This window comes from Clostridium gasigenes, from assembly GCF_017348895.1.
Lineage (GTDB): Bacteria > Bacillota > Clostridia > Clostridiales > Clostridiaceae > Clostridium > Clostridium gasigenes.
Genome location: NZ_CP071376.1, coordinates 855,172 through 1,030,000 on the forward strand (window position 1 = coordinate 855,172; position 174,829 = coordinate 1,030,000).

180 protein-coding genes, 4 tRNA genes, 2 rRNA genes, 2 riboswitches and 2 other annotated features (2 of these 190 running past the window's edge) are annotated in these 174,829 nt (G+C 30.1%); of the genes, 24 read left to right on the forward strand and 162 right to left on the reverse strand.

Going from position 1 to position 174,829, the window contains the following annotated elements; all coding sequences use genetic code 11:
• From J1C67_RS04175 to J1C67_RS04190, 4 genes are all read right to left on the reverse strand, one after another.
• Nucleotides 1-1,838 carry the 5' portion of a heavy metal translocating P-type ATPase gene (locus J1C67_RS04175; protein ID WP_089969398.1) on the reverse strand. 445 nt of this gene lie to the left of the window's left edge, so only the first 1,838 of its 2,283 coding nucleotides appear in the window; its start codon is at nt 1,836-1,838; its stop codon lies off the left edge, out of view.
• Nucleotides 1,839-1,875: 37 nt separating this feature from the next.
• Nucleotides 1,876-2,238 (reverse strand): ArsR/SmtB family transcription factor, encoded by a 363-nt coding sequence (locus tag J1C67_RS04180; RefSeq protein WP_089969396.1) that lies wholly within the window; start codon nt 2,236-2,238, stop codon nt 1,876-1,878.
• Nucleotides 2,239-2,467: 229 nt separating this feature from the next.
• Nucleotides 2,468-3,058 carry a zinc dependent phospholipase C family protein gene (locus J1C67_RS04185; protein WP_089969393.1) on the reverse strand — a complete coding sequence of 197 codons (591 nt, stop codon included), beginning with the start codon at nt 3,056-3,058 and terminating at the stop codon, nt 2,468-2,470.
• A gap of 278 nt (nt 3,059-3,336) precedes the next feature.
• The gene (locus J1C67_RS04190; RefSeq protein WP_089969390.1) at nt 3,337-4,404 is read right to left on the reverse strand and encodes a mannose-1-phosphate guanylyltransferase; all 1,068 of its coding nucleotides are present in this window, start codon (nt 4,402-4,404) and stop codon (nt 3,337-3,339) included.
• Between the two features lie 423 nt (nt 4,405-4,827).
• Between J1C67_RS04190 and J1C67_RS04195 the strand changes: the two genes are divergently transcribed.
• Nucleotides 4,828-7,494, forward strand: a complete 2,667-nt coding sequence (locus J1C67_RS04195; RefSeq protein WP_167866933.1) for a cation-translocating P-type ATPase — start codon at nt 4,828-4,830, stop codon at nt 7,492-7,494.
• 56 nt (nt 7,495-7,550) lie between these two features.
• On the opposite strand, the gene J1C67_RS04200 is transcribed toward J1C67_RS04195, so the two are convergent.
• The 5 genes from J1C67_RS04200 to J1C67_RS04220 form a co-directional block, all read right to left on the reverse strand.
• Complete coding sequence (locus J1C67_RS04200; protein ID WP_167866932.1) at nt 7,551-8,927, reverse strand: aldehyde dehydrogenase; 1,377 nt, start codon at nt 8,925-8,927, stop codon at nt 7,551-7,553.
• Between the two features lie 40 nt (nt 8,928-8,967).
• Nucleotides 8,968-9,693: a DUF3298 and DUF4163 domain-containing protein gene (locus J1C67_RS04205; protein ID WP_167866931.1), complete on the reverse strand. Its 726-nt coding sequence runs from the start codon at nt 9,691-9,693 to the stop codon at nt 8,968-8,970.
• Nucleotides 9,694-10,049: 356 nt separating this feature from the next.
• Nucleotides 10,050-10,892 carry a 23S rRNA pseudouridine(2604) synthase RluF gene (gene rluF / locus J1C67_RS04210; protein WP_167866930.1) on the reverse strand — a complete coding sequence of 281 codons (843 nt, stop codon included), beginning with the start codon at nt 10,890-10,892 and terminating at the stop codon, nt 10,050-10,052.
• A 22-nt stretch (nt 10,893-10,914) separates the two neighbouring features.
• Complete coding sequence (locus J1C67_RS04215) at nt 10,915-11,910, reverse strand: anti-sigma factor domain-containing protein (protein ID WP_167866929.1); 996 nt, start codon at nt 11,908-11,910, stop codon at nt 10,915-10,917.
• 21 nt (nt 11,911-11,931) lie between these two features.
• On the reverse strand, nt 11,932-12,525 hold the full coding sequence (locus J1C67_RS04220; RefSeq protein ID WP_089969372.1) for a class D sortase: 594 nt from the start codon (nt 12,523-12,525) through the stop codon (nt 11,932-11,934).
• 462 nt (nt 12,526-12,987) lie between these two features.
• Here J1C67_RS04220 and ispF point away from each other — a divergent pair, with 462 nt between their 5' ends.
• Nucleotides 12,988-13,461 carry a 2-C-methyl-D-erythritol 2,4-cyclodiphosphate synthase gene (ispF, locus tag J1C67_RS04225; protein WP_089969369.1) on the forward strand — a complete coding sequence of 158 codons (474 nt, stop codon included), beginning with the start codon at nt 12,988-12,990 and terminating at the stop codon, nt 13,459-13,461.
• 92 nt (nt 13,462-13,553) lie between these two features.
• Here ispF and J1C67_RS04230 read toward each other — a convergent pair whose 3' ends face one another.
• Together J1C67_RS04230 and J1C67_RS04235 are read right to left on the reverse strand one after the other, a co-directional pair.
• A complete protein-coding gene (locus J1C67_RS04230) occupies nt 13,554-14,903 on the reverse strand; it encodes a Na+/H+ antiporter NhaC family protein (protein WP_280526553.1) in 1,350 nt (449 codons plus the stop codon).
• A 341-nt stretch (nt 14,904-15,244) separates the two neighbouring features.
• Nucleotides 15,245-16,003 (reverse strand): hypothetical protein, encoded by a 759-nt coding sequence (locus J1C67_RS04235; protein WP_341479233.1) that lies wholly within the window; start codon nt 16,001-16,003, stop codon nt 15,245-15,247.
• 205 nt (nt 16,004-16,208) lie between these two features.
• Here J1C67_RS04235 and J1C67_RS04240 point away from each other — a divergent pair, with 205 nt between their 5' ends.
• Nucleotides 16,209-16,577, forward strand: a complete 369-nt coding sequence (locus tag J1C67_RS04240; RefSeq protein ID WP_167866927.1) for an HNH endonuclease — start codon at nt 16,209-16,211, stop codon at nt 16,575-16,577.
• A gap of 305 nt (nt 16,578-16,882) precedes the next feature.
• Here the strand turns inward: J1C67_RS04240 and J1C67_RS04245 are convergent.
• Nucleotides 16,883-16,967 (reverse strand) — tRNA-Leu (locus J1C67_RS04245).
• 211 nt (nt 16,968-17,178) lie between these two features.
• Nucleotides 17,179-17,451, forward strand: a binding site (T-box leader).
• 151 nt (nt 17,452-17,602) lie between these two features.
• Here J1C67_RS04245 and thrS point away from each other — a divergent pair.
• The gene (thrS, locus tag J1C67_RS04250; protein ID WP_167866926.1) at nt 17,603-19,540 is read left to right on the forward strand and encodes a threonine--tRNA ligase; all 1,938 of its coding nucleotides are present in this window, start codon (nt 17,603-17,605) and stop codon (nt 19,538-19,540) included.
• Nucleotides 19,541-19,632: 92 nt separating this feature from the next.
• Here thrS and J1C67_RS04255 read toward each other — a convergent pair whose 3' ends face one another.
• From J1C67_RS04255 to J1C67_RS04275, 5 genes are all read right to left on the reverse strand, one after another.
• Nucleotides 19,633-20,859: a homoserine dehydrogenase gene (locus J1C67_RS04255; protein ID WP_167866925.1), complete on the reverse strand. Its 1,227-nt coding sequence runs from the start codon at nt 20,857-20,859 to the stop codon at nt 19,633-19,635.
• 110 nt (nt 20,860-20,969) lie between these two features.
• On the reverse strand, nt 20,970-22,247 hold the full coding sequence (locus J1C67_RS04260) for an O-acetylhomoserine aminocarboxypropyltransferase/cysteine synthase family protein (RefSeq protein ID WP_167866924.1): 1,278 nt from the start codon (nt 22,245-22,247) through the stop codon (nt 20,970-20,972).
• Between the two features lie 114 nt (nt 22,248-22,361).
• Nucleotides 22,362-22,469: riboswitch (SAM riboswitch) on the reverse strand.
• A gap of 131 nt (nt 22,470-22,600) precedes the next feature.
• Nucleotides 22,601-23,167, reverse strand: a complete 567-nt coding sequence (locus tag J1C67_RS04265) for a 5-formyltetrahydrofolate cyclo-ligase (protein ID WP_167866923.1) — start codon at nt 23,165-23,167, stop codon at nt 22,601-22,603.
• Between the two features lie 62 nt (nt 23,168-23,229).
• On the reverse strand, nt 23,230-24,246 hold the full coding sequence (locus J1C67_RS04270) for a homoserine dehydrogenase (RefSeq protein WP_167866922.1): 1,017 nt from the start codon (nt 24,244-24,246) through the stop codon (nt 23,230-23,232).
• Between the two features lie 194 nt (nt 24,247-24,440).
• The gene (locus J1C67_RS04275) at nt 24,441-24,854 is read right to left on the reverse strand and encodes a hypothetical protein (RefSeq protein ID WP_089969343.1); all 414 of its coding nucleotides are present in this window, start codon (nt 24,852-24,854) and stop codon (nt 24,441-24,443) included.
• Between the two features lie 242 nt (nt 24,855-25,096).
• Between J1C67_RS04275 and J1C67_RS04280 the strand changes: the two genes are divergently transcribed.
• From J1C67_RS04280 to J1C67_RS04290, 4 genes are all read left to right on the forward strand, one after another.
• The gene (locus tag J1C67_RS04280) at nt 25,097-25,744 is read left to right on the forward strand and encodes a hypothetical protein (RefSeq protein ID WP_423738892.1); all 648 of its coding nucleotides are present in this window, start codon (nt 25,097-25,099) and stop codon (nt 25,742-25,744) included.
• A 625-nt stretch (nt 25,745-26,369) separates the two neighbouring features.
• A complete protein-coding gene (locus tag J1C67_RS19630) occupies nt 26,370-26,492 on the forward strand; it encodes a hypothetical protein (RefSeq protein ID WP_279286189.1) in 123 nt (40 codons plus the stop codon).
• 811 nt (nt 26,493-27,303) lie between these two features.
• Complete coding sequence (locus J1C67_RS04285) at nt 27,304-28,368, forward strand: HD-GYP domain-containing protein (protein WP_207253560.1); 1,065 nt, start codon at nt 27,304-27,306, stop codon at nt 28,366-28,368.
• A gap of 582 nt (nt 28,369-28,950) precedes the next feature.
• A complete protein-coding gene (locus J1C67_RS04290; RefSeq protein ID WP_167866920.1) occupies nt 28,951-30,156 on the forward strand; it encodes an alanyl-tRNA editing protein in 1,206 nt (401 codons plus the stop codon).
• Nucleotides 30,157-30,263: 107 nt separating this feature from the next.
• Here the strand turns inward: J1C67_RS04290 and J1C67_RS04295 are convergent, their stop codons facing one another.
• A complete protein-coding gene (locus J1C67_RS04295) occupies nt 30,264-32,117 on the reverse strand; it encodes an ABC transporter ATP-binding protein (protein WP_207253561.1) in 1,854 nt (617 codons plus the stop codon).
• Nucleotides 32,110-34,365, reverse strand: a complete 2,256-nt coding sequence (locus tag J1C67_RS04300) for an ABC transporter ATP-binding protein (protein ID WP_167866919.1) — start codon at nt 34,363-34,365, stop codon at nt 32,110-32,112. The genes J1C67_RS04295 and J1C67_RS04300 overlap by 8 nt, the downstream gene beginning before the upstream one ends.
• Before the next feature lie 229 nt (nt 34,366-34,594).
• Between J1C67_RS04300 and J1C67_RS04305 the strand changes: the two genes are divergently transcribed.
• A complete protein-coding gene (locus J1C67_RS04305; RefSeq protein ID WP_167866918.1) occupies nt 34,595-35,038 on the forward strand; it encodes a MarR family winged helix-turn-helix transcriptional regulator in 444 nt (147 codons plus the stop codon).
• A gap of 138 nt (nt 35,039-35,176) precedes the next feature.
• Here the strand turns inward: J1C67_RS04305 and J1C67_RS04310 are convergent, their stop codons facing one another.
• From J1C67_RS04310 to J1C67_RS04355, 10 genes are all read right to left on the reverse strand, one after another.
• Entirely contained in the window at nt 35,177-35,332 is a 156-nt protein-coding gene (locus J1C67_RS04310; protein WP_089969325.1) for a hypothetical protein, read from the reverse strand.
• 183 nt (nt 35,333-35,515) lie between these two features.
• On the reverse strand, nt 35,516-35,902 hold the full coding sequence (locus tag J1C67_RS04315) for a HEPN domain-containing protein (RefSeq protein WP_089969323.1): 387 nt from the start codon (nt 35,900-35,902) through the stop codon (nt 35,516-35,518).
• A 3-nt stretch (nt 35,903-35,905) separates the two neighbouring features.
• A complete protein-coding gene (locus J1C67_RS04320) occupies nt 35,906-36,262 on the reverse strand; it encodes a nucleotidyltransferase domain-containing protein (protein WP_089969320.1) in 357 nt (118 codons plus the stop codon).
• A gap of 271 nt (nt 36,263-36,533) precedes the next feature.
• On the reverse strand, nt 36,534-36,965 hold the full coding sequence (locus tag J1C67_RS04325) for an MOSC domain-containing protein (RefSeq protein ID WP_089969317.1): 432 nt from the start codon (nt 36,963-36,965) through the stop codon (nt 36,534-36,536).
• 4 nt (nt 36,966-36,969) lie between these two features.
• Nucleotides 36,970-37,941, reverse strand: a complete 972-nt coding sequence (gene moaA / locus J1C67_RS04330; RefSeq protein ID WP_089969314.1) for a GTP 3',8-cyclase MoaA — start codon at nt 37,939-37,941, stop codon at nt 36,970-36,972.
• A gap of 83 nt (nt 37,942-38,024) precedes the next feature.
• The gene (gene moaC / locus J1C67_RS04335) at nt 38,025-38,501 is read right to left on the reverse strand and encodes a cyclic pyranopterin monophosphate synthase MoaC (RefSeq protein ID WP_167866917.1); all 477 of its coding nucleotides are present in this window, start codon (nt 38,499-38,501) and stop codon (nt 38,025-38,027) included.
• A gap of 58 nt (nt 38,502-38,559) precedes the next feature.
• Nucleotides 38,560-39,576, reverse strand: coding sequence for a molybdopterin-binding protein (locus J1C67_RS04340; RefSeq protein WP_167866916.1), 1,017 nt, complete (start codon nt 39,574-39,576; stop codon nt 38,560-38,562).
• Nucleotides 39,577-39,589: 13 nt separating this feature from the next.
• On the reverse strand, nt 39,590-40,246 hold the full coding sequence (modB, locus tag J1C67_RS04345; RefSeq protein WP_167866915.1) for a molybdate ABC transporter permease subunit: 657 nt from the start codon (nt 40,244-40,246) through the stop codon (nt 39,590-39,592).
• Entirely contained in the window at nt 40,246-41,022 is a 777-nt protein-coding gene (gene modA / locus J1C67_RS04350) for a molybdate ABC transporter substrate-binding protein (RefSeq protein ID WP_167866914.1), read from the reverse strand. Before modA ends, modB begins: the two co-directional genes overlap by 1 nt.
• Nucleotides 41,007-41,498, reverse strand: coding sequence for a MogA/MoaB family molybdenum cofactor biosynthesis protein (locus tag J1C67_RS04355; RefSeq protein WP_167866913.1), 492 nt, complete (start codon nt 41,496-41,498; stop codon nt 41,007-41,009). The genes modA and J1C67_RS04355 overlap by 16 nt, the downstream gene beginning before the upstream one ends.
• 270 nt (nt 41,499-41,768) lie before the next feature.
• Between J1C67_RS04355 and J1C67_RS04360 the strand changes: the two genes are divergently transcribed.
• The gene (locus J1C67_RS04360; protein WP_167866912.1) at nt 41,769-42,077 is read left to right on the forward strand and encodes a hypothetical protein; all 309 of its coding nucleotides are present in this window, start codon (nt 41,769-41,771) and stop codon (nt 42,075-42,077) included.
• Between the two features lie 50 nt (nt 42,078-42,127).
• Here the strand turns inward: J1C67_RS04360 and J1C67_RS04365 are convergent, their stop codons facing one another.
• The 8 genes from J1C67_RS04365 to J1C67_RS04400 all read right to left on the reverse strand — a co-directional run bounded on the left by J1C67_RS04365 (nt 42,128) and on the right by J1C67_RS04400 (nt 50,073).
• Nucleotides 42,128-43,999 (reverse strand): PTS fructose transporter subunit IIABC, encoded by a 1,872-nt coding sequence (locus tag J1C67_RS04365; protein ID WP_167866911.1) that lies wholly within the window; start codon nt 43,997-43,999, stop codon nt 42,128-42,130.
• 18 nt (nt 44,000-44,017) lie between these two features.
• Entirely contained in the window at nt 44,018-44,923 is a 906-nt protein-coding gene (gene pfkB / locus J1C67_RS04370; RefSeq protein ID WP_167866910.1) for a 1-phosphofructokinase, read from the reverse strand.
• Nucleotides 44,920-45,672 carry a DeoR/GlpR family DNA-binding transcription regulator gene (locus J1C67_RS04375; RefSeq protein WP_167866909.1) on the reverse strand — a complete coding sequence of 251 codons (753 nt, stop codon included), beginning with the start codon at nt 45,670-45,672 and terminating at the stop codon, nt 44,920-44,922. The genes pfkB and J1C67_RS04375 overlap by 4 nt, the downstream gene beginning before the upstream one ends.
• A gap of 334 nt (nt 45,673-46,006) precedes the next feature.
• Nucleotides 46,007-46,858 carry a DegV family protein gene (locus J1C67_RS04380; protein ID WP_167866908.1) on the reverse strand — a complete coding sequence of 284 codons (852 nt, stop codon included), beginning with the start codon at nt 46,856-46,858 and terminating at the stop codon, nt 46,007-46,009.
• A 209-nt stretch (nt 46,859-47,067) separates the two neighbouring features.
• A complete protein-coding gene (locus J1C67_RS04385) occupies nt 47,068-47,685 on the reverse strand; it encodes a DUF3793 family protein (RefSeq protein ID WP_167866907.1) in 618 nt (205 codons plus the stop codon).
• Nucleotides 47,686-48,021: 336 nt separating this feature from the next.
• Nucleotides 48,022-48,360: a P-II family nitrogen regulator gene (locus J1C67_RS04390; RefSeq protein WP_089969279.1), complete on the reverse strand. Its 339-nt coding sequence runs from the start codon at nt 48,358-48,360 to the stop codon at nt 48,022-48,024.
• A gap of 10 nt (nt 48,361-48,370) precedes the next feature.
• Entirely contained in the window at nt 48,371-49,618 is a 1,248-nt protein-coding gene (locus tag J1C67_RS04395; RefSeq protein ID WP_167866906.1) for an ammonium transporter, read from the reverse strand.
• A gap of 302 nt (nt 49,619-49,920) precedes the next feature.
• On the reverse strand, nt 49,921-50,073 hold the full coding sequence (locus J1C67_RS04400) for a hypothetical protein (RefSeq protein ID WP_167866905.1): 153 nt from the start codon (nt 50,071-50,073) through the stop codon (nt 49,921-49,923).
• Nucleotides 50,074-50,218: 145 nt separating this feature from the next.
• Between J1C67_RS04400 and J1C67_RS04405 the strand changes: the two genes are divergently transcribed.
• Entirely contained in the window at nt 50,219-50,950 is a 732-nt protein-coding gene (locus tag J1C67_RS04405; RefSeq protein WP_089969273.1) for an NAD-dependent protein deacylase, read from the forward strand.
• An 83-nt stretch (nt 50,951-51,033) separates the two neighbouring features.
• On the opposite strand, the gene J1C67_RS04410 is transcribed toward J1C67_RS04405, so the two are convergent.
• From J1C67_RS04410 to J1C67_RS04445, 8 genes are all read right to left on the reverse strand, one after another.
• The gene (locus tag J1C67_RS04410) at nt 51,034-53,448 is read right to left on the reverse strand and encodes a sensor histidine kinase (RefSeq protein ID WP_167866904.1); all 2,415 of its coding nucleotides are present in this window, start codon (nt 53,446-53,448) and stop codon (nt 51,034-51,036) included.
• A gap of 367 nt (nt 53,449-53,815) precedes the next feature.
• Nucleotides 53,816-53,977: a hypothetical protein gene (locus J1C67_RS04415; RefSeq protein WP_167866903.1), complete on the reverse strand. Its 162-nt coding sequence runs from the start codon at nt 53,975-53,977 to the stop codon at nt 53,816-53,818.
• Nucleotides 53,978-54,102: 125 nt separating this feature from the next.
• Complete coding sequence (glmS, locus tag J1C67_RS04420) at nt 54,103-55,929, reverse strand: glutamine--fructose-6-phosphate transaminase (isomerizing) (protein ID WP_167866902.1); 1,827 nt, start codon at nt 55,927-55,929, stop codon at nt 54,103-54,105.
• A gap of 513 nt (nt 55,930-56,442) precedes the next feature.
• On the reverse strand, nt 56,443-56,808 hold the full coding sequence (locus tag J1C67_RS04425; RefSeq protein WP_185169781.1) for a DUF1540 domain-containing protein: 366 nt from the start codon (nt 56,806-56,808) through the stop codon (nt 56,443-56,445).
• The gene (locus J1C67_RS04430; RefSeq protein ID WP_167866900.1) at nt 56,765-57,076 is read right to left on the reverse strand and encodes a DUF1540 domain-containing protein; all 312 of its coding nucleotides are present in this window, start codon (nt 57,074-57,076) and stop codon (nt 56,765-56,767) included. Before J1C67_RS04430 ends, J1C67_RS04425 begins: the two co-directional genes overlap by 44 nt.
• Before the next feature lie 172 nt (nt 57,077-57,248).
• The gene (locus J1C67_RS04435) at nt 57,249-58,385 is read right to left on the reverse strand and encodes a trans-sulfuration enzyme family protein (protein WP_167866899.1); all 1,137 of its coding nucleotides are present in this window, start codon (nt 58,383-58,385) and stop codon (nt 57,249-57,251) included.
• Between the two features lie 2 nt (nt 58,386-58,387).
• Nucleotides 58,388-59,542, reverse strand: coding sequence for a trans-sulfuration enzyme family protein (locus J1C67_RS04440; protein ID WP_167866898.1), 1,155 nt, complete (start codon nt 59,540-59,542; stop codon nt 58,388-58,390).
• A 104-nt stretch (nt 59,543-59,646) separates the two neighbouring features.
• Nucleotides 59,647-59,775, reverse strand: a riboswitch (SAM riboswitch).
• 46 nt (nt 59,776-59,821) lie between these two features.
• Nucleotides 59,822-60,082 (reverse strand): GIY-YIG nuclease family protein, encoded by a 261-nt coding sequence (locus J1C67_RS04445; protein ID WP_167866897.1) that lies wholly within the window; start codon nt 60,080-60,082, stop codon nt 59,822-59,824.
• Nucleotides 60,083-60,359: 277 nt separating this feature from the next.
• Between J1C67_RS04445 and J1C67_RS04450 the strand changes: the two genes are divergently transcribed.
• Nucleotides 60,360-60,983, forward strand: a complete 624-nt coding sequence (locus tag J1C67_RS04450; RefSeq protein ID WP_167866896.1) for a thioester domain-containing protein — start codon at nt 60,360-60,362, stop codon at nt 60,981-60,983.
• 190 nt (nt 60,984-61,173) lie between these two features.
• On the opposite strand, the gene ilvC is transcribed toward J1C67_RS04450, so the two are convergent.
• From ilvC to cdaA, 19 genes are all read right to left on the reverse strand, one after another.
• Nucleotides 61,174-62,178: a ketol-acid reductoisomerase gene (gene ilvC, locus J1C67_RS04455; RefSeq protein WP_167866895.1), complete on the reverse strand. Its 1,005-nt coding sequence runs from the start codon at nt 62,176-62,178 to the stop codon at nt 61,174-61,176.
• A 16-nt stretch (nt 62,179-62,194) separates the two neighbouring features.
• A complete protein-coding gene (gene ilvB / locus J1C67_RS04460; RefSeq protein ID WP_167866894.1) occupies nt 62,195-63,868 on the reverse strand; it encodes a biosynthetic-type acetolactate synthase large subunit in 1,674 nt (557 codons plus the stop codon).
• 77 nt (nt 63,869-63,945) lie between these two features.
• On the reverse strand, nt 63,946-65,604 hold the full coding sequence (gene ilvD, locus J1C67_RS04465; protein ID WP_167866893.1) for a dihydroxy-acid dehydratase: 1,659 nt from the start codon (nt 65,602-65,604) through the stop codon (nt 63,946-63,948).
• Nucleotides 65,605-65,715: 111 nt separating this feature from the next.
• Nucleotides 65,716-66,792, reverse strand: coding sequence for a 3-isopropylmalate dehydrogenase (leuB, locus tag J1C67_RS04470; protein WP_167866892.1), 1,077 nt, complete (start codon nt 66,790-66,792; stop codon nt 65,716-65,718).
• 53 nt (nt 66,793-66,845) lie between these two features.
• A complete protein-coding gene (leuD, locus tag J1C67_RS04475; protein ID WP_167866891.1) occupies nt 66,846-67,334 on the reverse strand; it encodes a 3-isopropylmalate dehydratase small subunit in 489 nt (162 codons plus the stop codon).
• Nucleotides 67,335-67,349: 15 nt separating this feature from the next.
• Entirely contained in the window at nt 67,350-68,609 is a 1,260-nt protein-coding gene (leuC, locus tag J1C67_RS04480) for a 3-isopropylmalate dehydratase large subunit (protein WP_167866890.1), read from the reverse strand.
• Between the two features lie 13 nt (nt 68,610-68,622).
• Complete coding sequence (gene cimA, locus J1C67_RS04485) at nt 68,623-70,218, reverse strand: citramalate synthase (RefSeq protein WP_167866889.1); 1,596 nt, start codon at nt 70,216-70,218, stop codon at nt 68,623-68,625.
• Between the two features lie 93 nt (nt 70,219-70,311).
• The gene (gene ilvN, locus J1C67_RS04490) at nt 70,312-70,824 is read right to left on the reverse strand and encodes an acetolactate synthase small subunit (protein ID WP_167866888.1); all 513 of its coding nucleotides are present in this window, start codon (nt 70,822-70,824) and stop codon (nt 70,312-70,314) included.
• Nucleotides 70,825-71,607: 783 nt separating this feature from the next.
• Complete coding sequence (gene glmM / locus J1C67_RS04495; protein WP_089969225.1) at nt 71,608-72,951, reverse strand: phosphoglucosamine mutase; 1,344 nt, start codon at nt 72,949-72,951, stop codon at nt 71,608-71,610.
• 150 nt (nt 72,952-73,101) lie between these two features.
• Nucleotides 73,102-73,404, reverse strand: coding sequence for a YerC/YecD family TrpR-related protein (locus J1C67_RS04500; RefSeq protein ID WP_089969222.1), 303 nt, complete (start codon nt 73,402-73,404; stop codon nt 73,102-73,104).
• 86 nt (nt 73,405-73,490) lie between these two features.
• On the reverse strand, nt 73,491-74,324 hold the full coding sequence (locus tag J1C67_RS04505) for an AIM24 family protein (RefSeq protein ID WP_167866887.1): 834 nt from the start codon (nt 74,322-74,324) through the stop codon (nt 73,491-73,493).
• Between the two features lie 117 nt (nt 74,325-74,441).
• Nucleotides 74,442-75,086 (reverse strand): hypothetical protein, encoded by a 645-nt coding sequence (locus J1C67_RS04510; RefSeq protein WP_175490830.1) that lies wholly within the window; start codon nt 75,084-75,086, stop codon nt 74,442-74,444.
• Between the two features lie 221 nt (nt 75,087-75,307).
• Nucleotides 75,308-76,549, reverse strand: a complete 1,242-nt coding sequence (locus tag J1C67_RS04515) for an ABC transporter permease subunit (protein ID WP_167866886.1) — start codon at nt 76,547-76,549, stop codon at nt 75,308-75,310.
• A complete protein-coding gene (locus J1C67_RS04520; RefSeq protein ID WP_167866885.1) occupies nt 76,550-77,464 on the reverse strand; it encodes an ABC transporter ATP-binding protein in 915 nt (304 codons plus the stop codon). It abuts the gene before it with no gap.
• Between the two features lie 223 nt (nt 77,465-77,687).
• Nucleotides 77,688-78,755, reverse strand: coding sequence for a butyrate kinase (gene buk / locus J1C67_RS04525; RefSeq protein WP_167866884.1), 1,068 nt, complete (start codon nt 78,753-78,755; stop codon nt 77,688-77,690).
• A 60-nt stretch (nt 78,756-78,815) separates the two neighbouring features.
• Complete coding sequence (gene ptb / locus J1C67_RS04530; protein WP_167866883.1) at nt 78,816-79,721, reverse strand: phosphate butyryltransferase; 906 nt, start codon at nt 79,719-79,721, stop codon at nt 78,816-78,818.
• A 187-nt stretch (nt 79,722-79,908) separates the two neighbouring features.
• Nucleotides 79,909-81,516, reverse strand: coding sequence for an NAD(P)/FAD-dependent oxidoreductase (locus tag J1C67_RS04535; RefSeq protein WP_167866882.1), 1,608 nt, complete (start codon nt 81,514-81,516; stop codon nt 79,909-79,911).
• A 255-nt stretch (nt 81,517-81,771) separates the two neighbouring features.
• Nucleotides 81,772-83,028: a CdaR family protein gene (locus J1C67_RS04540; RefSeq protein ID WP_167866881.1), complete on the reverse strand. Its 1,257-nt coding sequence runs from the start codon at nt 83,026-83,028 to the stop codon at nt 81,772-81,774.
• On the reverse strand, nt 82,998-83,852 hold the full coding sequence (gene cdaA, locus J1C67_RS04545) for a diadenylate cyclase CdaA (RefSeq protein ID WP_089969199.1): 855 nt from the start codon (nt 83,850-83,852) through the stop codon (nt 82,998-83,000). The genes J1C67_RS04540 and cdaA overlap by 31 nt, the downstream gene beginning before the upstream one ends.
• A gap of 253 nt (nt 83,853-84,105) precedes the next feature.
• On the opposite strand from cdaA, the gene J1C67_RS04550 reads away from it, so the two are divergent.
• Both J1C67_RS04550 and J1C67_RS04555 read left to right on the forward strand, forming a co-directional pair.
• Nucleotides 84,106-85,101: a hypothetical protein gene (locus tag J1C67_RS04550; RefSeq protein ID WP_167866880.1), complete on the forward strand. Its 996-nt coding sequence runs from the start codon at nt 84,106-84,108 to the stop codon at nt 85,099-85,101.
• A gap of 59 nt (nt 85,102-85,160) precedes the next feature.
• Nucleotides 85,161-85,745, forward strand: coding sequence for a cell wall hydrolase (locus J1C67_RS04555; RefSeq protein ID WP_089969194.1), 585 nt, complete (start codon nt 85,161-85,163; stop codon nt 85,743-85,745).
• 113 nt (nt 85,746-85,858) lie between these two features.
• Here the strand turns inward: J1C67_RS04555 and iadA are convergent, their stop codons facing one another.
• The 5 genes from iadA to ptsP form a co-directional block, all read right to left on the reverse strand.
• A complete protein-coding gene (gene iadA / locus J1C67_RS04560; RefSeq protein WP_167866879.1) occupies nt 85,859-87,031 on the reverse strand; it encodes a beta-aspartyl-peptidase in 1,173 nt (390 codons plus the stop codon).
• A gap of 97 nt (nt 87,032-87,128) precedes the next feature.
• Nucleotides 87,129-88,253, reverse strand: a complete 1,125-nt coding sequence (locus J1C67_RS04565) for a tetratricopeptide repeat protein (RefSeq protein ID WP_167866878.1) — start codon at nt 88,251-88,253, stop codon at nt 87,129-87,131.
• 176 nt (nt 88,254-88,429) lie between these two features.
• Nucleotides 88,430-88,954, reverse strand: coding sequence for a chromate transporter (locus tag J1C67_RS04570; protein ID WP_089969186.1), 525 nt, complete (start codon nt 88,952-88,954; stop codon nt 88,430-88,432).
• Nucleotides 88,955-89,491, reverse strand: a complete 537-nt coding sequence (locus J1C67_RS04575; protein WP_089969183.1) for a chromate transporter — start codon at nt 89,489-89,491, stop codon at nt 88,955-88,957.
• Between the two features lie 233 nt (nt 89,492-89,724).
• Nucleotides 89,725-91,344, reverse strand: coding sequence for a phosphoenolpyruvate--protein phosphotransferase (gene ptsP, locus J1C67_RS04580; RefSeq protein ID WP_089969180.1), 1,620 nt, complete (start codon nt 91,342-91,344; stop codon nt 89,725-89,727).
• A gap of 280 nt (nt 91,345-91,624) precedes the next feature.
• Between ptsP and J1C67_RS04585 the strand changes: the two genes are divergently transcribed.
• Nucleotides 91,625-91,924: a hypothetical protein gene (locus J1C67_RS04585; RefSeq protein WP_167866877.1), complete on the forward strand. Its 300-nt coding sequence runs from the start codon at nt 91,625-91,627 to the stop codon at nt 91,922-91,924.
• Nucleotides 91,925-92,058: 134 nt separating this feature from the next.
• On the opposite strand, the gene J1C67_RS04590 is transcribed toward J1C67_RS04585, so the two are convergent.
• From J1C67_RS04590 to J1C67_RS04610, 5 genes are all read right to left on the reverse strand, one after another.
• Nucleotides 92,059-93,093 (reverse strand): ribonucleotide-diphosphate reductase subunit beta, encoded by a 1,035-nt coding sequence (locus tag J1C67_RS04590; RefSeq protein WP_167866876.1) that lies wholly within the window; start codon nt 93,091-93,093, stop codon nt 92,059-92,061.
• 35 nt (nt 93,094-93,128) lie between these two features.
• Complete coding sequence (locus J1C67_RS04595; protein WP_167866875.1) at nt 93,129-95,360, reverse strand: ribonucleoside-diphosphate reductase subunit alpha; 2,232 nt, start codon at nt 95,358-95,360, stop codon at nt 93,129-93,131.
• A 243-nt stretch (nt 95,361-95,603) separates the two neighbouring features.
• Nucleotides 95,604-95,960: an arsenate reductase family protein gene (locus J1C67_RS04600; RefSeq protein WP_167866874.1), complete on the reverse strand. Its 357-nt coding sequence runs from the start codon at nt 95,958-95,960 to the stop codon at nt 95,604-95,606.
• A 122-nt stretch (nt 95,961-96,082) separates the two neighbouring features.
• Nucleotides 96,083-97,861: a sensor histidine kinase gene (locus J1C67_RS04605; protein WP_242873969.1), complete on the reverse strand. Its 1,779-nt coding sequence runs from the start codon at nt 97,859-97,861 to the stop codon at nt 96,083-96,085.
• Nucleotides 97,830-98,522, reverse strand: a complete 693-nt coding sequence (locus J1C67_RS04610) for a response regulator transcription factor (RefSeq protein ID WP_089969163.1) — start codon at nt 98,520-98,522, stop codon at nt 97,830-97,832. The genes J1C67_RS04605 and J1C67_RS04610 overlap by 32 nt, the downstream gene beginning before the upstream one ends.
• Before the next feature lie 200 nt (nt 98,523-98,722).
• On the opposite strand from J1C67_RS04610, the gene J1C67_RS04615 reads away from it, so the two are divergent.
• Nucleotides 98,723-99,583: a YitT family protein gene (locus J1C67_RS04615; RefSeq protein WP_207713922.1), complete on the forward strand. Its 861-nt coding sequence runs from the start codon at nt 98,723-98,725 to the stop codon at nt 99,581-99,583.
• Between the two features lie 158 nt (nt 99,584-99,741).
• On the opposite strand, the gene J1C67_RS04620 is transcribed toward J1C67_RS04615, so the two are convergent.
• Complete coding sequence (locus tag J1C67_RS04620; RefSeq protein WP_167866873.1) at nt 99,742-100,299, reverse strand: Fe-S-containing hydro-lyase; 558 nt, start codon at nt 100,297-100,299, stop codon at nt 99,742-99,744.
• A gap of 12 nt (nt 100,300-100,311) precedes the next feature.
• A complete protein-coding gene (locus J1C67_RS04625; protein WP_167866872.1) occupies nt 100,312-101,154 on the reverse strand; it encodes a fumarate hydratase in 843 nt (280 codons plus the stop codon).
• A gap of 189 nt (nt 101,155-101,343) precedes the next feature.
• Between J1C67_RS04625 and J1C67_RS04630 the strand changes: the two genes are divergently transcribed.
• Nucleotides 101,344-101,535: a hypothetical protein gene (locus J1C67_RS04630; RefSeq protein ID WP_089969150.1), complete on the forward strand. Its 192-nt coding sequence runs from the start codon at nt 101,344-101,346 to the stop codon at nt 101,533-101,535.
• A gap of 396 nt (nt 101,536-101,931) precedes the next feature.
• Here the strand turns inward: J1C67_RS04630 and cwlD are convergent, their stop codons facing one another.
• The 64 genes from cwlD to J1C67_RS04950 form a co-directional block, all read right to left on the reverse strand.
• The gene (cwlD, locus tag J1C67_RS04635; protein ID WP_089969146.1) at nt 101,932-102,627 is read right to left on the reverse strand and encodes an N-acetylmuramoyl-L-alanine amidase CwlD; all 696 of its coding nucleotides are present in this window, start codon (nt 102,625-102,627) and stop codon (nt 101,932-101,934) included.
• 294 nt (nt 102,628-102,921) lie between these two features.
• Nucleotides 102,922-104,538: a Na/Pi cotransporter family protein gene (locus J1C67_RS04640; RefSeq protein WP_089969142.1), complete on the reverse strand. Its 1,617-nt coding sequence runs from the start codon at nt 104,536-104,538 to the stop codon at nt 102,922-102,924.
• 389 nt (nt 104,539-104,927) lie between these two features.
• A complete protein-coding gene (gene rpsI, locus J1C67_RS04645; RefSeq protein ID WP_089969136.1) occupies nt 104,928-105,320 on the reverse strand; it encodes a 30S ribosomal protein S9 in 393 nt (130 codons plus the stop codon).
• 26 nt (nt 105,321-105,346) lie between these two features.
• Nucleotides 105,347-105,781, reverse strand: a complete 435-nt coding sequence (gene rplM / locus J1C67_RS04650) for a 50S ribosomal protein L13 (RefSeq protein ID WP_089969132.1) — start codon at nt 105,779-105,781, stop codon at nt 105,347-105,349.
• 161 nt (nt 105,782-105,942) lie between these two features.
• A complete protein-coding gene (gene truA / locus J1C67_RS04655; protein ID WP_167866871.1) occupies nt 105,943-106,677 on the reverse strand; it encodes a tRNA pseudouridine(38-40) synthase TruA in 735 nt (244 codons plus the stop codon).
• A 28-nt stretch (nt 106,678-106,705) separates the two neighbouring features.
• Complete coding sequence (locus J1C67_RS04660) at nt 106,706-107,503, reverse strand: energy-coupling factor transporter transmembrane component T family protein (protein ID WP_167866870.1); 798 nt, start codon at nt 107,501-107,503, stop codon at nt 106,706-106,708.
• 18 nt (nt 107,504-107,521) lie between these two features.
• Nucleotides 107,522-108,382 carry an energy-coupling factor transporter ATPase gene (locus J1C67_RS04665; RefSeq protein ID WP_089969123.1) on the reverse strand — a complete coding sequence of 287 codons (861 nt, stop codon included), beginning with the start codon at nt 108,380-108,382 and terminating at the stop codon, nt 107,522-107,524.
• The gene (locus J1C67_RS04670) at nt 108,367-109,212 is read right to left on the reverse strand and encodes an energy-coupling factor transporter ATPase (RefSeq protein ID WP_089969120.1); all 846 of its coding nucleotides are present in this window, start codon (nt 109,210-109,212) and stop codon (nt 108,367-108,369) included. The genes J1C67_RS04665 and J1C67_RS04670 overlap by 16 nt, the downstream gene beginning before the upstream one ends.
• Nucleotides 109,213-109,411: 199 nt before the next feature.
• The gene (rplQ, locus tag J1C67_RS04675) at nt 109,412-109,753 is read right to left on the reverse strand and encodes a 50S ribosomal protein L17 (RefSeq protein WP_089969117.1); all 342 of its coding nucleotides are present in this window, start codon (nt 109,751-109,753) and stop codon (nt 109,412-109,414) included.
• Nucleotides 109,754-109,767: 14 nt separating this feature from the next.
• Nucleotides 109,768-110,715, reverse strand: coding sequence for a DNA-directed RNA polymerase subunit alpha (locus J1C67_RS04680; RefSeq protein ID WP_089969114.1), 948 nt, complete (start codon nt 110,713-110,715; stop codon nt 109,768-109,770).
• 102 nt (nt 110,716-110,817) lie between these two features.
• Nucleotides 110,818-111,438, reverse strand: a complete 621-nt coding sequence (gene rpsD / locus J1C67_RS04685; RefSeq protein ID WP_089969111.1) for a 30S ribosomal protein S4 — start codon at nt 111,436-111,438, stop codon at nt 110,818-110,820.
• 12 nt (nt 111,439-111,450) lie between these two features.
• A complete protein-coding gene (gene rpsK / locus J1C67_RS04690; RefSeq protein ID WP_089969108.1) occupies nt 111,451-111,846 on the reverse strand; it encodes a 30S ribosomal protein S11 in 396 nt (131 codons plus the stop codon).
• A gap of 15 nt (nt 111,847-111,861) precedes the next feature.
• Complete coding sequence (rpsM, locus tag J1C67_RS04695) at nt 111,862-112,230, reverse strand: 30S ribosomal protein S13 (RefSeq protein ID WP_089969105.1); 369 nt, start codon at nt 112,228-112,230, stop codon at nt 111,862-111,864.
• 223 nt (nt 112,231-112,453) lie between these two features.
• The gene (gene rpmJ, locus J1C67_RS04700) at nt 112,454-112,567 is read right to left on the reverse strand and encodes a 50S ribosomal protein L36 (RefSeq protein ID WP_039312872.1); all 114 of its coding nucleotides are present in this window, start codon (nt 112,565-112,567) and stop codon (nt 112,454-112,456) included.
• Between the two features lie 47 nt (nt 112,568-112,614).
• The gene (infA, locus tag J1C67_RS04705) at nt 112,615-112,833 is read right to left on the reverse strand and encodes a translation initiation factor IF-1 (protein ID WP_089969102.1); all 219 of its coding nucleotides are present in this window, start codon (nt 112,831-112,833) and stop codon (nt 112,615-112,617) included.
• Nucleotides 112,834-112,840: 7 nt separating this feature from the next.
• Nucleotides 112,841-113,122 (reverse strand): KOW domain-containing RNA-binding protein, encoded by a 282-nt coding sequence (locus J1C67_RS04710; protein ID WP_089969099.1) that lies wholly within the window; start codon nt 113,120-113,122, stop codon nt 112,841-112,843.
• Between the two features lie 86 nt (nt 113,123-113,208).
• Nucleotides 113,209-113,955, reverse strand: coding sequence for a type I methionyl aminopeptidase (map, locus tag J1C67_RS04715; protein WP_089969096.1), 747 nt, complete (start codon nt 113,953-113,955; stop codon nt 113,209-113,211).
• Nucleotides 113,955-114,605, reverse strand: coding sequence for an adenylate kinase (locus tag J1C67_RS04720; RefSeq protein ID WP_167866869.1), 651 nt, complete (start codon nt 114,603-114,605; stop codon nt 113,955-113,957). The genes map and J1C67_RS04720 overlap by 1 nt, the downstream gene beginning before the upstream one ends.
• A 22-nt stretch (nt 114,606-114,627) precedes the next feature.
• Nucleotides 114,628-115,905, reverse strand: a complete 1,278-nt coding sequence (gene secY, locus J1C67_RS04725) for a preprotein translocase subunit SecY (RefSeq protein WP_089969091.1) — start codon at nt 115,903-115,905, stop codon at nt 114,628-114,630.
• A gap of 1 nt (nt 115,906) precedes the next feature.
• Nucleotides 115,907-116,347, reverse strand: coding sequence for a 50S ribosomal protein L15 (gene rplO / locus J1C67_RS04730; RefSeq protein ID WP_089969090.1), 441 nt, complete (start codon nt 116,345-116,347; stop codon nt 115,907-115,909).
• Between the two features lie 22 nt (nt 116,348-116,369).
• On the reverse strand, nt 116,370-116,549 hold the full coding sequence (rpmD, locus tag J1C67_RS04735) for a 50S ribosomal protein L30 (RefSeq protein ID WP_089969089.1): 180 nt from the start codon (nt 116,547-116,549) through the stop codon (nt 116,370-116,372).
• 12 nt (nt 116,550-116,561) lie between these two features.
• Nucleotides 116,562-117,059 carry a 30S ribosomal protein S5 gene (rpsE, locus tag J1C67_RS04740; RefSeq protein WP_089969088.1) on the reverse strand — a complete coding sequence of 166 codons (498 nt, stop codon included), beginning with the start codon at nt 117,057-117,059 and terminating at the stop codon, nt 116,562-116,564.
• Between the two features lie 19 nt (nt 117,060-117,078).
• On the reverse strand, nt 117,079-117,438 hold the full coding sequence (rplR, locus tag J1C67_RS04745; protein WP_089969086.1) for a 50S ribosomal protein L18: 360 nt from the start codon (nt 117,436-117,438) through the stop codon (nt 117,079-117,081).
• A 19-nt stretch (nt 117,439-117,457) separates the two neighbouring features.
• Nucleotides 117,458-118,000, reverse strand: coding sequence for a 50S ribosomal protein L6 (rplF, locus tag J1C67_RS04750; RefSeq protein ID WP_089969084.1), 543 nt, complete (start codon nt 117,998-118,000; stop codon nt 117,458-117,460).
• Nucleotides 118,001-118,064: 64 nt separating this feature from the next.
• Nucleotides 118,065-118,463 (reverse strand): 30S ribosomal protein S8, encoded by a 399-nt coding sequence (rpsH, locus tag J1C67_RS04755; protein ID WP_089969083.1) that lies wholly within the window; start codon nt 118,461-118,463, stop codon nt 118,065-118,067.
• Nucleotides 118,464-118,494: 31 nt separating this feature from the next.
• Entirely contained in the window at nt 118,495-118,680 is a 186-nt protein-coding gene (locus J1C67_RS04760; RefSeq protein WP_089969081.1) for a type Z 30S ribosomal protein S14, read from the reverse strand.
• A 15-nt stretch (nt 118,681-118,695) separates the two neighbouring features.
• On the reverse strand, nt 118,696-119,238 hold the full coding sequence (rplE, locus tag J1C67_RS04765) for a 50S ribosomal protein L5 (protein WP_089969079.1): 543 nt from the start codon (nt 119,236-119,238) through the stop codon (nt 118,696-118,698).
• A gap of 22 nt (nt 119,239-119,260) precedes the next feature.
• The gene (gene rplX / locus J1C67_RS04770) at nt 119,261-119,575 is read right to left on the reverse strand and encodes a 50S ribosomal protein L24 (protein ID WP_089969077.1); all 315 of its coding nucleotides are present in this window, start codon (nt 119,573-119,575) and stop codon (nt 119,261-119,263) included.
• Between the two features lie 17 nt (nt 119,576-119,592).
• Complete coding sequence (gene rplN, locus J1C67_RS04775) at nt 119,593-119,961, reverse strand: 50S ribosomal protein L14 (RefSeq protein ID WP_089969076.1); 369 nt, start codon at nt 119,959-119,961, stop codon at nt 119,593-119,595.
• Nucleotides 119,962-119,989: 28 nt separating this feature from the next.
• Nucleotides 119,990-120,244, reverse strand: a complete 255-nt coding sequence (rpsQ, locus tag J1C67_RS04780) for a 30S ribosomal protein S17 (RefSeq protein ID WP_089969074.1) — start codon at nt 120,242-120,244, stop codon at nt 119,990-119,992.
• 22 nt (nt 120,245-120,266) lie between these two features.
• On the reverse strand, nt 120,267-120,479 hold the full coding sequence (gene rpmC / locus J1C67_RS04785; protein WP_089969073.1) for a 50S ribosomal protein L29: 213 nt from the start codon (nt 120,477-120,479) through the stop codon (nt 120,267-120,269).
• A complete protein-coding gene (gene rplP, locus J1C67_RS04790; protein ID WP_089969071.1) occupies nt 120,479-120,913 on the reverse strand; it encodes a 50S ribosomal protein L16 in 435 nt (144 codons plus the stop codon). Before rplP ends, rpmC begins: the two co-directional genes overlap by 1 nt.
• Nucleotides 120,914-120,930: 17 nt before the next feature.
• On the reverse strand, nt 120,931-121,581 hold the full coding sequence (rpsC, locus tag J1C67_RS04795) for a 30S ribosomal protein S3 (RefSeq protein ID WP_167866868.1): 651 nt from the start codon (nt 121,579-121,581) through the stop codon (nt 120,931-120,933).
• 18 nt (nt 121,582-121,599) lie between these two features.
• Nucleotides 121,600-121,935 (reverse strand): 50S ribosomal protein L22, encoded by a 336-nt coding sequence (gene rplV, locus J1C67_RS04800; protein ID WP_089969068.1) that lies wholly within the window; start codon nt 121,933-121,935, stop codon nt 121,600-121,602.
• Nucleotides 121,936-121,956: 21 nt separating this feature from the next.
• Nucleotides 121,957-122,241, reverse strand: a complete 285-nt coding sequence (gene rpsS / locus J1C67_RS04805) for a 30S ribosomal protein S19 (RefSeq protein WP_089969066.1) — start codon at nt 122,239-122,241, stop codon at nt 121,957-121,959.
• A 67-nt stretch (nt 122,242-122,308) separates the two neighbouring features.
• Nucleotides 122,309-123,142, reverse strand: a complete 834-nt coding sequence (rplB, locus tag J1C67_RS04810; protein WP_089969065.1) for a 50S ribosomal protein L2 — start codon at nt 123,140-123,142, stop codon at nt 122,309-122,311.
• A 61-nt stretch (nt 123,143-123,203) separates the two neighbouring features.
• A complete protein-coding gene (gene rplW / locus J1C67_RS04815) occupies nt 123,204-123,500 on the reverse strand; it encodes a 50S ribosomal protein L23 (RefSeq protein WP_089969063.1) in 297 nt (98 codons plus the stop codon).
• Complete coding sequence (gene rplD, locus J1C67_RS04820) at nt 123,500-124,120, reverse strand: 50S ribosomal protein L4 (RefSeq protein WP_089969062.1); 621 nt, start codon at nt 124,118-124,120, stop codon at nt 123,500-123,502. The genes rplW and rplD overlap by 1 nt, the downstream gene beginning before the upstream one ends.
• 24 nt (nt 124,121-124,144) lie before the next feature.
• Nucleotides 124,145-124,774, reverse strand: coding sequence for a 50S ribosomal protein L3 (gene rplC / locus J1C67_RS04825; RefSeq protein ID WP_089969060.1), 630 nt, complete (start codon nt 124,772-124,774; stop codon nt 124,145-124,147).
• 76 nt (nt 124,775-124,850) lie between these two features.
• Nucleotides 124,851-125,159 (reverse strand): 30S ribosomal protein S10, encoded by a 309-nt coding sequence (rpsJ, locus tag J1C67_RS04830; protein WP_089969058.1) that lies wholly within the window; start codon nt 125,157-125,159, stop codon nt 124,851-124,853.
• A gap of 700 nt (nt 125,160-125,859) precedes the next feature.
• Nucleotides 125,860-127,053, reverse strand: coding sequence for an elongation factor Tu (tuf, locus tag J1C67_RS04835; protein ID WP_089969057.1), 1,194 nt, complete (start codon nt 127,051-127,053; stop codon nt 125,860-125,862).
• Nucleotides 127,054-127,247: 194 nt separating this feature from the next.
• Entirely contained in the window at nt 127,248-129,308 is a 2,061-nt protein-coding gene (gene fusA, locus J1C67_RS04840) for an elongation factor G (RefSeq protein ID WP_089969055.1), read from the reverse strand.
• Nucleotides 129,309-129,383: 75 nt separating this feature from the next.
• A complete protein-coding gene (gene rpsG / locus J1C67_RS04845; RefSeq protein ID WP_089969054.1) occupies nt 129,384-129,854 on the reverse strand; it encodes a 30S ribosomal protein S7 in 471 nt (156 codons plus the stop codon).
• 147 nt (nt 129,855-130,001) lie between these two features.
• The gene (gene rpsL, locus J1C67_RS04850; protein WP_089969053.1) at nt 130,002-130,379 is read right to left on the reverse strand and encodes a 30S ribosomal protein S12; all 378 of its coding nucleotides are present in this window, start codon (nt 130,377-130,379) and stop codon (nt 130,002-130,004) included.
• 54 nt (nt 130,380-130,433) lie between these two features.
• Entirely contained in the window at nt 130,434-130,673 is a 240-nt protein-coding gene (locus J1C67_RS04855; protein WP_089969052.1) for a ribosomal L7Ae/L30e/S12e/Gadd45 family protein, read from the reverse strand.
• 151 nt (nt 130,674-130,824) lie between these two features.
• Nucleotides 130,825-134,358: a DNA-directed RNA polymerase subunit beta' gene (gene rpoC, locus J1C67_RS04860; RefSeq protein WP_167866867.1), complete on the reverse strand. Its 3,534-nt coding sequence runs from the start codon at nt 134,356-134,358 to the stop codon at nt 130,825-130,827.
• 21 nt (nt 134,359-134,379) lie between these two features.
• A complete protein-coding gene (rpoB, locus tag J1C67_RS04865; RefSeq protein WP_089969049.1) occupies nt 134,380-138,102 on the reverse strand; it encodes a DNA-directed RNA polymerase subunit beta in 3,723 nt (1,240 codons plus the stop codon).
• A gap of 386 nt (nt 138,103-138,488) precedes the next feature.
• The gene (rplL, locus tag J1C67_RS04870; protein ID WP_089969048.1) at nt 138,489-138,851 is read right to left on the reverse strand and encodes a 50S ribosomal protein L7/L12; all 363 of its coding nucleotides are present in this window, start codon (nt 138,849-138,851) and stop codon (nt 138,489-138,491) included.
• Nucleotides 138,852-138,894: 43 nt separating this feature from the next.
• Entirely contained in the window at nt 138,895-139,398 is a 504-nt protein-coding gene (rplJ, locus tag J1C67_RS04875; RefSeq protein ID WP_089969046.1) for a 50S ribosomal protein L10, read from the reverse strand.
• A 34-nt stretch (nt 139,399-139,432) separates the two neighbouring features.
• Nucleotides 139,433-139,563 (reverse strand) — a sequence feature (ribosomal protein L10 leader region).
• Between the two features lie 42 nt (nt 139,564-139,605).
• The gene (gene rplA / locus J1C67_RS04880) at nt 139,606-140,295 is read right to left on the reverse strand and encodes a 50S ribosomal protein L1 (RefSeq protein ID WP_089969044.1); all 690 of its coding nucleotides are present in this window, start codon (nt 140,293-140,295) and stop codon (nt 139,606-139,608) included.
• A gap of 54 nt (nt 140,296-140,349) precedes the next feature.
• The gene (gene rplK, locus J1C67_RS04885; protein ID WP_089969043.1) at nt 140,350-140,775 is read right to left on the reverse strand and encodes a 50S ribosomal protein L11; all 426 of its coding nucleotides are present in this window, start codon (nt 140,773-140,775) and stop codon (nt 140,350-140,352) included.
• Between the two features lie 76 nt (nt 140,776-140,851).
• Nucleotides 140,852-141,373: a transcription termination/antitermination protein NusG gene (nusG, locus tag J1C67_RS04890; RefSeq protein WP_167866866.1), complete on the reverse strand. Its 522-nt coding sequence runs from the start codon at nt 141,371-141,373 to the stop codon at nt 140,852-140,854.
• 16 nt (nt 141,374-141,389) lie between these two features.
• Nucleotides 141,390-141,623 (reverse strand): preprotein translocase subunit SecE, encoded by a 234-nt coding sequence (gene secE, locus J1C67_RS04895; protein WP_089969039.1) that lies wholly within the window; start codon nt 141,621-141,623, stop codon nt 141,390-141,392.
• Nucleotides 141,624-141,672: 49 nt separating this feature from the next.
• Complete coding sequence (gene rpmG / locus J1C67_RS04900) at nt 141,673-141,822, reverse strand: 50S ribosomal protein L33 (protein ID WP_089969037.1); 150 nt, start codon at nt 141,820-141,822, stop codon at nt 141,673-141,675.
• Between the two features lie 173 nt (nt 141,823-141,995).
• Nucleotides 141,996-143,189 carry an elongation factor Tu gene (gene tuf, locus J1C67_RS04905; RefSeq protein ID WP_089969034.1) on the reverse strand — a complete coding sequence of 398 codons (1,194 nt, stop codon included), beginning with the start codon at nt 143,187-143,189 and terminating at the stop codon, nt 141,996-141,998.
• A gap of 63 nt (nt 143,190-143,252) precedes the next feature.
• Nucleotides 143,253-143,328 (reverse strand) — tRNA-Thr (locus tag J1C67_RS04910).
• 82 nt (nt 143,329-143,410) lie between these two features.
• Nucleotides 143,411-144,055 (reverse strand): RNA polymerase sporulation sigma factor SigH, encoded by a 645-nt coding sequence (gene sigH, locus J1C67_RS04915; protein WP_089969031.1) that lies wholly within the window; start codon nt 144,053-144,055, stop codon nt 143,411-143,413.
• A 67-nt stretch (nt 144,056-144,122) separates the two neighbouring features.
• Complete coding sequence (locus J1C67_RS04920) at nt 144,123-144,635, reverse strand: NYN domain-containing protein (RefSeq protein ID WP_089969028.1); 513 nt, start codon at nt 144,633-144,635, stop codon at nt 144,123-144,125.
• A gap of 26 nt (nt 144,636-144,661) precedes the next feature.
• Nucleotides 144,662-145,639 carry a 23S rRNA (guanosine(2251)-2'-O)-methyltransferase RlmB gene (gene rlmB, locus J1C67_RS04925; protein WP_089969025.1) on the reverse strand — a complete coding sequence of 326 codons (978 nt, stop codon included), beginning with the start codon at nt 145,637-145,639 and terminating at the stop codon, nt 144,662-144,664.
• Nucleotides 145,640-145,691: 52 nt separating this feature from the next.
• Nucleotides 145,692-146,108 (reverse strand): Mini-ribonuclease 3, encoded by a 417-nt coding sequence (locus tag J1C67_RS04930; RefSeq protein WP_167866865.1) that lies wholly within the window; start codon nt 146,106-146,108, stop codon nt 145,692-145,694.
• A gap of 47 nt (nt 146,109-146,155) precedes the next feature.
• Nucleotides 146,156-147,556 (reverse strand): cysteine--tRNA ligase, encoded by a 1,401-nt coding sequence (gene cysS / locus J1C67_RS04935; protein ID WP_167866864.1) that lies wholly within the window; start codon nt 147,554-147,556, stop codon nt 146,156-146,158.
• 17 nt (nt 147,557-147,573) lie between these two features.
• A complete protein-coding gene (locus tag J1C67_RS04940; RefSeq protein ID WP_089969018.1) occupies nt 147,574-149,283 on the reverse strand; it encodes a proline--tRNA ligase in 1,710 nt (569 codons plus the stop codon).
• Nucleotides 149,284-149,706: 423 nt separating this feature from the next.
• Nucleotides 149,707-150,375, reverse strand: coding sequence for a 2-C-methyl-D-erythritol 4-phosphate cytidylyltransferase (gene ispD / locus J1C67_RS04945; RefSeq protein ID WP_089969015.1), 669 nt, complete (start codon nt 150,373-150,375; stop codon nt 149,707-149,709).
• A 15-nt stretch (nt 150,376-150,390) separates the two neighbouring features.
• Entirely contained in the window at nt 150,391-151,503 is a 1,113-nt protein-coding gene (locus J1C67_RS04950) for a PIN/TRAM domain-containing protein (RefSeq protein ID WP_089969012.1), read from the reverse strand.
• A 289-nt stretch (nt 151,504-151,792) separates the two neighbouring features.
• Between J1C67_RS04950 and J1C67_RS04955 the strand changes: the two genes are divergently transcribed.
• Nucleotides 151,793-152,191 carry a nucleoside triphosphate pyrophosphohydrolase family protein gene (locus tag J1C67_RS04955; protein WP_089969009.1) on the forward strand — a complete coding sequence of 133 codons (399 nt, stop codon included), beginning with the start codon at nt 151,793-151,795 and terminating at the stop codon, nt 152,189-152,191.
• Nucleotides 152,192-152,251: 60 nt separating this feature from the next.
• Here the strand turns inward: J1C67_RS04955 and disA are convergent, their stop codons facing one another.
• From disA to J1C67_RS04980, 5 genes are all read right to left on the reverse strand, one after another.
• A complete protein-coding gene (disA, locus tag J1C67_RS04960) occupies nt 152,252-153,316 on the reverse strand; it encodes a DNA integrity scanning diadenylate cyclase DisA (RefSeq protein ID WP_089969007.1) in 1,065 nt (354 codons plus the stop codon).
• Between the two features lie 137 nt (nt 153,317-153,453).
• On the reverse strand, nt 153,454-154,839 hold the full coding sequence (gene radA, locus J1C67_RS04965) for a DNA repair protein RadA (RefSeq protein WP_089969004.1): 1,386 nt from the start codon (nt 154,837-154,839) through the stop codon (nt 153,454-153,456).
• Between the two features lie 217 nt (nt 154,840-155,056).
• Nucleotides 155,057-155,788 carry a glucosamine-6-phosphate deaminase gene (nagB, locus tag J1C67_RS04970; protein ID WP_167866863.1) on the reverse strand — a complete coding sequence of 244 codons (732 nt, stop codon included), beginning with the start codon at nt 155,786-155,788 and terminating at the stop codon, nt 155,057-155,059.
• Complete coding sequence (locus J1C67_RS04975) at nt 155,785-156,507, reverse strand: GntR family transcriptional regulator (RefSeq protein ID WP_089968999.1); 723 nt, start codon at nt 156,505-156,507, stop codon at nt 155,785-155,787. Before J1C67_RS04975 ends, nagB begins: the two co-directional genes overlap by 4 nt.
• Before the next feature lie 146 nt (nt 156,508-156,653).
• Nucleotides 156,654-156,797 (reverse strand): hypothetical protein, encoded by a 144-nt coding sequence (locus J1C67_RS04980; protein ID WP_185170479.1) that lies wholly within the window; start codon nt 156,795-156,797, stop codon nt 156,654-156,656.
• A 169-nt stretch (nt 156,798-156,966) separates the two neighbouring features.
• On the opposite strand from J1C67_RS04980, the gene J1C67_RS04985 reads away from it, so the two are divergent.
• Nucleotides 156,967-157,194, forward strand: a complete 228-nt coding sequence (locus J1C67_RS04985) for a glutaredoxin domain-containing protein (protein ID WP_089968996.1) — start codon at nt 156,967-156,969, stop codon at nt 157,192-157,194.
• Between the two features lie 133 nt (nt 157,195-157,327).
• Here the strand turns inward: J1C67_RS04985 and J1C67_RS04990 are convergent, their stop codons facing one another.
• The 3 genes from J1C67_RS04990 to J1C67_RS05000 form a co-directional block, all read right to left on the reverse strand.
• Nucleotides 157,328-157,555: a glutaredoxin family protein gene (locus tag J1C67_RS04990; protein WP_089968995.1), complete on the reverse strand. Its 228-nt coding sequence runs from the start codon at nt 157,553-157,555 to the stop codon at nt 157,328-157,330.
• Nucleotides 157,555-158,496, reverse strand: a complete 942-nt coding sequence (gene trxB, locus J1C67_RS04995; RefSeq protein ID WP_167866861.1) for a thioredoxin-disulfide reductase — start codon at nt 158,494-158,496, stop codon at nt 157,555-157,557. Before trxB ends, J1C67_RS04990 begins: the two co-directional genes overlap by 1 nt.
• A 166-nt stretch (nt 158,497-158,662) precedes the next feature.
• Nucleotides 158,663-161,104 (reverse strand): ATP-dependent Clp protease ATP-binding subunit, encoded by a 2,442-nt coding sequence (locus J1C67_RS05000; protein WP_089968990.1) that lies wholly within the window; start codon nt 161,102-161,104, stop codon nt 158,663-158,665.
• Between the two features lie 361 nt (nt 161,105-161,465).
• Here J1C67_RS05000 and J1C67_RS05005 point away from each other — a divergent pair, with 361 nt between their 5' ends.
• Nucleotides 161,466-162,101: an MBL fold metallo-hydrolase gene (locus J1C67_RS05005; protein ID WP_167866860.1), complete on the forward strand. Its 636-nt coding sequence runs from the start codon at nt 161,466-161,468 to the stop codon at nt 162,099-162,101.
• 250 nt (nt 162,102-162,351) lie between these two features.
• On the opposite strand, the gene J1C67_RS05010 is transcribed toward J1C67_RS05005, so the two are convergent.
• The 7 genes from J1C67_RS05010 to J1C67_RS05040 all read right to left on the reverse strand — a co-directional run bounded on the left by J1C67_RS05010 (nt 162,352) and on the right by J1C67_RS05040 (nt 166,022).
• Nucleotides 162,352-162,522 (reverse strand): DUF362 domain-containing protein, encoded by a 171-nt coding sequence (locus J1C67_RS05010; protein WP_089968984.1) that lies wholly within the window; start codon nt 162,520-162,522, stop codon nt 162,352-162,354.
• Between the two features lie 112 nt (nt 162,523-162,634).
• Complete coding sequence (locus J1C67_RS05015; protein ID WP_089968982.1) at nt 162,635-162,838, reverse strand: heavy-metal-associated domain-containing protein; 204 nt, start codon at nt 162,836-162,838, stop codon at nt 162,635-162,637.
• Between the two features lie 13 nt (nt 162,839-162,851).
• Nucleotides 162,852-163,757 carry a PSP1 domain-containing protein gene (locus tag J1C67_RS05020; protein ID WP_167866859.1) on the reverse strand — a complete coding sequence of 302 codons (906 nt, stop codon included), beginning with the start codon at nt 163,755-163,757 and terminating at the stop codon, nt 162,852-162,854.
• A gap of 2 nt (nt 163,758-163,759) precedes the next feature.
• On the reverse strand, nt 163,760-164,692 hold the full coding sequence (locus J1C67_RS05025; protein WP_167866858.1) for a DNA polymerase III subunit delta': 933 nt from the start codon (nt 164,690-164,692) through the stop codon (nt 163,760-163,762).
• 20 nt (nt 164,693-164,712) lie between these two features.
• Nucleotides 164,713-165,042, reverse strand: a complete 330-nt coding sequence (locus tag J1C67_RS05030; protein WP_089968975.1) for a cyclic-di-AMP receptor — start codon at nt 165,040-165,042, stop codon at nt 164,713-164,715.
• 74 nt (nt 165,043-165,116) lie between these two features.
• A complete protein-coding gene (locus tag J1C67_RS05035) occupies nt 165,117-165,797 on the reverse strand; it encodes a dTMP kinase (RefSeq protein ID WP_089968973.1) in 681 nt (226 codons plus the stop codon).
• Between the two features lie 15 nt (nt 165,798-165,812).
• Nucleotides 165,813-166,022, reverse strand: coding sequence for a sigma factor G inhibitor Gin (locus tag J1C67_RS05040; RefSeq protein WP_089968971.1), 210 nt, complete (start codon nt 166,020-166,022; stop codon nt 165,813-165,815).
• A gap of 144 nt (nt 166,023-166,166) precedes the next feature.
• Here J1C67_RS05040 and J1C67_RS05045 point away from each other — a divergent pair, with 144 nt between their 5' ends.
• A complete protein-coding gene (locus J1C67_RS05045) occupies nt 166,167-167,318 on the forward strand; it encodes a M20 family metallopeptidase (protein ID WP_167866857.1) in 1,152 nt (383 codons plus the stop codon).
• A 35-nt stretch (nt 167,319-167,353) separates the two neighbouring features.
• On the opposite strand, the gene J1C67_RS05050 is transcribed toward J1C67_RS05045, so the two are convergent.
• Nucleotides 167,354-167,851 carry a hypothetical protein gene (locus J1C67_RS05050; RefSeq protein WP_167866856.1) on the reverse strand — a complete coding sequence of 166 codons (498 nt, stop codon included), beginning with the start codon at nt 167,849-167,851 and terminating at the stop codon, nt 167,354-167,356.
• Between the two features lie 293 nt (nt 167,852-168,144).
• On the opposite strand from J1C67_RS05050, the gene J1C67_RS05055 reads away from it, so the two are divergent.
• Both J1C67_RS05055 and J1C67_RS05060 read left to right on the forward strand, forming a co-directional pair.
• Nucleotides 168,145-169,095, forward strand: a complete 951-nt coding sequence (locus J1C67_RS05055; protein WP_089968963.1) for a magnesium transporter CorA family protein — start codon at nt 168,145-168,147, stop codon at nt 169,093-169,095.
• Between the two features lie 143 nt (nt 169,096-169,238).
• Nucleotides 169,239-170,159: a S66 peptidase family protein gene (locus J1C67_RS05060; protein ID WP_207713919.1), complete on the forward strand. Its 921-nt coding sequence runs from the start codon at nt 169,239-169,241 to the stop codon at nt 170,157-170,159.
• A gap of 139 nt (nt 170,160-170,298) precedes the next feature.
• On the opposite strand, the gene J1C67_RS05065 is transcribed toward J1C67_RS05060, so the two are convergent.
• Together J1C67_RS05065 and J1C67_RS05070 are read right to left on the reverse strand one after the other, a co-directional pair.
• Nucleotides 170,299-170,799 carry a cupin domain-containing protein gene (locus tag J1C67_RS05065; RefSeq protein WP_167866855.1) on the reverse strand — a complete coding sequence of 167 codons (501 nt, stop codon included), beginning with the start codon at nt 170,797-170,799 and terminating at the stop codon, nt 170,299-170,301.
• 197 nt (nt 170,800-170,996) lie between these two features.
• Nucleotides 170,997-171,686, reverse strand: a complete 690-nt coding sequence (locus tag J1C67_RS05070; protein WP_089968958.1) for a SanA/YdcF family protein — start codon at nt 171,684-171,686, stop codon at nt 170,997-170,999.
• A 340-nt stretch (nt 171,687-172,026) separates the two neighbouring features.
• Between J1C67_RS05070 and J1C67_RS05075 the strand changes: the two genes are divergently transcribed.
• Complete coding sequence (locus J1C67_RS05075) at nt 172,027-172,494, forward strand: VanZ family protein (RefSeq protein ID WP_167866854.1); 468 nt, start codon at nt 172,027-172,029, stop codon at nt 172,492-172,494.
• A 52-nt stretch (nt 172,495-172,546) separates the two neighbouring features.
• Here the strand turns inward: J1C67_RS05075 and J1C67_RS05080 are convergent.
• The 4 genes from J1C67_RS05080 to J1C67_RS05095 all read right to left on the reverse strand — a co-directional run.
• A tRNA-Cys gene (locus J1C67_RS05080) sits at nt 172,547-172,620 on the reverse strand.
• 5 nt (nt 172,621-172,625) lie between these two features.
• Nucleotides 172,626-172,701 (reverse strand) — tRNA-Phe (locus J1C67_RS05085).
• 5 nt (nt 172,702-172,706) lie between these two features.
• Nucleotides 172,707-172,823, reverse strand: a 5S ribosomal RNA gene (gene rrf / locus J1C67_RS05090).
• Nucleotides 172,824-172,912: 89 nt separating this feature from the next.
• Nucleotides 172,913-174,829, reverse strand: a 23S ribosomal RNA gene (locus J1C67_RS05095) (it continues 991 nt past the right edge of the window).

Genomic DNA, 174,829 nt, shown 5'->3' on the forward strand with positions numbered 1-174,829 from the left:
ACTGATTTTCTATCTCCTGTTAGCATAACAGTTGTATGCACCCCAATTTTCTTTAACTCTTTTATAGCATTTGCTGCATCTTCTTTTATCTCATCTGAAATAATTATATTTCCTTTATATTCTTTATTTATTGCTACATGAATTATTGTTCCTATAGATTCTACTTCATTGTATTTTATATTGAACATATTCATTAATTTATAATTACCAAGAAGTATATCTTCTTCATTAATTTTAACACTAATTCCATGGCCAGATACTTCTTCATAATTTTTAATTTGATCCTTATTAATTTCTTTCCCGTAAGCTTTAACTATTGATTGAGCAATTGGATGATTTGATAGTGACTCACCTAAAGCTGCAATTTCCAATAACTTATCTTTTTCTATATCTACTGCATTTATTTCTGTTACTTTAAATACACCTTTAGTTAATGTTCCTGTCTTATCAAAAACTACAGTATCAATATCTTTTAAAGCTTCAAGGTAATTTCCACCCTTAATTAATATTCCTTTTTTAGAAGCTCCACCAATTCCTGCAAATAATCCTAAAGGAATTGAAACAACTAACGCACAAGGACATGATACAACTAAAAATGATAAAGCTCTATATATCCAAATATTAAATGTTTGCCCTGGTATTAAAAGCGGTGGTAATATAGCTAATGCCAATGCTGAAAATACTACTATTGGAGTATATATCTTTGCAAATTTTGTTATAAATTTCTCTGTTGGAGCTTTTTTATTTGATGCATTTTCAACTAATTCCAATATTCTAGCTACAGTTGATTCACCAAATTCTTTAGTTACCTTAACTTTTAAAACTCCATTTGTATTTATACATCCTGCTAATATTTCATTATCTACTGTTATTTCTCTTGGAACTGATTCCCCTGTTAAAGCACTAGTATCAACAAAACTTTTTCCTTCTATAACTATTCCATCTAAAGGAACTCTTTCTCCTGGTTTAACAATAATTATTTCCTCAACCCCCACCTCTTCAGGTGACACTCTTCTTTCATCATTCCCATTTAATATATTTGCATAATCTGCTCTTATATCCATCAATGATGTTATTGATTTTCTTGAATGGTTAACTGCATAACTTTGGAACAGTTCTCCAACTTCATAAAATAACATAACTGCAACGGCTTCTGGATATTCTCCTATTATAAATGCGCCTAAAGTTGCAACTGTCATTAAGAAGTTTTCATCAAAAATTTCACCTCTTAATATATTTCTAATAGCTGTTAAAACAACTTTTCCACCTATTAACCCGTAACTTATTGCAAATAATATTATTGAAAGCAGTCCATTACCATTAGTTATAATTGCTATAATGTATATTATAGCTCCAATTATTAAAGTTAAATTATCTTTTATTTTAAAACTTTGTCCATCATGTGAATGGTCGTGACCATGTTCTTCTTTATGCTTATCTTCATGGTGCAATTCATGATTACCTTCTACATTGTTAACATTAGTTTTCTTTGTATGATTATGACCTTTATCCAAACATCCTGAATCATCACTTGAGTGTTCATGTTTATGATCACTAATTGAACATTTTGCACTTTCACATTTTTTAATATTTCGATTAGCTACTACCTTTCCAATTTTCTCCGTAACCTTAACACCTGGTTCTAATTTTTTAATTATATTTTTTACTTGATTAATTATATCTTCTTTTTCATAACCATCTTTTATTTCTAAAATTAAAGTAGCAGTTGAAAAATTTACAGTGGCTTCTTTAATGCTTTCTAGCTTATTAATCCTATCTTCTATTTTATTTGCGCAATTAGCACAATCTAATCCATTTAACAAAAACTTTTTTTCCATTATTATTCCCCCTTTAAACTTTAATTTAAGAATTATATTATTCTGTTATATGACTAAGTCCTGCGTCAAAAATATGCTTTATATGATCATCATCTAATGAATAGTATATTACTTTCCCATCTCTTCTGTATTTAACTAATCTATTAGACTTTAAAACTCTTAATTGATGGGAAATAGCTGATTGAGTCATATTTAAAAGATTCGCTATATCACATACACACATTTCTGCTTCAAATAAAGCACATAATATTTTTATTCTAGTTGAATCACCAAAAACCTTAAATAACTCTGCTAAATCATATAGTGTTTCTTCCTTAGGAATAGATAATCTAACTTTTTCTACTACATCTTTATGAATTACGTTACAACTACACTTTTCTATTTTATTATTATCCTCCATAAATTGCTCCTTACAACACATGAATATATGCTCATATGTTTCTCTTAATTCATTATATGCTTTCCCTAGTAAAATTGTCAACTATACTTTTAGTTATATTCACTCAACAAAAATAGAACTTACTATTTATAAATAGTAAGTTCTATTTTAAATTACAATTTGAAAACAAATAATACTCAACCGTCTAAAATAGCTTATTCAACTTGTTATTATCTTTATGCTCCCTAACTTAATGATTAACCTTATATTCTTTTATCTTTTCATTTATAAGTACTTCATCTAAAATCATATTAATAACGCTTTGACATACATAATATGCAAAATCTAAATCATTATTATATTCCATTACTTTTTCATATTCTTGTTGAAGGTCCATAATATAACTTCTAATTTCTTTGGAGTTTATACTTCTTTCTATATCTTTTCTTATTTTGAATTCTTTAGCTACTCTAGATAAATCTCTCTCATACATAACATGTTCTTTCATTACATTTGCACTTTTAAATTCCCATCTCTTATTATGGGGAACACAGAAAAAGTCACATAAAAAATGGCAAACAACACCCAATTCTTGACTAAATCTATTTTCATAATGGTTCTTATATATATCCTCCAAACTTAATGATGATAGAAATTGGATCTTATTCACAACCATATCTAAGCTTTCATCAAGATAATGCTTCTTAAATTTATAGGTAGAAACACAATCCGGTTTTATATTTCCCCAAATGAAATGATTTTCATTAATCAACTCTTTTTTATTACTATCCATATTATATATAAAATCTTTAGCTAACATTGTATGAGTATTCATTAACATCTTTTATTTCACCTACTTTTATAATATATTTTTCAAAATCATCAACATTTAAATTATATTATTTTTATATTGTTATCATAGTCCTATATGTTTATATAAACAATGAGTTATTAATTACACAAACGGTACTTTTTATCTACTACTATATATATTACCTCTTGTGCTATTAAATATAGATTAAAATAGTTAATCTTTTTTTTGAATTCCTATTTTTTTTAAATTAAAACAAAAAAAAGATTTATCCTTAAATTTATTAGGATAAATCTCTTTTTTATTATTCAAACATATTTATCATATTCTTCTTTTTCATTTAACTTACTTAATAGATGCTTTATTTCTTGATCTCTATTTTTATCCATAATCAATATTACGTCCCCTGCATCTACTATCACTAAATCTTTAACACCAAGACCTATAATTAAATTCTTTTCTCCGAATATAGAACAATTAGTACATTCTTCTAAATAAACATTGTTACTAACACTATTAGTGTTAACGGTATTTAAATACCTACTTAACGCTGAAAAACTTCCAATATCATCCCATTCGAAATCACTTTTTATTACAAATGCTCTTCTCGTCTTTTGCATTACTCCAAAGTCAATAGATATTCCATCAATTATTTTATATTGCTCTTTTATTACTTCCTCTTCATTTTCTTCTCCTATTGATCTATAAATTTCCATTAATGATTTATAGAGCCTTGGAAGATATTTTTCTATTTCTCTTAGAATTACATCTGCTCTAAAAATAAAGATACCTGAGTTCCATAAATAAGTTCCTTTTTCCAAAAAATCCTTTGCCACTTCAGTGTTAGGTTTTTCGGTAAATCTTTCAACTTTGTATGATGCTCTTTCGCCTAATATTCTCTCTCCCATTTCAATATATCCATATCCCGTTTCTGGCCTTGTTGGTTCTATTCCTAAGGTTACTACACCTTTTCTTTTATTAGCAATATCTACAGCTTGAGATAATGTTTCTATATAATCCTTCTCCCCTTTTATGTGATGATCAGAAGGTAGAACTACCATTACAGCATCTTTGTCTTTTTTTAATAATTTAACTGCTGATAACCCTATACACGTTGCCGTTTCTTTGTTCTCTGGCTCTGTAAAAATATTTTCTTTTTGAACGTCTTCTAATTCTTCCCTTATTTTTTCTTCATACTCTTGGTTTGTAACTACATAAATATTATCCTTTTTAATTAAAGGAATTATCCTATCTACAGTATTTGCTAAAAAACTTTTATTGTTTATAACCTTTAAGAATTGCTTTGGCCTTTCTGATCTTGATAAAGGATAAAGCCTAGTTCCTTTTCCTCCAGCTAATATAAGCCCGTATATCACTAATTTTCAACTCCATGTAATGCTATTACAGTATTATATGCTCTATATATTTTTTTTGTGAAATTATTAATCTTAATATTTTTTATATTATCTTGTAATATTTTACATTAAAATCGACAAAGAAATTTACGACAAATAATTATATTTATTGACTTTTAAAGTTATTAAGTATAAAATTTTATTATCATATTAATTCTCTGTATTAAAAGGGAGTAGTAATAAATATAACATCAACAATCGCGGCCTTAAAAGCCTGGTGTTATATACCAATTTGGTTACGAGACTTTTAATATAATTCTTATTTTAGGTAAGAATTATATTAAAGGTCTCTTTCTTTTTTATGCATCTTTACTCTATATTAATTTTAGATGTAATGAACAAAAGATTTTAGTACCTATTAAAAACCTTGAAGGAGGCATTTTTATGCAAAATTATTTCTCTAAATCCGCTGAGGAAACTTTAAATGATTTTAAAGTAACTAAGGAAGGATTATCTGATAATCAATTTAAATCTAATTTAGAAACCTATGGACACAATGAATTAAGTGAAAAAAAGAAAGCCACTGTACTCCAAGTATTTTTAAGTCAATTTAAAGATTTACTGGTTTGTATCTTAATTGTTGCAGCTATTATTTCTATGGCCACAGGCAACGTGGAAAGTACTTTGGTTATATTTGCAGTTATTATTCTTAATGCGATACTTGGAACTGTTCAACATTTTAAAGCTGAACAATCCTTAGATAGCCTTAAAGCACTATCCTCTCCTACCACTAAAGTTTTTAGAAATGGTATAAAGGTTGAAGTAAATTCAAAAGATGTTGTACCTGGAGATATTTTAGTTTTAGAAGCTGGCGATCTAGTTGTAGCCGATGGTAGAATTATTGAAAACTATTCACTTCAAGTTAATGAAAGTTCTTTAACTGGAGAATCTGAAAGTGTTAATAAAACTATCGAAACTATTAAAGAGGAAGAAATCGCTTTAGGAGATCAAAAGAATATGGTATTTTCCGGTTCTTTAGTTACCTATGGTAGAGCCTTAGTTATAATTACCGGTACAGGTATGTCTACTGAACTAGGTAAAATAGCCACTTTAATGGATCAAACTCAAGAAAAGAAAACACCTCTGCAAGCTAACTTAGATGATTTTAGTAAAAAGCTTGCTATGGCAATACTTGCTATATGTATTTTAGTATTCATACTTAGTATATATAGAGAAGTACCAATTCTTGATTCACTAATGTTTGCTGTTGCTTTAGCAGTTGCTGCTATTCCAGAAGCATTAAGCTCAATTGTTACTATTGTTTTAGCTGTTGGAACTCAAAAAATGGCTAAAGAACATGCTATTATAAAGAAACTTAAAGCGGTTGAAGGTTTAGGTTCTGTATCTATAATATGTTCTGATAAAACTGGTACTTTAACTCAAAATAAAATGACAGTTAACAAAGTTTATGTTGATAATAAACTTATTGATGGAACTACTCTTAACCTAGAGAACTCCGTTGAGAACTATTTATTAAAAAGTGCTATACTTTGTAATGATTCCACTTCAAAAGATGGAAAAGAAATCGGAGATCCAACTGAAGTTGCATTAGTAAACCTATCTCACAAATTTACTATTGATGAATTATCAGTTAGAAATGATTTTAAACGATTAGCTGAATTGCCTTTTGATTCGGATAGAAAATTAATGAGTACTCTTCATCACTTTGATGATAAATATTTAATATTTACCAAAGGTGCTTTTGATGTTTTATTAGATAGAATTAAGTTCATTAAAACTTCTGAAGGAGTTAGAAAAATTTCTTATGAAGATAAGCAAAATATAATTAATACAAATAAACAATTATCCCAAAACGGACTTAGAGTTTTAGCTTTTGCTTATAAGGAAGTAGCTGAGCCAACTGAATTAACTCTTGAAGATGAACATAACTATACTTTCATTGGATTAATATCAATGATTGATCCTCCAAGAGAAGAATCAGCAATTGCTGTTGCAGATTGTATAACTGCTGGTATAAAACCAATTATGATTACTGGCGATCATAAAATAACTGCTTCTGCTATTGCTAAACAAATTGGTATTTTAAGAGATGGCGACAGAGCTATAGAAGGTCTAGAACTTGATAAAATGTCTGACGAGGAGCTTAATGCAAATATAGAATTTATTTCTGTTTATGCTAGAGTATCTCCTGAACATAAAATTAGAATAGTTAGAACTTGGCAAGAAAAAGGGCAAGTAGTTGCTATGACAGGTGATGGTGTAAATGATGCTCCTGCATTAAAACAAGCCGATATCGGAATTGCAATGGGTATTACAGGAACTGAAGTTTCTAAAGATGCTGCATCAGTTATTTTAACAGATGATAACTTTGCGACTATTGTTAAAGCAGTGGCTAATGGTAGAAATATTTATAACAATATTAAAAATGCCATTAAGTTCTTATTATCAGGTAATGCTTCAGGTATAATCTCAGTATTATACGCTTCATTAATGGCATTACCAATGATTTTTGCTCCAGTTCATTTACTATTTATAAATCTTTTAACAGATAGTCTGCCAGCAATTGCTATTGGTACTGAGCGTTCTCGTAAAGATTTATTAAAAGATAAACCTAGAAACACTAACGCATCAATACTATCGAAAGATTTTATTTTAGAAATAGCTGTTGAAGGTTTCATTATAGCTATCTTTACTATTATAGCATTTACCATTGGTTTAAAATATGATAATGCTATAGGCTCAACAATGGCATTTTCAACATTATGCTTAGCTAGATTATTCCACGGTTTTAACTGTAGAGGAAATAGATCAATATTTAAACTTGGATTATTTACTAACAGATATAGTTGGATGGCTTTTGGAACAGGTGTACTATTCTTAAACTTAGTATTATTTGTGCCATTCCTTAAAAAATTATTTGAAGTAGCTACTTTAAATTCTTATCAAATTGGAATGATATACTTACTAGCATTTATTCCAACTGTTATAATTCAAATAATAAAAATTATACAAGATCTTATTGGAGGCAATAAAGAAACTTCTTCACCTCAAGATATTAAAATAGAAGAAGATAAAAGAAATATAGCTTAAAAAAAATATCTGAGTTAGATATCTAACTCAGATATTTTTTTTATTTTTATACAATATTACTTCATTAATTTCTTTATTATACTTATTTTATCATTGTACGGGGCATATCTTATTGGAATATCTATAAATGTCCCCCTTTTAATTACTGATTTCCTATGAGTAAATGTATCGAAGCTTGCCTCACCATGATACGACCCCATACCGCTACTACCTACTCCTCCAAATGGCAAATAAGCACTTGCTACATGTATAATAGTATCATTTATAGTTACTCCTCCAGCAGTAGTATTATTTAAAACATGTTCTATATTATCCTTGTTTTCAGAGAAGTAATATAGTGCTAATGGCTTATCTTTATCATTAACATATCTAATTACTTCATTTATATCTTCAAATTCTAAAACAGGTAATATTGGTCCAAATATTTCTTCTTCCATTATTTTAGAACTATTCTTTATATTAGTTATTACTGTTGGTTCAAAATACAATTCTTTTTCATCATATCCTCCACCAAAAAATATATCCCCATCATTCATATACGACTTTAATCTATCTAATGTTTTTAAGTTTATTAATCTAGTGAAATCTATACTTTCTTTTATATTTTCTCCAAATTGATTTCTTATTTCCTTTACCACAGCTTTCAAAAATTCTTCTTTTATATCCTTATGAACATATAAATAATCCGGAGCTACACAAGTCTGACCTGCATTTAAAAATTTCCCCCAAACTAATCTTTTCGCACTAAGCTCTAGTTTTGCATCCTTGTCCACAATACAAGGACTTTTACCACCAAGTTCTAAAGTTACAGGTATTAAATTTTCAGCAGCTTTTTTCATAACTATTTTGCCAACACCTACACTACCTGTAAAGAATATATAATCAAATCTTAAATCTAATAAATATGAAACTACCTCTTTTCCACCTAAAGGATTCACCACTTTTACATAGCTTTCATCAAAATTATCATTTATTATCTTTTCTAATAAAATAGATGTGTTTATAGTATTTTCTGAAGGTTTTAATATTACACAATTACCCGCAGCTATAGCTGCAACTAATGGTGCTAATATTAGCTGAATTGGATAATTAAAGGGTCCTATTATTAACGCTACCCCATAAGGTTCCTTATAAATATAACTCTTCGCTGGGAAATGAACTAATGGGCTTCTTTTCTTTTCTCTCTTAGCCCATTTTCTAGTATTTTTAATATGAATATTTAGTTCATCATAAACCAATCCAATCTCTGTTGCATAACTTTCAAAAGGTGATTTTCCAAGGTCCTTTTTAAGAGCTTCAATTATCAACTCTTCATTATTCTTTATTATTTTTCTTAACTTTTTTAAATTACTAATTCTAAAATCTATATTTTTAGTTTTCCCTGTATCATAAAACTCTTTTTGTTTTTCAAAGGTTTCTTTTATTTTAATCATATTTTTCCCCCCACTATTCTACCAATGCATTTTTATATGCTTAAATATATTTAAATGATTCTCCAAACAATTTAATAGGAATTTTAAATTCCGGTATTCCTGTTACATATGGTGCAATCTCATACAGTCCAAAATACACTACCAAATTATCTCGATCTATAAAATATTTCTGATTTTTATTAATTCCATTAAACCCATCCTTACCAGTAAAATAAATATCAGGATTTTTAGCTATTTGTTTTTTTATTTCGTTATTAATTACTTTCTCATATTCATACTCATCTACGAATAAATCATTTAACAATAATTCTCGTCCAGTATTAATATCTATGTTATATGATACTCTATTTGTTATTCCATGAGCACCTCCAGTAAATTGATAATAATCAATATAAAAACTTAATATCTTATTTTGGCTTTTTATAGTGTATTTTGCTATTAATTGATATGGGAATATAGGATATACATTATTAGGACTTCCATAATACTCCTGTGCAATTTGTTTAACATCACTTATCCACATATTAGTAAAATCTAAAATCTTGTTGTTGATAACTTTTTCTGACTCTTTATTATTTAATCCATTAATTTGAGGTATTTTTACATCAATAGTCAAATAATCATTTTTTTCTTTTATAATCTTATCCACAACTAACGATGATTCAACAAATTGACTGTTTAAATTTATCAACACCCCTTGTGGACAAGTATTAGTAATAGCAATTAATACGATTAAAATACTTGCACACCTATTTAATAGCTTCATTATATAGTTCCTCCTTATATGATAAAATAATATAAAAACCTTATATTTATTCTTATTATTTACATAAACAGAGTAAATTATCAACATAGCTATAAAAAAAATTCAACAAGTTATCCACAGGTTATTGTGGATTATGTGTATAACATACATTAATTGTCTACTATTCCAATAACATTATTATAATATATTTTTTTACATGAATCATTATTAATTCAAATTATATTATATTAATAATTTAATATAAAAATGACCCTTAAATTTTATTCAAGGGTCATTTTAGTCACTTTTTTTTAAAATAGATCAATTTGCTAATCTATTTTTTGAAAGCACCTTATCTAATGTATCTTCAAAAACACTTAAAGTGTCTTTGCCGATTCTGATATTAGTTCATTTAATTTTATAAGTTCTCTTGATGTAAGATCTCTCCATTGTCCCATTCTAAGTTTAGATATATTTATATTCATAATTCGTATTCTTTCTAGCTTTACTACTTTGTAACCTAAGGCTTCTGTCATCCGTCTAATTTGTCTGTTCATACCTTCTGTTAAATTTATTTTAAACATGAATTTTCCTTGTCTCTCAACCAAACATTCTTTAGTAACTGTTCCAAGAATCTCGACCCCACTACCCATTTTATTTATAAAATCATGAGTCATCATTTTATCAACAGTAACCACATATTCCTTTTCATGATTGTTTCCAGCTCTTAATATTTTATTAACTATATCACCATCATTAGTTAATAAAATTAGTCCTTGTGAATCTTTATCCAACCTTCCAATTGGAAATATTCTTTCTCTATGTTTAACGAAATCAATTATATTGCCCTTAACATTTTTTTCAGTTGTACAGGTTATCCCCACTGGTTTATTCAAAACTATATAAACTAAATTTTCAACCTTATTTATAGATTTTCCATCAACTTTAACAACTTGACCTTTCGTAACCTTGATTCCCATTGTTGCTTTAACATCATCAACGGTAACCCTTCCCATTTCTACTAAGTTATCAGCTTGACGTCTTGAGCATATTCCAGTTTCACTTATATATTTATTTAACCTTATTTCTTCATTTCTATCAGTATGAACTATTATTGGTTCTTTATCTACATTACTTTTTTTATTATACTTTTTATTAGTAAAATTTTTATTTCCTGGTTTATTTTTAGATTTATTTTTATCACTATTTTTTTGTTGCATATTATTCACCTATTCACTCTCTCTATTGATTTATGTAATGTTCATTTCCCGAATTATTAAATTTAACCATTATATCATTATCTTCTAAAAACTTTTTTGTTTCTTCTAAAGTTTCGAAATCAATCATTTCTCCACTTACAGTTATTAAAACATCATTAGTTGGAATCATTTCATTTTTTAAGGAGTATTTTAATATTTCATATAAAGATTCATCCATACCTTTATCTTCAATTTGGATTTCCTTTAACATTTCTACACCTTTAGTTGTGGGACTTTGCGTATTTACAACTTTATTAAAGCTATTAACTTCAATTTTAATTGCAGATGTTGTGTTAATTACTATAGTTTTTGTTATTGTTGTATATCTATTTATCGCAATAGATACCATTATAATAATTAATATTCCTATTATTGATATATGTAATTTATAACTTCTCAAACCCTTACTTTCAGATCCAGTTACTTCTTCGCCAATATCTATATTATCTCTCTTGTCTATTTTCTTGAATTCACCTTTAGAGGTTAATATAGTTGCTCTTTTTTTTGATTTAGAAATTACTATTCCTGTAAATACTTCTTTTGATTTATCTAATTTTAAGCCCTTAACTTCTAATCCTACTACACTTTCTTCTATTTTTAAATAGTCCTGAATATATTTATAATTTGGATTTCCTAAAATCACTACATATGCTATTATATAGTCTTGCCATAATTCCAAAAAAGATCTCGCTACTTGTATTTTTCCTTTAATCTTAATTATTGGTAAAGCCCTATCTTTAATTGTTTTTTCATAGCATTCTAAATCAGATACTATGTAATATGCAATATTTAAAACTTGGTTTCTTATATCATCACTTGGACATTGATTAACTAAATCTTTTATTAACACATTATATAGTTCTATTTCCTTCCCCATTAAAACGATTTGATTTCCTCTTTGTTTAACAATTGTTGCACCAGCTAAACTAAGTTGGTGCAACGAAGAAAATCTGAATTTGTAATTATCAAAACCACTCATTTTTTCACCTCTTTGAAACTACTATATCACCTTCGTATCTATTAACTTCCCCTTAATAATCACTCTTTGTTTTGCTCCTACTGTGCATGTTATTAATGTTATTGTTGCATCTTCTGTTTGGTCTAAAACCTCAACATTTTCAGGATCTACTATGAAATTTTTATCTATTTGATATATAAACTCTTTTCCTCTACTTTTAACACTTACTAAATCTCCAGGTTTTAATTTATATAAATTTATGAACGCTTCTGAGTAATTCGATACTCTATGACCTGCAACAGCAAAATTTCCTTTTTCCCCTGGCTTTACAGAACTTTCAAAGTGTCCTATATAATACTGAAGTATTTCATCCGTTACCCCTTCTACTAATCCTTGTGATAATTCTATGCTTGGTATTTCAATTAATCCGATCGGTGTATATCCTAAATTATCCAACTCTTTATTTTCAGTTGTTTTTTCACTAGTTGAATCTTCTTTTATAACATCTTGAAGAACTTCTTTTAACTCATTTTGCTTTTTATTTGTCTCAATTCTATTATATATTACTGAGCCAATTAAACCTATACCTACAATTACCAAAATTAATCCTACTATCCTTCTAAACTTTTCTATCAAAGCTAATCCTCCAATAACATTTATTACTTTTTTACATATATTATACCATAAACAATGTGTATTTTTTATTATTTCTAATTTAAACCTAGTATTTTACGAGGTGATTTTTATGAAAGGAAATGTTATTTATGTTGACTTTAAATTTACTCACAAAAGAATTGTTTCAAAAAAGCTCTATCTATTCTGCCGAGTTAATTATTTTTTAAAAAAGTTTTTCATTTTTTTTGTAAAAGATACTTCTAAGCCTTCAAAAATCTATGCGTTCAAAAAAATTTTATGAGTCTTATAGCTAACTATCCATATTTACTAATAATATTTTATGATTATAATTGGTAAGTTTTAATTTTACCAATTATCTTCTTGATAATATAAAATAGTATAATTGGATAGTTATTTTTCGAAGCTTTTTTATTCATTGTGATATAATAAAATTATTATTTTATTATATAGGAGGATTTCAAATTGAGAATTGGAATGGGATACGATGTACATAGATTAGTCGAAAATAGAGATTTAATTTTAGGTGGGGTTACTATACCTTATAAAAAAGGACTACTAGGGCATTCAGATGCAGATGTATTAGTGCATGCAGTTATTGATTCTTTGCTTGGTGCTACCGCTTTAGGAGATATAGGAACACATTTTCCTGACACCGATCCAAAATATAAAAACATATCTAGCATAGATCTTTTAAAAGAAGTGGGTATACTAATCCATACTAATGGATATTCGATAAGCAATATAGATTCAACCATAATTGCACAGGCTCCGAAAATGTCCCCTCATATTCAAACTATGAGAGAAAACATTTCAAAAGCCCTTAATATTACTCTTGATAAAATAAATATTAAGGCAACTACGGAAGAAGGCCTTGGATTTACTGGTACTGGTGAAGGTATATCCTCTCAAAGCATTTGCTTAGTAACTAATTTATAAACATTAGAAATAGGACGCGAAAAATAACTAGTCAATATTAAATGTATATTGACTAGTTATTTTTTTAAATTCCTAAATCTATAGCTAAAATACTAGATTTCTATTCTAGTTATTCTATTATCCTCTCTTTTTCTCCAATGTAACCAAATTGCTACAACTGCACTTATTCCCATTAAATATGGATAGAATAAATATTTCATTATTGCAAAGGGTGAAAGTGCTGCAAGTCCTGCTGCCGAAATCAATTGTGCTCCATAAGGTATAATCCCTTGGAATGCGCATGAGAACATGTCTATAATTCCTGCTATTCTCTTTGGCTCTAATTCGAATTCATTTGATATATCCTTAGCTATTGGTCCTACCGTAACTATTGCTACCGTATTATTTGCAGTACATATATCTACTAAACTTACTAACGCTGCAATTCCATATTCTGCGCCTCTTTTTGTTTTGAATCCTTTTAATCCTTTATTTAATATAAAATCTATTCCACCATTAACTTTAATTATTTCTATTGTACCTGCTATTAAAATAGATATTATAATTAATTCACTCATTCCTTCAATACCTGTTGATATTGCTCCAAATAACCCTAATAAATTAAAGCTTCCATAAATTAATCCTATACTTCCTGCTACTAATATCCCAGAGAATAAAACTAAAATTACATTTATTCCTGCAAGTGATGATAATATTACAGCTATATATGGAACTATTTTTATAATATTAAATTCTAAAGCTTCTATATTTGTCGCTACATATCCTCTACTTATAAATACAAATATAAGAGCTGTAACAATTGCTGCTGGTAAAACTATTTTAAAGTTCATCTTAAACTTATCTTTCATTTCACAACCTTGAGTTCTTGTTGCTGCAATAGTTGTATCTGAAATTATAGATAAGTTATCCCCAAACATTGCGCCACTTACTACCGCTGCAACCGCTATAGCCGTTAAAATCCCTGTTTTTTCTGCAACTACTACAGCAATTGGTACAAGGGATACTATTGTTCCAACTGATGTTCCAACTGACAAGGCTATAAAACATGCTATAATAAAAAGTCCTGCTATTAATACATTACTTGGAAGCAATGATAGACCTAAATTAACAGTAGCATCAACTGCCCCCATAGTTTTAGCTACTTCTGCAAATGCACCTGCTAATATAAATATTATAACCATTAATATAATATTATTATCGCCTGCCCCCTTGCAAAAAATCTCCAACTTACTATCAAAAGTACTTTTTCTATTCATGATTAAAGCTACTAATGCAGCGGCTAAAAATGGTACTACTATCGATACTGAATAAAAATCTTTAGCTACTATTGATGAGCCTAAATATACTAATATAAATACCCCTAAAGGTAACAACGCCCATCCACTTCCTTGTTTCTTCATCTTCTTTTCTCCTTTGTTTTTATTTTCCTGTTGGCAAAAGATATTTTATATACTATATATTAATAATTATTAAGTCAACCTTTAAATTATTTACATATTAAATTTTATATTTAATGTATGTATTTTGAAAATACAGTCAATAATATAAATAGGATTCCCAAGTCCCATTCCCCAATGGCACCTGATCCTAATGGTCAAACAAAAAAGAATTAGCATTTGCTAATTCTTTTTTTTATTTCAACATTAATATTTTTTTTCTCATTAATAGTCCCCTACCTAAGGGATCTTTAAATAAATAACAAGTCAGGATTCTAGTTTATTTTCATGTTTCTAAGGTATATTCAAGAAAATAACTAGTTATATTATAGGTTATTTTCATCGACCTAAATAACTTCTGTTAATGATTTTAATAGTATATCTCTAAATTCAGATCCTCTACTTCTATCTATAACTGCATCTCTACAAATTTCTCTCCATTCTTCTACGCTTACTCCAACTCTATTTTCAAATTCTGATTCTGTAGCTGTAATATAATTTGAAGTAACTACAAATTCGCCAAGATCCTTTGTTGTTTTAAATACTTTTAGATATAAAAATTCTGTATTGTCTCCATACCATGTTCTATTGAAGTCTCTTACAAATCTAGTTATTTCTAAAACTATTTTCTCTTTTGGTAATGACCAACACTTTACAATCATTTGAAGATGTCTTTTCATGTTTTCTGATTCTTCTTTTGAAATTAACTTGTTTCTTTCACCATCAGCAATGATTTTTTCTACACTTACATTTGGTATTTTAGTAACTAATCTATTTTTACCATAAATCCATTTATAAAAGGCTTCTTGTAAAAATGAATATTGTATATATCCTACTAGTGCCCTTTCATCGGGGAAATAACCCCATATATTATTAAGCCCGTTGTTTTTACAATAAACTAAAGTATGAACGTAAAGGCTTTTATTAGTTGGAGCTTTATCCATAAACATGTGTCCTCTGATAGTTTTATTTTCACTAATTAAACCTTCCCAATAGTCAAATGAATTATAATTTTGCCTCACCTTTATCACCTTTCTTTCTTTTATTTTATATATTAGTATATAATATATTATACCATATCCTTCAATTATATAATCATTTTTCATATACCTTTTTACCTTTTAATATATATATTTCATGTAACCACTATATTATAGAATAAATTTTTTTACTTTTACCTACGGATTTTTACAGATTCTAAAGGTAAATAAGGGAGTTCAAAGAAAATAATAAGTCAAAGATTATGACTAGTTATTTTTTTAATATCCCTAAGGCACATTAAAATAAGTTCTTATTAGGAGGGGGATTGCATTGTGCCATTGTGAAATTTGCGGTGCAAGTGCCGATATCCATCATATTATCCATAAACATGAGGGGGGCTTTGATTTTGACCTTAACTATAAATATCTTTGTCCTTTGCATCATAGAGGAAAATCTGGTCCTCATCATTGCCTAAACACTGATATTCAATATAAACTTGAGTTACAAAGAGAATTATATAATATTTTACCAAATATTTATTATACACGAAAAGAACTTTTAGGTATCTTGAAAATTCGTAGTGGTTCCTTACGGAGATTATTAAAAAATCTTATTCTTCATAAGGAAGGCTATTTAAACAAAGATATTATTAAAGCTCTTATGGGAGGAAAAATTTATACTAACGCTACGGTAGTATAACTGAAGTTGTAAGGCCGGTTCAAAAATTTCTAAGGGAACTGAAAAAAAATAATAAGTCAAAGCGTCTAACTGGTTATTTTCCGATGATCCCTAATGTCTTTTTAATAATACTAATATTAGCTAAAATATCATTAAATATTCAATAAAGTATTTAATTTCACTTTGTTGTTATTTTATATTCAAAAATTTCTGTTTTTGTTACTTCTAATATAAATATAACTCTTTTTAATACTCTAAAAAAATAGACAAAAATAAAAACTGTCGTGATATTCATATGAATATCACGACAGTTTTCGGAAAATGTTTGGTGCAGGTGAAGGGAGTTGAACCCATACACCCGAGGGCGCTAGATCCTAAGTCTAGTGCGTCTGCCAATTCCGCCACACCTGCATGTCTGTTTACTATTATATATGTTATTTTAAAAAAAATCAATAAGTTTATTACTTTTTTTTCAAATTCTCATATTAATAATATAAATTAATAATTTAGAGAATTTTTTTTAAAATTTCTATTTTTTCAGTTATTTTTTTGAAATAGCAAATAAAGATATTTTGTATGTTGACATTGATATCTAAAATTATTATAATTAAGAACAAATAAAGAAAATACGTTGAAGAGGACAGTAAGCATTAACTTCATTTTCAGAGAGAGAATACACTGGTGTGAGTATTTTTAAATGAACAAAGCTGAAAACCACCTCTGAGTGACTCTAATAAAGTCCGTTATATCACGTTACGATATTTACTTAAGCGGCTTATTTTTTTACTTCCCTACTATTAAAATGTAGGTGTGTAATTTGAAAATCTAATTTTAGATTTTTATTTATAAGCAACTAAGGGTGGAACCGCGGGATTTTTATGCTCCCGTCCCTTTTTCTATATGAAAATTGGACGGGAGCTTTTTTGTTTAGTTTTTTAAGCAATTTATACTTCCCACACTCTCAATAGTATTTTCTAATTTTACATTGCCTTATTAAAATATACTAATTAAAATAAATTAATTAAAAAACGAAAGGAGAAATTAAAATGTTAAAAATAACTTTAAAAGATGGTTCAGTTAAAGAATTTGAATCTGAAATCTCAGTTCTTGATATTACTAAGTCAATTAGTGAAGGATTAGCTAGAAATGCTTGTTGCGGTATAGTAAATGGTGAGGTTGTTGACTTACGTTATGTTGTAACTAATGATTCAGAGCTAAGCATTTGTACTTTTGATTCTAAAGAAGGACGCGATGCTGTTCGCCATAGTATTTCTCATGTTTTAGCTTATGCAGTTAAAAGATTATTCCCTTCTGCTAAATTAGCTATAGGACCTGCAATAGAAAATGGTTTCTATTACGATTTTGATATTGAAAAAGCATTCACAGCAGAAGATTTAGTTAAGATTGAAGATGAAATGAAAAAAATAATAAAAGAAAATCCTTCAATTGAAAGATTTACTCTTCCAAGAGCTGAAGCTATAAAACTTATGGAAGAAGCAAATGAATTATACAAAGTTGAATTAATAACAGACCTTCCTGAAGATGAAATAATTTCATTCTACAAAATGGGTGATTTCGTTGATTTATGTGCAGGTCCTCACCTTATGTCATTAAAAGCTGTTAAGGCACCAAAACTTTTAAGAAGTGCTGGCGCATATTGGAGAGGTGACGAAAAGAATAAAATGCTTTCAAGAATATATGGAACTGCTTTCCTAAAGAAAGCTGATTTAGATGCTCATTTAGAAGCTTTAGAAGAGGCTATAAAAAGAGATCATAATAAATTAGGTAGAGAGCTTCAATTATTCACAACTGATGAAAATGTTGGGCAAGGTCTTCCTCTATTCATGCCTAAAGGTGCTAAAATACTTCAAACTCTACAAAGATGGGTTGAAGATGAAGAAGAAAAAAGAGGTTATTTATTAACTAAAACTCCTAATATGGCTAAAAATAATTTATATAAAGTTTCAGGTCACTGGGATCATTATAAAGATGGTATGTTTATTTTAGGTGATGAAGATAAGGATGAAGAAGTTATTGCATTAAGACCAATGACTTGTCCATTCCAATTCTCTATCTATAATGCAGGTCAACATAGTTACAGAGATTTGCCTATAAGATATGCAGAAACTTCTACTTTATGTAGAAAAGAAGCTTCAGGCGAAATGCATGGTTTGATTCGTATGAGACAATTTACTCTTTCAGATGGTCATATAGTTTGCGCTCCCGATCAATTAGAAGAAGAATTCAGAGGATGTGTTGATTTAATCAACTATATTATGACTACTCTTGGTATTGATGGTGATATAACTTACAGATTCTCTAAGTGGGATCCAAATAATACTGAAAAATATATTGGAAGCCCTGAATCTTGGAATTCAACTCAATCATTAATGAAAGAAATTTTAGATCATCTTAAAATAGATTATGTTGAAGCTGAAGGCGAAGCTGCATTCTATGGTCCAAAACTTGATATTCAATTTAAGAATGTTCATGGTAAGGAAGATACAATAATAACTGTTCAAATTGATTTCGCTTTAGCTGAAAGATTTGGAATGAGTTATATTGATAAAAATGGAGATAAAAAAATCCCATTTGTTATCCATAGATCATCAATTGGTTGTTACGAAAGAACTTTAGCAATGCTTATAGAAAAATATGCTGGTGCTTTCCCAACTTGGCTTGCTCCAAATCAAGTTATAGTTCTACCAATATCAGATAAGTATAATGATTATGCTGAATCAATAGTTAAGGATTTCAAAAACAGTGGTATTAAAGCAACTGCAGATTATAGAGCTGAAAAAATCGGTTATAAAATCAGAGAAGCTAGACTTGAGAGAACACCTTATATCTTAGTTGTTGGTGAAAAAGAATTAGAGAGCAACGAAGCTTCTGTAAGAAGCAGAAAAAATGGAGAAGAGGGTCCACTAGCTGTTAATGTAGTAAAAGCTAGAATATTAGAAGAAATAGCTACTAGATCACTTTAGTATTTATTAATAAAAAATTAGAGAGTATGAAACTTTGTTTCATACTCTCTTTAATCTATTCTATCTCTAACTTTATTTCATATATTTTGCCTTTAATCAATTTTAATAATTTTCTTTATAGATTTCACGTAACTATTTGCCAATAGACCATCTATAAACCTATCAATTTCTATTTCTGAATTTGCTTTTACTAAAACTCCAGTTTCACCTTCTATTTGCTTCTGTAAAACTTGAATAAAGGTAAATTCATTAGCACATTTCTTTATAATATCCTGTTCTTTTGAATTTTCAATTCTTAAAACAGCACTACATTCACCTTGTAAATTTCCTATAATTTTAGCCTCTTCTTTTTTAAATGCAGTTATCTTTGTAAATCTCTTATTTACAATATCTAGTACATCTGCATAAACAGCTAAGCCAGTTGGCATTTTTCCTGCACCCTTACCAATTAATATAATTTCACCTATAGCATCTCCATTAAATATTACTATATTAACCTCATTATTTATTTGTGCTAATACACTTTCATTTTTTACAAGAACAGGTTTTACTGTAGCATAAACACCATCGTCTGAATTATTGCTAATACAAAGTAATTTCACCTTACAATTAATCTTATCTGCATAATCAAAATCTACACTTTCAACTTCTGTTATTCCTTGCATATTAATATTTTTCCACGATACCTTTTTTCTGAAAGCCAGAGTTGAAAGTAATGATAGCTTTCTTGCCGCATCATAACCCATAACATCTGCTTCTGGGTTAGCTTCTGCAAACCCTAATTCTTGAGCTTCCTTCAATGCTTCTTCATAGCTAAGCTTTTCCTTATCCATTTTAGTTAGAATGAAGTTTGTTGTTCCATTTAAAATTGCCTTAATACTATTAATATTATTTCCTTCTAAGGATTCAATCAATGATTTAATTACTGGAATTCCTCCACCAATAGATGCCTCAAACTTTAATGCTACTCCATTTTCATTTGCTAGTTCAAATAATTGTTCTCCATATTCAGCTAATAAATCCTTATTTGCTGTAACTACATGTTTTTTTAAATTCAGTGCTCTTTTAACATATATTAATGATTTTGTTATTTCACCCATTACCTCAACAACAATATCACTTTCCTTAGAAAAGAACTCTTCTATATCTGTAGTTAACACTTCACTATGATTTTTATTTTTATGTTTTTCTTTATTTCTTACTAAAATACTTGTTATAACTATCTCTTCATTGCATTTCTTCGCTTCTCTATTTTCATCTATTAACTCAACTAATCCACTTCCCACTACTCCATATCCCATTATAGCTATTTTAATCATTAGATAATCCCCCTTTTTATTTACGCATCTTCAAAAAACAACTAGTCTATATCTATTATATTTTGCACCTTAACTGTTATTTTTTTAGATATCTTATTTCCCCCAATTGCTTATATAGATTTAAATCCTTCTTCAAAATCTTTAATTATATCTCTAATATCTTCTACTCCTACAGATACTCTAAGTAAATCATGAGTTACCCCACTAGTTCTTTGTTCTTCTTCTGATAATTGATTATGAGTTGTTGTTGCTGGATGTAATATGGAGCTTCTTGTATCACCTAATGTAACTACAAGTGCTACTAATTTTAAAGCTCTTGTAAAGTTTTTAGCTTCCTCTATTCCACCTTTAATACCAAAAGTTAATAATCCACTTGAACCTTTTTTAAGGTATTTTTGTGATCTATCATATTGTGAATTCCCTTCTAATCCAGGATAATTAACCCAATTAACCTTTGGATGATTGCTTAACCACTTTGCAAGTTGCACAGCATTTTCACAATGTCTATCCATTCTTAAATGTAATGTTTCAAGGCCTAAATTAGTTAAATATGCATTAAATGGACTTTGACATGCACCTAAATCTCTTAATAATGTAACTCTTAACTTTGTTATATAAGCCGCATCCTTAAATTCTTCTACATATTTAATTCCATGATAGCTAGGATCTGGTTCTACTAATTCTAAATTCTTTCCATTATCCCAATTAAAGTTTCCACCATCTACTATTATTCCTCCGATAGCCTGTGCATGACCATCTGAATATTTAGTAGTTGAATGCACTGATATATTAACGCCATGTTCAAATACATTGCATAAATATGGTGTTCCAACTGTATTATCTACAATAAAAGGCACATCTAATTTCTTTGCCACAAGACTAAATTTATCAAAATCCAATACATTCAATCCTGGATTTCCGATTGTTTCTCCATATATTAGTTTTGTATTTCCTTTAGCCTTTGAAAGAATTTCCTCTACGCTAGCCTCTGGATCTACAAAATCTACTTCTATTCCCATTTTCTTTAAATTAACAGTAAATAAATTAATAGTGCCACCATAAAGTGTTGATGCTGATATTAGATGGTCCCCAACACTACATAAATTTAATATCGAATACAGAACAGCAGATTGTCCTGATGCTGTTGCAACTGCTCCAACTCCCCCTTCAAGCATTGCAAATTTTTCCTCAAGTGCAGCTACAGTAGGATTTGATATTCTACTATATAAATGTCCTGCCGCCTTTAAATTAAATACCTCTTCTAAATAATCTGGATCATCATATTTATAAGTCGTACTTTGAAATATTGGCAATACCCTAGGCTCCCCAGCCTTTGGTGTATATCCTCCTTGAATGCATATAGTTCCCTGGTTCCATTCTTTATTCATTTTAAAAGCCCCCTTTTATTTTTTATATATAATAAAAAAGGTTGTTTCTTAAAAATAAGAAACAACCTTTTAATCACACTAATATAAAAATAACTTTTCAAAGCTATTTTAATTCCTTCATTTTCCAGGACGAACCTGCAGGATTTAGCACAATTCTAATAAATGCTTATTAGTTGTTGCTCGGCTTCACAGGGCCAGTCCCTCCACCATTCTTAATAAAATTTCTAAACGTTATATTTATTCCATTATACACCAACAATTGTTTTTTGCAACAATTATTCAAATAATATTTATTTAATTTAGAAATATACATATCACTATAACTGTTATTTTTTTGGATATACCTTGTAGCTCTATTTTATTTCTATTATTTCTTTTTCTGTAATTATAAAATCTATAGTTACATCATGTTTTTCAGTTACTAAAGATTCAACTATTTGCAAGTCATAGGCTAATACTACTTTTTTTATTCTAGAGTTTAATCCGCTAAAGTACCTATCGTAATATCCGCCACCATATCCAATACGATTTCCATCTTTATCAAATGCAACTCCCGGAACTATAATTAAATCTAAACATTGTTTATCTATTTCACCTTTAAAAGTTTTTGGTTCTAAAATTCCCCAATTATCTGGCTTTAGATTATCTAATGAACTTATTTCTACCGCTTTCATTTCTCTAGTTCCACTAACTGTCTTAGGAATAAAAATCCTTTTCTCATCTTCTAATGCTTTAATAATGAAACTTTTAGTATTTACTTCACTTCCATAATTAATAAAAGTAAATATATTAGTACTTTCTTTGTACATTTTACTTTGCAATAAAGCTTCTAATATTAATTTATCATTAATATTTCTTTCAACTAAGCTTAGACTATCTCTATTTTTTATAATCATATTTCTAAATTCTTTTTTTTCCATAAAAATACCTCATTATATTCATTTTTTAATTTACCCTATTATTGCACCTTTTATTTATGTTATCAAACAAATTTCACACCATTTTTTATATTAATTATGTCTCTTAAAATAGATGCAGCAGAATTTATTGTTCCTGATGCTCCTCCAATTATACTAATATCGCCTAATGTATCTGTTTTATAATATACCCCTTTATTTTTTCCGTCCACAAAATATAACGGATGAGTGCTTTTCAATGATTTAGGCTCAACCTTACACTTTATACAATTGTCTTCTTTATAAACCATTCCTATAAGTTTAATTTTTTCACCTTTTGATATACTTAAATTAACTTCATCTGCTGTTATTTCTGATATTCCTTTAATATAAATATCAGAAATTGATTCCCTATACCCCATTAAAACATTAGCTAAAATTAATATTTTACTTGCAGTATCAAATCCATCTACATCTAATTTTGGGTTTGCTTCCGCTATTCCCATTTTCCGAGCTTCTTCTAAGGCAACACTATATTCTATTTTCTTATCATACATTTCTTTAAGAATATAATTACTAGTTCCATTAAGGACCCCTTCTATAGATAATATTTCGGCTCCTGCAGTATCTAATAATCCTCCATTTATTGAAGGTAACGCTCCACCAGTTGTGCATCCTATTCCTAATTGAACATTATTGTTATATGCTATATCCTTTAACTCATTATAATATAGTAATATAGGTCCTTTATTTCCAGTAACAACATTAATTCCATTCTCTAATGCTAATTTAATATGAGTGTACCCAGGTTCACCATCTTCTATATTAGTACCAGTTAATTCAACTAAAGTATCCACATCTCTATTTTTAATTATTGTATTTATAGTTATATCCTTATATGTCCACTTACTATATTCACAAATAGATTTGCCACTATTCACAAAATCAATAAGTTCTTCTATGTTAATTCCATTACTATTATAAATACCGCCGTTGCTCTTTATTATATATTTAACCTTTATATCTATTTTATCTTTCTTCATAATTAATAATTCTATAAAAGCTTTTCCAACGCCTCCAAATCCTATTACCCCAATATCCATATAAATCTCCTCTTATATTTATTACTGTTGCACTTAATTATACAATCTAAAATTTAAAATAATATTTATATTTAATATTATCACACTAAGAATAACTTGGTTATATATAACACGATTTTTTTATAAAATCTTTAAAATAAAAAACAGGCGTTATTATTTCAAAATAATAACACCTGTTATATGTAATAAACATATTATTGACGAACTCCAAAACCAGTTATAACTAACACAGCCCAATCTGTTCCATCATTTTCAACCCATTCAAATTCCATAGCTAATTCTTTAAGCCAAGCGTTAAGTCCGTTACTTTGCTTAGTTATGTTAGGTGCTTGTCTTCCGAACTTTTCTTTTATCATGTAAAGTAAATCTCTTTGCTCTTCTTCACTTAACTCTTTATTAAGCATATCTGCTATAACATTACAACACTCTTCATAATGTTGGTTATCAGTTAAGTATAGTGCATCTGCTAAAACTTGTCTTTTCTTATTTAAAGTGTCTTTTACTTCGTTAATTTCATCTTTATTTGATAAATACTTTGAAGCAACCTTTAGAGCTAGTATTTCTTTATCTAACTTCTTTATTGATTTCTCTAATTTTTCATTTCTCATTTTATAATCTCACTTTACTTGTTTATTTAGCCATTAGCTAATGGCAATGAATTCATTATATCATTAAGGCACATTAAAATAAATACTAGTACAATATTATAGGTCATTTATTTCTTCTAAAACCAGTGGACAGGCTATATCTAATACTTTTATCTATTTTAATATCTTTTATTATGTTAATTTGTTATAATAACTAAATGATATAAAATTTATTTAAATTTTAAAGAAAGAGGTGTCCAATTATAAATACTAATTATAAAACCGCTAAAAATGAAGTTGAAATTAAAGGTGACATTGCTTTAATAACTATATTAAAGAAAAATGGTGATTCACTTATTGCTAAGATAGACTCTGTTGATTTAGAAAAAGTGCAAAACGTTGGAACTTGGTTTGCAGAATGGCATAGAGATTTTAATAATTACTTAGTTCAAAACATAAGTTTAACTAAGGTTAATAAAAAATCTAAGCCTTTAAAACAAAGTTTACAAACAGTAGTTATGGATATTACTGCAACTACGCCAGTTAAACATATTAATGGAGATCCTCTAGATAACAGAAAATGTAATTTAGAAGTATTCAGAAGAACTGACTTAAATGAAATTGAAGAAATTGATGAAGATACAATTGCTATAATCCTAAGAGATAAATATGGTAATGTTAATTCAAAAGCTTTAATTTCTATTGAAGATTTAAACAATGTTATAACTGATGAATATATTTGGGTTAACTACAAAGTAAATGGAGACACTTGTGTTATAGCTAATACTCCAAATGGTAGAATTCATTTAGACAGAATTCTTATGAATCCTGGTGAAAACAAAACGATTCATCACATAAATCTTAATCCTTTAGATAACAGAAGACATAACTTAGAATTAACTGATATTTAATTATATCTAAACTTTTTAAAAGGTACTATTTCGCTTTAATCTATGCGAAATAGTACCTTTTATTGGTTTATAATTTTAAGTTATTATAAATTGTTTATTTTCTGTTCAATTTTAGATTAATTTGAATATATTATAATTAACTTTAAACTTTAATAATAATATAATTTAATTATACTTTATGAAATCCCTTGCCTGTTTGGCTACAAAATCAGAAACATTAAATTGAATGGTCTGTTGCAAAATGACTTTTATAAATCACTTTAAGCAACAGCCCCTTCATCTATTAGGCGTACTCAAAATCTTTTTTATAACTATCCAATTCTTTTAATTCCATACTTTCCAGAACTGAAATGTTTTTTCTTTCTTGTTGAAACGCTTCTTCTTTAAAAGGTCCATGTACTATTTCTTTTTCAACCTCTATAATACAAAGCCCATGATCTTTTTCAGGAATTGATTCTATATCTTTTTTTTGTAATTATATCACTATCTTTATTTATTTTGTATATTATGTATTGTTTTATATTGCATTTTTTTCATTGACGCCTCTTAGTTTTTATATAAAGTAAACTGCCACTACATAAGTGTTGATGTCTTAGCTTCATATACAACTACCAATGTACTGCACATGATATATATTGCCTCTGAAATCAATATTGAAAAAAGAAGAACAAAAACAATAGATACTGAAATAAAATCTAATAAAGAAGATCATACTGGGTCTAAAAACTTATATAAAAATCAAAATTAAAAAAGTATATATATAAATGACTTATGGAACAATAAAATTTTATAGCTAATCTAAGATACTTAAATATATTTATAAATATGGATGCAAAACTTTCTTAGCATTACTTCTTAACAAATTGTACTCGGTACCCCTAACATGAACGTCTATGGTCTACTAGTTATTCTAATTTTTTGTATAAAAAAACCCTAGGCTAACACCTAGAGGATAAGTAACTTTTTAGCCAAATTTCATCTTTCGCTTGAAATTTTCCATATTTTAAAGTATACTTTGAGTATAATTTTATATGAACCTTTGGTCAGTTTAGTTCTTAGCTTTTTGCTGATAATTACACCTTTAAGTTACTTCAAATTGCCTTATAAACGATTTGAAGAACCGAAGTTCGTAAAAGCACTGCTTTAAATAGTTGTGCTTTTTTTCATATTTAGTTTTAAATACATCTTTACTTTCGATATATAATTTACCATTTATGGATCTTATTTTACATAATTCAAGTTTTTTTATCATACATTTTTTATATTGTTATTATACCTTATTGTCAATCCCATAATTAAGTATACACCCAGCACATTTACTTATAGAATCTAAGATTTATAATTAAATATTGGAAATCAACATATATATAAGTTGCATTATTAAATCTAATTAAATTTCTAAACCTTAAAGACTAAGTTATAATAAAGTGTAGAAATTTAATTATAACTTATCATGGATATTATTATGAAATATCTATGTGTTATGTTGAAATCTGTATTTCGCGACAAAAATATATTATTAAAGGATGGTAAATATGAGATTGGTCCCGGTGAAGTATTTGAAAAATGATTCAATTTTAGCAAAGAGTATATATAACTCTGATGGAGAAGTACTCTTTTTGAAACACCTAGTTCTAAATGATACTACAATAGAAAATTTAAGAAAATTAGGAATATTATCAGTATATATTATAGATAAATATTGTGAAACTACTAAAGACATTACTGATGATATATTAGGAGAATATTTAAGAATTGAATCTATTCGATCCCTTAAAAGAATAACGCTAGCATTTACTAGTTTAGATGTTAATAAAAGGTATACTACTGTTGAAATGGGAAGCCTTAGCGAAATTATAAAAATAGCTAATAGTATAGTCGATAAAATATTAAAAACATCTAATTCAGTTATATCTACAACAGATATAAGAGCTCATGAAAATTATCATTATGCACATGCTTTAAATGTAGCAATAATATCAACTCTATTAGGTAAACAGCTTAATTATAGTAAAGACAGATTAGTTAAGTTATGCTTAGCTGCACTTATGCATGATATGGGGAAAGCATTCTTAGAAAATGAAATATTACATCAATATGAGCCATCTACAAAATACGAATGTGAACAACTAAAATCTCACCCAACCCTAGCATATAACTATTTGAAAAATAACTATATGCTAGATCAAGAAATTTTATTAGGGATATTACACCATCACGAAAGCGTTGATGGGAGTGGCTATCCAAATAAAATTAAAAGTATCCAAATAAATGAATTTGCAAAAATAATAAGTATTGTAAACTTTTATGATGGATTATTACATAACGTTACTGACGTCGTATTAACATCAGATTCTATAGAATCAATAATGACATATGTAGATAAAACTTTTGATTATAATGTAACAGTAAATTTTTTTAATATTATAGAACCATTCAAAAAAAACACTTTAGTAAAATTAAATAATGGAGATATAGCTAGAGTGGAAGAAACACTAAAAGGTTTGCCACTTAGACCGAAGGTAAAGGTATTAAAAAGTAAAATAAATAGTAATGTTGGCCACAATATAGATTTAAGTAAAGCTTTAACTTTATCAATAGATAAAGTAGTTTATTATGTATAATAGATTTTGTAAGAAACATTGTATTATTTATAACGATAGGGTGAAAAACTTTATGTATCTAATCTTCTTCCTAGAGCTAACAAAGCTTAGCATCTCTATTTGTGATTATACTAAAATTTATTTAAGTATCTAAAAACTCAATAATAAGATCTATGCTAGACCATAAAATTGATTTTGAGGGCTTTATCCATAATTAAGTTAGTAATATGTTTCAGCTTGAACACATTCAAATATTTATACAGAATTTTGATACAACAATTTTAAGCCCTTTGTAAGCTATGGCTTTAAAAAATTCATAGCTTTTGGTTTATCTCCGCTAAACTTTAATAAAAAAAGTCTTATTTCGCATAGCCCTACATGAAGCAAGCCCTTCTATCGATTTTTATCTTACGTTTTGAATACTAACATTAAAGAACTTTATTTCTTTATTCTCTAAATTCACAAGAAAAATCTCCATACTTATTTTTTAAATAGATATTATTCTCTTATAATAGTACAATATAAAGTAATGAATATAAAATTTAATAGATATGTACATATTAATTTTATTATTTGCTAATCTTAACTAATAAGGAGATTATGATGACAGAAAAACTTTATTATGAAAATCAATATGAAAAATCTTTTACTGCTGAAATAATTAACATAGTTGAAAAAGATAATGAATTCCATATAGTTTTAGACAAAACTAACTTTTACCCAGAAGGTGGTGCCCAACCTTCTGATATTGGTACTATCGAATCTATCCCTGTATCATCCGTTTATGAAAATGATGGATTAATATATCACATTACCAATAAGAAACCTATAAAAATTCATAAAGTAAAATGTTCTATTAACTGGGAAAATAGATTTGATTTTATGCAACAACATTTAGGTCAGCATATAATATCTGCCTGTTTATTAGAAAAATTTAATGCATCTACAGTTGCAGCTCATTTAGGTTTAACCTCTTGCACTATAGATGTTGATAAGCTTCTTAATATTACTCAAATAGAAGAAGCTATATCTTATGCAAATGATATAGTATTTGAAAATATCCCTGTTGATATTTTATATCCTACTAAATCAGAACTTAAAAAATTATCTATTAAAAAGACATCCATTAAAATAGGTGAACAAATAAGAATAGTAAAAATTTCTGATTTAGATATAAACCCTTGTTGTGGTGTTCATCCTAAATCAACTTTAGAAGTTCAAATTATTAAAGTTGTTAAGTTTGAAAAACATAAAACTGGCACAAGAATAGAATTCTTATGTGGAAAAAGAGGAATACAAAATTCCTTTATTAATGATAAGTTTGCTTCAACTGTTTGCAGTAATCTACATTGTAACCCTGAAGACGCAATACTTCAAATTGAAAAATTAACACAAGATTTCAGCAAGCTATCTGCTGAAAACAGAGCTATAAAATCTGAAATAGCTGATTATGAAATAAAAGAAATCATCGAAAACTGTGATAAGATAGGCGGTATTAGCATAATTAAATTAATTCATTCTGATATGGATTTAAAACATGTTAATCTACTTGCTTCAAAACTTGTAGCTTATGACAATGTTATAGTTTTATTTGGGGTTAAAGCTGATGATAGAGCAACACTTATATTTATGTGTTCAAAAGATTTAAATATCGTAAGCATGAATACTTTATTAAAAGATGCTATAACTCTAATAGATGGAAAAGGTGGCGGAAGTAATTTTTCTGCTCAAGGTGGTGGAAAAAGCACTAATAATATTTCATCAGCCTTAGATTATGCTTATATGAAAGTTCAAAATGCTATAAACTAGTTTCAATAAATAACCCCCCAGCTAATAATTTTATTAACTGGGGGATTAATCTATTTAGACATATTCAAATATATATATCTATTCTGAAGCTATTATTTTTTCATGCCTTATGCTTCCATTTGTTCAAATTGACTATTATATAATGATGCATAGAATCCATTTGCTTCTAATAATTCAACATGGTTTCCTTGTTCTATTATATCCCCATCTTTCATTACTAGTATTAAATCTGCATCTCTTATTGTTGATAATCTATGTGCTATTATGAAACTTGTTCTGTTAGCCATAAGATTTTCCATAGCCTTTTGTATTAAAACTTCTGTACGAGTGTCTACTGAACTTGTAGCTTCATCAAGTATAAGAAGTCTTGGATCTGCTAAAATAGCACGGGCAATTGTTAACAATTGCTTTTGTCCTTGTGATACATTGCTAGCTTCTTCATTTAGAACCATATTATATCCATCTGGAAGTGTTTTAATAAAATGATGCGCATGTGCAGCCTTAGCAGCATCTATAACTTCCTCATCGGTTGCATCTAATCTTCCATATCTTATATTTTCCATAATAGTTCCATTGAATAACCAAGTCTCTTGAAGAACCATTCCAAATAATTCTCTTAAATCATCACGATTAAAATCTTGTATATTGTGACCATCTATTAATATTTCACCAGTGTTTACATCATAAAAACGCATAAGCAGTTTTACCATTGTAGTTTTTCCAGCACCAGTTGGACCAACTATTGCAACCTTTTTACCTGGTTTAACATTAGCTGAGAAATTATTTATAATTGTTTTTTCTGGATTGTATCCAAAATGAACATTCTTAAATGTAACCTCTCCATTTATACCCTCTATGCTAGCTGGGTTTTTAGCAAATTGAACTTCCTCTTCTTCATCTAAGAACTCAAATACTCTTTCTGCTGCGGCTGCTGTTGATTGCATTAAGTTTGCAACTTGAGCTGTTTGAGCTATTGGCTGATTAAAACTTCTTACATATTGTATAAATGAAAGGATATCTCCAACTTCAATAGTTTTCTTAATTGCAAGCCATCCACCAAGAATAGACACCATTACATATCCTAAGTTTCCTACGAATGTCATTATAGGCATCATCATTCCTGATAAGAATTGTGACTTCCAAGAGGATTCGTACAACTTAGTATTTATTTTATTAAACTCCTCAATTACATCCTCTTCTCCATTAAATGCTTTTACTATATTGTGTCCACCATATACTTCTTCAACTTGACCATTTACATGACCTAAATATTCTTGTTGCTCTTTAAAGTATTTTTGTGATTTTTTCACAACTGAAGTAATTAGTAGTCCTGATATAGGTAATATTAATAATGCTATAATTGTCATCATCCAACTTATTGATAACATCATTATTAGTATACCTATTATAGTTGTAATTGCTGTAATAACTTGGGTCATACTTTGATTTAAATTTTGACTTATACTATCAACATCATTTGTAACCCTAGATAATACTTCCCCATGAGTTTTAGTATCAAAATATTTAAGTGGCATACGATTAATTTTTTCTGAAATTTCTTTTCTCATATTATAAGAAACTTTTTGTGAAACTCCCGACATAACAAATCCTTGTATAAATGAAAATGCTGCACTTATTAAATATAATCCTAGTAATAATATTAAAATTTTACCTATATATTCAAAATCAATACCAGTACCTACTGTTCCCTGCACCTTTCCCATAAGGCCATTGAAAATTTCCGTAGTCGCTTTACCTAGCATTTTTGGTCCAACTATTGAAAACGCTGCACTTCCTATTGCAAAAATAACTACTAATATTATAGCTATTTTATATGGTTTTAAATATTTAAGTAGTTCTTTCATTGTACCTTTAAAGTTCTTCGCTTTTTCTCCAGCTCCCATGCCACCCATAGGGCCACCTCCAAAGCCTTTTCCAGTTCCATTTTTTTCTTTACTCATGATCTAGCTCCTCCTTTGAAAGTTGTGATGAAGCTATTTGTTTATATACCTCACAGTTTTCTAGAAGTTCATTATGTGTACCTACACCCATAATCTTCCCTTCATCAATTACTATAATTTGTTCTGCATGTAATATAGTACTTATTCTTTGAGCAACTATTAATACAGTACTCTCTGTTGTTTCAGCTTTTAGAGCCTTTCTTAATTGTACATCTGTTTTAAAATCAAGTGCTGAGAAACTATCATCAAAAATATATATATCAGGTTTTTTAGCTATTGCTCTTGCAATTGAAAGTCTTTGTTTTTGACCTCCAGATACATTTGTACCACCTTGAGATATTTCTGCATTGAATTTCTCTTCCTTTTCATTTATAAACTCCATAGCTTGTGCTATTTGCGCTGCTTTTTCTAATTCTTTTTCAGTAGTGTCTTTTCTACCATACTTTAAATTACTTTCAATAGTTCCTGAGAACAAAATTCCCTTTTGAGGAACATATCCTATTTTTTCTCTTAATTCATGTTGTTTTACATTTCTTATATCTACTCCATCAATTAATATCTCACCCTCTGTTACATCATAAAAACGAGGTATTAAATTAATAAGTGTAGATTTACCACCGCCTGTACTTCCTATAAAAGCAGTAATTTTCCCAGGGTTTGCTGTAAATGATATTTTACTTAATACATCTTCTGCAGCATTTGGATATCTAAAAGAAACATTCTTAAACTCTATAATTCCCTTTTTATTTTTATCGAAAGATTTAACTTCCTTTGGGTCTTCTATTATAAATCCTGTTTTTAAAACTTCATCAACACGCCCAGCTGCAACACTTGCACGTGGAAGCATAATTGATACCATTGATATCATTAAGAATGACATTATTATTTGCATTGTATATTGTATAAATGCCATCATATCTCCAACTTGCATTGTTCCAGAATCAACTGCATGTGATCCACTCCAAACTATTAATATAGTAATTGCATTCATTATTAGCATCATAAGTGGCATCATTGTTGCCATTGTACGATTAACAAAAAGATTAGTTTTTGTTAAATCCATATTTGCCTTATCAAATCTTTTCTCTTCATGCTTTTGAGTACTAAACGCACGAATTACAAGCATTCCTGATAATATTTCACGTGTTACAAGATTAACCTTATCTATAAGATTTTGAACAGCTTTAAACTTTGGCATAGCAAGGGCAAATAAAACTATTATTAGTGATAACATAGCAATTAATGCAACTGCTATTATCCATGCCATTGAACTATCAGTTTGAATAACTTTTAATACTCCTCCAAGACCAAGTATTGGAGCATAAAATACTACTCTTAAAAGCATTACCATAAGTATTTGTATTTGTTGTATATCATTAGTGCTTCTTGTAATAAGTGAAGCTGTAGAGAATTTATCTAATTCTGTATTTGAGAATGATACAACTTTTTTAAACACTTGACCTCTAAGATTTTTCCCAAGATCTGCAGCAACTTTTGCACCTATATAAGCTACAATTACTGTTGCTACCATACTAATAAGAGCTATTAGCACCATTATTCCACCAGAATACAAAATAAAATTACTTTGAAGTTTGCTTGTGTTTACTCCTATAGCTTTATATTCATTTTGAATGTATGGAATTGCGATTTGAGATACCATACTATCTGATAAATCTTTTAATTTTTCGCCCATTTGTTTATTTACTTCTTCAACTATTTCTTTAGGCATATTTTTAAGAAGGGTTATTGTATCCATATTTTCTGGAACAACCATATTATTTGGAATATTACTAATTAATCCTTCTTTAATTTCATTTCCATTTGACCCATCCTTTTCAATTGCTGATAAAACAGCAATTGGCTGTGATATTATATTATTTAATTTTTCTATTAACTTTTTATCCTTAGTATTAAGTTTATATAATTTTTCATTTTCAAGTTGTGGATATTTCTTAACATATTTACTAAACTCATCTTGGCTAAGATCCTGTTTATCTAATAATATATAGTTATTCATAACCTCAGATTTATCATTATCATTCATAAATAACATAATATTCTCTAGTTGTTCTTTTCTGATTATTTCTGGAACAGCATTTTTTACTCCACCTTGTTGTATCCCAACATTTACTATATCAGATGTATAGTCTGGCAACGAAAGATCACAAACCGCCTGTACTATAAGTAATCCAATAATAATTATGATTGGCAACGTAGATTTTTTTAAATACTTAATTAATTTAAACACTTTATACATTTCTCCTCTCGTCTACTAGTTCTTTATTTAGGTAGCTTCAAAAATAACTAGTCCTATTCTGCTGTATCTTTTTAGCACCATTACCTTTTAATTTATTTATGATTATATATCAATTATATTTTCATAACTATTATAAGTCAATAACTTTTTATTTGAATTCACAATTATTTTAGTTTATAATTAATTATAAGTTTACTAATATATGCGAAGGAGAATTACTATGGATACTATAAATTTAAATAAAATTTCTGATGATTTAGTTAACATGTTGTTAGAATTACGTAAGAAAACTTTCAATAAAGATCATTTTATTAAAGGGGCTTGTATGCCACCATCACATTTTAAAGTTATCTTCTCCCTTTCACATAGCGGTCCGGTATCACTTTCTCATTTAGCAAATACTATTGGTGTATCTAAACCTAATATGACCCCTATTATAGATAAATTAATCCAAGATGGATTTATTAATAGATATGAAGACCCCAATGATAGAAGAATTCTTAGAGTGGAGTTAACAGAAAAAGCAAATGAATTACTTAATTCTCAAACTCAAAAATTTAAAGATATTCTCTGCGTAAAATTATCAGCCCTTGCTGACGATGATTTAAATTCATTAGAAGGTTTGTTAGAGAAGCTTACACCTATCCTATCTAAACTAAATTAATAGTGGTAACTATTAATTTAGTTTCATACTAGAACCTTAGAAATGTATTTAATTAAGATATCATTGAAAACTTTTAACCCAAAATAAGCTAAGCTCAACACTTAGCTTATTTTTCATAATTATAAATTTATCTATTTGCTAAAACCCTTTTTTCTTTGCTTCAATTCCACTTTCATTTAAAGCAGGACTTTGAATAGTACTTACAAAACTATTTTTAGACATAGGTTCCTTTGTCCTAACCTCATTTTTAAGATAATTTTCTTTTTTCATTTCTCTTTTATTTTTTGAATCCATCTGTAATATCACTCCTTTTAAAATTATTATTCTAAATTAGTTTCTCTCAAATAATCTTAACTATACTTCTCTAAGCCATATAAGAGAATAAAAAAAATCCATATATCATAATTTGATATACAGATTATATTTTTATAAACTTATTCTTAGTTTCCGATAGAGTCTACTCTTTATTGCGTACAATTACTCTAATTCTTTTCTTATTACTTTAAGAGCCTCTAATAATTCATAAAAATTATGGATATACTCACAATATTCTTCATGTGTTAATAGTTCATAATCATCTGAAGCATATCTTCTGCTAAAATAAAAATCCTTTAAATCTCTACATAATCCTTTGAATTCTTTCAAATATTTATAATCATTTAAATATAAAACTTCTAAAAGCTTAACTAAATTATGCTCCCTGGATATAATGCCGTATTTTTTTTCTGTGATTCCCTTTAAATTTTTTTCTATACACTGTTGACAATGAACTAATACTCCATCTTCTAACCCAACACTATTTTTTGTCCCATCTATAAATTTTTCATCTATATCAGCAAAATAAAACATGTCTCTTTTTACCACAGATCACCAGCTCCTTATATCTATCAAATCATTTTGTATTTCCTGTTCAAAACTAGTATTATTAGCCAAATTAATATATCTATTTCTATTATAAAGTTTAATATCTACGCTACGGGATAACTTTAAGATATCTATCTTATCTTCTAATTTATGCCTTAATAATCTTAATTCCTTAATAGATTTATCATCTGGAATTAGAATTAGTATATCTATATCACTATCTTTTTTATATTTTCCTTTTGCAATTGAACCAAAAAGAAATATTTCTATTTCACTTACTTCACTTTTAACAAAATCTTTTATAATAATTATTTCATTTCTTACATTTTCATCAAGACAATACTCTACATCAGCTTTCATTTTAAACCTACCTTTAGACATCTTTAAAAAATAATAAATAAATATGCTAATATATTTTTTTAAATTCCTTATTACTCTATCTTTATTATATCCAATTATCCTATTTAAAACAACTGTAGAAAGCAGGTGTTTTCCACCTTCGTTAACTCAGATGGACGAAAGTACCGACCAATTTCATTTTTTTACTAAGCACAAGTAAAATAGCAATACAATTCATTTTGCAATGAATTGTATTGCTATCTTTCATAACTTTTGCTCAATCATAAGCGATTTAATCTATAAGTTCGCACCTGTCACCAACTTTTACTTTCCCACCTACTAATACCTTTGTGAATATTCCATTAGTAGGCATTATGCATTTTCCTACCTGATAGAATATTGCACATTTATCATGACATTTCTTACCTATTTGTGTTAATTCTAAAAGTGTTTCTCCAACTTGTATTTTTTGTCCTATTGGTAATTTATTTAACTCAAATCCTTCTACAACTAAGTTTTCTCCAAATGCGCCAAATTCTACATTTGCACCACTACTTCTAAAGTCTTCTATTTTATCTAATGCTAACAAACTTACTTGCCTATGCCATTTACCTGCATGGGCATCTCCTTCTATTCCAAAATCATATATTAGATTAGCCTCATCTACCATTACCTTAGCTGTGCCCTTTTGCTTGCTTGTACATATTGCTATAACTTTATTCATTGCATTAGCCTCCAATTTCATTCATAAATCTTATTTCTTCATTTTTGTTTTGTTCATTAAATAAATGTTTTTCTGGCTTATTATATATATTATTTTTAATGATATTATTTAGCTCTTCGTTTGAAATACCATTTCTAAGTAATGTTCTTAAATCTACTCCATAATTCCAATGTAAACACTGCTTTAAAAATCCATCTGGTGTAATTCTTATTCTATTGCAATAATCACAAAAACAATTACTTATTGCACTTATAAATCCAACTCTTCCTAATGAATTATTTACTCTAATATATTTAGCTGGTCCTTCTGATATATTTCTATTAATTTCAGCTAGTTCTTTATATTCCGATTTTATTATTTCTAAAATCTTAGTATTTTTAACTGGTTTAAATAATTTACCTTGTCCAATTGGCATAAGTTCTATAAACCTTACATCTATAGCCTTCTGTTTTGTAAGCTCAACAAAATCTAATATTTCATCTTGATTTATGTCTCCTATAATAACAGTATTTAACTTAACTTTTATATTATGTTCTATACATTTATCAATAACTTCTAAAACTTTCTTTAATTCACCTCTTCTAGTTAATGTTTTAAACCTATCTGGCTTTAATGAATCTAGGCTAATATTTACACCTTTAACTCCATTTGCAGCTAAATTTTCAACTTGATCTAATAATAATATTCCGTTAGTAGTTAAATATATTTCCTCTATTCCTTCTATCTTATTAATTCTTCCTATTAGGTTCATAATATCTTTTCTAACTAAAGGCTCTCCGCCAGTGAATCTTATTTTCTTTATTCCAAGCTTTGCACTTTCAAGTACTATTCTATATATTTCATTATCTGTAAGCTTTTTATCAGAAGATAAAAAATCATTATGATTTTCTTTCATACAATAAATGCATCTTAGATTACAATTATCTGTTACTGATATTCTTAGATAATCTATCTTTCTTCCATATTTATCTTCCATATTTTTTTTAATGGATCTACTATTTTTTAATAATAGTAGTGTCTAAATCTAAGTTTTACTAAATAAAATATTTAGATTTTTACTTAAAAATTAAACTCACCACTTTTTCCTCCTGTTTTTTTTAATAAATGTGTATCTTCAATAACCATTCTTTTATCTAAAGCTTTACACATATCATAAATTGTTAATGCAGCAATTGTTACTGCCATTAAAGCTTCCATTTCCACACCTGTTTTTTCAACTAATTTAACTATAGATTTTATGTTAATTTCGCTTTTTTCGTTATCTATTTCAAACTCAATATCACAGCTAGATATCATTATTGGATGACACATAGGTATTAAATTTGAAGTCTGTTTACTTGCCATTATACCCGCTACCCTTGCAACTCCAAGAACATCGCCTTTACCTATTTTACCTTCCTCTATAAGTTTTAAAGTTTCATGGTTTACTCTTATTTTCGATACTGCTATAGCTACCCTTTTACTTTTATCTTTTTCAGAAACATCAACCATTCTTGCATTTCCACTTTCATCAAAGTGTGTAAGCTTTTTATCCATAGTTTTCTCCTCCTATATATATGTTAACTATTATTATTACTTATAAATATTATTTTCTTTATTTTCCAAATGAACAATGTGGAAAATTACATATATTACAATCTAAACATAACCCACCATGTCCATAAGCTACTATATCATTTAATGTTAGTTTTTCATCTGCAAGTAACCTTGGAAGTACTAAATCTAAAACTGTTCTTTTTGAGTACATAGCGCAACTTGGCACCCCTAGTATTGGCATATCTTCATGATAAGCTAATAAAAACATTGCTCCCGGTAACACAGGTGAACCATACACAACTAATTTTGCTCCACATTCTTTTATTGCATTTGGCGTAACATCATCAGGATCTACAGACATTCCTCCAGTGCAAATAATCATATCTGCGCCTTCTTCTATAGCCTTCTTAATTTCTAAACTTATTCTATCTTTATCATCTGGAAGTATAATTTTATTTAAAACTGAACTTCCATATTCATTAAGTTTCTTTTCTATTATCGGTAAAAATGCATCTTTAATTCTTCCGTAATATAATTCATTTCCAGTTGTTATAACTACAACTTTTTTAGGAGTTATTTCTTTTACGGAAATAATACTATTTTTTATTACCTCCTCAGCTTCTATAATTTTATTTTCATCTATTATTAATGGAATAACTCTAGTTGCTCCAATTTTTTCACCTTTTTTAATAGGGGTATTATTATGCAAAGTTGAAACTATTATTTCACCTAATGAATTAAGCTTAAACAAGTTCTCTTTATCTATTTTAAGCAATCCATCTCTAGCTGCAAAAAAATCTATTTTCCCCTCCTTAATCTCTTCTGAATTATCCACACCTTCCCCTACAACTAAATCTGAAATCCTTTTAGCTGCATCATTTTCATGAAGTTCACCTTCCTTAGGTTCCCATACATAAACATTATCTTTTCCAATTGATAATAACTTTTCTATGTCCTCTTCTCTTATTATATGTCCTTTTTTAAAGGCTCTCCCCTTAAATTCACCTGGGATTATCTGTGTTACATCATGAGATAACATTGTTCCTATTGCATCTTCAACTTTTATCATTTTCATTTCAAATCACATCCTAATCTTCTTTATTAATTAGATAACTATATAAACTCATTAAAAAAACTGCTATTATAAACACTATTATTAATATAGTTACAGCTTCTTTATTATTGTTGTTCTCTATTGCGTAATACATTGACATTGGCAATGTTTGTGTTTTTCCTGGTATGTTTCCAGCCACTAATATAGTTGCTCCAAACTCTCCAAATGCTCTTGCAAAACTCAAAAGTATTCCTGTTAATATTCCTCTTCTTGAAAGTGGTAAAATTATTTTAGTAAATACTTGAAACTCACTTGCTCCCCCTGCTCTAGCTGCATCCTTAACATCTTTATCTACTGATAAAACTGCCACCTTTATACTTTGATACATTATTGGTAGTGTAACAATAACTGCTGCTATAACTGCTGCTGATAATGTAAATATAATAGAAGTATTGAAATTTTCATTTAATATTTTGCCTATAGGCCCATTTTTTCCACAAATTATTAATATTAAATATCCAATAGCAGATGGGGGGATAAACATAGGCAAAATTATGAATGTCTCTATAATTTTTTTAAACTTAGTAGTTTTTCTAGTTAAAATTTTTATTGCTACTATAGATATCCCTAATGTTATTATTAATGAAATTAATACAACTTTTATGGAAGTATACACTGCATCTATTATCACTACTTGTCCCCCATATTAAATCCATATTCCTCAAATATTTCTTTTCCTCTATTAGAAGTTATAAATTCAATTATTTTAATATTTTCTTTATGATTTTTACTTGATTTTATAGGTGCTAATACATATATTATCTCTTTATGATTTTTACTTGGAACCTCTAAAACTATTTGCGAGTCTTTTAAATCTTTAGCATCACTTTTATATATAAACCCAAAATCAGCATCACCACTTTCTACATATGTTTTAACAGCTTTAACATCTTTTCCATATACAACATTAGTCTCAATACCTTCCCATAAATTCATATTACTCAGCGCTTCTTTCGCATATTCTCCTGCTGGAACTGTTTCTATTTCTCCAAGTGCTATCTTTTTATTTAATCCTATTAAATCATCTAACTTATTTATTTTTTCGCTAACAGCATTATTTTTAACTAATACTAGAGAATTTCTTAATGGCGAGCATACCTCTTCCTTCAAAACTAACTCTTCATTTATTAAATCATTCATAAATTTTTCATTAGCTGAAAAGAATATATCAACCTCTGCGCCTTCGCTTATTTGTCTTTTTAAAGTTCCAGACCCACCTGTATTAATATTAATTTTCACATTATTAGCACTTTCGTACTCTTCTTTGATTTTATTTATTGGCTCTGTTAAGCTTGCCGCTACACTAATTGTAATCTCATCTTTCTTTTCATTAATTTCTTTATTTGTACATCCACTTATTGACGACAATAAACCAATCATCAATATAATTACTACTTTCTTGCGCATTCAATTCCCTCCCCAAGTAAAATATCTATTCCATGCTTAATATCCTCTAATACAAAATCTAAAGCTTCCTTGCAAGCTTTAGAGCTTCCTGGCAAATTAACAATTAATGTATTACCCCTAATCCCCGATACTGCTCTTGAGAGCATAGCTCTTTTAGTTATTTGCAAGCTATACCATCTTATAGCTTCACATATTCCCGGTGACTCTCTTTCTATTATCATTTTAGTTGCTTCCGGAGTTATGTCTCTAACTGAAAATCCTGTTCCACCTGTGCTTAGTATAAGGTTTACACCTAGTTCATCGCTCATATATTTAAACTCACTAGCTAGCATTTCCTTGTCATCTGGAAGAACAATATATTTTTTAACTTTAAATCCATTTGCTTCTACAATATCCTTAATAACTTGTCCACTTTTATCTTCTCGTTCTCCTGCATATCCTTTATCACTACTTGTTATAATCCCAACTGTATACATTTACTTAACCTCCAAATTTTTATAGTCTTCCATCCTATGCCCCCTAGAAAACCTTCTATATGTGTCAGTTATTTTTTCTGTAAAACCTGTATTTAGTGTCTTTATATGTCAATATTATACCATATTTTTGTATTAAAAGGTAGTAATTTCATACTTGTTATAAGAATACTCATCCCTTAAATAATTTATTTTTATTTGTTTTTATTTGTTTTTTCTCTATCATATTATAAATACTGCTATAATTTATAATGAATGGGGGTATATATTATTATGGAACATTTTATTTCTTATCTTTTTATTCTATTAGGAGTTATCTATTTTATATTAGCTATACTAAGTAACCATACCTTAACAAAAAAGACATTACAGACTACATTTATAGATAAAAATAAATATCTTACTTCTATGAATATTTTATTTTTAGTTACAGGCGCTATTTATATTATTTTAGGTTTATTACCTATTTTCAAACTCCTATCTACACAACTAGCTACAACATTTTTTTCTTGTATATTAGCATCATATGTAATTATTATGTTGAATATACAAAAGAAATATGGCCCCTCAAAAGAAAATTAAAATCAAAAAAATCCGTATAGCATAATTTGCTATACGGATTCTTAATTATATTAATTTATTTTTTTCTTTAATGCTGCAAGTATTATCATTCCAACTAACGAACCAACTACTAATGCTATAAAGTATCCTAATGGATTAGTTATAACTGGTAGTACGAAGATTCCTCCATGAGGTGCTCTAAGTGATGACTCGAAGAACATTGATAATGCTCCTGCAGTTGCTGAACCTGCAACACATGCAGGTATAACTCTTAATGGATCTGCTGCTGCAAATGGAATAGCTCCTTCTGTTATAAATGATAATCCCATTATATAGTTTGTTAATCCTGATTGTCTTTCTCTTTCTGTAAATCTACTTTTAAAGAATGTTGTGCATAATGCAATTGCAAGTGGTGGTACCATTCCCCCTGCCATAACTGCTGCCATAATATCAAATTGACCTGTTGCAAGTGAAGCTGTACCAAATACGTAAGCTGCCTTATTAAAAGGACCACCCATATCTATTGCCATCATTCCACCTAAAATTGCTCCAAGTAATATTTTACTAGTGCCACTCATACTGTTTAAAACATTATTAATACCATTATTTAATGCTGAAGCTGGAGGATTAACAACAAATGTAATAATTAATCCAATTAGTAATATTCCTAGAACCGGATAAATCAATACTGGTTTTATACCTTCAAGGCTAGTTGGTAACTTATCAAATAATTTTTTCAACCCAACTACTACATATCCTGCTATGAAACCTGCAATTAACGCTCCAAGGAATCCAGATCCTCCGGCACTTGCAATTGCTCCACCTACAAACCCTACCGCAAGCCCTGGTCTATCAGCAATACTCATTGCAATATATCCTGCCAATATTGGTAACATAAAGTTAAATGCAGTTCCACCTACTGTTTTAAAGAATGCTGCAAATGGTGTATTACTACCAAAGTTTGCTGGGTTAATAGCATAGTCATCCACTAAGAATGCTATAGCTATTAATATACCTCCACCTATAACAAACGGTAACATATGAGAAACTCCATTCATTAAGTGTTTATATATTGTACGTCCTACACTTTCTTTTTCCTCTGACTCTGATGAGGATTCATTTGAGCCTTCATGTCTATACACTGGAGCATCTCCATTTTGTGCTTTAGTTATTAATTCTTCTGCTTTATGAATTCCATTAGCAACTTTAGTTTGAATTACTTTTTTGCCATTGAATCTTGCCATATCTACTTTTTTATCAGCAGCTACAATTATACAATTAGCATTTTCTATTTCCTTTTTAGTTAAAACATTTTTAGCTCCACCCGATCCATTTGTTTCAACTTTTATTGTAACACCCATTTCTTTTGCTTTATTTTCTAAGCTTTCAGCAGCCATAAATGTATGAGCTATCCCTGTAGGACATGCTGTAACTGCTAATACTGTATATCCATCTTTGCTTTCTTTATTTTTATCCTTATTTAATTTATCATTTTCTTTTTCATCAATTAATCTAAGGAACTCTTCTACTGATTTAGCCTTAATTAATGTATTTTTAAATTCTTCATCCATCAAAATTGTTGAAAGTCTTGCTAAAACATCTAAATGAACATTATTTTCACCTTCTGGTGCTGCTATCATAAAGAATAGCTTTGTAGGTTGTCCATCTAACGAATCATAATCAATTCCATCAGTTATAATAATAGCGCTTAAACCAGCATTTTTAACTGCTTTAGTTTTAGCATGAGGAATACCAATTCCATCACCTATTCCAGTTGTACTTAGTTCTTCTCTAGCTAATACAGCTTTTTTATATTCTTCCTTATTACTAAGTTTTCCTGTAGCATCCATTAAGTTTACTAATTTATCTATAGCCTCTGCTTTATTTTTCACATTAGGATTTATTGCTATACCGTTCTTTTTTAACAAATCTGTTATTCTCATAATTTTCCCCTCCGTTATTTAAATTATTTCTAATAGTAATTCTTCTACTTTATCTTTTGTAGCAAGACCATCTGAAAATGCACTTGCACTACCAGTTGCAACTCCCATTTTAAAAGCTTCTTCTAATTTATTATGTTTTAAATAGCCGGCTATAAAACCTCCAACCATGGAGTCTCCTGCACCTACTGAGTTTCTTACTTTTCCTTTAGGCACAGCGCTTTTTAAAACTTCACCCGTTTCCGTAACAAATATTGCGCCATCTCCAGCCATTGAAATAAGAACATTTCTTGCTCCCATTTCTTTTAACTTTTTAGCATAATGAATTATTTCATCTTCATTTTTAATTTCCACATTAAACAATTCTGCTAATTCATGATGATTTGGTTTTATTAAAAATGGTTTATAGTTTAATACGTTTAATAAAAGATCTCCTGTTGCATCAACTACAAATTTTATTTTTCTTCCATCTAATCTTTTCATTATATATTCATATATATCTTTAGGCAGTGTTGATGGAATACTTCCTGCTAAAACAAGTATGTCGTCTTCTTTTAAAAAATCTAATTTTTTATAAAGTTCTTCTAATGATTCATTATTAACTTGTGGTCCTTGACCATTAATTTCTGACTCTTCACTAGATTTTAGCTTTACATTTATTCTAGACATTCCATTATGTAATTTTATAAAATCTGAATCACATCCAAATTCCTTAACTTTCCTTTCTATTTCATCTCCTGTAAAACCTGCTATATATCCAAGTACTTTACTCTCAACTCCTAAGTTATTTAATACAATAGAAACATTTATTCCTTTTCCACCAGCATAAATTTCTTCGTATGATGTTCTATTTACACTTCCTAGTTTAAAGTCATCTACTCTTACTATATAATCTAAAGCAGGGTTGAAGGTTATTGTATAAATCATTTTTTTGCCACCTCTATTATTTCTATAAACTCTTTATAAGTATTATCTTCAACTATTGTTGTAATTATCGTTGCATCTTCTAATTCTCCAAATGTTACACAACTTATTTCATCAAATTTCGAATTATCTGCCATAATATAAGCTTCTCTTGTTCTTCTTAAAGCCTCTTGTTTCACTAATGCCTCACTAATATCAGGCGTTGTATATCCTCTGTCTTTGGAAATACCATTAGTTCCAAAGAAACCCTTATTAAAGTTATATCTCTTTAAAGTATTTATGGCTTCTACTCCTATTATTGCTTCTGTAGACTCCTTAATTTCTCCACCTAATATATAAGTTTTTAACCCTTTATTTATTAATTTTTTAGCTTGGTTTATGCCATTTGTTATATATACTGCTTCTTTTTCATTAATAAATTCAATCATTAAATCTGTAGTCGTACCTGCATCTATATATACAAAATCATTTTCTTTTATAAGATTTGCTGCATATTTTGCTATTTCTAATTTTTCATCTATATTCAAACTTTCTCTAGTAGAAAGCAAATCATCTTTAGTATTTATAAACTTATCTAAAGCTGTTGCCCCACCATGAACTTTTTTTAATTTCCCTTGTTTATGAAGAAAATTTAAATCCCTTCTTATTGTTGATTCTGATGTATCTAGGTCTTTAACTAATTCACTAACATAAACAAGTGACTTTCTATCAATTTCATTCAAAATAATTTGATATCTTTGTTCTGTTAACATTTACATCACTTCCTTGTATTCATAATAACTCTTTTGCAAGTAATTTTCAAGCATTTTAAGTCAAAAACATTTAAATTAATTCAAAATCATTCACGGTTTATTTATACTTGCTATTATTTTAGGAATTTTCAATAAAATAGCTAATCAATATATCCTTTACTCTGTCTTATTACCTCTTATATCCTTTAAATAATTCTTAGTGATTATAAAATAAAAAAATCCCAATTTGTAATTAAATATAAATTACAAATTAGGATTCATATAGTTATCTCTGTATTACTTAAATATTTTCAAATTCTATGAATGTATTTATAGAATTAATCTATTTCTACTATTATCTTTCTGTATTATAAGCTATCCCAATTGCTCCTGGTCCCACATGAACTCCAATTACAGGTCCTATAGATATAACTTCTACCTTTTCATTTATATGTGCGCTTATCTTTTCTGCAAGTTTTTGACCTTCTTTTTTACAATTTATATGATGAATAACTACTTTCCCTAATCCTTTTTCTTTAATATCATTCATAAATACAGATAATATTTTTTCTATAGCCTTATTATTTGTTCTAACTTTTTCAACAACTGACGTTTTTCCATCTTCAACAGTTAATATCGGTACTATTTTAAGTACTTTACCAAACAAAGCTCCTGCTGATCCTATTCTGCCACCCATTTTTAAATAGTCTAAAGTTTGTGGAGCAAATAAGAATTTACTCTTTCGCTTTACACTTTCACAAGCTTCAACTACCTCTTCTAAACTTGCTCCATTTATTGCCTTTTCTGCTGCAGCTAAAACCGCAAGTCCCATTTGCATACAATTAGAGCGTGAATCTATAAGTGTTATTTTCCTATTTGGATATTTTTCTAAAAGCATTTCTTTTATTATATGTGTACTTGAAAAAGTACCACTCATTTCTGAAGAAATAAATATTCCAACAATATCATCACCATTAGATAAGTGTTTTTCAAAAGCATTACTTGTTTCATCTAATGCCGGTTGTGATGATTTTGGAAATTCTTTAACTTCATCCATTAATTTGTAAAATTCTTCATTAGTTATATCTACTTCTCTTATACTCTTATTATTTAATGTAACATTTAAAGATACTACTGAAACATCATATTTATTTATCATTTCTCCAGATAGGTATGAAGTACTATCTGTTATTACTTTAACCCCCATAATTATCCTCCTATTTCTCTGATAAAGAACATTATAACATTATTAATTATTAATTTCTATGATTCCTCTTTATTATTAGATATCTTCAAGAAAATAACTAGTCAAAATAATATCTTCTATATCTAAATGAAAAAAAGCACACCGATGTACTAGTGTGCTCTTTCTTATCTATAAATTATAGATTTATATAAAGTTTATGGATGTACTAATTAGGGAATAAAAAAATTTTTCAAGTTGAATGCCAGGTCAATAGAGGTATTGCCCTTTAGCATGTGTTGTACAGTATGCTCTTTTATACAATCATAGTGGTTAAATATGATTTGAGCTTTTTTGTGGTCATTGTAAACTTTCCAATAACCACACATTAAACATTTTTTATTTGTACATTCCATAAAATCTTTAACATCTTTAATTGGTATCCCTAAGAATAAACCTAACTCATGTGGACAATTATATAAATCATATCTAGTCTCCAACATTGTTAAACAATCCCATAGATCTCCATTTTTTAAGTAACCTAACGCTGCTAAGAACTCTATGTGACTTTCTTTAAATAGATTTTCTTTTAAAGATACCTCACTAAATATCATAACTATTACAGCATCATCACAATCTCTCAATTCTATAAAATCTAAATCAATTTTTTTTATAAAATCTCTTCCATAGGTGATCCACTTATCATATAGATTTTCACCCTTCTTTTTGAAGGTTACTGTAGCTGCTGGCTTTGATCCTGCAATTACAAGTGAAAGACTATAAACTAAAAAGTTTTCTATGTAGTCTTTTCCTTCAAATGAATTTAACTTTTTATAAAAATCTATACACAAAGTTCTCACCCCTTTAATCGTTGTTGAAATTCATTCTCAACTACATCTTATAATAAACTAATCTACCTGTCAATAGTATAACCATAAAATATATTTAATATTTATCTTTTAACTTCTTTTAATTTTTTATTTCAATAGGTTATAACTACATGCTCTATAGAAAAATATATAATAAGTTCTATTACTATAACTACCCTTTAACCCTTAATTTATAATTATTAACATTCAAATAAAAAAATACTGCAAATTCATTTATGAATAATGCAGTATTAATGTCAATTCTAAATTTAGTTCATAAAGACTAAGTCCTATTACAACTACGTCTGATTTTATTTCCTATAAAGCTTCTTTTCCAGTCTCTCCAGTTCTTATCCTTATAACTTCAGAAATATCACTTATAAATATCTTTCCATCTCCCGCTTCTCCAGTTCTAGTTACATCTATTATAAGTTTTACTACCTCATTTACTTTATAGTCTTCAACAACAATTTTTATTTCTACCTTAGGAAGGAAATGTATTAAAACCTCATTTCCTCTATAATACTCTGACCAACCTAATTGTTGTCCGCATCCCATTACTTGAGATATAGTTATTCCATTAATTTGACCTTCCTTTAAAGCTTCTTTAAGTTCCTCTAGTTTTGTTGGCCTAATAATAGCTTCAATTTTTTTCATACAATACCCCCTAATCTAGTCCAATATACGCTGGATAAGCAGATTCATCATGTTCTGATAAATCTAGTCCATTAGCTTCATCAAATTTAGATACTCTTACATCCATAAATAGTTTTATAATACTCATAATAATAAAGCTCATACTTGCAGTTATTGCAATTGTGATAACAATACTAATTATTTGAGCAACAAACAATTTCGTATCACCATAAAACAATCCATTTCCTTGCAATGATGGATTTATTGAAGTATTAGCAAATAAACCAGTTGCTATACCTCCCCAAATTCCGCCAATACCATGACAACCAAAAGCATCTAAAGCATCATCATAACCAAATTTCTTTTTTACAGTTGTCATAAAAAAGAAACATATAGGACTAACTAAAGCACCAATTATTAAAGATGCCCAAATTGGAACAAATCCAGCAGCAGGTGTTATCGCTACTAATCCTACTACAGCTCCTGTAGCTGCTCCTAATAATGTTGGTTTACCATTTTTAATTTTTTCTATTAATATCCAGGATAACAGCCCTGCAGCAGCAGAGGTATTAGTTGTTAAAAATGCAGTAATAGCTAAAGTTCCTGACCCTAATGCACTCCCTGAATTAAAACCAAACCATCCAAACCAAAGTAATCCCGCCCCTAGAACTACAAATGGTATATTATGAGGTTTATAACTTACCATTCCATGACCTCTTCTTTTGCCTATCATAATACAAACTACTAATCCTGTTATTCCTGAACTAATATGCACTACATTTCCTCCAGCAAAATCTACTGCACCTAACGCTCTAATTAACCCGCCATCTCCCCATACCATATGTGTAAGTGGGTAATATACTAAGAAAAGCCATGATGTTATAAACATTAGCAAGGAAGAAAATTTCATTCTACCCACTAACGCTCCTGTTATAAGTGCAGGTGCAACTATTGAAAACATCATTTGAAAAGTAGCAAATAATGTTTCTGGTATAGTTGATGCATAAACAACATTCGGATCTACGCTTACATTGTTAAAAAACAAGTAATTAAATCCTCCAATTATACCATGAATATCTTTACCAAAAGATAATGAATATCCAATAACAATCCATAGGACCGATGAGATTCCACACATTATAAAAGATGTGAAGATTGTGTTTAATACATTTTTACGTCCGCTCATTCCCCCATAGAAAAAAGCTAAAGCAGGTGTCATTAAAAATACTAGTGCTGCACTTATTAACATAAATGCGCTATCTCCTGAATTAATTCCCATTTACTACGCCCCCTTTTTATAAAAAAAAAGAGATAATGTATATAGCCGTAGGCAAATACATTATCTCCATTGATATTAATATTATCTTATCCGTTTTCACTAAGAAAGTCAATGATAGAATATAATTTTTGACACTAAATTTTTTTTATTAAAAAGCTTCTACTTTTGCTATAATTCCTTTTTCAAAAAGATTAATACTCCGTTAAATAAAAAAGAAGTATCTCTTTCTAATAAAGATATTTCTTATTTTTTTAGATTAATCAAAAAGCAGCATAACTATTTGTTATACTGCTTTTATATTATTAAACTCTTCCTACAACATCTAATATTTCTGTATTTTCCCTATTTTTAATAAACCATTTACAAAAATCACTATATTTATAAAACAAAATATTATCATATCCATTCTTATTATTTTTTTCATAGTATTTTACCTTAATTAAAAAATTTATCATTTACTACTCCCCCTATCCTATATATTATATTATCACCACTTTTTCCACTTCTTAATCACGACTTAATTTTTTACATTAAAATCATTGTTTTTCCCATTAATTATGTAATAATAAAAGTAATAAATATAGTTTGGAGTTGTTTATAATGAGTATAGAAAAGTTATCACAAATAATAGATAATAGTAATAACATAGTTTTCTTTGGTGGTGCTGGCGTAAGCACTGAATCTAATATACCCGATTTTAGAAGTGCTACTGGTTTATTTAATGAAAATCTAAATAGAAATTTTACTCCTGAGCAATTAGTTTCTCATAGCTTTTTCTTTAAACATACAGAAGAATTTTTTAAATTTTATAAAGATAAGTTAATTTATAAAAATGCAAAACCAAACAATGCACATATTTCTCTAGCTAAACTTGAGGAAAAAGGTAAATTAAGAGGTGTTATAACTCAAAATATTGATGGCCTTCATCAAATGGCAGGAAGTAAAAATGTATTAGAACTTCATGGATCTATCCACAGGAACAACTGCATTAGCTGTGGACAATTCTATGATCTATGTGGACTACTTTCACTTGAAGGCATTATTCCACATTGCAAGGAATGTGACGGTTTAGTAAAACCTGATGTTGTTCTTTATGAAGAAGGACTAGATGAAGATATAATTAATAAATCTATAGATCTTATCTCTAATGCTGAGGTGTTAATAATAGGTGGAACCTCTCTTATGGTATATCCAGCTGCTGGATTTATTAAATATTTTAAAGGAAAGCATTTAATCCTTATAAATAAATCCGAGACCCAATATGATAACATAGCAGAAATAGTAATAAATGAACCAATAGGAAGAGTACTTGAGTATTGTGTTCTGAAATAAAAAAATCACTAAGAGGTTATAGGAATTTTATAAAAGCAAAATTTCTATAACCTCTTAATGGTTTTTATACTTATAATATTAATTTATAATAAATCATAAATATCTGATAATTCTATAGATATTTTTTCTTCCGTAGGCTTAGAATTATTTCCACTTATATTTTTAACTTCTTCCTGAATATTCTCACAAATAATATTAGGTAATTTAACTATAAACTCACTACCTTTACCTTCATTATCATTTAAGTAAACTTCTCCATTATGCAGTTCCACTAAAGACTTAACTAATGCCAGTCCAATTCCACTACCTTCCTTTTTTCTGTTTAAAGATTTATCACTTTGTATAAACCGTTCAAATATGTATTCTCTTAACTCCTTTGACACTCCAATTCCAGTATCTTTAACACTAATTTCTACCCAAGTTTCATTAACTGATATATTTACAAATATATTTCCACCGACATCATTAAACTTTATAGCATTTGATATAATATTTAACATAACCCTCTCTATTTCATCTGGATCACACTTTATTTCTAATTCTTCCACTTCTGTATCAAACATTATATTTATTTTTTTAGCTTCTACATAGGGTACTATTGATAAAGTTATATCTTCTACTAAATTTATTATATTATGATTCCCAAATTTCATTTTTATGAATCCTGAATCTATTTTACTAATATCTATTAAATTATTTACGAGCCTTAACATTCTAAAGCAATTTTGTTTAATTGTTCTCTCATATTTATTATAATAGCTAGCTAATGATTCAGCCCCGTTTTCCTTCTGAATACTTAATAATTGAAAGCAAGAATAAATTATATTTATAGGTGTCCTTATTTCATGAGATAAATTAGCAAAAAATTCATTTCTTATCTTGTCATAAGCCTTCATTTCATTATATTTTAATTTTAAATATTCAAATTCATTTCTATAACTAATATCTCTTGAAACTATAACATGTCCAACTAATTCGTTGTTGTCAGTATAAATTCTACTAACAACCGATTCCATAACAATTATACTCTTATCTTTACACACAACATCATGCTCCATAAATGCACTATCTTTATAATTGTTTTTCAGGAAATTATATGTACTCTCCTGGATCTCATCTAAAAGAATATTGTATTTTTCGCCTATTAATTCTTCCTTAGAGTATCCAACCACTTGCTCAACCATAGTATTTACATAAGTAATGTTTCCATCTAAATCTAGAGTATATATTATGTCTTTAATACTTTCAGTCATAGTTATAAATTTGTTTTCATTTATTTTTATTTCTCTATTCCTTTTATAATCTTCCGTAATATCTCTAAAAGATACTACTCTTCTTGATTTAGTCTTATTAATTTCAACTTGTCTAATATCTAATTTAATTATACTACCACTTTTTAAAAATATTATATCTTTAAAATAAACATTTTTACTATTCTTTTGATTATTTATATTAATCTGATTAATTTCTTTAATATCTATATTATTATTTAATATATTTATGTTTTTATATGTATTATTTTTATCATTTCCTTCACTATATCCATTATCTCTCATTAATCTATTGGCATATATAACTTCATTTTTTTCATTATACATGATTACATTATTTATAGGATTCTGCTCAGTTAAATTATAAAACACTTGAAGTTCTTCCTTTAGAGCCTCATTTTCCTTAACTCTACTTACTATCTCAATAAATAATCCTATTATTAATATAAAAAAACCACACGCTGTAAATATTTTGCACCAAAAATATAAATTAACATTAACATTGAAATTAAAATTATACACACCCATTATTGAATATATTTTTCTTAGTATAAACATATTTATACTAGCTATTATTATTCCCCATATAAAATCACTTTCCTTGATAATTTTAATAGCTAATATAGTCATAACAATACTGTAATAAACTATTATTCCTAAGTTCAAAATTATAATTACGTTTCTACTACTAATAATTAATTTACTATATTTAAAATGTATTTCTAATAATATTAAAGCAACAGTCACTACTACTGATATTATTACCGATAGTTCTCTTCTTTTATTTAACCATTTAGTTAGTTTATTATCTTCTTTTATAATAAGTGTAATTAATATCATTCTAAATATTGAAGTAAATATTAATAGGCCTATCATTTTAGATACTTGTTCTGATTTTATCATAAAAATAGTTTCGCATAAATATTCACTAACAATGCTTATATAAAGTAATGTTATTACGAAAAACTCATCTTTCTTATACATGTAGTAATATAACCAACATGTAATTACAGCCATAAATGCAAGAACATAATTTATGCTTATGATACTCCTACACATTTCATTTGAAAATATATTCACTTTATCTATATTTATTAAATTGATAATAAATATAGATATTGTAATTATAGATAACAATAATACTATTTTAATTTTTCTATTTATTAACTTTTTATCCTTAGTATTTATTAAATTCATTTCCATTCCTATATCCATTCCCCTCTTCACTCATTAGCAATTTAAACATAATGCTACTATTTCATAATACCATTGTCTGTTTTCATTAGTATACATTTTTTAGCAAAATTTACAAAAAAACTACACTTTTTTTTATTTTCAGCATAGTTTTTTTGTAAATAATATAATTTTTTCTAATAGTATCCTTGTATACAATATAATTATTTATCCATATACTGTCAAGATATTTGTTTTAAACTCAATATTTACTATATTTTTCAAAAAAATTATACACATTATTCTATTACCTTTTAAAATAAAAAAAAGCTACACACTCATACACTAAATGTATGAGTGTGTAGCTATATATATTTGAGTATTTTAATATTGAGGTATCTTCAAAAAATAAATAGTTACATTAAACTTCCTTAGTTAATTTTTCTAAATCAGCTATTATTACTTTCACTAAATCTAGTTTCCCTTTTGCATAATCTTTTTCTATTAACCAATCCATCCCTAAGCCCAAAGCTTCTTCTGTTTCTTTATATTCATTTAATAATTTTACTAATTCATTTTCCATAATATTTCACCCCATAGATTATAAATTTATGATTACACAACATACTTATAATTATAGTATAACCATATAATGCATTTAGATTCATTTTTTATAAACTTATACTCTTACCTATTAAAATAAATTCTCTATTCTACAGTAACTGATTTTGCTAAGTTACGTGGTTTATCCACGTCACAACCTTTTTCTTTTGCCATATAATAAGCAATTAATTGAAGTGGTACTACTGATAATACTGGTGTTAATATTGGATTTGTATTTGGTATATAAATAACTCCATCAACTACACCTTCTATATCTTTATCGCCTTCATTTGCAATAGCTAAAACTTTAGCTCCTCTTGTTATAACTTCTCTTATATTACTTATCATCTTATCTTTAAGTTTATCTTGAGTTACTAATGCAATAACTACTGTTCCTTTTTCTATTAAAGCTATTGGTCCATGTTTTAATTCTCCACCTGCATAGGCTTCTGAATGAATATATGATATTTCCTTTAATTTTAATGATCCTTCTAATGCTATTGCATAATCAAGACCTCTTCCTAAGAAAAACACATCTTTATCCATGTAATTCTTAGCAGCAAATTTTTGTAGCTCTTCTTTCTGAGTTAATATCATTTCTACCTTACTTGGTAAATTAGCTATTTCTTCTTTTATAATACTAGATTCTTCTTTAGATATTGTTTCTTTAACTTCACCAAAATATAATCCTAGTATATACATCGCTATTAATTGTGTTTCATAAGCTTTTGTTGATGCAACTGCAATTTCTGGACCTGCCCATGTATATAAAACATGGTGAGCTTCTCTTGAAACTGAACTTCCAACTACATTTGTTACTGCTAAAACTGTTGCTCCTAGCTTTTTAGAATCTCTTAAAACTGCTAATGTATCTGCTGTTTCTCCAGATTGACTTATTACTATTAATAGTGAATTTTTCGTAATTAACGGTTGTCTATATCTAAACTCTGATGCAATGTCTACTTCTACAGGAATCTTAGCTAAATTTTCAATTACTGTTTTCCCAACTAATCCTGCATGATACGCTGTTCCACAAGCTACTATAAACACTCTATCAAACTTATCTAATTCTTCTTTTGTAAACTTTATATTTTCTAATGATACTTTTGCATCACCTGCTATTCTTGATGTTAATGTATCTCTTATAGCTTTAGGTTGTTCGTAAACTTCTTTAAGCATGAAATCTTCAAATCCACCTTTTTCTGCTGCATCTATATCCCAAGTAACATGAAAAATTTCTTTATCTATTACTTCTCCATCTTCTGTTTTAAGTGTTACTCCATCATTTGTAATTATTACAAACTCTTTATCTTCTAGTAAATAAACTTCTCTTGTATATTCAAGTACTGCTGGTATATCTGACGCTATGAAGAATTCGTCTTTTCCAAGTCCAACTATTAATGGGCTGTCTTTTCTAACAGCTATAAGCTTATCTGGTTCATTTTTACAAATTACACCTATTGCATAGCTTCCTTCCATTTTAGTTATAGCCTTTGTTAACGCTTCAAATAAGTCACCTTTATAATAATAATCTATTAGATTTGGAATTACCTCTGTATCTGTTTCTGAATAAAACTTATATCCTTTACTACCTAACCATTCTCTAAGTTTTATATAATTCTCTATTATTCCATTATGAACAACACTAATTGTTCCCTCAGCATTACTATGAGGATGTGAATTACTATCTGAAGGCTCTCCATGAGTTGCCCATCTAGTATGTCCTATTCCTATAGTCCCTTTTACTGGTTCCTTTTCTAAGTTGTTCTCTAAATTCTTTAAACGACCTTTACATCTTTTAACTGTAAGATCTCCATTTTCTATTATTGCAACTCCTGCTGAATCATATCCTCTGTATTCAAGTTTTGATAATCCTTCAACTAAAATAGGCGATGCCTCTCTATTTCCTACATATCCAACTATTCCGCACATATTATTTCTTCCTTCCTTCTCGTAAGTTTTTAACACCTAGCTAATGTTGTGCTACAAATTACTTCGTAGTTTTATTAACCTTTTACGGTAGTGCATACCGTGGGGCACCCGCCGAAGAATCGATACTCCCCATCCTCGTCAACTAAATTGAAATTCATATTAGTTCTGGCGCTTTTATTTTTAATAATTAATACTTAATTTTTAGCTTTAATTTCACCTCCATTATTCTTTATATAGTTTATTCTATGCAAAACTTTCTTAAACTCTTACTAATTTTAACACTTTTTTTCTTAAAATCAACTGTTTTTTATTAAATTTATTCATTTACCATTATATATAGCAATTATTCTTATATTACTCCTACTTTCTCTTGTTTACTCAACTTAACAACTATACATATAGATGTCTAGACCTTTATACAAAACTTAACTATTAATTTGCTTTGACTTTAGGAGTTGTAAAATAAACTTATAAATAACAATAGGTAGCTTAGTTGAGCTACCTATAAATTTTCTATTTAATAATTGATACCTCAAAACTTCCACACATTGTATCATTGTATTCATTGATATTTTCACTACTTATAATAATATTTTCTGCATTACATTCTCCATCTTTATTATGAATACAGTTTTCAGCTTCACATTCTATATATACACTATTTTTGCCATTTTCATTTAAACTTACTAAAAATTTTGCTTCTTGAAAGCTTGAGCAATACGTGTTACTAGATTGCGATGCTAATTTTCCACCAACACAAATAGAATTATTGCAACATTTGTTTTCTTTATTGAAAGCACAGCTAGTCACACTGCACATTAATCCTGTCATATTATTATTTGCAAGAGAAACTTGAACATTTTGTTTCTCCACATTCATAATCCCAAGCGCCATTAATATCTACATAATCAGCCTGGCAATTGCAATTATAATTATGATTACAATTTGTTGCCTCACAATTAATACTTAAATTTGTGTTTGGTGTTTGAATATTATTAGTAAAAGCTCCCTTAGATTCTTGAAAATTTTCGCAACAAGTTGCTTCTGCAGCACTTGCATGTGCTCCAACTACTTTTATTTCATTTATACAACAATAACTATCATAATTATTAGTACAATTTTTAACTGAACAATTTAATTTAGCCATACTAAAATCCTCCTTAAACTTACATATCTTCAAAAACAACTATAAATTATATAGTTGTTTTTCAGACTTTCTTATTTCATTTAGTATTTTGTGTAATATAAATGTTTTTATACAATGTAATTTTATATGTATCTATAACTCACTTTTACTAATATTAATTATTTATATTTTCTTATTTAACTAATGCATCTTCAAAAGATTTTATTATATCTTCAATATCTTCAATCCCTAACGAAACTCTTATTAAAGTGTCTGTTACTCCTAATTTTTCTCTTTCTTCTTTTGGTATTGACGCATGACTCATTTTTACAGGATAAGAAACTATTGTTTCCACTGCCCCTAGGCTTACTGCCACTGCAACATTTGTTACTTTATTTAAAAATTCTGTTGTTTTTTCTAAATTCTTTAATTTGAAAGATAATACTGCACCACCACCATATGCTTGACTAAAGTGAATATCCTTTCCCTTATGTGAATCTAATCCAGGATAATATACAGCTTCTACTTCTTCTCTATCTTCTAACCAGGAAGCTAACTCTTCTGCATTTTTTTGTGATTCTTTCATTCTCACTTTTAATGTCTTTAGCCCTCTTAGAATTAACCAACAATCTTGTGGCCCAAGTATTGCTCCAAATGTATTTTGGATTTGATATATTCTTTTACCAATAGCCTCATCCCTTGTAACTGCAAGCCCTGCAATTACATCACTATGCCCCCCAATAAATTTTGTTGCACTATGCACAACTATATCCGCCCCTAATTCCAATGGCCTTTGTAAATATGGTGACATAAAAGTATTATCTACAATAACAACTGCACCACACTCTTTTGCTAACTTAATTGAAGCTTTTAAATCTATAATTTTTAACAATGGATTTGATGGTGTTTCTAAATATATCGCTTTTGTATTTTCCTTTATTGCATTTTTTATATTTAGATTCTCCGATGCATCTACAAAAGTAAATTCTATATTAAATCTTGAAAATAATTGTGTTACAGCTCTATAAGTTCCTCCATAGACATCTCCACAAACTATAATGTGATCTCCTGTTGAAAAAATACTTAAAACTGATGATATTGCAGCCATCCCAGACGAAAATGCATATCCATATTTTCCACCTTCTAATTCTGCTATAGAATTTTCTAAAACCTCTCTAGTCGGGTTTGCAGATCTTGAATAGTCATATTTCCCAAAATTTTCTATATCGAATTGATGATATGTTGATGTTTGGTATATAGGCGTACTTAATGCGCCTGTATTTTTATCTATACTTCCCTCTCCATGTAAAATTTTTGTCCCAAATTTCATAATTATTCCTCCAATACAATTTCTAAATCTTTTATTAAATCATCTATCTTCTCTATTCCAATAGAAAGTCTTAATAGATATTCATCTACCCCTAATTTTTCTTTAATTTCTAGCGGAATTTCTGCATGGGTTTGTGTATAAGGATATGTTACTAATGTCTCAACTCCACCTAAGCTTTCTGCAAAAGAAATAACTCTTACTCCTGATAATATTTTAGGAATTATATTTTTATCTTTTACCCTAAATGAAATCATGGCTCCAAATCCCCTGCTTTGAAGTTGATTTACGTCGTATCCTTTATGTTCTTTTAGCCCTACATAAAAAACCTTATCTATATTTTTATTTTCTTTTAACCAGTTAGCTATTTTAATAGCATTCTCTTGGCATCTATCCATTCTAATATGAAGTGTTTTCAATCCTCTTAATACTAGCCAAGAATCAAAAGGTGAAAGAGTAGCTCCCGTGGATTTTTGAATTATTCTAAGCTTACTAATTAACTCCTCGTTATTAGCTACTATAAATCCTGCGAGCACATCATTATGTCCACCTAAATATTTAGTGCCACTATGAACTACTAAATCAATTCCGAGATTTAAAGGTTTTTGGTAATATGGTGTCAAAAATGTATTATCTACTATAGATATAAAGTTATACTTCTTACATATATCTACTATCATATTTATATCTGTTATCCTCATTAATGGATTTGATGGTGTTTCTACAAATATAACTTTTGTATTATTTTTTATAGCCTTTATAATTTCATCTTCTTTTGATGTATCAACAAATGTTGCTTCAATATGATATATTCTGTATATATCATTGAATAATCTAAATGTTCCTCCATATAAATCCTCTGATAAAATCACATGATCTCCAGATTCCAATAAATTTATACAAGCTGTTATAGCTGCTACTCCTGTTGAAAACCCTAATGATTCTTTTCCACATTCTAATAATGCTATAGTTTTTTCTAGTTCTTCTCTTGTGGGATTTTGAAGTCTTGAATAATCATATCCGGTGCTTTCATGTAATCCATTATGCTTAAATGTAGCTGCTTGGTATATTGGAAAACTTATTGCCCCAGTTTTCTCATCTCCACCACTAGCACCCCTAACTGCACTTGTTTCAAAATGGCATGTATTAAAATTGCTCATAAAATTGCCCCCTTTTATTTTTAGATAAAAAAAAGTCACTTCTCATAAAATGAAAAGCGACTTAGAATAATCTAGTCTAATAGTAATACTGAATATTACTTTTCTTCTTATTTTTCAGGATAACCCTGCAGGAATTAGCACCACATTCATTTAAATATCAATTAAAATTGTTATTTAATCAAATAGGTTGCTGGGTTTCAAAGGGCCAGTCCCTCCACCACTCTTAATAAGATCTAATATTAAATTTATAACTCTATTATATTGCTTTCACTTTTTTTGTCAATCTTTTTTTTTATATCCATTCTCTATAATTAATTTTTGTTTTTCTTTTCTGCTTAGTTGTTTAACTTCATATTCTCTTTTCATAGCCTCAATTTTATTGTTAAATTCTTCAAAATAAACTAACTCTACAGGTAATCTTCCTTTAGTATATTTTGCTCCCTTTCCTTGTGAATGAACTTTAAATCTCTTATCTAAATCATTAGTCCACCCTGTATATAATGAACTATCTGAACATTTTAATATATACATGTAATTCATATTTTTCTCCTATAATATATCTTTCACTTGTTTTCCATGCTTTTATTATACACTATTCTATACCTCTTATTTGAGCTATTTCCCCCTTTTGTTCAATATATTATCTCGATATTTTTCAAACTATCTATAACCTATTTTATAAAACAGGTTATATTCCGACTTGAAAATCTAATTATTATATTAATATAATTAAAAAAATAATTGTTTATATTTACATATTTTCTTTAATAAATACTAACACTATTACCAACAAAATTAATTAGGAGGAAATATTTATATGAGAATTTTTAATAAGCCAAGATTTCTACTTATAACTTTAATATTAAGTTTATTTTTATTTACAAGCTTTGCAACTGTTTCTTCACATGCTAGTCCTAATGGATTAGTTATTGATACCAGTAATATTATTTTAGGAAAAGTCTATTATGACAATTTTTCTATGGTAGCTAAAAAATTAACCTCTGCTAACGGAATTGGTTACTGCTTACAAATAGATAAAGATTATCCTCATAGTGAAATTTTTACTAATCAAGGCACTGTGAACTATGATATTGAAAATATTTTAGCTTGTGGTTACCCAAATAGATCACCCAAGGATTTAAACTTGCCCTCTGAAGAGGACGCTTACTTTGCAACCCAAATTGCTATTTGGAGCTATATAGAGGGTTATGACACTTCTAAAATAACTGGAGATAGACCTGAAATAATAACAGCTATAAATACTATATATAATAATTCTTTAACTCTAAAAAATGTTAAATTGAATTATGATACAAACTTATTTTTCACTGCAGATAGCATTCAACATGTGGTTATATTATCAATAAATATATCTGAAAGTCTTCCTATTTCAGATATTTCTCCAATAATTGATGAGTCTAATATTATCCCGGGTAAATAATATTAGGCATTGTAAAATAAAAATGATAGCCCTAATATTCTATCTTGAACGTTTAATCTTATATTTAAAGAAAAAAGAGAGTTCTAATTTAGTATAAAATTTTATAAAAGAGAGTCATTCATAATTATTTTAATAATAATTTATGAATGACCCCCTTTTTTTTATAATTAACTTATGTTTTTTAAAATGCCTAATCTAATTTTTTGCTATCTATCCAGCTCATCATTCCTCTTAACTCTTTACCTACAGTTTCGATTTGATGCTCTGATTCCATTCTTCTTGTTGCATTGAAGTTTGGTCTTCCTACCATGTTTTCAACTAACCAGTTTTTAGCGAAAGTACCATCTTGAATTTCAGTTAATATTTTCTTCATTTCTTTCTTAGTTTCATCTGTTACTATTCTCTTTCCAACTACATAATCACCATATTCAGCAGTGTCTGAAATTGAATATCTCATCATGCTCATGCCACCTTGATACATTAAATCTACTATTAATTTCATTTCATGTAAACATTCAAAGTACGCATTTTCTGGTGCATATCCAGCTTCTACTAAAGTTTCAAACCCAGCTTTTATAAGAGCTGTACATCCACCACAAAGAACTGCTTGTTCTCCAAATAAATCTGTTTCCGTTTCATCTTTAAAAGTAGTTTCTAATATACCAGCTCTTGCTCCACCTATTCCATTTGCATAAGCTAAAGCATAATCTTTAGCCTTGCCGCTGTAATCTTGATGAACAGCTATTAAACATGGAACTCCTGATCCTTCTGTATATGTTCTTCTTACCATATGTCCTGGTCCCTTTGGTGCAACCATATATACATCTACATTTGCAGGTGGAACTATTTGAGTGTAATGAATATTGAATCCATGTGCAAATACTAAAGCATTACCCTCTTCTAAATAAGGTGCAATTCCAGCTTCATATATAGCTCTTTGCTTTTCATCTGGAACTAATATCATTATTACATCTGCTGCCTTAGAAGCCTCTTCAACTGTTGCAACTTTAAGCCCCGCTTCTTTTGCTCTATTCCACGATTTACTGCCTTCATAAAGACCAACTACTACATCTATTCCACTTTCATGTAAATTTAATGCATGAGCATGACCTTGGCTACCATAACCAATTACTGCTACCTTCTTATTTTTTAATAATTCTAAATTTGTGTCCTTTGCATAATACATCTTTGCCATTTTTTTAGCCCCCTAATTATTTAAAATCTTCTTCCATTATGATTTGATTGATCGGTGCACCTGGTGCAACCATTGGAAATACTTTTTTGTCACTGTGTATTATATAATCAATAACAACTGGTCCATTAGTATTTAAAGCATCTTTTAAAACTTCTTCTAAATTTTCTTTCATTGATACTCTTAACCCTTTCGCCCCAAAAGCCTCTGCTAATTTTACAAAGTCAGTAGATCTATTAAGAGTAGTTTCTGAATATCTTTCTTCATAGAATAAGCTTTGCCATTGCCTTACCATCCCTAACGAATTATTGTTCATAATTATCACTATAATTGGTAGATTATTTTTAACTGCTGTAACTAATTCATTACAATTCATACCAAAGCTACCATCTCCAGCAATGTTAAAGACTCTCTTATCCTTTTTCGCCATTTGAGCACCTATAGATGCTCCAAGTCCAAACCCCATAGTTCCAAGCCCACCAGATGATATAAATGTTCTTGGTGTTTTATAATTAAAATATTGCGCAGCCCACATTTGATGTTGACCAACTTCTGTTGTAATTATAAAATCCCCTTTATCAAATTTATCTAATTTCTCAAATAAAAACTTTGGTGTTAAAGATCCTTCTTCTGGCATTTCTAACTTTTTAATAGTTTTAAGATTATTTATATTATTAAGCCATTCTTCATTTTTCTTATTGTTAATTAACGGCATTAGCCTCTCTAAACTTACTTTTAAATCACCTATTATAAATGCATCAACCTTTACATTTTTATTTACTTCAGCTGGATCAACTTCAAGTTGAACAATCTTTGCATTTTTAATATGATCTGGGCTACTAATTACTCTATCGCTAAATCTAGCTCCAAGTGTTATTAATAAATCACATTTCGTTGCAGCAACGTTTGATGCTTTAGTTCCATGCATTCCTATCATTCCTGTATAAAGTCTATTATTGCAAGGAATAGCCGATGTACTCATTAATGTAGTTGCTAGTGGCGCATTTATTTTTTCTGCAAATCTAATTACTTCCTCGCTAGCTCCTGCTATATTAACCCCACCACCTGCATATATAAAAGGTCTATTACATTCATTTATAAGCAGTGCTACTTCTTCTAAGGATTTTGCTGTTATGTGTTTTTCTTTCTTTTCTACATTCTTTGGTATTAACTTTTCATATATAGCTTTATTTGCTGTAATATCCTTTGGAATATCTATAAGAACTGGCCCTGGCCTTCCTTCTTGTGCTATATAAAATGCTTCTCTTATTATATTTTGTAATTCATTAACATCTTTAACTATATAATTGTGTTTAGTTATTGGTATTGTAATACCCGTTATATCTACTTCTTGAAAACTATCTTTTCCAAGTAGTGCTTTTGGTACATTTCCAGTTATAGCTACCATAGGAACTGAATCCATATAAGCAGTTGCAATTCCTGTTACTAAGTTTGTTGCGCCTGGCCCTGATGTTGCAAGACAAACTCCTACTCTGCCAGTTGCTCTTGAATATCCATCTGCTGCATGAGCTGCCCCCTGCTCATGACTTGTTAAAATATGATTTATTTCCTTACTATATTTATATAGTTCATCATAAATATTTAAAACAGATCCCCCTGGATATCCAAATATAGTTTTAACACCTTCATCTATCAAAGATTTTATTAATATTTCTGCCCCAGTTAATAACACATTGCCCCCTCCTTATTTTAGGCACCTTCAAAAAATAATATTCCTATATACAGTTTATTATTTCTTGTATATGCCTCTTACTTATATACAGCCCCCGCACTAGCCGAACTTACAAGTTTAGCATAACGAGCTAAATATCCTTCTTTTATTTTAGGTTCTTGAATTTTTAATTTTTTTCTTCTTTCTTCTAAAACTTCATCAGAAACTAAAAGTTCAAGCTTTCCTTCATTTATATCAATTGAAATTATATCCCCTTCTTCTACTAGTGCAATAACTCCACCTTCTGCAGCTTCTGGTGATACATGTCCTATGGCAGCCCCTTTAGTTGCTCCACTAAATCTACCATCTGTTATTAATGCTACACTTTTATCCAGTCCCATTCCTGCAATTGCTGAAGTTGGTGATAACATTTCTCTCATTCCAGGTCCACCCTTAGGTCCTTCATATCTAATTACTACTACATCTCCTGATACAATCTTCTTAGAACGTATTGCGTCTATTGTTTCTTCTTCAGAATTAAATACTCTTGCTGGCCCCTCATGTTTTAGCATCTCTAAAACCACTGCAGATCTTTTAACTACAGCCCCATCCTTTGCTAAATTACCTCTAAGCACTGCAATTCCACCAGTTTCACTATATGGATTATCTATATTTTTTATTACTGTATTATCTAAGACCTCTACTTTCTCTATGTTTTCAGCATGAGTTTTTGATGTTGCTGTAATACAATCTAAGTTCAATAAATTCTTCTTAGATAATTCTTTAATTACTGCTTGTATTCCACCTGCCCAATATAAATCCTCAATATGAGTTTCGGATGCCGGTGCTAATTTGCAAAGGTTTGGCGTTTTTGATGATACTTCATTTATAATATCTAAATTCATTTCAATCTTAGCTTCATTTGCTATAGCTGTTAAATGAAGTACACTATTAGTTGAACATCCAAGCGCCATATCTACAGTTAATGCATTCCTTATTGCTTTTTCATTTACTATATCTCTTGGCTTAATATCCTTCTCCAATAAATTTATCACTGCCATACCCGCATATTTAGCAAGTCTTATTCTTTCTGAATAAACTGCCGGTATCGTCCCATTTCCTGGTAATGCAAGTCCTAATGCTTCAGCTAAACAATTCATAGAATTTGCCGTAAACATACCAGAACAAGAACCACAAGTTGGACATGCTTTATTTTCTAAATCACATAAATCACCTTCTAGCATTGCACCATTTTCAAAAACACCTACTGCTTCAAACACAGTTGAAAGTGATACTGGTTTATCTTTAAACTTACCTGCAAGCATTGGCCCACCACTTACAACAACTGCTGGAATATTTAATCTAAGTGCTGCCATTATCATCCCTGGTACAATTTTGTCACAGTTTGGAATTAAAACTAATGCATCAAACCCATGAGCCATTGTCATACACTCAATTGTATCTGCTATAAGTTCTCTTGTTGCTAGAGAATATCTCATTCCCACATGTCCCATCGCAATACCATCACACACTCCTATAGTTGGGAATACTAAAGGTGTTCCTCCGGATAATAAAATTCCTTTTTTAACCCCTTCAACAATCTTATCTAAATTTATATGACCTGGAATTATATCATTTTGCGATGTAACTACTCCTATTAAAGGCTTTTTTATTTCTTCATCTGTTAACCCTGTAGCCTTAAATAGAGCTCTATGCGGGGCTCTTGATGGACCCTTTTTAACTATATCACTTCTCATAATTTCCACCTCTTCCAGCTTAAAATATCTTTATTTATTAATTTTCTAAGATACTTTAAATATCTTAGAAAAAAATATATATATCGCACCTTACTCGTTATTTTTTTCAGGTTACTTAACTATTTTATTTAAAACTAATCTTCCAATTTCTTTAGTTCCAATAAGTTTCATTCCTAAACTCATTATGTCCCCAGTCCTATATCCTTCTTCTAATACTTCAATTACTGATTTTTCTATTAACATAGCTTCTTCTTCTAATCCAAAGCTATGTCTAAGCATCATTGCTGCTGAAAGTATTGTAGCTAAAGGATTTGCTATTCCTTTCCCTGCAATATCTGGAGCGCTTCCATGAATTGGCTCATACATTCCAAGTTTCCCATCTCCAAGTGATGCTGATGGTAACATTCCTATAGATCCTGTTATCATACTTGCTTCATCAGATAAAATATCTCCAAACATGTTTGAAGTAACTATTACATCAAACTGCCTAGGATTTCTTACAAGTTGCATTGCAGCATTATCAATATAAAGATGACTAACTTTAACTTCAGGGTAATCTTTAGACATTTCATCTACAACACTTCTCCAAAGCCTTGAGCTTTCTAATATATTAGCTTTATCTACACTTGTAAGGTTCTTATCTCTTTTCATTGCAGTTTCAAAACCTATTTTAGCTATTCTTTTAACTTCATTAACATTATATCTTTCTGTATCATAAGCACTTTCAACACCATTTACTTCTTCTTTTCCTCTTTCTCCAAAGTAAATTCCACCTGTTAACTCTCTTACTACAAGAATATCAATTCCATCTCCAATTATGCTTTCCTTTAATGGTGATGCATCCTTCAATGGTGCATATAAAAGAGCTGGTCTTAAGTTGCAATAAAGATTTAATCCCCCTCTTAATCCTAAAAGAGCTTGCTCTGGTCTTACTTTTGCATTTGGTATATCCCATTTTGGTCCACCTACTGCTCCAAGTAATATTGAATCACTATTTTTGCAAGCTTCTAAAGTTTCTTGTGGTAGTGGTGTTCCTTTTTCATCTATTGCACATCCACCTGCTAATAAATATTCATACTTAAAACTATGACCAAAATCAACACCTATTTTATCTAATATTTTCACTGTTTCTTCTATCACTTCTGGCCCTATTCCGTCACCAGGTATAACCGCTATTTTATAATTCATTTTAAAACCCCCATTTAAATTGCTTACTGCTTATCGCTTACTTATTTCACTAATTATTTTTCACTTTTTATATATCCAATTAACCCATTACTATTTATTATTTTTTGCATAAACTCTGGGAACCCTTCACCTTTATAAGTTTCATTTTTTGTTAGATTTTTTATAACCCCTGTTGAAAATTCTACTTCTAACTCATCTCCAGCATCTATAGCCTTAACTGCTTCCTCACATTCTATTATTGGTAAACCTATATTAATTGCATTTCTATAGAAAATTCTTGCGAAAGTTGAAGCTATTACACAACTTACTCCACTTTCTTTAATTGCTATTGGAGCATGCTCTCTTGAAGAACCACATCCAAAATTCTTATTTGCAACTATAATATCCCCTTTTTCTACCTTTTTAACAAAATCTGCATCTATATCTTCCATACAATGCGCAGCTAATTCCTTTGGATCTGATGTGTTTAAATATCTTGCAGGAATTATTACATCTGTATCTACATTGTCTCCATATTTGAAAACTTTACCTCTTGCATTCATACTCTTATCCCCCTATTAAACTAATTCTGGATCTGTTATTTTACCTGTAAGTGCTGATGCCGCTGCAACAGCTGGGCTTGAAAGATAAACTTCAGATTCAACATGCCCCATTCTTCCTACAAAATTTCTATTTGTAGTTGATATTGCTCTTTCACCCTTAGCTAAAATCCCCATATGTCCACCTAAACATGGTCCACATGTAGGCGTTGAAACTATTGCTCCCGCTTCAACTAAATCTGTTAATATTCCTTCTTTTATAGCCTGAAGATATATTTTTTGAGTTCCTGGAAAAACAATACATCTAATTCCTTTTTTAACTTGCTTGCCTTTAAGTATATCTCTTGCAATTCTTAGATCTGAAATTCTTCCATTTGTACATGAACCTATAACAACTTGATCAACCTCTACATCTCCAACTTCATCAATTGTTCTTGTGTTATCAGGTAAATGTGGAAATGCTATTGTTGGTCTTAATGTGCTTAAATCTATTTCATAAACTTCATCATACTGTGCATCTGCATCTGCTTCATACACTTTCCATTCTTTAGCTGCATGATCTTTTAAATATCCTATAGTCTCTTTATCTACAGGGAATATTCCATTTTTAGCACCAGCTTCAATAGCCATATTAGCCATTGTAAATCTGTCATCTATTAATAAATAATCTAACCCATCACCAACAAATTCCATTGATTTATATAAGGCTCCATCTACACCTATCATTCCAATTATGTGCAGTATTACATCTTTACCACTAACCCATTTAGCTGGCTTGTTTTTCAAAACAAACTTGATTGCTGATGGCACTTTAAACCAACATTTTCCTGTAGCCATTCCAGCTGCCATATCTGTTGAACCTATCCCTGTTGAAAAAGCTCCAAGTGCTCCATATGTGCAAGTATGTGAATCAGCTCCTATAACTACATCGCCAGCTACTGCTAACCCTTTTTCAGGGATTAGACAATGTTCAATTCCCATTTGTCCAACTTCAAAGAAATTAGTTATTTCTTTATCTTTAGCAAATTCTCTTATGAACTTACACTGCTCTGCTGCTTTTATATCCTTATTTGGTGTAAAGTGATCTGGTACTATTGCAATTTTTTCTTTGTTAAACACCTTATCTACTTTAAATTTTTCAAATTCCTTTATAGCGACTGGTGTCGTAATATCATTTCCTAATACTAAATCTAAGTCTGCCTCAATTAATTGTCCAGCCTTTACAGTTTTAAGCCCCGCGTGAGCTGCTAATATTTTTTGTGTCATTGTCATTCCCATTTTTTTTGCCCCCTTAAAAATACATTTTCATTTTTCTTTCCATATCTTTTATTAACTTATACTCTATAGAATCTACCAATGCTACCCAACTTGCTTGGATAACATCTCTAGATACCCCAACTGTACTCCAATTTTCTTCTCCATCTGTTGATTCAATTAATACTCTAACTTTCGCTCCTGTTGCACTTTCAGAATCTAAAACTCTTACTTTATAGTCAACTAATCTAACATCCTTAAGCTCCGGATAAAACACTTCTAACGCCTTTCTTAAAGCCTTATCTAAAGCATTAACCGGTCCATCACCTTCCGCTGCTGTCATTTCTGTTTTTCCATCTACAGTTATATTAATTAATGCGGTAGAACTAAAATCAGCATTACACGCCGGTTGTTCTCCTATAATTTTAAAATGATTTAATTTAAAGAATGGTTTATATTTACCTATTATTTTTCTAATTACAAGCTCTATAGTACCTTCAGCCCCTTCAAACTTATAACCTTCACACTCTAATTTTTTCAGTCTATTCGTAATATTCTGAATCTCTTTGCTATCTTTAGTTATTAGTGGAAATATCTTTTGCACTTCTCTTAAAATTGTGCTTTTCCCACTAACTTCTGATACTAAAAATCTTCTATTGTTTCCTATTGATTCTGGTTTTATATGTTCATAAGAGTCTGATGATTTACATACCGCATCTACATGCATTCCACCTTTATGTGCAAATGCTGAATTTCCTACATACGGCATTTCATCTGTAAGTGGTATATTAGAAATTTCTGCTATATATCTGGCTTTAGAAGTTAACTCCTCTATTATCTTATCTGAAATAATATCATAATTCATTTTGAACTTTAAAGTTGGAATAATAGTACTTAAATTTGAATTACCACACCGTTCTCCTACACCAATAAATGTTCCTTGTATGTGACAAACTCCTGCTTGTACTGCGCATATAGAATTTGCTACAGCCATTCCAATATCATTGTGACAATGAATCCCTATTTTACCTCCAATTAATTCAACTACATCTTTTGTAATGTCATTAATTTCACTTGGTAACGTGCCTCCATTTGTATCACATAATACAATTACATCTGCTCCAGATTCTTTTGCTGCAATTAATGTCTTTATTGAATATTCCTTATTATTTTTATATCCATCAAAGAAATGTTCTGAATCAAATATAACTTCTTTATTTTTAGATTTTAAAAATCCTATTGAATCCTTTATCATTTTTAAATTTTCTTCTAGTGTAGTTTTTAAAATGTCTGTTACTTGAGTATCCCATGACTTCCCAAAAATTACTGTTACCTCTGTTTCTGCTTCCAATAGACTTTTTAAATTATTATCCTCTTCTACTTTTATATTAGGTTTTCTAGTAGATCCAAATGCTGCTAGCTTTGAATTGTTTAACTTAACATTTTTAATTTTTTTGAAAAACTCCATATCTTTTGGATTTGACCCTGGATTTCCAGCTTCTATATAAGCTACCCCTATTTCATCTAAAACTGTTACTATCTTTAATTTATCTTCTAAAGAAAAGCATATCCCTTGTCCTTGTGCCCCATCTCTTAATGTAGAATCAAGAATATCTATTTTACATTTACTCACAAAATAACGCCCCCTTAATCTTAGTTAGCTTAATGCATATTTTAAAAAATAATAAGCCAATACGCTAGTCTATTTTTTTCAAATACCTAAATGCTAATTAAAATATTCTCCATAGTTTGTTATGTCAGTGTCTCCCCTTTCTAAACCTGATAGCCCTGTTCTTACTAGTTCTTGAATTCCATATTCTTGCATCAGTTTAATTAATGCATTAATTTTGCTTTCATCCCCTGTTAATTCAATAGTTACTGCATTTACTGATACATCTATAATTTTACTTCTAAATATTTTTACCACTTCATTTATCGCTGCTCTGTTTTCTGCTGTTGCACGAACTTTAATTAGAACTAATTCTCTATAAACTGATTGCTGCGGGTGTAATTCTACTACCCTTTGTACATCTTCTAACTTGTTTAATTGCTTTATAACTTGTTCTAATATATCTTCATCCCCCATTAAAGCAATTGTCATTCTAGATATTTTAGCATCTTCTGTTCTACCAACAGTTAAACTGTCAATATTGAATCCCCTTCTTGCAAAAAGACCTGCTACTCTAGTTAATACCCCAGATGAATTTTTAACTAATACTGATAAAACATGCCTATCCATTTTTCGCCCCCCTTAAAAAAGTATGAAAAAAACCCACCTTTAATGATATAGATCAATATTGGTGGGAATAACATTCCGCCTTAATATAAACATCACCAGATTCAAACAAATCCTTGCCTCTAACGGAGCATACCGGTTATGGTTTACTTGCATTTTTTCTCTTTCAACCATACTGCTTAGGAGTGATACTTAATTAGTTAAAGTATTCGCTTGCACCAACCGCGAACTCTCTACAACTTTTTTCCCTAATTAACCTTCTCCATCAACGCATTTTCAAAATTTTAAGGTCCTATTAAATTTTGGTATTGTAAATATATTACTACTTTGTTTTTCCAACGTCAACTATTTATATAAATATTTACCAATATGATTTTTATATTGTTTTCATAATACATTTAATTATCTTTTTATTATTAAAACACTATATTTTTTATTAATATAATAATATATTTATCTATTTGTTATTTATATATTATTATATTAAGGTTTTTATTGCTATATACTTCATTGTTCATTTTTAATTATCTTACCAGCAACTATTTTATATTCAGAGAGCTAGTTTTTAACAGGAAAAGAGAATTTTTTATTCCTTCTGAGTTCATTTTTTACACTGCCTTTTACTTTGCATTATATATCTATTAATAACTATTGATAACAAATTTGAAGTGAATCCTTTAAAATTTCAAGAGAATAACTACTATAATATTTTCACCCAATAAAAAAAAGAGCATTTATATATAAGTATTAAACAACTTATATATAAACACTCTTCACATCTAATTCTTATATTTTACTTAATATAAGATCAGCTAAATCATGAGCCATTTTATTTATTTCTACTTGATTTTCTCCTTCAAGCATAACTCTTACTAATGGTTCTGTTCCTGAAGGTCTTATTAAAACTCTTCCAACCCCATTTAATTTTTTTTCTATATTCTTAATAGATTCAATTATTTCTGCATCTTCTAAGTATATATTTTTCTTATCATTTGGAACTGTAGCATTAACTAAAACTTGTGGTAATTCTTTCATTATTCCAGCTAATTCACTTAAAGTTTTTCCACTTCTCTTTTTTATTGATGCAACTTGAAGTGCAGTAACAAGACCATCACCAGTTGTGTTGTAATCTAAGAATATTACGTGTCCTGATTGTTCTCCACCAAGTACATAACCATTCTTAACCATCTCTTCTAGAACATATCTGTCCCCAACCTTAGTTTTTATAGTGTTAATGCCCTCTCTTTTACATGCAATATCCATACCTAAGTTACTCATTACAGTAACTACTAAAGTATTATCTTTAAGCTTCCCTAAGTCTTTAAGGTATTTAGCACATAATGTAAGAACAATGTCTCCATTAATAAGGTTTCCTTTTTCATCTACTGCTAAACATCTATCAGCATCTCCATCAAAAGCAAATCCTAAATCACATTTCTTTCTTACAACATAATCCATTAATTCTTCTGGATGAGTTGATCCACAATTTTCATTTATATTTGTACCATCTGGGTTATCATTTATTACATAAACATCTGCACCAAGTTCTCTAAACGCTTTAACTGCTGCTTCGTAACATGCTCCATTAGCACAATCTAAAGCTACTTTTAAGCCTTTTAAATCTACTGGTATAGTTGATTTTGCAAATTCTATATATTCATCTAATCCACCAACATCTATTGTTGATTTTCCAATATCATGACCTGTAGGACTTGGAACACCTTCAAAATTTGTTTCTATTATTCTTTGAATTTCATCTTCTAATTCATCCGGTAATTTATATCCTTTGTTATCAAAGAACTTTATACCATTATACTCAACTGGATTATGTGATGCAGATATCATTATTCCAGCATCAGCATTATATTCTCTAGTTAAATGTGGTACTGTAGGTGTTGGTACAACCCCTAGTATAACAGCTTCTGCACCCACTGATAATATACCAGCAACTAATGCAGCTTCTAACATATCGCCTGATATTCTTGTATCTTTTGCTACTAATATTTTAGGTTTATGTGTACCCTCTGTTAAAACATAAGCCCCTGCTCTGCCTAAGTTATATGCTGTTATTGATGTTAAATCAGTATTAGCAATCCCTCTAACTCCATCTGTTCCGAACATTCTACCCATTATTTTACCTCACTTTTCCATCGTTTATACTTTTAATTTAGTATAGTAACCTTTTATAAATAAATATTAAATATAATAATTATTTGTAAAAAGGTTTCTTACTCCATATATTATATATTTTTTTGATTTTTTTTACAACTAATATACCTTTTACTTTTTCCCATCTAGTCTATCTAGTATAAGATTATAGCCGCCAGTACCATAGTTTACGCATTTATTTACTCTACTTATAGTAGCCGTACTAGCTCCAGTTTCTTCAACAATTTCTGTATATACTTTCTTTTCTTTTAGCATACCAGCTACATGTATTCTCTGTGCTAATGCTTTTAATTCGTTTATTGTTGCAACATCTTCAAAAAATTTATAACACTCATCTACACTTTGAAGTTTTAATACTGCTTCAAAAAACAAATCTAATTCTTTGCTTTTAAGCCTGCTATCTACTGTACTCAAAACATCACATCCCCTTAATTTTCATTAACATAATTATAACTATTTCTTCATCAATTTACAACTTTATTATAATAAAGTAGTATTAGCTATATTTCTGTATTACTACTTCCTGAAGGATCTGTTAATGGATTTAATCCTGTATCAGATAATTCATTATAAATAGCTTTAGTTGGAACAATCCAAACTTCTCCAGTTCCTCTGTACACGTTAAGCAACCCTTCTCCATTTAACGTTGTTCCAATTAAGCTTGTTCCAGATTTTTCTACTGTGAAATCTATATTTCCAGTTCGAAGCAATACAAAGTTTCCATCTACCTTTAAAGTATCTTTATATAACTTACATCTTAATATTTCTTTTTCTGGAACTGGTATTTCTAAAAGTACAATCCCACTACCTTTTAACTTTGTTTGATATAGGCCTTCATTTCCAAATACCATTGATGATATACTTTTTTGCATAGCTACTCCAACTTCTATTTCTTCTTCACAAGCATAAAACATTCCATCATCAACTACAATTTCTTCATCCTCTAACTCAATAAGTGCATAGTGTCCAAAAGTTGGCTCTAAAAATATTTCTCCTGTTCCTTCGAAAACAGGTTTAAACATAGATTCTCCTGTAACCTTACTTGCAAACAATTTTTTACCTAGCCCTAATACCCCACCAGTTTTGTTTTTTATTTTTATATTACCCTTCATATAACTAAGTGCTCCTGCTTCAATTTTAACTGCAGTATCATCAAGTATTATTCTCACTTGCTTTAATTTCACTTGTGATTCTTTCATAAAACTCAATTGCATTAATGTACTTAAATCATTAGCACCTTCTAAATTATCATATTCTAAAACTTGAAATATGGTGTCATTGCGCATTTCTGATACCATTGTAAGCTTATTATTTATATTTAATGAAGTTCTCATCTTCTAACCACTCCCTCTTCATTATTCTACCATATTTAATATATTTTAAACAAAAGTAGCCAATAACACTAAACAATTTATGAACTTAGTGTTATTGGCTCTTTGCAAATAATGATTTTATTTTGATGCTTTCATAACTTTAAATCCATCTTTAAAAGGCACTACCTTTATTTGTAAAATATTAAGTAACTTTGAAAGACTCTTAACTTGATTTGTATATTTAAGTCTATTTTTACTTACTAATAACTCTACCATTTCTACAATATCTTGAGTTTGACTTCTATGGAGTCTGTTACAATCTTGTAAACACCATCCATTAATATATGCAAGTGTAGTCCAAATTTGATCTTCTGTTATTTTACTAGGATCCATAATTACCCACATATATCCTTTTCTTCTATCATTCCTAGGATACGCTTCTTTAAAGAATTCTATAAAATGATTGATTTCTTTCGGATCTCTATTCTCAACATGTTTACCTAATTGTGCTTTAAGTTGATTTTTTAAATGCATAATTGTATTAGGCTTAATTATAGTATTCATTTTATCAATACTTGTATAAATTAATGTATATGTATCTTGTATCTGGCTTGATTTAACATCATCACTTTTAAGAACTTTTGTAATTTCTATGTATTCTAATATGTTCTTTTTACAGTTTAACTCTTTATTATATAACCCTTGCCAAATTTCATTGGCGTTTAATCCTTCAAAATTTATAACCTTTTTTTCTTCTATGTTGTTATTAGTTTCTATGCTCATATAGTACCTACCTTTTTTATTTTTTAATATTTAACTTCGCTCTTTTTATTCAATAGTATATACTACGTTCTTGAGTATATACCCTTTTAGTATAAGTTCTTCTCTACATATTATTTTACCACACTTATATAAGTCTTAAACAAAAAACTGTGATAAAAGTATATTCTATCACAGTTTTATTTTTTATATAATTTACAATCTCATATATATTAATACCTATATTATATTAATATATCCCTTTTAGTAAACACTACATGTGCTATTACATAACTTACTACTGTAGTTATTATCATAACTATTATACCCATTTTAATAGTCATGTTAACATTATTATACATAAATACTGAATCTCCTGTTAATAGTCCAATAGGATCACCATAGTTTACAAATAATAAGTGTGCTATTTTTTTCACTGAACTTAACGCTACGCTTAATATTGTTGCAAATACTAATAATATAACTGATAACCCCATAGTTACCATACTGCTTTTTATTATTGATGAAATCAAGAATATTACTGCACAAGTTGTTATTATAAATAATGCTTGTAATATAAGTGCTTTAATAAACATTTCGTTGTTGGTTACCATATTCCCAGTTCCAACTTTTTCGCTTATCTCTGCTAATCCTCCTACATTAATTTTGCTTTCATATATCTTCCCTATAATAACTGGATATGATCCGCCCTCTATTTTACTTAAAGCATTCATTACCCCAAAGCCTGTTAACTCTAATCCTAAAATCATAGCTAATACCATTATTACCACTGATATAAATTTAGAAAGTAAAACAGCTCCTCTTTTTATTGGTTGAACTAATAAAAATTTTAAAGTTGCAGGCGTACATTCTCCTGAAACTATATCACTCATAAACACTGCAATACCTGCCACTAAAATCCCCATTCCAAGTATGCCCATTAAAGTTTTCATATGTGCATAAGCCTCAAATTCCCATCCGTTTAAAGGTTTAATATTATTATCCTTCAAATTATTATTATATTCTAGTTCTTGTTTAATTTTTAAGTACTGATTTTGATTATATTCGTTTATCCCTTTATCTTCTAAACTTTTAATAGTTTCTTTTTGATTATTTATTTGATTATCTAATTCCAACTTCCAAACTTCTTCGTCATTGCCGTTTTTTATCATATCTTCATATGCTTTTATGCTTTCTTCTACCTTCGCTTTTTCAGCTACATATGAATTTAACGTTTCTACATAACCCGCCTTCTTATCCTCAGCCGTATCATTTATTTTATTTATCTCTACTGTATAATATTCTAAATTACTTTTAGCATTTTCTAACTGATATTCTGGAGAACTATTATATCTCATACTTTTATCAACTTTATATTGCCCAAATATAGTTATCCCTACAAATATGGCAAACAATATAAATACTATCCAAGTTTTTGGTTTTGCAATTAATTTTCTTAACTCATTTTTTATTAAAACAAATAACATTTATCTTATACCTCCTTCAACTAATTCCATATATCTTTGCTCAAGCCCTTTTCTCTCTTTATATATTTCCTCTATGTTAAAATCTTCTTTAGCTAGATTCTTTACTAATTTCGAGGTGGTATTTGCTTCTAATATTATTTCTATACCCTTTTCTGTAATCTTACAACTTTGAACAAACCCTAGAGTTTTTATCTCTTTTATAACCGCTTCCTTATTACTTGTAGTTACTAAAGTTATAATATCCTTTTCAGTTTTCATTGAGTTATTAACTACACTTTCAACGGCTTTTATAACACCATCATTTATAAATGCTACTGTATCACAAAGGTTTTGAACCTCTGATAATATATGTGAAGATACAAACACTGCCATACCTCTTTTTTTAGCAGCATTTTTAACTACTTCTCTAAAATCTAATATACCTGATGGATCAAGTCCATTAGTTGGTTCATCTAATATTAATAATTTTGGACTTGATAAAAGTGATGCTGCAAGTCCAAGTCTTTGTTTCATCCCTAATGAATATTTCCTTACCTTATCATCTATTCTATTTTCAAGTCCTACTAATTTAATAGTATCTAAAACTTCCTCTTTAGATATTTTTCTTATCCTTGCAATTTGCATTAAATTTTCCATACCAGATAAGTATTGATATAATTCAGGATTTTCTACAACAGCACCAACGTTTCTTAATGCCTCTACAGATTCCTTTTTCAAATCATGTCCACAAATTGAAATACTTCCTGATGTAGGTTTTATTAACCCAACTAACATTCTTATAGTAGTAGTTTTCCCTGCACCATTCGGGCCTAAAAATCCAAATATTTCTCCCTCTTCTACTGAAAAACTTACCCCTTTTATTATTTCCTTTTTACCTATTTTTTTGTGTAAATTATTTACTTCTAAAACTTTCAATCTCTATACCTCCTATATTTTTTCATAAAAATTCTAATACCTATCTATTATTTTTATGTACCTTTTCATCACTTATAAATTTACCTATATTTTCTTAATTAAAAGCAATGTATTTTCTTAATATTTCCTTAAAACCCATCTTATCATTTATAAATTACATATAAAAAACTCCAATTATGGGTACTACCATAATTGGAGTTTAAAATTTATTATTTAATTTCTTTTAATATATCTTGGCTTCTTCTTCACCACTTATCACTCTTATTGCACCTTGAGCTAAAGCTAGTAATTCATCTTCACCTGGATAAACAACTATTTTTGAAATAAATCCTACTCTCTTCTTTATATCAGCTATAACTTTTTCTGAATAAGCTATTCCACCTGTAATTATTATAGCATCTACTTTTCCTTCTAATACAGTAGCCATTTCTCCGATATTCTTAGCTACTTGATAAATAAATGCATTATAAATTACTTCAGCTTCTTTATTTCCTTCACTAACTAGTTTTAATACGTCTCTAACATCATTAGTATTAAGGTATGCTACAAAACCACCTTTTCCAACCATTCTGCTACATACTTCTGATTCTGAGTATTTTCCGCTATAACACAATTTAATAAGATCTCCAACTGGAACTGCTCCTGCTCTTTCTGGTGAAAAAGCACCATCTCCATCTAATGCATTATTAACATCTATTACTTTTCCATTTTTATGAGCTCCAACTGAAACTCCTCCACCTAAGTGAGTTACTATTAAATTAAGGTTTTCATATCCCTTGCCTGATTCTTTTCCATATCTCTTTGCTACTGCTTTTTGATTAAGTGCATGGAACTTACTTTTTCTTGGTATCTCAGGTGTACCTGATAATCTAGCTATAGGTTGCAATTCATCAACTACAACTGGGTCAACTATAAATGCAGGAATTCCAAGTTCTTTTCCTATTTGATTTGATAATATTCCACCTAAATTTGAAGCATGTTGCCCTTGTACTCCAACTTTCAAATCTTCAAGCATTTGTTCATTTACTGCATATGTTCCGCCCTCCATTGGCTTAAGCATTCCACCTCTACCAACTACAGCGTCTAATGTATTTATATCGAAGTTCTTTTCTTTTAATACATTTATAATAACTTCTTTTCTAAATTCAAATTGATCGTAAATTGTTTTATATTTCTCTATTTCTTCTGAAGAGTGTCTTAAAGTTTCCTCTAAAATTTCTTTCTCGCCCTCATAAACACCTATTTTTGTTGATGTAGATCCTGGATTAATAATTAATAATTTCAATATCATTTTTAAAATCCTCCTATTATCATCATTTATTTAGACATGTCTAATCTGTCTTGCTTAATATTATTTTTTTTCAGCAACTAATGCAGCAAGTGCAATAGAGTTAACCTTTGTTTCAAAGCTATCAGCTCTAGATGTTAATATAACAGGGGCAGATGTTCCTACTAAAAGGCCTCCATTTTTTGATTTTGATGTGTATGTTAAGCACTTGTACATAACGTTCGCTACATCTATATTTGGAAGTAATATTATATCAGCTTGACCTGCTACTGGGCCTGATATACCCTTATGATGAGCTGCTTCTAAAGATAATGCATTATCAAGAGCTAAAGGTCCATCAACTATACAACCCTTTATTTGTCCTCTATCATTCATTTTTGCTAATAGCGCTGCATCTACTGTTGCAGGCATATCTTGGTTAACAATTTCTACAGCACAAACTGGTGCTACCTTTGGCATTTCAATTCCACAAGCATGAGCAACATTTACTGCATTGTTTAATATTTGAACTTTACCCTTTAAATCTGGATAAGTATTGAAAGCTGCATCTGTTAAAAATATTAATCTATCTATTCCTTCTATTTCAAAAACTGCAACATGAGACATTACTTTTCCTGTTCTAAGACCAAACTCTTTGTTTAATACAGTTCTTAAAAAAGTAGCTGTATCTATAAGTCCCTTCATGACCATATCTGCAGTACCACTTGATACTAATTTTATTGCAAGTAAAGTTGCTTTTTTAGGATCAGCTTCATGAATTATTTCAAATCCCGCAAGATCCATATCTATTTTAGCCGCTATTTCTCTTATTTTTTCACTATCTCCAACAAGAATTGCATCTGCTATATTTCTTTCTTTAGCAGCTTTAACTGCTTCTAATACAGGCTCATCTTGAGCTACCGCTACTGCTACTTTTTTCTTTTTACAATTTTCTAATTTCAATAATAAATCCTCAAAATTCTTACTCATTAAAAAAACCCCTCTCATTACCTCAATTATTATATAAATATAATTATAGCTATAAACTACATATATTACCTATGATAATATTGTAACAAAGTTTTTTGCAAAAACCTAAATTTTCAGAATATTTAATTTTATTTTTTACATAAAATAATAAGCATCTTTTTTAAAGATGCTTATCTAGATTTCAATATTAAATACTGGTGATTGGTTTATATTCCTTAATTATTCTCTCTGCTACTTTTAATCCATCTACAGCTGCTGAAATTATTCCTCCAGCAAAACCTGCACCTTCTCCAGCTGGATATAACCCACTTAATGATATACTCTCTAAAGTTTCTGTTCTTGTTAATCTAACTGGTGCTGATGTTCTAGTTTCTATTCCTGTTAACACTGCATCGCTACTAGCATATCCTTTTATTTTTCTATCAAATTCAACTATAGCTTCTTTTAAAGCTTCTACAACATAACTTGGCAAACATTCTCTTAAATCCTTAAATTCAAAGCCTGGTTTATAGCTTGGATTTACTCCTCCAAATTTTTCACTTATTCGATTTTCCATAAAGTCTCCCACTAATTGTACTGGAGCCTTACTTCCTCCACCACCTAGGCTGTAAGCTAATCCTTCGTATTTTCTTTGAAATTCCATTCCTCTAAGTGGTGAATCCCCTTCAAAATCATCTGGCCCAACTGTTACAACTAAAGCAGAATTTGCATTATCTAAGTCTCTTGCATGATAACTCATTCCATTAGAAACTAATCTATTTTCCTCCGATGCAGCTGCAACTACAACCCCACCTGGACACATACAGAATGAATATACTGCTCGCTCTAGCTTTTTACTTTGATAAGTTAATCTATATTCTGCAGCCTTTAACCTTGGATGCTTGTAAGTCTCCCCATATTGACTTTTATTTATTATATCTTGCGGATGTTCTATTCTTACTCCTATTGCAAAAGCTTTAGGTTCCATAAACACTCCAATTTTATTTAACATTTCATAAGTATCTCTTGAACTATGACCAATTCCTAAAATAACATTTTCGCAAGGAATTTCTTCTCCATTAACAACTATACTAGTTATTTTTCCATCTTCTGACTTTATATTTTCAAGTTTTGAAGAAAACCTAATTTCTCCACCTAAACTTTTTATTTTTTCTCTTATATTTTTAACAACATTTTTTAATATGTCAGTTCCAACATGTGGTTTTCCTACATAAGTTATTTCTTCTGGAGCTCCAGCTTTAACAAGTTCTCTTAAAATATAATCACATCTTGTATCTTTAATTCTAGTTGTGAGCTTTCCATCTGAGAAAGCTCCAGCTCCACCCTCACCAAATTGAACATTCGATTCTAAGTTTAATTTGCCATCTTTCCAGAACTTATCCACAGTGGCAGTTCTTTTATCCACATCTTCGCCTCTTTCTATCACCAACGGTTTATAACCTTTTTCTGCTAATAACAAAGCTGCAAAAATACCAGCTGGTCCAAACCCAACAACTACAGGTCTATTCTTTAATTCCTTAGTTCCAAATTCAATCTCTGCATCATAACTATCTTCTTCTAAATTAACATCTCTATCTTTTAATCTTTCTACTAATTTCTTTTCATTAGCATGTTCAATTTCAATACAATATGTAAATCTAATATCATTTTTCTTTCTTGCATCTAAGCTTTCTTTTATTATTTTAAAGTTTTTAATTTCTAAAATATCTATTTTTAGCTTTTTAGCAATTTTACTTTTTAATATACTCTTATCTTCATCTATTTTTAAAATTATATTATTTATTTTAATAGCCATATTATCACCCTTTTTCAATATTATATTTATACTTTATAATCACACTTAAAATAATCAATTTTAAGCATCTACATATATTCTTTCTTTCAGATTCCTAATTATTCTAACATATTTCTTTTTTAATTAATAGTAATTATTCGTTAATTAAATTTCATATTAGTGATCTTTTAAAAATACTAAAGGCTAGAAAATTCACTAAATTTTCTAGCCTAAATATTTTATAATGTTTATTAATTCTATTTTCACTATACCTTATTACGCTTGTGGCGGTACCTTAACTGGAGGAACAGCTACTTTTACAACTTTAAAACTTATCTTTTCCGTAGTTGTTACTGATACTGTACTATTTAAACCAACTAAATCTATTATAGGCGTTCCTTCAAATGTTCCCTCTTCTTTAAATTTTTCTACATTTAATTCGGCTTTAATCTTATCTGCTGTAATAGCCTCTATTTCATCTTCAAAAGCTTTTACTTTTACAATTATAGTAGGTTTTGATGGAGTTACTGTTAACCCTTCAGCAACTCCCTTTAATGAAAATTTAATTTCAAGATCTTTACTTACAAGCTTAACAACATTTACTTTTACAGTTATAAATTCTTCGCCTTGTAATAAGGTTGCACCCTCTGGCACAATAATGCCAACAGTTACCTCTCCATTATCCTTTACTTGTGATAAATCAACTTTTTCCGTTTGAAGTTCTACTACTTGATCAACCAAAGCCTTAGCCCCTACAATTTCTAAAGTTTTCCGTGAACCTTCAATAGATTTCAATTTTAAGTCTTCCGGTAATTTGCCTACTGTATTTATTTTTATAGGAATACTTCTTCCTTTACTTACTTTACTTACTTTTATAACCACATCTGCATATTTACTTTTTAGTTCTACACCTTCAACTTTTTTTCCTAAACTATCAATTGGAATTATATCATATGAACCTATTATATCCTCTACGGCGTCCTTTACGTCTCCTCTAATAACTACAGCTTCAACTTTATCTACTAGTGATGCTGCTCCTGTTATTTTAACATCTTTATTATTAATTTCTATTGGCGCAATAGAATAGCCTTCTCTTGGAGTTACTGATATTTCCGATTTTATTTCTATTGTTTTCTCAGATATTTCTTCTAAGTTAACAACTATATTTAAATTGTTTGTATTTTTTATAGTTAAGTCTGCAGGTGATTCTATAATATTCACTGCCATTTTATTCCCACCTTTTTTTAACGCATACTCACTTATATCTACCGTTATCTTAAAGTCCTCCTTCTTAATTTTATATATTTCATTACTTCCTTCTAACTTTAAATCAATATAGAATTCTTGATTTGGACTTAATGTTAATTTAGAATCTTTTAATGTTTCAATATTTAATATTTCTACTGGAACCTTAGTCAAACCATACTGTCTTATTGTATTTTCAACATTAGAAACATAAAACCACAGACCAATAGACATGAAAAGACAGATTAGTGGAACTATTATTCTTTCTTTTTTATCCTTTTTATCCATGTTTTCACCTTCTCTCCTGCTGTTTTTACCTTCTTAGTTTCTCTATGTTCCATTATTTTAAGTAGTATTACTTTCAACTTTTCTTTATCATAATTTCTTGTTAATCGTCCATTAATGGCTAATGATATAACTCCTGTTTCCTCTGAAACAACTATAACTAATGCATCCGAATTCTCCGAAAGACCTATAGCTGCCCTATGTCTTGTTCCCAGCTTTTTATTAATAATATCATTGCTTGTTAAAGGCAATACACACCCAGCTGCTACTATTTTATTTTTTCTTATTATCGTTGCTCCATCATGTAACGGAGTGTTAACTACAAATAAATTTTCTAATAAGTTTGCAGTTATATTTGCATCTAAAATTGTTCCTGAAGAAATTATTTCTCCAATTCCAGTACCTTGCTCTATAGCTATTAAAGCACCTATTTTTTCTTCTGCTAAATTAGAAACTGCTATTACAATTTCATTTACTGAATTATTCCTTTGCTCTTTATCTTGAGTGTTGTATATTTCTTCAAATGCAGTTCTACCAAGATGTTCAAGCGCTCTTCTTATTTCTGGCTGAAATATAATAATAATAGCTAAAACTCCTATTGTTAAAGTTTTATTTAAAATATAATAAAGCATTTCTAATCTCAATAAATAACTTATTGGAATTAATACAATTATTAAAACTATCCCTTTTAACAATTGCTCTGCTCTAGTTTCTTTTATTAACATATATCCCTTATAAAAAATATATGCTACTACTAAAATATCTACTACTGACCATATCGATATATTTCTTAATGTATTAACTATTAACCTTATAAAATTTTCCATGGGATCACCCCTTATTTACTCTATCATATGAATTATACACTAATAATATTATTCTTAACATATTTTCTGTAAAATCTTAAGAATAATATTATAATTTTATAATAATTGTAACTTAACTATAATATAAATTTATGTAAGGGAACAGAAATAAAATATACCTGAATGTGATTAGTTATTTTTTTAAGTTCCTTAAAACATCTTTTAAAATAACATTGAAGATGTTCAAAAAATAGTGTTAGGGGGGAATCCTTATATGCAAGATAAGTTAAAAGCTATAATTAAAGAAAATCAAAAATTTATTCTAGCTATAATAACAACCATTATGTTTAGTCTTATTATTGTATTTTTAATCTCATCAAATACTGGTGCTAATAAGGAAATGAAGCAGCTTAAATCTATTGGCACGAAAATTAGTAAGATCAATCACTCACTAAGCAAAGGTATTAAAGATTTGTCAATAGATAGAAATAAATCTATTGAAGTTCTTTCTATTGGGGCTACAGACTTAAAAGATATTCCTATAGAGCTTTCATCAATTAAAACTAACTATGAAAGCACTTCAAATATTAAAGAGGAGTTGGCATCTGCTCTCTCTACTACTATTACACTTTATGATTATTCTATTTATTTGATAAATGATCCAGAAAAAGTTGTTATAGATGAAAATATTTTTGAACTAACCTCTTACAAGGATGATTGTTTAAATACCTATAAACTTTTAACCAATCAAGGTATTGATATTTCTTTTTCAGATGATACTATTACATTCTTCGATAATATAAAAAATTATCTTAATGCTTTAATTAAAGTAAATAAAGCACAAAATATTATAAATTCTCAAAAACAAGATTTTATAATTTCGCTAGAGAGTTTAATTCCTTATTTAAATACTTTGACCGAAGATTTAGAACCTGCTTTAAATAAAATAAAAGAAGACAAGAGAGATCTTCAAGTATTAATTGATGATATTGAATCTAAAGAAGAAATTTATAAAGATGTACAAATCAAGTTATTATCATCTTCTATTCCAGATGGATATGGTGATTATTATACAACTTTAGATGAATTTTCAAAGCTATATACTCCTTATATTGAATCTTTTAAAACCGCTCTTATCTTTGATAATTCATGCGTAGATCCTATAAAAAACAAGAAAGAAATTAATAATAATTATAAGAATATTTTTTCTAAATACCAAGATGTTTTAGCCTCTTATTCTAAATTTAAAGAATTATTAAATAATTTATAGTATTATTTCTTATTTTTTGGATAATACTAATATTGGATTATATCCGAAGGAGGTTATTTATGAAATATTTAAATTTTCTATTTATTTTTTTATTAACCCTTTCTTTTTCAGGAGAAATCATTGAAGTTTCTGCATTAGAATTACAAGGTACTACTACAGCATGCCTTGTATCTACTCAAGATTCTGATAATGCAAAAAAAGATTATAATACTACATTTATAGATATTACTGACGGTAGCACTGTTGAAGTGTTTAACCACAACGACAAAATGATTTATTTAACTGAAGAAGATGTATATTTAATATCTCAAATTGTTTTTGCAGAAAGTAAAGGTGAACCTTATGAAGGTAAGGTTGCCGTTGCATCTGTAATTTTAAACCGGGTTTTAGATCCTGCCTTTCCAAGTACAGTAAAAGATGTAGTTTTTCAAACTAATGCTTTTTCATGTGTTTTAGATGGCAAAATAACAGTTACTCCAAATCAGGAGTGCTTTAATGCTGTTTATGAAGCTATAAAAGGTAATGACCCAACAAACGAAGCTCTATTCTTCTATAACCCGACTATCGCAACTTGCTCATGGATGCATGATATTAAAAAAACCGATAGTCGCTCGATAGGGCAACATTTATTTTTCAAAGTTTAATTTTAAAAAGCCAATCTAATTAGAGCTCTAAAAAAAGATAATAGACTATTAAATTAGTCTATTATCTTTTTAAAGCTCCTTAGATCGGCTTTTTTTATGACCTTTAATTCTCATTATTCAAAGGTTCCCTTAACTATGGCTTCACCCTTATCAACAACTAATTTGCCCATAGCTATTACTTTATCTATCTCTAAAGTATCTGCATTAACTAAAACAAAATCTGCATCTCTACCTCTTTCTATTGATCCCTTATTTCTAAGTTTTAAAACACTTGCAACATTTGATGTAATCACCTTTAATGCTTCCTCAATATCTACATTATATTTCTTTATACTTTCTTTAACTTCTTCATAAAGACTTTTAACAGAGCATATTCCAAGTCCAACTAAATGTCCATTATTATCAAATACTGGCATGCTACCATTCCCATCTGATGAAAAAGTTATATGGCTTATTTCTACTCCACTGTCTAATAATTTCTTAAGCCCTTCGCTTGCTCTTATCTCTTCTGGTTCTAAATATTTAGGATCTGAACTAGTTGTTAAATCTATAAACCCACCCTTTTTAGCATAATCTATGCCAACACTAAATAGCTTTTTACTTCTATTTATATGAGTTGGTAGTAATTGTGCTCCTGGTATTTCAGTTTCCTCAATTGTAGAAAATAGATATTCAAGCCTTCTTGCTCCATCTCCTAAGTGCACATTAACTATCCCAGCTTTTCCCGATAGTAAACCGCCAACTCTTGCTTGTGCTACAACGTTTATAAATTCATTAAGGGTAGCTTGTGAACTTCTATGATCAGATAAAGCTATTTCTCCAACGCCTATTATCTTATCAACCATCATTAAATCACCCTTAATGCTATCTGTTATAGTTTTTACAGGTATTTCATAAGAACCAGTATAGCAATAAGTAGTTATTCCCTCTTCTTCTAAAGCATTTGCTTTAGCTATTAAGCTCCTCATATCTCTACAAACACCATCAGTCCCTATACAACCTACAACAGTTGTTATTCCTGCTTTTGTTAATCCGGAAAATTTTATTTCAGGTGTTCTTGTCTTAAACCCACCTTCACCTCCACCTCCATTTATGTGAACATGAGAGTCTATAAATCCTGGAAATAGCAATCGGCCTTTACCTTCTATAATATTTATAGGAATAAATGTATTAGAAACATCAACATTTTCATATAGTCCTTCTATTTTATCAGAAACTATCACTACATCCTTAATACCTTCATACTTTGGTGAATACACCTTAACACCTTTAATAACAGTTATCATTAAAAATCACATCCTATTTAAGGCATCTAAAAAAAATAACAAGCCAATCTGCTAGTTTATTTTGCATCTTGACTTGTAATTTTTTCAAATACCTAGACTAATTTACCAAGATAGAATCTATATTATTATTGTTATAAATAGATTCTGGATAATTATCTCTTAGCTTATTTGCATATTGTTTACTTTTTTCTATGTTTATACTTTTATATTGCAATGCTAATTTATAATATACCTCTTGTATATAATTCCCCTTTTCATATAAACTTATATACTCTTCAAAATATTTTATAGAATTATTTATATCTTCTAATTTTTCATATGTAGATGCAAGTAAAAATAATATATCATCATTTAAATAATTGCCAACTGATTGCTTAATAACTTTATCTAAATTCTTCCTAGCTTCTGCATAATTACCGTCTGCAAAATATGTACTTGCTCTAATATAATATTCTTCAATTTCCTCTGAACTAAAAGATTTTACTTCTTCTATGGTTTCCTCAGTAGCCTTTGATTCATCTTTTTTTCCAACTTCGCTTATATCAGCCTCTACCTTATCTATAGCCTTTTGTTCTACCTCTTTATCATTAATTATATTATTGTTAGAATTAGATATTTTGTCATCTTTTCCTTTTAAATTAACCATTATTATCACTGAAGAAATAATAATACAAATTAATAATATTGGTATTACTATTTTTTTAACATTTTTAGTTTCTGTAAATTCATCTAACTGTTTTTTTATAGCAAGAGTATTTATGTCACCTTTATTTATTGCTAAAGATTTGTTTATATAACCCCTACTTTTATCATATTCACCTTTTTTAAATTCACATAAAGCTAATGCATTATTTACCTGAATTGAATTAAAATCGCTCTCTCTACATATATTTAAGCTTTCAATAGCCTCTTTAATGTGTAGATCCTTAATTAAAATTCTAGCTTTTTCAAATTCTTTTTGTCTCTCACTATCATTTTCTGCATCTCTTATGTAAGTTTTAGACATTTCATCCTCATTAAAATCTTTATTAATTTTCCAAACTGTAATTGCGCCTTCTAAATCCCCCTTTAAATAAAGTATTAACCCTTTTAGGTTTAATACTGAATTATTTTTAAGATTTTTAGAAATCCCTTGTTCACAACATTCTAATGATTTTTTTAATTCACCTTTATGATATAACTTTAAAGCCTTTTCGTAATCACTTTTCATATCTTTACTCATATCTATTATTCAGTCCTTTTCATCTAAAGTTTAGTAATTTAGAAAATTTTAATAGTCTACCCTATTCACCAGTAATTTTTTAAAGAAACTTCAAATAAGATATATTAAAATATTTTCCTAATGTTAATTTTAACATTATTTCGCTAGTTTTTCTTTTATTTTATAATTATAACAAACTAAATATAGAATATAACACCTAGTATTGCTGCTATTACAATTACTAAAATAGGATGTACCTTTTTAGTTAATAACAATCCACCTATTATAATTGTTATTACTATACTTTTAAAATCTAAATAAGATTCTTTTGCAAGCCCTAAGAATGCAGATAATATTAATGCTATTAATACAGGTCGCATTCCAAGTAATGCAGATTTAACTACAACGGAATTTTTAAATTTTGCTAATACTTTACTTATTATAGATACTAATATAAACGAAGTTGTAATAACTCCTAAAGTTGCTGCTAAACTTCCACATACGCCCTGTATTTTATAGCCTACAAAAGTAGCTGAGTTAATTGCTATTGGTCCTGGCGTCATTTGTGATATTCCTATAATATCCATAAACTCAGGCATAGAAATCCAATTATTAGTTGTTACTATTTCTCTTTGTATAAAAGGTAACATAGCATATCCACCACCAAAACTAAATGCCCCTATTTTTAAAAATGAAAAAAACAGCTTAAATATTATATCCAATTATCCCACCTTCTTTTTTAAAAATATTATTCCATATATTGCTGATATTATTATAACTAAAATAGGATGTATATGGAAAATAACTAATGCAATAAAAGCTAATATTATAGTTATTGCTGTTCTCATATTCTTTTCGAGACCTTTTCCTAAACTAATTGCTCCTATTAGAACAAGCATAGGTACTGCTGCTGTTATTCCTTTAAATGCTGCATTTACATAATAATTATCTCTAAATTGCATAAAGAATGCAGCTATAACTATTATTATTAAAAATGAAGGTATTATTACTGCGAGCAGTGCTATAATCGCACCTAAAAATCCTGCAATTTTATATCCTAAAAAAACAGAACAATTTATAGCTAAAGCCCCCGGCAAGCTTTGGGATACAACTAATATATCCATAAACTCTTGCTTTTCAATCCACTTTTTATTAATTACAACCTCTTCCTCAATTAAAGGGATCATTGCATAACCTCCACCAAAAGTAAAAGCTCCTATTTTAAAAAACACTCTAAACATCTCTATTAATTTACTCATACTATCCCTCCTCTCTTATATAAGTCATCTTAAAACATAAAAATCTCACCTTGCTTAGTTTCTTTAATACCTAAACTTATTAGGTTTTATTATTTTAATAATAACACAACAATTATATTCTAATCTCATATAAAGAATCTTTTACTGTTATTTCCTTTCATTTTTCTAAAAGATCTTCAAAAAAATAAATGCCTAGATTTAGTAATACTAAATCTAGGCATTTTATATTTAAATTATTTTTGTTCTATTATTATTTTCTTAGCTGTTAAGATTGATGTAGCACTCATTGAGAACTCATCTAAACCATATTCAACTAATGTTGCGATAGCTGCTTCATCTCCAGCCATTTCTCCGCACATTCCTACCCATTTACCATGTTTGTGAGCTCCATCAATAGTCATCTTGATTAATCTTAATACTGCTGGATGCATTGGGTTATAAAGGTATGCTACCTTTTCACTCATTCTGTCTGCAGCTAATGTGTATTGGATTAAATCATTAGTTCCTATTGAGAAAAAGTCAACATGCTTAGCTAATTCATCAGCACAAACTGCTGCTGCTGGAATTTCAACCATGATACCCCATTGTATAGTATCTGAATAAGCTATTCCTTCAGCTTTTAATTCAACCTTACATTCTTCAACAAATTCTTTTGCAGCCTGGAATTCTTCAAGGCCTGAAATCATTGGGAACATTACCGCTAAGTTTCCATGAATAGACGCTCTTAATAATGCTCTAATTTGAACTCTGAATATATCTTTTCTATCTAAACATAATCTTATAGCTCTATATCCTAAGAACGGATTCATTTCTTCTGGTAATGGTAAATATGGAAGAGTCTTATCTCCACCAATATCAAGTGTTCTTATAACAACTTGTTTACCTTCTGTTTTTTCTAATACATATTTATATGAGTTATATTGCTCTTCTTCTGTTGGAGCACTTTCTCTATCCATGTATAGGAATTCTGTTCTAAATAGCCCAACACCGTCTCCACCGTAAGCTAATACATTATCAACATCTTCTGGTTGACCTATGTTACCACAGACTTCTATTCTCTTACCTGACTTAGTCTTAGTCTTAACACCTATAAGTTTCTTTAATTCTTCTTCTTTTGCAATAAAAATTTCTTTTTTCGCCATATATTCATCAATTACTGATTGATCTGGGTTTATTATGCATATACCTTCAATACCATCAACTATTATTGAATCTCCTGTTTTTACTGAAGTTGTTATATCTTTTAATCCAACGATTGCAGGAATTTCTAATGTTCTAGCCATTATAGCTGAATGTGAAGTTCTTCCTCCGATATTTGTTAAAAAGGCAACAACCTTAGTTCTATCTAATTGTGCAGTATCTGATGGAGTTAAATCTTCGGCAACAACTATAGTATTTTCTTCAGTTATTCCTAAATCTTCTCCGCCTTTTCCTGCTAAGTTCGCTATTATTCTTTTAGAAACGTCTTTTATATCAGCCGCTCTTTCTCTCATGTATGTATTTTCCATTGCTTCAAATATCATAACAAATGTATTTGTTATGTTATCAACAGCTTTTAATGAATTTATGCTATTTGATTCTATTTCTAACATCATTCCACCAGTGAATTCTGGATCATCTAATAATGTAATATGTGCTTCAAAAACTTCAGCCTTTTCTTGTCCCATTGATTCAACTGCTTTAGCTTTTATTTTTTGTAATTGCTCTTTTGATGCATCTAGTGCATTTTGTAGAACAGCTTTTTCAGCCTCTACATCTTTTATCTTTGAATCTGTTATAATAATTTCCTCATGTTTTTGTAATAATACTTTACCAATTGCATATCCTTTGGATGCAGCTATACCTTTTTTCATTTATAAGATTCCTCCTTAATAATGACCATAAAAGCTTTACTATAAAATAGTTTAAAGCTTAATAGAAATACTAAACTACTTAATTTATTTTATTTTAACTACAATGTATTATAACATATTTTTTATATATGTTAATATAAATAATGTTTTTTTGAACTATTCTTTATTTTTTTAATTTTTCGTCATAACTCACAATATATTTTCTACCATTTATGTGGTATGGTAAAATCATATTAAGTAATTAAAATATTTTTTATTACGTTATTTTAGGAGGTTTACTATGTTAGTAAAATGTATAAATGATACTCGTTGTTCTAGTCTTTGTATTGGAACTGAATATCCAGTAATTGAAGAGGGCGCTAACTATTTTGTTGTTATCGATGATCACCTTAATGAAATTACAACTAAAAAAGAAAGATTTGTTATTGTAGAAGATAATGATATTTCAAAAAAAGCTAAGGCTACTATTAACGAATTAACTCACCAATTAGAAAATGGTTTTCCAGACATCAAAGATTTTAAAACAAGAAAAAATTCTAAAGGTGAAATAAAAGAAATTGTAATTAAATTTAATTATTAAATTATAATTAAAAATTCAAAAAGGCATTTAAACATAAGTTTACTTCATGTTTAAATGCCTTTTTCTATTTAATCATACTCAAAAAATAACAATCCCCTCTAAATCCACCTTGGCTTGTTATTTTTTCAGATTCCTTATAAGTCATCTATCAACGCGCCAGATTTTGCATAAGCTGTTGACTTTGCTTCAAAGAAATCTGTTTTAACTGAGTTTGCATCTGCAAGAGCATCAACCCACGCTGCCGGATTTTCCTCATAACCATCATATAATGGTTCTATTCCAATTGCTTTTAATCTTAAATTTCCTAAATACTTAATATAATCTTCTATTAATTTTTTATTTATGCCTTGTATGCTATCACCTATAACATAATGTCCCCAGGCTATTTCATTTTCAACACCTGTTTTCATCATACCTCTAAGATCTGCTAACACTTCTTCTGTAAACAGCTCTGGTTCTTCTTGTCTTAATTCTTTTAATATATTTCTAAATAACCAAAGATGAGTATTTTCATCTCTATTTATATATCTAATTTCCTGAGCCGATCCTGGCATCTTCCCATTTCTCTCTAAATTGTAGAAGAACATAAACCCTGAATAAAAATATATCCCTTCTAAAATATAGTTTGCCATTATAGTTTTAAGAAGATTATTTCCTGTTGGTTTTTCTAAAAATTCATTGTATAAATCTCCAATAAATTTATTTCTTTCTAAAAGTACTTTATCATTTTTCCATTGATACAATATTTCATTTCTTTTTTCTGGTGAACAAATTGTATCTAGCATATAACTATAACTTTGTGAATGAACAGCTTCTTGAAATGATTGAATTGTTAAACATAAATTAACTTCACTTGCTGTTATATAATTATTTATATTAGCTAAATTTGCAGTTTGAATAGAATCTAAAAATATTAAAAATGATAGTATCTTATCATAAGCAGTTCTTTCTTCTTTACTAAGCTTTTGATAATCTTTTAAATCTTGTGATAAATTTATTTCTTCTGGTATCCAAAAGTTATTCATGGACTGTCTGTACCAATCTGAAACCCAATTATATTTCATATTATTAAAATCATTAAGATTAGTAGTATTTCCATTTATAATCTTCTTTTTAGAAACTTCTGTATCTCCGAATTCATTAAAAAGTGGTTTTTTAGTTATTGACATATATATTCACTCCTCTTCTATCTTATTTCCTGTCCCTAAGCTGAGCAGCTTTCGCATTCACTTATTTCTAAAGATTTTGAACGTACATAATATATTGATTTAACCCCGCACTTACATGCTTCTATATATAAATTCATAATTTGTCTCATTGTATAATCTGTTGTTATATATAAATTAAATGATTGTCCTTGATCTATATGTCTTTGTCTTATTCCATTAATTTTTACACACCAATTTTGGTCTATATTATAAGCTGAATTATAATACCAATAATTATCTTCATTTAAATCCGGAGCTGTTTTAGGTATTATACTTCCCTTCTTTTCTTCAAGCCAGAATCTTGCCATTACTGGATCTACACCTTCTGAAGTCCCTGCTATTGTTGCTGTTGATCCATTTGGAGCGACTGCCATAAGGTATCCGTTTCTCATACCATAAGTATTAATTTGTTCTCTTAACTCATTCCACTCATCTGAATCATATCCTCTTAAAGTGAAATACTCACCAGTGTTCCAATCTGATCCTTCAAAACATTTATAAGATTCTTTTTCTTTGGCTATCTTCATACTAGCTTTTATTGCATGATAATTTATTCTTTCATAAATCTTATCAGCAAACTCTAAATGTTCCTCTGCTGTCCAGTGAATGAAATTATTTGCAAGCATATGATGATATCCACTAGTTCCAAGCCCTATTGCTCTGTATTTTTTATTAGTCACTTCTGCAAATGGTACTGAGTAGTAATTTAAATCTATTACATTATCCATAGCTCTAACTTGAGTTTCAACAACATATGCAAGTTCTTCATCATTTTTAACATCAACATTACCAAGAACTACTGATGAAAGATTACAAACTACAAAATCTCCAGCTTTAGTCTTTTCAACTATAATTGTATCGCCGTTTTTATCTACTATTTCTGATTTTTGGATCTCCATAGGGCTCATGTTCTGCATAATTTCTGTACATAAGTTAGATGAATAAATCATGCCCTTATGTTTATTAGGATTCATTTTATTTACTGTATCTCTATAAAAGGCAAATGGCGTTCCCGTTTCTGCTGCACTTTTTATAATTAATCTTACTAAATCCTTAACACACATAGATCTTTTTTCAATTCTATCATCTTCTACACATTCATAATATTTATTTTCCCACTCTTCTCCATAAAAATCTTCTAATGAATATCCCTTAGCCAGTCTAATTTCATGTGGACACATCATATACCAGTTAGCATCAATATCATTTTCAGCTAACTTCCAAAATAGGTCTGGGTAACATAACCCTGGGAAAACATCATGAGCTTTCTTTCTATCGTCTCCATTATTAGTTTTAAGCTGTAAAAATTCTGGCAAATCCTTATGCCATGCATCTATCCATATAGCAACAGATCCATTCCTAACTCCTAATTGATCAACGGCTACTGCTGTATCATTAAACAACTTAACCCATGGAATCACTCCACCTGATGCCCCTTCAAACCCTCTTATAGCAGAATGTAGAGCTCTTATTTTACCAATATAAATGCCCATTCCTCCACCAAATTTTGATACTTCTGCAAAGTTATCAAGTGATTTATATATTCCTTTTAAACTATCATCTACAGTATCTATAAAGCATGAACTTAATTGATAAAATGGTTTTCTAGCATTCGACATTGTTGGTGTTGCCATTGTGGCTTTTAATGAACTTAAAACATCATAAAATCTCTTAACCCAATTTAATCTATTTTCCTTTTTCTCTGGTATTGCTAAGTGCATAGCTATTCCCATAAACATTTGTTGAGGAAGCTCTAATGGATTTCTAGTAAAATCTTGTATTAAATATCTTTTCGCCAAAAGATTTATTCCACTGTATGTAAATAAGAAATCTCTTTCTGGTTTGATTTCTTTTTGTAATTCTAAAATTTCTTCTTTTGTATAGTTCTCCAATATGTACTTACCATATAAACCTTTTTCCGTTAGTTCAACAATAAATTCATATAAATTATCATAAGGATTTTCTTGATTTTCTAATTTTCTATCTCTCATTACCTCATCATATAACTTATAAACATATAATCTTGAAGCTGCATATTGCCATGATGGTTCCATATCTGAAGTTAGTTCTAATGATACCTGAATTAAGCAATCTCTTATTTCAGACTCTGTCATATTAGGTCTAATAATGTGGTCCATAGCTTTTATAAGCTTCTCTTCTTGATAAGTTCCATCTTCATCTCTTATATCTTTAATTGCCAAAGTACAAATTGCTTTTAAATAAGTCATGTTAACCCCTTCTCACTATATGTAGTATATTTTTTTATTTTTTATATTTATTTACACAATATATAGCCTATTATAATTTTTATTTTTTTATTTGTAAAATATAAAAAACCAATAGAACCAAAGAAAAAAGGAGGTATATGCAATTATACGTCCTTTTTCTATGGTTATTAATAATTTTTATCCGTTGACTTTTATATTCTTTTAATATTTATTGTTTTACTCTCATATTTTTAAAAATACATATTATTTTAATTTTTCAACCCATTGCTCTTCCTTGAAACCAACTAAAACTACTTCATCAGTTACTATAATAGGTCTCTTAACTAACATTCCATCTGTAGATAATATTTCTAAAAGTTCTTCTTGATCTAAAACCTTAACTTTATCTTTTAATTCCATTTCTCTATATAGCTTTCCGGATGTATTAAAAAACTTATTTATATTTAAGCCACTCTTAATTAACCATTCTCTTAACTCATCTTTAGTAGGTTTATTTTCTACTATGTGTCTATCTGTAAACTCTAATTTATTATATTCTAAAAATTTCTTTGCTTTTATGCAAGTTGTACACTTAGGGTATTCTATAAAAACTATACTCATAATACCTTCCTTTCTTTTATAATGACACTAAAAAAATATTAACCCTAATAGTTATTAGTTAAGAATTATTATAACATATCTATTCCCTTTTTCAATATTTAAACCTATTATTTATTTTACAATTACTTAGGAATTTTTATATATAGTTTAAACATATCACCTTCTACATCTATTTTAATATTTCCATTATGAAGTTCAACTATACTTCTAGCTATTGCAAGCCCTATACCAGATCCTTCAACAGCTGAATTTCTTGATTGATCCGCTCTTTCAAATCTTTCAAAAATCTCTTCTTCATTAAAATTCATCTCATAATTTGATATATTTTTAAAATCAATTTCAAGCTCATTATCCTTATTTGTAATATTTATATAAACTCTTGTATTATCTAAAGAATATTTAAGCGCATTTATTATTATATTTTCAAACACTCTAGACATCAGCTTTCCATCTAAGTTAATAACTAATTCATCCTCTTTAGATGACACCTTAAATTCAATATTTTTTTCTTCATATAGGCTGCTATATTCCCCAACACCCTGATGCACTAATGCTATTATGTCCACATCACTTTTATTTAATATCATTTTCCCACTATTTAATTTTGATACTTCAAATAAATCTTCTATTAATCCCTTAAGTTTCAAAGATTTCTTTTCAAGTATATCTAAATAATCTAATCTTTCATCTTCAGTAATGTTAGGATCCTTAAGTATATTTACATAGTTTATTATTGAAGTTAAAGGAGTTTTTAAATCATGTGATACATTTGATATTAATTCAGTTTTTAATTTTTCATTCTTAACTTTCTCATTAACTGCTATTTTATAGCCATCTTTAATCTGATTTATATTATCTACTAATTCCTTTACTTCCTTTTGTCCTATATCATCTATATCATAATCTAAATTTCCATCATTTAGCTTTTTGAGACCTTCATTTATCATAGCTATATCTAAAGTTTTTTTAACAGTATAAACAATGCATAATAAAGGTATTAGAACTATAAATAATGTTCCTTTAAAGGGGTATCTAGTTAGAAGTGTTAATAATAAATTTTGATTCCTAATAGATGCTACTAAATATAAGTAGGATACTATAACTATAAAAGCTGCAACAATAGCTGTTACAAGTTTATTTCTAGTGTATTTATACTTAAATCCATATCTTAGTACATAGAAAAGTCTATGTACTGTATTTATTTTCAAATTAACTTCTTTTCCATTTGTAACAATATTAATTAACAATTTAAAAAATAATAATATACTTATTATTGTTGTTACTATCATTAATTTTGCAGTAATAGCCTTTTCTCTAATTAACTCTTTATAGCCTTCTGGATATGTGTAATAAAACTCTTCATAATTAGACAACCCTTCTTTTTCGACATACTTAATATCACTATTTATATAGGAATTAAAAGTGTCTACATTATCAATCATGATATTTGCGAATCCTCTATTTTTTAAATATCTTAATACATCTTCTGAATCTATTAAGCCATAATTAGGTCCATAAAATTCTTCAAGTCCATAATCGCTTGTTATTATATTGCCTGTAGTTTTATTTAATATTGCATATTTATATGTATTTTTCAAACTTTCTCCATACACTTTAGCTTCAATTTTTTTATCTACATCATAATCTTCTATATATTTAAGATTATTTGATAAATAATAAATCATGTTTGCAATTTCTTCAGTTTCACTATAAATAGTGTCTTTTATAAATTTTTGTTCATTAAATAAAGAATCAAAAACCCCTGGTGTATTCTGCCTATTAAACTCTTTAACATAACTAATAGTTAAAAAACCTATTAAAATAACTAAGACTAATATTTCAATTCCCCATATTCCTCTTAAATATCTTTTAATTATCTCTTTCAATTTTATAACCAACACCCCATACCACCTTTATATATTCAGGTTCTTTTGTGTTAATTTCAATTTTTTCTCTTATTCTTCTTATATGAACTGTAACTGTATTTTCACTTCTATAAAAAGGTTCATCCCAAACTTTTTCATATAGCTCTTTAATTGAAAATACTTTACCTAAGTTTGAAGCTAATAAATGAAGTATTTTAAATTCTGTTGCCGTCGTTTTAACCTCTTCACCTCTAAGTATTATTACTCTTTCTTTACTATTAATTATTAAATCTTTAACTTGTATAATATCCTCATCAGTTTCTATATCTAAAGGCTTATCATATCTTCTCAGTTGTGACTTTACTCTTGCTACAAGTTCTAAATGGTTAAACGGCTTAGATAAATAATCATCTGCACCAACATTAAGCCCTAATATTTTATCACCATCATCAGTTTTAGCTGACAGCATTATTATTGGCATATTTCTTTTTTCTCTTATTTTCAAGCATGTCTTTATCCCATCTAATCTTGGCATCATTATATCTAAAACAACTAAATGTATCTTCTCCATATCTAATATCTCTAAAGCCTCTATTCCATCCTTGGCTTTATAAACTTTCATTCCCTCTCCACGTAAATATATTTCAATAGCATCTCTTATTTCTCTTTCATCATCGACTACAAGTACATTAAACATATTTTCACCTCATATTTATGTTTTTAAATTGTTCATTTTCTTATAATATTTCCTCTATATTTATCATAACTTATAATTATAAATTTTTCTAATTTATAAAAATTACAATTTTATTAAGTTAATTTTTTTATTAACTTTTTATTCGTTTTAATATATAATCATTGTGTACTATATAAAAGATTAATTCAAGGAGTAAATTTATGATACTAAAGATTAGACAAAATAAAACAGTTCTCTTAGATTTTATAATTATTTTCCTAGGCTGCTTAATTGCATCTCTTGGGGTAAATCTCTTTTTAACTAATGCTAAATTACTAAGCGGAGGTGCTACAGGCGTTGCACTAATTTTACAATATACTGCTAATATTTCTTCTGGTATTACAGTATTTATAATTAATTTACCATTATTCCTTATAAGCTATAAAAGGTTAAATAAAAGGTTCACTTTATATTCTGCTATTGGAATGATATCTCTATCACTTTCATTAATTATTACTAAACCATTATCGCAGCTTATAAAAATAGATGATATACTAGTTTACTGTATATACGGTGGTGTTTTATGTGGACTTGGATATGGGTTAGTATTTTTAAGAAATGGTTCTACAGGCGGTGTAGATATTATTACAATGGTAATCAGAAAAAAGTATCCTAACTTTGAAATAGGTAAGGTTAGCTTTGGCATAAACTGTATAATAGTTCTTATAGGAGCTATAATCTTTGGACTTCCTAAAGCACTATATACATTTATATCTATATTTCTTCAGAGTGTTGTAGTTGATAGGGTCCTTAATGGATTTAATAGCAAAAAGCTTTTGCTAATTTTAACTGAAAAAGAACAAGACATGATTAATTATATTATTAAAGATATGCACCGAGGGGTTACTTCTTTAATCGCCGAAGGAGAATATACACATAATAGAAAAAAAATGCTTTATTGTGCTGTTACTTCTTCCCAAATGATTCATGTAAAACTTAAACTTTTAAAAATTGATCCTAAAGCCTTTATTACTATAATAGATGTATCAGAGGTAAACGGAAAAGGCTTCCGCCATATTTAAAAAATAACAAATCAATAATTAAAAACTTATATTCTTTAATTAAAGTAAAAAAAGGTTTTATCATCTTTATTAGAGGGCTTCAAAAAATAACTAGTCATATTCTAGTCTATTTTTTTGGTCCTCTTAATGATAAAACCTTTTTTATTATCTTAATTTACTTACTTAACCGTATTAAGATAAGCTTCTTGACCTATTTTATAAAGATTATTTCCTTTTGAATCTATAACTACAATTAAAGGTAAATCTTTAACCTCCATCTTTCTTATTGCTTCTGATCCTAAATCTTCATAAGCTATTATTTCAGACTTAACTATACTTTTTGCAATAAGCGCAGCAGCTCCTCCTATTGCTCCAAAGTAAATACTTTTATTTATTTTTATAGCTTCTATAACTTCTTCACTTCTAGCACCCTTTCCAATCATTCCTTTTAACCCTAAATCTAAAAGAGCTTTAGTATATGGATCCATTCTATAGCTTGTAGTTGGACCCGCAGATCCAATTACTTCACCTGGCTTTGCAGGGCTTGGTCCAACATAATAAATAATCTCTCCATCTATATTAAAAGGCAATTCCTTTCCTTCATTAATCAAATCTATTAATCTCTTATGAGCCGCATCTCTGGCTGAATATATTGTACCTGAAAGCAAAATATTATCCCCAGCCTTTAGCCCTAAAACCTTCTCCTCCGTTAATGGTGTATTTATTCTTTTTTCCATATTAAAGTCCCCCTATAGTACTATCTCTTTATGCCTTGTAGCATGACAACTTATATTAACAGCTACAGGCAACCCCGCAATATGGGTTGGATAAGTTTCTATATTTAATCCAATCGCTGTTGTTTTACCCCCAAATCCTTGAGGTCCTATTCCTAATTTGTTTATAGTATCTAAAAGTTCAATTTCTAATTCTTTATAAAAATTAATCGTACTACCTTCATCAATAGGTCTAATTAGAGCCTTCTTAGATAAATATGCAGCCTTATCAAATGTTCCCCCTATTCCTACTCCTATAACCATAGGTGGACAAGGGTTAGGTCCAGCTTCCTTAACAGTCTCTATAATAAATTGTTTTACCCCTTCTATTCCATCTGCAGGTTTTAACATTTTTATTTTACTCATATTTTCTGATCCGAAGCCTTTAGGTGCAACTGTTATCTTAATATTATTACCAGCAACAATATCATAATATATAACAGCAGGAGTATTATCTTTAGTATTAACCCTATCTATAGGATCTTTAACTACAGATTTTCTTAATAATCCATCCTCATATCCTCTTCTTACGCCTTCATTTATAGCATCCTCTAATAATCCACCAACTATATGTACCTCTTGTCCAACTTCTATGAATACACAAGCCATACCCGTATCCTGGCACATAGGCATTTGTTCTCTTTTGGCTATATCCGAATTAATTATAATTTTATCTAATATATCCTTTGCTAAATCCCAGGTTTCTTCTTCTTTTGATTTTAGTAATGCACTTTTTATATCATTTGATAAAAAGTAGTTTGAGTTTATACATAAATTCTTTACAGCATCTGTTATTACTTCAACATTAATTTCTCTCATATCAATCACTCCTAGTATTAGGCACTTCCCAAAAATAATAGGTCAATTTACAGTCTATTATTTTTAAAAGCACTTTAATAAGTTAATTTTATTATTCTTTCACACTATTTACAATGCTTTGTAAATAAATAATCATATTATTAGATTTTACTTATTATAATTTAATAAGATATAATTAGGAGGTCACCTATGAATAATAAAAAACTTTATACCCTAGCTAATTTTATAATTTACTCTTTAATAACAGTACTAATAATTCTAATTACCTATAATGCATTAATCTTATATAAAAGATATAAAATACCTAAAATACCACAAAACAGTATTAATGTTTCTCCAAACTATAATGATGGTATTTCCGATATATTAGTAAATGATTAATATTTCGCCTATTATGTATAACTATCCTAATAATCTCTTTAAAATATTAAAAGTTGAAATTACACTCATTAAGGAAGCTTCAAAAGATAACTTATCAGATTCCGATTTATTTTGCGCTACGATATATCACAACCTTTACATAAACTGATTATGAGCATGTTATTGTTCTTCTCCTAGCCTAAAATATCATCTTAATCTTTGACGTGTTATTTTCTTTATGCTTCCTAATTCATATTCAAATAAATGACTGTAACTTTAATGATCTTCAAAAGTTAACAATTTCCTATTAAATAGACATATTATTATATTAATCTACATTGATTCTATTTTTATTCTATAGAGTTTCTAATAATGCTCCTTCCATTTCTAACCTTTCAACAAATTTCCTAGGAAATATTACTGATTAGTATTTATATTGTCTAATCCCTGAAAATACCTATCTATGCCTAAAGATAATCCTTCTACTAATCTATTCTGATGATCTTCGGTCTTTAACTTCGCTTCTTCTTCAGGATTTGATAAAAACCCACATTCAACTAACACTGATGCACCTTCATACTTATCTCTTAATATAAGATAAGCATCACCCGCTGATTTTGCAACTCTTTTATTATTATCCTCTACTTTTTCTTTTAGAGAATCTTGTATATTTTTAGCTAGTATAGAGCTTTTTTCATTTGATGCATGCCAAACTTGAGCTCCGTAACATTTACTTTGGGCAAACATATTTTGATGAATAGAAATAAATATATCACAATTAGTTTCCTTTTTCATTTCACATCTTTTCTTTAGATCCTCTCTCTTCTTTTCTCTAATTGTTGTTCCTTTGCTATATAATCCATCATCTGCCTCTCTCGTCATCACAACCTTATAACCCTTACTTTCTAAATTAACTTTTAGTTTTTTACTAATTTCTAAATTTATTCCTTTTTCAATAGTTCCTTGTTTAGATTTAGCTCCACCATCAAATCCACCATGGCCTGGGTCAATCAATATTACCTTTTGTTCACTTTCGTTTATAGTAGCCTTCACTGGCACCGTACATACTATAAAAAATATCATTAATATAGAAATTACTCTTAGTTTTCTCATATTTTACCCTCCATAAATTATTCTTATCTTATTTATTATGTTTCTTTATACTTTTATTATTCCGAATTAACTCTTATTTATATATATTAGACGCTATTTTTTATCTAGCGATGTTATTTTTTTTAAATTCTATGAAATTAAAATAAGGATATTAACATTTAATTAAATGTTAATATCCTTATTTCCTAATTCTACAAAGTAATTTAAATATACTTTAGACATTTCAAGAAATAACAAACCACTGATACATATATTGACTTGTTATTTTTTAAAAATTCCTTATGCTTCTATATTCTAATTATTTTCAATAACGCTTTCCGCTATATTAGTTGAATGATCTCCAATTCTTTCAAAATTGCTTATTACATCTAAGAATATAGCACCTGCATATGCATTACATGTTCCATCATAAAGTCTTTTAATGTGGAGTTCTCTATATTTTTTTTGAAGTCTATCAATATTAGATTCAACTTCTTGAATGCTTTTCGCCATTTCTAAATCTCTATTAATATAACTTTCTATAGCTATGTCTATGGCTTTAATAGTACTATCATACATTGTATGTAATTGTTGAATCGCTTCATCACTATATTCTAAATTCTTAGCAATTTTTTGAGATGCTAATCCAGCAATATTATCTGCATGATCTCCTATTCTTTCAATATCAATAACTGTATGGAATGTAGATGATACTATTCCTTGTTCTTTATCGGACAACTCGCATTTTGATAATTTTACCAAATAAGTAGTTATAGATTCATCTAAATCATTTATTATTTTTTCATTTTCATAAACCTTTTCTATTAACTTTATATCATTATTATCAAAGGCTTTCATTGCAAGTTTCAAACCCTTTTTAGCTTTATTAGCCATTCTAATTGTCTCTTTTACAACTTGTCCGGCTGCAATAACCGGTGTTTCCAATAACCTATCATCAATATATTTTACTCCACGGTCTTCTTCTTCATCTTGCCCTGGAATTATCTTATTAACAATTTTGATTAAAACTCCTGTTAATGGCAACATTACTGCAGTATTAACTAAATTAAATACTGTATGTGCATTTGCTATTTGTCTACTTACATCATCAGGACTAATTTTCGAAACTATCTCTCCTAAAATACCACTCATTAAAACTGGTATAAATAGTATTGTACCACCTAAATTAAAAATCAAATGTAACATAGCCGCTTTATGTGCTGTTTTATTTGTTCCAATTGTTGCAATCATAGCCGTAATACACGTTCCTATATTGCATCCAAATACTATTGGTAGCGCCTGTGTTATATTCAATACTCCTGTTGTTGCTAACGCAAGTAGTATCCCAGTAGTTGCTGATGAACTTTGAAGAACTGCTGTTAATATAGCTCCAGCAAGAATTCCTAAAAACATGTTATCGCCTACAGTTGCTAGTAATCCCTTGAATGCCTCTGTTTCTGCTAATGGTTTCATAGCGGCACTCATCATTCCCATTCCTGTAAATAATATACCAAACCCTAAAATTATATTTCCGATATCCTTTCTTTTCTTTACCTTAGCGAACATTACTATAAATGCTCCAAAGAAAACGAAAAGGGGTGCTATTGTATCCAATTTAAATGCTACTAATTGAGCTGTTACAGTGGTTCCTATGTTAGCCCCCATAATTATCCCAGCCGCTTGTGTTAAGTTCATTACTCCTGCATTTACAAATCCTACCACCATTACAGTTGTAGCGCTACTGCTTTGAATAATAGCTGTTACTATTGATCCAACTAAAACTGCAATTAAAGGATTCTTTGTTACTTTTTCAAGTATATTTTTTAGACCCTCTCCTGCTGCATTCTCTAATCCATCACCCATGAGTTTCATTCCATATATAAATAAACCTAATCCGCCCATTAACTTAATAATAACCATTAATGATTCCAAAGTTACTCTCCTTTGTTTGTCGTTTTTACAAACTTAGTTTACATCATTTATTAACATTTGTTAAGTAATTTATCTGATTTTTAACCTATTCTTAATATAACTCTACAAAATATGGACTTTTTCTTCATATTCTACGTAATAATTATTAAAATTTTTCATATTTTTCATTATATTCCATTTACATATTAAAAAAAATAACAAATCAACAGCCGATATATATTTTATGTCCATACGAAGATAAAACCCTCTAGTAATTATTACTATATGTGTTTTCATTATACTACGTGTAACGCAAAATAGACTAGCATATTGCCTTGTTATTTCTTGAATATGTTTTATATAAAAAAAATGGGAAAGAGGTATTCCCTCTTTCCCATATATAAGCAATACTATCTCTTTGAGAATTGTGATGCTTTTCTAGCCTTTTTAAGACCATATTTCTTTCTTTCTTTCATTCTTGGGTCTCTTGTTACGAAACCAGCTTTCTTTAATTCACCTTTAAGAGTTTCATCTGATTTGATTAAAGCTCTTGTTATTCCGTGTCTTATAGCTCCAGCTTGACCTGTAAATCCACCACCGTGAACATTAACTAAAACGTCGAATTTATCTTTAGTTGCAGTTAACATTAATGGTTGATTAACGATCATTATTAAAGTTTCTAAACCGAAAAACTTTTCAATTTCTCTGTCATTTATAGTAACTTTACCGTTTCCAGGTACAAGTCTTACTCTTGCAACTGATTGTTTTCTTCTTCCAGTTCCTAAATATTGAACTTTTGCCATTTTTTATTCCTCCTCGTGAGCGTATATTAGTACTTTAATTCAAGTACTTCTGGGTTTTGAGCAGCGTGACCATGATCAGCGCCTCTATATACTTTTAACTTAGTAAGCATTTTTCTTCCTAAAACACCTGTTGGAAGCATTCTTCTAACGGCTTCTTCAAAAGCGAATTCAGGTTTCCTAATTAATACTTCTCTGTAAGGAGTTTCTTTTAATCCACCTGGATAAAAACTATGCTTTCTCATTAATTTTTGATCTAACTTCTTACCAGTTAAAACAACCTTTTCTGAGTTAATGATTATAACAAAATCTCCGCAATCAACATTTGTTGTAAATGTTGGCTTATTCTTACCTCTTAAAATTGAAGCAACTTGGCTAGCAACTCTACCTAGTGGTTTACCAGCAGCATCAACTACATACCATTTTCTTTGAACTTCACTTGCTTTTGCAATATATGATTTCATATTTCTTCCTCCTTGAACTTACATTAAGCTTTACTTTTTTTCAAGTACTTCTTTTATATCAAGATCCTAGCTGATGGATCTTATATACATAACTAATCTAACATAGCTTATTATAATACACGCTTACGGGCGTGTCAACTTTTTTTTACTTTTATTTTGAATTAATAAAAAACCTCTTCAAGCACAAGCCCTAAAGCTGGCACGCACATTCCTGCACCTTTTCTATCTTGGTTGTCTATTATCATTTTTATATCTATTGGTAATTTCGTTCCTCTTCCAACCTGTAATAATGTTCCTACTATTATCCTTACCATATTATATAAGAAACCATCCCCTGTTATAAAAAACTTTATTTTATTCTTATTTATTTCTATATGTAAGTCACTTATAGTTCTTATTGTGGTCTTTACAGAGCTCCCATCACTCTTAAATGCTTTAAAATCATGTGTTCCTATAAAATATTTACAGGTTTCCGTCATTTTTTCTATATTTATCTTACCTCTAACATGATATGAGTAGCTTCTCCCAATAGCACTAGGTATTTCACTATTTAGTACAGTATAGGTATAAGTTTTCCCTTTAGAATTATATCTAGCATGGAATTCTTCCATCACCTCTAAAGAATTCAATATTACTATATCATCGGGGAGTTTTGTATTAATAGCTTCTTTAAAGCGATTCCCAGGAATACTACTATTAGTCTTAAAGTTAGCAACATAACCTCTAGCATGGACCCCTGAGTCAGTTCTTGAGCTACCTATAAGTTTGACATCTTCCCCGGTGACTTTCTTAATAGCAATTTCTATAGTGCCTTGTACCGTTGTTCCTAGTTTTTGCTTTTGCCAACCAAAGTAATTCGTACCATCATATTCTATTAGTAATTTAATATTCCTCATAATTTTCACCTTAGCCCTGTACTATTTTCTATATAAATACTCTTATTGATATACTTCCTATTAATAAAATTAAAAAAATAACAAATGCGACCATATCTTTTGATGAAAACATTAATTGTTTCATTCTAGTTCTTCCAGCTCCGCCTCTATACCCTCTAGCTTCCATAGCCATAGCAAGCTCATCAGCTCTTCTAAATGAACTTATAAATAGAGGAACTAATAATGGGATTAAACTTTTTGCTTTTTTTATAATTCCACCACTCTCAAAGTCAGCACCTCTTGCCTTTTGTGCCATCATTATCTTATCAGTCTCGTCAATAAGTGTAGGTATAAATCTTAACGCTATAGTCATCATCATAGCTAATTCATGAGCTAACTCTTTACCTATAGGTTTTAATAGCTTTTCTATTCCATCTGTTAATTCAATTGGTGAAGTAGTAAGTGTTAATACTGAAGTGCCCATAATTAAGAATATTAATCTTAAAGCCATAAATACAGCTATCCTTACCCCTTCTTCATATATGTTTATAAATCCATAGCTAAACAATAACTCTCCACCCTTAATCATAAAGATATTTAAAGTTGCTGTTAGTGCTATTAGAAAAAACACTGGTTTTAATCCCTTATACAGGTATCTTAGTGGTATTTTAGATGTATAAATAGTTAATAATAAAAAACCTACAATTAATGAATATCCCACAAATTTATCAATAATAAATAAACAAGCTATAAATAATATAGATAACACTATTTTTGTTCTTGGATCTAATTTATGCACGAAGGTCTCGCCAGGTATATATTGTCCAATAGTTATATCCTTTATCATTGCTTCTACGCCCCCTCCCTACTTTCTATTTTCTTTCAGTACTCGTAATAATTCTAATCTTCCTTGATCAACTGTAAATATATCTTCCGAAACATCAAAGCCCTTTTGTTTTAATGATCTCATTAAATATGTTACTTGTGGAACTCCCAGCCCTATGCTTTCCAACTTATCTATTTCCTTAAATACTTTAGCAGGAACACCTTCTAGCACTACCCCACCTTTACTCATAACAATAATTCTTTCCGCCACTTTACCTACATCTTCCATGCTATGACTTACTAAAACTATAGTCATTTTATATTTTATATGTAATGTCTTAATTTGAGCTAAAATGTCATCTCTACCTTTTGGATCTAGTCCAGCTGTAGGTTCATCTAATATTAATATCTTAGGCTCCATAGCAACCACACCCGCTATGGCAACCCTACGTTTTTCTCCACCACTTAAATCAAAAGGCGACTTATCCTTATATGTTTCATAATCTAAACCTACCATTTCCATTGATTTCTTAACTCTCTTAGTTATTTCCTCTTGTTCTAATCCAAGATTTCTTGGTCCAAACTCTATATCTTTTTCAATACTTTCCTCAAATAATTGATATTCAGGATATTGAAATACTAATCCAACCTTTTTTCTTATGTCCGAAAGTTTAACTTCTCCTCCTGTTATATCTACATCATCTATGATTATTCTTCCACTACTTGGTTTTAATAATCCATTCATATGTTGTATTAATGTTGATTTACCTGAGCCAGTATGTCCTATTAAAGCTATAAACTCTCCATTATTAATTTCTAAATTAACATTATCTAAAGCTACCTTTTCAAAAGGTGATTTAGGCATATATATGTATTTTAAATTTTCTATTTTAATTGACATAAAGCATTCACCATCTCATCCACATTTAAAATTTTTGTCGTAATATCAATACCAGCTTTCTGTAATTCATAGCATAGTTCTGTAACTTGTGGTACATCTAATCCAATTTTTTTCATAGTTTCAACTTTTGAAAATACTTCCCTTGGTATTCCTTCAAGTATTATTTCACCCTTATCCATAACAATAACTCTATCAGCTTTAGCTGCTTCATCCATATAATGGGTAATTAATACAATTGTAATACCATACTTTTCATTTATCTCTTTTATATTATTTAAAACTTCTTTTCTACCCGATGGATCTAACATGGCTGTTGGTTCGTCAAAAATAATACAATCTGGTTTCATAGCAAGTATCCCTGCTATGGCAATCCTCTGCTTTTGTCCACCTGATAAAAGATGTGGAGCGTGTCTTTTATATTCGCTCATACCAACTTTTTCCAAACTTTCATCTACTCTCTTTCTTATCTCACTTGGTTCTACGCCTAAGTTCTCTGGTCCAAACGCTACATCTTCTTCTACAATAGTCGCAACTATTTGATTATCAGGATTTTGAAAAACCATACCAGCTTTAGATCTTATACTCCATAGATTATTAGCATCAGAGGTATCTAATCCATCTACTATAACAGTTCCACTACTAGGAACTAAAAGTGCATTCATATGCTTTGCAATTGTTGATTTTCCCGATCCATTATGACCTAATATCACTAAAAACTCACCTTTTTTTACATTAAGGCTTACTTCTTTTACTGCATATAATTCTTCTTCGCCTTCATTAACCGTATACTTGAATGATAAATTTTCACATTTAATCATTGAATTTTCCATATAGGACCTCCATATATTATCATTATTTATAACTACTAAACGCTATATAAAATTCCAGTTGTGTATATACACATAAAAATATTATATTATATAATGAAACTATTTACTATTATTAATTTAAGTAAAAATTTATACACTGTTTAATATTTATTTATATAAGAAAACAGGGATTAAGTTAAAAACTTAATCCCCTAAAATATTATACTAATTCAAGTATAACCATTTCAGCTCCGTCCCCTCTTCTAGGGCCCGTTTTGTACATTCTAGTGTATCCACCATTTCTTTCTGCGTACTTTGGAGCTATATTATCAAATAAATTTTGAACTACTGCTTCTTCTTGAACAAAAGCTAAAACTTGTCTTCTAGCGTGAAGATCTCCTCTTTTTGCTAAAGTGATCATCTTTTCTGCTATTTTTCTAGTTTCTTTCGCTCTTGTATCAGTTGTTTGCATTTTACCATGCTTTAAAAAGCTTGTAACAAGGCTTCTTAGCATAGCTCTTCTTTGGTCAGTAGCACGACCTAACTTACGATAACCTGCCATATGGATTTACCTCCTTACTCATCGTTTAGTCTTAATCCTAAGCTTAATTCCTTAAGCTTTCTTTCGACTTCCTCTAAAGACTTCTTTCCTAGATTCCTTACCTTCATCATATCATCCATAGACTTTCCAGCAAGTTCTTGAACTGTATTTATTCCAGCTCTCTTTAAACAGTTATATGATCTAACTGATAAATCAAGTTCCTCAACAGTCATTTCTAGTACTTTTTCTTTTTTGTCTTCTTCTTTTTCTATCATTATCTCTACATCATTAGTACTGTCGCCTAATGACATAAATAATTTAAAATGCTCTATAAGAATTTTTGATGATAAGCTTATCGCTTCATCAATTTTAATAGTTCCATTAGTCCAGATTTCTAAAGTTAACTTATCATAATCAGTAATTTGACCTACTCTAGTATTTTCTACTGTAAAGTTAACTCTTTTAACTGGTGTATATATTGAATCTACAGCTATTGATGATATTGAAAGTTCGTCACTCTTATTTTTGTTCTGAGTAACATATCCTCTACCTTTATTAACTGTTAATTCCATATATAACTTTGCATTATCGTCTAATGTTGCAATATGTAGGTCTTTACTTACAACTTCAACGTCTCCATCAGTTTTTATATCTGCACCTGTAACTTCTCCTGGTCCTTGAGCATCTATATATATAGTCTTAGGACCATCACCATTCATTATTAACGCTAAAGATTTAATGTTTAAGATTAACTCAGTAACATCTTCCTTAACGCCTTGTACAGTTGAGAATTCATGAAGTACTGTATCTATTTTTACAGATGTTGTTGCCGCACCTGGAAGTGATGATAGTAATATTCTTCTTAGAGCATTTCCAAGAGTTATACCGTATCCTCTTTCTAGTGGTTCAACCACATATTTACCATAAGTACCGTATTCATTCGCTTCTATACATTCTATCATTGGCTTTTCTATTTCTAACATGTACAAACCCTCCTTATATTTAAAATGGCAACCTTATTCTGAGGGCAACTGATTCTATATTTGGGACTAAGAACAAGTCTTAAAATCCCAAATAATAGTTTATTACTTGCTATATAACTCAACAATAAGAGTTTCGTTAACTGGAACGTCAATGTCTTCTCTTGTTGGCTCAGCAACTACTTTACCTTCATAGTTTTCAACGTTAGCTTCTAACCATTTTGGTAGAGTTTTTGGATTTTCAACAAAAGTCTTGAACTTTTCAGTTCCTCTGCTCTTTTCACAAACTGAAATCACATCATTAACAGAAACTCTGTATGATGGAATATCAACTTTTTTACCATTTACTAAGAAATGACCATGATTAACTAATTGTCTAGCTTCATTTCTTGAAGCACCATATCCTAGTCTGTAAACAACGTTATCTAATCTCATTTCTAATAATTTAAGTAAGTTTTCACCAGTGATACCCCTCATATGGTCAGCCTTTTCGTAATAAGTTCTGAATTGGCCTTCTAATACTCCGTATATTCTTCTAGCTTTTTGCTTTTCTCTTAATTGAACTCCATAGTTAGAAACCTTTTTCTTAGCCGCTCCATGTTGTCCTGGCGCATAGCTTCTTCTAACAAAAGCACATTTATCTGTAAAACATCTATCTCCCTTAAGGAACAGTTTCATACCTTCTCTTCTACATAATCTGCATGTAGCTCCAGTATATCTTGCCATTAATTACACCTCCTAGACTCTTCTTCTTTTTGGTGGTCTACATCCGTTGTGAGGAATTGGAGTAACATCTTTAATTAGAGTTACTTCTAATCCTGCTGCTTGTAGAGATCTTATTGCTGCTTCTCTACCTGAGCCCGGTCCCTTAACGTAAACTTCTATACTCTTTAAACCGTGTTCCATAGCACCTTCTGCTGCTTTTTCTGCTGCCATTTGTGCTGCAAATGGAGTACTTTTTCTTGATCCTCTGAATCCTAAAGATCCTGCACTTGACCATGATAAAGCATTTCCTGACGCATCAGTTAAAGTAACTATTGAGTTATTGAAAGTTGACTTGATGTGTGCAGCACCATGCTCAACATTCTTTCTCTCTTTTTTTCTTCTAGTCTTTTTGACTTTTTGAGCTGCCATCGAATTCCCTCCTCACTACTTCTTCTTATTTGCCATAGTTTTCTTTGGACCTTTTCTAGTTCTTGCGTTAGTTTTAGTCTTTTGACCTCTAACTGGAAGACCTTTTCTATGTCTGATTCCTCTATAACATCCTATTTCTACTAATCTCTTAATGTTTAAAGAAACATCTCTTCTTAAGTCACCTTCAACCATTATACTCTTAGTTATGAAATTTCTGATTTCATTTACTTCTTCTTCGCTAAGATCTTTAACTCTAGTATCTGGATTAACTCCAGTAGCTGCTAAAATCTTATGTGAAGTAGAAAGTCCTATTCCATATATATATGTTAGACCTATCTCAACTCTTTTTTCTTTTGGTAGATCTACTCCTGATATTCTTGCCATTAAAACTTACACCTCCTGATAATTGAAATGCATAAAAGTTAATTATTTTTGTGCTTTATATAATAAAATTTTAGGTCGATAGATTTTTATTCATCTATCGGTCAGCCGCCCTAAAATTTACTTATTTAATTAAAATGCCTATATAATCATATGTGACTTTAAAGTAAATGTCAATAATTATTATATAGTAATATAATACTTTTTTGCCTAATACTTAATTATATTAGCCTTGCTTTTGCTTGTGCTTAGGATTTTCACAGATAACCATTACTCTTCCTTTTCTTCTTATAACTTTGCACTTTTCGCAAATAGGCTTAACTGATGGTCTTACTTTCATCGCTAACCCTCCTTGTAATTGTTCTGGTAAGTAATTTAATACTCCCCTTATTTAGCTCTCCAAGTAATTCTTGCTCTACTTAAATCGTATGGAGATATTTCAAGTGTTACTTTATCTCCTGGTAGAATTCTTATGAAATTCATTCTTAGTTTGCCTGATATATGTGCTAAAATCGTTTGGCCACTTTCTAGTTCAACTTGGAACATAGCATTTGGTAAAGATTCTAATACAGTACCTTGCATTTCTATAACATCATCTTTTGACATAAGGTAATCAACCCTCCTTAACAATGCTTTTAAGTTTTAGAAATCTCTTGATTTTTAAATCAGCACCTCTATTTTTTGATGATATTAAAACTTTAATATCATCACTTATATCATCTAAAACAAGTAAATGTTTTAGTTTCTTTTTCTTCGGCATCTGAATTGTTTTTGTGTTTCCATTGCTTAAAAGCATATAGTCATTATCTATGCAATCTACAATCACATATAAACAACTTTTATCCCTTCCAGCAACAGAAGAAACTACTTTCCCAATCAAGTCATTGTTTTGCAAATTTTTTCACCTCGATGATTACCTTAGCCATAAATCTACAAGTCACCTTGTGGTATCATGCGAATTTATAACTAAGCAACACTATTTTAAATTAGTGTTAATATTTCGGGTCCATCTGGTAAAATTACAACAGTATTTTCGTAGTGCGCAGATAGACTTCCGTCACTAGTTACTACGGTCCAATCATCGTTTAATGTTTTAACTTTATAGGTTCCAACATTAATCATTGGTTCAATAGCTAAAGTCATTCCAGCTATTAATTTTGGACCTCTCCCCGCTTTACCAAAATTAGGTACTTCGGGATCTTCGTGTACAACTCTACCTATACCGTGTCCTACGAAATCTCTCACTACAGAGAAACCTGAAGCTTCTACGTAGTTTTGTATCTCATGTGATATATCAGTTAGTCTATTACCTACTTTTGCATATTCAATTCCCTTAAAGAAACTTTGTTCAGTAACTCTAATTAAATCTTTAGCTTTATCAGATACATTTCCAACAGCAAATGTTCTAGCTGCATCTCCATGAAAACCATTTATACAGGCTCCACAGTCTACACTAATTATATCGCCATCTTTTAATACATAACTTCCTGGTATCCCATGAACTACATGCTCGTTAACAGATATACATAGTGAAGCAGGAAACCCATATAGCCCTTTAAATGAAGGCTTTGCTCCATGCTTAGTTATAAATTCTTCTGCTATTTTATCTAATCCAGCAGTAGTTATACCTGGTTTAACATTTTCTCCAACAAGTAATAATGTCTCAGCGACTATTTTTCCAGCAATTCGCATTAAATCAATTTCTTTTTCGCTCTTAATAATTATCATTATTTTTTGCTCCCTAAAATTGTGCAAATACTTTCAAAAACTTCATTAATAGCTTCTGTTCCATCTACTGTTGAAAGTAAGTTTCTTTCCTTGTAAAAATCAATCAGTGGTTGCGTTTGTCTTTCATACACATCAAGTCGCTCTCTTACAGTCTCTTCTACATCATCTTTTCTTTGGACTATATCACTACCACATACATCACATTTACCTTCAACCTTTGTAGGATTGAATTTAATATGATAACTAGCTCCACAAGATTGACAACCTCTTCTTCCTATCATTCTTTCCAAAATAAATTCCATAGGTACTTCTATTAATAAAGAAGTATCTAGTTTTTCATTTCTTTCAGTTAAAAAGTTCTGAAGTGATTCTGCTTGAAAAACTGTTCTTGGGAATCCATCTAAAAGATATCCACCCGTGCAGTCCTCTTGAGCAAGTCTATCTTTTACCATATTAATGGTAACTTCATCTGGAACTAAATGTCCCTTATCCATGTGTTCCTTAGCTTCTATTCCTAAAGGAGTATTTTGAGAAATATTCATTCTGAAAATATCTCCTGTTGAAATATGTGGTATAGAGTATCTATTACTAATTGATTTTGCCTGTGTTCCTTTTCCTGCTCCAGGAGGACCTAATAAAATAATCTTCACGGGCATCATCTCCATTATTAATCTATTTTAAGAATCCTTTATAGTGACGCATTACTAATTGTGAGTCAAGTTGTCTTGAGAAATCCATGGCAACTCCAACTATTATTAATAAAGACGTTCCTCCAAAACTGATTCCTTTTAAAGCTGTATAATTTTCAATTAATATTGGCGTTATTGCAAGGAATGCTGCAAATAATCCTCCGATTAGAGATACTCTTGTAAGTACTCTTTCAAAAAACTTTTCTGTTGCTTCCCCTGGTCTTATTCCTGGGATAAAACCTGCTGATTTATGCAGATTCTCTGCCATCTCATCTGGTTTGAATGTTATTTGGGTATAGAACCAAGTAAAGAATACAGTAAATATAGAATAACAAACTGGATACATCCAGGAATTCTTATTAAATATACTATATTTGCTCCCGGTTATCGCCATTGCCCATTCTTTATCCGGAAAGATTGTAGCTATTGTCTGTGGAAACATCATAACTGACATAGCAAATATTATCGCTATTACTGCTGATCCAATTATGCTTAATGGTATATGAGTAGTTTGCGCTCTCGCAACCTTATTTCCTACAGCTTTTCCTGCATATTGTACTGGTATTCTTCTTTCTGCTAAAGAGAAAAATACAGCTATAAACAGCAATGCTGCTACAAATATTAAGAATAACGCAATTTCTATTATTCCAATTTCACCAGACTGTTTTCCAACCGCTAAGGTTTTCGCAGTTTTGGGTAATTGGGATATTATATTTACAAAAATTAATATGGATATTCCATTACCAAATCCCTTTACAGTGATTTGATCACCAAGCCACATACAGAATGTAGAGCCAACAACAAGTGTTACTATAAGTACTAAAACTTGAATTGCAGTGAATCCAGCTGTAGCACCTGTGCCTCTTATCATTGAGTATGTTCCAAATGCAAGAATACAACCAATTGCTATAGAAAGAATTCTAGTTATACTTTGAATCTTCTTTTTACCATCTTCTCCTTCTTTAGAAAGTTGCTCTAATGAAGGAATGGCAATAGTAAGCAATTGCATAATAATCGATGCATTTATATATGGTGTAACACTTAACGCGAATATACTAAAATTACTGAAAGCTCCACCGGAAATTAAGTTGTAAAATCCAAGCAAACTATCTGATTCTATTAATCCAGATAAGTATTCTGTTCCAATCCCAGGAACAGGAAGATGTATTCCTATCCTAAAGATTGCAACTAAGAATATAGTCCATAAAAATCTTTTCTTTAATTCGGGAACCTTCCAGGCATTACGTAGGGTTAATAGCATACTAAATCACCTCAGCTTTTCCTCCAGCTGCTTCTATCTTTTCAACAGCTGACTTTGAGAATTTACATCCTTTAACAGTTAAGCTTTTTTCTAATGTCCCGTTACCTAAAATTTTAACTCCATCTAATCTTTTGCTTATTACTCTTCTTTCAAGTAATAATTCTGGAGTTATTTCAGTTCCATTTTCAAATATATTTAATCTATCAACGTTTATACTAACGATTTTCTTAGCAAATATATTTGTGAATCCTCTCTTAGGAAGTCTTCTAAATAGTGGCATTTGACCACCTTCGAATCCTGGTCTTGTTCCTCCACCTGATCTAGAGTTTTGGCCTTTTTCACCTTTTCCGGCATTTCTACCAGTACCTGAACCAGTACCTCTACCAAGTCTCTTAGGAGCTTTTCTACTTCCTTCTGGTGATTTTAATTCATGAAGTTTCATTACACAATGCACCTCCTCGTTCTTAAACTTCTTCTATTTTTAGTAGATAATCTACTTTTTTAATCATACCTTTGATTTGAGGAGAATCCTCATGTTCTATTGTTTTACCAATTTTTTTTAGTCCAAGGGCATTTGCAGTAGCGATATGGTTTTTCTTTCTACCTATTAAGCTCTTTACTAAAGTAATCTTAATCTTAGCCATTGCTTATACCTCCTATCCTAATATCTCTTCAACAGTTTTGCCTCTTAATTTAGCTATATCTTCAGCTGTTCTTAAGTTTGCTAACCCGTTAATAGTAGCACTAACCATGTTTTTTGGATTATTAGAACCTAATGATTTAGCTCTAACATCCTTTACTCCTGCTAATTCAAGTACTGATCTTGCTGGACCTCCAGCAATAACTCCTGTACCTGTTTTAGCTGGCATAATAAGAACCTTACTAGTTCCAAATTTACCATATATTTGATGAGGAACAGTTGTGCCTACCATAGCAACTGTAATCATTTGCTTCTTAGCATCTTCTATTCCTTTTTTTATTGCTTCAGGGATTTCTATTGACTTACCCATACCAACGCCTACGTGTCCGTTTTCATCACCTACAACTACTAATGCGCTGAATCTGAAGTTTCTACCACCTTTAACAACCTTAGTTACTCTGTTTATAAAAACAACCTTTTCTTTAAGGTCAAGTGTGCTAGGATCGATTCTCATGTATTTCCCTCCTCGTTTTTTAGAATTTCAAGCCTGCTTCTCTAGCGCTCTCGGCTAATTCTTGAATTCTTCCATGATATATGTATCCACCTCTGTCGAATACTACATCAAGAATTCCTTTTTCAATTGCTCTTTTTGCAACTAAAGCTCCTATAAGCTTAGATGCTTCTTTATTTCCGCCTGCTGCTGTAAAATCTTTTTCCACACTTGAAGCGCATACTAAAGTAACAGCATTAACATCATCTATAATTTGAGCATATATATTTTTTTCACTTCTATATACTGAAAGTCTTGGTCTCTCAGGAGTACCTGAAACTTTTTTACGTACTCTAAGGTGACGTCTCTCTCTAGAAGCTTTTCTGTCTACCTTCTTGAACATAAGGTTCACTCCTCTCTAATTATTTCTTACCAGTTTTACCTTCTTTACGTCTGATCACTTCGTTTTCGTACTTAACTCCCTTACCCTTATATGGTTCAGGAACTCTCCATGATCTTATCTCCGCAGCATCGGCTCCAACTTTTTCTTTATCGATACCCTTAACTATAATTTTAGTTACAGATGGAGTTTCGAAAGTTATACCTTCTCTTGGAGTTATTTCAACTGGATGTGAATATCCTAAATTCATTACAAGTTTAGTTCCTTGTAATTGAGCTTTATAACCAACACCAACTAATTCTAGAGTTTTTTCGTATCCTTTTTCTACTCCAATAGTCATGTTATTGATTAGAGCTCTAGTTAACCCGTGAAGGGCTCTATGATCTTTTTGATCACTAGGTCTTGTAACAACAACTTGGTTGTCTTCAATTGCTATATTCATGTCTTTGTGCATAGTCTTAACAAGCTCGCCCTTTGGACCCTTAACTATAACAACATTATCTGCTGCAATAGTTACAGTTACGCCGGCAGGTATAGCTATCGGTAATCTACCTACTCTTGACATAATTTCACCTCCTGTATTACTTGTTCATGTATATATGTTATTTAGTTACTTTTAAATTATAAAATTACCAAACGTAGCAAAGAACTTCTCCGCCTAAGCCCATTTTTCTAGCTTCTCTATCAACAACTAAACCTTTTGAAGTTGATATAACCGCTATTCCTAAGCCATTAAGAACCTTTGGAATTTCATCTCTTTTACAGTAAACTCTTAATCCTGGTTTAGATATTCTCTTTATACCAGTTATAACTTTTTCTTTATTTGAACCATACTTAAGAGATACTCTTAACATGGGAACAACACCATCGTTGTATTCCTCTATTGCTTTTATATATCCCTCTTGTAATAATATATCTGTAACAGCCTTCTTCACAGTTGATGAAGGAATTTCTACTACTTCATGTTTAACAGCATTTGCATTTCTTATACGAGTTAGCAAATCTGCGATAGGATCTGTCATAACCATTTAATGTGCCTCCTTTCACTACATCCGTTTATTACCAACTTGCTTTTCTACATCCAGGAATTTCTCCCTTATAAGCAAGTTCTCTAAAGCATATACGGCATATACCAAATTTTCTTAGTACTGAATGTGGTCTACCACATAATCTACATCTTGTATAGGCTCTTGTTTTAAACTTCGGTTCTAGTTTCCACTTTTCAATAATTGCCTTACGTGCCATGGTTTTCCCTCCTTATTATTGAGCGAACGGCATGCCAAGGAATCTTAATAATTCTCTAGCTTCTTCGTCAGTATTAGCTGATGTTACGAAGATAATATCCATTCCTCTAACCTTATCAATCTTATCATATTCTATTTCTGGGAATATTAGTTGTTCTTTGATTCCTACAGAGTAGTTACCTCTTCCATCAAATGACTTACTTGATACTCCTTGGAAATCTCTAACTCTTGGAAGTGCTATTGACATTAACTTATCAGCAAATTCATACATGTTTGCCTTTCTTAATGTAACTTTACATCCTAATGCCATATTCTCTCTGATCTTAAAGTTAGCAATTGATTTCTTTGATCTTGTTAATATAGGTTTTTGACCTGCAATTATAGTTAAATCACTAACTGCTGATTCTAAAACTTTTTGATTATCCTTAGCTTCTCCAACTCCCATATTAATGACAATTTTTTCAAGCTTTGGAACTTGCATAATATTTTTATATCCAAACTTTTCTATCATAGCTTGCACTACTTCTTTTTCATACTTCTCTTGAAGTCTTGGTGTCATATTGAGTACCTCCTTTCAGATTCTAGAATGTTTCTCCACACTTTTTGCAAACTCTAACCTTAGTACCATCTTCTAAGATTTTACTGCTAATTCTTGTAGCATTTTTGCATTTTGTGCAATATAACATTACTTTTGAGCTGTATATAGCTCCTTCTTTTTCTATTATACCACCTTGAGCATTAGCTCTATTTGGTTTTTGATGCTTCTTAACTATGTTAACTCCTTGAACTGTAACTTTACCATTCTTTGGAGCTACTTTTAAAACTTCTCCAGTCTTCCCTCTATCCTTACCAGATATAACTACTACTGTATCGTTCTTTTTAACGTGTACCTTCAAATTAGCCACCTCCTCTATTATAGAACTTCAGGTGCTAGTGATAATATTTTATTAAATTCTTTATCTCTTAGCTCCCTAGCAACTGGTCCGAAGATACGAGTTCCTCTTGGTTGCTTGTCGTCTTTTATAATAACAGCTGCATTCTCATCAAATTTGATGTATGAACCATCTGTTCTTCTTAGTCCGTAAACTGTTCTTACTATAACAGCTTTAACAACGTCACCTTTTTTAACAACTCCGCCTGGTGTTGCACTTTTAACGCTGGCTACTATAATATCTCCAATGTTACCGAACTTTCTTTTTGATCCACCTAAAACTCTGATACACATGATTTCCTTAGCACCTGAGTTATCAGCTACTTTAAGTCTACTTTGTTGTTGTATCATTGAATTATCCTCCTTTCGGTCTTAAATTCTATTTCGCTTTTTCTATTATCTCAACAAGTCTCCATCTTTTATCTTTTGATAATGGTCTTGTTTCCATGATTAATACTCTATCGTTAATGTTTGCTTCATTATTTTCATCATGAGCTTTGAACTTTGTAGTTCTTTTTAGTATTTTACCGTATAGTGGATGTCTAACTTTAGTTTCAACGGCAACTACAACAGTTTTTTCCATTTTATCTGAAACAATTTTACCTATTTTTTTCTTTCTTAATCCTCTTTCCATGAGGCGTTACCTCCTTTCAGTCTTACTGTGCGAATGCTCTAATCTCTTCTTCTCTAATGATGGTTTTGATTTGAGCTATAGACTTCTTGACTTCTCTTATTCTGATTGGATTTTCTAATTGACCTGTAGCTAATTGGAATCTTAAGTTGAATAATTCAGCCTTAAGTTCATTTAGCTTAAGCTTTAAATCTTGAGGATCATTTGCTCTTAATTCTTGTAATTCTCTAGCCTTCATTATTCTTCACCACCCATTTCCTCAAAATCTTTTCTGCTAACGAATTTACTTCTTACAGGTAGCTTATGTGACGCTAGTCTCATAGCTTCTCTTGCAGTTTCTTCGGTAACACCTGATAATTCGAATAATACTCTACCTGGTTTAACTACTGCTACCCAATATTCTGGTGAACCTTTACCTGAACCCATTCTAGTTTCAGCTGGTTTTTCAGTTACTGGTTTATCTGGGAAAATCTTTATCCAAAGTTTTCCACCTCTTCTGATATGTCTGTTTATAGCAATTCTGGCAGATTCAATTTGATTACTTGTAACCCAGCCACAAGTTGTCGCTTGGATACCATAATCTCCGTATGCAAGGAAATTCCCTCTAGTAGCTTTTCCTTTCATCCTACCACGTTGTACCTTACGATGCTTAACTCTTTTAGGCATTAACATGATCAATTCCTCCTTTCTTACGCGTTAACTTTTTTAGTTGGAAGAATCTCTCCATTATAAACCCAAACCTTAACACCGATCTTTCCATAAGTTGTATCAGCTTCAGCAAACCCATAATCTATGTCTGCTCTTAAAGTTTGTAGTGGAATTCTTCCTTCATGATATTGCTCTGTTCTTGCTATTTCAGCTCCACCTAATCTACCTGCACAAGCAGTTTTAACACCCTTTGCGCCTTGTCTCATAGATCTTTGGATTGTTTGCTTCATAGCTCTTCTGAATGATACTCTCTTTTCTAATTGAGCAGCGATATTTTCTGCCATTAACTGAGCATCAGTTTCAGTATTTCTAACTTCAACTATATTGATTAAGATGTTTTTTCCATCAATTATCTTAGCTAATTTAACTTTTAAAGCTTCGATTCCTGATCCACCTTTTCCAATTATAACACCTGGTTTAGCAGTGTGTATATTTAGTTTTATTCTCTTAGCTGCTCTTTCAATTTGAATTTTTGAAATTCCAGCTACAAAAAGTTCTTTCTTAACGAATACTCTTATTCTATTGTCTTCTATAAGGTTATCAGCAAAGTTCTTCTTTGAAGCATACCACTTAGCGTCCCAACCTTTTATAACTCCTACTCTAAGTCCGTGAGGATGTACTTTTTGACCCAATTGTTTTCCCTCCTTCTACTAAGATCTTTCTTTAACTATCACAGTTATATGACTACTTCTTTTAAGAATTTTGAACGCTCTACCTTGTGCACGCGGTCTAAATCTCTTTAAAGTTGGTCCTGCACCTACAAATGTCTCTGCAACATATAACTTATCTAGATCTAATTCGTGATTATTCTCTGCATTTGCAACAGCTGATTTTAACACTTTATTAATAACTACTGCCGCATCTCTTTGAGTATATTGTAATATTGCGAAGGCTTCGTCAACATTTTTTCCTCTAATTAATCCAAGAACTACTCCGACTTTCATTGGAGTCATTCTCACATATTTAGCTATAGCTCTAGCTTCCATTTATGTTCCTCCTTTCCGGAATTACTTTCTTTTCCTTGATGATTTCTCATCGTAATCGTGTCCTCTATAAGTTCTTGTTAAAGCAAACTCTCCAAGTTTATGTCCTATCATATCTTCAGTTACATATACTGGAACATGCTTTCTACCATCATGAACAGCGATTGTATGCCCAATCATTTGTGGAAAAATAGTTGAACTTCTTGACCAAGTCTTAATAACTTTCTTTTCACTATTAGCATTCATTTCTTCGATTTTCTTTAAAAGCCCTTCCTTTATAAAAGGTCCTTTTTTAGTTGATCTACTCACTATATTTTGCCTCCCTTCATAATCTCTATGATGACAAGCTGCGAAGAGAAATTATATTCTCCCCAGACTACTTATCGTTTCTTCTCTTTATTATGAATCTATCAGAATATTTTTTATTCTTTCTAGTCTTGTATCCAAGTGCTGGTTTTCCCCAAGGAGTAACTGGACTTGGTCTACCGATTGGTGATTTACCTTCACCACCACCATGAGGGTGATCGCAAGGATTCATTACAGACCCTCTAACTGTTGGTCTGAAGCCCATGTGTCTTTTTCTACCAGCTTTACCAATATTGATAATATTACTAGTAGCATTTGATACAGTACCGATTGTAGCTCTACATTCGATTCTTACGTATCTCATTTCACCTGAAGGTAATCTTAATGTTGCATAGTTCCCTTCTTTAGCCATTAATTGAGCATTTGTACCAGCTGATCTAACTAGTTGTGCTCCTTTTCCAGCTTGTAATTCAATGTTATGAACTACTGTACCAACTGGAATATTTCCTAATGGAAGAGTATTACCTGGTTTGATATCTGAATCTGCTCCAGATACTATTACATCTCCAACTTTTAATCCATTTGGTGAGATAATGTATCTCTTGTCTCCATCAGCATATACTACTAAAGCAATGTATGCAGTTCTGTTTGGATCGTATTCTATAGTAGCAACTTTTGCTGGAATACCATCCTTATTTCTCTTAAAATCTATTATTCTATATTTTCTCTTAGCTCCACCACCACGGTGTCTAACAGTTATTTTACCTTGAGAATTTCTACCTCCACTTTTCTTTAAAGAAACAAGAAGTGATTTCTCTGGTGTATCCGTAGTTATTTCTTGGAATGTAGCCATTGTCATCTCTCTTCTTGATGGTGTGGTTGGTCTAAACTTTTTAACTGCCACGTAAATTCCCTCCTTACTTTAAGCTTATCTGGCGAATTACACCAATACTCCGCTTATTATACTATTGCATTCCTTCAAAGAATTCAATAGTTTTACTTTCTTGTGATAATGTAATGATTGCTTTCTTAACGTCAGCTCTCTTACCTACATGTACGCCCATTCTTTTAGTTTTTCCCATAGTTCTCATTGTTTGAACATTTTCAACTGTAACGCCGAAAACTTCTTCAATCGCTCTCTTTATTTGAACTTTATTAGCGTTTATTTGAACTATGAAAGTGTACTTTTTCTCTGCCATAGCAGCCATACTCTTTTCAGTTATAACAGGCTTTCTTATTATATCATGGCTATTTAAACTCATTATGCGTACACCTCCTCGATCTTTGATACAGCATCTTTAGTTATCATTACTTTGTTATACTTTAGTAAATCATAAACATTGATGTTGTTTGCTGGAATTATTGCTATTCCAGGTATATTTCTTGCTGATTTGTAAACTGCTTCATTAGATTCAGCAGTTATTATCAATGTTTTCTTAGCTTCAAAAGCTTTTAACATTTCAATAACTAACTTAGTCTTTGGAGTTTCAAATTCTAAGCTTTCTAATACTATCATTTCACCAGCTTGAACTTTACATGTTAAAGCAGATTTCATAGCTACTCTTCTCATGCTTTTTGGTGTTGCCATTCTATAATCTCTTGGCTTTGGTGCGAATACTATACCACCTTTGATCCATTGAGGTGCTCTAATAGAACCTTGTCTTGCTCTACCAGTTCCCTTTTGTCTCCAAGGCTTAATTCCGCCCCCTCTAACTTCAGCTCTTGTTTTAGCTGATTGAGTTCCCTGTCTTTTGTTAGCTAATAAAGCTATAACAACTTGATGCATTGCATTCTCGTTAACTTCAACTCCGAACACGCTATCATTTAATTGGATATCTCCAACTTGTTTACCTTCTTGGTTAAATAATCCTACTGTAGACATTTTGTTTCCTCCTTTCTACAGAAATTAAGCTTTAACTGCATTTCTTATTACTACTGTACCTTTGTTAGGTCCTGGGATACCACCCTTGATTAGTATTAAGTTTTTCTCAGCTATAATCTTAACTACCTCTAAATTTTGTACTGTTTTATTAACAGCTCCCATATGACCTGGCATATGTTTGTTCTTGAATGTTTTTGAAGGATCTGATGAAGCTCCCATTGAACCTACTGCTCTATGGAACTTAGAACCATGAGTCATAGGACCTCTATTAGCATTCCATCTCTTGATAACCCCTTGGAATCCCTTACCTTTAGAAACTCCTGATACATCAATCTTTTCTCCCACTACAAATACATCAACTTTAATTTCTTGCCCTACTTCATAAGTTGAACAATCTTCAAGTCTAAATTCTCTTAATCTTCTCTTTAAAGATACACCAGCCTTAGCATAATGTCCCTTCTTTGGCTTGTTAACAAGCTTTTCTCTTATTTCTCCAAAACCTACTTGTATTGCGTCATAACCATCCTTTTGAATAGTTTTCTTTTGAACAACAACACATGGAGTAGCTTCTACTACTGTTACCGGTATAACTCTACCATTTTCATCGAAAATTTGAGTCATTCCTATTTTCTTTCCTAATATAGCTTTTTTCATGTATTTACACCTCCTAAACATATTAGTGGATTGCATCGCAATCATAATAGTTCAAACTGTTTATTTAATATTGCTATTACAGCTTAATTTCGATATCGACACCAGCTGGTAGATTTAATCTCATTAATGCATCAACAGTTTTTGGTGATGGATTAACTATATCGATTAATCTCTTGTGTGTTCTAATTTCGAATTGTTCTCTTGAATCTTTATATTTATGAACAGCTCTTAATATTGTTATAACATCTTTTTCAGTAGGTAGAGGCACAGGTCCTACAACCTTAGCTCCTGTTGTCTTTGCTGTTTCAATGATTTTTTCAGCTGATTGATCTAATATTGTATGATCAAAAGCCTTTAATCTGATTCTAATTTTTTGTTTTGACATCTTGGTTTCCCTCCTTTTCATGTACGCTTTACTTCTAACGCACAACAGTGGTTGTTCTATAAACTGTTCCTGGTGTTTCATACTTTTACCCAAACAAATTATAAAATCCCTGTCGTCGGATTCTAGATCCTGACATACTCATTAAGAATTACCCGGAAGTCCGGCAACCTCTCAACTCATCGCTGTATGCTATACAACTATTTTATTATACTATCTTTACATATCTTTGACAAGACTTTTTTTAGCCTTTTTTTTTACTTTTTTATATCTATATATTTGTGATTTTCTAATTTAATTTTGTTTGCAAATCTATTCTATTCTGATTTTAGATTTAAATCAACATTTTTTTCATTGTATTTTTCACATAAAGATTTTTATTATTAATATTATACCCATTATACAAGATGTTAAACATTTTCATAGTCCAAATAATAATTTATCAAATAATTTAGAATTTCAAATAACATCTTATATTTTCTACTTATTAAGATTAATTTTTTAGTTATTATCTATAAAATATATTTTTATTAATTATAAATTGAATATATTTTATAATTCTCATAATTTTTACTTTATGTATTATATTTTTGACAATAAAAAAAGAGTAAAGGCGTCCCTTTACTCTTTTATTTTGTGATCACATTATAAGCGCCTTTTATTTTAAAAATTATAAAGTAATTATCAGCCTAAACTAATATTATTATTCTTTTACGCTAGTAACAACTCCTGAACCTACAGTTCTTCCACCTTCTCTGATTGCAAATCTTAAACCTTCATCCATAGCTACTTTGTTGATTAATTCAACATTCATATCTATATGATCTCCAGGCATAACCATTTCCATTCCGTCTGGTAACTTGATTGATCCAGTTACATCTGTTGTTCTAAAGTAGAATTGTGGTCTATATCCATCAAAGAATGGTGTATGTCTTCCACCCTCTTCTTTTTTAAGTACATATACTTGACCTACAAATTTAGTATGAGGTTTGATTCCGCCAACTTTTGATAATACTTGACCTCTTTCAATATCTGCTCTTTGAACTCCTCTTAAAAGAACTCCTACATTATCTCCTGCTCTTGCATCGTCTAGTAATTTTCTAAACATTTCTATTCCTGTTACTATAACTTTTCTGCTTTCTTCTGCTAATCCAACGATTTCAACTTCGTCTGATACCTTAAGAATTCCTCTTTCTACTCTTCCTGTTGCAACTGTTCCTCTACCAGTGATTGTAAATACATCTTCTATTGGCATTAAGAAAGGCTTTTCTGTTGCTCTTTCTGGAGTTGGTATGTAGCTATCTACTGCATCCATTAATTCCATAATTGGCGCAATTGCCTTTTCATCTGTTGGATTTTCTAACGCTACTAAAGCTGAACCCTTGATTACCGGAATATCATCTCCTGGGAAGTTGTATTCTGATAACAATTCTCTTACTTCCATTTCAACTAATTCTAATAATTCTTCATCATCTACCATATCTGCTTTATTTAAGAAAACAACGATATAGTCAACTCCAACTCTTGATGCTAATAGTATATGTTCTCTAGTTTGTGGCATTGGGCCATCTGCTGCTGAACATACTAATATTGCTCCATCCATTTGTGCTGCTCCTGTAATCATGTTCTTTACATAATCGGCATGTCCTGGACAATCAACGTGTGCATAATGTCTTTGTTCTGTTTCATATTCTACGTGAGTTGTATTAATTGTAATACCTCTCTCTTTTTCTTCTGGTGCTTTATCTATATCTGCATAGTTGAAAGCCTCCGCGAATCCTTTTGTTGCTAATACTGTTGTTATAGCAGCTGTTAATGTTGTCTTACCGTGATCTACGTGACCAATTGTTCCAATATTTACATGTGGTTTACTTCTTTCGAATTTTTGCTTTGCCATTGTAAATTCCTCCTTGTATTAAAATTAATTATATGAACCTTCATATTTATTATATCTATTTTAACATAATTTTTCTATACTATTATTGACTTTTAACTGTTATTTTATTCTATAACAACACTCATATAGTCATTATTGTATCATTGTTTATATTAACATATAAGCAATGATACAATATATTAAACTAGGCTATATTACTTTTCACCTTTAATAGCTTCTTGTACGCTCTTTGGAACTTCTTCAAAGTGATCAAATGTCATTGCATAAGTACCTCTACCTTGAGTTCTTGATCTTAGCGTAGTTGAATAACCAAACATCTCTGAAAGAGGAACAAACGCTCTGATGATTTGAGCTCCACTTAGAGCTTCCATACCTTCAATTTTTCCTCTTCTTGAGCTTAGGTCTCCAATTACATCTCCCATATATTCTTCTGGAACTGTAACTTCAACTTTCATCATAGGTTCTAGTAATACTGGATCTGCTTTAGCCATAGCATTCTTAAATGCCATTGAACCTGCAATTTTAAATGCCATTTCTGATGAATCGACGTCATGGTATGATCCATGAACAACTTTTACTTTAAAGTTTATAGTTTCATATCCTGCTATAATCCCGTTTTTAGCGGCTTCTCTAATACCATTATCAATAGCTGGAATATACTCTCTTGGAATAGCTCCACCAACTACTGCATTTTCAAATACGTATTCGCCTTCAGTAGGTTCCATCTCGATCACACAATGACCGTATTGACCCTTACCACCAGATTGCTTAGCATATTTAGCTTCAGCCTTAACAGCTTTTCTAATAGTTTCTTTGTAAGCAACTTGAGGAGCTCCTACATTACATTCAACCTTGAATTCTCTAGTTAATCTATCAACGATGATTTCTAAGTGAAGTTCACCCATACCAGCGATGATTGTTTGACCAGTTTCTTGGTTAGTGTAAGTTTTGAAAGTAGGATCTTCTTCAGCTAATTTAGCTAAAGCCATTCCCATTCTTTCTTGACTTGCTTTAGTCTTTGGCTCTATAGCTACAGATATAACTGGTTCTGGGAAATCCATTGCTTCAAGTATAATTGGATTACTTTCAACACATAAAGTATCACCAGTAGTAGTGTTCTTTAATCCGATTATAGCTCCTAATTCACCTGCTTCTAAAGCTTCTACTTCTTCTCTTGAATTAGCGTGCATCTTAACAAGTCTTCCTACTCTTTCTTTCTTTCCTTTAGTTGAGTTTAAAACATATGAACCACTCTCAAGGATTCCTGAGTAAACTCTTGCGAAAGCTAACTTACCTACAAATGGATCAGTAGCAATTTTAAATGCTAATGCAGCCATAGGTGCATCATCTGAAGATTCTCTTACAGCTGGTTCTCCATCTAATGTAACTCCTGTTATAGCTTTAACATCTAATGGTGATGGTAAGAAATGAACAACACCATCAATCATTTGTTGAACACCCTTGTTCTTATATGACGAACCACATATACATGGTACTATTTCATTATTTATTGTAGCTTTTCTTAAAGCTACCATCATCTCTTCAACTGTTAACTCTTCACCGTCTAGGTATTTTTCCATTAACGTTTCATCAGTTTCAGCTATTGCTTCTACAAGAGCCATTCTGTATTCTTTAGCTTGATCAACTAAATCAGCAGGAATGTCTTCTATTCTAACATCTGTACCTAAATCATCATAGAACATAATAGCTTTATTTTCTATTAAATCTATCATTCCTTTAAATTTATCTTCTGAACCAACTGGTATTTGTATTGGAACAGCATTAGCTTTTAATCTATCTCTTACAGTGTTTATACATCTAAAGAAATCTGCACCAGTTGCATCCATCTTATTAACATATATCATTCTTGGAACACCATATTTATCTGCCTGTCTCCATACTGTTTCAGTTTGAGGTTCAACTCCACTCTTAGCATCAAGAACAGTAACAGCTCCATCAAGAACTCTTAATGATCTTTCAACTTCAACTGTAAAATCTACGTGACCTGGAGTATCTATTATGTTTAATTCATGACCATTCCACGTACATGTAGTTGCAGCAGAAGTAATTGTGATACCTCTCTCTTGTTCTTGAACCATCCAATCCATAGTAGCTGCACCTTCGTGAACTTCTCCTATTTTGTGGCTTTTTCCTGTGTAGAATAATATACGCTCAGTAGTTGTCGTTTTACCAGCATCTATATGTGCCATTATTCCAAAGTTACGGAATTTGTCTAATGGAAATTTTCTAGCCATTTGTATTGCCTCCTCTAAGCGAGTATTTTTGAATTCGACAAAACTGTTTTGGCAAAAGCCAAAACAGTTTGTTTTTTAGAACTTGTAATGAGCAAATGCTTTATTTGCTTCAGCCATTTTATGAGTATCTTCTCTCTTCTTAACAGCTGCACCAGTGTTGTTAGCTGCATCTAATAATTCTCCAGCTAATCTTTGAGACATTAATTTTTCGCCTCTTTTTCTTGAAACTGCAAGCATCCATCGGATACCTAAAGTTTGTCTTCTCTCAGTTCTAACTTCAATCGGAACTTGATAGTTTGCACCACCTATTCTTCTTGATTTAACTTCTAATAAAGGCATTATATTAGCTAGTGCTTCTTCAAACACTTCTAATGCATCTTTACCAGTTTTTTCAGCCATAGTTTCAAACGCGTCGTAGCATATTTTTTGAGCTACACCTCTTTTACCGTCTTCCATTATGCTGTTTATTAACTTAGTAACAACCTTAGATTTATATATTGGATCTGGTAATACATCTCTTTTTGCGATATGTCCTTTTCTTGGCACTTTTCTTCCCTCCTTAACAATTTAAATTTAAGTTCATCGGTACTCGGCATTATTGCATGCCGCAAAGTGCATTGTCTCTTATATCTATATAAACTTTTTTATAAATCTATGTAGTTTGGAAAGACAAGCACTGCCATAGTAAAAATACTATTTTTGCTTAGGTCTCTTTGCACCGTACTTTGATCTTCCTTGCATTCTGTTAGCTACTCCAGCACAATCTAATGCACCTCTTACAATATGGTATCTAACACCAGGAAGGTCCTTAACTCTACCACCTCTTATAAGAACAACACTATGTTCTTGTAGATTATGGCCTACACCACCTATATAAGCAGTAACTTCGAATCCGTTTGTAAGTCTTACTCTAGCTACTTTTCTTAACGCTGAGTTAGGTTTTTTTGGAGTTATAGTTTTAACAACTGTACATACTCCTCTTCTTTGCGGACACTCATTTAGTGCTGGTGCTGTTGATTTGTTAGCAATTGATTTTCTGCCTTTTCTTACTAATTGGCTAATAGTTGGCATATTTTCACCTCCTGAAATTTAATTTATCTATCTTTTAAGATAAAAGCTAATTAATTATTCAAGTATCAATGTTGCGGAAGATTGAACATCTATGCCGCACATCTTACCTAAATTTCTCATGGTATCAATTTCGATAACCTTAATATTATTACTACAAGCTAATTCTAATAACGGAATTATTAATTTTCTTTCTGCATCTTCAGCTACATATAATGCAGTACCTTTTCCATTGTTAATAGCTTTACTTGCTTGTTTAATTCCTATGACTTTTTTTCCTACTAGTACGTCTATCATGAACACACTCCTTTTACAAAGTTCATAGAAGTAAAGTTAAACTTTATCCATATGAATCATGTAGATAATTATACTGTAGTGTAGCTTTTCAAAATCACACAATTTGTATTTTATCATTTAAGCATACACATGTCAATAAAATTGCATTGTATTATTCTATTATATCTAAATCATCATCTTCTATGATATCTTCTTCAACATCAAGCTTTACAGCTCTATATCGCATCATACCAGTTCCAGCCGGAATTAACTTACCAATAATTACATTTTCCTTCAAGCCTACTAATGGATCTACTTTACCCTTTATAGCAGCTTCAGTAAGCACTCTAGTTGTTTCTTGGAATGATGCCGCCGATAAGAAACTATCCGTTGCTAAGGCTGCTTTAGTTATACCTAGTAATACTTTGTCGCCCTTAGCTTCTTCTCCACCAATTTCTCTTATTTTTTCATTGGCTTCATCAAAGTTGAACATATCTATCATAGTACCTGGTAATAAATCTGTATCCCCAGATTCCGTTACCTTAACTTTTCTTGTCATTTGTCTAACAACTACTTCGATATGTTTATCATTAGTATCAACACCTTGTAGTCTATAAACTTTTTGAACCTCTGCAAGTAAATATCTTCTGGCTCCATCTATACCCTTTATAGCAGCTATATCATGAGGGTTTACTGAACCTTCAGTGATTTCGTCACCAGCTTCAACGAAGTCGTCATCTTTTACTTTTAATCTTGAACCAAAAGGTATGTCATAACTGAATTCTTCGCCTTCTGCAGACATAACAAATACTGTTCTCTTCTTTTTAGTGTCTTCAATTCTTACAGCCCCATTAATTTCACTTACTATTGCTAACCCCTTAGGTTTTCTTGCTTCGAATAATTCTTCAACTCTTGGAAGCCCTTGAGTGATATCTGATCCGGCAACTCCACCTGTATGGAATGTTCTCATTGTAAGCTGTGTTCCTGGTTCTCCAATTGACTGTGCCGCTATTATACCAACAGCTTCACCTATATTGATTTTCTGTCCAGTTGCCATGTTCATACCATAACATCTTGCACATACACCAACTCTACACTTACATGCAAATACTGATCTAATTTTAACTTGTTTAACTCCTGCAGCAGCAATTTTATCAGCCATATAAGATTCTATAAATTCTTCTTTACCAATTATAGTTTCTCCTGTTGTTGGATTAATTACATCCTCTGCTGTATATCTACCATGTAATCTTTCATTTATACCTTCTATTACTTCATTACCTACACTGATTTCAGATATTACAATACCTTCTTCAGTTCCACAATCTTGTTCTCTTACGATAACATCTTGTGATACGTCAACAAGTCTTCTTGTTAAATAACCTGAATCGGCTGTTTTAAGTGCAGTATCGGCATTACCTTTTCTAGCACCATGTGTTGAAATAAAGTACTCTAATACATCTAGACCTTCTCTAAAAGAAGCTCTGATTGGTAATTCAAGTATTTTACCTGACGGACTTGCCATAAGTCCTCTCATACCAGCTAATTGCTTGATTTGAGACTTAGACCCTCTGGCTCCTGAATCTGCCATCATGAATATTGGATTAAACCTATCCAAACTATCCATTAATGCGTTTGCAACATCTTCAGTTGTTTTAGTCCATTTTTCTATAACTCTTTGATATCTTTCTTCATCTGAAATAAAGCCTCTTTTATACATCTTTTCAATCTTATCAACAGTTTCATCAGCCTCTTTAAGTAAACCATACTTTGCTTCTGGTACTACCATATCTGAAGCAGATACAGTAATAGCTCCTATAGATGAATAATGATATCCTAATGATTTAATATTATCTAACATTACAGATGTATTTGTAGGTCCATGAACTATATAACACTTCTCAATTATAAGTCCAAGTGATTTTTTAGTTACTAAAAAATCAACCTCTAAATTGAATTTCTCTTCTTCATTTTCTCTATTAACGAATCCTAAGTCTTGTGGTATTGACTCATTAAATATAAGTTTACCTACTGTAGTTTTAATTCTACCAGACTGTAGTACTCCATCTATTTCTTTAAATAATCTAACAGTTATTGCTGCGTGAATTGCTATTTTCTCTAATTCATAAGCCATTATAGCCTCATCTTTAGATGAAAAACATGATCCCTCACCCTTACAGTCTTCTTTGTCTATTGTTAGATAATAAGTTCCTAAAACCATATCTTGAGTTGGTATACAAACTGGCTTTCCATCTGAAGGTTTCATAATATTACCAGCTGCTAGCATTAAGAATCTTGCTTCTGCTTGCGCCTCAACTGATAAAGGTACGTGAACCGCCATTTGATCACCATCAAAATCGGCATTGTATGCAGTACATACCAATGGATGTAACTTTATAGCTCTACCTTCAACAAGAACAGGTTGGAATGCTTGAATTCCAAGTCTGTGTAGCGTAGGTGCACGGTTAAGTAAAACTGGATGATCTGAGATTACTTCTTCAAGTATATCCCAAACTTGATTATTAACTCTTTCAACCATTCTCTTAGCACTCTTTATATTGTGTGCAACACCATCTTCTACTAACTTCTTCATTACAAATGGTTTAAATAATTCTAAAGCCATTTCTTTTGGAAGTCCACATTGATACATTTTCAATTCAGGTCCTACTACGATAACTGATCTACCGGAGTAATCTACTCTCTTACCAAGTAAATTTTGTCTGAATCTACCTTGCTTACCTTTTAGCATATCTGAAAGTGATTTAAGTGGTCTGTTACCAGGACCAGTTACAGCTCTTCCTCTTCTACCATTATCGATAAGTGCATCAACTGCTTCTTGAAGCATTCTTTTTTCATTTCTAACAATTATATCAGGAGCTCCTAAATCTAAAAGCTTCTTTAATCTGTTATTTCTATTTATAACTCTTCTGTATAAATCATTTAAATCTGAAGTAGCAAATCTTCCACCATCTAATTGGACCATAGGTCTTAAATCTGGAGGTATTACAGGAATTACATTTATAATCATCCACTTTGGATCATTTCCTGATTTTCTAAATGACTCAACAACTTCTAATCTTCTAATGATTCTTATTTTCTTTTGTCCACTACTTTGTTTTAATTCTTCTTTAAGATCTCTTCCACCATTTACTACGTCTATTTGACCTAATAAATCCTGAACGGCTTCAGCACCCATTCCAGCAATAAAACTTTCATCTCCATATTTATCTACAGCTTCTCTAAATTCTTTTTCATTTAAAAGCTGTTTCTTTAGTAAAGGTGTTTCCTTTGGATCTATAACTATGTACGATGCAAAGTATAATACCTTTTCTAAAGATCTTGGTGACATATCTAAAAGTAAACCCATTCTTGATGGAATACCTTTGAAGTACCAAATGTGAGAAACAGGGGCTGCAAGTTCTATATGCCCCATTCTTTCTCTTCTCACTTTTGCTTTTGTTACTTCAACTCCACATCTGTCACAAACTATTCCCTTATATCTAACTCTTTTGTACTTACCACAATGACATTCCCAGTCTTTTATAGGTCCAAATATTCTTTCGCAGAATAACCCATCTCTTTCTGGTTTTAAAGTTCTATAGTTTATTGTTTCTGGTTTTTTGACTTCCCCTCTAGACCATTCTCTTACTTGGCTAGGTGAAGCTAATCCTATTTGTATAGCATCAAAATTATTCGTTTCAAACAAGGGTATATCCTCCCTTCAAATTTAGTGTTCATCACTTACAAAATCATCAAGTTCTAATTCTTCGCTGATTCCATCCAATGGAAAACTTTCGAATTCCATTTCTTCTTCAAGTTCTGATTCATCTTCTTCTGGTATAAAACCTTCTTCAGGCATTTTTTGTTTCGCTACGAAACCTTCTTCACCTTCTATGTTAACTTCTAAGTTTACTTCTGGATAATCCATTTCTTCTTCAACGATTTCCTTTAGATTCACTTCTTCTTTATCATAGTTTAATACTCTAACATCTAAACATAAAGCTTGAAGTTCTTTTATAAGAACCTTAAACGATTCTGGAACTCCTGGTTCAGGAATATTTTCACCCTTAACGATAGCCTCATATGTTTTAACCCTACCTACAACATCATCTGACTTAACAGTTAATATTTCTTGTAGTGTATGTGCTGCTCCATATGCTTCTAGTGCCCAAACTTCCATTTCTCCGAATCTTTGACCACCGAATTGTGCTTTACCTCCAAGAGGTTGTTGAGTAACTAATGAATATGGTCCAGTTGATCTAGCATGAATCTTATCATCAACTAAATGAGCAAGTTTCAAGATATACATTATTCCAACTGTTACAGTGTTATCAAAAGGTATTCCTGTTCTTCCATCGTATAATACAGTCTTTCCGTTAACATTATATCCTGCTTTTTGTAAGCATTCTTCAATGTTACCTTCAGTTGCTCCATCAAATACTGGAGTTGCAATATGCCAACCTAATTTGCTAGCTGCCCAACCTAAATGAACTTCAAGTACTTGACCAATATTCATACGTGATGGTACCCCTAGTGGATTTAAACATATTTGCAGTGGTCTACCATCTGGTAAAAACGGCATATCTTCTTCTGGTAATATTCTAGAGATAACCCCTTTATTACCATGACGTCCAGCCATTTTATCCCCTACAGATATCTTTCTCTTTTGAGCTATATAACATCTTACAAGCTCATTAACTCCTGGGTTTAACTCATCACCATTTTCTCTAGTAAACACTTTAACATCTACTATTATACCGGCTTCTCCATGAGGAACTTTTAGAGATGTATCTCTTACTTCTCTAGCTTTTTCTCCGAATATAGCTCTAAGTAATCTTTCTTCTGCAGTTAATTCAGTTTCACCCTTAGGTGTTACCTTTCCTACAAGAACATCACCAGATCTTATTTCTGCACCTATTCTAATTATTCCTCTTTCGTCTATATCTTTTAGAGCATCTTCACTTACGTTTGGAATATCTCTTGTTATTTCTTCTGGTCCTAGCTTAGTGTCTCTAGCTTCACATTCATATTCTTCAATATGAATTGAAGTAAATACATCTTCTCTAACTAATTCTTCTGATATAAGCATAGCATCTTCATAATTATATCCTTCCCATGTGATAAATCCCATTCGGATATTCTTTCCTAATGCTATTTCACCTAAGTCAGTTGATGGTCCATCAGCTAATACTTGATTTTTAAATACCATTTCACCTTTATCTACTAAAGGTCTATGATTTATACAAGTACCTTGATTACTTCTTTTAAACTTAAGAAGTTTATAAGAATCCATTCCACCGTCTACTTCTCTCTTAACTCTAATTTCATTAGAACTTACATATACAACTGTACCAGCATTCTTAGCTTTTGGTAAAACTCCTGAATCTGCTGCAGCCTTATATTCTATTCCTGTTCCTACTATTGGTGCTTCTGACTTTAATAGAGGAACTGCTTGACGTTGCATATTAGATCCCATAAGAGCTCTTGATGCATCATCATTTTCTAAGAAAGGTATCATAGACGTTGCTACTGATACAATTTGTCTTGGTGAAACGTCAATTAAATCTACTTCTTCAGCACTAACTATTAGTATCTCTTCCATATTTCTAACTGTAATTTTTTTATCAACAAATTTATAGTCAGCTCCAACAGGTTCCTTAGCTTGAGCTACTAGATATTGATCTTCTTCATCTGCTGTGAAATATCTGATTTCATCAGTTACAAGTCCAGCTTCTTTATCTACAACTCTATATGGTGTTTCCATAAATCCATATTCATTAACCCTTGCGTATGTTGCAAGCGAGTTAATAAGCCCTATATTTGGTCCTTCTGGTGTTTCTATAGGACACATTCTACCGTAGTGAGAATGATGAACGTCTCTAACTTCAAAACCAGCTCTTTCTCTTGAAAGACCTCCAGGTCCTAGTGCAGATAATCTTCTCTTATGAGTTAATTCTGATAGTGGATTTGTTTGATCCATGAATTGTGATAATTGTGAGCTACCAAAGAATTCTTTTATAGCTGCAGCAACTGGTCTAATATTAATTAACATTTGTGGCGTTATGGATTCCTGATCTTGAATAGTCATTCTTTCCTTAACTACTCTTTCCATTCTTGACAAACCAATTCTGAATTGATTTTGTAACAATTCGCCAACTGATCTTAATCTTCTGTTTCCTAAATGATCTATATCATCTACATTACCTACTAAATAAGGTAATCCCATTTCATAACTAATTGTAGCGAATATATCATCTCTAATTATGTGTTTAGGAACCAATCTGTTTAAGTTCTTTTTAATTTCCTCTTTTATGATTTCTTCATCATCATAATTATCTAATATTTCTTTTAATGTAGGGTAATGAACAAGTTCTCTAATGTTTAAATCTTCGATATTAAACGAAACATGCTTTGAAATATCTACAAAGTTATTTCCTATAACTCTTAGAACTCTATCCTCAACTAAAATATCAACTGAGTTTATACCTACATTTTGAATTTCTTCTGCTAAAGACCTACTTATTTTAGTGCCTTGCTCAACTATAACTTCTCCAGTGTTTGGATTAACTACATCTAAAGCTGCAACATGATTAATAAGTCTTAAGTTTATAGCTAATTTCTTATTAAACTTGTATCTACCAACTCTTGATAAATCATATCTCTTTGCATCAAAGAATAATGAATCTATAAGAGATACCGCACTATCAACTGTTGGTGGTTCTCCTGGTCTTAACCTCTTATACATTTCTAATAAGGCTTCTTCTTTAGTTTTCGTGTTATCTTTTTCTATTGTTGCTTTAAATCTTTCTTCTTCACCAAAATAATCTAAAAGCTCTTGATCACTACCAATTCCCATAGCTCTAGCTAATATTGATATTGGAAGTTTTCTAGTTTTATCTATTCTTACATAGATAATATCGTTAGAATCTGTTTCATATTCTAACCATGCTCCTCTATTTGGTATTACAGTCGCTGAATATAGTTTTTTACCACTCTTATCCACACTGTAATTGTAGTAAACACCTGGTGATCTTACTAATTGACTGACAATAACTCTTTCAGCACCATTGATTATGAAAGTTCCTTGTTCAGTCATTAATGGGAAATCACCCATAAACACTTCTTGTTCTTTGATTTCGCCTGTTTCATTGTTTTGTAATCTTACTGAAACTTTTAGTGGTGCAGCATAAGTACAATCTCTTTCCTTACACGCTTCCACTGAATACTTAATATTATCAATATCAAGTTTATAGTCGACAAATTCAAGTACAAGGTTTCCCGTGAAGTTTGTTATTGGATTAACATCATAAAATACTTCATGAAGCCCTTCCTTTAAAAACCACTCATAAGAATCTAATTGTACTTCAATAAGATTTGGCATGTCAGTTACATCTTTAACCTTACCAAAACTCATTCTAGTTCTTTTTCCTACTTGGACAGGATGTACCATGAATTTTCACCCCTCGTATAAAACTAAAATAACCAAAAGCATACTTTCCCTAAGGACTTACGCTTTCGGACAGCATCACTTTTTAGTATAACCATATTTTTAACTGATTATACTTTATTTTTACATAAATATATAATTATCCATACTGAATAGTACATTTATTGATAGTACCATAATGACCTTACATTGTCAATATTTTTATTGTTCATCTTAATATATAGTTTTTAATAATCTACCTACTTATTATTCTAAAAAAGTATAGAAAAACATTCAATAAAAAATTATAAAACTATATAAAGTATCCCAGAACTTTGATATTTTATATAGTTTCATTTTGACAAATAAAAAGGTGCCATAACAGCACCTTTTAATTTTTAGAAGTAAAACTACTTAACTTCTACTTCAGCTCCAACTTCAATTAACTTAGCTTTCATTTCTTCAGCCATTTCTTTAGTTACAGCTTCTTTAATTGTCTTAGGAGCTCCGTCAACTATTTCTTTAGCTTCTTTTAATCCTAATCCAGTTATTTCTCTTACTACTTTAATAACTTTGATCTTTTGTGATCCAGTACTTACTAATACCACGTCGAACTCAGTTTTTTCTTCTACAGCAGCACCTGCAACAGCACCTGCAGCAGCAGTTGGAGCAGCAGCGCTAACACCAAACTCTTCTTCGCAAGCTGTTACTAATTCGTTTAATTCTAAAACAGTCATTTCTTTTATTGCTTGAATTATATCTTCTCTTGTCATTATAATGGCACCTCCAAAATTTCTTGTAAATTATTTTTTTAGCTTATTCAGCTGATTCTGTTTCTTTCTTTTCTTTAATTGCATTTAATACACATGCAATTTTTGATAATGGAGCCTTGAAACTTCCAAGAAGTTTCGCAATAAGAACTTCCTTTGATGGTATTGTAGCAAGTTTTTCAACTTGTTCCTTGTTGTAGATAACACTATCAACTATACCAGCCTTTAGTTCTAATTTCTTATGGCTTTTTGCAAAATCAAATAATACTCTTGCTGGAGCAGTAGCATCTTCATAACCTAAAGCTATTGAAACTGGTCCTTGTAAGTATTCTTCAATACTGTCCATACCTAATTCCTTAGCAGCTAATATTACTAAGCTGTTTTTATAAACCTTATACTCAACGCCTGCTTCTCTTAAAGATTTTCTTAAAATTGTGTCTTCTTCAACTGTTAATCCTTGATAGCTAGCTAATACAACAGATTGAGCTTTTTCAAGCTTTTCTTTTATTTCAGCTACCTTTAATTCTTTAAGTTGTCTGTTTTTGTTCATTATTGTAGTCCACCTCCTTACAGTTTAACCTGTAATTTATAATAAGAAAGGTCTTCCCAGTAGACATAGGAAGACCAAAATAATCAATTATTTTGTCATCCTAGGTAGGCGATACACTTTAAACCTTTCGGCACCTACTGTCTACGGAAACAGTATTCTATTTAATAACAAAATTTATTATATAACATAATAAAATTCTTGTCAATATTATTCTAATATTTTTCCTGGATTAACTTTCGCTCCAGGTCCCATAGTGCTTGAAACAGATACCGATTTAACGTATTGTCCTTTAGCAGCTGCAGGTTTAGCTTTTACTAAAGCTTCCATTAAAGCATGGAAATTTTGTTGTAGCTTTTCAGCACCGAATGATTTCTTACCGATTGGGCAATGAACGATAGAAGTTTTATCAACTCTATATTCTACCTTACCAGCTTTGATTTCAGCGATTGCTTTAGCAACATCAAATGTAACTGTTCCTGATTTTGGATTTGGCATTAAACCCTTAGGTCCAAGTACTCTTCCTAATCTACCAACTACACCCATCATATCTGGAGTAGCTACAACTACATCATAGTCGAACCAATTTTCTCCTTGGATTTTACCAACTAATTCGTCAGCTCCAACGAAGTCTGCTCCAGCTTCTAAAGCTTCTTTAGCTTTTTCGCCTTTAGCAAATACTAATACTTTAACAGTTTTACCTGTTCCGTTAGGAAGAATTACTGCTCCTCTAACTTGTTGATCAGCATGTCTTGGGTCTACCCCTAATCTTACATGTAATTCTACAGTTTCATCAAAACTAGCCTTCGCAGTTTTAACTGCTAATTCTAAAGCTTCTGATGGAGTGTATAAAACATTCTTATCTATCATTTTTGCACTTTCAATATACTTCTTACCCATAATTGGCCTCCTTTGTGGTATTAACGGCTTTTACCTCCCACTTTTTTTTGCGAATTAAGCTTCTATAGTTACGCCCATACTCTTAGCAGTTCCTTCGATCATGCTCATTGCAGTTTCGATTGTAGCCGCGTTTAAATCTGGCATTTTTATTTCAGCAATTTTTCTTACTTGTTCTTTAGTTAAGTTTCCAACTTTAGTTTTATTAGGAACGCCTGAACCGCTTTCTAGTCCTAGCTCTTTCTTAATTAAAATAGCTGCTGGAGGAGTCTTTAAGATAAAACTAAAAGATCTATCTTGGTAAACTGTTATTACAACTGGTATTATATACCCAGCTTGTGCTGCAGTTTTTGCATTGAATTCCTTACAGAATCCCATAATGTTAACACCGTGTTGTCCTAAAGCTGGCCCAACTGGTGGTGCTGGTGTTGCCTTTCCTGCTGGAAGTTGTAATTTGATCATTCCTGTTACTTTCTTAGCCATGTATATTCCTCCTATACTGTGGTAATGCGGGCCTTAGCCCTCCCACTTTATTAAAAGATTAGTTTATAATAAATTATTAAACCAACTTCTCAACTTGTGTAAAATCTAGTTCAGCTAGAGTTTCTCTACCGAACATATCGATTAATGCCTTAATTTTACGTTTCTCTAAGTTTATTTCTTGAATAGTTGCCACAAATCCTCTAATAGGACCAGCGATAATTGTTATACTTTCTCCTACTTCTAAATCTATATCAACTGGACTTTCTTGAACTCCCATTGATTCTACTTCTTCATCAGTAAGAGGTACTGGTTTAGATCCTGGACCTACGAAGCCAGTCACTCCTCTTGTATTTCTAACAACATACCATGACTCATCTGTCATGAACATTTTAACTAATACATATCCAGGAAATTTCTTCTTAAGAGAAACTTTCTGTTTTCCATCTTTTTCTTCAATAACTTCTTCCATAGGCACTTGTATGTCTTGAAGTAAGTGTTCAAGATTTCGATTTTCAACAGTTTTTTCAAGATTAACTTTAACCTTGTTTTCGTAGCCTGAGTACGTGTGTACTACATACCATCTTGCTCTTTCGCTCATATTTTCTTAAACCTCCTTATTTTAGTTTAAAGATAAATTCAAAGAGGTTTTGAGAAACATAATCTAATCCGCCAACTAATATAATATATACTAGTCCTACTACTCCAACTGCAATTAATGCCTTCTTAGTGTCATTTTTAGACGGCCAGCTTATTCTTTTAACTTCTGACTTAACCTCTCTAAAAAATTTAACGATTCCACCATTTTGTGATGAAGCCATATTTAATTTCGCATTTTCTTTAATAGCCATTACTTCACATCCTTAATCTTCGTGAGTATGTCATTACTTTAATTGCGTTCTACTTAGTTTCTCTATGAAGTGTATGTTTCTTACAGAACTTGCAATATTTTTGCATATCCATTCTGTCTGGGTTGTTTTTCTTATTTTTCATTGTGTTGTAATTTCTTTGCTTACACTCTGTGCACGCTAAAGTTATTTTTACTCTCACAGTCTGCACCTCCAATTTATCGTAAATAATATAAAAGATAAACTTTCTATTATTCTAATTAGTTCTAATTACTTAAACACATTATCATATATCAAGTATTATGTCAATATGTCAACCTTTGTAAAAGACTAAATAATGTAACTTTATCTTCTATATAATTTCTCAGAATATTATTATTCCTTTATGCTAGTAACAACTCCTGAACCTACTGTTCTTCCACCTTCTCTGATTGCAAATCTTAAGCCTTCATCCATAGCTACTTTGTTGATTAATTCAACGCTCATATCTATATGATCTCCTGGCATAACCATTTCCATTCCTTCTGGTAATTTTATTGCTCCTGTTACATCTGTTGTTCTAAAGTAGAATTGTGGTCTGTATCCATCGAAGAATGGAGTATGTCTTCCGCCTTCTTCTTTTTTAAGTACATATACTTGACCTACAAATTTAGTATGTGGTTTAATTGTTCCAGCTTTTGCTAAAACTTGACCTCTTTCAATATCTGCTCTTTGAATTCCTCTTAAAAGAACTCCTACGTTATCTCCAGCTTGTGCATCGTCTAGTAACTTTCTGAACATTTCTATTCCTGTTACTACAACTTTTCTGCTTTCTTCTGCTAATCCAACGATTTCAACTTCATCAGCTACTCTAAGAACTCCTCTTTCGATTCTTCCTGTTGCAACTGTTCCTCTACCAGTAATTGTGAATACATCTTCTACTGGCATTAAGAATGGTCTATCTGTTGCTCTTTCTGGTGTTGGTATATAAGTATCTACAGCTTTCATTAATTCCATGATTGGCGCAATTGCCTTTTCATCTGTTGGATTTTCTAATGCTACTAAAGCTGAACCCTTTATTACTGGAATATCGTCTCCTGGGAAATCATATTCTGATAATAATTCTCTTACTTCCATTTCAACTAATTCTAATAATTCTTCATCATCTACCATATCTGCTTTGTTTAAGAAAACAACTATATAATCAACACCAACTCTTGATGCTAATAGTATATGTTCTCTAGTTTGTGGCATTGGGCCATCTGCTGCTGAACATACTAATATAGCTCCATCCATTTGTGCCGCTCCTGTAATCATGTTCTTTACATAATCGGCATGTCCTGGACAATCAACGTGTGCATAATGTCTTGCTTCTGTTTCATATTCTACGTGAGCTGTATTAATTGTAATACCTCTCGCTTTTTCTTCTGGTGCTTTATCTATATCTGCATAGTTAAAAGCCTCCGCGAATCCTTGTGTTGCTAATACTGTTGTTATAGCAGCTGTTAATGTTGTCTTACCGTGATCTACGTGACCAATTGTTCCAATATTTACATGTGGTTTACTTCTTTCGAATTTTTGCTTTGCCATTGTAAATTCCTCCTTTATTGTTTAAATAAACTTTGCCTAGCGTTTTGCTTTTTTTAAATATATTGGAGCTCACGATCGGGATTGAACCGACGACCTCCGCCTTACCAAGGCGACACTCTACCGACTGAGCTACGTGAGCATTCCTACTTCTTTAATCTTTGATATACCAATTATAAAGTTTACTATCATTCAAAAATTTTGTCAATATAATTTTAATGACTTTATTTTTTATCTGATAGACATTTTTCTAGCTTTCTTTTAACTCTTTGTAATGCATTATCAATAGATTTTGCATGTCTATCTAAATCACATGCAATTTCTTGATATGATTTACCATCTAAATAAGAATGAAGTACCTCTAATTCTAGTTCTGATAATACTTTTGTCATTTCTCCTTGAATTAGTTCAATTTGCTCTTGACCTATAACTAATTCTTCAGGATTTGTTATTCTAATACCAGCTATAACATCTAATAAAGTTCTATCAGACTCTTCTTCATAAATGGGTTTATTCAAGGATATATAAGTGTTTAAAGGGATATGTTTTTGTCTTGTAGCTGTTTTTATAGCTGTTATAATTTGCCTAGTTACACAAATCTCAGCGAAGGCTCTAAATGATGTTAACCTATCAACTTTAAAGTCTCTTATAGCTTTATATAAACCAATCATTCCTTCTTGATAAATATCTTCTTTATCTGCACCTATAAGAAAATATGATTTAGCCTTAGATTTAACAAAATTTTCATATTTAGATATTAAATATTCTTGAGCTCTCTTATTGCCTTCTTTTGCTTCTACTACAATTTCTTCATCAGCTTTATCTTTCCACTCTACAAAATCTTCTTTAACACTTCCTTTGTTTATCACTAATTTCACCCCTTGACCCAATACTTCATGCTAATTATAGCTTAAGGCTCTATACAAGTCAATTAAGCTAATTACTTCGTCTCATGGCTTCTAATCTAGCTAGAACATCTTTATCTACATTATCACCTAAATGATTTTTATTAGTGGCTTTATTTCCGATTGCTTTATTCTTAATAATATTTTCCGAGGTATTAACTTCGCTATAAAATTCTAAACTTGAAACTCTTACAGCTCCTCTTTGAAATATTGTTTGTTGTTCTAAATAATCAGAAGTTACAACATATATTTCGACTCTTCTACCTAAGCTATGCACTTTTCTTTCGATATAACCATCAGCAGTTTCTCCATCTTTTGTAAACACTACGGTAATGTTTTTATTTATTTGCTCCTTATTTTCTAGACTTCTATGTACTTTATAAGCATCAAAAACTATTATAACTTTGCAATCATTAAAAACACTGTAGTTATGAAGTATATTTATTAATTTATTTCTAGCCCCTTCAAGACTATGATCTTTTTCAGTTTTAAGATTAGGCCAGCTATTTATGACATTATATCCATCTACAAATACAATTTTCACATCTTATACCTTTTGATTAATAAACACTATTTTACCAATCTACCTTTTAATACTTCATACATCATTATAGCACCTGCAACTGAAGCATTTAAAGAGTTAATTTTACCAACCATAGGAATCTTAACTAACTTATCACATTTCTTAACTGTTAATTTTGATATACCTCTTCCTTCACTACCTACTACAATAGCACAAGGTCCATTAAAATCAACTTGATGACTAAATTCTGTTCCTTCAATATCTGCTCCATAAATCCAAATACCTTTTTCTTTTAATATGTCTATAGTTGCATTTATATTTGTTACTTTTGCAATCTTCATATGTTCTATAGCTCCAACTGCACACTTATAAACTGTTGGTGTTATCCCTACGTTTCTTCTCTTTGGAATTATTATTCCATGAGCACCACTTAGTTCTGCTGTTCTTATTATTGAGCCTAAGTTATGTGGATCTTCTATTTCATCTAATACAATTATGAACGGCTCTTCGCCTTTTTCTTTAGCAAACTCTAACATTTCAGAAATTTGACAATAATTAAATGGTGTTACAATAGCTACGACACCTTGATGATTTCCTTCTCCACACATTGAATCTAATTTCTTTCTGTCTACTTCCTTAATAACTATTTTCTTTTCTCTTGCTAAACTAATTATTACCTTAACTGATCCTTCTGTATCTCCACTAGCTAAATAAAGACACTCTATAGTTCTATCACTCTTTAAAGCTTCTATTACTGAATTTCTACCCATTATTAAATCTTCTCTTATTGGTGCTTCTTGAGGCTTTTCATCTTCTCTCTTAGAGCTTTTGTTTCTATTAAATCCATTTTCTCTTGTGCTTACTGGTTGTTTTTCAAATTTTGCATCTTTGGAATATCTTGATTTTCTTTCATAATCCTTTGAGTACGAAACCTCTCTGCCAACTCTAACTTCCTTAGTACCTGATTCTTCTGTTTTTCTTTTCTCTCTTATTTCTTTTCTAACTACTCTCGTTCCTTTTGTCATTAAAATCACTCCTTAAATTCTATTAAATTACCTTTGAAAATATTTTTTCATCTTAATTTAATTCTACAGTCACGCTCTTACTTAGTATATATGCTAATCTCACTTTGTCACCTATTAAATATAAATATCCAATTAAAGCCTCAAAACCAGTAGCCGCTCTGTAATCTCTTACATCAGCATTTTTAGGTACTGTAGCTGATTTTGTATTTCTTCCTCTTTTAAATATATATAACTCTTCCTCAGTTAAATCACATTCTAGGTTATGTATTATTGTTGATTGGCTTTTAGCTTTTACATATCCAATAGCCTTAACGTGAATTTTATGAGCTGATAAATCTATATCTTTACTAAGAACATAATTTCTAATAAATATTTCATAAACTCCATCACCAATTAACGCTAGTTGTAATGCATTCAAATTTCTAGCCTCATCTTTACTAAATTCTCTTATTCTTAAATCGTCTAACATACATCCACCCCTCTGAAGTAAAGGCTGCTAAATGCAGCCCATCCTATCTAATCAGCTTTTTTCCATCTCACACCTTGTGGTGTATCCTCTAATATTATACCTCTTTCTTTAAGATCATCTCTTATTTTATCTGACAATGCAAAATCTTTATCTTTTCTCGCCTGTTGCCTTTGATCTATTAACCCTTCTATCTCATCTTCTAAACTTACTTTAGTAGATTTTTGAAGAATACCTAATGGCATCCCTAATTCTCTTATTAACTCTAGAGCTTTATTGCACAGTTCTTTAGATGAACCAATGGTAATATTACTATTTGTATTTTTCACCAAATCAAATAAAGTTGATATAGCATCAGCTGTATTAAAATCATCATCCATTTTTTCTATATATTTTTGTCTATAGCTATCTAATGATAAAAGATATTCTTTTTCGTCTGCATCCATATTTTCTTTTATAACTTCTTCTAAAAGACTTTCTAAGTTCCCTATAGCATTATACAATCTTTCAATTGATGCTTTAGCTGAATCTAATAAATCTTTACTATAATTTAATTGAATTCTATAATGTGCTGATAACATTAAAAATCTTACTACATCTGCATCATATTCTTCTAAAACATCTCTTACTGTAAAGAAGTTATTTAGCGACTTAGACATTTTTTTATTATCTACATTAACAAAAGCTCCATGTATCCAATACTTTGCAAAAGTTTTTCCTGTTAAAGCTTCACTTTGTGCTATTTCATTTTCATGATGCGGGAATGCTAAATCCATTCCACCTGCATGTATGTCTATAGTGTCGCCTAATAGCTTTCTAACCATACAAGAACACTCTATATGCCAACCCGGTCTTCCAGGCCCCCATGGACTCTCCCAAGATGGTTCCCCAGGCTTTTGAGCCTTCCATATTGCAAAATCCATTGCATCTTCTTTTCTTTCATCTACATTAATCCTTGCTCCAGCTTGTAAATCATCAAGATTTTGTCCTACTAATTTACCATAGCCTTCAAATCTTTTAGTTCTAAAGTAAACATCTCCGCTTACTTCATAAGCATAGCCCTTTTCTATTAATTCTTTTACAAATTCAACTATATCACAAACAAATTCTGTTGCCCTTGGATTTGAAGTTGCTCTTTCTATATTTAACCCATCAGCATCTTTGTAATATTCATTTATATATTTATCACCAATTTCTTTTACTGTAGTTCCTTCTTCATTAGCCTTATTTATCATTTTATCATCTATATCTGTAAAATTTTGAACAAACTTCACATTATACCCAGAGTATTCAAGATACCTTCTTATAGTATCAAAAATTATAAACGTTCTACCATTTCCAATATGAAAGTAATTGTAAACTGTTGGTCCACAGACATACATTTTAACCTCATCTGGATTTAATGGTATGAATTCTTCTTTTTTTCTAGTTAGGGTATTAAAAATTTTCATTTTACGCCCTCCTTATTTTATAATTTAAAATTATTTTTTTTAAATTCTTCTTTTACTTTATTAATAACATCTTCTACTCTTATAACTTCTACTTCTTTAGTTCTTAACTTAAATTCAATTTCTCCATCACCAATCTTCTTACCAACTGTTATTCTCATTGGAATACCTATTAGTTCCGAATCCTTAAACTTAACTCCAGCTCGTTCATTTCTATTATCTAATAATGCATCTACCCCTAAGGCTCTAAGTTCATTATATAACTTTTCTGCTATTTCCATTTGCTCTTCATCTTTTATATTTACAGGTATTACTGAAACATGATATGGCGCTAATGCCAAAGGCCAAGTTATCCCATACTCATCATGATGTTGTTCTATTACTGATGCCATTGTTCTTGTAACTCCAATCCCATAGCAACCCATAACAAACGGTTTATCCTTACCATTTTCATCCATAAATGTGGCTTTCATAGTTTCTGAATACTTTGTTCCAAGCTTAAATATATGACCTACTTCTGTTCCTCTTGCTATTGTTATTTCTGATCCGCAAGCTGGACATTTTTCGCCTATAGTTATATTTCTATAATCTCCAACCTTACCTTCAAAATCTCTTCCATAATTGGCATTTTCTAAATGGAATCCTGTTTCATTTGCACCTACAATAAAGTTATACATATTTGCTACTTCTTCATCAACTAAAAGTTCATCAATTTTTATTCCTATTGGTCCCGCAAATCCTATGGCCGCATTAGTAGCTTTAAATACATCTTCCGCAGATGCCATTTCTAGTTGAGCTATTCCACCTAAATCATTAGAAACTTTAGTCTCATTTACTTCTCTATCGCCTCTAACCATAACTGCTACTATTTTACCATCAGCATTAAATATTAATGTTTTTGCAAACTTCTTAGCTGAAGTATTAAAAAATGAAGTTAATTCTTCAATGGTTCTTATATTTGGTGTTTCTGTTTTAACTAATTCCTTAGCCTCTTCTTTTTCTGCCTTATCCACTGTTGAAGGTGCCTTTTCCATATTAGCTGCATAATCACAAGCATTACAGAATACTACATCATCTTCTCCAACTTCAGATTTAACCATAAATTCAGCAGAGTTTGATCCGCCAATAGCACCTGAATCTGCTTCTACACATTTAGCATTTATTCCACATCTATTAAATATTTTCACATAAGCTTCATTCATTTTATCAAATGATACATCTAGACCTTCTTGATCTTTATCAAAACTATATGCATCTTTCATAATGAACTCTCTTGATCTCATTATCCCAAATCTTGGTCTTCTTTCATCTCTATACTTAGTTTGAATTTGATATAAATTAACTGGTAACTGCTTATAAGACTTTATTTCATTTCTTGCCATATCCGTAAATACTTCTTCATGTGTTGGTCCAAGACAGAATTCTCTATTGTTTCTATCTTTTAATCTAAACATTTCTTCTCCGTAAACATCCCATCTTCCTGATTCTTGCCATAATTCTGCTGGTAAAATCGCTGAGGCTAAAAATTCTTGTGCTCCTGCATCATTCATTTCTTGTCTAACTATTTCTTCTATGTTTTTTAATACTTTTAATCCTAAAGGCATGTAATTATATATTCCTGAAGCCATCTTTCTTATCATACCTGCTCTTAGCATTAACTTATGACTATCTATTTCAGCCTCTGCTGGAACCTCTCGTAATGTTGATACAAGCATATTTGCCATTTTCATAATTATTTCCTCCCCTTATTTCTAGACTAGTTAAATGCACTATAAATTAATTTTTACAAAGTCTACACGTCACTACATCATTAGACATATCTAAAAAATAACTATTCACTACATAACCTGTCTTAAACTTTTTTAAACTCTTATATATTTAGATAATAAAAAAAGTCCACCCTAATAATTAATTAGGGCGAACTTATATCGCGGTACCACCTAAATTTGTTCTCTAAAATGATAACGGTATTAAACCGATAGTTTTTACCTACAACTCAAAATTTGGTTCAAAATCTATTGAAAATTTTACAGCCTATGAATTTTCTCTCTGAATACCGATTTCTACTATTCTTCTTCACTGCTTTACTATTATTAAGTTTTAACTGAATTTATTATATCTTTTGGCTAAAACTATGTCAACATACCACGTAATTAAACAAGTCTTTCTGCTAATATTAAATCCTCCGGTGTTGTAACTTTAATATTAGTATAATCACCATCATATAAATACACTTTATTACCATATAACTCTACTACCATAGTATCATCTGTAACAACCACATTATCTTTTTTTATTTTTTTATGACATTCTAATATTGTATTAAAATCAAACACCTGAGGTGTTTGAATTGCAACTAAATTTTCTCTATTAGGTGTGTCTACAGAAAAACTTTCTTTGTTTTTTATTTTTATAGTATCCTTTGGAGTAACTCCGGGAGCTGCTGCTCCATATAGTTTTGCAAATTTTATTCCCTGTTCAATAATTTTATTAGAAACAAATGGCCTTGCGCCATCATGGATTAATACAATATTTGTATTAATCATACTTTCCAACCCATTACAAACAGAGTCTTGCCTTTCTTTACCCCCAGCAACTATATTATCTATATTTAACGAATATCTTACTAAAATTTCACGTCTGCAATACTCTATTTCATCTTCTGGTAAAACTAAAGTAATACTATCTATAGATTTACAATCAATGAATTTCTTTAAAGTATAATAAAGAATAGGCTTGCCTTTAATTTCTATATATTGCTTACTGATTTCAGAACCCATCCTTTTTCCTCTACCACCAGCTAAAATAATAGCACTTACCATATTTCCACCTACTACTTATTCTTTAAGTTTAGCAAAAATCATTCTTCCTGCTGCTGTTTGAAGCACTGATGTAACTATTACATCTAAAGGCGATCCCATGAATTTTCTTCCACCTTCTACAACTATCATAGTTCCATCATCTAAATATGCTACTCCTTGAGTAGGTTCTTTACCATCCTTAACTACTAAAACTTTCATTTCTTCTCCTGGAAGAACTACTGGTTTAATTGCATTTGCTAACTCATTAATGTTAAGTACTGGAACTCCTTGGAATTCCGCTACTTTATTTAAATTAAAGTCATTAGTTACTACCTTTCCTTTTAAAACTTGAGCTAATTTTAAAAGTTTACTATCAACTTCAGCTATCTCTGGGAAATCACCTTCCCAAATTTGAGTTTCTATATCTAATTCTTTTTGAATTTTATTTAATATATCTAACCCTCGTCTCCCTCTATTCCTTTTAAGTGAATCTGACGAATCTGATATATGTCTTAATTCATCTAGTATAAAATTAGGAATAACCAGAGGACCTTCTACAAATCCTGTTTTACATATATCGAAAATTCTTCCATCTATTATAACCGATGTATCTAAAATCTTAGCTATAGTTTTAACTACAGGTTTATGTTTCTTTTCTTTCCCTGTCCCTTTTTTTAGACCACTTAATAACATTGAAATACTATCTTTCTTTTTTATAAATACATCTGCCCCTATAATAGCTGCAACTAAATTCAATAACAAAATAATTATCAAACCTAAAGCCGCACCTAAATCCGAATCTAAAAGTTGGCTTATCTTTCTTATTGGATACCCTATTAACGATGTTATTCCTACGGCTATTATTATGCCTATTGCTGAATATAATATTTCTGTTGCGCTTAGCTTTTGAATATTTTTTTCTGCATACTCTATTAGATTTGATATTGAATTATATATGCGTGGAGAAATTAAAAATAATATAACGCCAAAAATTAACATTATAAAAATAGTAGATGATACCGTTCCCACTGCTGTTGATAGGAAATTAACTTCTTTTACTGTTGGATTATTTAATACAGCATAACCCACAATATAACCAATTACTAAGCCTATAATAGTAAAAATACCTCTTAATACTTTCTTTAACATAAAATTCACCTCCTTATTTGATTATTGACATAAATATCTAATATAATTCTCTTTTATTTATTTTTTATAATAAGAATTATATTAATTATAACATACTGAAATATTTTCTAAAATAAATAATCCTTCGAATTAATTTTTATTTAATTTTTTGTACCCCCTATAATTTTTTTTGCAAATTAGCTATTATAGTACTAACATTAATATCTGTGCTGGAGATATTAACAAGACTCTTCCAAGCCCTTTTTAATTATTACACACCAATCCCAATAATAGTAAGGAGTTGATACAAATGAAAGATATAATTTTTGATAACTTTCAAAATAACGTAAGTGAATCACTACTAAGACATAAAAGCATATTAGATATAATGACTAAATATAGTGAATCCAGTGCTAGAGTTAATAGAGCCATAGCCAAAGCAGTAACAAACTGTGGCTGTGTTGAAATAAATGCTAAGAAACAAAATCTACACGAAGAAAATGAAATACTTAATGAATTTGATTACACTCTTGAAAGTCACCTAAATGGAACTTTATGTGATAACTGTCGTGATATTATAGAAAGCGAAATTGGCAATGAATTATTTTATTTAACTTCATTGTGTAATAGCATAGATATAAACCTTTATGACGTTTTGCTTAAGGAACAAAATAAAATAGACACCCTTGGCAAATTCACATTTAGATAAGAAGAGCAGGTTGAAATTCAATCTGCTCTTCTTATGCCCATTCAAATATAATATTTCTTGCTAAATCTCATTTTTTAAATATATTTGTTCTTTTATTCTTCTTAATCCATTTCTTATAGCTCTAGCTCTAGCTTCCCCAATACCTTCTACTTTATCAAGTTCTTCAGTGCTAGCTTCTATTATATATTTTAATTCTTTAAAATGTTTAACTAAATTTTCAATTACTGTTGTTGGTATTCTTGGCACCTTAAATACTATTCTATATCCTTGTGGCGATATTAATGTATCAACTAACGATATTCCACCATAACCTAGGTACTTTACTATTAAATCTAAATCAAGTAATTCCTCTGAATTTAACCTTTGAATATCATTATATATTTCATTGTAATCTAGCCCTTCCTTGCAATAATCTCTTATCAGTAATATACCATCTCTTTCAATATATCTTACCAATTCATTTAATTGCATTGATATAAGTCTACCTTCATTTCCAAGTTCAACTATATATTTCTTTATTTCTTCCACTATTCTCATAACCATTTCTGTTCTTTGAATAGCTGTAACAACATCAAATAGTGTTGTCAAATCCTGAAATTCTAATAAATTAAGATTATTTATTACTCGTTCTAAAACATTAACGTATTTTTCAAGTGTTTGAACCGCTTGGTTAGCTCTTGCGAGTATTATGCTACTTTCTTGAAGCACATACTTAATTTCACCTTTATAAATAGTTATAATATTTCTTCTTTGAGATATGGCAACTACTATATTACCAGTTTGCTTTGCCACTCTATGAGCAGTCCTATGTCTAGTTCCAGTTTCAAAAGTAGTCAATGTCGATTGAGGTAATAGCTGTGTATTTGCACATATTATTCTTTTAATATCACTGCTTATAACAATTGCCCCATCCATTTTAGCTAATTCGTAAACATACGCCGGATTATATTCAGCATTTATATGAAACCCGCCATCTACAAGTTCCATTATTTCTTCTCCATCCCCAATTACTATTAGCCCGCCAGTTTTAGCTCTTAGTATATTTTCAAGACCCTCTCTAAGTTGCGTTCCTGGACTCATTAATTGCAAAATATTTTTTATTTCTTTATCGTCTTTTATTCTCATACACTCACCCAATCCATTAGATTCTCTCTTTACGTCTTTTCTTAAGTTCTATTTATTAATAATTTTTAATTTATACTATTTACTTCCTAAAGATTATAATACTATATTTCAAATAATCTAACAATTATATTTATATATTATTTATATACATTATATATAACTTCATTTAAAGTCTTTAATGCAATAACTTCTATATTATCAAATTTAATGCCTGTTGCAAACGAATCCTTAGCAACATATACTTTTTTGAATCCCATTCTTCCAAGTTCTTTAACCCTACCCTCTAAAGAAGGAACCTTTTTAAGTTCCCCTGTAAGTCCTACATCTGCTATGAATGCAATATTTGACTCTATACCTTTATCTCTTATAGACGATACTATACTCATAATTACCGCCAGATTAATTCCTTGCTCCTTAATTTTCATACCACCAGTTGTTTTTATTATTACATTTTTCTCATAAAGGTTTATTCCACCTCTTTGTTCAAGTATAGATATTAATGTATTTAGCTTATCTTTACCTAATGTTTCTCCTATTCTTGTAGGATATGGAGTAAATGCTTTTGAAACCAAACTCTCAACTTCCATAATTATAGGTCTTGAACCTTCTTTGATTACAGTTAATGTACTTCCTGAAACTATTTCACCATCATCTCTTTTTGTCATAAAGAACTCCGAAGGATTATCAATAGATATCATACCCTTTTCACTCATTTGAAAGAACCCCATTTCTCCTGTACTTCCAAACCTATTTTTAGATGCGAGTAACCCCCGTAATTCTTCATCTGTATCTGCTTCTATTATTAAAACAGCATCAACTAAATGCTCTAATGCCCTAAGTCCTGCTAATTCATCAGCCTTTGTCATTTGTCCAACTATTATAATCGCTCTTTGCCTCTTATCACCTTTAGCGATTCTAAGTAATTCATTAGCACACTCCATTGTTTGAGTAGGGGAACCAGCTCTTGCCGGTAGTGACGCTTCCATTGTGAATGTTTGAATACTATCTATAATTACTACATCTGGATCTATTTCATTTATAGCATCTACTACATTATCCATACTAGTTTCTTGAACTACCCATATATTTTCATTTATATCATTAAGTATTCTATCTGCTCTATTTTTTATCTGACTATCACTTTCTTCACCAGATGCGTATATAACCTTACATCCTTTTCTCGCTATACTATCTGCAACTTGTAGTAACAATGTAGATTTACCAGCTCCTGGCCTTGCTGTAATTATAGTAATAGAATCCTTTACTATTCCACCTCCCATTACTCTATCAAACTCATTTATCCCTGTAACTATTCTATCGCTCTTACTTGATATTACATCTGCTAATTTTGTAATTGGTTTTTTATTAATAGATCTAGCAGTAGAACTACTGCTTTTACCTTGAACTTCTTTTACTTCTTCAATTAATGTATTCCATTTACTACAATCTGGGCATTTCCCTAACCATTTCGGTGTCTCATATCCACATTCTTGACAAATAAATACAGTTTTAATCTTTGCCATTCCTTAACCTTCCGATCTTAGGTATATTCCATTAAATAACTAGTCCATATACACCTTTGACTATTATTTCTTTCAGATACCTTATTATTACTTTACTATATAATAATATATCATAATAATTTTACAAAAAACAATTACTTATTATTATAAAAAAAAATTGATACTATTTATTATAGTACCAATTCTTATAAATATATTCTTAAAAAGTATAAATTCATTATTTATTTAACAACTCCGCTGCCGCTTCATCTATTATAACAATTACATCTCTGTGCATTTGTAACATTGATGCTGGCATGTCAGTGCTAATTTTTCCGTTTAACATAGCTTTAACAGCTTCTGCTTTTCCTTCTCCACTTGCTATAACTATTATTCTCTTAGATTTCATTATTTCGCCTAACCCCATAGTTAAAGCGGTCGTAGGAACCTCTGCTTTTGAATCAAAGAATCTTGCATTGGATTCTATTGTGTTTTCTGTTAAGCTTGTTAAATGGGTTCCGGCTACTAAGTTTGCATCGGGTTCATTAAATGCAATATGTCCATTGTTTCCAACACCTAATAATTGAACATCAGTTCCACCAAGGGCTTGTATCTTAGCATCATACCGTCTGCATTCTTCTTCTATATTTTCAGCTAACCCATTTGGAACGAAAGTTTTATTTTTATTTATATTAATATGATTGAAAAGATTTGCATTCATAAAGTATCTATAACTTTGATCATGATCTCCTGATAATCCTACATATTCATCTAAGTTTACTGTAGTAATATCTGAGAAATCAATCTTTCCTTCTTTATTCATTTTTATTAACTCTTTATACATCCCTATTGGTGAACCACCAGTTGCAAGTCCTAATACTGCATTTGGCTTTTCTTTTACTATTGAAGCCAATTCATTTGCAGCTACTTTGCTTAATTCTTCATAGTTTTTTGTGATTATTAATCTCATTTTATTTTCCCCTCTCTCATTGAAATATTAACTTGCAATACAAACTTGTCTGATCTATAAATTGACTCTTCTAAGAAGATCATTTTGCCTTTTTGAGTATATGTTTTACTTGTCATTTTTAATAATGGAACCGCTTCACTTACTTTAAATAAATCCTTTAATTCACTATTCATAATTACTGCTGCTATAGATGATTGAGAATGATCCACCATATATCCAAATTCTTCAAGAATTTTAAATAAAGAACCTTCAAGCATTTTCTCATCAATATATCCACAATAATCAACAGGTATATAGACTTTTTCTACAGCTATACACTCATTATCTACAATCCGTTTTCTGTTTATTATATAAACTTTATCTAAGGAAATTATCTCAGTTAAGTGTTCAGGTGTATTTATTTTATTAAACTCGATAACCTCAGTTTTAAGATTCCTACCTGTTTGTTTCATCATATCAGTAAAACTCATCATATCTTCTTGTTTAACTGTTGGTTCACATACAAATGTACCTTTACCTTTTATTTTAAAAAGCACATCTTCTTGAACTAATTCACCTAAAGCCTGCCTTATGGTCATTCTACTTACCCCATAAATTTCACACAGTTCTCTTTCACTAGCTATACATTCTCCCGGTTTCCATATACCTTGTGATATCTTTATTATTAAATCATTTTTTAATTGATAATATACAGGAATAGGACTACTTTTATCTATCATTCTTACTCCTCCTTATTATTATATATATAATAGTTATAGATGTCTAGACCAGTTGTATGAATTTTTTATAAATTGTATAAAAAAATTTTTTTTGGAAAATATAAATTTATCAAGTTTAAAGGAGTTGATATTTTGATCTATAACAATTATTTTTCTAATGTTGCCTCTAAAAATATACTTAAAGACACTGCAGAAAAAAATTTATCCGCTAATATATCAAATGTCTCTATCCCAACTTCTCTTGATAACATGGTACTAAACTCAAATTTAGATAACGGAAATGTTATCAAATAACTTTTAACATGCCTCATTCCTATAATATCATAGTCTAAAATAGAATATAATATTTAAAATAAACTTTATTAAAAATATTAATAATGTATTGAAAAAATTATTAATATATTGTAATATTAATATTAAATAATAATAGTTATCTATTATTTAAGGAGTGTGATTATTATGGTTAAAGTATACACAACAAATTCTTGTCCATGGTGTGTTAAAGTTAAAAATTATTTAAAAGGAAAAGAGGTTTTATTTGAAGAGCTAAATGTTCAAGATAATATGGATGCTCGAGAAGAGATGGTAAGCAAATCAAAACAAATGGGTGTACCAGTTTTAGATATTAACGGTGCTATTATAATTGGTTTTGATAAAAAAGCTATTGAAACTGCCCTTGAAAAATAATTTTTCAAAATTAAATACATAAAAAAGAAACTCAAATTAATGAGTTTCTTTTTTATGTATTTAGGAATTTTAAAAAATAGCAAAGGTATGCTATTTTTTAATATTACTTAATCTTATAGTGAATACTAAAAAATTATTTCCCAACTGCTGCTTCTATTTCTTTTCTATTGAATCCAACAATAATTTCTTCAGAAATTTGTATAACCGGTACAGTTCTTTGTCCTGAAATTTTAAATACTTCTTCTCTATCTTCATGCTTATCAGCTACATTTATTTCATTATATTCCCAACCCTTCATTTCGAAGAATCTTTTTGCCTTAACACAAGCTGGACACCATGATGTTGAATAAATTTTAATCATTATATTTCTCTCCTTTCTTCTACTATATATTTTTCTGCACTTAATGCTGCAATTGTACCATCTGCCACAGCAGTAGTAATTTGTCTAAATTGCTTTTCTCTAACATCTCCAGCTGCATACACACCATCAACATTTGTTTGCATATTTTCATTAGTAATAATATATCCACTTGATGTTATATTTAAATACTCTTTAAACATATCTGTCATTGGAACTGTTCCTACAAATCCAAATACAGCATCAACTTCAATTTCTTTTTCTTCATTAGTCTTACTATTTTTAATTATAGCTTTTTCTACAAAAGCAGCACCTTTAACATCAACTATGTCTTCATTAAACATAACTTCAATTTTAGGATTATTCATAACTTCATCAATATTAGCCTTTTCTCCATTAAAATAATCATGTCTTCTTATCATAATTACTTTACTTGCAAATTTAGTAAGGAAAATAGCCTCTTCTAAAGCAGAGTTTCCGCCCCCAACTACAGCTATCACTTTTCCTTCATACATTGCTCCATCACAGACAGCACAATAATGAATTCCCTTACCGGCAAATTCATTTTCACTTGGAATTGGTAATTTCTTAGGACTTGCTCCTGTTGCAACTATTACAGCTTTAGCCTTATAAATATACTCTTCAGTTTCTATTACTTTCTCATTAGCAGAAAAATCAACTGTTTCAATAGAATCGAATTCATCTATTGTCGCCCCTAATTCCTCTGCTTGTTGTTGCATTAAATCTGCTAATTCTGGTCCAGTTATCTTTTTAAATCCTGGATAGTTTTCAATTGTATAACTATTTCTTACTTGGCCCCCTAGAATTTGATTTTCTAACAACATCATTTCTAGTTTAGCTCTTGATGCATATATAGCTGAGGTTAATCCAGCAGGACCACCGCCAATTATCATTAATTCAATATTCTTAATTTCTTTACTCATAAAGGTTCCTCCTTACCCCCTAGGGGTATAACTTAATACTATTATATATATCATATATACTTTTTGCAATAGATTCTTAAGTAATATTTTTTTAAAATACACCTTAGGGAGCTTTTTAAAATAACTAGTAAGATTTGCTAGTCTATTATTTCTCCAATTGTGTGATCTATACTATATGCTTAAAACATAAGCTTTTCCCATCATAATAAACATCCAATTTATCCCCTGTTTTTATATCACCTCTTAACATTTCTTCACTTAACCTATCTTCCAATTCCCTAGTTATAATCCTTCTTAGCGGTCGTGCTCCATAAGTTGTATCAGCACCTTTATTTACCAAGAATTTTTTACTATCATCATCTAATTTTAAAAATATCTTTTTTTCTTTTAATCTTTTAATAGTATTCTCTAACATTATATTTACTATTTGTAATACATCATTTTCTTTTAATTTATGGAAAACTATTATATCATCTATTCTATTTAAGAATTCCGGCTTAAACTCTGATTTAATTTCTTCCAATATATTTTCCTTCATTTTTTCATATTCTGTATTTTCACCAGTGGCTTCCCTTGCAAACCCCATTGTTTTTTGCTTGTTTAATGAGTGTGCCCCTATATTAGATGTCATAATAATTATAGTATTTTTAAAATTTATTACTTTACCTTTACTATCTGTCAACCTTCCATCTTCCATTATTTGAAGCAATATATTAAATACATCTGGATGAGCTTTCTCTATCTCATCCAATAGTATTACAGAATAAGGATTTCTTCTTACAGCCTCTGTTAATTGTCCACCTTCATCATATCCAACATATCCTGGTGGTGATCCTATTAATCTTGATACAGAGTGTTTCTCCATATATTCTGACATATCTAATCTTACTAAACTTTTATCATCACCAAATATAGCCTCGGCTAAAGCATTTGATAATTCCGTTTTACCTACGCCTGTAGGACCACAAAATATAAAGCTACCAATTGGTCTGTTTGGATCTTTAAGGCCTACTCTAGCCCTTTTTACTGCTTTAGATACAGCTTTTACAGCTTCCACTTGGCCAATAACTCTTTTATGCAAAATTTCCTCTAATTTTAATAATCTTTCTGATTCTTTTTCAGTTAATTTTTCTAAAGGAATTTTGGTCCATATAGAAACTACCTTTGCAATATTTTCTTCGTCAACTATATGTCTTATAGTAATACTTTCCTTACTCCATGCATCTTTAATTTTTTTAAACTCTACCTTTAATTTTTTCTCATCATCTCTTAATGTAGCCGCTTTTTCAAAATCCTGACCCCGTATAGCCTCATCCTTAGCTCTTATTAATGTATCTATTTCCTCTTCTATAACTTTAAGGCTTGGGGGGGTTACTAATTTTTCTATTCTTACTTTTGCAGCAGCTTCATCCATTAAATCTATAGCCTTATCTGGCATAAATCTATCTGTTATATATCTATCTGAATATTCTACAGCTGCATTTAAAGCTTTATCAGTTATTTTAACCATATGATGTGATTCATATTTATCTCTTAACCCCATTAATATCTGTAATGTTTGTGCTTTTGATGGTTCTCCTACATTAACAGGCTGAAACCTTCTCTCAAGCGCTGCATCCTTTTCTATATGCCTTCTATATTCATCAATTGTAGTTGCTCCAATACATTTTATTTGCCCCCTTGCTAAAGCTGGTTTTAATATATTAGCTGCGTCTATAGCCCCCTCTGCCCCTCCAGCTCCTACTATTGTATGAATTTCATCTATAAATATAATAATATCATCTCTATTACTAATCTCATCAATTACCTTTTTTAATCGTTCCTCAAACTCACCTCTATACTTTGCACCAGCAATCATAGATGTTAAATCTAATGTTATAATCTTTTTATCTCTAAGCATCTCAGGAATATCCCCATTTACTATTCGTTGGGCTAACCCCTCTATTACTGCTGTTTTACCAACCCCTGGTTCACCTATAAGACAAGGGTTATTTTTTACTCTTCTACATAAAATTTCAAGGACTCTTTGATTTTCCTTCTCTCGCCCTATTACAGGATCTAATCTCCCTTCCCTTGCCATAGCTGTTAAATCTCTTCCATATTGATTTAACATTGGTGTTTTATTACTCTTTTTATTAGTCTTATTTTCTAATTTTATATCCTCGAAATCTTTTCCGGCTAAAAATTTTGTTAAATCTTCTCTTATATCATTAAAGTTAGCCTTACATCTTGTTAATATTGTATATGCTACACCTTCGCCATCATCTATTAATGCTAACAACACATGTTCTGGGCTTATATAACTATGATCAAAAACCCTAGCCTTAACTAAACTATCATCAAACAACCTTTTAGTTCTAGGTGTTAAAAGCATTTCTCCTATAGATATTTCCCCATCTCCGAATCCTAGATATTCTTCAAGTACTTTTTTTGCTTTTTCTAAAGTTATCCCTTTTGTTTTTAAAACCTGAGACGCATATCCCCCTTCATTTAAAATACCTAATAAAATATGCTCTGTTCCTATATATCCATGTTTAAAATATTCAGATTCTTTTTGAGCTTCTCCTATTATAATATGAGCTCTTTCTGTAAACCTGCCAAAAATCATTTCTCTACCTCCATACCCTATTGCTATAGTTTAATAAAACCATTTTTAATGAATTTGAAAATATACCATACTATATACTATGATATATTACTAACCTTCATACAATTACTATAATTCTTCTTTTACATCTTCAAAAAAATATCTAATTAATACCCTAATCTATTTTGATTACTTTATATAATTATATTGATAAGTGATTTGTTTTTTTCTGAAACCTTCTTATTTGAAATTATTGCCATTTAAATAACATCTTAACCATAGTTATTTTTAACTATAAATATATATTTTCTTTCTTCATGAATTATATTATAAATTTTTCCTAAAAATACATATATGTAAATATGATTAAAAGGAGATTTTTATGGAAATTAAATGGTTTGGCAACACTACCTTCTTAATTAAGAATTCTACTGGCAAAAGAATATTAATTAATCCAATAGATTTAAACTCTTCTATAATAAAATACGATTTGAAACCTGACTTAATCACTTTAAGCAATTCTCTTAATATAGATAATACTAATGATTATCTAACAAAAGATTGTAAAATAATTAATTCTTGTGCAAAATATAGCAATGATTATATATCTATAGAAGGTTATACTACTTACTCTGATAATATTAAAGGATTAAAACGAGGAAATAACATTATTTATATTTTTGAAATAGATAACTTAAAGTTTTGTCATTTAGGTACTCTGGGACATAAGCTAAATTCTGAACTTATATCTAAATTAAAAGATTTAGATTTTTTACTTATTCCTATAGGTGGTCATTTTTCTTTAGATGGATCAGAAGCTGCAACTTTATCAATTAATATTAGCCCTAAATATATACTACCCATGCTTTATAAAACCTCTCTAGAGCACTCTTATTTAGATGGGCCTTATAAATTTATTTCCCGTATGAAAAATATTACTAAAGTTAATAACTCTACTATTCAAACTTCTGAATTATCTTTTACCAATAGTAATTCCGTTATAATTCTTACACCTTAGAAATCGGAAAGCAAATAACAGGTTATTTAGAAGCTCATCTCCAATACTTATTAATAAATGTTCAAAAAAATCCGTAGTTATTTATATAACTACGGATTTTAATAATATATATTAAGATAAATAATATATCACACTATTTTTTGTTAATATTTTACTATTATGTATTAAATAAATAACAAATCAATATTTTATTCTACTTTTTTAAATAAAAAAATAAAAACCGTCATATTAATGACGGTTTTTATGTTTATTAAGCTTGGACAGGAGCTCCAACTGGACAAACATTTGCACAGCTTCCGCAATCGATACAAGTATCTGCGTCTATAACAAATTGTGTATCACCTTGGCTTATAGCGTTAACTGGACATTCCGCAGCGCATGCACCGCAGTTTACACATGAATCTTCTATTAAAAATGCCATTAAAAAACACCTCCTATATTTATATCTTTTTTATTTTATCATAGTGTTTTATATTTTTAAAGACTTTAGTATAATTTATATAATTATACTTCTTAAAATATATTCTCCACCATTAAACTACACTATATCCTTTTTCTTCAATAGAATTGATAATATCATCTAAACTTAAGCCTCTATCATCATAAACTACACTAACTTCTTTCTTACTAATATTAACTTCGCAAGCAATAACACCCTCATTACTTGCCACAGCTTCTCTAACATTATTAATATCTTCATTAGTATTAAGGTTATAAACCTTTATTAAAGATTTCACCCTGTCTGCCCCCTTAATTATCTTTTATTATATTCTTCATCAGCCTTTTATCTTCTAATGATTCAATTTCCAATTTAATATCTGATTCGTCTATATAATCTTCATATCGTCCAGTGACAAGAGTAATATTTTCGATTTTAAACTCTTCAATTATTTCTTCATCACCTCTTTTAACTTTAACCTTAACACTTTCTTTTACAGTATTATTATTTATTACTTCTCCAGTACCTTCCTCTGTCTCTACTATTGACCCTATCTTTGGCATTCTCTTTCTTATATCTTCATAAGTACTTTGCTCATAATTTAAGCAACACATTAATCTCCCACAAATACCTGATATTTTAGTAGGATTTAATGAAAGATTCTGTTCTTTTGCCATTTTTATAGATACAGATGTAAAATCTCCAAGAAAAGTTGAACAACACATAGGTCTTCCACAAGGTCCAAGCCCACCTAACATTTTAGCCTCATCTCTAACACCAATTTGTCTAAGTTCTATTCTTGTTTTGAAAATTGTTGCTAGATCCTTAACTAATTCTCTAAAATCAACTCTTCCATCTGCTGTGAAATAAAATATAACTTTATTATTGTCAAAAGTATACTCTACATCTATTAATTTCATATTTAATTTATGGTCTTCTATTTTACTTAAACATATAGATAAAGCATCTTTTTCCCTTACTTTGTTTTCTTTATGTTTATCTATATCTTCCCTTTGTGCAACTCTTATAACACTCTTTAATGGAGCTACTATATCATCTTCTGATATTTCCTTTATTCCTATAACGCATTCTCCAAACTCTATTCCTCTAGCTGTTTCTACTACTACAAAATCCTCTTTTTCTATATGTAATTCTTTTGGGTCAAAATAGTAGATTTTACCTGCTTTCTTAAACCTTACTCCTACAACTTTTATCATTATTAACCCTCCATAAATCCAATTAGCATAACCCTTATAGTTATGGCAAAATTAGAATTGCTTAATAAATTTATTCTTGCTTCTCTTATTTTATCCAGTATTTTATTTAGTTTTTTATACGACATACCTATTGCAAGTTTTTTTAAACTATCTATTTTATCTGCATTTATTACTAAATTAGTGTCATTAAGTTCTTTATACACCATTATATCCCTTATAAATGAAGTTAATATATTAAGTATTTCATCTTTATTATCTTTATAAGATAATAATAAATTTTCATGTCTTAGCAAAACATCTGCGGCTCCATTATTCGCTTCACTTAGCACGTCCAATAATAATTGTCTTAAGTTCTTAAGATTACTATCTATTAAAAATCTCTCTGCTTTTCCAGGAATACCCTCACTATAAGCTAGCGAAGCTAATATTTCACCTTCTGTAGCATTATTCTTAATAGTTCTTATATATTCAGTCGTTTCATTTTTTGATAAAGGTGTTAATTTATATATTTGACATCTTGACTTTATTGTATCTAAAATTAACTCTAAACTCTCACAAAGTATAATTATAAATACACCACTTGGCGGTTCCTCTATTGTTTTTAATAAAGCATTTTGAGCTTGAATTGTTAATTTATTACCTTCATGAATTACTATAACTTTCTTATTTCCTTCAAAAGGTTTTTTATTAACTTCCGTTATTAATTCTCTTACTTCATCTACTCCAAAGGATGCTTTTGTTGGGCGATAATTCATTATATCTACATATTGTCTTGTATAATCCCCCCCTAATATTTGCACTGCAAATAATTGGGCAAGTTTACTTTTTCCAATACCATCGACCCCTACTATAAGGTGTGCATGAGAAAGGCTTTTGTTTGCAACTCTTTTTTTAAAGCTATTAATTATATCACTATGTCCTATAAAACTTCTCATTGCACTATCTCCGTTACTTTTTATATTTTAACAAATTGATCAACATCAATTACGAAAACTGTTGCTCCTCCGACTTCTATTTCTATAGGATAAGACATATACATATCCCCATTGCCTGTTATCGGTGTTGGTGTAGCTATTATTTGTTTTCTCTTCTGGCATACATATTTAACTACATCTATAACACTTTGAACTTTTTCTTTTTCAACACCAATCATTAAAGTAGTGTTTCCAGCTTTTAGAAACCCTCCTGTTGTTGCAAGTTTAGTAACTCTAAATCCTTCCTCAGTTATAGCATCTACTAAATCTATTGCATCATCATCCTGAACTATTACTAATACTAATTTCATAAAAGTTACCTCCATTAATTCTAATACTTTAATGATATTTTAGCATAAATAAATTAGATTTTAAGGAAATTTTATTAAATATATTCTTTTATTAATCCATATACTTCTTCACTAATATCTTCTATAGATCTTAGAATCTCACCCTTATTACACCTAATTCTCTTCCAACCATATTTATTTACTATATCTAGCGAATTATTATAACAATTCACTAAATATTCTTTATCACTTTCATGAATATCTTTTTCCTGTTCCCCGGTAAACTTATTTGCTCTATCTTTCATAAGTTTTTCACTTATATCAGGAGATATATCTAAAAATACCACACAATCTGGGATAGGTAACCCATATTTATTGTACTCTAAATCATATAGCCAATCTAAATATGCTTCTCTTTCATTACTATTGGTCATTTTAACCGCTTGATGAACCATATTAGACGTAACATATCTATCAGATATAATAATGCCTCCATTATTATAAAATTCTCCCCACTCCGTTTTAAACGAAGCGAATCTATCTATTGCATAAAACGTTGATGCTGCGTATGCATTCACGTCTTCAGCCTTTTCTCCAAATTCCCCACTTAGATACATTTTTACAGGTGTACAAGCAGGACTATTATAATTAGGAAAAGTTATTTTTCTAACATTTTTTCCTTGTAATATTAACTTATCATATAATTTTTGTGCTTGAGTGGCTTTTCCGCTACCATCTGTTCCACTTTCTACTATTATCAATTTTCCTTTTTTCATTATGTTACCTCATATCTATATAACTAAATTTAAAAAAGCTTCTTTTATTTTATTTTTATAAAAATCATATTCAATACTTTCAACATCAGTATTTACAATTTTTTTTTCACATTCTTTACAAATTAAGCTTTTCCCTATTATTATACCATTATCCTTTTCATTTCTACATATATAACAAACATTTTCTTCATTAGCTGTTTTAATACCCTTAATTTTTATTTTCATAAAACTCATCCCCTTTTATCTTTATACTTTTAATTCTCACCTTTTGTAATAAATTTTATACTTTTAGTTAAATATATAATTAATAAATATTTTTTTACTTTTAAGGGGAAATTAATAAAGAAAATAATTTAGGGAGGATATACTATGAAACAAGGAATGATTTCTTATTTATCTACTTGTTCTGATGATATTTATGAATTATGTAAATACCTATACAATAATCCTGAAGATAGCTATAAAGAAACTAAAAGTTGTAAATATATTAGTGATTTTTTATCTAAATATAATTTCAATGTAGAAAATAATTTTTTAAATTTAGCAACTTCTTTTCGCGCGACTAAAGGTACCGGTTATCCTAAAGTATGTTTTTTATGTGAATATGATGCAGTTCCTGGAGAGGGCCACTTAACAGGTCATAATTTACTTACAGCAACATCAATTTCCGCTGCATTAGCACTTGGAAAAATAATTGATAAAATAGGTGGTTCTTTAATCCTTATTGGTTGTCCTGGAGAGTACCTAGGTGGAACAAAATCTATAATGGTAAAACAAGGTGTTTTCGATGATATAGATGTTGTTTTGCTTGCTCACCCAGATGTAGTTACATCTGAAAGTGGTAGTTCTTCCGCTATTATACCCTTAAGCATAAAATATATAGGTCATAATGGATTAAGCTTCTTAAATAAGGGCATATACACATCCTTAGATGGTATTCTTTTAACATTCAACATATTAAATTCATTGTTAAAAGGCTTTCCTGAAGATGTTGAAATCAACTCAATTTTGTCTAAAGGAGGTTCCACACCATTATTAATTCCATTAGAATCAGAAGCTAAATTCTATATAAGATCTAAAGAAATGGATGTTGCAAAAATTGCGGAGAGTAAACTTAGGGAAATTGCAATTTATGTTTCTAAGCTTATTAGAGTTCAATATTCTATCTCTCTTTATGAGCCTGAAAATGAGGAATTAATAACTAACGTAGTTTTAAACAGATTATTTAGTCATAACTTAAAAGAAAATGGAATTATAAATATAGATGCTCCTAGAGATATATCTGCTGGACTAAGTTTAGGTTTAGTTAGCAAAACAGTGCCTTGCATTCATCCCTACATTTCAATTGTAGGCGATCGCGATATTAAATATGGAACTAAAGAGTTTGCAGAATCCACTATTTCAAAGCACGCTATGGAACAATGTACTAAAGCTGCACTATCTTTAGCTTTTACTGGATATGATATACTTACCCAGGAAACCCTTTTAAGTGAAGTAAAAAATGAATTCTATAAAAAATAGACTTCCTATACAAGGAAGTCTATTTTTTTATAAAGCTATTCATTACATAAACAACTATGTTTAATTATTGTTTGAATAAATTTATCACTTGGCTGAAAAGCAAATTTAAATACTTTCCCACTATTTTTATAAATACAATAATAAGTTTCTTCTCTAATCACATTACATAAATAATTTCTAGTATTTTTTATATTTGAATATTCTTTAGGTATTTGACGTTTTTTGCCAACATAAATTATATCACATATTTTAATACTTTCTAAATTTTCTTCATTTTTAGAGTTTATTTTATTTACCATAAGCTTGTCTGATATAATTGCATATTTATATGATAAACTACACCCTCTAAATTCCTTTAATATAACTATAGAAGCAACTATCAATAATACAGTATTTAATAAATCACCTATAATATGTTCATCTAATCCTATACTTTTAATGCCTTGAAATAAATATAATACTACCGTAATAACTAAAAGCGATATTGCAATCACCGGTACCTTCTTTTTTGCAACAACTTCCCTATGCATCATATTGTAGAGCCCTCCTATATAGAAATTTTTTATTCCATCTGAAAACAATATTGTGATTATACTAATCATTTCATATTTTATCCATAGCTGAAATAAGCTATTAGTCTTCAAATAAGCCTTTAGTTTTAAGTTATCCTCTATTTATAAAGGAATCTATTCATTTACTTCATATTACTACTAATCTCACAAATTAATCTAATTCCATCATGTATATTATTAATTTTATTTGTTTCTGTTACAATAAAGATTATAATAGTATAATTGTTATTATAATTATTTTGGAGGTGTATTAAATGATTCAAATTTATAAAAGCATTAATGAAAATGAGCCTTCATTAAAGGTATTAGATACAATAGAAAACGGTTCTTGGATTAATATTGTAGCTCCTTCTGATGAAGAATTAATACTCATTTCTAAGAAGACCGGTGTTCCTTTAGCGTTTTTAAAAGCACCATTAGATGATGAGGAAACTTCTCGTATTGATATAGAAGATAATTGTATATTAGTTGTAGTAGATATACCTTTTACTGAAATGGAGGATAACTCACTTACCTACGATACCTATCCACTAGCTATTATTCATACTGAAACACAAATTATAACAGTATGTTTAAAAAATAGTAAAGTCTTAACTGATTTTATTAATGGTAAAGTAAAATCTTTTTATTCCTTTAAAAAGTCTAGATTTATATTACAAATACTAAATAAAATTTCTACCTACTATCTACTATATTTACGTCAAATTGATAAAAAAAGTTTAATGATTGAAAAAAGACTTCATAAATCAATGAAAAATAGAGAATTAATACAACTTCACTCGCTGGAAAAATCATTAGTTTATTTCTCTACGTCTCTTAAAGCAAATGAAGTTACTTTAGAAAAAATGCTAAAGCTTGAACTAATGCAAAAATTTGAAGAAGATAAAGACCTTTTAGAAGACGTTATTATAGAAAATAAGCAAGCTATCGAAATGACAGATATTTATAGTAATATACTTGCTAGTACAATGGACTTCTTTGCATCAGTTATTTCTAATAATTTAAATATAGTTATGAAAGTTTTAGCTTCTGTTACAATTTTAATGTCTGTATTTACTATTATGAGTGGTATTTTTGGTATGAATACTCCATTGCCTTTTAATTGGGGCAAAGATCCAAATGCATTTTTAATAGTAATTGCAATAACTTTTGTATTATCTGGTTTAACAGCAGTAATATTATATAAAAAAGATATGTTTAGTTAGTCTTATTATTTTTCAATATTACTTAATTAAATAATGAATTTAATATAAGCTAGTACTTCAGTACTAGCTTATATTTTTTTGTAATATATTTAAATATAAAGTATATAAAAAATATTACTAAATACTATAAAGCAGGTGAAATTTTGATAAAACTTAAACATGTAACTCCAGGAGGAACTATAGGCATAATTGCCCCTGCCTCTCCAAGTGATTCTAACTTCATTAATGAAAAGATATTAGCTTTTGAAGCCTTAGGATTTAATATAAAGAAAGGAAAGCATATTTATAAATGCAACGGTTATTTAGCTGGTAACGATTCAGAACGAGCTGAAGATTTAACAGATATGTTTTTAGACCCTTTTGTCGATGCTATAGTCTGTTTTAGGGGCGGATATGGTAGTGTTCGATTAATGTCACGTTTAAATACTAAAATCATTACAACTCATCCTAAGCCATTTTGTGGATATAGTGATATAACTCTATTATTAAACTATATAAGTAACAAATGTGGCTTTACAACTTTTCATAGTCCCATGATTAATTCTAATTTTAAAGATCCTCTAACTAAAGATAGCTTTATAAATATACTAACAGATTCTAATAAAGATTTTTCTTACGATTTAAATAAATTAGGAAATATTAATATTCTTAATAAAAAAGATTTCAAAGGTAGGCTTATGGGTGGTAATTTATCTATGATTTGCTCTGCCATAGGTACGCCTTATGACGTTAACTTTAAAAACTCTATTATATTAATAGAAGAGATAAATGAAAATCCTTATGTTATTGATAGATTACTTTCACAAATGATTTATTCAAACAAATTCAAAGGTTGTAATGGAATAATACTTGGACACTTTACAGATTGCACACTACCTGATTACTCAAAAAGCTTTACTTTAGAAGATATTATTACTCAAAAGCTTCTTCCCTTAAATATTCCTATAATTAAAAATTTCCCTTGTGGACATAGTTATCCAAATCTTACACTTCCTATTGGATGCAACTTATATTATGATTCAAAAAATTCATTACTTACTATATCCGAAAATATTTTTATATAAGTCACTATAAATAATAGATTAATTTGCTATTCTATTTTGTGACTGTTATTTTGATTTCTAATTTAATATTTCGAAATATATATAAAGGGAACTCTAATTAGAGTTCCCTTTATTTGTATTTATTACATAATAGCCAACCCTATTCCCTTGTAAGTTTTATTATTACATCCTTATGAGTTGGATACCTATTTAAAAGATCACTTCTTTCAAATAATTCAAAGTCTTTGAAGTCAAAGCCTGGTGATACCATACATCCTACTAAAGCATATCCTTCATTATTCATAGCCGATCCGAATATATAGTTTTTAGGTACTAATACCTGTGGAACTTCTCCTTTTTCAATGTCTAATCCCAGCTGAGATGTAGTAAGAATACCATCAGGGCTTATCATATAAATTGTTAGTGCAGAACCTGAATGATAGTACCACATTTCATCAGATTTTAATCTGTGAAAGTTAGATAATTCCCCATCTCTAAGTAGAAAGTAAATACTAGTCCAAAGTATTCTCTCACCTTCAAATTTAGTTGTTAAATCCCTAGAAGATACGTTTTCCGAAGAAGCAAAGCACTCCTTATAATATCCACCTTCAGGATGTGCATTCATTTGTAGTTTTTCAATAAAATAATTAGCTGTAAACATAATATTTCTCCTTCCTTAAGGACGTTCAAATAAATATCTCATCAGTATACTAGCCTATATTTATTTAAACGTGCTTTAGTTTAAATATGTATTTTTACATTTATTATATAGTTAATATTTCTATATTTCAATAATAATGCTCATTATACACAATACTAAGGTGAGGCATTTTTTCAAATGCCTCACCTTAGTATTGTCTACATATCATCATCCGTTTCGCTTCCATCGCTAGAACTAACCGGTATTGATTCGCCTAAAAACTTTGGTTCTGGCTTTAGTAGATTTATATAAACAAAATCTTTAAGCTGAGCTAGTTTTTCTCTACTTTTATAAGATTCAATAAACAAATAGTTTCTTATATCAGAAGATATTCCATTTGCATTAATCCCCATCTTTTTAGCTAAATATAAAGCTCTTGGTAAATGATACTCATTTGTTATTATTATTGCATTCTCTACTTCAAATATATCCTTAGCCCTATAAATACTATCATAGGTAGAAAAACCTGCATGATCTAAAAAAACATTTTTTTCTTCTACATCACAATTATTTATTATATATTCTTTCATTACACTTACTTCATTATAACTTTCTCTTCCATGATCTCCACTTAAAATAAATTTACTACATACTCCTGAATTATACACTTCAATTGCAGTCTTTAATCTATCTTCTAAAATATCTGAGGGAGACCCATCATCTTTAACGCCTGCACCTAATACAATTATTGCATCTGCATTTTGATTAAGTGATTCTATGGTTGTAATATTCTTCTGTCCATTTTTTTGAACTATCATTATTGCAGCTATAGCTCCAACTACAGATATAAAAATCAGTATAACAACACTTATAATCATATGCTTTATTACCTTCTTTTTCTTATTCATCTTTATATATTCCCCCCCTTAACTACTCTTTTATTAATATTATACATCAAAATATTATATTAAATATTACAAAATAATTAAAGGTCTATATAGTAATATACTTTAAATTTAAAAACATCTAAAAACTATGACATCCTAAGCACGATAGTTTTTTAACTCCTATCAATGAAAATAAAGTTACGTACAACAATATATGCTTTAAATAAAAATTATTTACAATAAAATTTACTTAATCTATAATTTTTATCCACTATATAGTAATATTATTATATATGTTTACTGGTAGTTATAAAATTATAATGTCAATCTCATTGAAAATATTACTTTATAGGAGGATTTTATGATACTAAAACAATTTAGAAATTTATTTCATCAAAAAAAAGAACAAATTCTTATAGGTTTATATATTTTTTTCTTCTTGTATTCGTGCTTAATGATTTGGGAGGTATTCATAGGTCCATATCGTAGTTATGAAAGTATACGTAGATATAATTTTTATCCATTTAAGACTATTACTGAATTTCTTTTAAATAATGGTAAATATACTTTTGAAGTAATATTTATAAATCTTCTAGGAAATATTATTACCTTTTTACCCTTAGGCTTTTTTATATCATTATTATTTAGGAAATCTTGCAAGTTATTAAATACATCATTATTGTGTATATTTATTATAATTTGTATTGAGATTGGTCAATTTATTCTAAATGTTGGTGTATTAGATATTGATGATATTATTTTAAATACATTAGGTTGTACTTTAGGTATTACTATTTATAAATTAATTAGTAAATTATGTTGCGAATAATTTCTTTATATAATAAAAAAACCTACAAGTTAAACTTGTAGGTTTTTTAGTATGGAGGCGCCACCCAGATTTGAACTGGGGATCAAGGTGTTGCAGACCTATGCCTTACCGCTTGGCTATAGCGCCGTAAATGGTGGCTTCACTAGGAATCGAACCTAGGACACGTGGATCTTCAATCCACTGCTCTACCAACTGAGCTATGAAGCCATCTGACCTGGCGACGTCCTACTCTCCCACACAGCTGCCCGTGCAGTACCATTAGCGCTGTAGAGCTTAACTTTCCTGTTCGGAATGGAAAGGAGTGTTTCCTCTACGCCATCATCACCAGATGGTTTAGATCCTAAATCATAGATTTAGTCTCTTATTATTTTTTTATCAGAGTTTTGTTCTCTGAAAATTGCACATGAATTATTGTAAATTGGTCAAGCCCTCGACCTATTAGTATCAGTCAGCTAAATATGTTGCCATACTTACACCTCTGACCTATCAACCTCGTGTTCTTCAAGGGGTCTTACTAGCTTATGCTATGGGAAATCTCATCTTGAGGGAGGCTTCACGCTTAGATGCTTTCAGCGTTTATCCCGTCCCGACTTAGCTACCCAGCGATGCTCCTGGCGGAACAACTGGTGCACCATAGGTCGGTCCATCCCGGTCCTCTCGTACTAAGGACAGCTCCTCTCAAATTTCCTACGCCCGCGACGGATAGGGACCGAACTGTCTCACGACGTTCTGAACCCAGCTCGCGTGCCGCTTTAATGGGCGAACAGCCCAACCCTTGGGACCTACTACAGCCCCAGGATGCGACGAGCCGACATCGAGGTGCCAAACCTCCCCGTCGATGTGGACTCTTGGGGGAGATCAGCCTGTTATCCCCGAGGTAGCTTTTATCCGTTGAGCGATGGCCCTCCCACGAGGTACCACCGGATCACTAAGTCCGACTTTCGTCCCTGCTCCACTTGTAGGTGTCGCAGTCAGGCTCCCTTCTGCCTTTGCACTCTTCGAACGATTTCCGACCGTTCTGAGGGAACCTTTGAGCGCCTCCGTTACTTTTTAGGAGGCGACCGCCCCAGTCAAACTGCCCACCTAACAATGTCCTGTCACCAGTTTCATGGCGTCCAGTTAGAACCTCAGTACTGTCAGGGTGGTATCCCAAGGATGACTCCACCAAGGCTAACGCCCTAGCTTCCCAGTCTCCCACCTATCCTGTACAGACAATACCGAAATTCAATGCTAAGCTACAGTAAAGCTCTACGGGGTCTTTCCGTCCAATCGCGGGTAGCGAGCATCTTCACTCGCACTACAACTTCGCCGGATTTGCAGTTGAGACAGTGCTCAAGTCATTACTCCATTCGTGCGGGTCAGAACTTACCTGACAAGGAATTTCGCTACCTTAGGACCGTTATAGTTACGGCCGCCGTTTACTGGGGCTTAAGTTCACACCTTCGCTTGCGCTAAGCATTCCCCTTAACCTTCCAGCACCGGGCAGGAGTCAGCCCCTATACATCAGCTTACGCTTTAGCAGAGACCTGTGTTTTTGTTAAACAGTTGCTTGAGCCTATTCTCTGCGGCCTGCTCTCGCAGGCACCCCTTCTCCCGAAGTTACGGGGTTAATTTGCCTAGTTCCTTAACTGCAATTCTTCCGATGGTCTTAGGATTCTCTCCTCACCTACCTGTGTCGGTTTGCGGTACGGGCACTACTTCTCTTTCTAGATGCTTTTCTTGGAAGCATGGAATCAGATACTTCAGCCTAAAAGGCCTTCCCCATTACGCCTCAGAATTGTTAAAGCGGATTTGCCTACCTTAACTCCCTAAACGCTTAGACTAGCATTTCCATTCGCTAGCACATCCTATCCTTCTCCGTCACACCATCGATAATAACGATTGTAGTGGTATTGGAATATCAACCAATTGTCCATCGCCTACGCCTTTCGGCCTCGGCTTAGGTCCCGACTAACCCTGGGCGGACGAGCCTTCCCCAGGAAACCTTAGGTTTTCGACCTGTAAGATTCTCACTTACATCTCGCTACTAATGCCAACATTCTCACTCGTAATCAGTCCACCGCTCCTTACGGTACGACTTCAGCCCGATTACGACGCTCCTCTACCGCTCGTATTAAATACAAGCCCGTAGCTTCGGTGGTAAGTTTGAGCCCCGGACATTTTCGGCGCAGGATCTCTTGACTAGTGAGCTATTACGCACTCTTTCAATGAATGGCTGCTTCTGAGCCAACATCCTAGTTGTCTTTGAAATCCCACATCCTTTTCCACTTAACTTACACTTTGGGACCTTAGCTGACGATCTGGGCTTTTTCCCTTTCGACCATGGATCTTATCA

Coding starts and splice junctions, on each gene's coding strand:
- J1C67_RS04180 (WP_089969396.1), bottom strand. CDS start 2,238: ATGGAGGATAATAATAAAATAGAAAAGTGTAGTTGTAACGTAATTCAT.
- J1C67_RS04185 (WP_089969393.1), bottom strand. CDS start 3,058: ATGTTAATGAATACTCATACAATGTTAGCTAAAGATTTTATATATAAT.
- J1C67_RS04195 (WP_167866933.1), top strand. CDS start 4,828: ATGCAAAATTATTTCTCTAAATCCGCTGAGGAAACTTTAAATGATTTT.
- J1C67_RS04200 (WP_167866932.1), bottom strand. CDS start 8,927: ATGATTAAAATAAAAGAAACCTTTGAAAAACAAAAAGAGTTTTATGAT.
- J1C67_RS04205 (WP_167866931.1), bottom strand. CDS start 9,693: ATGAAGCTATTAAATAGGTGTGCAAGTATTTTAATCGTATTAATTGCT.
- rluF (WP_167866930.1), bottom strand. CDS start 10,892: ATGCAACAAAAAAATAGTGATAAAAATAAATCTAAAAATAAACCAGGA.
- J1C67_RS04215 (WP_167866929.1), bottom strand. CDS start 11,910: ATGAGTGGTTTTGATAATTACAAATTCAGATTTTCTTCGTTGCACCAA.
- J1C67_RS04235 (WP_341479233.1), bottom strand. CDS start 16,003: ATGAAAAATGATTATATAATTGAAGGATATGGTATAATATATTATATA.
- thrS (WP_167866926.1), top strand. CDS start 17,603: ATGTTAAAAATAACTTTAAAAGATGGTTCAGTTAAAGAATTTGAATCT.
- J1C67_RS04255 (WP_167866925.1), bottom strand. CDS start 20,859: ATGATTAAAATAGCTATAATGGGATATGGAGTAGTGGGAAGTGGATTA.
- J1C67_RS04260 (WP_167866924.1), bottom strand. CDS start 22,247: ATGAATAAAGAATGGAACCAGGGAACTATATGCATTCAAGGAGGATAT.
- J1C67_RS04265 (WP_167866923.1), bottom strand. CDS start 23,167: ATGGAAAAAAAAGAATTTAGAAATATGATTATAAAAAATAGAGATAGT.
- J1C67_RS04270 (WP_167866922.1), bottom strand. CDS start 24,246: ATGGATATTGGGGTAATAGGATTTGGAGGCGTTGGAAAAGCTTTTATA.
- J1C67_RS04275 (WP_089969343.1), bottom strand. CDS start 24,854: ATGAGAAATGAAAAATTAGAGAAATCAATAAAGAAGTTAGATAAAGAA.
- J1C67_RS19630 (WP_279286189.1), top strand. CDS start 26,370: ATGATATATATTGCCTCTGAAATCAATATTGAAAAAAGAAGAACAAAA.
- J1C67_RS04290 (WP_167866920.1), top strand. CDS start 28,951: ATGACAGAAAAACTTTATTATGAAAATCAATATGAAAAATCTTTTACT.
- J1C67_RS04295 (WP_207253561.1), bottom strand. CDS start 32,117: ATGAGTAAAGAAAAAAATGGAACTGGAAAAGGCTTTGGAGGTGGCCCT.
- J1C67_RS04305 (WP_167866918.1), top strand. CDS start 34,595: ATGGATACTATAAATTTAAATAAAATTTCTGATGATTTAGTTAACATG.
- J1C67_RS04310 (WP_089969325.1), bottom strand. CDS start 35,332: ATGGATTCAAAAAATAAAAGAGAAATGAAAAAAGAAAATTATCTTAAA.
- J1C67_RS04320 (WP_089969320.1), bottom strand. CDS start 36,262: ATGAAAGCTGATGTAGAGTATTGTCTTGATGAAAATGTAAGAAATGAA.
- J1C67_RS04325 (WP_089969317.1), bottom strand. CDS start 36,965: ATGAATAAAGTTATAGCAATATGTACAAGCAAGCAAAAGGGCACAGCT.
- moaA (WP_089969314.1), bottom strand. CDS start 37,941: ATGGAAGATAAATATGGAAGAAAGATAGATTATCTAAGAATATCAGTA.
- moaC (WP_167866917.1), bottom strand. CDS start 38,501: ATGGATAAAAAGCTTACACACTTTGATGAAAGTGGAAATGCAAGAATG.
- J1C67_RS04340 (WP_167866916.1), bottom strand. CDS start 39,576: ATGAAAATGATAAAAGTTGAAGATGCAATAGGAACAATGTTATCTCAT.
- modA (WP_167866914.1), bottom strand. CDS start 41,022: ATGCGCAAGAAAGTAGTAATTATATTGATGATTGGTTTATTGTCGTCA.
- J1C67_RS04355 (WP_167866913.1), bottom strand. CDS start 41,498: ATGTATACAGTTGGGATTATAACAAGTAGTGATAAAGGATATGCAGGA.
- J1C67_RS04360 (WP_167866912.1), top strand. CDS start 41,769: ATGGAACATTTTATTTCTTATCTTTTTATTCTATTAGGAGTTATCTAT.
- J1C67_RS04365 (WP_167866911.1), bottom strand. CDS start 43,999: ATGAGAATAACAGATTTGTTAAAAAAGAACGGTATAGCAATAAATCCT.
- pfkB (WP_167866910.1), bottom strand. CDS start 44,923: ATGATTTATACAATAACCTTCAACCCTGCTTTAGATTATATAGTAAGA.
- J1C67_RS04375 (WP_167866909.1), bottom strand. CDS start 45,672: ATGTTAACAGAACAAAGATATCAAATTATTTTGAATGAAATTGATAGA.
- J1C67_RS04380 (WP_167866908.1), bottom strand. CDS start 46,858: ATGGGGGTTAAAGTAATAACAGATAGTACTTCATACCTATCTGGAGAA.
- J1C67_RS04390 (WP_089969279.1), bottom strand. CDS start 48,360: ATGAAAAAAATTGAAGCTATTATTAGGCCAACAAAACTAGAGGAACTT.
- J1C67_RS04395 (WP_167866906.1), bottom strand. CDS start 49,618: ATGGGAATTAATTCAGGAGATAGCGCATTTATGTTAATAAGTGCAGCA.
- J1C67_RS04400 (WP_167866905.1), bottom strand. CDS start 50,073: ATGATAAATTTTTTAATTAAGGTAAAATACTATGAAAAAAATAATAAG.
- J1C67_RS04405 (WP_089969273.1), top strand. CDS start 50,219: ATGAGTATAGAAAAGTTATCACAAATAATAGATAATAGTAATAACATA.
- J1C67_RS04415 (WP_167866903.1), bottom strand. CDS start 53,977: ATGGAAAATGAATTAGTAAAATTATTAAATGAATATAAAGAAACAGAA.
- glmS (WP_167866902.1), bottom strand. CDS start 55,929: ATGTGCGGAATAGTTGGATATGTAGGAAATAGAGAGGCATCGCCTATT.
- J1C67_RS04425 (WP_185169781.1), bottom strand. CDS start 56,808: ATGAATGTGGAGAAACAAAATGTTCAAGTTTCTCTTGCAAATAATAAT.
- J1C67_RS04430 (WP_167866900.1), bottom strand. CDS start 57,076: ATGGCTAAATTAAATTGTTCAGTTAAAAATTGTACTAATAATTATGAT.
- J1C67_RS04435 (WP_167866899.1), bottom strand. CDS start 58,385: ATGAAATTTGGGACAAAAATTTTACATGGAGAGGGAAGTATAGATAAA.
- J1C67_RS04440 (WP_167866898.1), bottom strand. CDS start 59,542: ATGAGCAATTTTAATACATGCCATTTTGAAACAAGTGCAGTTAGGGGT.
- J1C67_RS04445 (WP_167866897.1), bottom strand. CDS start 60,082: ATGAATTACATGTATATATTAAAATGTTCAGATAGTTCATTATATACA.
- J1C67_RS04450 (WP_167866896.1), top strand. CDS start 60,360: ATGAGAATTTTTAATAAGCCAAGATTTCTACTTATAACTTTAATATTA.
- ilvC (WP_167866895.1), bottom strand. CDS start 62,178: ATGGCAAAGATGTATTATGCAAAGGACACAAATTTAGAATTATTAAAA.
- ilvD (WP_167866893.1), bottom strand. CDS start 65,604: ATGAGAAGTGATATAGTTAAAAAGGGTCCATCAAGAGCCCCGCATAGA.
- leuB (WP_167866892.1), bottom strand. CDS start 66,792: ATGAATTATAAAATAGCGGTTATACCTGGTGACGGAATAGGGCCAGAA.
- leuD (WP_167866891.1), bottom strand. CDS start 67,334: ATGAATGCAAGAGGTAAAGTTTTCAAATATGGAGACAATGTAGATACA.
- leuC (WP_167866890.1), bottom strand. CDS start 68,609: ATGGGAATGACAATGACACAAAAAATATTAGCAGCTCACGCGGGGCTT.
- ilvN (WP_167866888.1), bottom strand. CDS start 70,824: ATGGATAGGCATGTTTTATCAGTATTAGTTAAAAATTCATCTGGGGTA.
- glmM (WP_089969225.1), bottom strand. CDS start 72,951: ATGGGTAGAATGTTCGGAACAGATGGAGTTAGAGGGATTGCTAATACT.
- J1C67_RS04505 (WP_167866887.1), bottom strand. CDS start 74,324: ATGAGAACTTCATTAAATATAAATAATAAGCTTACAATGGTATCAGAA.
- J1C67_RS04510 (WP_175490830.1), bottom strand. CDS start 75,086: ATGAGCATAGAAACTAATAACAACATAGAAGAAAAAAAGGTTATAAAT.
- J1C67_RS04515 (WP_167866886.1), bottom strand. CDS start 76,549: ATGTTATTTGTTTTAATAAAAAATGAGTTAAGAAAATTAATTGCAAAA.
- buk (WP_167866884.1), bottom strand. CDS start 78,755: ATGATATTGAAATTATTAATTATTAATCCAGGATCTACATCAACAAAA.
- ptb (WP_167866883.1), bottom strand. CDS start 79,721: ATGAGTAAGAATTTTGAGGATTTATTATTGAAATTAGAAAATTGTAAA.
- J1C67_RS04535 (WP_167866882.1), bottom strand. CDS start 81,516: ATGGCTATTAAAATAAATAATATAATTTTAAAAATAGATGAAGATAAG.
- J1C67_RS04540 (WP_167866881.1), bottom strand. CDS start 83,028: ATGGATAAAAAGGATAAAAAAGAAAGAATAATAGTTCCACTAATCTGT.
- cdaA (WP_089969199.1), bottom strand. CDS start 83,852: ATGGAAAATTTTATAAGGTTAATAGTTAATACATTAAGAAATATATCG.
- J1C67_RS04550 (WP_167866880.1), top strand. CDS start 84,106: ATGCAAGATAAGTTAAAAGCTATAATTAAAGAAAATCAAAAATTTATT.
- J1C67_RS04555 (WP_089969194.1), top strand. CDS start 85,161: ATGAAATATTTAAATTTTCTATTTATTTTTTTATTAACCCTTTCTTTT.
- iadA (WP_167866879.1), bottom strand. CDS start 87,031: ATGATAACTGTTATTAAAGGTGTTAAGGTGTATTCACCAAAGTATGAA.
- J1C67_RS04565 (WP_167866878.1), bottom strand. CDS start 88,253: ATGAGTAAAGATATGAAAAGTGATTACGAAAAGGCTTTAAAGTTATAT.
- J1C67_RS04575 (WP_089969183.1), bottom strand. CDS start 89,491: ATGAGTAAATTAATAGAGATGTTTAGAGTGTTTTTTAAAATAGGAGCT.
- ptsP (WP_089969180.1), bottom strand. CDS start 91,344: ATGAAAAAAGGTATAGCTGCATCCAAAGGATATGCAATTGGTAAAGTA.
- J1C67_RS04585 (WP_167866877.1), top strand. CDS start 91,625: ATGTTAGTAAAATGTATAAATGATACTCGTTGTTCTAGTCTTTGTATT.
- J1C67_RS04590 (WP_167866876.1), bottom strand. CDS start 93,093: ATGTCAATAACTAAAAAACCACTTTTTAATGAATTCGGAGATACAGAA.
- J1C67_RS04595 (WP_167866875.1), bottom strand. CDS start 95,360: ATGACTTATTTAAAAGCAATTTGTACTTTGGCAATTAAAGATATAAGA.
- J1C67_RS04600 (WP_167866874.1), bottom strand. CDS start 95,960: ATGAGTATAGTTTTTATAGAATACCCTAAGTGTACAACTTGCATAAAA.
- J1C67_RS04610 (WP_089969163.1), bottom strand. CDS start 98,522: ATGTTTAATGTACTTGTAGTCGATGATGAAAGAGAAATAAGAGATGCT.
- J1C67_RS04615 (WP_207713922.1), top strand. CDS start 98,723: ATGATACTAAAGATTAGACAAAATAAAACAGTTCTCTTAGATTTTATA.
- J1C67_RS04620 (WP_167866873.1), bottom strand. CDS start 100,299: ATGGAAAAAAGAATAAATACACCATTAACGGAGGAGAAGGTTTTAGGG.
- J1C67_RS04625 (WP_167866872.1), bottom strand. CDS start 101,154: ATGAGAGAAATTAATGTTGAAGTAATAACAGATGCTGTAAAGAATTTA.
- J1C67_RS04630 (WP_089969150.1), top strand. CDS start 101,344: ATGAATAATAAAAAACTTTATACCCTAGCTAATTTTATAATTTACTCT.
- cwlD (WP_089969146.1), bottom strand. CDS start 102,627: ATGAGAAAACTAAGAGTAATTTCTATATTAATGATATTTTTTATAGTA.
- rpsI (WP_089969136.1), bottom strand. CDS start 105,320: ATGGCAAAAGTTCAATATTTAGGAACTGGAAGAAGAAAACAATCAGTT.
- rplM (WP_089969132.1), bottom strand. CDS start 105,781: ATGAAATCATATATTGCAAAAGCAAGTGAAGTTCAAAGAAAATGGTAT.
- truA (WP_167866871.1), bottom strand. CDS start 106,677: ATGAGGAATATTAAATTACTAATAGAATATGATGGTACGAATTACTTT.
- J1C67_RS04660 (WP_167866870.1), bottom strand. CDS start 107,503: ATGATAAAGGATATAACTATTGGACAATATATACCTGGCGAGACCTTC.
- J1C67_RS04665 (WP_089969123.1), bottom strand. CDS start 108,382: ATGTCAATTAAAATAGAAAATTTAAAATACATATATATGCCTAAATCA.
- J1C67_RS04670 (WP_089969120.1), bottom strand. CDS start 109,212: ATGGAAAATTCAATGATTAAATGTGAAAATTTATCATTCAAGTATACG.
- rplQ (WP_089969117.1), bottom strand. CDS start 109,753: ATGGCAGGTTATCGTAAGTTAGGTCGTGCTACTGACCAAAGAAGAGCT.
- J1C67_RS04680 (WP_089969114.1), bottom strand. CDS start 110,715: ATGTTAGAAATAGAAAAGCCAATGATAGAATGTATAGAAGCGAATGAA.
- rpsD (WP_089969111.1), bottom strand. CDS start 111,438: ATGGCAAGATATACTGGAGCTACATGCAGATTATGTAGAAGAGAAGGT.
- rpsK (WP_089969108.1), bottom strand. CDS start 111,846: ATGGCAGCTCAAAAAGTCAAAAAGACTAGAAGAAAAAAAGAGAGAAAG.
- rpsM (WP_089969105.1), bottom strand. CDS start 112,230: ATGGCAAGAATATCAGGAGTAGATCTACCAAAAGAAAAAAGAGTTGAG.
- rpmJ (WP_039312872.1), bottom strand. CDS start 112,567: ATGAAAGTAAGACCATCAGTTAAGCCTATTTGCGAAAAGTGCAAAGTT.
- infA (WP_089969102.1), bottom strand. CDS start 112,833: ATGTCAAAAGATGATGTTATAGAAATGCAAGGTACTGTATTAGAATCT.
- map (WP_089969096.1), bottom strand. CDS start 113,955: ATGATAATTATTAAGAGCGAAAAAGAAATTGATTTAATGCGAATTGCT.
- secY (WP_089969091.1), bottom strand. CDS start 115,905: ATGCTATTAACCCTACGTAATGCCTGGAAGGTTCCCGAATTAAAGAAA.
- rplO (WP_089969090.1), bottom strand. CDS start 116,347: ATGAAACTTCATGAATTAAAATCACCAGAAGGAAGTAGAAAAGCTCCT.
- rpmD (WP_089969089.1), bottom strand. CDS start 116,549: ATGGCTAAGATTAAGATTACTTTAGTAAAGAGCTTAATAGGTAGAAAG.
- rpsE (WP_089969088.1), bottom strand. CDS start 117,059: ATGAGAATCGATCCTAGCACACTTGACCTTAAAGAAAAGGTTGTTTTT.
- rplR (WP_089969086.1), bottom strand. CDS start 117,438: ATGTTCAAGAAGGTAGACAGAAAAGCTTCTAGAGAGAGACGTCACCTT.
- rplF (WP_089969084.1), bottom strand. CDS start 118,000: ATGTCAAGAGTAGGTAGATTACCGATAGCTATACCTGCCGGCGTAACT.
- rpsH (WP_089969083.1), bottom strand. CDS start 118,463: ATGGTTATGACAGATCCTATCGCAGATTTGCTAACTCGTATAAGAAAT.
- J1C67_RS04760 (WP_089969081.1), bottom strand. CDS start 118,680: ATGGCACGTAAGGCAATTATTGAAAAGTGGAAACTAGAACCGAAGTTT.
- rplE (WP_089969079.1), bottom strand. CDS start 119,238: ATGACACCAAGACTTCAAGAGAAGTATGAAAAAGAAGTAGTGCAAGCT.
- rplN (WP_089969076.1), bottom strand. CDS start 119,961: ATGATACAACAACAAAGTAGACTTAAAGTAGCTGATAACTCAGGTGCT.
- rpsQ (WP_089969074.1), bottom strand. CDS start 120,244: ATGGAAAGAGGATTAAGAAAGAAAAAAATAGGTAAAATTGTTTCAGAT.
- rpmC (WP_089969073.1), bottom strand. CDS start 120,479: ATGAAGGCTAGAGAATTACAAGAATTAAGAGCAAATGATCCTCAAGAT.
- rplP (WP_089969071.1), bottom strand. CDS start 120,913: ATGTTAATGCCTAAAAGAGTTAAGCATCGTAAGGTACAACGTGGTAGG.
- rplV (WP_089969068.1), bottom strand. CDS start 121,935: ATGGAAGCTAGAGCTATAGCTAAATATGTGAGAATGACTCCAATGAAA.
- rplW (WP_089969063.1), bottom strand. CDS start 123,500: ATGAGTTTAAATAGCCATGATATAATAAGAAAGCCTGTTATAACTGAA.
- rplD (WP_089969062.1), bottom strand. CDS start 124,120: ATGTCTACAGTAGGATTATTTAACCAAGAAGGTAAACAAGTTGGAGAT.
- rplC (WP_089969060.1), bottom strand. CDS start 124,774: ATGAAAAAAGCTATATTAGGAAAGAAAATAGGAATGACTCAAATTTTC.
- rpsJ (WP_089969058.1), bottom strand. CDS start 125,159: ATGTCAAAACAAAAAATTAGAATCAGATTAAAGGCTTTTGATCATACA.
- tuf (WP_089969057.1), bottom strand. CDS start 127,053: ATGGCAAAGCAAAAATTCGAAAGAAGTAAACCACATGTAAATATTGGA.
- fusA (WP_089969055.1), bottom strand. CDS start 129,308: ATGGCTAGAAAATTTCCATTAGACAAATTCCGTAACTTTGGAATAATG.
- rpsL (WP_089969053.1), bottom strand. CDS start 130,379: ATGCCAACTATTAGCCAATTAGTAAGAAAAGGCAGAAAATCAATTGCT.
- J1C67_RS04855 (WP_089969052.1), bottom strand. CDS start 130,673: ATGATAGACGTACTAGTAGGAAAAAAAGTCATAGGAATTAAACAAGCA.
- rpoB (WP_089969049.1), bottom strand. CDS start 138,102: ATGGTACATCCTGTCCAAGTAGGAAAAAGAACTAGAATGAGTTTTGGT.
- rplL (WP_089969048.1), bottom strand. CDS start 138,851: ATGACAAGAGAAGATATAATTCAAGCAATAAAAGAAATGACTGTTTTA.
- rplJ (WP_089969046.1), bottom strand. CDS start 139,398: ATGAACAAAAACAGACAACTTAAAGAATTAAAGGTAGCTGAAATAAAA.
- rplA (WP_089969044.1), bottom strand. CDS start 140,295: ATGGGTAAGAAGTATATTGAAAGTGCAAAAATGATAGATAAGAATGTT.
- rplK (WP_089969043.1), bottom strand. CDS start 140,775: ATGGCTAAGAAAGTAACAGGAATGATCAAATTACAACTTCCAGCAGGA.
- nusG (WP_167866866.1), bottom strand. CDS start 141,373: ATGAGCGAAAGAGCAAGATGGTATGTAGTACACACGTACTCAGGCTAC.
- secE (WP_089969039.1), bottom strand. CDS start 141,623: ATGGCTATTAAAGAAAATGCGAAATTAAATATGGCTTCATCACAAAAT.
- tuf (WP_089969034.1), bottom strand. CDS start 143,189: ATGGCAAAGCAAAAATTCGAAAGAAGTAAACCACATGTAAATATTGGA.
- rlmB (WP_089969025.1), bottom strand. CDS start 145,639: ATGACAAAAGGAACGAGAGTAGTTAGAAAAGAAATAAGAGAGAAAAGA.
- J1C67_RS04930 (WP_167866865.1), bottom strand. CDS start 146,108: ATGTTAGACGATTTAAGAATAAGAGAATTTAGTAAAGATGAGGCTAGA.
- cysS (WP_167866864.1), bottom strand. CDS start 147,556: ATGAAAATTTTTAATACCCTAACTAGAAAAAAAGAAGAATTCATACCA.
- J1C67_RS04940 (WP_089969018.1), bottom strand. CDS start 149,283: ATGAAAATGGCAAATATGCTTGTATCAACATTACGAGAGGTTCCAGCA.
- ispD (WP_089969015.1), bottom strand. CDS start 150,375: ATGGTAAGTGCTATTATTTTAGCTGGTGGTAGAGGAAAAAGGATGGGT.
- J1C67_RS04950 (WP_089969012.1), bottom strand. CDS start 151,503: ATGTTAAAGAAAGTATTAAGAGGTATTTTTACTATTATAGGCTTAGTA.
- J1C67_RS04955 (WP_089969009.1), top strand. CDS start 151,793: ATGAAAGATATAATTTTTGATAACTTTCAAAATAACGTAAGTGAATCA.
- disA (WP_089969007.1), bottom strand. CDS start 153,316: ATGAGAATAAAAGACGATAAAGAAATAAAAAATATTTTGCAATTAATG.
- radA (WP_089969004.1), bottom strand. CDS start 154,839: ATGGCAAAGATTAAAACTGTATTTATTTGTCAAGAATGTGGATATGAG.
- nagB (WP_167866863.1), bottom strand. CDS start 155,788: ATGAGATTAATAATCACAAAAAACTATGAAGAATTAAGCAAAGTAGCT.
- J1C67_RS04975 (WP_089968999.1), bottom strand. CDS start 156,507: ATGATAGATAAAAGTAGTCCTATTCCTGTATATTATCAATTAAAAAAT.
- J1C67_RS04985 (WP_089968996.1), top strand. CDS start 156,967: ATGGTTAAAGTATACACAACAAATTCTTGTCCATGGTGTGTTAAAGTT.
- J1C67_RS04990 (WP_089968995.1), bottom strand. CDS start 157,555: ATGATTAAAATTTATTCAACATCATGGTGTCCAGCTTGTGTTAAGGCA.
- trxB (WP_167866861.1), bottom strand. CDS start 158,496: ATGAGTAAAGAAATTAAGAATATTGAATTAATGATAATTGGCGGTGGT.
- J1C67_RS05000 (WP_089968990.1), bottom strand. CDS start 161,104: ATGATTTTTGGCAGGTTTACAGAAAGAGCTCATATTATAATAGGAGAA.
- J1C67_RS05005 (WP_167866860.1), top strand. CDS start 161,466: ATGGAAATTAAATGGTTTGGCAACACTACCTTCTTAATTAAGAATTCT.
- J1C67_RS05010 (WP_089968984.1), bottom strand. CDS start 162,522: ATGGCATTTTTAATAGAAGATTCATGTGTAAACTGCGGTGCATGCGCT.
- J1C67_RS05020 (WP_167866859.1), bottom strand. CDS start 163,757: ATGATAAAAGTTGTAGGAGTAAGGTTTAAGAAAGCAGGTAAAATCTAC.
- J1C67_RS05025 (WP_167866858.1), bottom strand. CDS start 164,692: ATGAGAAGTTTTATAGGACATAGTGATATAATTAATAGCTTTAAAAAA.
- J1C67_RS05030 (WP_089968975.1), bottom strand. CDS start 165,042: ATGAAATTAGTATTAGTAATAGTTCAGGATGATGATGCAATAGATTTA.
- J1C67_RS05035 (WP_089968973.1), bottom strand. CDS start 165,797: ATGAAAAAAGGAAAATTGATAATAGTAGAAAGTGGAACAGATGGTAGC.
- J1C67_RS05040 (WP_089968971.1), bottom strand. CDS start 166,022: ATGAAAATAAAAATTAAGGGTATTAAAACAGCTAATGAAGAAAATGTT.
- J1C67_RS05045 (WP_167866857.1), top strand. CDS start 166,167: ATGAAACAAGGAATGATTTCTTATTTATCTACTTGTTCTGATGATATT.
- J1C67_RS05050 (WP_167866856.1), bottom strand. CDS start 167,851: ATGATGCATAGGGAAGTTGTTGCAAAAAAGAAGGTACCGGTGATTGCA.
- J1C67_RS05055 (WP_089968963.1), top strand. CDS start 168,145: ATGATTCAAATTTATAAAAGCATTAATGAAAATGAGCCTTCATTAAAG.
- J1C67_RS05065 (WP_167866855.1), bottom strand. CDS start 170,799: ATGTTTACAGCTAATTATTTTATTGAAAAACTACAAATGAATGCACAT.
- J1C67_RS05070 (WP_089968958.1), bottom strand. CDS start 171,686: ATGAATAAGAAAAAGAAGGTAATAAAGCATATGATTATAAGTGTTGTT.
- J1C67_RS05075 (WP_167866854.1), top strand. CDS start 172,027: ATGATACTAAAACAATTTAGAAATTTATTTCATCAAAAAAAAGAACAA.